This window comes from Streptomyces sp. NPDC030893, from assembly GCF_055571535.1.
Genome location: NZ_JBVIFC010000012.1, coordinates 1 through 223,611, shown reverse-complemented (window position 1 = coordinate 223,611; position 223,611 = coordinate 1). Strand labels below are relative to the sequence as shown.

General features: G+C 73.8%; 206 protein-coding genes, 1 tRNA gene and 8 pseudogenes. 99 read left to right on the top strand and 116 right to left on the bottom strand.

Annotated features, from left to right (window positions below; genetic code table 11):
* Positions 1 to 134 precede the first annotated feature (134 nt).
* Together ACZ434_RS22945 and ACZ434_RS22940 are read left to right on the top strand one after the other, a co-directional pair.
* The gene (locus tag ACZ434_RS22945) at positions 135 to 695 is read left to right on the top strand and encodes a hypothetical protein (protein ID WP_468458671.1); all 561 of its coding nucleotides are present in this window, start codon (positions 135 to 137) and stop codon (positions 693 to 695) included.
* 205 nt (positions 696 to 900) lie between these two features.
* Entirely contained in the window at positions 901 to 1,527 is a 627-nt protein-coding gene (locus ACZ434_RS22940; RefSeq protein WP_468458669.1) for a class F sortase, read from the top strand.
* Positions 1,528 to 1,582: 55 nt separating this feature from the next.
* Here ACZ434_RS22940 and ACZ434_RS22935 read toward each other — a convergent pair.
* The 4 genes and pseudogenes from ACZ434_RS22935 to ACZ434_RS22920 all read right to left on the bottom strand — a co-directional run.
* A pseudogene (locus ACZ434_RS22935) lies at positions 1,583 to 1,972 on the bottom strand (cellulose binding domain-containing protein); the annotation flags it as partial.
* A gap of 80 nt (positions 1,973 to 2,052) precedes the next feature.
* Complete coding sequence (locus ACZ434_RS22930) at positions 2,053 to 3,546, bottom strand: tripartite tricarboxylate transporter permease (RefSeq protein WP_468458667.1); 1,494 nt, start codon at positions 3,544 to 3,546, stop codon at positions 2,053 to 2,055.
* A gap of 1 nt (position 3,547) precedes the next feature.
* On the bottom strand, positions 3,548 to 4,087 hold the full coding sequence (locus tag ACZ434_RS22925; RefSeq protein ID WP_468458665.1) for a tripartite tricarboxylate transporter TctB family protein: 540 nt from the start codon (positions 4,085 to 4,087) through the stop codon (positions 3,548 to 3,550).
* Entirely contained in the window at positions 4,084 to 5,067 is a 984-nt protein-coding gene (locus ACZ434_RS22920; protein ID WP_468458717.1) for a Bug family tripartite tricarboxylate transporter substrate binding protein, read from the bottom strand. Before ACZ434_RS22920 ends, ACZ434_RS22925 begins: the two co-directional genes overlap by 4 nt.
* A gap of 309 nt (positions 5,068 to 5,376) precedes the next feature.
* On the opposite strand from ACZ434_RS22920, the gene ACZ434_RS22915 reads away from it, so the two are divergent.
* Entirely contained in the window at positions 5,377 to 6,141 is a 765-nt protein-coding gene (locus ACZ434_RS22915; RefSeq protein ID WP_468458663.1) for a response regulator, read from the top strand.
* A gap of 146 nt (positions 6,142 to 6,287) precedes the next feature.
* Here ACZ434_RS22915 and ACZ434_RS22910 read toward each other — a convergent pair whose 3' ends face one another.
* Positions 6,288 to 6,947 carry a phosphatase PAP2 family protein gene (locus ACZ434_RS22910; RefSeq protein WP_468458661.1) on the bottom strand — a complete coding sequence of 220 codons (660 nt, stop codon included), beginning with the start codon at positions 6,945 to 6,947 and terminating at the stop codon, positions 6,288 to 6,290.
* Positions 6,948 to 7,331: 384 nt separating this feature from the next.
* Between ACZ434_RS22910 and ACZ434_RS22905 the strand changes: the two genes are divergently transcribed.
* The gene (locus ACZ434_RS22905; protein ID WP_468458715.1) at positions 7,332 to 8,303 is read left to right on the top strand and encodes a hypothetical protein; all 972 of its coding nucleotides are present in this window, start codon (positions 7,332 to 7,334) and stop codon (positions 8,301 to 8,303) included.
* A gap of 26 nt (positions 8,304 to 8,329) precedes the next feature.
* On the opposite strand, the gene ACZ434_RS22900 is transcribed toward ACZ434_RS22905, so the two are convergent.
* Entirely contained in the window at positions 8,330 to 10,165 is a 1,836-nt protein-coding gene (locus tag ACZ434_RS22900; protein WP_468458659.1) for a glycoside hydrolase family 15 protein, read from the bottom strand.
* 329 nt (positions 10,166 to 10,494) lie between these two features.
* On the opposite strand from ACZ434_RS22900, the gene ACZ434_RS22895 reads away from it, so the two are divergent.
* Entirely contained in the window at positions 10,495 to 11,376 is an 882-nt protein-coding gene (locus tag ACZ434_RS22895; protein ID WP_468458657.1) for an SIS domain-containing protein, read from the top strand.
* A 19-nt stretch (positions 11,377 to 11,395) separates the two neighbouring features.
* On the top strand, positions 11,396 to 12,262 hold the full coding sequence (locus tag ACZ434_RS22890; protein WP_468458655.1) for a class II fructose-bisphosphate aldolase: 867 nt from the start codon (positions 11,396 to 11,398) through the stop codon (positions 12,260 to 12,262).
* Position 12,263: 1 nt separating this feature from the next.
* Here the strand turns inward: ACZ434_RS22890 and ACZ434_RS22885 are convergent, their stop codons facing one another.
* The gene (locus tag ACZ434_RS22885; RefSeq protein WP_468458713.1) at positions 12,264 to 13,397 is read right to left on the bottom strand and encodes a methyltransferase; all 1,134 of its coding nucleotides are present in this window, start codon (positions 13,395 to 13,397) and stop codon (positions 12,264 to 12,266) included.
* Positions 13,398 to 13,464: 67 nt separating this feature from the next.
* On the opposite strand from ACZ434_RS22885, the gene ACZ434_RS22880 reads away from it, so the two are divergent.
* The 5 genes and pseudogenes from ACZ434_RS22880 (at position 13,465) to ACZ434_RS22860 (ending at position 16,965) form a co-directional block, all read left to right on the top strand.
* Positions 13,465 to 14,115 carry an alpha-ketoglutarate-dependent dioxygenase AlkB family protein gene (locus ACZ434_RS22880; RefSeq protein ID WP_468458652.1) on the top strand — a complete coding sequence of 217 codons (651 nt, stop codon included), beginning with the start codon at positions 13,465 to 13,467 and terminating at the stop codon, positions 14,113 to 14,115.
* Positions 14,116 to 14,151: 36 nt separating this feature from the next.
* A complete protein-coding gene (locus ACZ434_RS22875) occupies positions 14,152 to 15,393 on the top strand; it encodes an ROK family protein (RefSeq protein WP_468458650.1) in 1,242 nt (413 codons plus the stop codon).
* A gap of 44 nt (positions 15,394 to 15,437) precedes the next feature.
* Positions 15,438 to 15,884, top strand: a pseudogene (locus ACZ434_RS22870) (NAD(P)-binding domain-containing protein); the annotation flags it as partial.
* A gap of 203 nt (positions 15,885 to 16,087) precedes the next feature.
* Positions 16,088 to 16,360 (top strand): annotated as a pseudogene (locus ACZ434_RS22865) (NAD(P)-dependent oxidoreductase); the annotation flags it as partial.
* A 182-nt stretch (positions 16,361 to 16,542) separates the two neighbouring features.
* Complete coding sequence (locus ACZ434_RS22860) at positions 16,543 to 16,965, top strand: PPOX class F420-dependent oxidoreductase (protein WP_468458648.1); 423 nt, start codon at positions 16,543 to 16,545, stop codon at positions 16,963 to 16,965.
* A gap of 76 nt (positions 16,966 to 17,041) precedes the next feature.
* Here ACZ434_RS22860 and ACZ434_RS22855 read toward each other — a convergent pair whose 3' ends face one another.
* Both ACZ434_RS22855 and ACZ434_RS22850 read right to left on the bottom strand, forming a co-directional pair.
* The gene (locus ACZ434_RS22855) at positions 17,042 to 17,587 is read right to left on the bottom strand and encodes an ATP-binding protein (RefSeq protein ID WP_468458646.1); all 546 of its coding nucleotides are present in this window, start codon (positions 17,585 to 17,587) and stop codon (positions 17,042 to 17,044) included.
* A 183-nt stretch (positions 17,588 to 17,770) separates the two neighbouring features.
* Positions 17,771 to 18,094, bottom strand: coding sequence for a hypothetical protein (locus tag ACZ434_RS22850; RefSeq protein WP_468458644.1), 324 nt, complete (start codon positions 18,092 to 18,094; stop codon positions 17,771 to 17,773).
* A 330-nt stretch (positions 18,095 to 18,424) separates the two neighbouring features.
* On the opposite strand from ACZ434_RS22850, the gene cds1 reads away from it, so the two are divergent.
* Entirely contained in the window at positions 18,425 to 19,549 is a 1,125-nt protein-coding gene (gene cds1 / locus ACZ434_RS22845; protein ID WP_468458642.1) for an L-cysteine desulfhydrase Cds1, read from the top strand.
* Between the two features lie 91 nt (positions 19,550 to 19,640).
* On the opposite strand, the gene ACZ434_RS22840 is transcribed toward cds1, so the two are convergent.
* Both ACZ434_RS22840 and ACZ434_RS22835 read right to left on the bottom strand, forming a co-directional pair.
* Entirely contained in the window at positions 19,641 to 20,111 is a 471-nt protein-coding gene (locus tag ACZ434_RS22840) for an SRPBCC family protein (protein ID WP_468458640.1), read from the bottom strand.
* Positions 20,112 to 20,197: 86 nt separating this feature from the next.
* Complete coding sequence (locus ACZ434_RS22835; RefSeq protein WP_468458638.1) at positions 20,198 to 21,037, bottom strand: DeoR/GlpR family DNA-binding transcription regulator; 840 nt, start codon at positions 21,035 to 21,037, stop codon at positions 20,198 to 20,200.
* Between the two features lie 291 nt (positions 21,038 to 21,328).
* On the opposite strand from ACZ434_RS22835, the gene ACZ434_RS22830 reads away from it, so the two are divergent.
* Positions 21,329 to 23,680, top strand: coding sequence for a hypothetical protein (locus ACZ434_RS22830; RefSeq protein WP_468458636.1), 2,352 nt, complete (start codon positions 21,329 to 21,331; stop codon positions 23,678 to 23,680).
* An 11-nt stretch (positions 23,681 to 23,691) separates the two neighbouring features.
* Here the strand turns inward: ACZ434_RS22830 and ACZ434_RS22825 are convergent, their stop codons facing one another.
* Together ACZ434_RS22825 and ACZ434_RS22820 are read right to left on the bottom strand one after the other, a co-directional pair.
* Complete coding sequence (locus ACZ434_RS22825) at positions 23,692 to 26,133, bottom strand: right-handed parallel beta-helix repeat-containing protein (RefSeq protein ID WP_468458634.1); 2,442 nt, start codon at positions 26,131 to 26,133, stop codon at positions 23,692 to 23,694.
* A gap of 412 nt (positions 26,134 to 26,545) precedes the next feature.
* Entirely contained in the window at positions 26,546 to 26,974 is a 429-nt protein-coding gene (locus tag ACZ434_RS22820; RefSeq protein WP_468458632.1) for a DUF6643 family protein, read from the bottom strand.
* Positions 26,975 to 27,283: 309 nt separating this feature from the next.
* On the opposite strand from ACZ434_RS22820, the gene ACZ434_RS22815 reads away from it, so the two are divergent.
* A complete protein-coding gene (locus ACZ434_RS22815; protein WP_468458630.1) occupies positions 27,284 to 28,585 on the top strand; it encodes a TerD family protein in 1,302 nt (433 codons plus the stop codon).
* Between the two features lie 7 nt (positions 28,586 to 28,592).
* On the opposite strand, the gene ACZ434_RS22810 is transcribed toward ACZ434_RS22815, so the two are convergent.
* Entirely contained in the window at positions 28,593 to 29,786 is a 1,194-nt protein-coding gene (locus ACZ434_RS22810; RefSeq protein ID WP_468458628.1) for a glycosyltransferase, read from the bottom strand.
* Positions 29,787 to 29,825: 39 nt separating this feature from the next.
* Between ACZ434_RS22810 and ACZ434_RS22805 the strand changes: the two genes are divergently transcribed.
* Together ACZ434_RS22805 and ACZ434_RS22800 are read left to right on the top strand one after the other, a co-directional pair.
* Positions 29,826 to 30,620, top strand: a complete 795-nt coding sequence (locus ACZ434_RS22805; protein WP_468458711.1) for a glutamate racemase — start codon at positions 29,826 to 29,828, stop codon at positions 30,618 to 30,620.
* A gap of 50 nt (positions 30,621 to 30,670) precedes the next feature.
* Positions 30,671 to 31,216: a hypothetical protein gene (locus ACZ434_RS22800; RefSeq protein ID WP_468458626.1), complete on the top strand. Its 546-nt coding sequence runs from the start codon at positions 30,671 to 30,673 to the stop codon at positions 31,214 to 31,216.
* A gap of 533 nt (positions 31,217 to 31,749) precedes the next feature.
* Here the strand turns inward: ACZ434_RS22800 and ACZ434_RS22795 are convergent.
* Positions 31,750 to 32,739, bottom strand: a complete 990-nt coding sequence (locus ACZ434_RS22795; RefSeq protein ID WP_468458709.1) for an O-antigen ligase family protein — start codon at positions 32,737 to 32,739, stop codon at positions 31,750 to 31,752.
* A 279-nt stretch (positions 32,740 to 33,018) separates the two neighbouring features.
* On the opposite strand from ACZ434_RS22795, the gene lnt reads away from it, so the two are divergent.
* The 4 genes and pseudogenes from lnt (at position 33,019) to ACZ434_RS22775 (ending at position 36,309) form a co-directional block, all read left to right on the top strand.
* Entirely contained in the window at positions 33,019 to 34,632 is a 1,614-nt protein-coding gene (gene lnt, locus ACZ434_RS22790; protein ID WP_468458624.1) for an apolipoprotein N-acyltransferase, read from the top strand.
* Positions 34,633 to 34,745: 113 nt separating this feature from the next.
* A complete protein-coding gene (locus ACZ434_RS22785; protein ID WP_468458622.1) occupies positions 34,746 to 35,225 on the top strand; it encodes an NUDIX hydrolase in 480 nt (159 codons plus the stop codon).
* A 54-nt stretch (positions 35,226 to 35,279) separates the two neighbouring features.
* Positions 35,280 to 35,690 (top strand): annotated as a pseudogene (locus ACZ434_RS22780) (SDR family NAD(P)-dependent oxidoreductase); the annotation flags it as partial.
* 169 nt (positions 35,691 to 35,859) lie between these two features.
* Positions 35,860 to 36,309, top strand: coding sequence for an MmcQ/YjbR family DNA-binding protein (locus ACZ434_RS22775; RefSeq protein WP_468458620.1), 450 nt, complete (start codon positions 35,860 to 35,862; stop codon positions 36,307 to 36,309).
* A 55-nt stretch (positions 36,310 to 36,364) separates the two neighbouring features.
* Here the strand turns inward: ACZ434_RS22775 and ACZ434_RS22770 are convergent, their stop codons facing one another.
* The 5 genes from ACZ434_RS22770 to ACZ434_RS22750 form a co-directional block, all read right to left on the bottom strand.
* The gene (locus ACZ434_RS22770) at positions 36,365 to 37,369 is read right to left on the bottom strand and encodes a MerR family transcriptional regulator (RefSeq protein ID WP_468458618.1); all 1,005 of its coding nucleotides are present in this window, start codon (positions 37,367 to 37,369) and stop codon (positions 36,365 to 36,367) included.
* 5 nt (positions 37,370 to 37,374) lie between these two features.
* A complete protein-coding gene (locus ACZ434_RS22765) occupies positions 37,375 to 38,049 on the bottom strand; it encodes a HEAT repeat domain-containing protein (RefSeq protein WP_468458616.1) in 675 nt (224 codons plus the stop codon).
* Positions 38,050 to 38,142: 93 nt separating this feature from the next.
* Positions 38,143 to 38,874, bottom strand: coding sequence for a polysaccharide deacetylase family protein (locus tag ACZ434_RS22760; RefSeq protein ID WP_468458613.1), 732 nt, complete (start codon positions 38,872 to 38,874; stop codon positions 38,143 to 38,145).
* 70 nt (positions 38,875 to 38,944) lie between these two features.
* A complete protein-coding gene (locus ACZ434_RS22755) occupies positions 38,945 to 39,847 on the bottom strand; it encodes a DMT family transporter (protein WP_468458611.1) in 903 nt (300 codons plus the stop codon).
* Positions 39,848 to 39,860: 13 nt separating this feature from the next.
* Entirely contained in the window at positions 39,861 to 40,706 is an 846-nt protein-coding gene (locus ACZ434_RS22750; protein WP_468458609.1) for an SDR family NAD(P)-dependent oxidoreductase, read from the bottom strand.
* Positions 40,707 to 40,885: 179 nt separating this feature from the next.
* On the opposite strand from ACZ434_RS22750, the gene ACZ434_RS22745 reads away from it, so the two are divergent.
* On the top strand, positions 40,886 to 42,049 hold the full coding sequence (locus ACZ434_RS22745; RefSeq protein WP_468458707.1) for an MGDG synthase family glycosyltransferase: 1,164 nt from the start codon (positions 40,886 to 40,888) through the stop codon (positions 42,047 to 42,049).
* Positions 42,050 to 42,054: 5 nt separating this feature from the next.
* Here the strand turns inward: ACZ434_RS22745 and ACZ434_RS22740 are convergent, their stop codons facing one another.
* The 4 genes from ACZ434_RS22740 to ACZ434_RS22725 form a co-directional block, all read right to left on the bottom strand.
* Positions 42,055 to 42,882 carry a ribonuclease BN gene (locus ACZ434_RS22740; protein ID WP_468458607.1) on the bottom strand — a complete coding sequence of 276 codons (828 nt, stop codon included), beginning with the start codon at positions 42,880 to 42,882 and terminating at the stop codon, positions 42,055 to 42,057.
* A complete protein-coding gene (locus ACZ434_RS22735) occupies positions 42,806 to 44,188 on the bottom strand; it encodes a sigma-70 family RNA polymerase sigma factor (protein WP_468458605.1) in 1,383 nt (460 codons plus the stop codon). Before ACZ434_RS22735 ends, ACZ434_RS22740 begins: the two co-directional genes overlap by 77 nt.
* 220 nt (positions 44,189 to 44,408) lie before the next feature.
* Positions 44,409 to 46,475, bottom strand: a complete 2,067-nt coding sequence (locus ACZ434_RS22730) for a SpoIIE family protein phosphatase (RefSeq protein ID WP_468458603.1) — start codon at positions 46,473 to 46,475, stop codon at positions 44,409 to 44,411.
* A 181-nt stretch (positions 46,476 to 46,656) separates the two neighbouring features.
* Positions 46,657 to 47,508 (bottom strand): MBL fold metallo-hydrolase, encoded by an 852-nt coding sequence (locus ACZ434_RS22725; protein ID WP_468458601.1) that lies wholly within the window; start codon positions 47,506 to 47,508, stop codon positions 46,657 to 46,659.
* 1,131 nt (positions 47,509 to 48,639) lie between these two features.
* On the opposite strand from ACZ434_RS22725, the gene ACZ434_RS22720 reads away from it, so the two are divergent.
* The 3 genes from ACZ434_RS22720 to ACZ434_RS22710 all read left to right on the top strand — a co-directional run bounded on the left by ACZ434_RS22720 (position 48,640) and on the right by ACZ434_RS22710 (position 51,907).
* Positions 48,640 to 49,872 carry an AfsR/SARP family transcriptional regulator gene (locus tag ACZ434_RS22720; protein WP_468458599.1) on the top strand — a complete coding sequence of 411 codons (1,233 nt, stop codon included), beginning with the start codon at positions 48,640 to 48,642 and terminating at the stop codon, positions 49,870 to 49,872.
* A gap of 113 nt (positions 49,873 to 49,985) precedes the next feature.
* Positions 49,986 to 51,503: an aldehyde dehydrogenase gene (gene adh / locus ACZ434_RS22715; protein WP_468458597.1), complete on the top strand. Its 1,518-nt coding sequence runs from the start codon at positions 49,986 to 49,988 to the stop codon at positions 51,501 to 51,503.
* Positions 51,503 to 51,907 carry a DUF779 domain-containing protein gene (locus tag ACZ434_RS22710; RefSeq protein ID WP_468458595.1) on the top strand — a complete coding sequence of 135 codons (405 nt, stop codon included), beginning with the start codon at positions 51,503 to 51,505 and terminating at the stop codon, positions 51,905 to 51,907. Before adh ends, ACZ434_RS22710 begins: the two co-directional genes overlap by 1 nt.
* Positions 51,908 to 51,919: 12 nt before the next feature.
* On the opposite strand, the gene ACZ434_RS22705 is transcribed toward ACZ434_RS22710, so the two are convergent.
* Positions 51,920 to 52,681, bottom strand: coding sequence for a glucose 1-dehydrogenase (locus ACZ434_RS22705; RefSeq protein ID WP_468458593.1), 762 nt, complete (start codon positions 52,679 to 52,681; stop codon positions 51,920 to 51,922).
* Positions 52,682 to 52,826: 145 nt separating this feature from the next.
* On the opposite strand from ACZ434_RS22705, the gene ACZ434_RS22700 reads away from it, so the two are divergent.
* On the top strand, positions 52,827 to 53,450 hold the full coding sequence (locus ACZ434_RS22700) for a TetR/AcrR family transcriptional regulator (RefSeq protein ID WP_468458591.1): 624 nt from the start codon (positions 52,827 to 52,829) through the stop codon (positions 53,448 to 53,450).
* Between the two features lie 52 nt (positions 53,451 to 53,502).
* A complete protein-coding gene (locus ACZ434_RS22695; protein WP_468458589.1) occupies positions 53,503 to 54,105 on the top strand; it encodes a TetR/AcrR family transcriptional regulator in 603 nt (200 codons plus the stop codon).
* Between the two features lie 12 nt (positions 54,106 to 54,117).
* Here the strand turns inward: ACZ434_RS22695 and ACZ434_RS22690 are convergent, their stop codons facing one another.
* Positions 54,118 to 55,137 carry an SMP-30/gluconolactonase/LRE family protein gene (locus tag ACZ434_RS22690; RefSeq protein WP_468458587.1) on the bottom strand — a complete coding sequence of 340 codons (1,020 nt, stop codon included), beginning with the start codon at positions 55,135 to 55,137 and terminating at the stop codon, positions 54,118 to 54,120.
* Positions 55,138 to 55,307: 170 nt separating this feature from the next.
* Here ACZ434_RS22690 and ACZ434_RS22685 point away from each other — a divergent pair, with 170 nt between their 5' ends.
* The 3 genes from ACZ434_RS22685 (at position 55,308) to ACZ434_RS22675 (ending at position 59,348) form a co-directional block, all read left to right on the top strand.
* The gene (locus ACZ434_RS22685; protein WP_468458585.1) at positions 55,308 to 57,122 is read left to right on the top strand and encodes a flavin-containing monooxygenase; all 1,815 of its coding nucleotides are present in this window, start codon (positions 55,308 to 55,310) and stop codon (positions 57,120 to 57,122) included.
* 88 nt (positions 57,123 to 57,210) lie between these two features.
* Complete coding sequence (locus ACZ434_RS22680) at positions 57,211 to 58,272, top strand: right-handed parallel beta-helix repeat-containing protein (protein ID WP_468458583.1); 1,062 nt, start codon at positions 57,211 to 57,213, stop codon at positions 58,270 to 58,272.
* Between the two features lie 47 nt (positions 58,273 to 58,319).
* Positions 58,320 to 59,348: a methyltransferase gene (locus ACZ434_RS22675; RefSeq protein ID WP_468458581.1), complete on the top strand. Its 1,029-nt coding sequence runs from the start codon at positions 58,320 to 58,322 to the stop codon at positions 59,346 to 59,348.
* An 81-nt stretch (positions 59,349 to 59,429) separates the two neighbouring features.
* Here ACZ434_RS22675 and ACZ434_RS22670 read toward each other — a convergent pair whose 3' ends face one another.
* The 7 genes from ACZ434_RS22670 to ACZ434_RS22640 form a co-directional block, all read right to left on the bottom strand.
* Positions 59,430 to 59,765, bottom strand: coding sequence for a TcmI family type II polyketide cyclase (locus ACZ434_RS22670; protein ID WP_468458579.1), 336 nt, complete (start codon positions 59,763 to 59,765; stop codon positions 59,430 to 59,432).
* 62 nt (positions 59,766 to 59,827) lie between these two features.
* A complete protein-coding gene (locus tag ACZ434_RS22665; RefSeq protein WP_468458577.1) occupies positions 59,828 to 60,310 on the bottom strand; it encodes an SRPBCC family protein in 483 nt (160 codons plus the stop codon).
* A gap of 2 nt (positions 60,311 to 60,312) precedes the next feature.
* Positions 60,313 to 60,573, bottom strand: coding sequence for an acyl carrier protein (locus tag ACZ434_RS22660; protein WP_360407950.1), 261 nt, complete (start codon positions 60,571 to 60,573; stop codon positions 60,313 to 60,315).
* A 27-nt stretch (positions 60,574 to 60,600) separates the two neighbouring features.
* On the bottom strand, positions 60,601 to 61,845 hold the full coding sequence (locus ACZ434_RS22655; RefSeq protein ID WP_468458574.1) for a ketosynthase chain-length factor: 1,245 nt from the start codon (positions 61,843 to 61,845) through the stop codon (positions 60,601 to 60,603).
* The gene (locus ACZ434_RS22650; protein ID WP_468458572.1) at positions 61,842 to 63,110 is read right to left on the bottom strand and encodes a beta-ketoacyl-[acyl-carrier-protein] synthase family protein; all 1,269 of its coding nucleotides are present in this window, start codon (positions 63,108 to 63,110) and stop codon (positions 61,842 to 61,844) included. Before ACZ434_RS22650 ends, ACZ434_RS22655 begins: the two co-directional genes overlap by 4 nt.
* Complete coding sequence (locus ACZ434_RS22645; RefSeq protein ID WP_468458570.1) at positions 63,107 to 63,574, bottom strand: cupin domain-containing protein; 468 nt, start codon at positions 63,572 to 63,574, stop codon at positions 63,107 to 63,109. The genes ACZ434_RS22650 and ACZ434_RS22645 overlap by 4 nt, the downstream gene beginning before the upstream one ends.
* A gap of 67 nt (positions 63,575 to 63,641) precedes the next feature.
* Entirely contained in the window at positions 63,642 to 64,763 is a 1,122-nt protein-coding gene (locus tag ACZ434_RS22640) for a SchA/CurD-like domain-containing protein (RefSeq protein ID WP_468458568.1), read from the bottom strand.
* Between the two features lie 273 nt (positions 64,764 to 65,036).
* On the opposite strand from ACZ434_RS22640, the gene ACZ434_RS22635 reads away from it, so the two are divergent.
* A complete protein-coding gene (locus tag ACZ434_RS22635; protein ID WP_468458566.1) occupies positions 65,037 to 66,686 on the top strand; it encodes an FAD-dependent oxidoreductase in 1,650 nt (549 codons plus the stop codon).
* Positions 66,687 to 66,884: 198 nt separating this feature from the next.
* On the opposite strand, the gene ACZ434_RS22630 is transcribed toward ACZ434_RS22635, so the two are convergent.
* The gene (locus tag ACZ434_RS22630; RefSeq protein WP_468458564.1) at positions 66,885 to 67,853 is read right to left on the bottom strand and encodes a hypothetical protein; all 969 of its coding nucleotides are present in this window, start codon (positions 67,851 to 67,853) and stop codon (positions 66,885 to 66,887) included.
* A gap of 163 nt (positions 67,854 to 68,016) precedes the next feature.
* Positions 68,017 to 69,462 carry a glyceraldehyde-3-phosphate dehydrogenase gene (locus tag ACZ434_RS22625; RefSeq protein ID WP_468458562.1) on the bottom strand — a complete coding sequence of 482 codons (1,446 nt, stop codon included), beginning with the start codon at positions 69,460 to 69,462 and terminating at the stop codon, positions 68,017 to 68,019.
* Positions 69,463 to 69,661: 199 nt separating this feature from the next.
* Here ACZ434_RS22625 and ACZ434_RS22620 point away from each other — a divergent pair, with 199 nt between their 5' ends.
* The 7 genes from ACZ434_RS22620 (at position 69,662) to ACZ434_RS22590 (ending at position 74,283) form a co-directional block, all read left to right on the top strand.
* The gene (locus ACZ434_RS22620) at positions 69,662 to 70,075 is read left to right on the top strand and encodes an SseB family protein (protein WP_468458560.1); all 414 of its coding nucleotides are present in this window, start codon (positions 69,662 to 69,664) and stop codon (positions 70,073 to 70,075) included.
* Between the two features lie 240 nt (positions 70,076 to 70,315).
* Positions 70,316 to 70,567: a helix-turn-helix domain-containing protein gene (locus tag ACZ434_RS22615; protein ID WP_468458705.1), complete on the top strand. Its 252-nt coding sequence runs from the start codon at positions 70,316 to 70,318 to the stop codon at positions 70,565 to 70,567.
* 73 nt (positions 70,568 to 70,640) lie between these two features.
* Positions 70,641 to 71,084 carry a fluoride efflux transporter FluC gene (locus tag ACZ434_RS22610; RefSeq protein WP_468458558.1) on the top strand — a complete coding sequence of 148 codons (444 nt, stop codon included), beginning with the start codon at positions 70,641 to 70,643 and terminating at the stop codon, positions 71,082 to 71,084.
* A 43-nt stretch (positions 71,085 to 71,127) separates the two neighbouring features.
* Positions 71,128 to 71,502: a fluoride efflux transporter CrcB gene (crcB, locus tag ACZ434_RS22605; RefSeq protein ID WP_468458557.1), complete on the top strand. Its 375-nt coding sequence runs from the start codon at positions 71,128 to 71,130 to the stop codon at positions 71,500 to 71,502.
* A gap of 67 nt (positions 71,503 to 71,569) precedes the next feature.
* The gene (locus tag ACZ434_RS22600) at positions 71,570 to 72,292 is read left to right on the top strand and encodes a FadR/GntR family transcriptional regulator (RefSeq protein WP_468458556.1); all 723 of its coding nucleotides are present in this window, start codon (positions 71,570 to 71,572) and stop codon (positions 72,290 to 72,292) included.
* A complete protein-coding gene (locus ACZ434_RS22595) occupies positions 72,292 to 73,308 on the top strand; it encodes an asparaginase (RefSeq protein ID WP_468458554.1) in 1,017 nt (338 codons plus the stop codon). Before ACZ434_RS22600 ends, ACZ434_RS22595 begins: the two co-directional genes overlap by 1 nt.
* 42 nt (positions 73,309 to 73,350) lie before the next feature.
* The gene (locus ACZ434_RS22590; RefSeq protein ID WP_468458552.1) at positions 73,351 to 74,283 is read left to right on the top strand and encodes a glutaminase; all 933 of its coding nucleotides are present in this window, start codon (positions 73,351 to 73,353) and stop codon (positions 74,281 to 74,283) included.
* 17 nt (positions 74,284 to 74,300) lie between these two features.
* On the opposite strand, the gene ACZ434_RS22585 is transcribed toward ACZ434_RS22590, so the two are convergent.
* Entirely contained in the window at positions 74,301 to 75,464 is a 1,164-nt protein-coding gene (locus tag ACZ434_RS22585; protein ID WP_468458550.1) for a D-alanyl-D-alanine carboxypeptidase family protein, read from the bottom strand.
* A gap of 167 nt (positions 75,465 to 75,631) precedes the next feature.
* Here ACZ434_RS22585 and ACZ434_RS22580 point away from each other — a divergent pair, with 167 nt between their 5' ends.
* Positions 75,632 to 76,420 (top strand): class I SAM-dependent methyltransferase, encoded by a 789-nt coding sequence (locus tag ACZ434_RS22580; protein ID WP_468458548.1) that lies wholly within the window; start codon positions 75,632 to 75,634, stop codon positions 76,418 to 76,420.
* A 6-nt stretch (positions 76,421 to 76,426) separates the two neighbouring features.
* Here ACZ434_RS22580 and ACZ434_RS22575 read toward each other — a convergent pair whose 3' ends face one another.
* The 5 genes and pseudogenes from ACZ434_RS22575 to ACZ434_RS22555 form a co-directional block, all read right to left on the bottom strand.
* On the bottom strand, positions 76,427 to 77,170 hold the full coding sequence (locus ACZ434_RS22575) for a GntR family transcriptional regulator (protein ID WP_468458546.1): 744 nt from the start codon (positions 77,168 to 77,170) through the stop codon (positions 76,427 to 76,429).
* 121 nt (positions 77,171 to 77,291) lie between these two features.
* Entirely contained in the window at positions 77,292 to 78,260 is a 969-nt protein-coding gene (locus tag ACZ434_RS22570; RefSeq protein ID WP_468458544.1) for an acetylxylan esterase, read from the bottom strand.
* 155 nt (positions 78,261 to 78,415) lie between these two features.
* Positions 78,416 to 78,995, bottom strand: a pseudogene (locus ACZ434_RS22565) (Rv1733c family protein).
* Positions 78,996 to 79,176: 181 nt separating this feature from the next.
* A complete protein-coding gene (locus ACZ434_RS22560) occupies positions 79,177 to 79,923 on the bottom strand; it encodes a ferredoxin reductase (RefSeq protein ID WP_468458703.1) in 747 nt (248 codons plus the stop codon).
* Positions 79,924 to 79,927: 4 nt separating this feature from the next.
* The gene (locus ACZ434_RS22555) at positions 79,928 to 80,533 is read right to left on the bottom strand and encodes a sulfite oxidase-like oxidoreductase (RefSeq protein WP_468458543.1); all 606 of its coding nucleotides are present in this window, start codon (positions 80,531 to 80,533) and stop codon (positions 79,928 to 79,930) included.
* Between the two features lie 348 nt (positions 80,534 to 80,881).
* Between ACZ434_RS22555 and ACZ434_RS22550 the strand changes: the two genes are divergently transcribed.
* Positions 80,882 to 81,661, top strand: coding sequence for a putative protein N(5)-glutamine methyltransferase (locus ACZ434_RS22550; protein WP_468458701.1), 780 nt, complete (start codon positions 80,882 to 80,884; stop codon positions 81,659 to 81,661).
* A 198-nt stretch (positions 81,662 to 81,859) separates the two neighbouring features.
* On the opposite strand, the gene ACZ434_RS22545 is transcribed toward ACZ434_RS22550, so the two are convergent.
* Complete coding sequence (locus ACZ434_RS22545) at positions 81,860 to 83,941, bottom strand: SpoIIE family protein phosphatase (RefSeq protein WP_468458541.1); 2,082 nt, start codon at positions 83,939 to 83,941, stop codon at positions 81,860 to 81,862.
* 242 nt (positions 83,942 to 84,183) lie between these two features.
* Between ACZ434_RS22545 and ACZ434_RS22540 the strand changes: the two genes are divergently transcribed.
* The 3 genes from ACZ434_RS22540 to ACZ434_RS22530 all read left to right on the top strand — a co-directional run bounded on the left by ACZ434_RS22540 (position 84,184) and on the right by ACZ434_RS22530 (position 87,298).
* On the top strand, positions 84,184 to 84,552 hold the full coding sequence (locus ACZ434_RS22540; RefSeq protein ID WP_468458539.1) for a hypothetical protein: 369 nt from the start codon (positions 84,184 to 84,186) through the stop codon (positions 84,550 to 84,552).
* Positions 84,553 to 84,657: 105 nt separating this feature from the next.
* Positions 84,658 to 86,673 (top strand): FAD-dependent oxidoreductase, encoded by a 2,016-nt coding sequence (locus tag ACZ434_RS22535; protein WP_468458537.1) that lies wholly within the window; start codon positions 84,658 to 84,660, stop codon positions 86,671 to 86,673.
* Between the two features lie 31 nt (positions 86,674 to 86,704).
* Positions 86,705 to 87,298, top strand: coding sequence for a PadR family transcriptional regulator (locus ACZ434_RS22530; RefSeq protein ID WP_468458534.1), 594 nt, complete (start codon positions 86,705 to 86,707; stop codon positions 87,296 to 87,298).
* Positions 87,299 to 87,373: 75 nt separating this feature from the next.
* On the opposite strand, the gene ACZ434_RS22525 is transcribed toward ACZ434_RS22530, so the two are convergent.
* Positions 87,374 to 87,904, bottom strand: coding sequence for a hypothetical protein (locus ACZ434_RS22525; protein WP_468458532.1), 531 nt, complete (start codon positions 87,902 to 87,904; stop codon positions 87,374 to 87,376).
* Between the two features lie 166 nt (positions 87,905 to 88,070).
* Positions 88,071 to 89,051 carry a fibronectin type III domain-containing protein gene (locus ACZ434_RS22520; RefSeq protein WP_468458530.1) on the bottom strand — a complete coding sequence of 327 codons (981 nt, stop codon included), beginning with the start codon at positions 89,049 to 89,051 and terminating at the stop codon, positions 88,071 to 88,073.
* 413 nt (positions 89,052 to 89,464) lie between these two features.
* Here ACZ434_RS22520 and ACZ434_RS22515 point away from each other — a divergent pair, with 413 nt between their 5' ends.
* Positions 89,465 to 90,382 (top strand): glycoside hydrolase family 75 protein, encoded by a 918-nt coding sequence (locus ACZ434_RS22515; protein ID WP_468458699.1) that lies wholly within the window; start codon positions 89,465 to 89,467, stop codon positions 90,380 to 90,382.
* 28 nt (positions 90,383 to 90,410) lie between these two features.
* On the opposite strand, the gene dhaM is transcribed toward ACZ434_RS22515, so the two are convergent.
* The 4 genes from dhaM to ACZ434_RS22495 form a co-directional block, all read right to left on the bottom strand.
* Positions 90,411 to 90,821: a dihydroxyacetone kinase phosphoryl donor subunit DhaM gene (gene dhaM / locus ACZ434_RS22510; protein ID WP_468458528.1), complete on the bottom strand. Its 411-nt coding sequence runs from the start codon at positions 90,819 to 90,821 to the stop codon at positions 90,411 to 90,413.
* Positions 90,814 to 91,431, bottom strand: coding sequence for a dihydroxyacetone kinase subunit DhaL (gene dhaL / locus ACZ434_RS22505; protein ID WP_468458526.1), 618 nt, complete (start codon positions 91,429 to 91,431; stop codon positions 90,814 to 90,816). The genes dhaM and dhaL overlap by 8 nt, the downstream gene beginning before the upstream one ends.
* Before the next feature lie 49 nt (positions 91,432 to 91,480).
* Positions 91,481 to 92,473 (bottom strand): dihydroxyacetone kinase subunit DhaK, encoded by a 993-nt coding sequence (gene dhaK, locus ACZ434_RS22500; RefSeq protein ID WP_468458524.1) that lies wholly within the window; start codon positions 92,471 to 92,473, stop codon positions 91,481 to 91,483.
* A 317-nt stretch (positions 92,474 to 92,790) separates the two neighbouring features.
* A complete protein-coding gene (locus ACZ434_RS22495; protein WP_468458522.1) occupies positions 92,791 to 92,988 on the bottom strand; it encodes a twin-arginine translocase TatA/TatE family subunit in 198 nt (65 codons plus the stop codon).
* A 148-nt stretch (positions 92,989 to 93,136) separates the two neighbouring features.
* Here ACZ434_RS22495 and ACZ434_RS22490 point away from each other — a divergent pair, with 148 nt between their 5' ends.
* Positions 93,137 to 93,526: a BlaI/MecI/CopY family transcriptional regulator gene (locus ACZ434_RS22490; protein ID WP_468458520.1), complete on the top strand. Its 390-nt coding sequence runs from the start codon at positions 93,137 to 93,139 to the stop codon at positions 93,524 to 93,526.
* A gap of 5 nt (positions 93,527 to 93,531) precedes the next feature.
* Positions 93,532 to 94,464 carry a M56 family metallopeptidase gene (locus ACZ434_RS22485; RefSeq protein ID WP_468458518.1) on the top strand — a complete coding sequence of 311 codons (933 nt, stop codon included), beginning with the start codon at positions 93,532 to 93,534 and terminating at the stop codon, positions 94,462 to 94,464.
* Between the two features lie 56 nt (positions 94,465 to 94,520).
* Here the strand turns inward: ACZ434_RS22485 and ACZ434_RS22480 are convergent, their stop codons facing one another.
* Positions 94,521 to 95,501 carry a sporulation protein gene (locus ACZ434_RS22480; protein WP_468458516.1) on the bottom strand — a complete coding sequence of 327 codons (981 nt, stop codon included), beginning with the start codon at positions 95,499 to 95,501 and terminating at the stop codon, positions 94,521 to 94,523.
* A 265-nt stretch (positions 95,502 to 95,766) separates the two neighbouring features.
* On the opposite strand from ACZ434_RS22480, the gene ACZ434_RS22475 reads away from it, so the two are divergent.
* The 8 genes from ACZ434_RS22475 (at position 95,767) to ACZ434_RS22440 (ending at position 107,228) form a co-directional block, all read left to right on the top strand.
* Positions 95,767 to 96,654 carry a universal stress protein gene (locus ACZ434_RS22475; RefSeq protein ID WP_468458514.1) on the top strand — a complete coding sequence of 296 codons (888 nt, stop codon included), beginning with the start codon at positions 95,767 to 95,769 and terminating at the stop codon, positions 96,652 to 96,654.
* Positions 96,655 to 96,829: 175 nt separating this feature from the next.
* On the top strand, positions 96,830 to 100,387 hold the full coding sequence (gene putP / locus ACZ434_RS22470) for a sodium/proline symporter PutP (protein WP_468458697.1): 3,558 nt from the start codon (positions 96,830 to 96,832) through the stop codon (positions 100,385 to 100,387).
* Positions 100,388 to 100,522: 135 nt separating this feature from the next.
* Positions 100,523 to 100,972 (top strand): pyridoxamine 5'-phosphate oxidase family protein, encoded by a 450-nt coding sequence (locus tag ACZ434_RS22465; protein WP_468458512.1) that lies wholly within the window; start codon positions 100,523 to 100,525, stop codon positions 100,970 to 100,972.
* 118 nt (positions 100,973 to 101,090) lie between these two features.
* Positions 101,091 to 102,086: an Acg family FMN-binding oxidoreductase gene (locus ACZ434_RS22460; RefSeq protein WP_468458510.1), complete on the top strand. Its 996-nt coding sequence runs from the start codon at positions 101,091 to 101,093 to the stop codon at positions 102,084 to 102,086.
* 249 nt (positions 102,087 to 102,335) lie between these two features.
* Positions 102,336 to 103,673 carry a hemolysin family protein gene (locus tag ACZ434_RS22455; RefSeq protein ID WP_468458508.1) on the top strand — a complete coding sequence of 446 codons (1,338 nt, stop codon included), beginning with the start codon at positions 102,336 to 102,338 and terminating at the stop codon, positions 103,671 to 103,673.
* The gene (locus ACZ434_RS22450) at positions 103,670 to 104,695 is read left to right on the top strand and encodes a hemolysin family protein (RefSeq protein WP_468458506.1); all 1,026 of its coding nucleotides are present in this window, start codon (positions 103,670 to 103,672) and stop codon (positions 104,693 to 104,695) included. The genes ACZ434_RS22455 and ACZ434_RS22450 overlap by 4 nt, the downstream gene beginning before the upstream one ends.
* A 179-nt stretch (positions 104,696 to 104,874) precedes the next feature.
* Positions 104,875 to 106,212: a hemolysin family protein gene (locus ACZ434_RS22445; RefSeq protein WP_468458504.1), complete on the top strand. Its 1,338-nt coding sequence runs from the start codon at positions 104,875 to 104,877 to the stop codon at positions 106,210 to 106,212.
* Positions 106,209 to 107,228, top strand: a complete 1,020-nt coding sequence (locus ACZ434_RS22440; protein ID WP_468458502.1) for a hemolysin family protein — start codon at positions 106,209 to 106,211, stop codon at positions 107,226 to 107,228. Before ACZ434_RS22445 ends, ACZ434_RS22440 begins: the two co-directional genes overlap by 4 nt.
* A 76-nt stretch (positions 107,229 to 107,304) precedes the next feature.
* Here the strand turns inward: ACZ434_RS22440 and ACZ434_RS22435 are convergent, their stop codons facing one another.
* Positions 107,305 to 107,691, bottom strand: coding sequence for a hypothetical protein (locus ACZ434_RS22435; protein WP_468458500.1), 387 nt, complete (start codon positions 107,689 to 107,691; stop codon positions 107,305 to 107,307).
* 20 nt (positions 107,692 to 107,711) lie between these two features.
* On the opposite strand from ACZ434_RS22435, the gene selA reads away from it, so the two are divergent.
* Together selA and ACZ434_RS22425 are read left to right on the top strand one after the other, a co-directional pair.
* Positions 107,712 to 109,211, top strand: coding sequence for an L-seryl-tRNA(Sec) selenium transferase (gene selA, locus ACZ434_RS22430; RefSeq protein WP_468458498.1), 1,500 nt, complete (start codon positions 107,712 to 107,714; stop codon positions 109,209 to 109,211).
* 5 nt (positions 109,212 to 109,216) lie between these two features.
* A pseudogene (locus ACZ434_RS22425) lies at positions 109,217 to 110,923 on the top strand (GTP-binding protein); the annotation flags it as partial.
* A gap of 110 nt (positions 110,924 to 111,033) precedes the next feature.
* Here the strand turns inward: ACZ434_RS22425 and ACZ434_RS22420 are convergent.
* Positions 111,034 to 111,126, bottom strand: a tRNA-Sec gene (locus ACZ434_RS22420).
* Between the two features lie 94 nt (positions 111,127 to 111,220).
* Here ACZ434_RS22420 and selD point away from each other — a divergent pair.
* Entirely contained in the window at positions 111,221 to 112,234 is a 1,014-nt protein-coding gene (selD, locus tag ACZ434_RS22415; RefSeq protein WP_468458496.1) for a selenide, water dikinase SelD, read from the top strand.
* A gap of 4 nt (positions 112,235 to 112,238) precedes the next feature.
* Here selD and fdh read toward each other — a convergent pair whose 3' ends face one another.
* Positions 112,239 to 115,502 (bottom strand): formate dehydrogenase, encoded by a 3,264-nt coding sequence (gene fdh / locus ACZ434_RS22410; RefSeq protein WP_468458494.1) that lies wholly within the window; start codon positions 115,500 to 115,502, stop codon positions 112,239 to 112,241.
* 143 nt (positions 115,503 to 115,645) lie between these two features.
* Here fdh and ACZ434_RS22405 point away from each other — a divergent pair, with 143 nt between their 5' ends.
* Positions 115,646 to 116,092 (top strand): hypothetical protein, encoded by a 447-nt coding sequence (locus ACZ434_RS22405; protein WP_468458492.1) that lies wholly within the window; start codon positions 115,646 to 115,648, stop codon positions 116,090 to 116,092.
* 49 nt (positions 116,093 to 116,141) lie between these two features.
* On the opposite strand, the gene nrfD is transcribed toward ACZ434_RS22405, so the two are convergent.
* Both nrfD and ACZ434_RS22395 read right to left on the bottom strand, forming a co-directional pair.
* Positions 116,142 to 117,122, bottom strand: coding sequence for an NrfD/PsrC family molybdoenzyme membrane anchor subunit (nrfD, locus tag ACZ434_RS22400; RefSeq protein WP_468458490.1), 981 nt, complete (start codon positions 117,120 to 117,122; stop codon positions 116,142 to 116,144).
* Positions 117,119 to 118,003 carry a 4Fe-4S dicluster domain-containing protein gene (locus tag ACZ434_RS22395; protein ID WP_468458488.1) on the bottom strand — a complete coding sequence of 295 codons (885 nt, stop codon included), beginning with the start codon at positions 118,001 to 118,003 and terminating at the stop codon, positions 117,119 to 117,121. Before ACZ434_RS22395 ends, nrfD begins: the two co-directional genes overlap by 4 nt.
* 302 nt (positions 118,004 to 118,305) lie before the next feature.
* Between ACZ434_RS22395 and ACZ434_RS22390 the strand changes: the two genes are divergently transcribed.
* Complete coding sequence (locus ACZ434_RS22390) at positions 118,306 to 118,665, top strand: peptidoglycan-binding domain-containing protein (RefSeq protein WP_468458486.1); 360 nt, start codon at positions 118,306 to 118,308, stop codon at positions 118,663 to 118,665.
* 82 nt (positions 118,666 to 118,747) lie between these two features.
* Here the strand turns inward: ACZ434_RS22390 and ACZ434_RS22385 are convergent, their stop codons facing one another.
* From ACZ434_RS22385 to ACZ434_RS22360, 6 genes are all read right to left on the bottom strand, one after another.
* Entirely contained in the window at positions 118,748 to 120,022 is a 1,275-nt protein-coding gene (locus ACZ434_RS22385) for a hypothetical protein (RefSeq protein ID WP_468458484.1), read from the bottom strand.
* A complete protein-coding gene (locus ACZ434_RS22380) occupies positions 120,019 to 121,317 on the bottom strand; it encodes a glycosyltransferase (protein WP_468458482.1) in 1,299 nt (432 codons plus the stop codon). Before ACZ434_RS22380 ends, ACZ434_RS22385 begins: the two co-directional genes overlap by 4 nt.
* Before the next feature lie 164 nt (positions 121,318 to 121,481).
* Positions 121,482 to 122,000: a cellulase gene (locus tag ACZ434_RS22375; RefSeq protein WP_468458480.1), complete on the bottom strand. Its 519-nt coding sequence runs from the start codon at positions 121,998 to 122,000 to the stop codon at positions 121,482 to 121,484.
* An 11-nt stretch (positions 122,001 to 122,011) separates the two neighbouring features.
* A complete protein-coding gene (locus ACZ434_RS22370; protein ID WP_468458478.1) occupies positions 122,012 to 122,518 on the bottom strand; it encodes a SigE family RNA polymerase sigma factor in 507 nt (168 codons plus the stop codon).
* A 204-nt stretch (positions 122,519 to 122,722) separates the two neighbouring features.
* A complete protein-coding gene (locus tag ACZ434_RS22365) occupies positions 122,723 to 123,073 on the bottom strand; it encodes a DUF8129 domain-containing protein (RefSeq protein WP_468458476.1) in 351 nt (116 codons plus the stop codon).
* 67 nt (positions 123,074 to 123,140) lie between these two features.
* Complete coding sequence (locus ACZ434_RS22360; RefSeq protein WP_468458474.1) at positions 123,141 to 123,521, bottom strand: DUF6479 family protein; 381 nt, start codon at positions 123,519 to 123,521, stop codon at positions 123,141 to 123,143.
* A gap of 249 nt (positions 123,522 to 123,770) precedes the next feature.
* On the opposite strand from ACZ434_RS22360, the gene ACZ434_RS22355 reads away from it, so the two are divergent.
* The 3 genes from ACZ434_RS22355 (at position 123,771) to ACZ434_RS22345 (ending at position 128,107) form a co-directional block, all read left to right on the top strand.
* A complete protein-coding gene (locus tag ACZ434_RS22355; protein ID WP_468458471.1) occupies positions 123,771 to 124,142 on the top strand; it encodes a four-helix bundle copper-binding protein in 372 nt (123 codons plus the stop codon).
* 121 nt (positions 124,143 to 124,263) lie between these two features.
* On the top strand, positions 124,264 to 126,489 hold the full coding sequence (locus tag ACZ434_RS22350; protein WP_468458469.1) for a serine/threonine-protein kinase: 2,226 nt from the start codon (positions 124,264 to 124,266) through the stop codon (positions 126,487 to 126,489).
* A gap of 49 nt (positions 126,490 to 126,538) precedes the next feature.
* Positions 126,539 to 128,107, top strand: coding sequence for a phytoene desaturase family protein (locus ACZ434_RS22345; protein WP_468458467.1), 1,569 nt, complete (start codon positions 126,539 to 126,541; stop codon positions 128,105 to 128,107).
* 51 nt (positions 128,108 to 128,158) lie between these two features.
* Here the strand turns inward: ACZ434_RS22345 and ACZ434_RS22340 are convergent, their stop codons facing one another.
* Both ACZ434_RS22340 and paaK read right to left on the bottom strand, forming a co-directional pair.
* The gene (locus ACZ434_RS22340; RefSeq protein ID WP_468458465.1) at positions 128,159 to 129,940 is read right to left on the bottom strand and encodes a serine hydrolase domain-containing protein; all 1,782 of its coding nucleotides are present in this window, start codon (positions 129,938 to 129,940) and stop codon (positions 128,159 to 128,161) included.
* Positions 129,941 to 130,144: 204 nt separating this feature from the next.
* A complete protein-coding gene (gene paaK / locus ACZ434_RS22335) occupies positions 130,145 to 131,428 on the bottom strand; it encodes a phenylacetate--CoA ligase PaaK (RefSeq protein WP_468458463.1) in 1,284 nt (427 codons plus the stop codon).
* A 221-nt stretch (positions 131,429 to 131,649) separates the two neighbouring features.
* Between paaK and ACZ434_RS22330 the strand changes: the two genes are divergently transcribed.
* The 4 genes and pseudogenes from ACZ434_RS22330 to ACZ434_RS22315 all read left to right on the top strand — a co-directional run bounded on the left by ACZ434_RS22330 (position 131,650) and on the right by ACZ434_RS22315 (position 134,200).
* A complete protein-coding gene (locus ACZ434_RS22330) occupies positions 131,650 to 131,892 on the top strand; it encodes a DUF397 domain-containing protein (RefSeq protein ID WP_145870994.1) in 243 nt (80 codons plus the stop codon).
* Positions 131,893 to 132,043: 151 nt separating this feature from the next.
* Positions 132,044 to 132,949, top strand: coding sequence for a universal stress protein (locus ACZ434_RS22325; protein ID WP_468458695.1), 906 nt, complete (start codon positions 132,044 to 132,046; stop codon positions 132,947 to 132,949).
* 94 nt (positions 132,950 to 133,043) lie between these two features.
* Positions 133,044 to 133,640 (top strand): annotated as a pseudogene (locus ACZ434_RS22320) (CGNR zinc finger domain-containing protein); the annotation flags it as partial.
* 62 nt (positions 133,641 to 133,702) lie between these two features.
* On the top strand, positions 133,703 to 134,200 hold the full coding sequence (locus ACZ434_RS22315) for a hypothetical protein (RefSeq protein WP_468458461.1): 498 nt from the start codon (positions 133,703 to 133,705) through the stop codon (positions 134,198 to 134,200).
* A 55-nt stretch (positions 134,201 to 134,255) separates the two neighbouring features.
* On the opposite strand, the gene ACZ434_RS22310 is transcribed toward ACZ434_RS22315, so the two are convergent.
* Positions 134,256 to 136,217: an N-acetylmuramoyl-L-alanine amidase gene (locus tag ACZ434_RS22310; protein WP_468458459.1), complete on the bottom strand. Its 1,962-nt coding sequence runs from the start codon at positions 136,215 to 136,217 to the stop codon at positions 134,256 to 134,258.
* 148 nt (positions 136,218 to 136,365) lie between these two features.
* Positions 136,366 to 137,493 carry an aminoglycoside phosphotransferase family protein gene (locus ACZ434_RS22305; protein ID WP_468458456.1) on the bottom strand — a complete coding sequence of 376 codons (1,128 nt, stop codon included), beginning with the start codon at positions 137,491 to 137,493 and terminating at the stop codon, positions 136,366 to 136,368.
* A 235-nt stretch (positions 137,494 to 137,728) separates the two neighbouring features.
* Between ACZ434_RS22305 and ACZ434_RS22300 the strand changes: the two genes are divergently transcribed.
* Complete coding sequence (locus tag ACZ434_RS22300) at positions 137,729 to 139,219, top strand: DNA-binding protein NsdB (protein WP_468458454.1); 1,491 nt, start codon at positions 137,729 to 137,731, stop codon at positions 139,217 to 139,219.
* A 24-nt stretch (positions 139,220 to 139,243) separates the two neighbouring features.
* Here ACZ434_RS22300 and ACZ434_RS22295 read toward each other — a convergent pair whose 3' ends face one another.
* Together ACZ434_RS22295 and ACZ434_RS22290 are read right to left on the bottom strand one after the other, a co-directional pair.
* Positions 139,244 to 140,674, bottom strand: coding sequence for a PP2C family protein-serine/threonine phosphatase (locus ACZ434_RS22295; RefSeq protein ID WP_468458452.1), 1,431 nt, complete (start codon positions 140,672 to 140,674; stop codon positions 139,244 to 139,246).
* A gap of 295 nt (positions 140,675 to 140,969) precedes the next feature.
* Positions 140,970 to 142,067 (bottom strand): baeRF3 domain-containing protein, encoded by a 1,098-nt coding sequence (locus ACZ434_RS22290; protein WP_468458450.1) that lies wholly within the window; start codon positions 142,065 to 142,067, stop codon positions 140,970 to 140,972.
* A 116-nt stretch (positions 142,068 to 142,183) separates the two neighbouring features.
* Between ACZ434_RS22290 and ACZ434_RS22285 the strand changes: the two genes are divergently transcribed.
* Positions 142,184 to 142,318 carry a hypothetical protein gene (locus ACZ434_RS22285; protein WP_468458448.1) on the top strand — a complete coding sequence of 45 codons (135 nt, stop codon included), beginning with the start codon at positions 142,184 to 142,186 and terminating at the stop codon, positions 142,316 to 142,318.
* A gap of 255 nt (positions 142,319 to 142,573) precedes the next feature.
* Here the strand turns inward: ACZ434_RS22285 and ACZ434_RS22280 are convergent, their stop codons facing one another.
* Positions 142,574 to 144,187: an alpha/beta hydrolase gene (locus ACZ434_RS22280; RefSeq protein WP_468458446.1), complete on the bottom strand. Its 1,614-nt coding sequence runs from the start codon at positions 144,185 to 144,187 to the stop codon at positions 142,574 to 142,576.
* A gap of 288 nt (positions 144,188 to 144,475) precedes the next feature.
* Here ACZ434_RS22280 and ACZ434_RS22275 point away from each other — a divergent pair, with 288 nt between their 5' ends.
* A complete protein-coding gene (locus ACZ434_RS22275; RefSeq protein ID WP_468458444.1) occupies positions 144,476 to 145,126 on the top strand; it encodes a chaplin in 651 nt (216 codons plus the stop codon).
* A gap of 109 nt (positions 145,127 to 145,235) precedes the next feature.
* Here the strand turns inward: ACZ434_RS22275 and ACZ434_RS22270 are convergent, their stop codons facing one another.
* Entirely contained in the window at positions 145,236 to 145,721 is a 486-nt protein-coding gene (locus ACZ434_RS22270) for a nucleoside deaminase (protein ID WP_468458442.1), read from the bottom strand.
* 84 nt (positions 145,722 to 145,805) lie between these two features.
* On the opposite strand from ACZ434_RS22270, the gene ACZ434_RS22265 reads away from it, so the two are divergent.
* Together ACZ434_RS22265 and ACZ434_RS22260 are read left to right on the top strand one after the other, a co-directional pair.
* Positions 145,806 to 146,588 carry a GNAT family N-acetyltransferase gene (locus ACZ434_RS22265; RefSeq protein WP_468458440.1) on the top strand — a complete coding sequence of 261 codons (783 nt, stop codon included), beginning with the start codon at positions 145,806 to 145,808 and terminating at the stop codon, positions 146,586 to 146,588.
* 129 nt (positions 146,589 to 146,717) lie between these two features.
* Positions 146,718 to 147,677, top strand: coding sequence for an SDR family oxidoreductase (locus ACZ434_RS22260; protein ID WP_468458438.1), 960 nt, complete (start codon positions 146,718 to 146,720; stop codon positions 147,675 to 147,677).
* Positions 147,678 to 147,690: 13 nt separating this feature from the next.
* On the opposite strand, the gene ACZ434_RS22255 is transcribed toward ACZ434_RS22260, so the two are convergent.
* Together ACZ434_RS22255 and ACZ434_RS22250 are read right to left on the bottom strand one after the other, a co-directional pair.
* Complete coding sequence (locus tag ACZ434_RS22255) at positions 147,691 to 147,954, bottom strand: GlsB/YeaQ/YmgE family stress response membrane protein (protein ID WP_468458436.1); 264 nt, start codon at positions 147,952 to 147,954, stop codon at positions 147,691 to 147,693.
* Between the two features lie 130 nt (positions 147,955 to 148,084).
* Entirely contained in the window at positions 148,085 to 148,525 is a 441-nt protein-coding gene (locus ACZ434_RS22250) for an SPW repeat protein (protein ID WP_468458434.1), read from the bottom strand.
* 160 nt (positions 148,526 to 148,685) lie between these two features.
* Here ACZ434_RS22250 and ACZ434_RS22245 point away from each other — a divergent pair, with 160 nt between their 5' ends.
* The 7 genes from ACZ434_RS22245 (at position 148,686) to ACZ434_RS22215 (ending at position 155,929) form a co-directional block, all read left to right on the top strand.
* Complete coding sequence (locus ACZ434_RS22245) at positions 148,686 to 149,195, top strand: MarR family winged helix-turn-helix transcriptional regulator (RefSeq protein WP_468458432.1); 510 nt, start codon at positions 148,686 to 148,688, stop codon at positions 149,193 to 149,195.
* 114 nt (positions 149,196 to 149,309) lie between these two features.
* Complete coding sequence (locus ACZ434_RS22240) at positions 149,310 to 151,394, top strand: MMPL family transporter (RefSeq protein WP_468458430.1); 2,085 nt, start codon at positions 149,310 to 149,312, stop codon at positions 151,392 to 151,394.
* Positions 151,395 to 151,534: 140 nt separating this feature from the next.
* Complete coding sequence (locus tag ACZ434_RS22235; protein ID WP_468458428.1) at positions 151,535 to 151,714, top strand: hypothetical protein; 180 nt, start codon at positions 151,535 to 151,537, stop codon at positions 151,712 to 151,714.
* A 232-nt stretch (positions 151,715 to 151,946) separates the two neighbouring features.
* On the top strand, positions 151,947 to 152,846 hold the full coding sequence (locus tag ACZ434_RS22230; protein ID WP_468458426.1) for a glycoside hydrolase family 19 protein: 900 nt from the start codon (positions 151,947 to 151,949) through the stop codon (positions 152,844 to 152,846).
* Between the two features lie 96 nt (positions 152,847 to 152,942).
* Positions 152,943 to 154,313, top strand: a complete 1,371-nt coding sequence (locus ACZ434_RS22225; RefSeq protein WP_468458424.1) for a phospholipase — start codon at positions 152,943 to 152,945, stop codon at positions 154,311 to 154,313.
* Positions 154,314 to 154,419: 106 nt separating this feature from the next.
* Positions 154,420 to 154,812 (top strand): VOC family protein, encoded by a 393-nt coding sequence (locus ACZ434_RS22220; RefSeq protein ID WP_468458422.1) that lies wholly within the window; start codon positions 154,420 to 154,422, stop codon positions 154,810 to 154,812.
* Between the two features lie 46 nt (positions 154,813 to 154,858).
* Positions 154,859 to 155,929: an adenosine deaminase gene (locus tag ACZ434_RS22215; RefSeq protein WP_468458420.1), complete on the top strand. Its 1,071-nt coding sequence runs from the start codon at positions 154,859 to 154,861 to the stop codon at positions 155,927 to 155,929.
* Here ACZ434_RS22215 and ACZ434_RS22210 read toward each other — a convergent pair.
* Both ACZ434_RS22210 and ACZ434_RS22205 read right to left on the bottom strand, forming a co-directional pair.
* Positions 155,911 to 156,426 (bottom strand): mycothiol transferase, encoded by a 516-nt coding sequence (locus ACZ434_RS22210; RefSeq protein ID WP_468458418.1) that lies wholly within the window; start codon positions 156,424 to 156,426, stop codon positions 155,911 to 155,913. The genes ACZ434_RS22215 and ACZ434_RS22210 overlap by 19 nt on opposite strands.
* Before the next feature lie 28 nt (positions 156,427 to 156,454).
* Positions 156,455 to 157,345 (bottom strand): LysR family transcriptional regulator, encoded by an 891-nt coding sequence (locus tag ACZ434_RS22205; RefSeq protein WP_468458415.1) that lies wholly within the window; start codon positions 157,343 to 157,345, stop codon positions 156,455 to 156,457.
* A 127-nt stretch (positions 157,346 to 157,472) separates the two neighbouring features.
* Here ACZ434_RS22205 and mgrA point away from each other — a divergent pair, with 127 nt between their 5' ends.
* The gene (gene mgrA, locus ACZ434_RS22200) at positions 157,473 to 158,465 is read left to right on the top strand and encodes an L-glyceraldehyde 3-phosphate reductase (RefSeq protein ID WP_468458413.1); all 993 of its coding nucleotides are present in this window, start codon (positions 157,473 to 157,475) and stop codon (positions 158,463 to 158,465) included.
* Between the two features lie 282 nt (positions 158,466 to 158,747).
* On the top strand, positions 158,748 to 159,158 hold the full coding sequence (locus ACZ434_RS22195; RefSeq protein ID WP_468458411.1) for a hypothetical protein: 411 nt from the start codon (positions 158,748 to 158,750) through the stop codon (positions 159,156 to 159,158).
* Between the two features lie 24 nt (positions 159,159 to 159,182).
* Here ACZ434_RS22195 and ACZ434_RS22190 read toward each other — a convergent pair whose 3' ends face one another.
* From ACZ434_RS22190 to ACZ434_RS22180, 3 genes are all read right to left on the bottom strand, one after another.
* Positions 159,183 to 160,457 carry a streptophobe family protein gene (locus ACZ434_RS22190; protein ID WP_468458409.1) on the bottom strand — a complete coding sequence of 425 codons (1,275 nt, stop codon included), beginning with the start codon at positions 160,455 to 160,457 and terminating at the stop codon, positions 159,183 to 159,185.
* Positions 160,458 to 160,533: 76 nt separating this feature from the next.
* Positions 160,534 to 160,986: a PRC-barrel domain-containing protein gene (locus tag ACZ434_RS22185; RefSeq protein WP_468458407.1), complete on the bottom strand. Its 453-nt coding sequence runs from the start codon at positions 160,984 to 160,986 to the stop codon at positions 160,534 to 160,536.
* Positions 160,983 to 161,555, bottom strand: coding sequence for a PRC-barrel domain-containing protein (locus ACZ434_RS22180; protein ID WP_468458405.1), 573 nt, complete (start codon positions 161,553 to 161,555; stop codon positions 160,983 to 160,985). Before ACZ434_RS22180 ends, ACZ434_RS22185 begins: the two co-directional genes overlap by 4 nt.
* A gap of 146 nt (positions 161,556 to 161,701) precedes the next feature.
* Here ACZ434_RS22180 and ACZ434_RS22175 point away from each other — a divergent pair, with 146 nt between their 5' ends.
* Complete coding sequence (locus ACZ434_RS22175; protein WP_468458403.1) at positions 161,702 to 162,157, top strand: ATP-binding protein; 456 nt, start codon at positions 161,702 to 161,704, stop codon at positions 162,155 to 162,157.
* A gap of 26 nt (positions 162,158 to 162,183) precedes the next feature.
* Here ACZ434_RS22175 and ACZ434_RS22170 read toward each other — a convergent pair whose 3' ends face one another.
* A complete protein-coding gene (locus ACZ434_RS22170) occupies positions 162,184 to 163,068 on the bottom strand; it encodes an RNA polymerase sigma factor SigF (protein ID WP_468458401.1) in 885 nt (294 codons plus the stop codon).
* 247 nt (positions 163,069 to 163,315) lie between these two features.
* Here ACZ434_RS22170 and ACZ434_RS22165 point away from each other — a divergent pair, with 247 nt between their 5' ends.
* Positions 163,316 to 163,717 carry a helix-turn-helix domain-containing protein gene (locus tag ACZ434_RS22165; RefSeq protein WP_468458399.1) on the top strand — a complete coding sequence of 134 codons (402 nt, stop codon included), beginning with the start codon at positions 163,316 to 163,318 and terminating at the stop codon, positions 163,715 to 163,717.
* Between the two features lie 15 nt (positions 163,718 to 163,732).
* Here ACZ434_RS22165 and ACZ434_RS22160 read toward each other — a convergent pair whose 3' ends face one another.
* Together ACZ434_RS22160 and ACZ434_RS22155 are read right to left on the bottom strand one after the other, a co-directional pair.
* Positions 163,733 to 164,338 (bottom strand): ClpP family protease, encoded by a 606-nt coding sequence (locus ACZ434_RS22160; RefSeq protein ID WP_468458397.1) that lies wholly within the window; start codon positions 164,336 to 164,338, stop codon positions 163,733 to 163,735.
* On the bottom strand, positions 164,335 to 164,991 hold the full coding sequence (locus tag ACZ434_RS22155) for an ATP-dependent Clp protease proteolytic subunit (protein WP_468458395.1): 657 nt from the start codon (positions 164,989 to 164,991) through the stop codon (positions 164,335 to 164,337). The genes ACZ434_RS22160 and ACZ434_RS22155 overlap by 4 nt, the downstream gene beginning before the upstream one ends.
* A gap of 234 nt (positions 164,992 to 165,225) precedes the next feature.
* On the opposite strand from ACZ434_RS22155, the gene ACZ434_RS22150 reads away from it, so the two are divergent.
* Positions 165,226 to 165,708, top strand: a complete 483-nt coding sequence (locus ACZ434_RS22150) for a VOC family protein (RefSeq protein ID WP_468458393.1) — start codon at positions 165,226 to 165,228, stop codon at positions 165,706 to 165,708.
* Between the two features lie 15 nt (positions 165,709 to 165,723).
* Here the strand turns inward: ACZ434_RS22150 and ACZ434_RS22145 are convergent, their stop codons facing one another.
* Positions 165,724 to 166,641, bottom strand: coding sequence for an SGNH/GDSL hydrolase family protein (locus tag ACZ434_RS22145; protein ID WP_468458391.1), 918 nt, complete (start codon positions 166,639 to 166,641; stop codon positions 165,724 to 165,726).
* Positions 166,642 to 166,802: 161 nt separating this feature from the next.
* On the opposite strand from ACZ434_RS22145, the gene ACZ434_RS22140 reads away from it, so the two are divergent.
* Positions 166,803 to 167,597: a VOC family protein gene (locus ACZ434_RS22140; RefSeq protein WP_468458389.1), complete on the top strand. Its 795-nt coding sequence runs from the start codon at positions 166,803 to 166,805 to the stop codon at positions 167,595 to 167,597.
* Between the two features lie 30 nt (positions 167,598 to 167,627).
* Positions 167,628 to 168,338 carry a ribonuclease H family protein gene (locus ACZ434_RS22135; protein WP_468458387.1) on the top strand — a complete coding sequence of 237 codons (711 nt, stop codon included), beginning with the start codon at positions 167,628 to 167,630 and terminating at the stop codon, positions 168,336 to 168,338.
* A 10-nt stretch (positions 168,339 to 168,348) separates the two neighbouring features.
* Here ACZ434_RS22135 and melC2 read toward each other — a convergent pair whose 3' ends face one another.
* The gene (gene melC2, locus ACZ434_RS22130) at positions 168,349 to 169,176 is read right to left on the bottom strand and encodes a tyrosinase MelC2 (RefSeq protein ID WP_468458385.1); all 828 of its coding nucleotides are present in this window, start codon (positions 169,174 to 169,176) and stop codon (positions 168,349 to 168,351) included.
* Positions 169,173 to 169,592 (bottom strand): apotyrosinase chaperone MelC1, encoded by a 420-nt coding sequence (gene melC1, locus ACZ434_RS22125; protein ID WP_468458383.1) that lies wholly within the window; start codon positions 169,590 to 169,592, stop codon positions 169,173 to 169,175. Before melC1 ends, melC2 begins: the two co-directional genes overlap by 4 nt.
* A gap of 343 nt (positions 169,593 to 169,935) precedes the next feature.
* Between melC1 and ACZ434_RS22120 the strand changes: the two genes are divergently transcribed.
* Entirely contained in the window at positions 169,936 to 170,919 is a 984-nt protein-coding gene (locus ACZ434_RS22120) for an aldo/keto reductase (protein ID WP_468458380.1), read from the top strand.
* A 12-nt stretch (positions 170,920 to 170,931) separates the two neighbouring features.
* Here ACZ434_RS22120 and ACZ434_RS22115 read toward each other — a convergent pair whose 3' ends face one another.
* Complete coding sequence (locus ACZ434_RS22115; RefSeq protein WP_468458378.1) at positions 170,932 to 171,270, bottom strand: hypothetical protein; 339 nt, start codon at positions 171,268 to 171,270, stop codon at positions 170,932 to 170,934.
* 137 nt (positions 171,271 to 171,407) lie between these two features.
* Here ACZ434_RS22115 and ACZ434_RS22110 point away from each other — a divergent pair, with 137 nt between their 5' ends.
* Positions 171,408 to 171,905 (top strand): DUF6328 family protein, encoded by a 498-nt coding sequence (locus ACZ434_RS22110; protein ID WP_468458376.1) that lies wholly within the window; start codon positions 171,408 to 171,410, stop codon positions 171,903 to 171,905.
* Between the two features lie 28 nt (positions 171,906 to 171,933).
* Here ACZ434_RS22110 and ACZ434_RS22105 read toward each other — a convergent pair whose 3' ends face one another.
* Both ACZ434_RS22105 and ACZ434_RS22100 read right to left on the bottom strand, forming a co-directional pair.
* Positions 171,934 to 172,359 (bottom strand): SsgA family sporulation/cell division regulator, encoded by a 426-nt coding sequence (locus tag ACZ434_RS22105; protein ID WP_468458374.1) that lies wholly within the window; start codon positions 172,357 to 172,359, stop codon positions 171,934 to 171,936.
* Positions 172,360 to 172,464: 105 nt separating this feature from the next.
* Entirely contained in the window at positions 172,465 to 173,436 is a 972-nt protein-coding gene (locus tag ACZ434_RS22100) for an LLM class F420-dependent oxidoreductase (protein WP_468458372.1), read from the bottom strand.
* Between the two features lie 72 nt (positions 173,437 to 173,508).
* Here ACZ434_RS22100 and ACZ434_RS22095 point away from each other — a divergent pair, with 72 nt between their 5' ends.
* Positions 173,509 to 174,996 (top strand): serine hydrolase domain-containing protein, encoded by a 1,488-nt coding sequence (locus ACZ434_RS22095; RefSeq protein ID WP_468458370.1) that lies wholly within the window; start codon positions 173,509 to 173,511, stop codon positions 174,994 to 174,996.
* Here the strand turns inward: ACZ434_RS22095 and ACZ434_RS22090 are convergent.
* The 4 genes from ACZ434_RS22090 to ACZ434_RS22075 form a co-directional block, all read right to left on the bottom strand.
* Positions 174,955 to 176,547 (bottom strand): serine/threonine-protein kinase, encoded by a 1,593-nt coding sequence (locus tag ACZ434_RS22090; protein WP_468458368.1) that lies wholly within the window; start codon positions 176,545 to 176,547, stop codon positions 174,955 to 174,957. The two genes, ACZ434_RS22095 and ACZ434_RS22090, sit on opposite strands and share 42 nt — an antisense overlap.
* 79 nt (positions 176,548 to 176,626) lie before the next feature.
* On the bottom strand, positions 176,627 to 177,586 hold the full coding sequence (locus ACZ434_RS22085) for a threonine/serine dehydratase (protein ID WP_468458366.1): 960 nt from the start codon (positions 177,584 to 177,586) through the stop codon (positions 176,627 to 176,629).
* A gap of 82 nt (positions 177,587 to 177,668) precedes the next feature.
* On the bottom strand, positions 177,669 to 178,346 hold the full coding sequence (locus tag ACZ434_RS22080) for an AIM24 family protein (RefSeq protein WP_468458364.1): 678 nt from the start codon (positions 178,344 to 178,346) through the stop codon (positions 177,669 to 177,671).
* Positions 178,347 to 178,462: 116 nt separating this feature from the next.
* Complete coding sequence (locus ACZ434_RS22075) at positions 178,463 to 178,816, bottom strand: UBP-type zinc finger domain-containing protein (RefSeq protein ID WP_468458362.1); 354 nt, start codon at positions 178,814 to 178,816, stop codon at positions 178,463 to 178,465.
* A 189-nt stretch (positions 178,817 to 179,005) separates the two neighbouring features.
* Here ACZ434_RS22075 and ACZ434_RS22070 point away from each other — a divergent pair, with 189 nt between their 5' ends.
* Positions 179,006 to 179,878, top strand: coding sequence for a universal stress protein (locus tag ACZ434_RS22070; protein WP_468458360.1), 873 nt, complete (start codon positions 179,006 to 179,008; stop codon positions 179,876 to 179,878).
* Between the two features lie 13 nt (positions 179,879 to 179,891).
* Here the strand turns inward: ACZ434_RS22070 and ACZ434_RS22065 are convergent, their stop codons facing one another.
* The 4 genes from ACZ434_RS22065 to ACZ434_RS22050 form a co-directional block, all read right to left on the bottom strand.
* Positions 179,892 to 181,124, bottom strand: a complete 1,233-nt coding sequence (locus tag ACZ434_RS22065) for a DUF4032 domain-containing protein (protein ID WP_468458358.1) — start codon at positions 181,122 to 181,124, stop codon at positions 179,892 to 179,894.
* A 41-nt stretch (positions 181,125 to 181,165) separates the two neighbouring features.
* Positions 181,166 to 181,912 (bottom strand): MBL fold metallo-hydrolase, encoded by a 747-nt coding sequence (locus tag ACZ434_RS22060; RefSeq protein ID WP_468458356.1) that lies wholly within the window; start codon positions 181,910 to 181,912, stop codon positions 181,166 to 181,168.
* A gap of 62 nt (positions 181,913 to 181,974) precedes the next feature.
* A complete protein-coding gene (locus tag ACZ434_RS22055) occupies positions 181,975 to 183,207 on the bottom strand; it encodes an acyltransferase family protein (protein ID WP_468458354.1) in 1,233 nt (410 codons plus the stop codon).
* Positions 183,208 to 183,276: 69 nt separating this feature from the next.
* A complete protein-coding gene (locus ACZ434_RS22050) occupies positions 183,277 to 183,918 on the bottom strand; it encodes an alpha-ketoglutarate-dependent dioxygenase AlkB (RefSeq protein WP_468458352.1) in 642 nt (213 codons plus the stop codon).
* 117 nt (positions 183,919 to 184,035) lie between these two features.
* On the opposite strand from ACZ434_RS22050, the gene ACZ434_RS22045 reads away from it, so the two are divergent.
* Together ACZ434_RS22045 and ACZ434_RS22040 are read left to right on the top strand one after the other, a co-directional pair.
* Positions 184,036 to 184,644, top strand: coding sequence for a TetR/AcrR family transcriptional regulator (locus tag ACZ434_RS22045; protein WP_468458350.1), 609 nt, complete (start codon positions 184,036 to 184,038; stop codon positions 184,642 to 184,644).
* 17 nt (positions 184,645 to 184,661) lie between these two features.
* A complete protein-coding gene (locus tag ACZ434_RS22040; RefSeq protein ID WP_468458348.1) occupies positions 184,662 to 186,335 on the top strand; it encodes an FAD-binding dehydrogenase in 1,674 nt (557 codons plus the stop codon).
* 23 nt (positions 186,336 to 186,358) lie between these two features.
* Here ACZ434_RS22040 and ACZ434_RS22035 read toward each other — a convergent pair whose 3' ends face one another.
* From ACZ434_RS22035 to ACZ434_RS22025, 3 genes are all read right to left on the bottom strand, one after another.
* A complete protein-coding gene (locus ACZ434_RS22035) occupies positions 186,359 to 186,709 on the bottom strand; it encodes a DUF488 domain-containing protein (RefSeq protein WP_468458346.1) in 351 nt (116 codons plus the stop codon).
* 43 nt (positions 186,710 to 186,752) lie between these two features.
* On the bottom strand, positions 186,753 to 187,010 hold the full coding sequence (locus tag ACZ434_RS22030) for a WhiB family transcriptional regulator (protein WP_468458344.1): 258 nt from the start codon (positions 187,008 to 187,010) through the stop codon (positions 186,753 to 186,755).
* A 109-nt stretch (positions 187,011 to 187,119) separates the two neighbouring features.
* Positions 187,120 to 188,340 (bottom strand): saccharopine dehydrogenase family protein, encoded by a 1,221-nt coding sequence (locus tag ACZ434_RS22025; protein WP_468458342.1) that lies wholly within the window; start codon positions 188,338 to 188,340, stop codon positions 187,120 to 187,122.
* Between the two features lie 120 nt (positions 188,341 to 188,460).
* Between ACZ434_RS22025 and ACZ434_RS22020 the strand changes: the two genes are divergently transcribed.
* The gene (locus tag ACZ434_RS22020) at positions 188,461 to 189,171 is read left to right on the top strand and encodes a TetR/AcrR family transcriptional regulator (RefSeq protein WP_468458340.1); all 711 of its coding nucleotides are present in this window, start codon (positions 188,461 to 188,463) and stop codon (positions 189,169 to 189,171) included.
* Here the strand turns inward: ACZ434_RS22020 and ACZ434_RS22015 are convergent.
* A complete protein-coding gene (locus tag ACZ434_RS22015) occupies positions 189,162 to 190,061 on the bottom strand; it encodes a LysR family transcriptional regulator ArgP (protein WP_468458693.1) in 900 nt (299 codons plus the stop codon). The two genes, ACZ434_RS22020 and ACZ434_RS22015, sit on opposite strands and share 10 nt — an antisense overlap.
* A gap of 70 nt (positions 190,062 to 190,131) precedes the next feature.
* On the opposite strand from ACZ434_RS22015, the gene ACZ434_RS22010 reads away from it, so the two are divergent.
* Both ACZ434_RS22010 and ACZ434_RS22005 read left to right on the top strand, forming a co-directional pair.
* The gene (locus ACZ434_RS22010; protein ID WP_468458338.1) at positions 190,132 to 190,749 is read left to right on the top strand and encodes a LysE/ArgO family amino acid transporter; all 618 of its coding nucleotides are present in this window, start codon (positions 190,132 to 190,134) and stop codon (positions 190,747 to 190,749) included.
* Between the two features lie 70 nt (positions 190,750 to 190,819).
* Entirely contained in the window at positions 190,820 to 192,121 is a 1,302-nt protein-coding gene (locus tag ACZ434_RS22005; RefSeq protein ID WP_468458336.1) for an MFS transporter, read from the top strand.
* 20 nt (positions 192,122 to 192,141) lie between these two features.
* Here ACZ434_RS22005 and ACZ434_RS22000 read toward each other — a convergent pair whose 3' ends face one another.
* The 3 genes from ACZ434_RS22000 to ACZ434_RS21990 all read right to left on the bottom strand — a co-directional run bounded on the left by ACZ434_RS22000 (position 192,142) and on the right by ACZ434_RS21990 (position 194,643).
* On the bottom strand, positions 192,142 to 192,600 hold the full coding sequence (locus tag ACZ434_RS22000) for a cyclic nucleotide-binding domain-containing protein (protein ID WP_468458334.1): 459 nt from the start codon (positions 192,598 to 192,600) through the stop codon (positions 192,142 to 192,144).
* A 264-nt stretch (positions 192,601 to 192,864) separates the two neighbouring features.
* Complete coding sequence (locus ACZ434_RS21995) at positions 192,865 to 194,343, bottom strand: aminotransferase class I/II-fold pyridoxal phosphate-dependent enzyme (RefSeq protein WP_468458332.1); 1,479 nt, start codon at positions 194,341 to 194,343, stop codon at positions 192,865 to 192,867.
* A 69-nt stretch (positions 194,344 to 194,412) separates the two neighbouring features.
* Positions 194,413 to 194,643 carry a hypothetical protein gene (locus tag ACZ434_RS21990; protein WP_468458330.1) on the bottom strand — a complete coding sequence of 77 codons (231 nt, stop codon included), beginning with the start codon at positions 194,641 to 194,643 and terminating at the stop codon, positions 194,413 to 194,415.
* A gap of 152 nt (positions 194,644 to 194,795) precedes the next feature.
* Between ACZ434_RS21990 and ACZ434_RS21985 the strand changes: the two genes are divergently transcribed.
* From ACZ434_RS21985 to ACZ434_RS21970, 4 genes are all read left to right on the top strand, one after another.
* A complete protein-coding gene (locus tag ACZ434_RS21985) occupies positions 194,796 to 195,230 on the top strand; it encodes an ATP-binding protein (protein ID WP_468458328.1) in 435 nt (144 codons plus the stop codon).
* 182 nt (positions 195,231 to 195,412) lie between these two features.
* Complete coding sequence (locus ACZ434_RS21980; RefSeq protein WP_468458326.1) at positions 195,413 to 196,276, top strand: SigB/SigF/SigG family RNA polymerase sigma factor; 864 nt, start codon at positions 195,413 to 195,415, stop codon at positions 196,274 to 196,276.
* Between the two features lie 32 nt (positions 196,277 to 196,308).
* A complete protein-coding gene (locus tag ACZ434_RS21975; RefSeq protein ID WP_468458324.1) occupies positions 196,309 to 196,515 on the top strand; it encodes a DUF5133 domain-containing protein in 207 nt (68 codons plus the stop codon).
* A gap of 28 nt (positions 196,516 to 196,543) precedes the next feature.
* Complete coding sequence (locus ACZ434_RS21970) at positions 196,544 to 196,972, top strand: hypothetical protein (protein ID WP_468458322.1); 429 nt, start codon at positions 196,544 to 196,546, stop codon at positions 196,970 to 196,972.
* A gap of 656 nt (positions 196,973 to 197,628) precedes the next feature.
* Here the strand turns inward: ACZ434_RS21970 and ACZ434_RS21965 are convergent.
* The 10 genes from ACZ434_RS21965 to ACZ434_RS21920 all read right to left on the bottom strand — a co-directional run bounded on the left by ACZ434_RS21965 (position 197,629) and on the right by ACZ434_RS21920 (position 213,003).
* On the bottom strand, positions 197,629 to 199,863 hold the full coding sequence (locus tag ACZ434_RS21965) for an FUSC family protein (RefSeq protein WP_468458320.1): 2,235 nt from the start codon (positions 199,861 to 199,863) through the stop codon (positions 197,629 to 197,631).
* Positions 199,864 to 199,939: 76 nt separating this feature from the next.
* The gene (locus ACZ434_RS21960) at positions 199,940 to 201,313 is read right to left on the bottom strand and encodes an NAD(P)/FAD-dependent oxidoreductase (protein ID WP_468458318.1); all 1,374 of its coding nucleotides are present in this window, start codon (positions 201,311 to 201,313) and stop codon (positions 199,940 to 199,942) included.
* Between the two features lie 133 nt (positions 201,314 to 201,446).
* On the bottom strand, positions 201,447 to 203,165 hold the full coding sequence (locus ACZ434_RS21955) for a PP2C family protein-serine/threonine phosphatase (RefSeq protein WP_468458316.1): 1,719 nt from the start codon (positions 203,163 to 203,165) through the stop codon (positions 201,447 to 201,449).
* Complete coding sequence (locus tag ACZ434_RS21950) at positions 203,162 to 204,229, bottom strand: ATP-binding SpoIIE family protein phosphatase (RefSeq protein ID WP_468458314.1); 1,068 nt, start codon at positions 204,227 to 204,229, stop codon at positions 203,162 to 203,164. Before ACZ434_RS21950 ends, ACZ434_RS21955 begins: the two co-directional genes overlap by 4 nt.
* Positions 204,229 to 204,669, bottom strand: coding sequence for an anti-sigma regulatory factor (locus tag ACZ434_RS21945; protein WP_468458312.1), 441 nt, complete (start codon positions 204,667 to 204,669; stop codon positions 204,229 to 204,231). The genes ACZ434_RS21950 and ACZ434_RS21945 overlap by 1 nt, the downstream gene beginning before the upstream one ends.
* Positions 204,669 to 205,088, bottom strand: coding sequence for an STAS domain-containing protein (locus tag ACZ434_RS21940; protein WP_468458310.1), 420 nt, complete (start codon positions 205,086 to 205,088; stop codon positions 204,669 to 204,671). Before ACZ434_RS21940 ends, ACZ434_RS21945 begins: the two co-directional genes overlap by 1 nt.
* On the bottom strand, positions 205,085 to 205,984 hold the full coding sequence (locus ACZ434_RS21935; protein WP_468458691.1) for an STAS domain-containing protein: 900 nt from the start codon (positions 205,982 to 205,984) through the stop codon (positions 205,085 to 205,087). Before ACZ434_RS21935 ends, ACZ434_RS21940 begins: the two co-directional genes overlap by 4 nt.
* Positions 205,985 to 206,054: 70 nt before the next feature.
* Positions 206,055 to 206,441: an STAS domain-containing protein gene (locus ACZ434_RS21930; RefSeq protein ID WP_468458689.1), complete on the bottom strand. Its 387-nt coding sequence runs from the start codon at positions 206,439 to 206,441 to the stop codon at positions 206,055 to 206,057.
* 117 nt (positions 206,442 to 206,558) lie between these two features.
* Positions 206,559 to 208,970, bottom strand: a complete 2,412-nt coding sequence (locus ACZ434_RS21925; RefSeq protein WP_468458308.1) for a SpoIIE family protein phosphatase — start codon at positions 208,968 to 208,970, stop codon at positions 206,559 to 206,561.
* Positions 208,971 to 209,013: 43 nt separating this feature from the next.
* A complete protein-coding gene (locus ACZ434_RS21920; RefSeq protein ID WP_468458306.1) occupies positions 209,014 to 213,003 on the bottom strand; it encodes a HAMP domain-containing protein in 3,990 nt (1,329 codons plus the stop codon).
* Between the two features lie 350 nt (positions 213,004 to 213,353).
* On the opposite strand from ACZ434_RS21920, the gene ACZ434_RS21915 reads away from it, so the two are divergent.
* Complete coding sequence (locus ACZ434_RS21915; protein ID WP_468458304.1) at positions 213,354 to 213,725, top strand: PRC-barrel domain-containing protein; 372 nt, start codon at positions 213,354 to 213,356, stop codon at positions 213,723 to 213,725.
* Between the two features lie 21 nt (positions 213,726 to 213,746).
* On the opposite strand, the gene ACZ434_RS21910 is transcribed toward ACZ434_RS21915, so the two are convergent.
* On the bottom strand, positions 213,747 to 214,181 hold the full coding sequence (locus ACZ434_RS21910) for an ATP-binding protein (protein ID WP_468458302.1): 435 nt from the start codon (positions 214,179 to 214,181) through the stop codon (positions 213,747 to 213,749).
* A gap of 154 nt (positions 214,182 to 214,335) precedes the next feature.
* Complete coding sequence (locus ACZ434_RS21905) at positions 214,336 to 216,240, bottom strand: AMP-dependent synthetase/ligase (protein WP_468458300.1); 1,905 nt, start codon at positions 216,238 to 216,240, stop codon at positions 214,336 to 214,338.
* A 153-nt stretch (positions 216,241 to 216,393) separates the two neighbouring features.
* Between ACZ434_RS21905 and ACZ434_RS21900 the strand changes: the two genes are divergently transcribed.
* Positions 216,394 to 216,627, top strand: coding sequence for a DUF6480 family protein (locus ACZ434_RS21900; protein WP_468458298.1), 234 nt, complete (start codon positions 216,394 to 216,396; stop codon positions 216,625 to 216,627).
* 20 nt (positions 216,628 to 216,647) lie between these two features.
* Here ACZ434_RS21900 and ACZ434_RS21895 read toward each other — a convergent pair whose 3' ends face one another.
* From ACZ434_RS21895 to ACZ434_RS21875, 5 genes and pseudogenes are all read right to left on the bottom strand, one after another.
* Positions 216,648 to 217,736 (bottom strand): glutamate--cysteine ligase 2, encoded by a 1,089-nt coding sequence (locus ACZ434_RS21895; RefSeq protein WP_468458296.1) that lies wholly within the window; start codon positions 217,734 to 217,736, stop codon positions 216,648 to 216,650.
* A 108-nt stretch (positions 217,737 to 217,844) separates the two neighbouring features.
* Positions 217,845 to 220,070 carry a 1,4-alpha-glucan branching enzyme gene (gene glgB / locus ACZ434_RS21890; RefSeq protein WP_468458293.1) on the bottom strand — a complete coding sequence of 742 codons (2,226 nt, stop codon included), beginning with the start codon at positions 220,068 to 220,070 and terminating at the stop codon, positions 217,845 to 217,847.
* 4 nt (positions 220,071 to 220,074) lie between these two features.
* Positions 220,075 to 221,433: a maltokinase N-terminal cap-like domain-containing protein gene (locus tag ACZ434_RS21885; RefSeq protein WP_468458291.1), complete on the bottom strand. Its 1,359-nt coding sequence runs from the start codon at positions 221,431 to 221,433 to the stop codon at positions 220,075 to 220,077.
* A 28-nt stretch (positions 221,434 to 221,461) separates the two neighbouring features.
* Positions 221,462 to 223,180 (bottom strand): maltose alpha-D-glucosyltransferase, encoded by a 1,719-nt coding sequence (gene treS / locus ACZ434_RS21880; RefSeq protein WP_468458289.1) that lies wholly within the window; start codon positions 223,178 to 223,180, stop codon positions 221,462 to 221,464.
* A gap of 8 nt (positions 223,181 to 223,188) precedes the next feature.
* Positions 223,189 to 223,611 (bottom strand): annotated as a pseudogene (locus tag ACZ434_RS21875) (alpha-1,4-glucan--maltose-1-phosphate maltosyltransferase); the annotation flags it as partial.

The window sequence follows — 223,611 nt, the reverse complement described above, 5'->3', positions numbered from 1 at the left end:
CCGGGCGGTTAACCCGTGTGAACGTCCCGGATGGTGGGACCGCGCGGCATGGCCGAGCGTGGATCATGCCGGAGAACGGGACATCCGTGCTGTCGAGGAGTCAGCTGCCCGGCCTCCCGCGGAAGGACTGATCGATGCGCTCTGCCCGCATGGCGCTTGCCACCGCAACGGCCGCGGCGGCCCTTGCCGTCGCCGCGCCCGCAGCCTACGCCGACCACACCGGTGACGACGGCCACGACACCACTTCTTACAGCAAGGAACATGACAAGGAAGGCAAGCACGACGAGGAGAGCAAGCACGACGAGGGAAGCAAGCACGACGAGGGAAGCAAGCACGACGAGGAAGGCAAATACGACAAGGAGAGCAAGCACGACAAGCCGCACGGCGGCATGCACACCGGTGGCGGGGCACTGGCCGCGGTGAACGAGGAGGACTGGGGCACCGCCAAGGACCCGAAGTACGACCCCGAGACCTACAAGGACAAGGGTGACAAGGGCGAGTCCCAGAAGGACGAGTCCTGGGGCGACAAGCAGGACAAGGAGTGGAACCACGAGAAGCCGCGCGGCGGCATGCACACCGGTGGCGGCGGCCTCGCCGAGCCCGGTGTCACCGCGGGCGGTCTGGCCGCACTCGGGGTCCTCGGCGCCGGCGCCTACGCGCTGCGCCGCAAGAAGGTCTCCGGCGACGTGGCCTGAGCCGTGCCCGGCGTCATAGCGGCCGGGGCCGTCGTGCGTGCGACGCGCGTCATGACGGCCCCGCCCGCTCGTTCGTGTGTCGTACCCGCTGCCGTGCCCGAATGAGGTGGTCCCCCCGATGCCGGCCAGTCCGAGTCCCAGTCCCGCTCCCCGTGCCCCCGAAACCGACGCGGCGTCACCGACGAGGCGCAGACTGCGCGCCATAATGACGGCCGTCTTCTGGAGCGGGGCCGGCCTGGTGCTGGCCATGACGCTGCTGGGCGGCGGACAGGACACCCCCGACGACGCCCACGGACCGCACGCGCCTCCGGCGGTCTCCGCGGCGCCCTCCGCCTCGCGCTCGGCCGGCCCGGCCGCGGACGAACCCGCCGGCAAGGCCCTGCCGCGCTCCGAGCCGACCCGCCTGGTCGTCCCCGGCATCGACGTCGACGCCCCCTTCACCGATCTCGCCATCAACGGCAAGGGACAGCTCGAACCGCCGCCGGCCCACGACACCAACCTCGTCGGCTGGTACGCCAAGGGCGTCTCCCCGGGAGAACGCGGTACGGCGATCATCGCCGGCCACGTGGACACGGCGACCTCCCCGGCCGTGTTCGCGCGACTCGGCGAGCTGGAGAAGGGCGACCGCTTCCGGGTGCTGCGGGCCGACGGCAGCAAGGCCACCTTCGAGGTCGCCGAGACGGAGTCCTTCGACAAGGACGACTTCCCCGACGAGCGCGTCTACGCCGACACGCCCGACGCCCAGGTGCGGCTCATCACCTGCGCCGGCGACTACGACCACTCCGCCAAGGACTACACCGAGAACCTGGTGGTCTTCGCCCGGCTGGTCTGAGCGGGCCGGAAGCGGCTGCCCGGAAGGGGGAGGGACCTTCCGGGCAGCCCGTCCCTCAGGTCACCGAGCAGTCCGCGCCGTTCAGGGCGAACGCCGTGGGACTCGGGTTGGCACCGGACCGCGTTCCCGTGAAGCCCAGGGTGACCGACCCGGAGGCCGCGATCGACGCGGTGTACGGGGCGGCGGTCACGGTGACCCCGGAACCGTTCTGCACCGGCGTGCCGCCCCACAGGTTGGTGATCCGCTGGCCTGCGGAGAAGGCCCAGCGCAGCGCCCACCCGTCGACCGCCGAGCCGCCGGTGTCGCGCACGGTCACCTCGGCCTGGAACCCGCCGGGCCACTCGGCCGTCACCCGGTAGCCCACCTCGCAGGCGCCCGTCGTACCGCCGGGGGAGGCGGTGACGGTCACCGCGGCCGAGCGCGGCGAGCGGTTGCCGGCGGCGTCCGGGCGTAGACCCGGGAAGAACGGCCGCCTCCTGACGCACGGCGAGCACGCGGGGACACCCCCGTACGGGCACCGTTAGATCAGGTCCGGGCGCCCTTCCGGGGCAGCACCCGGCGCACCAGCGGCCAGGCGAGCAGCAGCACCACCACCGTGTAGACGATCACCGAGAAGGGAGTGTCGACCAGGCCGGTGACGCTGCCGTCGCTGATCTGCAGCGCGCGCCGCAGCTGCTGCTCGGCGGCCGGGCCGAGGATGACCCCGATGACGGCGGGCAGCACCGGCAGGCCGTAGCGCCGCATGCCGAAACCGATCAGGCCGATGATCAGCAGCAGCACCAGGTCGATCACCTCACCGCCGACCGCGTACGCGCCCACCGCCGCGAAGAACATGATTCCCGCGTACAGGTACGGCCGCGGAATGCGCAGCAGCTTCGCCCACACCGGTGCCAGCGGCAGGTTGAGGGCGAGCAGCAGCACCATGCCCACGAACAGTGAGGCGATCAGGCCCCACACCAGGTCCGGTTCGCGTTCGAAGAGCAGCGGGCCCGGCTGGATGCCGTACTGCTGGAACGCGGCCAGCATCACCGCCGCGACCGCCGTGGTCGGCAGGCCCAGGGTCAGCATCGACACCAGCGTGCCCGCCGCCGAGGCCGACGCCGCCGACTCCGGACCCGCGACCCCCTCGATGGCGCCCTTGCCCCACTCGTCCTTGTGCTTCGACAGCCGCTTCTCCGTGACGTACGACAGGAAGGTCGGGATCTCCGCCCCGCCCGCCGGGATCGCTCCGAACGGGAAGCCGATGAACGGGCCACGCGCCCAGGACTTCCAGGTGCGCCGCACGTCGGCGCGGCCCAGCCACGGGCGGCCCACCGGGATCGGGTCCGGCGGCCGGCGCCGCAGATGCGCGGCCACCCAGAGCGCCTCGCCGATGGCGAACAGACCGACCGCGACGATCACCACGTCGATGCCGTCCGCGAGTTGCAGCGAACCGAACGTCAGCCGCTGCTGGCCGGTCATCTGGTCCAGGCCCACCAGGCCGATGGCCAGGCCGATCAGCAGCGAGGCCAGGCCGCGGATCCGGGAGGAGCCGAGCACCGACGTCACGGCGATGAACGCCAGCACCATGATGGCGAAGTAGTCGGGGGCGCCGATGCCCACCGCGAGATCGGCGACCGTCGGCGCCAGCACCACGAGCAGGATCGTGCCCACCATGCCGCCCGCGAAGTGCCCGATCGCGGCGGCCGCGAGGGCCTGCGAGCCGCGCCCCGCCTTGGCCATGGGGTTGCCCTCCATGGCCGCGACCACGGCCGCACTCTCACCGGGTGTGTTCAGCAGGATGGAGGTGGTCGAGCCGCCGAACATCGCGCCGTAGTAGATCCCCGCGAACATGATGAACGCGCCGGTCGGGTCGAGCCCGTACGTCACCGGCAGCAGCAGCGCCACCGCCATCGCCGGGCCGATGCCGGGCAGCACCCCGATCGCCGTGCCGAGCAGCACACCCACGGCGGCCCAGAGCAGATTGAGCGGGGTGAGGGCCGTACCGAAGCCGTCCAGAAGGGAGTTGAAGGCGTCCATGTCACTCTGCTCCCATCAGCGGACCGCCGGGCAGCGGCACCCCGAGCAGGTTGTTGAACACGGCGTAGGTGACGAGCGAGACCACCGCCGCGATCAGCGGGTCACGGTCGAACCTGCGGCTGCCGAGCGCGAAGGCCGCGCCCCAGAACAACAGCGCCCCCGCCACCGGGAATCCGAGCGGCTCGATGAGCACGGCGGCCCCGAGGAACACTCCCGTGAGCAGCAACACCGTGCGCCAGTCGGCGGGTTCGGACAGATCGACGTCCTCGCCGGTCTCGGCCCGGCCCCGGCCGCCGCGCAGCACGTCGACCGCGAGCAGCGCGGCCACGACGAGCAGGCCGGTGCCGACGACGACGGGCACGGTCCTCGGGCCGACCGGACCGCGCTGGGTGATGTCGACGTCCATGGTGAGCGCGTCGGTCAGCAGCAGCACGCCCAGGGCCAGCAGCAGGACGCAGACGCCGAGTTCGGAGTGGTCGCGGAGCCAGGAGCGCCGTTCGGCGGCGGGCGCCGGGGTGGTGCCGGTGGTCGGTGTCGTCACAGGCCGAGCTCCTTCAGTACCGAGACCACGCGCTCGTCCTCCGCGTCCAGGAACTCACCGAACTCCTCGCCGGTCAGGAACGCGTCGTCCCAGCCGTTGCGCTTCATCGACTCCCGCCACTCCTTCGAGTCGTGCAACTCCTCCACGAGGCGCACGAGTTTGGTGCGCTCGGCGTCCGTGAGGCCGGGCGGGGCGACGATGCCCCGCCAGTTGGTGAAGCTCACGTCGTAGCCCGCCTCCTGGAGCGTGGGCGCGTCGAGTCCCGCGACCCGCTCCGGGCCGGTGACCGCGAGCAGCCGCAGCTCACCGGAGTTGATCTGGTCGAGGTACTCACCGACACCGGAGACACCGAAGGTCACCTTGTTGCCGAGGATCGACGCGAGCAGTTCACCGCCGCCGTCGAAGGGGATGTAGTTGACCTGCTTCGGCGGGATCCCGGCCGCCCGCGCCATCAGCATCGGCGCGAGATGGTCGGGCCCGCCGGGGGAGGACCCGCCGCCCACCGGATGCCTGCCGGGATCGTCCTTCCAGGCGCCGATCAGATCGTCGATCGTCTTGTACGGGGAGTCCTTCCCGACCACGACGACGTCCTGCTCCTCGGTGAGCCGGGCGATGGGAGTGGTGTCCGCGAGCGTCTTGGGCGCGTCGTTGGACCGCACGGCGCCGACGACGCCGAGGCCCATCGACATCGCGAGCCTGCCGTTGCCGTGCTCGCTCACCAGCCGGCTCAGTCCGACGGTGCCGCCGGCGCCCGGCAGGTTGAACACCTCGATGCCGTGGGTGAGTCCGGCGTCCTCGGCGTTCTTCGCGGCCGTGCGGGCGGTGATGTCGTAGCCTCCGCCGGGCGAGTTGGGGACCATGAAGCGCAGGCCGGGGATGCGTGTGCCGCTCTCGGCGCCGCTGCCCGTCGTGAGCAGGGGCGGGCCCACGAGTACGAGCACGGCGGCCCCGAGCAGGGCGAGGGGTGTGCGCAGGCGCACGAGTGCCACCACCTGTCGGTCGGTCGTCTGGGATCGGGCCGGGCCCCGTGCGGGGGAGGGCGACGTGGGCCGGCGTGGGCCACATGGTGCCCGCGCCCCGGTGGGCTGTCGCGCTTGCGGAACCAATGGAGGTTGTGGTCATTGCGTCAGCGGGGGTGCCGGGGGTGTGTCCGCGGGGAGCGCGCGCGGTGCGGGGTGCGTCCGCGCAGCGGACCCGTGGTGCGGATCTCTTTCCTCCACCGCAGGTGGGCGCCATGATGGGCGGCTCGAGGCCACCTCACCGACGCGGTGGCGTAAGGAGCGGACCCCATGACGAGCACGCGGATCGACAGCGAGCGCCCCATGCCCGTGACCGACGACGCGATCGGCGTGCTCGTGGTCGACGACGACTTCCGGGTGGCCCGGGTGCACCGGGCCTACGTCGAACGCCTCGACGTGTTCCGGGTGGTCGGGGTGGCCGGCACCGGTGAGCAGGCCCTCGCGGCCGTGGACGAACTGCGGCCCGACCTGGTGCTGCTCGACCTCTACCTGCCCGATGTGTTCGGTCTGGACGTCATCCCCCGGCTGCGCACCGCCGGGCACGACTGCGACGTGATGGTCATCAGCGCCGCCCGGGAGGCGGACGCGGTGCGCGGTGCGGTACGGCAGGGGGTGGTCGACTATCTGCTCAAGCCGTTCGACTTCGAGGACCTGCGGGGGCGGCTCGAGCGGTACGCCCTCCAGCGCGGGCGGATGCTCGACACGGTGGTCCGGGGGCAGGCCGACGTCGACCGCGTACTGGCGGGGGCGGCGGCCGGACCGGTGTCACCGGTGCTGCCCAAGGGCATGAGCGCGGAGACCGCGGGGCTGATCGAACGCACCCTGCGGGCGGCGGACGGCAGCCTGTCGGCGACCGAGTGCGCCGGTCTGACGGGGGTTTCGCGGGTCAGCGCGCGTCGGTATCTGGAGTACTTCCACACCGTGGGGAGCGCGGAGGTGTCGTTGCGGTACGGGGCGACGGGGCGGCCCGAACGCCGGTACCGGTTCGTGGGGGCGGGCGGAGCGCTCCGCGCCGGCGGCGGGGCGCGGGCGTAGGGCCCGTCGTTCGGAACATGCCGCAGCACACGGGCGCTGCCTCGCCGGCACCGTGATCCGAACGACGGGCCCGGGCCGTACATGCGCGGCGGCGTACGCGACCGCCGCCCGTCCTCCCCGGCGTTCCCAGCGGGACGGCGACCGTCTCAGCCGCGCCGGACGCCCCGTGCGAACGACGCCGGGAAGCGTGCCGACGCCACCGCCAGGGCGGTCGCCGCGCTGGCGATGCCCAGCACGGCCCCCGCCGCCACATCGCCCGGATAATGGACGCCCGTGTGGATACGGGAGTAGCCGACCGCCCCCGCCAGCGCCCCCAGCGGCACGGACGCGGCGGGCAGCACCGTCCCGACCGCTGTCGCGAACGCCACCGCCGACGCCGTGTGCCCGGAGGGGAACGACGCCGACGTCGGCATCGGTACATGCCGGTCCACGGTCACCCGCGCCGCCTCCCGGTCCGGGCGGGCCCTGCGCACCAGACGCTTGCCCAGCAGGTTCGCCGACGCCGACGCCACCGCTATGGCCCCGACCCCGGCGAGCGCCGCCCGGCGCGGGCGGGACCCGGCCAGGGCGAGCGCACCGGCGATGGTGAACGAGATCTTCGAGTGGTCCGCCGTGTGGGAGAGGCGGCGCAGCGCCCGGTCCAGGGTCGGTGTCGGAGTGGCCGCGACCGCCGCGTACAGGGCGCCGTCCACCGCCCTGAGGTCGCCGAGGACCGCGGAGGCGACCCTGCGCAGTCCGTCGGCGGCCGGTACCGGCCGGGTGAGCGGACGGGTGACGTCCTGGTCGGTGGTGGGCGGCTCGCTCATCTGTCTCTCCCGCGGTGGCGTCGTGGAGTGGCGTACCCGCACCTGGTGCGGGAATCACCAGGTGCCCACGGTACGCAAGAACCACACGGGCAGCCCGCCCGCCCCCGCCCCCGGCGGATCAGCCGGCCCGGAAGGCCTGCGGGCGCAGGGAGTTGCCGGCCACGAAGACCGGGGGAGCCCGGCCCGGAGCCGCTCGACCACGTCCCCCTCGCTCTGCGGCAGGACCCCGGCGACGACGTCCTCGGGGGCCGGCTTCCGTATACCCCCGGCCCGTATCCGTCCCAAGGGGCCGAAAGACTTGACTAGGTACCCCCTGGGGGTATTGTGAGCTGTATGGATCGGCTCGGAGTGAGCCGCACGCCCCTGTTCCTCGAGGAGACGGTCATGCACACCGGACTGAAGATCACCGCGTTCGCCGCCGCCCTGGCCGCCACCTTCGGGACGGCCTACGGCATCGGTGAGAGCCTCGACCCGGTCGTCGCGGAGCGTGCGCCCGCGCACGACGAACGGCACGCGTCGCCCTCCCCGGAGGTGGAGGACAAGGGCGGGCACACCGGGCACGACGGGCCCCCGGCCGGCGGGCTCCAGATCTCCGAGGGCGGATACACCCTCGACCTGCGGACCCCGGCGGTCACCACCGGAAGCCGCACCGACCTGCGCTTCACCGTGCGGGACGACGACGGGCGGGCCCTGACCGAGTACCGCCGCGAGCACGACAAGGAACTCCATCTGATCGTCGCCTCACGCGATCTGCTCACCTACCGCCATCTGCACCCCACCCGCGCGGCCGACGGCACCTGGAGCGTCCCCGTCGACCTGCCCCGGGCCGGCGGTTACCGGGTCCTCGCCGACTTCACCCCGGCGAAGAAGGGTGCCGAGAACCTCACCCTCGGCGCGGACCTGGCCGTCTCCGGCTCCTACCGGCCGCAGGAACTCCCGCCGGCCGACCGCACGGCCCGGGTCGACGGCTACGACGTCGAGCTGACCGGCACGCTGAAGCCGGGCCGGGCGAGCGAACTGGGTCTGCGCGTCTCGCGTGACGGCAAGCCGGTCACCGACCTCCAGCCCTACCTCGGCGCCTACGGCCACCTCGTCGCCCTGCGCGCCGGAGACCTCGCCTACCTGCACGTTCATCCGCACGGCGAACCCGGTGACGGCCGCACCGAGCCCGGCCCCGAGGTGTCCTTCACGGCCACCGCGCCCAGCGGTGGCAGCTACCGGCTGTTCCTGGACTTCAAGCACGACGGAGTCGTCCGCACCGCGGCGTTCACGGTCCGCGCCGGTGCGGCGGCGGCGACGGACGCGCCGACGCCCGCGGACGGCACGCCGGAGCACACCGACGGGCACGGTCACTGAGCCTCGGTGGCCACGGGCACTGGTCCTCAGCCCAGGGCGCGGTCCAGATTGAAGGCGGCGCTGATCAGGGAGAGGTGTGTGAAGGCCTGCGGGAAGTTGCCCCGCTGCTCCCCGGTGTGACCGATCTGCTCGGCGTACAGCCCGAGGTGATTGCCGTAGGTCAGCATCTTCTCGAAGGCGAGGGCCGCCTCGTCCAGCCGCCCGGCCCGGGTCAGCGCCTCGACGTACCAGAACGAGCAGATGGAGAACGTGCCCTCGTCGCCGTGCATGCCGTCGGGGCTCGTCCGGGGGTCGTAGCGGTAGACCAGCGAGTCGGACACCAGCTCCTCGGTGAGGGAGTCGAGCGTGGAGAGCCACTTGGGATCGGTCGGCGCGATGAACTTCGCCATCGGCATCATCAGCACCGCGGCGTCCAGCACGTCCGTCTCCTCGTGCTGAACGAACGCCTGCCGCGCCGGGGACCAGCCGTCGCTCATGATCCGCCGGTAGATGGTGTCACGGCTCGCCCGCCACCGGGGCAGGTCGGCGGGCAGACCGCGCTGGTGGGCCATGCGGACGGCCCGCTCGATCGCCACCCAGCACATCAGCCGGGAGTACAGGAACCTCCTCCGTCCGCCGCGCGTCTCCCAGATGCCCTCGTCGGGCTGGTCCCAGTGCGCGCACACCCAGTCCACCAGCGCCGTCACATGGTCCCACTGCTCGCTGGAGACCGGCTCGGCCCACTTGTCGTACAGATAGATCGAGTCGATCAGCGCCCCGTAGATGTCGAGCTGAAGCTGGTCGGCCGCGCCGTTGCCGATCCTGACCGGCGCCGAGCCGAGGTGGCCCTCCAGATGGCCGAGTTCGTGCTCGGTGAGGTTGGTACGGCCGTCGATGCCGTACATGATCTGCAGCGGTCCGGAGGGCTTGTCGTCGCCCGGGCTGATGTGCCGGGAGACGAACGCCATGAACGCCTCCGCCTCCTCGGTGAATCCCAGCCGCAGCAGCGCGTACACGCAGAACGCCGCGTCGCGCACCCACACGTACCGGTAGTCCCAGTTGCGTTCCCCGCCGATGTCCTCGGGCAGGCTGGTCGTGGGCGCCGCCACGATCGCGCCCGTCGGCGCGTAGGTCAGCAGTTTCAGCGTCAGGGCGGAGCGGTGCACCATCTCCCGCCAGCGCCCCCGGTACCGCGAGGAGGACAGCCAGCGCCTCCAGTACGCCACCGTCGCGGCGAACTCCCGCTCCGCCTCCCCGCACTCGCACCGGTCCGGCGGCACGTTCCCGTCGGACTGGTCCAGGGTGAGCACCGCCGTCTCGCCCTCGGCCAGCGCGAACGCGGCCCGCACGTCCTCCCCGTCGGCCTCCAGCGGGACGGTCGCCGTGAGCGCGAGGGACAGGTCCCGGGACGCGAAGACCGCGACGTCACCGGTCAGCCGCAGGGTGTGCGGGTGGGCGCCGTAGCCGAAGCGGGGGGCCACCCGGGCCCGGAAGGACAGGGAGCCGCGGACGCACAGCACCCGCCGGATCAGCCGGTGCGGGCGGTCCGTGGCGGATTCGCCGTCGGTGGGGATGAAGTCCTGCACCTCACCGACCCCGTCCTCGGTGTAGAACCGGGTGATCAGGACGTTGGTGTCGGGGAAGTAGAACTGCTTGGTGTGGGCCGGCACGGCCGCGGCCAGCTCGAAGCAGCCGCCCCGCTCGGCGTCCAGGATCGCGGCGAACACGCTCGGCGAGTCGAAGGACGGGCAGCAGTACCAGTCGATGGTGCCGTCCGTGCCCACCAGGGCCGCGCTGCGCAGGTCGCCGATCAGCCCGTGATCGGCGATCGGCAGGTGCCGCGGCTCGGCGGCGGTGTCGCGTTTCCCGGCTGTCCCGTCCATCGCAGCCTCCCTGACCGGCGGCACGCGTCAGGGCGTGTACCGCCCGTCCGTCCAGCCTAGGACCCGGACCGGCCAGGGGCTTCCCGTCGCTCCGGGGCCGGTGCCCGCTCCGCCCCGGAGGTACGCCCCCGGGGGCGATGGTGCCGGCCCAGGAGACGCCGTACCTCCTGGTGGACGAGTCCACGACCTTCCTCGTGCAGGGCCGCGACCACCGTGCGGCCCAGCCCTCGACCGACCCCGTTCCACGGATGCCGGCCGCATGATGCTTGATTCTGCTCGAAACTCGGCTCTATCTTGCAAGAACAATCATCGAGCGGGTGGGGTGGCCCATGGCCCATGTCGAGGACGAACTGAACAGCCAGCCCGAGTGCTGGCAGCGCGCCGCGGGGCAGGCCGGGACACACGCACCCGCCCTGCCGGCGCCGGGGGAGCGGATCGCACTGGTCGGCTGCGGCACGTCGTACTACATGGCGCAGGCCGCGGCCGCCCTGCGGGAGGGCGCGGGCCAGGGCGAGAGCGACGCCTTCGCCGCCTCCGAGTTCCCGCACCACCGCGCCTACGACCGGGTCGTCGCCCTCACCCGCTCCGGCACCACCACCGAAGTCCTCGACCTGCTCGGCCGGTTGAAGGGCGGCACCCGCACCACCGCGCTCACCGCCGACCCGGCCACCCCCGTGACGTCCCTCGCCGACGAGACCGTCGTCCTCGACTACGCGGACGAACGCTCCGTCGTACAGACCCGGTTCGCCACCACCGCCCTCACCCTGCTCCGCGCCCACCTGGGCCTGCACACCGACACGGTCGTCGCGGACGCCCGCACGGCCCTGGACACCCCGCTGCCCGAAGGGCTCGCCGACTGCGCCCAGTTCACCTTCCTCGGCCGCGGCTGGACCGTCGGGCTGGCCAACGAGGCCGGCCTGAAGATGCGCGAGGCCGCACTGGCCTGGACGGAGGCCTACCCGGCCATGGAGTACCGGCACGGCCCCATCAGCGTCAGCACCTCCGGCACCGCGACCTGGATGTTCGGCGACGCACCGCACGGACTGGCCGCGCAGGTCCGCGCCACCGGCGCACGGTGGATCGAGGGTGCCCTCGATCCGCTCGCCGAACTCGTGCGCGCCCAGCGGCTCGCGGTCGCCGTCGCCGCGGCCCGCGGCCTGGACCCCGACCGGCCCCGCCACCTCACCCGCTCGGTCGTCCTCGCCCCCTGACCGCCGGAAAGGACCGACCGTGTCCCTCGCCACCACAGGCGAACTCGTCGCCCGTGCCGCCGCCGGCCGTTCGGCGGTCGCCTCGTTCAACATCATCACCCTCGAACACGTCGAGGCGGTCATCGCCGGCGCCGAGTCGGTGAACGCCCCCGTCGTCCTCCAGGTCAGCGAGAACGCCGTCGCGTTCCGCCACGGCCGGCTGCTCCCGCTCGCCCGCGCCGCCGTCACCGCCGCCGAAAGCGCCGCCGTCCCCGTCGCGCTCCACCTCGACCACGTGCGGAGCGACGCCCTGCTGCGCCGGGCCCCGGACGCGGGCTTCTCCTCCGTGATGTACGACGCCGCCCGGCTGCCCTACGCCGACAACCTCGCCGCGACCCGGGCCGCCGTCGACTGGGCCCACGCCCAAGGGCTGTGGATCGAGGCGGAGTTGGGGGAGATCGGCGGCAAGGACGGCGAGCCCGCCCCGGACCCCCACGCCCCCGGTGCCCGTACCGACCCCGGCCAGGCGCGCGCCTTCGTCGCCGACTCCGGTGTGGACGCCCTCGCCGTCGCCGTCGGCACCACCCACGCCATGACCACCCGCACCGCCACCGTCGACCACGCCCTCCTCGAACGGCTGGCCGCCGCCGTGGATGTCCCCCTCGTCCTGCACGGCTCCTCCGGCCTCCCCGACGGCGAACTCGCCGCCGCCGTCACCGGCGGCATCGCCAAGGTCAACGTCGGAACCGCCCTGAACATCGCCATGACCGGCGCCATCAGGGAGTACCTCACCGCCCACCCCGCCGCCGTCGACTCCCGCGGCTACCTCACGGTGGGCCGGGAGGCGATGACCCGGGCGGTGGCGGGGATCATCCGGGCGCTCGGCCCGGTTCCCGTGCCGTCCTGAGCTACCGCTTCACAGCCTTCAGCACCACGAACTTCGGGTCGCTCGCCACCACTTCGCTGTTGCCGAACAGCCGGCGCAGTTTCACGTGGTACCCCAGGTGCCGGTTGCCGATCACCCACAGCTCGCCGCCCGGGCGCAGGGCGCGGCGGGCGTCGGTGAACATGCGCCGGGCCGTGGTGTCGGTGGTCGCCTGGTGGGAGTGGAAGGGCGGGTTGTTGAGCACCAGGTCGACGCTGCCGGCCGGTACGCCCGACAGGCCGTCGCCGACCCGGAACTCGGCGCGCCCGGGCACGCCGTTCGCCCGGTAGGTGGCCTCCGCGGACGCCACCGCCTGGAAGGACTCGTCCACGAACAGCACCTCGGCCCGCGGATCGGCCAGTGCCACAGCGGTGCCGACGACGCCGTTCCCGCAGCCCAGGTCCACCACCCGGCCGCCGTCCCGGCCGGCGGGCAGATGCCGCAGGAAGAACCGGGTGCCGATGTCGAGACGGTCCGCGCAGAACACCCCGGCGTGGTTGACGACCGTCCGCCCGGAGACCGGGCCGATGCCGTCGGGGAGCGTGTAGCGGTACGGCCAGGGGCTGGCGGGGCGGGCCTGCGCGGGACCGGGTGTGCAGAGGATCAGCCGCGCCTTCCTCTCGGCGAGCGAGGTCCTGGTCGGGCCGAGGATCCGCTCGAAGAGGTTCAGCGTCGAGGTGTGGATCTCCTTCACCATGCCGGTGCCGACGACGACCGTGTCCGCGTGGACCGCGGGCGCCAGCCGCAGCAACTGGTCCTCCAGCAGCGCCAGGCTCTTCGGCACCCGGACGAGCAGCACGTCGATTCGCTCCGGCGGGGGATCCTGCGTGGTGAGCAGCCGGACCGTGCCGGGCTCCACACCGTTGCGGGCCAGGTTGGCGCGGGTCGCCTCCTGTCCGAGCCAGGAGTCGGTGATCTGCGTCGGCCGGTGTTCCGCCAGCGCCGTGACCAGCGCGCCCCAGCGGTCGCCGACGACCACGACCGTGCCGGACAGCGGGACCCGGTCGTCGGCGAGATGCCGGAGGAGATACTCGTCGGACGCGTCCCAGGCACGCAGCCTGTCCCGCGGATCCTCGGGGAACCGGGTCAGCACCGGGCCGCCCCACGGAGTCGTCATACGGTCGTTCATCGTCCGACCAGGCTATCCGAGCGGCGGCCGGGCCCCGTCGGGGAGGATGGGAGGCATGGACGCCGAGCTGTTCCCCAGGGGACGGACCGAGATCGCGCCGGGCGCGGTGCACGTGCCGGACTGGCTGGACGCGCGTGAGCAGCGGGAGCTGGTCGGCCACTGCCGCGAGTGGGCCCGGCCGCCCGCCGGGCTCCGTGTCGTCCGCACACCCGGCGGCGGCACCATGACCGCCCGGCAGGTGTGCCTCGGATGGCACTGGTACCCGTACGGCTATGCCCGCACCGTCGTCGACGGCGACGGCGCGCCGGTGAAGCCCTTCCCCGGGCGCCTCGCCGAACTGGGCCGCCGCGCGGTGACCGACGCGCTGGGCCGGAACGCCGCGCGCACGGCCGCGTACGACATCGCGCTGGTCAACTTCTACGACGCCGACGCCCGTATGGGCATGCACCGCGACGGCGACGAGAGAGCGGACGCCCCCGTGGTGTCGGTGAGCCTCGGCGACACCTGCGTCTTCCGCTTCGGCAACCCCGGGACGCGGGCCCGCCCGTACACGGACGTGGAGCTGCGCAGCGGTGACCTGTTCGTCTTCGGCGGGCCGTCCCGGTTCGCGTACCACGGCGTGCCCCGGGTGCACGGAGGCACCGGACCGCCGGAGTTGGGGCTGACCGGGCGGCTGAACATCACGCTGCGGGTCAGCGGCCTGTAGTCCGCGCCGCTTGCGGATCATGGGAGACTCGCCCTCATGAGCGGGAAGGCGGACCCCCGGCCGGCGGGGGATGGGACCACCTCGAGGACGCGGCTGGACCGGGGGCGTGGCGCGCTCGGACCCGCGCTGGAGCTCGTGCACACCGGGCGCGCACCGACCCGCGCGGTGCTCACCGCCGAGCTCGGCGTGACCCGCGCGACGGCCGGCGCGGTCGCCGCCGAACTGGAGGCGCTCGGCCTGATCAGGGTGGACGCCCGGCCCGGCGCGGCGGCCGGCTCGCAGGGGCGGCCCTCGCACCGGCTCTCCGTCGCGGAGGACGGTCCCGTGGCGCTCGCCGCGCAGGTGCACTCCGACGGTTTCCGCGCGGCGCTCGTCGGGCTCGGCGGCCGTATCGTCGCCACGGCACCCGGCTGCGAGGTCGTCGACGCCGACCCGGCGAAGGTGCTCGGCTCCGTCGTCGCGGCCGGCGCCGAACTGCTGCGGGAGACCGGACGGCGGTGCGTGGGCGCCGGACTCGCCGTGCCGTCGGCGGTGGCCGAACCGGAAGGGCTCGCCCTCAACCCGCTGCACCTGGCCTGGCCGCCCGGAGCCCCGGTGCGGGAGATCTTCGCCGAACAGGTGCGCGCGGCCGGGCTGCGGGGGCCCGCCTTCGCGGCCAACGACGTCAACCTCGCCGCCCTCGCCGAACACCGGCACGGCGCCGGGCGGGGCTCCCGCGACCTGCTGTGCGTGGCCACCGGCCACCGTGGTGTGGGCGGGGCGCTGGTGCTCGACGGCCGTCTGCACTCGGGGAGTTCGGGTCTGGCCCTGGAGGTCGGCCACCTCGCCGTGAACCCCGAGGGCCGTCCCTGCCACTGCGGCGGCCGCGGCTGCCTCGACGTCGAGGCGGACCCGCTGGCCCTGCTCACCGCGGCGGGGCGCGCGCCGGGCCCCGAGATGTCCCTGCTGAAGCAGGCCGACGACCTGATCCGCGGGCAGTACGACGACCCGGACGTGCGCGGCGCCACCGAGTCCCTCATCGACCGGCTCGGCCTCGGCCTCGCCGGACTGGTCAACATCCTCAACCCGGACCGGATCATCCTCGGCGGCCTGCACCGCACCCTGCTGGAGGCCGACCCGGACCGGCTGCGCGCCGTCGTCGCCGACCGCAGCCTGTGGGGCCGCAGCGGCGGCGTCCCGATCCTCGCCTGCACCCTGGACCACAACAGCCTGGTCGGCGCGGCGGAACTGGCCTGGCAGCCGGTGCTGGACGACCCTCTGGGAACACTCGGCCAGTGATCTCGCACCAGGCGCACACACCAGGCGCACACAAGAGGGACCACATGACCGACCGGCTCACCGCCGGCGTCCTGAGCACCGGCATCATGGGCGCGGCGATGGCCCGGAACCCCGCCCGCGCGGGTCACACCGCCCGGGCCCGGAACCGCACCCGTGCCGAGGCCGAACCGCTCGCCGCCGACCACGTACACATCGCCGGCACCCCCGCCGAGGCGGTCGAGTCCGCCGGCCTCGCGCTCACCGTGCCGTACGACGGTGACGCCACCCCGGAGACGACACGCCGGGCCGCCCCCGCCCTGCGCCCCGGAACGGTCGGGGCGCAGTCCGGCACCGCGGGCGTCGAGAGCGTCGCCGAACTGGCCGGCTTCGCCCGTGAGCACGGGCGGCACCTCTACGACGCCCCGGTGCCGCGCACCCGCGAGCCCGCCGAGGCCGGACGGCCGACGGCGCTCGCCGCCGGACCCGCCGAGCGCCGGAACAGGTGTCCCCCTGGGCCCGGATCGCTCCGGTGTGCCCGTCCTCGTCCCGGGGCAGGCCGCGGAACGTCTTGTAGATGATCCGCCCGTGCCCGGCGGCGAACTTCCGCGCCTGCTCGACGTCGTTGGTCACCAGCGTCGGCGGGATGGCCAGGCCGAGCCGAGCGGTGAGCCGGAGCTGGGCGGGCTTGAAGTCCGCGGCCGTCACCGCACCAGGGGTGTTCGACGCGGTGGGCGCCCGCACCGTGTGGACGGGCGAGGACGCGGGCGACGGCCGGCGCGACACGTCCGAAGCTCGTCGCCGACAGCCGGGTGGTCGCGGCCACCGCCGCCGTCGGCGAGACCCTCGCCCCGGCCGAAGCCCTCGATGTCTCCCCGACACGGGCCGTCCGTGCGCCAGGGCCGGGCCGGTCCTCGACGGGCGGCTCACTCCGGCCCCGTTCGCCGCGACGACCGCCGCGAAGGACGCCAGACTGATCGTGCGGGCCGGTGAACGGCACGACGCCCGCCCGGACGTCGCCGCCGTCGCCGAACGAGGGGAGCGGGCCGCCGGCCGGGGCCACGGCGACGAGACAGGGCGGCGGCCTGCCACGCCGGCTTCCACGACGGGCCCGCTCGCTCCGCCGGAGCACCCGCCTCCACCCCCCACCGTCCAGACACCGAGGAGACCGTAGTGTCCAAGCCCCCACTGCCGCCCGAGGCCCACGCCCTCCTGCGCGAGCCCAACCCCTGCGTCATGGCCACCCTGCGTTCCGACGGCGCGCCGGTGTCCACCCCCACCTGGTACCTCTGGGAGGACGGCCGCGCACTGATCAACTTCGACGGGGGCCGGGTGCGTCTGAAGCACGTCCGCCGTGACCCGCGCGTCACCCTCACCGTCCTGTCCGGGGACGACTGGTACACCCATGTCACCCTGATCGGCCGCGTGGCCGAGCTCTACGACGACGAGGCCCTGACCGACATCGACCGCCTGTCCCGGCACTACACGGGCGACCCCTACCCCGACCGTGAGCGGGCCAGGGTGAGCGGCTGGGTCGAGGTCGAGCGCTGGCACGGCTGGGGCGCCCTGAAGGACAGCGACCAGGCGTCCGGCTGACCCCCGGTGTCCCCGGCGCCCGAGGGCACCGGGGACACGACTGCCCGCGGAAGCGGCGGGGGTGCCCCACCGTCCGTCAGCCGGGGACGGTCGAGCGGGCCGGGGCCCGTTCGGGGTGGTGGGACTCGGGGGTGTGCTCGACGAACGCGACCTCCGCGAACCGGTGGTCCGCGGACTCGGCGGCCGCGAGCCGCGGGCGCCGGTCCCAGGCCACCGGGGCGTCCGCGGACGGTGCCGGCAGCGTGAACCACACGACCTTGCCGGCCTCGCCGTCCGGCACCGCGCCCCAGCTCTCGCTCATCGCGGCCACCATCGCCAGCCCGCGTCCGCAGGTGGCGAGCGGTCCGGCGTCCTCCACGACCGGCAGACGCGGATCGTGGTCGTACACCGAGACCTTGAGCCGGTCGAGCAGCAGCTCCATCTCGACGGTGCACGTCTTGTCGGGCTGGGCATGCCGGTGGACGTTGGACAACAGCTCTGTCACACCGAGCGAGGCCCGGTCTATCAGCGAATCCATATGCCAGTAGCGCAACTGCGCAGATACGATTCTGCGGACCTGGCCGATCCGCGACGGCAGGGCTTGGAGCTCCACCGTGCAGTGCCTGCTTGGGTGACTGATCACGGCTGCGACTCCCCGACGTGAGGTCCGGAAGAACACGGAGTACGGATCCAGCAGGGCGCCTGCGTGACGCTGCCGCCTGCTGTCGTGGCCGGCGGGCTGGTTCGCAGCGTTATCGCCGGTAAACCCAGAGTGACGTGAGACCAGCGTGACGCAGTGGATGGGGTGGCGCAACTCGCGGACATCTCAGGCGCCGCGCCCCGACGCCCGGCGGACGGCCTCGATGAAACGGCGGGCCGCCGGCGGGCCGGGCTCACCCGGCGCCGGGTCGTGGTCACCGAGAGTGAGCAGGTACCGGTTGCCGTTGAGGTCCGCGAGCGCCCGGTCCTCGGGCGCGAACCACGGCTTGGCCGCGCGGACGGCCTGCACCGGCGCGCTGTCTATCTCGCTGCCGTAGCTGGTGAGCAGCTCCAGCCGGCCGCCGCTGATCCGGACCTGTCCGGCCCGGGTGAGCGAACGCAGCCGTGTGCCGATCCGCACGCCCGTGGCCGTGAACTCCGGCTCCGCCATGCCACCCGCCCCCTCTGCGCGTCGGTGTGCCGGACCGTGCTCCGCGGGCCGGCTCCTGCCAGGATCCTGCCCGGATCCGGTGTGCCTTGCTCCCGCCGGTGCAGTCTGCCCCCACCTGCCGCCGAGCACCAGTGCACGCGTCCCCGTTCCCCGGCGCAGGGGGAGCACTCGCGCCAATGCGCCCCCCTCCTCCGCGCCCCGTGCGCCCCAGGGGTCCTTTGAGTCGCCCAAAGTACTGTTTATGCAGGTGAGAGGCGGTGTGGATGATGCCTATGATCGGGGTACCGGCCGCGCGGGACGCCGTCGGCGCTCAGCGTAAGGAGCCCTGTCGTGAGCACTCCCCAACCGACCCCGACCGGCGCCACCCTCGACGTCGACCACAGCGACTCCGCCTACCGGGGCTGGCTGAAGGAGGCCGTGCGCAGGGTCCAGGCCGACGCCAACCGCTCGGCCGACACCCATCTGCTGCGCTTCCCGCTGCCCGAGCGGTGGGGCATCGACCTCTATCTGAAGGACGAGTCGACCCACCCGACCGGCAGTCTCAAGCACCGGCTGGCCCGTTCGCTCTTCCTGTACGCGCTGTGCAATGGCTGGATCCGTCCGGGCCGCCCGGTGATCGAGGCATCCAGCGGCTCCACGGCCGTGTCGGAGGCATACTTCGCCCAGCTGATCGGCGTGCCCTTCATCGCGGTCATGCCGCGCACGACGAGCGCCGAGAAGTGCCGTCTGATCGAGTTCCACGGCGGGCGGTGCCACTTCGTGGACGACCCCCGCACGATGTACGAGGCCTCCGCCGCCCTCGCGGCGGAGACCGGCGGCCACTACATGGACCAGTTCACCTACGCCGAACGGGCCACGGACTGGCGGGGCAACAACAACATCGCCGAATCGATCTTCCGTCAGCTGGAGCTGGAACGGTTCCCGGAGCCCGCGTGGATCGTCGCCACGGCCGGCACCGGCGGCACCTCGGCGACCCTGGCGCGCTACGTCCACTACATGCAGTACGACACCCGCATCTGTGTGGCCGACCCCGAGAACTCGTGTTTCTTCGAGGGCTGGACGACCGGTGACCCGGACGTCGCCTGTGTCCGCGGCTCCCGGATCGAGGGCATCGGCCGGCCGCGTATGGAGCCGAGCTTCGTGCCCGGCGCGATCGACCGGATGATGAAGGTGCCCGACGCGGCCAGTGTCGCGGCCGTGCGGGCGCTGGAGGGCGTCATCGGCCGCAAGGCGGGCGGTTCCACCGGCACCGGACTGTGGGGCGCGCTGAAGCTCGTCGCGGAGATGGTCGCGGAGGGCAGACGGGGGAGCGTGGTGACGCTGCTGTGCGATCCGGGGGACCGGTACCTGGACAAGTACTACTCGGACGCCTGGCTGGCCGAGCAGGGCCTGGACATCGCCCCGTACTCGGCGGCGGTCGAGTCGCTGCTGCGGACGGGCGTCTGGCCCGGCTGACGTCCGGGTCCGGGCCGGACGACGGGTCATGCGGAGGACGAGCGGATCGTTCCGCACCTCCGCCGGGGGACCCGAGGCGGTCGCGGCGCGACTACCGTGCGAGCCGCCGGTCCAGGGAGGCCACCGCGGAGCGGAACGACCCCGCCAGCCCCGGCCGGGCGGCCCCCAGCGCGAGCCGGAACGGCGCCGTGCCGTCGGCCGCCATCGTCCAGCGGATCCGCGTGCCCGTCCCGGCCGGGACGAGCCGCCACTCCTCGGCCAGTGCGCGGGCACCCGGCACATTGGTCACGTCCACGCGATAGGCGTACACCTCGGGTGCCTTCGTCACCAGGACCGTCTCCCGGAACCGGGCCCCGCCCAGCAGGCGGATCTCCCGCCCCGCGCCGCCGTCGAGAGGGCGGGCCAGGGTGACCGTCCCGAACCACTGCGACCAGCCGGTCACGTCCTCGGCCAGTGCGCGGAAGACCCGCTCCGGCGGGGCGGACATCTCCCGGTCGAAGAGCAGACGGACGGGTGCCGCTGCCACGAACTCGTGCCCCACGGGGCGCAGACGGTGGGCCATGGACGTATCCCCCTGGACGGACGCCGACTTCGGACCTCAAGGACGGGCGGACGGGCACCCGGGACGCGGTCGCCCCCGGCGTCCCGTCAGATGTCGCCGGTCTCCGCGGCGTCCTCGGGCTCGCCCGCCACCACCAGTCGCCGCAGCTGCTCGGACACCTCCGCGCGCGCCCCCTCCGGCAGCCCCGAGTCGGTGACGAGCGTGTCCACCTGCTCCAGGGACGCGAACGAACTGAGGCCCACCGTCCCCCACTTGGTGTGATCCGCGATCACGACCACCCGCCGGGCCGACTGCACCAGACGGCGGTTGGTCTCGGCCTCCGCGAGGTTCGGCGTCGACAGCCCCGCCTCGACCGATATCCCGTGCACCCCGAGGAACAGCAGATCGAAGTGGAGCGCCGCGATGGCCTGGTCGGCCACCGGCCCCACCAGCGAGTCGGACGGCGTGCGCACCCCGCCCGTCAGGACGACCGTGGCCGCGCCCTGCCGGGGCCCGGAGGTGCGCTGCGCCGCGTGGAAGACGTCGGCCACCCGCACCGAGTTGGTGACCACCGTGAGATCGGGGACGTCGATCAGCCGGTGCGCCAGCGCGTACGTCGTCGTACCGCCCGACAGCGCGATCGCGGCACCGGGGGCGACCAGCCCGGCCGCCGCCCGCGCGATGTCCTCCTTGGCGGTCTGCTCCAGGCCGGACTTGGCCTCGAAGCCCGGTTCGTGGGTGCTCGCCTCGACCAGCGGGACCGCGCCGCCGTGCACCTTCTCCAGTACGCCCTGGCGGGCCAGCGCGTCCAGGTCGCGGCGGACCGTCATGTCCGACACGCCGAGCTTGCGGGTCAGCTCGTTGACCCGGACCCCGCCCCGGCGCCGGACCTCGTCGAGGATCAGGGTGCGCCGCTGCTCCGCGAGCAGGTTCTGATTCTCGCTCACGTACGCTCCGGTCCTTTCGCCGCAAAGCCCTCCGACACGCCTCACACACCCACTGCGACGAGCGGATTCCCTCCCGGCACCGGTGCGCGGACGTCCCATCCTCGCACGGCGGCCCCCGGACGGCGCCACCGGTGGGTCGACGCGAACATGCCATTGACGTGCCGTGTCGGTGCTTGTCCCGGCACGGATCGGGGAGATTGGGTGACGAGAGGTGCGAGCCCGTCCCGTCACGGGGGATCCTGTGGCCGAACGGACGGAGCCGACGGGGTGTCACGGGGGATGTGCGAATCGGTGGAAAGCGCGCGGCAGTACAGACCGGCCGAGGGGGACAGCGGTTCCGCCGCCCGGCCCGCGGAGCCGGGGGCGGCCCTGGAGCTCCTGGTCCACGGGGTGGGCGGAACCACCCCGGAGGAGATGCTCAACGACCCGCGCACGGTCCGGATCACCGGTGACGACGTCGCCGCCGTGTTCCGCCGCGCCGACGACGCCGACGCGGAACACCGGCCCGACGGGCGCCGCGAGGGCCCCGTCCCCGAGGCCTACGTCTGGTGCAACCTCACCTCCGGCAACGGCACCCGCGCCCTGTGGCTGCTGCTGCTCCCCTTCATGGTGGTCAACCTCGCCCACTGGATGCGCCCCACCGCCCGCGGCCGCCGCCGCACGGTCCGGCTCTACGGCCTGCTGGTCCGGCTGACCGGGCTGAGCCTGACGGTGCTGCTCGTCGCGGCCGCCTGCGAGGTCGCCCTCGACCTGACCGCGTGGCAGTGCGCCGGCACCCACGCCTGCGCCGACCGGCACTCCTGGCTGGGCTTCCTCTCGCCGGAGAGCTCCGACGGCGGCTGGTGGAGCGCCCCGGGGCGCAGGCTCGCCCTCGCCGCCCTGGTGCCCACCGCCCTCACCGGCCTGCTGTGGTTCCTGTCGCGGCGCACCTGGAGCGCCTACGAGTCCCAGCAGCCGCCGGCCCGGGACCCCGAGCCCGAGGAGGACGGCATCCCCACCGCGCTGGGCCGGCCCGGTTTCTGGTACGGCCGGCGCCTGGTCTCCCGGCTGCGCGCCGCGCACACCGCCGCCGGACTGCTGACGGTCGCCGCCGCCGTCGGCTCGGCCGCCGCCCGGTACGACCGCGCACCGGGCGGACCGGCGGCCCTGGCCGTCCTCGGTGTGCTCCTGGAGGCGGTCCTGGCCGCCGGGGCGGGCGCCGTGGTGTGGGTGGTCTGCCGCCGGGGCCGCAGCGAACGCCGGCTGGACAGCGCGCTCGACCGGCGGCTGGTGCGGTGCCTGCCCCTGGCCGCCCTCGTGCTGCTCGTGCTCGCCGTGCTGTACGCCGGATGGGAGCGACCCGGGTGGCAGTCGTCCGGCCGGCTGCCGGGCGACGCCGCCTTCGGCGCCCTCGTCCTCGCACAGGGCCTGCTCGTGATCGTCCTCGCCGGGGTCGCCCACGCCCTCCACCGCACCGACCCCGACCGGCGCGCCGCCATGCGGGGCCTGGCCGGACCGGCCGTCGCCATGCTCGCCTGCGCGCTCGGCGGTGTGATGTCCGGCGGTGTCTCCCAGCGGGTCGCCGACTGGCTGGACGGCACCGGCGCCTCGATGCCCGGGCCGCCGGTGCTGCTCACCTGGCAGGCCTCCGTGATCCCCCCGCTGCTGGTCCTGCTGCTGGTGATGTGCTGCTGGCTCGCCCGGCGCGCCTGGCGGATCGCCCGCGCGGAACGCGCCGCGGTCGAGCACGAGTACGCCGGTGAGCCGGGCGACCCCGGCCGCACCCGCCGGATCGCCTCCGTCCGCGCGATGGCCTCCCTCACCGACCGCGGCCCGCGCGTCCTCGCCGTCACCTCCGCCGCCACCCTGGTGCTCGGCGCCGGCGCCCTCGTCGGCGCCCTCGCCACCGACAAGACCCCGGGGGAGGCCGCGCGCGGCTCGTACGCCGTCGTCCACGGCGCGGCCGAGACCGCGCAGGCGCTGGGCTCCTGGCTGATCGGACTCGGCTTCATACTGTTCGTCACCTGGGGCCGCCGCGCCTACAAGGACGCCTCCGCGCGGCGCACCATCGGCATCCTGTGGGACGTCGGCACCTTCTGGCCGCGCGCCGCGCACCCCTTCGCGCCGCCCTGCTACGCCGAGCGCGCCGTGCCCGATCTGACCTGGCGGATCGCCACCTGGACCCGGTCCACCGGAGGACGGCTGGTGCTCTCCGGCCACTCCCAGGGCAGCGTCCTCGCCGCCGCCGCGGCCTGGCAGCTCCCCCCGTCCACCCGCAGACGGGTCGCCCTGCTGACCTACGGCTCCCCGCTGGAGCGGCTCTACGGCCGCTGGTTCCCCGCCCACTTCGGGCCGGACGCGCTCGGCTTCCTGCACCAGGAGGTCGACTGCTGGCGCAACCTCCACCGCCGCACCGACCCCATCGGCGGTCCGATCCGGCTGCCCGGCGACCGCGGCCCCGCCGTGGACCGCCCCGCCCTCCAGGACCCCCTCGCCTACGGGCGCACCGAGACCCACCCGCTGCCCGCGCCGATCCACGGCCACTCCGACTACCAGGCCGATCCGGCGTTCGCCGAGGAGCGCCGCCGGCTGCTCGCCCGCCTGCGGCCCGGGGTGCCGGCCCCACGGCACACCGAGGAGCCCGGCGACGGCCCGCCGGCCTGAGCGCGCCGCGCTCAGGGAAGCGGGGGCAGGTCCTCGGCGTACAGCAGGGACAGGTCGTCGGTGGTCGGCTCGTCGAGCTGGGCGACACGGCTCGCGTGCCGCTCGACCATCGCCTCGAAGGTCTGCCGCGCGGTGCGCCCGTTGCCGAACGCCGGTCCTCTGGGAATCTCCGTGAAGTACGCCAGCAGGGCCTCGTCGGCGCCCGGCGCCAGCCGGTACTCGTGCTCCTCGGCCTGCTGCCGCACGATGCGCAGCAGCTCCCCGGGCGCGTAGTCGCCGAAGGTGATGGTCCGCGAGAAACGGGACGCCACACCCGGGTTGACCGACAGGAACCGCTCCATCTCGGCCGTGTACCCGGCGACGATCACCACCACCGCGTCCCGCTGGTCCTCCATCAGCTTCACCAGGGTGTCGATGGCCTCCTTGCCGAAGTCGCGCCCGGCGTCCTGGGGGGAGAGCGCGTACGCCTCGTCGATGAACAGCACACCGCCGCGCGCCCTCTCGAACGCCTCCTGGGTGCGGATCGCCGTGGAACCGATGTGCTCGCCGACCAGGTCCACCCGGGACACCTCGACCAGATGCCCCTGCTCCAGCACCCCGAGCGAGGCGAGGATCTCGCCGTACAGGCGGGCGACGGTGGTCTTGCCGGTGCCGGGGGAGCCGGTGAACACCAGGTGCCGCTTGACCGACGCCGCCTTCAGCCCCGCCTGCTGCCGGCGCCGGCCCACCTCGATCATGTCGGTGAGGGCCCGCACCTCGCGCTTGACGCTCTCCAGGCCCACCAGCGCGTCGAGTTCACCGAGCACGGCCTTGGAGGTGCGGCTCTCCGGCTCCGGCACGGAGGCGGGCGCGGGCGGTGCCGGCTCGGGGGCCCGGGCGACGGGAACGGCGCCCAGCAGCCCGGTGGTGGAACGGCCCGTCGTCTGCACGGCCGGCTCCGGCGCCGCGGGCGCCCGCAGGCTGCCGCTCTCGTCGCTCGTGCAGTCCTCGACGACCGGGCCGCCCGAGCCGGACGCCGTGTCCGCGCCCTCGGCGAACTCGTAACCGCCGCGCGCGCAGCGCTCCGTACGGCACTTGCGCAGCGTCGTACGGCTGCCGTCGATCACATGGAAGCCGTAGCCGCCACTGCCCGTGACCCGGCAGTTCACGAAGGTGCCGCGGCCACCGGCCGAGACGTAGACACCCGCCTCGGCGGGCGAGCCGACCGTGCAGCGTTCGACGGTGGGGTCGGCGCCCTTGGTGACGATCACTCCGGTCTGGGTGCCGTCCAGGGTGCAATTGCTGAGGGTGCCGCCGCTGCCGTGGTCGCGGAACCAGGCGCCGGTCGCCGCCTCCCGGATCCGGCAGTCGTCGAGCTGTGCGGTGGCGCCGTCGCTCACCGACACGGCCGTGTTGCGCACCTGCGACAGATCGCTGTCGACGACGTCCGCGCGGGAGCCGCGGTCGAGGACGAACAGCGCGTCGGGCACGTCGTGCACCCGGCAGGAGTCCAGTACGGCCGTGGCGCCGTCGCTCACCCACACCGCCGGGTAGTCGCCGGTGCTGTCGAAGATCTCGCACTGGTTGGCGTCCACGCGCGTGCCCGGGTCCCACACCGACAGACCGTTGCGGCCGAACTGCCGCACGCTGGTGCGGGTCAGGGTGAGCACCGAGCGGGACCGCAGGTCGACCGCGTTCTCCGGGATGTCGTGGATCCGGCAGTCGGCCAGCGTCAGTACCGCGTCCGTGTCCAGGGTGACGCCGTCCCCCGTCGTACGGTGCACATCGCAGTCGGTGAGGTGCGCGGTGGCGCGGCCGGTCACCTGGACGCCGCTGCCCCGCACCTCGTAGACCTCGCAACCCACCGCCTCCAGCGCCGAGTTCTCCCCGGTCGCGGTCAGTCCCGAGCCCGCGGCGTGGTGCACCCGGCAGCGCTCCAGCCGCGGGTGGGCGCCGCCGCGCACGGCGACCCCCGCCTGCCCGGCGGACACCACCTCGCACTCCTCGAACACCCCGCCCCCGCCGTCCAGTACGGCGATGCCGACCCCCGCGGGATTGTCGACCGTGCAGCGCCGCACGGTGGGCCGGGCGCCGCCGCGCACCTCGATGCCGGCCGCGGAGCGGGTGACGACCCGGACGTCCCGCAGCTCCGGGGTCCCCTCCTCGACGAGCACGGCCGGGGCGGTGGCGTCCTGGCCCTCCACGTGCAGGTCCCGTATGACCGCCGAGGAGCGCACGGTCAGCGGGACGCCGTCCACCGGCGCGATGCGCACCGAGCCGGGTGAGCCCTCCGGGCCGCGCAGCGTCACCGCCCGCAGGACGACGAGGTTCTCCCGGTAGGTACCGGGAGCGACGGTGAGGACGTCGCCTTCGGCCGCGGCCTCCAGGGCGGCGGCGAGCGATGCGTACTCACCCGTGCGGCGGCGCCACCTCGATGTGCCGGTGTGCGTCACCTGGACCGTGCCCTGTGCCATGGCTGAGCTGTGCCCCCACCCTGTCGTACTGATGGCTCGTTCCCGCCCGTGTTCTCGCCGATCGGTTCGGCCGGGACCACCGTAGCGTGCGCGCGGGCACGGGGTTGACCGGAGCGGGAACGCCGTTCGGCCCGTCCTCACGGTGCCGTGGCGGGCGCGGACAGCACGACGCCGCCGGGCGGAAGCCCGGCGGCGGCCGGTGCGAGGCGTGGGTGCGCCGCGGGGCGGCGACCTTTCCCCTGTCGTCGATCGGCATCCGGTGCCGGCCCCCGGCCGGTCCCCGGAACTCCACTACGACCTCCCGGAGCGGCAGCCTCCGGAAGGCCCTGACCGGGTGGATGCGGATCGACTGCGGACGCGCCTTCCCCAGGGGGCCGTGGTGCCGGACGGCACCGACAGCCCCGGGGACGGCTCAGTACCCGCGGTACTGCTGCTGGTTGTACGGATCGTGGTACGGCGCGGGGGCCGGGCGGGGCGCCGCGGGGCGCATCGCCTCGTAGCCGGCGGGCGGGGCCGGACGCGGCGGCTGCGGCTGGGGGCCGGGGTAGCCGCGCGGCGCGGTGGCCTGCTGCGGGATGTAGGCCGTATGCGCCTGCTGGAGCGGCGCGGGCTGCGGCGCCTGCGGATAGCCGTAGGCGGGCTGGGACGGGGCCGCCGGGAGGGCGGGCAACGCCGAGGGAAGCGCGGGCAGATGGCTGACCGGCGCCTCGTACGCGGCGGGGACCCGGATCGGGGCGATCTGCGGGGTGCCCCGCTCGGCCACGAGCGAGTCGTAGATCGGGGTGTCCGGGAAGGAGGCGGAGTAGTAACCGCCGCCATAAGTGGAGCGGGGGGAGGTCATGGCACATAAGTTAAGCCCACGATGTGCTTTTGGGGAGACCGGTAAGAGGGTTGTTTTCTGCGCCCGCCGTGACCTGGCATCACTAATGCGAGCGAAGTTGGGGAAAACGGTCAATCCGCTGAGCGGATTTCGTGTAAAGACCGAGTTCCGGGCCGGTTACCGGGGGTTGACCCCTGTGTCCCACCCCTGTGTTCCGGCACGATCCCCGTGGGCGTTCCCGGTCCGGAAGAATAGGTTGTGCGGACGAAGAACGACGGATGCCGGGACCTGACCTGGCGCGGGCGACCCGTGATGGGGGCGGACATGTCAATGCCGAAGGGATCGAACACACCGGTGCCGACCACGGCACTGCGGGTGGAAGTGGGCTGGCGCTCGGGCCCGGGCGTCCCCGACGCGGACGCCTCGGCGCTCCTGCTGGCCGGCGGTAAGGTCCGCTCCGACAGCGACTTCGTCTTCTACAACCAGCCCGCCCATTCCTCCGGCGCCGTCCGGCACGAGGGCAAGCGGGACACCGGCGGCCGGACCACCGACACGCTGCTCGTCGACCTCGCGCGCGTGGAGCCCGGCATCGAGACGGTGATCCTGGCCGCCTCGTCCGACGGCGGCCCGTTCGGCCGGGTCCCGGATCTGTACATCGAGGTCAAGGACGCCGCGAGCGGCACATCGGCCGCGCGCTTCGACAGCGCGGGCGCGACCACGGAGACGGCGTTCGTGCTCGGCGAGTTCTACCGGCGCCAGGGCGCCTGGAAGTTCCGCGCCGTCGGCCAGGGCTACAGCAGCGGACTCGAGGGCCTCGCCACCGACTACGGCATCACCGTGGACGAACCCCAGCACACCGCCCCGCCCGCCCCTGCGGCCACGGCGCCGTCCGTCGCGGCCCCGGTGACCGCCCCGCCGGTCACCGCGCCCCCCGTCACCATGCCGCCGCCCCCGGCCGCCCCGCCTCCGCCGGCCGCGTCGCCCGAGCCGGTCAGGCTGACGAAGGTCACGCTCACCAAGTCCGCCCCCTCGGTCTCGCTGACCAAACAGGGCGGCACCTCCGGCGCCCTCCAGGTGAACCTCAACTGGGAGGTGCGCAAACAGTTCTCCGGCTGGGCGGGAAAGCTGGGCCGCCCGGTCGCCATGCACTCCGACCTCGACCTCGACCTGTGCGCCCTGTTCGAACTCACCGACGGCAGGAAGGGCGTCGTCCAGGCCCTCGGCAACGCGTTCGGGGCCCTGCACCAGCCCCCGTTCATCCACCTGGACGGCGACGACCGCACCGGCGCCGTGTCGAGCGGTGAGAACCTCACCGTCAACCTCGACCACAAGCACCACTTCCGGCGCATCCTCGTCTTCGTCACCATCTACGAGGGCGCCCGTTCCTTCGCGGACCTGCACGCCACGGTCACCCTCCAGCCGCAGCACGGGGCGGCGATCGACTTCTCCCTCGACGAGTGCACCGTCCCCTCGACGGTCTGCGCGCTCGCCCTGATCACCAACACCGGCGGCGGCGAACTCGTCGTCCAGCGCGAGGCCCGCTACCTCGTCCCGGAGCGCGGAGTGAGCCCCCAGCGCACCGTCGACCACGCCTACGGCTGGGGCATGAACTGGACCCCGGGCCGCAAATGACGGCCGGTCAGCCCTCGTCGGGCACGGCCCGTGGCCGGGAGTAGGTGCGGCCCTTCCAGGCCGCACCGCGCCCCCGGTGGTGCCGCACCGCCGAGTCCACCGTCATCAGCAGGTACAGCGACGCGGTGAGCGGCAGCAGGGGAGCGAGCCACCACGGCTGCCGGTAGTGGCGCAGCATCGGGACGTACGTCCCCGACATCACCAGCCAGGCCGCCGCACCCGGCACCGCGGCGAGCGCGCTCCCCGTCACCGCGCCCACGGCCACCGCGACGGGCGGCACCAGGTACACCAGCGCCAGCCCGGCGACCGTACCGGCCAGCAGCGCCGGGCTGTGCCGCAACTGCGCGTACGCGCTGCGCGACACCATGCGCCACAGGTCGCCCAGCCGCGGATACGGACGCACGCTGTCCACCCCGTCCGCCAGTCCCAGCCAGACACGTCCGCCGCTCCGCTTCACCGCGCGGGCGAGCGAGACGTCGTCGATGACGGCGTGGCGGATGGCGTCGGGGATCCGCGCCCGCGCGGCGGCATCGGCACGCAGCAGCACACAGCCGCCGGCCGCCGCGGCCGTCCGCGTCCCGTCCTTGCCGATCCGGCGGAACGGGTACAGCTGCGCGAAGAAGTAGACGAAGGCCGGCACGACCAGACGCTCCCAGCGGCTCTCCACCCGCAGCCGGGCCATCTGCGACACCACGTCCCAGCCGCCGGTGCGGGCGGCCGCCACCAGCCGGCGCAGACTGTCCGGGGCGTGCGCGATGTCGGCGTCCGTCAGCAGCAGGTACTCGGGGTCACGCGCGCCGGCCAGCGCGATGCCGTGCCGCAGCGCCCAGAGCTTGCCGGTCCAGCCGGCGGGCGGCTCGCCCGGGGTGCCCACCGTGAGCGGCAGCCCGCCGTGCCGCCGCGCGAGGTCGCGCGCGAGCTCCCCGGTGCCGTCGGCGCTGCCGTCGTCGACGAGGAACACCTCGGCCCGGCCCGGATAGTCCTGGGCGAGCACCGACGGCAGACTCGCGGGCAGCACCGCCGCCTCGTCCCGCGCGGGTACGACGACACACACGTCCGGCCATGCGTCCGGATCCCGCAGCGGCGGCAGCCGGACGTCCGTACGCCAGAACCCGCCCTGGCAGAGCAGCAGCCACAACCAGGCGGCGAGGGATCCGGCGGCACTCCACACAAGGGCGCTCACGTGCGCAGTCTGCCCCACGGCACGGCCCCGGAGCGGCTCATCGTCTATCGTGGCCGGGTGAAGATCGCGCTCATGGACTCCGGAATCGGACTGCTGGCGGCCACCGCCGCGGTACGGCGTCTCCGTCCCGACGCCGATCTCGTGCTCTCCCTCGACCCCGAGGGCATGCCGTGGGGACCGAGGACTCCGCAGGACCTGACCGAGCGCGCGGTCGCCGTCGCCGTCGCGGCGGCCGCCCACCGCCCCGACGCGCTGATCGTCGGCTGCAACACCGCCACGGTGCACGCCCTCACCGCCCTGCGCGCCCGCCTCGAACCCGGACTGCCGGTCATCGGCACCGTCCCGGCGATCAAACCGGCCGCGGCGGGCGGCGGGCCGCTGGCGATCTGGGCCACACCGGCCACCACCGGCAGCACCTACCAGCACGACCTCATCGAGGACTTCGCCGGGGGCGTGGCCGTCACCGAGGTGCCCTGCTGGGGACTGGCCGAGGCCGTGGAGCGGGCGGACGAGACGGCGATCGACGCCGCGGTCGCCGCGGCGGCCGACCTCACCCCGGACGATGTGACGACCGTCGTCCTGGGCTGCACCCACTACGAACTCGTCGCCGAGCGCATCCGTGCCGCCGTACAGCGCCCCGGCCGTCCACCGCTCGCGCTGCACGGCTCCGCCGGGGCGGTGGCCGCCCAGGCCCTGCGCCGCCTCGGCGCGCAGCCCGCCCCCGGGGCGCCGGGGAGCGGCACGCTGACGGTGCTGCTCAGCGGGCGCGAGGGCACGCTGCCCGCACCGGCCCTCGACTACGCCGAAGGAAGGCTGCTCCAGCCGCTCGCTCCCGCCCGGACGGCGCAGTAACGCTGTGCTACGAGGTAGCCGCTCAGCGAATCCTGAGTAACCTCAAACGTATGAGGGACCCGCGCCGCGGCGATCACGCCCCGCACACCGAGGTCTGGACCGGTCGGGCCACCGGTCGCTTCCAGTGGCTGCTGGCGCTGATCGGCGCCGCGTGCATGGCGCTCGGCATCGCGCTGGCCGTCGACTCCGCGTGGACGAGCGGTGCCGCGCCGCTGGCCATGGCCGTCGTCGGCTGCATCGCGGCGGGGCTGCTCGTTCTCTTCGGCACCCTCGCCTTCGTGCATGTCGCGCTGCGGGTCGACGAGGACCACCTGGAGGTGCGCTGCGGGCACATGGGCCTGCCGCGCCGCCGGATCCCGCTGTCGCAGGTCGCCGGGGCGGAGTTCGCCCCCCACGTCACCCCGCGGCACTGGGGCGGCTGGGGGTACCGCTGGCGGCCGGAGAAGGGCACGGCCGTCGTCGTGCGCCGGGGTGAGGGCGTCGTTCTTCAAATGTGGGACGGGCACACGTTCACGGTGACCGTGGACGACGCGGAGGCGGCGGTGACCGTCATCCGCGACCGCCTCCGCCCGCGTAGGCCGGGCGCGAAGCACTGAGCCGTGGGGCTGGGGGCGTGATTGCTTCCCCGCCCCCGCCACCCCCTTCCCGGTCCCGGGGCACTGCGGTTGCTCGTGAGCTGGGGGCTCGAAGGGGCGGCCCACGTGTGTGCGGACCGACGAGGTGGCCCGGTGCCGCCCGAGCCGGCCGCCGGAAGGGCACCTCGGGCGGGCACCGGTCGGCCGCGGCCCGTACGGGCCACGGTCCCCGTGCTTCGCCGTGGCGAAGGACCACTCCCCGGGCGACCGTCCTGCGGGGTTCGCCGGCCCGGTGACCGCGAGGCGACAGACCGGAGGGCTTGCCGGTCCGGGTGGCGGTGGCCGTGGGAGGAGCGCGGCCTGGGGAGCTTCCGGTTGGCGGGTGCGTCAGGCGGGCGATCCTTCGGAAGGCTTGTCGGTCCGGTGACTGCGGGGGAGCGTGGCCAAGGCCGGCGGGTGACCCCATGGGCGACGGCGCGCCGCGCGGCGAGGTCCCGCCCGGTTCGGCGGTGGGCCGAAGGGTGCTGCGGTGGGCGGTGGATGGAACACCCGGGTCATGGGGCGGGGCGGTCTCCGCGCGGAGGGGGGCCCGTGTCGTCCGTGAGGGGGCGAGAGGTCGCCAGGCCCGCCAGCAGGCCGCCGCCCACGGTCACCGCCGTGAAGCTCAGCGCGTTGCCCACCGAGGCGATCGCGGCGAGCACCGTCAGCGCCGCGCCCGCCGTCAGCACCACCGGCGTGGCACGCGGACTGCGCCACAGGGCGTAGAGCAGCCAGCCGAAGGCCAGCGCCGGCAGCGCCACCCCGACGACGCCCTGCTCGGCCGCCAGCTGGAGCGGCGCGGAGTGCGGCTTGCCGTCGGACAGCGGCGACCGGCCCGATGCGGTGCTGACCTCCCCGAAGCGACCCGGGCCCACGCCCAGCACCGCGTGCTCCCGGACCATGTCGACCGCGTCCCGCCACAAGCCCACCCGGCGCGGGGTCAGCCTGCCCTCCAGAGTCGCGGCCAGTCCCTCCGGCAAGGCGCCCCCGCCCACCGCCCAGGTCAGTCCGGTCACCCCGGCGGCGGCCACGCCCAGCCCCATGAGGGCGGGACCCCGGCGCCGTACGCGCCCCACGGCGAGGGAACACAGCAGCACCACCGAACCCGCCACACATCCGGCGACCGAGCCGAGCACCGCCGCGGCCACCACGACACCCACGGCCAGCAGACGCATCGCGAACCGCACCGCCGGCGTGCCGGCCGCCCATGCCGCGCAGCACGCGGCGCCCACCGACAGGGTCACCATGGCGGTGGTCGCGCCGGCGTGCCCCAGCGGAGCGGCGATCTGCGGCCCGGGCGTCAGCTGCGGCACCGCCACCGTCAGGCCGATGCCGGCCAGGGCACCCGCGCAGGGAGCGGCCACCGGCAGGAGCGCCCCGCCGATCCGGCCCGCCGCACAGCCGGCGGCCACGGCCAGCACCGCGAGCAGCATCCCCTCGGGGCGGCCGCCCCGGGTCGCCGCCGTGATCAGCGGCCAGGCGGCGCAGACCCCCAGCAGGACCATCCCCGCCGCGTCCGGCCCGATCGGTCTTTCGCCGTCCGCATCCGGACCGGCGGCAGCCATTCCCGTGGACTCCACCCCGCACCCCGCACCGCGTCGCCCCCGACCTGTGACGGGCCCCGGCCGCCGGCGCCGGCCGCACGATCAGGGCACCGGCACACCGTAACCGCTGGTGGCCGGTTTGGGGATGTGTGGTGACAAGTCGCGCGGAAACGATGCTGCACAGCCTCGCGCACCCAGCGGGGCCCGCGACCCGCGCGGCACGCGCCGTAGACTCCCGGAGTGACCGTCACCGCAACCTCCGTCGGCGAGTCGGACCCGATGCCCCCGCAGACCGCACCGCCCGCGCGGGGCGCTCGCCTCGTGCGTCGTCTCCTCCCGGCCGCCGCAGCCGCGCTCTCGGGCCTGCTCCTCTACGTCAGTTTCCCGCCGCGCACCCTGTGGTGGCTGGCGCTGCCCGCCTTCGCCGTCTTCGGCTGGGTCCTGCGCGGCCGGAGCTGGAAGGCGGCACTCGGCCTCGGCTACCTCTTCGGCCTCGGCTTCCTGCTGCCGCTGCTGGTGTGGACCGGTGTGGAGGTCGGCCCCGGACCGTGGATCGCCCTGGCCGTGATCGAGGCCGTCTTCGTCGCGCTGGTCGGTGCCGGTGTCGCCGCGGTGTCGAAGCTGCCGGGATGGCCGGTGTGGGCGGCGGCGCTGTGGATCGCCGGGGAGGCGGCCCGCGCGCGCGTGCCGTTCAGCGGCTTCCCCTGGGGGAAGGTCGCGTTCGGCCAGGCGGACGGCGTCTTCCTGCCGCTCGCCGCGCTCGGCGGCACCCCGGTGCTCGGCTTCGCGGTCGTCCTGTGCGGCTTCGGCCTGTACGAGGTCGTCCGGCTCGCCGTGCGGGCCCGCCGCGCGGGCACCCTGCACCGGGCCGCGGCGGTCGTCGGTGTGCTGAGCGTCGTGGTCCCCGTGGCCGCCGCGCTCGCGTCCAGGGCGCTGGTCGGTGACAGGGCCGAGACCGGCACCGTGACCGTGGCCGTCATCCAGGGCAACGTGCCCCGGCTGGGTCTGGACTTCAACTCCCAGCGGCGCGCCGTCCTCGACTACCACGCGCGGGAGACGGAGCGCCTGGCCGCCGACGTCGCGGCGGGGAAGGCCGAGCAGCCCGACATCGTGCTGTGGCCGGAGAACTCCTCCGACATCGACCCCTTCGTCAACGACGACGCGCGCGACGTCATCGACCGGGCGGCCAAGGCCATCGGCGCCCCCGTCTCGGTCGGCGGCGTGGTCTCCCGGGACGGCGAGCTGCTCAACGAGCAGATCCTCTGGGACCCGGCGAAGGGCCCCGTCGACACCTACGACAAACGGCAGATCCAGCCGTTCGGCGAGTACCTCCCGCTGCGCTCGCTCGTCGGAGCGATCAACGAGGACTGGACCTCGATGGTCCGCCAGGACTTCAGCCGGGGCGACGAACCCGGGGTGTTCCGGATGAACGGCGCCGGGGTCGGCCTGGTCACCTGCTACGAGGCCGCCTTCGACTGGGCGGTGCGCGACACGGTCACCGCCGGCGCCCAGCTGATCTCGGTGCCCAGCAACAACGCGACCTTCGGCCGCAGCGAGATGACCCACCAGCAGCTCGCGATGTCCCGGGTCCGTGCCGTGGAGCACAGCCGCGCCGTCACCGTGCCGGTGACCAGCGGGGTCAGCGCGATCATCATGCCCGACGGGGAGATCACGCAGAAGACCGGCATGTTCGTCGCCGACTCGCTGGTGCAGGAGGTGCCGCTGCGCTCCTCCCGGACCCCGGCCACCCGTCTCGGCGTCCTGCCGGAGATCGCCCTCGTGCTCGTCGCCGCGGGCGGCCTGGGCTGGGCCGCCGCCACCGGGGTACGCGCACGACGCGCCGGGAACGCTTAGGCACGTGGTGCGGGGGACGCCGTTCCGACCCGTCGGCGACCGGGGCCGGCGACGCGCCGGAGCGGTCCCCGACGTGCCGGGGAGAGCCGCGCGGCGCCGGTTAGGGTCGGCCCATGGCTACTCCTGACTTCATCCGCACACTGCGCGCCTCCGCCGGTCATCAACTGCTGTGGCTCCCGGGAGTCACCGCGCTCGTCTTCGACGACGAGGGCCGGGTGCTGCTGAACCGCAGGTCGGACACGCGCAAGTGGTCGGTGATCGGCGGCATCCCCGACCCGGGGGAGCAGCCCGCGGCCTGCGCCGTGCGGGAGGTCGAGGAGGAGACCGCGGTGCGCTGCGTCGCCGAGCGGGTGCTGCTGGTGCAGGCGCTGGACCCGGTGACGTACGGCAACGGCGACGTCTGCCAGTACATGGACATCACCTTCCGCTGCCGTGCCGTCGGGGGCGAGGCGCGGGTCAACGACGACGAGTCGCTGGACGTCGGCTGGTTCGCCGTGGACGCGCTGCCGGAGCTGCACGAGTTCGCACGCTTCCGGATCAAACAGGCCATGTCCGAGACACCCACATGGTTCGACCCCACTGGAAGCTACTGAACTGCAGGGCGTAACCACATGGGTCGACCCCGGGCCGCTGCCCAGGGTCGTTCCATGACCGCGCCCCCGCCGTTCCGGCCCTCCACGCCGATCCGCTCGACCTCGGTGGCCGTACCGCCCTTGTCACCGGTGCCGCCGGCGGTATCGGCCGCACCTGTGTCCTGCGGCTCGCGGCCGCCGGGGCCAAGGTCAGAGCCGTCGACCGGGACGGCGCGGGACTGGAGGCACTCGCCGAGACGGCCCGCGGCCTCCCGGGCACCGTGGAACCGCACGCCCTGGACCTCACCGGCCTGGACGCGCCGAACTCGCCGCGGCCGGCACCGACGTCCTCGTCAACAACGCCGGACTGCAGCGCGTCGCCCCATCGAGGAGTTCCCGCCCGGCGTCTTCCACACGGTGCTCACCGTGATGCTGGAGGCCCCCTTCCGGCTCATCCGGGGCGCACTGCCCCCTATGTACGGGCAGGAGCGGTGGTTCCGGAGGCCATGTGCGCCACTTCCTCGTGTGCGGTGGGGACGGGTCTGTGTCGGCACACCCCATGCTGGGCGAGGGAGGGCGGTGGTGCAGAGGTCTACAGTGGCCGTGTCGAGCAGACGTCGAGAGCGGCGAGAGCGGCGAGAGCGGTGCCGGTGCCATGCCCCATCCCCTGATGTTCGAGGACGACGACCCGTACCTGGTGCGGCTGCGCCGGGTGGTCCTGGCGTTCCCGGACGCGGAGGAGCGGATCGCGCACGGCCGGCCGGGTTTCCGGGCCGGTAAGTACTTCGCCTGGTACGGCGGTTCGACCAAGGGTGCCGCCGATGCCCGGGTCCACTACGACCGGGCCCTGATCGTCCTGCCGGACGAGGCCGACCGCGCGGCCCTGGCCGAGGACGCCCGCTTCTTCGCACCCGCCTACCTCGCCCCCTCGGGCTGGATCGGCATCGACCTGGCCGCCGGCGGCACGACGGCGCCCGACGACGTGGACTGGCAGGAGGTGGCCGAACTCCTCGACGCCTCCTACCGCCAGGTCGCCGGCGTCCGTCGGGTGGCGCGCCTGGACGGGCGGGGCGGCCCCGCCGGGCCGGCCGAACCGCCCGCCTGAGCCGCCGGCCGTCCCCTCTCCGGGCTCCCGACCCGGGCTCCCGCGACCCGGGCCGTCACCGTGTGCGCCGCAGCTCCAGGACGTAGCCCGCGGTGAGCGCCACGGAGCGGTCCTCGTCGCAGGACAGCTCCGCGAGGGCGTGCGACGCCGCGGGGCCCGGGATGTCCGCGAGGGCCTGTGCCAGGCGGCGGCGTGCGGACGAACCGCGCGGGGCGCCAGTGAGGCGGCCGACGAGATCGGCGGTGATCCGGCCGGCCGCCTCGGGATCACGCGCCAGCACGCTCAGCGCGTCGGCCGCGTCGACGTCGTTCGCCTCCTCGACGACCATGTCGACGAGCGTCGGAATCGCGGCAGCCACCTCGCGGCTCCCCAGGGCGAGCGCCGCACATCTGCGGACCGCGACGTCGGAGTCGGTGAGGGCGTCGCGCAGCAGCGCGGTCGTCTCCGCGCCGGGCAGCTCGGCGACGGCCCGGACGGCACGCGTGCGCACCTCGGCCCGTGGTGAGGCGAGGCCCTCCGCCAGCAGGGCCAGTCCGCCGTCCTCCGAGCGCGCCAGTGCCCAGCGGAGAGCCCCGGCGACATTCGGGTCCGTCTCGCTCAGAGCGGCTTCGACCAGGGCTTCCACCGGTATCGGGGCGCCGGTGGCCGAGGACAGCGCCGCCCGCTGGCGCTTCCCCGCGCTGTCCGACCCCAGGGCCTGAAGCAGTGCGACGGTCCGCAGCACGTCCTCCCAGTCGGCGGGATCGGCCGCACCGATCCGGCGCAGCCGCGTGAGCAGCTCCGTCTCACGGGCGATGCGTTCACGCGTCCGGCGGGCGAGGTCGTCGACCAGCTGCGCGGGCTCGAAACCGGGATCGTCCAGCGCCCGCCCGACCTCACGCAGCGACAGCCCCAGCGACCGCAGGCTCTCGATGTGGAAGATCCTGCGGATGTCCTCGCCCGAGTACGCACGGTAGCCGGACCCGGTACGGCCCGTCGGGCGCACCAGGCCGAGCGCCTCGTAGTGCCGGAGCATGCGGGCACTGACCCCCGACCGCCGCGCCACCTCACCGATCAGCACCGCCGTCACTCCTTCCCGCCGCCCGGGCCGAGGGCCACGATGCGCTTCGCCTCCTCGACCGCGAACTCGAATCCGGCGTCCGGGTCGCGCAACAGCCGTTCCGTGGCGACCGCGTGCGAGCGCACCCGCGGGACGGAGCCCGTCATCGCGGTGTGCAGCACCGGCACGATCACCTCGCCGAGCGCCGTCAGCGCCCGGCTGAGGCTCAGCCGGGTCTCACGGCCGCCGCGCCCGAGCTGGGTCGCGAGGATCCCGGCCAGCGCGGCTTCCTCGTCCTCGGGCACGAGAACGACCGCGGCCCGCCAGGCGGTGCGTGCCACCTCGTCGTCGGCGTCGGTCAGCAGCGTACGGGTGATGGCGGGCCACGCCCGCCGGTCCCCGATCTTGGACAGCGTGTGCAGTGCCTGGCTCCGTGCCTGCGCGCGCTCCGAACCGAGTTCACGGACCAGCCTGGGGACCGTCACGGACGACGCGTGGCGGGTGAGCGCCCAGGTGAGCATGTCGCGCACGTGGAAGTCGGGCTCGGTCGCGCACCGCTCGACGAGGCCGTCGACGTACCGGGGGTCCGGGGCCGCACCCACCGCCAGCGCCGCCCGCAGCCGCGCCGACGGGCCGGCACTCTCCAGCGCCCGGAGGACCCGCGTCGTGTCCGGATCCTCTTCCCGCATGCTCGTGGTCATCGGGAACCACCTCCCTGACCGCAGTGAAGACCTTGTCACCGTGTCAAGGTCAACCGCCGGCAGGGTCCGGCCGGCCCCGCGCGGCCGCCGGGCTCAGCGCTGTGGCACGCCGTGGTCCGCGAGCGGGCCGACCGACAGGCCCGCCTCCCGGCACCGGTGCACGATGCCCGGCAGGGCGCCCAGCGCGGCCCGCCAGCACTCCGGGGCCGACATCCGGTCCGTGTCGTGCAGGAGGACGGTGCCGCCGCCGCGGAGTCCGGAGGCGACGGCGGCGCGTACCGAGGCCGGGGTGGCGCCGGGCGTCCAGTCCCGGCCCCAGGCGGTCCACAGCACCGGCCGCAGGCCCGCCGTACGGGCCGCCGCCCAGCGCCCCGAGGTGAGGATGCCGTAGGGCGGGCGGTACCAGCGGGGGCTCCGGCCCGTCAGGTCCCGTACCGCGCCGGCCGCCCGCAGCAGCGCACGGGCGTCGCCCGCCGGGGCGGGGAACCAGGGGCGGTCGTGGCTCCAGCCGTGCACGGCCACCTCGTGCCCGCGGCGGACGGTCTCGCGCACCACGGCGGGATGCCGTACGACGCCGTCGCCCAGGACGAAGAACGTCGCGCGGACCCCGAGTTCCTCCAGGGCGTCGAGGAACAGCGGGGTCGACCCGGGGTCGGGACCGTCGTCGAAGGTGAGGGCCACATGGGCGGGGTCCCCGACGCCGGCCAGACGCGGGAAGCCGCGGCGCACCACGGGCAGCCAGGTCGCGGCGGGCCCGATGTGCGCCGCCGCGACGGCGGCGGCCGGAGTCAGCACGGCTGCCGTGCGCCGGAAGGACGCAGCCATCGCCTCGGCCTCCTCTCCGGTGGTGTCCGCCCGGTGAGTACGACGCGGACACCCGTATCCCGAGTGTCGCTCATGGCCCCTGCCGGGCCGGGCCGGCGCCGGGACGCCGCGCCGCCGTGTCCCAGTCTCCGGCGACCGACGGCGCACGGGCCAGCCCGGCGGTCCCCGCGCCCATGAGCACCACCCCGACCAGCGCCGGCACCACCCGCACCCCCAGCGTGATCTGCTCCCCGAACAGCCCCCACCCCAGGGCGACGCTCGTCAGGGCGTCCCCGAGGGTCAGGGCGGGCTGGGAGGCGGCCAGCGTCCCGGCCCGGAAGGCGCTCTGGAGCAGCAGGAAGGCGACGCCCCCGGCGACGGCCGTGGCGTACAGGGGCCACGTGCCCAGCACCGCCGCCGGCCCGTCCGGAACCCTGCCGGTCACCTCCTTGAGCAGCGCCGCCGTCAGGGCGAACGACACCGCGGACGCCAGCCCCAGCAGCGCCGCGCGCGACGCGCCCCGCACCGTGCGGGCCGTCACCACCAGCGCCACCACACCGCCCAGGACCGTTCCCGAGGCCACCAGCCACTGCCCCGCGGATGCGGTGTCCCGGCCGGCGGTCGGAGCGGCCGACGTCAGGAACGCCGCCAGCCCCGCCGCCAACGCGACGAACGCCAGCCAGGTCCGGCGGTCCGGGCGGCGGTGGAAGACCATGCTGCCGACGACCAGCGTGAACAGCAGCTCGGTCGCCATGAGCGGCTGGACCAGCGCGAGACTGCCCACGCTCAGCGCGGCCGCCTGCAGCACGGTGGACAGCGCGAGCATGCCGGCCCCCGCCACCCAGTACGGCCTGCGCAGCACATGCCCGAGCCAGCGGACGGCCTGGCGCACCCCGGCGCCGCCCTCCGGTTCGTCCGCCGCGGCCCGCCGCTGCAGGACCGAGGCCGCGGCGTTGGACAGCGCCGCCAGCAGGGCCAGGACGACGACGAGCACCGTCGCCCGCCGCTCAGCCGAACACGGCGGCGAGCCGCCGGTACAGACCCGGCGCCGCGCCCCGCACCCGGGCGGGCACCCGCAGCCAGCCGGGAACGTAGACCTCGTCCCGCCCCCGGGAGACGGCGCTCCACACCGCGCCGGCGACCCGCTCAGGCGGCACGGGCCTCGGCCACGATCGCCGGTACGGGGCGCCCCGCCGGTCGAAGAACGGCGTGTCCACCACTCCCGGCACCACGAGGCTCACCGCGACGCCGCTGCCGCGCAGCTCGTACCGCAGCGCGTCGGCGAAGGCGGCCAGACCCGCCTTGGCCGCCGAGTACACGGCCTCGCCCCGCACGGCCACCGTCCCCGCCAGCGATCCGATCAGCACCACGCGCCCGGACCCGGCCTCCACCATGTGCGGCACCACCTGCCGGACCAGCCGCAGCGTCGCCAGGAGGTCGACCTCGACGACCTCGTCGAGGGCCGGCGGGGGCATCGCGGTGAAGTCCCCGGCCCAGCCGACCCCGGCGCCGGCCACCAGCAGGTCCAGCCGGCGGGTGTGCCCGACGGCGAACCGGGTCAGCTCCCGTTCGGCGCCCGGCCGGGTCAGATCCGCCGGGAAGACCTCCGCCGGGGCCGCCTCCGCCACCCGGCGCAGGCGCTCGGCGTCCCGCCCGCTCAGGACGAGACGCCACCCCTGCGCGGAGAACCGCCGGGCCACGGCGGCGCCGATGCCCGAGGAGGCGCCGGTCACGAGCGCGGCGCGCGTGCGCCCGGCGCCGTCGGCCGGGAACCCCGGCACCGCGTCGGCCGGCCCGGCGGACGCTCGCGGGAACGACACGTCGGCGGCGCCGGCACGGGAAGCGTGAGACATGGACTGCACCTCGGGTGCGAGGAGGAACACCCGGGAGACCGCCGTCCACGGCGGCTCCCGGCGTTCGGCGGGGCGGGACAGACGGGAGTATCCCGGGACCCTCCGGCCGAAACGCGGCCCGGAGTGTTTCACCGGCCCGGCGCAGGGAGACCCGCCACCCCGTGCACTCACCGTCCTCGGTGCCCCGCCGGTACGCCCCGGCGGACGGCAGGCTGCGACTGCTGATCGTCAGCGCGAGCATGGGCGCCGGTCACGACACGGTCGCCGCCGAACTGGCCCGCCGCGCCCGGGAGCAGGGCCACGACGCGCAGACCGTGGACCTGCTGCGGCTGCTCCCGCCCGGCATCGGCGCCGGGCTGCGTCTCTTCTACCAGTCGTGCGTACGGCACTTCCCCTGGGTGTACGCGGCCCTGTACCGCGCGCTGCTGCGCCCCGGCCCGCGGCACCGCCCGAGCGGCCTCCCCCTGGCCCGGCTGGCCGGCCGGCGCCTGACGGGGCTCGCGGAGCACACCGGCGCCGACGTGGTGGTGCCCGTCTTCCACCTGGCCGCCCAGCTGACCGGTCACCTCAGGGCCCGGGGGCGGCTGCGGCCCCCGAGCGCCGTCTTCATGACCGACTTCGCCGTCCACCGGCAGTGGCTCCACCCCGGCAACGACCTGTACCTCTGTCTCACCGGCGACGCCGCCCGGGACGTGCGCCGCGGCATCCCGGTGCCCGTCGAGGCGACCGGACCGGTGGTGGCACCCGCCTTCTCCGCACCGGCCGCCGGAGCCGCCCGGTGGCGGCGGCGCTTCGAGGAGCACACCCCCGGACGTCCGCCCGTGGTGCTGTCCGCCGGCGCCTGGGGAGCCGCCTCGGAGCTGGACGCCACCGCCCGGCTGCTCGCCGGCGCCGGTTTCCTCCCGGTCGTGCTGTGCGGCCGCAACGACCGTCTGCGGGCCCGTCTGGCCGGGCTGCCGGGCGTGCTCGTACCGGACTGGGTCACGGACATGCCCGGCCTGCTGAGGGCGGCCCGGGTCCTGGTCGACAACGCCGCGGGCCAGACCGCCGTACAGGCACTGGCCTCCGGGACGCCCGTGGTGGGCTACCGTCCGCTGCCCGGTCACGGCGCGGAGGGCGTTCGCAGGATGGCGGCGCTCGGCGTCTCGGAGGCCGTCACGGACGCCGCCGGACTGCTGCGGGCGCTGCGGCGGCTGTCGGCGGACGGCGCCTGCCGGGAGCGCCGGATCGCCCGGGGGCGGGAACTTTTCCGGGGGGACGCGCTGTCCCTGGTGACCGCGCTCGCCGCGACCTCGCCCGCCCGGCCGGCCGCGACGGCCCGGGAACACGGCCGGCCCGGTTGAGCGCCTCAGCCGCCCGGCGGGTGCGCCCCGGTCGGCGGGGGCAGGTCCTCGGTGAACCGGTGCCCGTGGTGGTCCAGGAGCCAGCGGCCGAACATGGCACCGCCGAAGATGACGAACCCCACGCCGATCAGCCAGGACTCGACGATGAGGACGACGCCGACGGTGCCGTAGCTGATCGCGTTGTCGACGATCAGCGGTGTGAAGACGAAGTAGGAGAAGCCCCGCAGGCCGATCAGCCCCGCCATGGTGGCGAGCGCGCCCGGCAGCAGGTGCCACCAGCGCACCTGGCCGCCCAGCAGGAAGTGCTGTCCCCACCAGAAGAACAGCACGCCGGTCACCAGCGAGAGCGTGATCCGTTCCGGCCCGTGCATGGAGTCGCGGGTCAGGCCCTCCTGGTAGAGGTACGCGGTCAGGACGCACAGCCAGGTCGCCTGGCGCCAGATCCGGTGCCAGGGGCCGGGAGGCACACTCCAGGTCCGTTCGTAGCCGATCTGCACGCTGCCCCCGAACGGGATGCCGAACGCGGCGAGCGCCAGCACACCCCACAGACTGGTGGTGCCGACCACCTCGCGCGGCGGGCTGATGATGTCCGCGAGGACACGCGCGGACCGGCCGGACAGCCCCATGCCGTCCGCCAGCCAGGCCGCGAAGCCGCCCCGGCCGAGCGGATCGGCGGCGGCGATCACGATGAGCAGCGGCGCCAGCGTGACCAGCGCCAGCGTGGCGAACCCCATGGCCCTGTGCATCAGTTCGAGGTCACGGCCGCGCCGTACCAGGGTCTGGGCGCCCAGCCAGTGCCATCCGCGCCGGAGCGCGCGCAGGTGATGCCTCACGGTGCGCTCCTTCGTCGGCTCGCGTACCCGCGTCTGTGCCACCCGGGGCGGACGGGACGGGCCCGGGCGGGGAAGGTGTTCCGTTCCTGTGCGCGCGGGCGGGCGGGGGCCGCGCGCAGCGGCGGGGACGCTCGCCGCAGGTGGCGGCGGCCCGGCAGCCCGGCCGCCACCGCCTGCCGGACGGAGCGTGGCAGCGGGAGCCGGACGGAACGTGCCGTCGTGCGCCGGGCGTGGGAAGCCCGCGCGGTCCGGCGGGTGCGCGCCGGACCGGGTGCCCGCCGCCGTGCCCCGACCGGCGCACCGCCCCGGCCGCGGCGGGCGGAACGGCGCCGGGCAACCGCGCGTGAGCCGCGGCAGGGGGCGTCGGGCGGGCCGGAACGGCGGAATCCGGGGGACGCGTCGGCTCGCCAGGGGCACCGGCCGCACACGGGACGCCCCACCGCCCGGTGACGGCTCGCCGCAGCTCCGCGCCGCCTCCCGGGCGGCACGGTTCGCCCCGGTCGCTCGCCTCGAGCGCCTCACGCAGCCGGTCGAGGCAGCGCCGCAGAATGCGCGACACCTGCATCTGCGAGACGCCGACGGCGCGTGCGATCTGCTGCTGGGTGCACTCCCGGTAGAAGCGCAGGTAGAGCACGCGGCGGTCGCGTTCCGGCAGCTGCCTCACGAGCGCGGTCAGGGACACGGTGTCGACGACCCGGCCCAGCGCGGGGTCCTCGGCGCCCTCCGCCCGGGCGGACGCGTCCCGCTGGTCCCGCCGGGCCGGCTCGTCGAGGGAACGCGCACGGCACTCGTGCACCGCCCGCAGCGCGGACCGTACGCGGTCCCGCGCCAGCCCGGTGTGCTCGGCGATCTGCTCGGCGGTCGGCGGGCGGCCGCCGCACCGCTGCTCGAGCTCCTCGACGGCCCGGAAGATCCGGCCGCTCGCCTCCTGGAGCGGCCGGGGCAGCCGTACCACGGCCGTACGGTCGCGCAGGTGCCGCCGGAGCTCACCGGTGACCTTGGGAAGCGCGTACGACAGGAAGGCGTGGCCCAGCGTCGGGTCGTAGCCGTCGACGGCCTTGATCAGTCCCAGGGAGGCCACCTGCACCAGGTCGTCGAACTCCTCGCCGTGACGCTGGAAGCGGCGGGTGACACGCCGCGCCATCGGCAGCAGCAGACGGATGACGTGGTCGCGGAGGGCGGCCCGCCGTGGTCCCGGGGGCTGCCGCGAGAACTCGCGCAGCAGCGCGTCGAGCTGATCCGGGGACGGTTCGGGCGCGGAGGCCTCGTACGTCCGGATCTCGTCGGCGGCTGGTGCGCTGGACATGGGCCTCAGGGGGTCTCGGTCCTGCTGGGGGACGGCGTGCGGGCACGGGCGGCCGCCCCGTCACCAGGGGGCCGTGGTGTCCGCGTCGGTCTCGGATTCACCCTTCGGCCGGACGCCGAAACGCGGCTTGAGCCGCGTGCGGGAACCCTGTCCGTCCGGCGGGTGACGCCGGGTGCCGGCCGGTTGCGCTCCCGGGCCGGTACGTGTCCGCCGTCCCCCCTCATCGTCCGTCGAGGCTGATGAGGAGCAGGGCGATGTCGTCGCCGGGGCTGGGAGCGTGGCGGACGAGCATGTCGGCCATGGCGTCGAGGTCGGTGGGGTCCGCGCCTTCGATGAGCCCGGCGAGGGCCGCGGTGGCGTCGTCGAGGTCCACTCCGGGGGCCTCGACGAGTCCGTCGGTGTAGAGGACCAGCACACAGCCGGGCGGCAGGGGGAGGTCCCTGGTCGGGTAGCGGGATTCCGGCTCGATCCCGAGGAGGAGGCCGGGGGAGACCCGGAGGAGTTCGGTGCGGCCGTCGGCATGGCGCAGCAGCGGCGGCGGATGGCCGGCGGTGGCCACGCAGGCGCGTCGGCCGGCGAGGTCGAGGTGGACGTAGACGCAGCTGGTGAACAGGTCCGGCTCGAGGTCGTTGAGCAGCCGGTTGGTGCCGGCGAGGACCTGGTCGGGGGTGGAGCCCGCCGTGGCGTGGGCGTGCACCGCGGTGCGGACCTGTCCCATGAGGGCCGCCGCGTCCACGTTGTGGCCCTGCACATCGCCGATGGTGGCGCCGGCGGTGTGCTCGTCGAGGTGGATGAGGTCGTAGAAGTCGCCGCCGATGCCCAGGCCCCGGGCGGCCGGGAGGTAGCGTGCGGCGACCTTCAGGCCCGGGACGCGCGGCAGGGTGTGCGGCAGCAGGGCGGACTGCAGCCGGTGGGCCAGGTTGTGCTTGGCGTCGTAGAGGCGGGCGCGGTCCAGGGCCTGTCCCACCAGGCCCGCGATCGAGGTGAGTACCGCGCGTTCCCCGGGCGGGAAGTGATGCGGCCGGCGGTAGGCGAGGAGCAGCGAGCCTCTCGGCCGGCCGGAGGCGATCAGCGGCAGGATCGCCCAGGCGGCCATCCCGTCCTCGTGCGTGGTGGACGGGAACTCGCGCCGGAGTTCGTCGAACGTGGTGTAGAAGCCCGGGAGACCGGTGGTCTGGACCCGCACGGCGGGGATGTCCGCGCTCAGGCGGACGGCGTCGAAGCGGTTCATGAGTTCGCGGCTGTAGCCGCGGTGACCGAGGATCCTCAGGCGGCCGTCCTCGGCGGTCATCAGCACCAGGCCCTGCGCGCCGAGAGCGGGCAGCAGCCGGTCCGCGGTCTGGTCGACCACGTCCTGCACGCCGACGGCCTCGGTCAGGGTGGCGGCCAGCTGCATCAGGTGGTAGAGCATGGTGGCGCGGCTGGGGCCGGCGGCCGGCACGGAAGGCGCCGCCGGAACGTCCTCGGACGGCTCGGCCGGTGTGATGCGGACGCTGAGGCCGGAGTGGTCCGGGTACAGCTCGAAGGCCAGCCACGTCCGCGGCGGGCGCAGGACGGTGAAGTCCTGCGGCCGGCGGCTGACCATCGCGGCGCGGTAGCGGTCCTCCACCTGGGGGACGTCCATCCACGGCAGCGCCTCCCAGGGCAGTGCCCCCAGCAGGTCGTCCCGGCCGACACCGAGGAGGTCGGCGGCGGCGGGGGTGACGAACGTGACGCGGCCGTGCATGTCCAGCGCGCAGGACCCACCGGGCAGCCGGTCGACGAAGGCGGTGGCCGCGGCGGCCTCGTCGGGCGGGGCGGTGCGGCCGCGCGGGAGGGGCAGGGTCCGCGGCCGGGGCGCGGGCCGCGGTGGCTCGCCGCGCTCCGCGGACTGCCGCAGGAGGCCGTCCAGGCGGTGGCAGCCCGACTCGATCGTCTCCCGCTCACCCCGGCTCAACCGGGTCGAACGGTCGCCGGGCCACAGCAGCACCAGCCCGCCCCGGACCCCGGTGTCCGAGGCGATCGGAGCGGCGGCGAGGGCGAAGTCGTACGGCAGGACGAGCGCCGGACGCGGGTAGCGGCGCGCCATCTCCTCCTGGTCGCCGATCCACACCAGGCGCCGCTCGCGCACGGCGTCCGCCACCGGCACCGGATCCGTCAGCGCGACGCGCTGCCAGGGGGCCGCGAGTTCGTGCGGAGCCCCGGCCACCGTGGTCAGCCACAGGGCGTCGTCGCCCGGCGGCAGCACGTACAGCAGCGCGCCGGACGCGCCGCTCTCCCGCACCACGGCAGCCAGCGCGGCGTCCATCAGGCCCCCACCCGCGTGCGCGGGGGCACGGACATCCCCGCGGCCGTATCGTGCGTGCGTCGCCGTCCCCGGACCGCGTCGCACCCGTCACACCGCACACCACGCATATGCGGACACTACGCCCAACGTGCCGTGAAGGCATCCAGGCAGCGGTGAGGCCGCCGTTCCCAGCGCGACCTCGCTACCGGGCCGGCGGTCCGGGGGCCACGGCTTCGGCGCCCACCGTCACCCGCTCGCCCCGGGCACACCGCAGGACCCGCGCGTCGTACCCGCGGCGGCCGATCTCGGTGAGGAAGTCGGAGAGCGGTGAGCGGAACACCGCGTAGTCGTCGTAGTGGACGGGCAGCACACGGCGCGGCCGGATCAGGTCGACGAGGTCGGCGCCCTGTTCGGCGTCCATGGTGACCACCATGCCGCCGGGCAGCGTGGTCCCGCCGAGGTGCAGCACCGCCAGGTGGATGTCGGGGCAGCGGCGGGCGATCTCGCGCAGACCGTCGTACATCAGCGTGTCCCCGCTGATGTACAGGATCAGGCGGATCTCGCCGGAGCGGTCACCGAACTCCAGCAGGCTCCCCATCACCGGCGGCAGCAGGGCGCGCGCGGCTCCCGGGGCGTGGCGTCCGGGCAGCGACGTGACGCGCACCAGGGAATCGCCGCGCAGCAGGGTGTGGCTCTGCCAGGTGCGCAGGCCCACCGCGCGGTGGAACCCGTACAGCCCCTGGAGGAAGCGGGAGGCGTGCGGGGTCGTGACGAAGGGCAGGCCCCGGTCCAGGCCGCGCCGGGCGACCCGGTCGAAGTGGTCGCCGTGCAGATGGGACAGCACCACCGCGTCCAGGTCCGCGTGGGGGAGGTCGGTGACGTCGAGGGCGGGCTCGGACAGCCGGCGCGAGACGAGTCCGTAGCCGAGGTGGGCGACCTGCCCGCGGTGGAGGAAGTTCGGGTCCGTCAGGAGTGTCAGGTCTCCGTAACGGATCAGCAGGGTGGCGTTGCCGATGAAGAGGATCTCGGCGCTGCCTTCGGGCGGTGTGTGCATGGCGTTCTCCCTCCGGCACGGGCCGGCGCCCGTCGCCGCCCGGACGGCAACGGGCCGTACGGCCTCCCGCGTACGCCGCCCCGGACCACCCACGAGTACCCGCCGCCCCCCGGCCATACATCCGGGACGCGGCCCAGGCGCGGGCCTCCGCCGCTCCCGGCTCGGGTCCCGGGCCCCGGCTGTCCCCGGCGGCGCGGCCGGGTCCGGGCGGACGCGGATACCCGCCGGCCCCGGCCGGCGCGGCCAGGCCCGGGCGTCCCCCGGCCCGGCTGCTCATCCGGCCTTCGATCGAGGCGTGGGCTTTTGTTGCCGCACGCCGCGACCCGCACGCCGCGACCCGCGACCCGCGGGCCAGGGCATCGGCCTCGTCGTCGGTCGGCGCGGGCGGGTTCGGGCGGGCTCTTGTGCCTGTCGTCCCCGGTTGCGTCTGTGGGCGGGGAATGCGTGGGCTTTCTTGTTTGCGGCCCGTAGGTTCTGGTTGTCGGCTGGCGCGGGCGGGTTCGGGCGGGCTCTGGTGCCTGCCGTCCCCGGTTGCGTCTGGTGGGCGGGGAATGCGTGGGCTTTCTTGTTTGCGGCCCGTAGCGTCCGGTCGTCGGCCGGGGCGGGCGGGGCCGGGCGGGCCCGGTATTCGCCGGCACCCGGCTGCCTATCCGGAGCCCGGGCCAGGTATGCCAACCCGCTGCCCCGTCCCACGGGCAGGGCATCCGCTCTCCCCGCCCGCGCGGACGGACACCGGCCGTCCGCTGTACCCGCACACGCGTACGGGCGCGAGCGCCCGACGGCTCCGGCCACCGGCCCAGGTCCGGGCGGACCCGGGCGTCCCTGCCCCCGGTCCACGGGGCCGGGTCAGGGCGGACCCGGGCGTCCCCGCCCCCGGTCCACGGGGGTCGGGTCAGGGCGGCCCGGGTTTCCGCTCTCCCGGCTCACGGGCCCCGTCCGGGCGGGCCGGTTGCCCTGCCCCGCCCCCTTCCGGGCACGGACAAACCCCCGCGCGCCGATGCGCACACGGCCTTGCTTTTGACGGCGGACTGGCGGATAACACAGACATCGGGCCGAGGACCGCGCGAGGCGCGCCGGTGCGGGCCTCGCGGGTGATGGTCGGTTGTTCCCGTTCGACGGCAGGAAGAGCACATGTCACAGCGGAGCGAGCTGCGGCAGCGGAGGGCCAGGCTGGAGAGCGCGTGGTCGCGCTGGGTGCCGCAGATGCGGACCGCCGGCGCCAGGCCGTCCGGTGCGGGGGCGCCGCGTCCGGACGTGACCGAGTCCTGGCTGCGCTCGCTCAGCAGCGTGGACCCGGCGCTGGACAGCGCGCCCGTCACCGACGGGGGAGCGGTGCACCACCGCTGGCTCGGCTCGCCGCTGCGCCGGCCGGTCGACGGCCTCACCGCCGAGCTCCGCGCCATCGCCGACGACGCGGGTTTCGTCACGGCCGTCACCGACCAGACCGGAACCATCCTGTGGACGTGCGGCGGCCCGACCATGCGCCGCCGCGCCGAACGCGTCAACTTCGCCCCCGGCGGACGCTGGGACGAGGGCGCCATGGGCACCAACGCCCTGTCCCTCGCCCTGCGCACCGGCCGCCCCAGCTCCGTCTTCTCGGCCGAGCACCTGGTCACCGCCCTGCACGGCTGGGTGTGTTACTGCGCTCCGGTCCACGGTCCCGACGGACGCGTCCTGGGCGTGCTGGACATGTCCACCACCTGGGACCGGTCGAACCCCCTGGCCATGTCCACCGTGCGCTCCCTGGCCGCCACCATCGAGTCCCGGCTCCGCGCCGAGCCGCCCCGCCGGGAGGACACGGCACCGGTGCGCCTCACCTGCCTCGGCACCGGACGGGCCTCCCGCGACGGCGTCGCCCTGCAACTGCGGCCCCGGCAACTGGAGATCCTCACCCTGCTCGCGCTGGAGCAGGAGGGCTTCGCCCCCGACCGGCTGCGCGAGGCGCTGTACGGTGAACGGCCGGTCACCGCCTCGACGTTCAAGGCGGAGATCTCCCACCTCCGCCGCGCCCTCGACGGCGGCGTCGCCACCCGCCGCTACGCGCTGACCGCCGCCGTGACCTGCGACGCGCGCGAGGTGCTGCGCGCGCTGGAGCACGGGGACGTGGAGACAGCGCTCGGTCTGTACCGCGGCCCGCTGCTGCCCGGTTCGGAGGCTCCCGGCATCGAGGAGTGGCGCACCCACCTGGAAGTCGCCGTACGCGAGGCGGTGCTGGCGAGCGTCCGCCCGGAACACGCCCTGCGCTACGGCGAACGGGCCCCGTACGACGCGGAGGTGCACGAGCACGCGCTGCGCCTGCTCGGCCCGGGCGACACCCGCCGCGCTCTCGCGATGGGACGCCTCACGACGGCGCTGCGGTACTGACCGCGCCAACCTCGCGCCAACCCCCGGGCCGCAGAGTGCGATCCGTCACGGCGGAAACGACCGAACACCGTCCGCCGGACCACCGCACTCGCCACCCACCGAGGAGAGCCGCCATGGTGTACGCGCAGCCGGGAACGGACGGCAGCATCGTCGACTTCGCTTCGCGGTACGACAACTTCATCGGCGGTGACTGGGTCGCCCCCGTGGAGGGACGGTACTTCGAGAATCCCACGCCGGTGACCGGCGCGACGTTCTGCGAGGTCGCCCGCTCCTCCGCCGCCGACGTCGAACTCGCCCTGGACGCCGCCCACGCCGCCGCGCCCACGTGGGGAGCCACGTCCGTGGCGGAGCGGTCGAACATCCTCAACAGGATCGCCGACCGGCTCCAGGAGAACCTCGAGAAGATCGCCGTCGCGGAGACCTGGGAGAACGGCAAGCCCGTACGCGAGACGCTGGCCGCCGACATCCCCTTGGCGATCGACCACTTCCGCTACTTCGCCGGAGTGGTCCGCGCCCAGGAGGGCAGCATCGCCGAGATCGACGCCGACACCGTCGCCTACCACTTCCACGAGCCGCTGGGCGTGGTCGGCCAGATCATCCCGTGGAACTTCCCCGTCCTGATGGCCGCCTGGAAGCTCGCGCCCGCGCTGGCCGCCGGCAACTGCGTGGTCCTCAAGCCGGCCGAACAGACCCCGGTCAGCCTGCTGTACGTGATCGAGCTGATCGCCGACCTGCTCCCGCCGGGCGTCCTCAACGTCGTCAACGGCTTCGGCGTGGAGGTGGGCAAGCCGCTCGCGTCCAGCCCGCGCGTCGCCAAGGTCGCCTTCACCGGCGAGACCACCACCGGCCGTCTGATCATGCAGTACGCCAGCGAGAACATCGTCCCCGTCACGCTGGAACTGGGCGGCAAGAGCCCCAACATCTTCCTGCCCGACGTGACGGCCGCCGACGACGACTTCCTGGACAAGGCCGTCGAGGGCTTCGTGATGTTCGCGCTGAACCAGGGCGAGGTGTGCACCTGCCCCTCCCGCGCGCTCATCCACGCCTCGATCTACGACGAGTTCATGGCCCGCTGCGTCGAGCGCACCAAGGCGATCGTCAGCGGCGACCCGCTGGACCCGGAGACCATGATCGGCGCCCAGGCGAGCAACGACCAGTACGAGAAGATCCTCTCCTACATCGACATCGGCCGGCAGGAGGGCGCCGAGATCCTCACCGGCGGTACCCCGAGGGCCGTGCCCGGTCTGGACGGCGGCTACTACATCGAGCCGACGATCTTCCGCGGCACCAACGACATGCGGATCTTCCAGGAGGAGATCTTCGGCCCGGTCGTCTCGGTCACCACCTACGACTCGGTCGACGAGGCCCTGAGGATCGCCAACGACACGCTGTACGGCCTCGGAGCCGGCGTGTGGACCCGGGACGGCAACACCGCCTACCGCCTCGGCCGCGGGATCAAGGCCGGCCGGGTGTGGACCAACTGCTACCACGCCTACCCGGCGCACGCCGCGTTCGGCGGCTACAAGAAGTCCGGCATCGGCCGCGAGAACCACAAGATGATGCTCGACCACTACCAGCAGACGAAGAACCTCCTGGTCAGCTACTCCGGTCAGAAGCTCGGGTTCTTCTGATGGAGGCCCGCACCCGGCGCGTCGAACTGACGCCGGCCGCCGAGGACCTGGTGCGGCAACTCGCCGGAACGCACGGACCGGTGATGTTCCACCAGTCCGGCGGCTGCTGCGACGGCAGCGCGCCCATGTGCTATCCGCGCGGCGAGTTCCGGGTCGGCGCCTCGGACGTGCTGCTCGGCCGGGTGGCCGGCGACACACCGTTCTGGATGAGCGCCGACCAGTACACGTACTGGTCGCACACCCACCTCACCGTGGACGTGGTCGCCGGCCGGGGCAGCGGCTTCTCCCTGGAGGCCCCCGAGGGCGTACGGTTCCTGCTCCGCTCCCGGCTGCTCACCGACGAGGAGCTGCGGCGCATCGAGGCGGAGCCGCCCCTGCCCACGGGGGCGGAGCCGGCCGGGTGAACCGGGGCGGCGTCAGACCGCCGCCCAGCCGTCGTCCACCGGCAGCACCACGCCGTTGATGTTGCTCGCCGCGTCGGAGGCGAGGAACAGGATGGCCGCGGCCTGCTCCTCGGGCCGGGCCAGACGGCCGAGGTTGACGAAGTGCGGGCCGAGCGCCGCCGGGCCGTGCCCCGCCGGGTCGGCGGCGACGGCGATACCGGTGGCGGTGCCGCCCGGCGCGATGGCGTTGGCCCGGATGCCCTGCTTGCGGTACATCACCGCGAGGTTCTTCGTCAGCCCCACCACACCGTGCTTCGAGGCGGTGTAGGCGGCGCCCGCCGCACTGCCCCGAAGGCCCGCCTCGGAGGCGGTGTTGACGATGGCGCCCTTGCCGGCGGCCAGCATGTGCGGCAGCACGGCGCGGGTGAGCAGGAACGGCGCGGTCAGGTTGACGCGCAGGACACGGTCCCACTCCGCGTCGGTCACGTCCGCCGCCGCGGTCATCGCGTCCATGATCCCGGCGTTGTTCACCAGGACGTCCACGCCGCCGAAGCGCTCCACGGCGGTCCGTGTCACCTCGTCCACGACGGACTGGTCGCCGAGGTCCCCGGTGACCGCGACGGCGGTACCGCCGGCCTTCCCGATCTCCTCGACGACCGACGCGGCCCCCTCCGCGTTCAGGTCCGCCACCAGGACCCGCGCGCCCTCGGCGGCGAAGGCCAGGGCGGCGGCGCGGCCTATCCCCGAACCGGCCCCGGTGACGACGACGGAGCGTCCCTCGAATGCGTCGGCCATGAAGTTCTCCTGTGATGTGTCGGGCGGGCCCCGGCCGTTCCGGGCGTCGCCACCACCGTACGACTTATTGTCGCTGAGTGACAAAAACCTGTGGTGGAAGATGGCGGAGAGCTCGCTCACACGACCGCAGGAGCCGGAGGAACCGATGACCGCACCCCGTGGCCGCACGGGACGACCGCCCCTGACCGAGGAGCGCAGGACCGAGATCCGGCGGGAGATCGCCCGGGCCGCGGTGGACCTGTTCGTCACCCGGGGTGTCGCGTCCACGACCGGCGAACAGATCGGCCGGGCCGTCGGCCTGTCGGCGCGTACGGTGTGGCGCTACTTCCCGAGCAAGGAGAGCTGCGTGGCGCCGCTGTTCTCCGAGGGCATCGAGACGATCACCGCCCATCTGCGCGCCTGGCCGTCCGGACAGCCCCTGGAGCAGGCCATGGACCGGTGGCTGACGGCGGCCCCGGCCCTCGCCGGCGGTCCCGACCGGGCCACCGTCGGCGCCCTGGTCCGGCTCACCAGGACCGAACCCGCACTGCGCGCCGTGTGGCTGCAGACCTACGACGAGGCCGAACCGGCCTTCGCCCGCGCACTGGCGGAGCGGGCCGCGCTGCCGCCCGACGACCTGGGGGTGACGATCCGTGCGGCGATGTTCAACGCGGCCCTGCGCGCCGCCGTCGAACACCACGCCTGGCGCGAGGAACCGCAGGCACCCCGCGCGGAGCTGGAGGCGACCCTGCGCCGGGCCCTCGCCGTCGCCGCGGAGGGGGTGAGGTAGGGCGGCGGCCCTCGCGGCGGCCGCCCCGCGGCGGCCCCCGTACCCTGACCGGATGACCCAGCACCTCACGCCGGACGGGCAACGGCCCGCGAACCGGGGGCCGAAGGCCGCCGCCGGCAACCGGGCCGCGCTGGTCGGCGCCGCCCGGGAGATCTTCACCGAGCACGGGCTGGACGCTCCGCTGTCCCGGATCGCGCGCCGGGCCGGGGTCGGGCAGGGCGTGCTCTACCGGCACTTCCCCGACCGGGACGCCCTCGCCGCCGCGGTCCTGGAGGAGAACGTCCGCCAGATCGAGCGGGCGGCCGCCACCCGGGGAACGGGCCCCGACGCGGTGCTGGGGGTGCTGACCTGGCATCTGACGCAGTCGGCGGCGTTCATCGGTCTCCTGCACGCCGACGGGGCGGACGGCGCGCTCTCCTCCGCCCACACCCTCGCCCGGGACCTGTCCGAGCGGGTGGAGCGCGCCCTGCGCGGGTGCCTGCCGGCCACCCACCCGCTGGGCGCGCCGGACCGGCCGGGTGACCTCATGCTCGCCGTCGCCATGGTCTCCGGGGCCGTCACCGGCCCGACCCGCGAGGAGCGGGAGCACCGGGCGCTGGCGGCCTGGCGGCTGCTCGGCGTCACGGTCGGACCGGTGCGGCCCTGCGAAGGCTGAGAACCGGGGGCGTCAGCCGCCGTTGGACTGCCGGATGCCCTCCGCGAACGCCTCGAACGTGTAGAGGTAGCCGCCCGCCGGTCCGCTGACGGTCATGTACGCCGTGGTCCCGCCGGGCGTGATCGCCACATTGGTCGCCGACTCCAGGCCCCGGGCACGCGCCGGGACCTCCACCGTCGCGAGCCGTTCGCCGTACTTGTCGTACACGGCCATCGCGGGCCGGCCGTGCAGGGCCTGGTACAGGTTGCCGTCCGCGTCCACGGCGATGGAGTCGGTCTGGGCGACGCCCCCGTCGACCCGGACGGCGGTGTGCCGGCCGGTGCTCCCGGGACGCCCGTCGACCGGGAGGTAGGAGATCCGGTTCTCCGTCAGCTCGCTGATCCACAGGCCGCGGTAGCCGACGTCGAAGGAGATGCCGTTCGTCGCCGCGAGACCGTCGGCCAGGACGGTGGCCGTCTCGCCGTCGCGGTCCACGCGCACCACGCGGCCGCGCGCCTCGCCCGTCGACAGACCGAGGGAGTCGCTGACGTAGAGGTTGCCGTCCCGGTCGAAGGCGATGTCGTCGGGCTGCATCCGCGCGCCGTCGACCTCCCCGGTGAAGAAGGTGCGCCGGTCGCCGCCGTCGGGAGCCAGCGAGACGATCTCGCCGTTGGCGAAGTCGGACAGGTAGAGCCGTCCGTCGTACGGGCTGAACTGGGCCGAGGTGTAGGCGCCCCGGCTGTCGGTGAAGAGCTCCCGGGCCTTCTTCCCGCGGACGTCGACGCTCATCACCTTCGGCCGGCCGGGCGGCGCGGTGACGTCGACGACGACCAGCCGGCCGTCCGCGCCGAAGACCGGACCCTCCAGCAGGGTCATGCCGGTCTCCTCGTGGACCGAGGTCAGCCGCATCACCTGGTGCGCGGTGACGGTCCTGCCGGAAGGGCCGGGGGCGGCCCGGTCGCCGGGGGTGTGCACGTCGGTGCCGCACCCGCTCAGGGCCAGCGCGCCGAGCGCGGTGAGTGCGGCCAGGGCCCGGTTCCGGAGTCGTCGCATGGGGGTCACTCTTCCTGTCCGAAGATCGCCGTCCCTGCGCACTCTAACCGGACAGCGCTGTCCGGTTGTTGCTACGGTTCCTCAAGAGGGTTCGTTCCCACGGCAGTTCGCGCTGCCGGTGGACGGACCCGCCCCTGTGGAACAGACGAACAAGAGCGAGGTCCCCCCACATGACGTCCCCCCAGACGCCGGCCCCTCAGGTACCCGCCCCGGCCACCGACGAGCTCGCCGAACTGCGCGAGCGCTACCGCCGGGAGCGCGAACGGCGCGTGCGGCCCGACGGCCTCGGCCAGTACCTCGGCACCGACGCCGGCTTCGGCTTCTACGCCGCCGACCCGTACACGGACGGACCGGCCGACCGCGAGCCGGTGCGCGACACGGTCGACGTCGCCGTCATCGGCGGCGGCTTCGGCGGCGTCCTCGCCGGGGCGCGGCTGCGCCGGCAGGGCGTGGAACGCGTCCGCGTCCTCGACAAGGGCGGTGACTTCGGCGGAACCTGGTACTGGAACCGCTACCCGGGCATCCACTGCGACATCGAGTCCCACGTGTACCTGCCGATGCTCGACGAGACCGGCTACGTACCGGAGTGGAAGTACTCCCCGGGCGAGGAGATCCGGCAGCACGCGGTACGGATCGCGCGGCAGCACGACCTCTACGCCGACGCTCTGTTCTCCACCACCGTCACCGCGCTGACCTGGGAGGAGAGCTCCCGCGGCTGGATCGTGGAGACCGACCGCGGCGACAGCTTCCGGGCCCGGTACGTCATCACCGCCACCGGCACCATGAGCGAGCCGAAACTGCCCGGGATCCCCGGCATCGAGGACTTCGAGGGGCACACCTTCCACACCTCCCGCTGGGACTACGCCTACACCGGCGGCACCCCCCGGGGCGGTCTCACCGGGCTCGCGGACAAGCGCGTGGGCGTCGTCGGCACCGGCGCCACCGGCGTGCAGGTCATCCCGATGCTGGCCGAGGACGCCGCACACCTCTACGTCTTCCAGCGCACCCCCTCCACGGTGGACGTGCGCGCCAACCGCCGCACCACGGCCGGGGACGTCGGCGCGGACCGCGAGGGCTGGGCCCGGGCGCGCCGCGACAACTTCCTGCGCATCGTCTCCGGCGAGCCGTACCAGGAGGACCTGGTCGCGGACGCCTGGACGTCCTCGGCGGGCCTCCTGGAGAAACTGCTGCCGAGCTTCCGCCGCTCCGGCGACCGGGAGCAGTTCGAAGCCGCCTACGAGGCCGCCGACGCCGCCAAGATGAACGAGGTACGGGCCCGCGTCGGACGGACGGTCACCGACCCGGAGACGGCCGGGACACTCACCCCCTGGTACCGGTACGCCTGCAAGCGCCCCACCTTCTCCGACACCTACTACCAGGCCTTCAACCGCGCCAACGTCACCCTGGTCGACACCGCCGACACCCACGGCATCGAGCGCGTCACCGGGAACGGGGTCGTGGTGGCCGGCACCGAGTACGCACTCGACTGCCTGGTCTTCGCCACCGGGTTCTCCGTCGGCGTCTCCGGCGTCAGCTCCGGCCGGCTGCCCGTCCACGGCCGCGGCGGCACCCAGCTGCTCCACACCTGGGCCCGGCACGGCGTCCGCACCCTGCACGGCTTCACCAGCAACGGCTTCCCGAACCTGATCCACCTGGGGTCCCTGCAGAACGCCAGCAGCGTCAACTTCACGCACGTCCTGGACGAACAGGCCGTGCACGCCGCCGCACTCGTCGCTGCCGCCGAGGCCGAGGGCGCCCTCGTCGAACCGTCCCGCGAGGCGGAGGACGCCTGGATCGCCGTCCTGGCCGAAGGCGCCCCCGACCACGAGTGGTTCCACGCCGACTGCACCCCCGGCTACTACAACCGCGAAGGGGCCGGACGGCCGAACGGGCCGGCCGCCTACCCGCACGGCGCCATCGCCTTCCACGAACTCCTGCACCGCTGGCGCGAGGAGTCCCTGCACGAGGTGCTCGTCCGGGAGTAGTCCCCGCCGTCACGGCGGGCGGCGAGCACCGCGCCCGGCTGGGTGATCAGCGGTGGCGGGGGAGATCACCCGCTCATAGCTTCGGCTCATGAACAGACGACACATCGCGTATCTCGCATGCACCACCGCCATCGTGGCCGCGGGGCTGGGGGCCGCCCCGGCGGCCCAGCAGCCGACCGTCCACCGGGTACAGCCCGGGCAGTCGATCCAGAAGGCCGTCGACGCCGCGAAACCGGGGGACACCGTCCTCCTCGCGGCCGGCACCTACGAACAGAGCGTCGACATCACCACCTCGGACATCACCCTGCGCGGCCACGGCGCCAACCGCACCGTCCTGATGCCCGCCGAGGACGCCGGCAAGAGCGCCTGCGCCAAGGCGGGCAACGGCATCTGCGTCACCGGCACCGACGACAAGCCCCTCGAGGACGTCACCGTACGGTCCCTGACGGTGCGTGGATTCGCCAAGAACGGAGCGTGGGCCACCGGGACCGAAGACCTGAGGGTCCGCCACGTGAGCGCGGAGCGGAACGGCCAGTGGGGCATCGCCCAGGAACGCTCCGTACGCGGCGTCATCAGCCACAACCTCGCGCAGGACAACGGCGACGCCGGACTCTTCGTCGCCAACACCGTCGACACCGAGGAAGGCGCCCGGGACGCGGAGAAGACGGTGATCCGGCACAACAAGACCGAGGGCAACCGGGTCGGCGTCACCGTGCGGCGGCTGCGGAACCTCAGCGTCGACCACAACGAGGCCACCGGCAACTGCGCCGCCGTGTTCGTCGTGGGCGACGAGTCCACACCGCGCGCCGGCCACCTGGACGTCACCCACAACCACATCCACGGCAACAACAAGTACTGCGAGAAGACGCCGCGGCTGCCCTTCCTCCAGGGCTCCGGCATCGTCCTCACCGGCGTCGAGGAGACCCTGGTCGCCCACAACCGGGTCGAGGACAACAAGGGCACGTCCCCGCTGTCCGGCGGCATCGTCCTGTTCAAGAGCCTCGTCGGCACCCCCAGCGAGCGCAACGACATCCGCGACAACCTGGTGACCGGCAACAGCCCGGCCGACCTGGCCAACCGGGACACCGCCGAGACCAACACCTTCAGCCGCAACACCTGCACGCTCTCCGAGCCCGCCGGAATGTGCTGAGCCCCTCCGCCCCCACCGACTGCACGACAGCAGAAGCGAGGCAACGGATGACCACCGTTGATCCGGCTCCCCCGCCGCCCATGCGCCTGAGGGAGCTCGTATTCGGGGCGGCGTGCGCCGCCGCCGTACGCGCGGCCGTCCGGCTGGGCGTACCGGACGCCCTGGACGACAGCCCCATGACCGCCGACGACCTGGCGGCCGCGGTGAAGACCCAGCCGCACACCCTGCGGCGGCTGCTGCGCGCCCTGACCTGCCAGGGCGTCTTCGCCGAGAACCCCGACGGCACCTTCGAGCACACCGAGATGTCCCGGCTGCTGCGCGAGGACGACCCGCACAGCCTGCGCTACATCGCCCTGTGGTGCACCGAGCCGTGGACCTGGAACGTCTGGCCGCTGCTCGACGAGGCCGTGCGCTCCGGCCAGGGCGTCTTCGAGGACGTGTACGACCGGGAGTTCTTCACCTACCTCAACGAGTCCGCCCCCGAGTCCGCCCATGTGTTCAACCGCGCGATGACCACCTCCAGCGAGCAGTCCGCCCGGGACGTGGCCCTGCTGCTCGACCTGGACGACGCCTCCTCCGTCGTGGACATCGGCGGCGGCCAGGGCCATGTGCTGGCCAGCCTCCTGGAGAAGCACGCCCACCTGCACGGCACGCTGCTCGACCTTCCGGGCGTCGTCGAGAACGCCGACCCGCGGCTGCGGGAGGGCGGCGCGCTCGCCGGCCGGGCCGAGGTCGTGGCCGGCGACTGCCGCGAGGACGTGCCCGTCCGGGCCGACGTGTACATCATCAAGAACGTCCTGGAGTGGGACGACGACAGCACCCGCCGGGTGCTCGCGAACGTCCGCGCGGCGGCACCGCCCGGCGCCCGCGTCGTGGTCATCGAGAACCTCGTCGACGACACCCCGTCGATGCGGTTCACCACCGCCATGGACCTGCTGCTCCTCCTCAACGTCGGCGGTGCCAAGCACACCCGGCAGAGCATGGTCGACCGGCTGACCGGCGCGGGCCTGGTCATCGACGAGATCCGCCCGGTCAACGCGTACCTGCACGCCTTCGAGTGCACCGTCTCCGGCTGAACCCGGACCGACGCAACCCCGTGGCCGCCGGCTCCGCGACTGACGCGGAACCGGCGGCCACGGGGTTTCCGGGCGCCCGGCTCAGGAGCCGGCGCCGCGCTCCCAGCGGTAGAAGCACTGCGCCATGGCGTCCTTCGGGCCGCGCCAGGTGGCCGGGTCGTACGGGCTGACGTACGCCTCGAGCCGCTCGCTGATGCCGCGGAACTCGGGGTGCGAGGCCAGCCTGGCGATCGCGGGCGCCGGGTCCTGCTCGGCCTCGATGAGGTGCAGGTACACGTCGTCCCCGAACTGGAAGAGGCTGCGCCGGCTGACACCGACCAGGTGGGGGAGTTCACCCCGGTCGGAGGCGGCGAACACGTCGGCGATGTCCGGCGCCGAACCGGGCTTCATCCGGGCGACGATGAGGGCGTGGTGCATGGGGTGTCCTTCCCTGTCCTTCCGTGTCGTGCCGGGTCCGCCGGTCCCTCGTGGGCCGGCGCTCAGCGCGAGGACGCGACGGACGCGCTCTCGCTGTCGCGGGCGACCTGCTCGATCCGGTCCCGGATGAGGGCCATCTGCGTACGGGAGTTGCGGTTGATGTTGTCCGTCATCCAGTCGTCGTCGACCGGGGCGTCGGGCTTCATCGCGAAGTCCTGCGTCCAGCGCATCCGGACCCCGCCGGGCAGCTCCGCGTACTCCCACAGGATGTCCATGTGGGCGAACGGTCCCGTCTCGACCCGGCGGGCGCGCACGAGGCGCTTCTCGCGGTCCGGGGTGCGCTCCGACACCCAGCTCCACACCGTGCCGTTCTCGTCCGGGTGCATGGTCAGCCGGAACGTCGTCGTGTCGCCCTGCCGGGAGAGGACGTCCACGGACGCGTACTCGCTGAACAGCCGCGGCCAGTTCTCCAGGTCGTTGGTCATCTCCCACACGAGGTCCAGGGGAGCGTCGATGGTGATGCTGTTCTCGGTGTGTCCGGCCACTTTCAGGCTCCAGCCGTGAGGGTGCTGTTGATGAGGTTCAGGAACTCCCGGGGCGTCCTGCAGCGCTCCGAGTCGGGCGGCAGGGACTGGCCGTACCGGTTCTCCAGCTCGCCGACGATGCCGAGCAGACCGAGCGAGTCCAGACCGAAGGAGTCGAACGGGGACTCCGCGGCCTCCTTGAGCTCCCGGGGGTCGACGGTGATGCCGGCCGCCTGCTTCATCAGGGCGGACAGTTCGTCGAAGGTCACTTCGGTGGTGATCATGGGTGACTTCTCCTTCCCCGCCCGGGCCTACCGGGCGGAATCGTCACCGCGGCGCACGACCAGCGCCGCGTTGGAGCCCATCAGTCCCCTGCTGAGGACGAGGGCGGTGCGCAGCTCGGCGGGACGGGCGTGCGACATCACCAGATCGAGGTCGTGGCAGATGTCGAACACGTTGGGCGTGGGCGGCACCTGACCGTGTTCCATGGCGAGCACCGCCGCCACCGTGTCCAGCACGGGCGCCGCGCAGTAGGCGCGGCCGATGCCGGTCTTGGGCGCCGTCACCGGCACCCGCCGGCCGTGCGCGCCGAGGGCGTCGGCGATCGCCAGCGCCTCCGCGCGGTCCGCCTCGGGCACGCCCATGGCGTCGGCGAACACGACGTCGACCTCCTCCGGGGCGCAGCCCGCCTCGTCCAGGGCCCCGGTGATCGCGCGGGCGAGTCCTTCGCGGGACTCCGCCCAGCGGGAGGCCCCGGTGAACGTCGCGGCGTGGCCGGCCACGGTGGCCCGTACGGGCACCCCGCGCGACCGGGCCCGGTCCTCGTCCTCGACGACGAGCAGGGCGCCGCCCTCGGCGGGCACGAAACCGCACGCCTTCTCGGTGAACGGGCGGTAGGCGCGGTCGGGGTCGTCGAGGGTGCTCAGCTCCGGGTAACCGAGCTGGCACACCATCGAGTACGGGGCCAGCGGCGCCTCCGCCGCCCCCACGACCATGACGTCGGTGCCGCGCCGCACCGCCCGGGCGGCGTGCGCGAGGGAGTCCAGACCGCCCGCCTCGTCGCTCGCCACCACCCCGCACGGCCCCTTGAGGCCGCCGCGGATGGAGATCTGGCCGGTGCTCGCCGCGTAGAACCAGGCGATGGACTGGTACGGGCCGACGAACTTGGAGCCCTTGCCCCACAGTTTCTGCAGTTCGCGCTGGCCGAACTCACCGCCTCCGGAGCCGGCGGCGGTGACCACCCCGACGGAGAACGGCTCGGCGGGTTCCCCGCCGAGTCCGGCGTCGTCGAGGGCGAGGGCGGCGGCGGCCATCGCGAAGTGGCTGAACCGGTCGGTCTGCACCAGGAACCGGTCCTCGATGAGGGCCGCCGCGTCGAAGGACCGCACCTCGCCCGCCACGCGCAGCGGCAGGTGGTCACAGCCCTCACGGCTGATCAGGTCCAGTACGCCGAGGCCTTCGCGGACGGACTTCCAGTAGGCGTCGGTCCGCAGTCCGTTGGGCGCGACCACACCGATGCCGGTGACGGCCGCGCGCCCGGGGCGCCGATTGCTCATCGTGTCCTCCCGCCCGGCCCGGTCAGCAGCACCGCGGACTGGAAGCCGCCGAACCCGCTGCCGACGGAGAGCACGTTGTTCAGCTTCCGCGGGCGGGCGGTGCGCGGCACGTAGTCCAGGTCGCACTCCGGGTCGGGGGTCTCGTAGTTCGCCGTCGGCGGCACGACCTGGTGCTGCAGCGCGAGGACGCAGGCGACCACCTCGATCGCGCCGATCGCGCCCAGCGAGTGCCCCACCATCGACTTGATGGAGCTCATGGGCGTCTCATGGGCGTGCGCGCCGAGCGACCGCTTCACCGCGGCCGTCTCGTGCCGGTCGTTCTGCCGGGTGCCGGAGCCGTGCGCGTTGACGTAGTCGATCAGCGTGGGGTCGATACGGGCCTGGTCGAGCGTGGTGTCGATCGCCCGGGCCATCTCCAGTCCCTCACTGGTCAGACCGGTCATGTGGTAGGCGTTGCCGTAGGTGGCGTAGCCGCTGATCTCGCAGAGGATCTCCGCCCCCCGGGCCCTGGCGTGCTCGTACTCCTCGAGCACGAGGACCGCCGCGCCCTCGCCCATCACGAAGCCGTCGCGGTGGGCGTCGAAGGGCCGGGAGGCGTGCTCGGGGTCGTCGTTGTTCGGCGACGTCGCCTTGATGGCGTCGAAGCACGCCATCGTGATCGGTGAGATCGGCGAGTCCGAGGCCCCCGCGATGCAGACGTCGGCCCGGCCCTCGGTGATGGTGTGGAAGGCGTAGCCGACCGCGTCGAGGCCGGAGGTGCAGCCGGTGGAGACGGTCTGCACGGGGCCCCGGGCGCCGAACCGCTCGGCGACGACCGAGGCGAGGGTGCTCGGCGAGAACGCCAGGTGCAGCTTCGGCTCGGCCTGCCGGTGGTCCACGTCCCACCGCTGCCCGCGCTCGCTGACCCGCACGTAGTCGCTCTCCAGGCGGGTGGTGCCGCCGACCGCGCTGCCCAGCGACACCGCCGTGCGCCACGGGTCCAGGGCCTGGGTGTCCAACCCGGACTCCCGCACCGCCTCAGCGGCGGCGACCACGGCGAACTGGATGTAACGGTCGGCGTGTTGGCACAGATCCGCGTCCAGGCCGTGCGCGTAGGGGTCGAAGTCGCACTCGGCGGCTATGCGCGAGCGCAGGCCCGCCGGGTCGAACAGGGAGATGCCACGGGTCGCGGTGCGGCCGGCTGCCAGCAGATCCCAGAACGCCGTCGCTCCGATGCCGCCGGGAGCGACCACACCTATACCGGTGACGGCCACTCGCCGGGTCATTTTATGGCCTCGCTCGGCTCGGCCGGCCGGCCGAGCTCGGGCCCGCCGACCGTCAACTGCGGCCCGGCGACGGCGCTTTCGGTCTCCTCGGTGTCGACATGGCCGAGGCTCGGGTGCGGGGCGAGCGGGCCCAGGTGGAACACCATGCGGGCCTCCCGGTCGCCGACGTTGCGGAAACGGTGCCGCATGTCGATCGGGATCATCAGCCCCTGGTCGGCGCGGAGCGCGAACGGCTCACCGTCCAGGTCGACTTCGAGCGCGCCGCTGACCACGTACACGAACTCCTCGGAGTACGGGTGGTAGTGCTCGCCGATGCGCTCGCCGGGCTTGATGATGGCCAGCCCCATGAATCCGCTGGTGGAACCCACGGTGGCCGGAGTGAGCAGGGTCCTGAGGTCGCCCCCGCGCCGTCGGTTGGGTTCCGTCTCGCTCAGGTCCACGATGTGTGGATGCTGCTTGGACATGGTTGATACCTCCGGTGTGCCGGTGACGTCCGGGCGGAGCCGCCGCGGACGTCACCGCGGTCGGCCGTCAGGAATCCGCAGAGGTGCGGTCGGTGACGGGCAGCATGTCGGCGTGCGCCAGCAGCCGGTTGAGGTTGCGCTCCGAGTCGAGGGACCCCTCGACGCCGATCGCGGCGCCGTCCAGGAGCCGCTCCAGTTCCGCCGCCTTGCCCGGCCCCTTGATGCCGAGGGCGGCGAGCGGGTCCAGGTCGAGTTCGCCGGTGACGTCGACGAGACGCACCACGATGTCGTCCCGCTGGAAGACGGTGCTCGCGAACACCGGGCAGCCGGGGTCGCCGGCCGCGGACTCGTCCTGGTCGGCGAGGAACCGGGCCAGGTCCGTGCCGCGGCCCTCGACGGCGGGGTAGTACAGCGCGTGCCGCCGCAGTCCGGCCGGTTCCGGCCGGCCGGCCGTCACATGGTGGACGGCGGGGAGCGCGGCCCGGGTGAAGAACAGCCGCGCGGACTCGGGGTCGGTGAGGTCCCGGTCCTGCTCCAGATAGGGGTTGATGGCCTCCTCGACCGCCCGCACCTCCGGCTGCCGGGCGACGTGGCGCAGCGCGGCCAGCAGGTCGCCCTCCACCTCCACGGCCCGCACCACACGGTTGCCGTGCATGAACAGCGAGGTGCGGCGCAGCCGCGTGGTGTCGTCGACCTGCGCCCTGGGCGACTCGTAGGTGGCCAGGTGCTCGGCGACCTTGGACTCGGAGCCGGGCTTGACGGTGAAGGTGAGGGCGTGGCGCGCGACACCGTCGCCCACCCGGGCGGCCGTCTGGAGCCCGGCGGCGGCCTCGGGGGTGAGCGGCCGGTCGGGGTGGGTCTCGCGCAGGACGCTGTAGCGCATCGACCGGGTGTCGCGGACGCAGCTGTGCATCGGCCGGACGGTCTCGACGTGCTCCTCGCTGTTCACCCAGGCGAGGAACGGCGGGGCGCTCTCCCACTCGCTGGTGATGAGCCACTGCGAGGGGTTCTCGATCGACTGGCACAGCTGGTCACTGAGGTGACCGGGCACGGCCGCGACCTTGTTGCGCATGTGCTCGTAGGCGTCGAGGAACTGCTCCTGGGCTCCTTCGTACAGGTCGAGCAGCAGGATCACCCGCAGCCTGGACCCGTCGAATGCGGACTGCGATATGCGTCCCGACATGGTCATCCGGCGTACCTCTCCTCTTCTTTCGCGAGGCCCTCGCAGGGGGCCTCTGGCGAAAAGCTCTTCACGGAAGGTCAGGAACGACCGCCGTGTCCGATGGGCCGGGGTCGCCATGTGTCGATGGTCGGCGCGCCTCCCGGAGCGCGCGAGCGACACGGCGCACCTGGGTGAACCGCGCGCCATCCGGGTGCCGCCGGGACGCGAACCGGTCCGCACCGGGCATGGAATGTGCGTCCTGTTCCCCAGGCCCGTGCGGCCGACGCTGGAGGCGTTTCAATGAACCGATCGGACACGGCCGGCGAGGCGGTTCACCGCACGCCCGTCCTCATCGTCGGCGGCTCCCTGGTGGGGCTGTCCATGTCCCTGTTCCTGGGCCGGCTCTCCGTGCCGCACACCCTCGTGGAACGCCACGCGGGCACGTCGATCCACCCGCGCGGGCGGGGCAACAACGTGCGCACGATGGAGCTGTTCCGCACCGCGGGGGTGGACGGGCGCATCGCCGAGGCGGCGTCGGTGCTGGCGGACAACCACGGCATCCTGCAGACGCCGAGCCTGGTGGGCGACGCCGGTGAGTGGCTGTTCCGGGAGATCGACCCCGGTGGCGGGCTCGCCCGGTTCAGCCCGGCCGGCTGGTGCCTGTGCAGCCAGAACGACCTCGAACCGGTCCTGCTCGGGAGCGCCCGCGAACTCGGCGGGGACCTGCGGTACGGCACCGAGATGATGTCGTTCGAGCAGGACCCCGACGGGGTGACGGCGCGGCTCAAGAGCCGGGACACGGGCGAGCACACCACCGTGCGGGCCGACTACCTCGTCGCCGCGGACGGCCCGCGCAGCCCCGTCCGCGAGCGGCTCGGCATCGGGCAGAACGGCCCCGGAGACCTGTTCCACAACGTCAGCGTCACCTTCACCTCCCGGGACCTCGCCGGTGTCGTCGGCGACCGCAGGTTCATCGTCTGCTACCTCACCAGCCCCGACGCCGACGGAGCGCTGCTCCCGGTCGACAACCGTGAACACTGGGTGTTCCACGCCCCCTGGCACCCCGAACACGGCGAAACACTCGAGGAGTTCACCGACGAGCGGTGCGTGGCCCACATCCGGCGGGCCGTCGGCGTACCGGACCTGGACGTGACGATCACCGGCCGGGCCGCCTGGCACGCCGCCGAGCGGGTCGCCGAACGGTACGCCGGCGGCAGGGTGTTCCTGGCCGGCGACTCCGCCCACGAGATGTCGCCCACCGGGGCGTTCGGCTCCAACACCGGCATCCAGGACGCCCACAACCTCGCCTGGAAGCTGGCGGCCGTGCTGGACGGCTGGGCGGGGCCCGCCCTGCTCGACACCTACGACGCCGAACGCCGGCCCGTCGCGGAGGCGACCAGCGCCCGCGCCTCGTCCCGCTCGGTGGAGCACAGCCACCCCGGGTACACGCCGGCCGAGGGGGCCGGGGGACCGGGCCGCAGGAGCGGCATCCTCAACGTGGCGCTGGGCTACCGCTATCCGCGCGGCGCGGTCCTGGGCGGCGACCCCGCGGCGCCGGTCGTCCCCGACGCGCTCGCGCTGACCGGCGAGCCCGGCACCCGCGCCCCCCACCTGTGGCTGGACCGCGCCGGCACCCGGATCTCCACGCTCGACCTGTACGAGCGCTCACTGGTCCTCCTCGCCGCGGAGACCAGCCCCTGGAGGACCGCGGCGGCCGAGGTCGCGGCCGGGCTCGCCGTACCGCTCGACGCGTACGGTCTCGGCGACGGCCCCACCGCCGACCTGACCCCCGCCCCCGGCACGGACTGGGCCGGGGCCCACGGCATCACCGAGGACGGCGCGGTCCTGATCCGCCCCGACGGCTTCGTCGCCTGGCGCCACGAGATCCACTCGACCGACCCGGCGAAAACCCTGCGGGAGGCGATCGGCGTTCTCGTCTCCCGTCCCTGAACCCCACCCGGCGGTGCGGGGCCGGCACGGGGCCCGGGTGACGAAGGCCCGGCGGGAGGCGATCGGCGCTCGCGTCTTCCGTCCCTGAGCCCCGTCCGGCGGCCCGGGATCGTTCCCGTCCGGCGTCCGGCGGGTCCGGAAGGCGGTCGCTCCGTACAGACGGCGCGAGGCCCGGAGGGACCCCTCGCGGTCCGGTGGTCAGGGGCCTCCGATGCCGCCCTGCCGGCCCCGCTCCGACTTGGCCAGATGTTGTTCGTAGCGCTGCACCGCGGGGCCGTCGACGTCCCAGGGCCAGGGTGTGACCATGCCCTGGAGCGCCTGGAAGACGGGGTGCGCGTCGGCGGCGCGGCCGGCCGCGCACAAGGCGTACGCCAGCACGTTCAGGTCGGCGGCCGCCGCCGCGTGCTGGAAGAACCCCGGCTTCGCCCAGAGCGCGGCCGCCTGCTCCAGCGCCGCCGCGATCTGCCCGCCCTCCCACAGCTGACCGGCCGTCATCGCCCGTACGCCGCCCTGCGCCAGCAGTCCCTGGTACTGGCGGACGGCCGCGGTCAACTCCACCGCCGCGCAGGGCGCGTTGGCCGGGATGCGGGTACGTACCGCGTCGACGAAGTCGAGTACGGACGCGCTGGAACCGCCTCCCTCCGGCGACAGGTACGCGAGCATCTGCAGATACGCCTCACGGTGCCAGCGGTCGCGTCCCGTGGCCTCCCGCCAGACGGCGTTGACGTCGTTCCTGGCGTACCGCTCGATGCGTGACACGCCCAGCAGCACCACCCACGGCAGCGGGTCGTCCGGGTTGAGTTCCGAGGCCCGGCGGCACTGGGAGACCAACTCCCCGGCGTCCTCCAGGTGCCCGTCCCGCAGCCCGCGCGCCAGCCCGGACCTGGCGTGGAACACCAGCGCGTCGGCGCTGTCCGGCTCCCGGCCCAGCCAGGCGGCCGCCACCCCGGTGTCGACCGCCGCCTCCGCCAGTACGGACATCCGGTGGCCGCGGCGGTCCCAGTCGTCACCGGTCTGCTCCAGCAAAGAGGCGACGAGCGTCACGTCGGCCGACTTCGCGCTCCCGCCCCGCTTGCTCAACTTCCCCAATACGCGGGCGAGTTCGGCGTCGTCGAGGGCCAATGCGATACGAGGGCGTCTGCTGGTGCGACCACTGAAGAGGGACATGCCCGAAGACTAGGAACTCCGGGTGCCCCGGCAACCCGTACGGGGCGATCGTTATCGATCTGGCCCTTACCGCCGGTCAGGCGGGCAGACCGGGGCGGGGCCGGACATCTCGTCGGCCCCGCCCCGTCGTTGCGCCCGTGCGGCGGCTGTGCGCGCTCCCGGATCAGGCCTTCGGGGCCGGATACGTCGGGTACTCCACGCCCGAGACGTACTGGACGACCCGGACGACCTGGCAGGAGTAGCCGAACTCGTTGTCGTACCAGAGGTACAGGATGGCGTTGTCGCCCTCGACCTTCAGCGCTCCGGCGTCGACGATCGAGGCGTGCCGCGAGCCGATGAAGTCGCTGGAGACCGCGTCCGGCGCGCTGATGAAGTCGATCTGGCGCTTCAGCGGCGAGGTCAGCGACACGTTGCGCAGGTGGTCGAGGACCTCCTGGCGGTCGGTCGCGCGGCCCAGCTGGAGGTTGAGGATCGCGATCGACACATCCGGTACGGGGACCCGGATCGAGCTGCCGGTGATGGTCGCGTCTAGGTCGGGCAGCGCCTTGGCGACGGCCGAGGCGGCACCCGTCTCGGTGATCACCATGTTCAGCGGCGCCGAACGGCCGCGGCGCTCCGACTTGTGGTAATTGTCCAGCAGGTTCTGGTCGTTGGTGAACGAGTGGACCGTCTCCACGTGCCCGCGCAGCACCCCGTACTCGTCCGCCATCGCCTTCAGCGGCGGCACGATCGCGTTGGTGGTGCAGGACGCGCAGGACAGGATCCGCTCGTCCGGCTTGAGGGTGTCGTGGTTGACGCCGTGCACGACGTTGGGCACGTCGCCCTTGCCGGGCGCGGTCAGCACCACCTTGTCGACACCGGGGCGCAGGTGCAGCGAGAGCCCCTCGCGGTCGCGCCACTTGCCGGTGTTGTCGATCAGGATGGCGTTCTTGATGCCGTACGCCGTGTAGTCGATCTCCGTCGGGTCGTTCGCGTAGATCACCTTCACGGTGTTGCCGTTGGCGACGATCGTGCTGTTCGCCTCGTCGACGGTGATGGTGCCCTGGAACTGGCCGTGCACGGAGTCCCGGCGCAGCAGCGAGGCCCGCTTGACGATGTCCTGCTCGCCGCCCCGGCGGACCACGATCGCGCGCAGCCGCAGCCCGTTGCCGGAGCCCGACTTCTCGATGAGCAGCCGGGCCAGCAGACGGCCGATGCGGCCGAAGCCGTAGAGGACGACGTCACGCGGCTCGCGGCGGTCGATCTTGTTGGCGCCGGTCGCCCCGGCGACGGCCTCCGCGGTGAACTCCTCCACCGACTGACCCCGGTCGTCGGCCCGGTAGGCCTCGGCGAGCAGGCCGATGTCGATCTGGGACGGGCCGAGGTCGAGCGTGGTGAGCGCCCGCAGGAAGGGCAGCGTCTCGGTGACCGACAGCTCCTCGCCGGCGATCTGCCGGGCGAAGCGGTGGGTCTTGAGGATGCTGACCACCGACTTGTTCACCAAGGAGCGGCTGTGCAGCAGGACGGTCACGTCCCGCTCGCGGTGCAGCTTCCCGATGATCGGGATCATCGACTCCGCGATCTCCTCGCGGTGCTTCCAATTCGTGAACGAGTCTTCGTTGACAGTCACAGGATCATCTTTCGAGCTAGAGGGTGCTCATATGATAGCCGTGCTGGCAGGGCGGTCCCGAGGGGGTCTCCGCGGGCCGTCACGGCACCGGAATTCGCAGGGTTGCGCGACATTCGAGCGGGTACGCGTGCAGCACCGTGCCCGGGCCGGATCTTGTCCCGGGCGGGCCGCTCGACCGCCGCTACCAGGGGAAGCCGTCATGGAGACACCCGCGCACGAGAACAACGCCCCCACGCCCGCCCAGCGGGCCCTGGACACCCTGTCCGAGAGCCCCGAGAACGCCGAGAACGCGGCCGCGCTGGACGCCCTCGCCAACAGCCACGTACTGATCCCGGTGCCCGACGACGCGGGCGACGAGGAGGCCGCCGACCCGGGCGCCGTGGCACTGCCCGTGCTGGAGCAGCCGGGCGGCGACCAGGTGGTGCCCGTGTTCACCTCCGAGCTGGAGATGGCGGGGCTGCTGCCGTTCGTCTCCCGCTACCGCCTGGTCCCGCTCGGCGCGCTGGCCGCCCAGTGGCCGGCCGACGACCTCTCCCTGACCATCGACGGCAGCTCCGACCACCGTCTCACCCTCACCTCGGAGGGAGTACGCACCCTGCTGGCCCGCCCGTGATCCCCACCGGGCCGGCCCGGCAGGCCGCGGCCGGCAGCGGGTGGGTCGTCGAAGCCGCCGCGGGCTGGTTCCGTCACAGGTGACACCCGCGCCCCGGGGTCGGTCGTGATGGTGAACGTCCTTGTTTCGCAGGGGCGTTGGGCTCGTGGCAAGGTGTCGGCAGTCCGAGACACGAAGGCCCCGGGCGCGGCACAGTGGTAGCGCGCCGGCGTGCGGAAGCCCGGCGCGGAGGTGTACGAGATGCTGAGGACTCCCGCCGACGGGACACGGCTGCGCATCCTGGCGTGGCTCAGCGAACCCGCAGTCGCCGAGCGCGGTCTCACCGCGGACGACATCGCCGCCGGGCTCGGCGTGCCCCACCCGGTCGCCCTGAGCCATCTCCGGCTGCTCACGGCCCTCGGCCTGCTGCGCACCTCCGCCGACCCGCCGCGCTACCGGCGCGACGAGGTGCGGATCGCCGAGGTGGCGCAGCTCTTCGGCAAGGGCTGGTAGCGCACCCGGCCGCGTGTTCCACGGCGCCGGCCGGCCGTTACGCTGATCCCGAGCGAGTGGGAGACGTACGACGGTGACAGCCCCGGAAACCGATGGCCCTCGGGCCCGGCCCGGCATCCGTGCCCAGGCGCCCGTCCTCGCCGCGGTCGCCCTCGGCGGGGCGGCCGGAGCCACGGCCCGTTACGCCGCTTCCCTCTGGCGGCCGACGCCGGCGGGCGCGTTCCCCTGGACGGTCCTCGCGGTCAACGCCGCCGGCTGCGCCGCCATCGGCGTCCTCATGGTGATCCTCACCGAGGTCCGCACCGCCCACCCCCTCGCCCGTCCCTTCCTCGGCACCGGTGTCCTCGGCGGCTTCACCACCTTCTCCGCCTACGCCCTGGACGTCCGCGACCTGCTGACCGGCGGCCACCCGGGCGTGGGCCTGGCCTGTCTCGCGGTGACCCCGGCCGCGGCCCTCGCCGCCGTGTGGGCGGCCACCGCGGCGACGCGCCGGGTTCTCGTCGGGACGCACCCATGACCCGGCCGACCGGCACCGTCCTGCGCCCGGCGGGGTCCGCACCGTGAACTGGCTGTACGTGGTGCTGGGCGCCATGGTCGGCGCCCCGCTGCGTCATCTCACCGACCGCGCGGTGCAGGCCCGGCACGACTCGCCGTTCCCCTGGGGGACCTTCACCGTCAACGTCACCGGTTCCCTGGTCCTCGGCCTCCTCACCGGGGCGGCCGCCGCGGGCGCCGCCGGCTCGGAGCTCCGGCTGTTCCTCGGGACCGGCCTCTGCGGCGCCCTGACCACCTACTCCACCTTCTCCTACGAGACCCTCCGGCTGGCCCGGACCGGTGCCCGCGGCCGGGCGGCCCTGAACGTCGTCGCCACCGTGGCGGCCGGGCTGCTCGCGGTCTTCGCGGGCGCGGCCCTGGCCGACGCGGTGTGGTCCTGACCCCGCGCCCCGCGTCGGGACCCGCTCCGCCTTGACAGCGCGCGCGCTCCGCCCTCACGATCGGCTCGTGAACCTGTCAGACAGCCAGACAGGTGGTGCGGGCCCGCGGCGCGTCAGCGCGATGGAAGCGGTGCTCTCCCACCTGCGCGGCGCCATAGAACGCGGCGAGTACGCGATCGGCGACAAGCTGCCCTCCGAGGCGGAGCTGTGCCGCACCCTCGAGGTGTCCCGGCCCGTGCTGCGCGAGTCCCTGCGGGCCCTGCAGACGATGGGCCTGACGGTCTCCAGGACCGGCCGGGGCACCTTCGTGGTGGCCGACGCCGTGGGGGACCCCACCTTCGGCGACTACGCGGCCGGCGACCTGATGGAGGTCCGCCGGCACGTCGAGATTCCCGTCGCGGGGTACGCCGCCCGGCGCCGCACCCCGGAGAACCTGGACCGTCTGGCGCATCTCCTGGACCGGATGGAACGGGAGACGGACACCACCGCGTGGGCGGCCATGGACACCCTGTTCCATCTCGCCGTCGCCGAGGCCGCCCAGAACCCGGTGTTCCGCCGGGTCATCGAGGAGATCAGGGACGCGCTGGCCCGCCAGTCCGCGTTCCTCAACGAACTCGGCGGCCGGCGCGAGCAGTCCGGCCGGGAGCACCGGGCGATCCTCGAGGCACTGTCCGCCGGCTCGGAGCGGGACGCCGTCGAGGCCATGACCCACCATCTCGACCGTGTCGAGACCACCCTCACCGACATCGTGCGCTCGGCACCGGCCCACGAACGACCCCAGGCAGTGTGATGTACAGCAGTCTCCCCGCGGAAGCACCCCCGGTCCGCGAGCCCTTCCACGCCCCCGTCGCCCACCTGGTACGCGGCGGCGTCGTCGAGGGCGTGCACTACGGCTCCGTCGTCGTCCTCGACGCCGACGGCGACGTCCGCTTCCGGCTCGGCGACATCGAGGCGGCCTGCTATCCGCGCTCCGCCCTCAAGCCCGTCCAGGCCGTGGCCATGGTCCGCGCGGGGCTCCCGCTGGAGGGCGGCCTGCTGTCGCTCGCCGCGGCCAGCCACTCCGGCGAGGAACGCCACCTGACCGGCGCCCGGCGCATCCTGGAGCTGGCCGGACTGACCGAGGACGACCTGCGCAACGTCCCCGACCTGCCGTTCGACCCGGTCGTCCGGGACACCTGGGTGCGCGAGGGCCGCCCGCCGTCCCGGCTCGCGCAGAACTGCTCCGGCAAGCACGCCGCCATGCTGTACACGGCCAAGCTGAACGGCTGGTCCCTCGACGACTACCTGGACCCGGCCCACCCCCTCCAGCAGGCGATCGCCGAGATCGCCGAGGACCTCACCGGGCAGCGCGTCGGCACGGTCACGGTCGACGGCTGCGGCGCGCCCTTGTTCGCGGTCTCGCTGCACGGTCTGGCCGTCGCCGCCGCACGGCTCACCACCGCCGCGCCCGGCACCCCCGAGGCCCGCGTCGCCGACGCGATGCGTGAGCACGCCGAGATGGCCTCCGGCTCCGGCCGGGACGTGGCCGCGCTGATGCGGGCCGTTCCCGGCCTGCTCAGCAAGGACGGCTTCGAGGGCGTGCAGGTCGCCGCCCTGCCCGACGGCCGCGCCGTCGCCGTGAAGATCGCCGACGGTGCGTCCCGGGCGCGCGTCCCGGTGACCGCGGCGGCGCTGGCGCTGGCGGGGGTGGACGCGTCGCCGCTCGCGGAGTTCACGGGAGAGCAGGTGCTCGGCGGCGGGCGGCCGGTCGGCGGGATACGGCCGGTGCCGGCACTGCATCCGGTGGTGGCACCGGCCTGCGCCTGACACGTGGGGTGGAGGGGGCGAGGCGCCGAAGCGGCCTGGACAATGGGGATCATGGCACCGTCGACGTCCTTCCAGCCGGTCCTGGAGCGCATCGCCGAGGAGATCGAGCGGACCCCCGGCCGGGGCCGCCCCGCCGACTACATCCCGGCGCTCGCGGCCTGCGACCCCAGACGCTTCGGCATGGCCGTCGCCGAACCGGACGGCACGGTGTACGGGGTGGGGGACTGGCGCCGGCCCTTCTCGGCGCAGTCGATCACCAAGGTGTTCACCCTCGCCCTGGACCTGGCCCGCGAGGGCGACACCCTGTGGGAGCACGTGGGACGGGAACCCTCCGGCAACCCCTTCAACTCCCTGGTCCAGCTGGAGTACGAGAACGGCATCCCGCGCAACCCGTTCATCAACGCGGGCGCCCTCGTCGTCACCGACCGGCTGCACACCCGTACCGGTGACGCGGCCGGTGAACTCCTCACCTTCCTCCGCACGGAGAGCGGCAACCCCGACCTCGTCTTCGACCTGGAGGTCGCCGCCTCCGAGGACGCCCACGGCGACCGGAACGCCGCCCTCGCCCACTTCATGGCGTCCTACGGCAACATCGACAACCCGGTGCCGGTCCTGCTCGACCAGTACTTCCGGCAGTGCTCCGTCGCCGCGTCCTGCGCCGACCTCGCCCTGGCGACCGGGTTCCTCGCCCGGCACGGCATCCGCGCCGACGGCACCCGGCTGCTCAGCCGCAGCCAGGCCAAACAGGTCAACGCCGTGATGCTGACCTGCGGTACGTACGACGCGGCCGGCGACTTCGCCTACCGGGTCGGCCTGCCCGGCAAGAGCGGGGTCGGCGGCGGGATCATCGCCGTCGTCCCGGGCCGCTGCACGCTGTGCGTATGGGGCCCCGGACTGGACGAGCGGGGCAACTCGGTGTCGGGCGTCGCCGCCCTGGACCGCTTCACGACCCTCACCGGCCTCTCCGTCTTCTGACCCGCGCGCCGCGCCGGTCAGCCCGTCGGCACCGGGCCCCAGCGGAGCCGCAGGAACAGCGCGGTCCCCGCCCCGCCCAGCAGTGCCGCGGCGGCGATCGTCCAGGAGACCGGCCGCCCGGGCCCCTCCTCCCGCCGGGCGGCCGGCACCGCCGCGGCCTCCGCCTCCGGCCCCCGCAGCGGCCCGGCCCGCAGGGCGTCCAGCGAGCCCACCGGTTCGACCCGCCCCTCCGCCTCGAACCCCCAGTCCAGGAGCGAGCGCGCCTCCTCGTACACGGCGAACCCGTCGTCCGAACGGGGGTTCATCACCGTCGCCACGAGGGTGCGCCCGTCGCGGCGCGCGGCGGCCACGAGCGTGTTCCCGGCGTGGCTGGTGTAACCGTTCTTGATCCCGATCAGGCCCCGGTACGGTGCGACGCCGTCCGCGCCGGTGAGCAGCCGGTTGGTGTTGACGATCCCGTAGGAGCCGCCGTCGCGGCCCGGGAACCGCGCCTCCCGCCGGGCGCAGTACCGGGCGAACTCGGGGTTGCGCAGCCCTGCCCGGCCGAACACGGCGAGGTCGAAGGCGGACGACACCTGGCCGGGCGCGTCGTAGCCGTCGGGCGACTTCACCCGGGTGTCGCGGGCGCCCAGGGCGCGGGCCTTGGCCTGCATCCGCTCGGCCGTGGCCCGCCAGCCGCCGGTCAGCGCGGCCAGCACGCGCACGGCGTCGTTGCCGGAGCTGAGGAAGACCCCGTTCCACAGGTCGGCCACCCGGTACGTCCGGTCCTCGGCGACCCCGACGAGGCTGCTGCCCGGGCCGATGCCCTTCAGCTCCTCGGCGCCGACCCGGTGCCGGACACCGGCCGGCAGGGCCGGCAGCACGGTGAGGGCGAACAGCGTCTTGAGGGTGCTGGCGGGCGGCAGTTTGCGATGCGCGTCGTGGGCCGCCAGCACCTCACCGGTGCGGGCGTCGGCGATCAGCCACGAGAGGGCGGACAGCTCCGGGACCTCGGGCGCCCCCGGACGCGGACGGACATGCGTGCCGGGCCGGTACAGCAGCGAGGCGGCCGCGGGAGTCGCCCGCGGCCCGGGATCCACGCCCGCACCGGTGGTGGCCGCGGCCGGTGCCAGCACCAGCAGGCCCGACGTGCAGAGCGCGCAGGCAGGCACGGCCACCCGTGAAGCAAATCCGATAGTCATACCGCAAACGTAGAAACGGTCACCCGGAACACCGCGCTGCCCCGGCCGGAGAGCGGCCCCGAGCACCCGGATGGCACACCGCCGCGCGGTCCGGCCGCCGGGCAGGGGGCACGGGCGCGGTGGCGCCGTGGGCCGCTGTGGACGGGGGTCTCCTCTAGGCTGATCCGATGTTCAGCCCCGAAGGCCCCCGCCTGCGTGAACTCGCCGTTCAGGCGCTGTCGTCCGTGGAACGCGGCTACGACCTCCTCGCACCCAAGTTCGACCACACCCCCTTCCGCACGCCGGATTCGGTGCTCGACGCCACGGTGTCGGCGCTGCGGCGGGCAGGGCCGTTCGGCACCGGGCTCGACCTGTGCTGCGGCACCGGTGCGGGCGTGGACGTGCTGAGGCAGGTGTGCGGGCAGAGCGTCACGGGCGTGGACTTCAGCGCGGGCATGCTGGACGAGGCGCGGGCGCGCACCCGTCCGCCGGGGCCGCCGGTCACCTGGGTGCGGGCCGACGCGCGGGACCTGCCGTTCGGGCCGGACTTCGACCTCGTCGTGAGTTTCGGCGCGTTCGGGCACTTCCTGCCGCGTGAGCTGCCGGGGCTGTTCGGACAGGTCCGCTCCGTGCTGCGGCCCGGCGGGCGCTTCGTGTTTCCCGTGGTCGCGCCGCCACGGCCGGGCTCGTTCACGTACGCGCTGCTGCTGGGGTTCGACGCGGGGATGCGGGTGCGCAACGCGCTGTGGCGGCCGCCGTTCGTCATGTACTACCGGGGATTCCGCTTCGGAGAGATGTGGCGGGAGCTGACGTGGGCCGGCTTCCGGGTGGAGTTCTGGCCCCTGCCCGAGTTCGGCCGGCGGGCGGACGGGAGTCCCAAGGTGCGGCTGGTGGCCGCCACGAGGGCGGGCGGTGAACCCGCCGGCGCACGGACGTCGCTCCCGTCCACGGCGCCCCGCACCCCGCTGCACCCGTGACCGGGGTCAGACCGCCGCCGGTACCGTGAATTCGTACACCAGGACGTCCTCCTGGGCGTCCATGACCAGTTCGGTGATCTCCAGCGGGCGCGCGTGCTGGTCGTGCACGCGGCGAGTGACCCGGACCGACGGCGTCCCGGCGATCCGCGTGATGGTGTCCCGGTGATGCAGGGACAGGCCCGCCCGGCGCATCCAGTCGTAGGCCCGCCGCAGCTCCGCGGCTCCGGTGCCGTCGGCGCGGTCGCGGTAGCGGGACAGCTCCTCGACCTCCGTGAGCGCCACGGCGGAAAACGATGTCACCGCCGTACGCAGTTCCCGTCCGTCGGCCGACGCCGACCAGTAGCGGTGCATCAGCGTCGGCCGGGCGGGCGCCACTCCCAGAGCCTCGGCGTGTCCGGGCGGCGGGACCTCCCAGGTGACACTGGCCCGGGTCACCGTGCCGTGGCCGGCGCTCCCGGAGCCGAGGGGGAAGCCCGAGGAGGCCGGTGTCTCCACCGGCAGGCCGGGCAGCGCGGCATGACTGCCCCGCCGGTCGGTGGCGACCAGCCCCTCCCGGCGCAGCAACTGCAGCGCCTGTCGTACGGTCTCCCTGCTGACCTGGAAGTGCTCGGCCAACTGCCGTTCGCCGGGCAGGCGTTCACCGGGTGGAATGGTTCCGTCGTGCAACTCGCCGAGCAATTGCGTGGCGATCCTGCGGTAGCGGGGCTCCCCCTCGGTGGGCGGGTGGTCGTGCGGGGTGGTGCGGGCCATGCCGCGCCTCCTGTTGGTGACGTTCCGTAGCCGCGCGGGCTCGTTGGGCCACCACTTCTAACATTGGTCTACACCATCAGGGAAGGGCTGTCCGGCAGTTCGGCCGGAACCGTGCGGTCCGTCAGATGTACGACTTCATCCAGCGCAGCTTGGCCGCCTCGTGGAACGGCCCGCCGCCCTCGTGGTCGTTGAAGTCGTACACCTCCATGGTCTTGTCCTCGTGCCTCCAGGCGTTGAACGCCGCGAACACCGTCGAGGGCGGGCAGGTCTGGTCCTCCAGGGCCGCCGAGAAGAGCGCGGGGGCGCGGCCGCGGGCGGCGAAGTGCACGGCGTCGAAGTAGGACAGGGTGTGCAGGACGTCGTCGAAGCGGCCGCGGTGCGTCTTCAGATAGAGGCCGATCTCCCGGTAGGGGTGCCGGTCGGTGAGCGTCGTGGCGCGCGGGAAGTCGCACAGGAACGGCACGTCCGGCGCGACGCCCGCCAGGTCCGGCACCAGACCGCCCACCGCGAGGGTGATGCCCCCGCCCTGGCTGGCGCCGACCGCCACGGTACGGCCGGCGTCGGTCAGCGGATGCGACCGCGCCGCCTCCACGGCGCGTACGGCGTCGGTGAACACCCGGCGGTAGTAGTAGTTCGCGGGTGCGTCGATGCCGCGGGTCATGAACCCGGGGTAGGCCGGGGCGCCGCCCACCGGGTCCGGCGTACCGCCGCCGGCGCCCCAGGCGCTGCCCTGCCCCCGGGTGTCCATCACGAAGTGGGCCCGGCCCGTGGACGCCCACAGCAGGTGCTCGTGGGGCAGTCCGCGGCCGCCCCCGTACCCGATGAACTCCACCACCAGCGGCAGCGGGGCGTCCGTGCCGGCGGGCAGTGTCAGCCAGCCCTTGACCGGATGACCGCCGAACCCGGCGAACGTCACGTCGAACACCCGCACGGTGGACAGTCCCGTGTCGACCGGCTCGAAACGCGCGTCCAGTTCGTGCTCGCGCGCCTCGTCGAGCGTCCTGGACCAGAACGCGTCGAAGTCCTCGGGCGCCGCGGACGCGCTGCGGTACTCGCGCAGTTCGTCGAGGGGGAGGTCGAACAGGGCCATCGGGGACCGCCTTCGTGGAGAGACCGTGCGAAGCGATGACACGGTACGCGGATCACCCGGAAGGCCGCCAGGCCTTTAGGGAATAACCCCAGGTGAACAGCGCAGAAAGCGATTTCCCGACTGCCTCGGCCGGCGCAGGGTTCCCGATCACTCCTTCAGGCCCCGCGCCGCGTCCACCGCGGCTCCGTGCGCGCCCACGCCCGGTCCCACTCCGCCGGCCGCCGCCGCATCGCCGCCCGGCGCACCGCGCGATGAGCGAGCAGCACGACCGCCGCCGTACCGCCCGCCGCAGCGGTTCCCATGCCGATGCTGTACCGCAGGACCGAGGCGTCGTCGACCGGGGGCGGCACATCGTGTCCCCGGGAGTCGAACCACACGTGCACCACGTCACCGGGACGCGCGTTCGCCGGGACCCGCGCGACGGCGGAGCGCGACCGCGCACCCGGCTCCGTCCAGCGCACGGGCGCCCGGAAGACCTGCCGCGTGCCCGAGCCGGCAGCGGGCCGTTCGCCCGTGGGACGCTCCACGACCTCGGCGCACACGGTGGCGTTCGGCCCGCTGCTCCAGCGCCGCCGCCCGGGCGCCGCCGTGCGCCCACCAGGCCGCCGGCACCCCCATCAGCGGAGCCGCCAGGCACGGCAGCACGGTGACGGCCGCCGCCGTACGCTCCTCGACGACGTCCGACCGGCGGCACAGGGCACTGCGCCGCCGCCGGCGCAGCACTCGCGTTCGCATCTCGACCCCCCTGCCGTCACCGCGGGCAGGGAGCGTGGACAGCCGTGCTGCGCGCCGGCCCCGGCACCCCTCCGCGGCGCGCGGCACACGCGGACAGCCGGGGCCGGGTGCCCGGCCGCGCCCGCGCGAAACGGGCGCCCGTCCCGCCCCACGCCCCGGGGCGGGACCCGCCACCGGCCGTTCAGCCGAAGCGCTCGATCCGGATGCGCTCCACGGGCTGACCGGCCGCCACCAGCAGCCGCGAGGCGTGCTCGGCAAAGGAGTTGGAGCCGCACACATAGGCCTCCCACCCGCCGGGAGGCTGCTTCGCCATGAAGGGCGCCACATGTGCCGCCGTCATACGTCCGACCGCCACACCCTCCGGAGCGCTCCGCGTGAACACCGGTGTGGTCTCCGCACCGAACTCGCGCGCGTAGATCAGCTCCTCGGGGCCCCGCGCCGACACCAGCAGCCGGAGCGGCAGCCTCATGTCCCGCGCCCTGTGGTGCCGCACCATCGACATCAGCGGGACGACGCCGGAGCCCGCGCCCACCAGCAGCGCGGGCCGGTCACCGGGCCACGCGAAGAAGCCGCTGAGCGGGCCGCGCACCTCGATCCGGTCGCCGGGACGGGCCACCGTGTGGAACCAGCCCGAGACCTCGCCGCCCTCCACATGGTCCAGTGTCAGCTCGATGTGCCCGGAGTCGTCCGGCGCGGACGCGATCGAGTAGTGGCGCTGGGCCACGTAGCCGTCCTCGGCGGTCAGCCGCAGCATCAGATGCTGCCCGGGGACATGCCCCGGCCAGCCGGGCACGGCGAGCCGGAACGTGGACACGCGCGGGGTCTCACGGCGGATCCCGGTCAGTGTGGCCGTCCGCCACACGGAGGCGGACCGCCGGCTCACACCGATCCGCCCGGGCACGGCGAACCGCGTCGGCGGGGCGAACATCTGCTCAGTCACCGGAGTACCGCTGTTCCTTCCAGGGGTTCCCGCGCGGGTGGTATCCGTTGCCCTCCCAGAACCCCGGTTCCTCGTGGTCGAGGAGCCGCAGCCCCGCGACCCACTTGACGCTCTTCCAGAAGTACAGATGCGGCACCACCAGCCGCGCCGGACCGCCGTGCTCGGCGGGGAGCGGCCGCCCGCCGTGGTCCCAGGCGATCCAGGCCCGGCCGCCGGTCACATCGGCGAGGGGCAGACTCGTGGTGTAGCCGGTGTGCGCGTACGCGACCACATGTGTGGCCGACCCATGGGGCCGGACCATGTCCAGGAACGCGTCCAGCGAGACACCGCCGAACCGCACCCCGAACTTCGACCACCCGGTCACACAGTGGATGTCGCCCTCGTACGCCGAGGCGGGCAGCGCGTGTGCCTGTTCCCAGTCCCAGGTGTGGGGCTCCGCCACCAGACCGTCGATCCGGAAGGTCCAGTCGGCCGGCGCGAGGTCGGGGGTGACCTCGGCGGACAGGACGGGCCATTCGTCGCCCGCGTCGTACTGACCGGGCGGCAGCCCGGGATTGTCCACGCGCGGGCGGCCGGTGAAGCCTCGGGTGATGTTCACGTGATCGGTGATTTCCGTTGCGACTGGTGCTCAAGTGTTTCCGCGTTCAACGGTACGCGGTGACCGTGCCCCCCGTGCCGCCCGTGCCTCCCGGACGCACGGTACGGCCGTGGAGATCGTCGGGTACTGTGGCCGTCCGGCCGCGGACCGACCCGGCCGGGAGGCCGAAGGAGGTGGGACCCATCACCGCTCGTCAGCTCGGGTGCTCCCTCCTCGGAGCGACGCGGTCCACCGGCAGCAGGTGACCGCGGGAGCGCCCTTCGGCTCCCGAAAGGCCCCAGGCTCTTGCCTCACACGCCGCACTCGCCGTACACGCCGTACACCCCCTCCGCGCCTCTTCCCGCGCCCCTGCCCGGTCCGCCGTCCCGGGACTCCGTCGCGGCCGCACTCCGCGCCGCCGGGTGCGTCTTCGCCGAGGACGAGGCCGAACTGATCATCGCCGCCGCGCCGGACCCGGGTGACATCGCCCCGATGGTCGAGCGCCGGACAGCCGGACTGCCCCTCGAGATCGTCGTCGGCTGGGCGGAGTTCCACGGCCGGCGCGTCATCGTGGAACCGGGGGTCTTCGTGCCCCGCAGACGCACCGAGTTCCTCGTCGAACAGGCGCTCGCGCAGGCCCCCGCAGCGGCCGTCGTCGTGGACCTGTGCTGTGGCTCGGGAGCCGTCGGGGCGGCCCTGGCGGCCGGGCTCGGCGCGGTCGAACTGCACGCCGCCGACATCGACCCGGCCGCCGTGCGCTGTGCCCGCCGCAATGTCGCCGTCCTCGGCGGGTGGGTCCACGGGGGCGATCTCTTCGACGCGCTCCCGGTCGGGCTGCGGGGCCGTGTCGACGTCCTGGCCGCGAACGTGCCGTACGTGCCGAGCGGCGACATCGGGCTGCTGCCGGCCGAGGCCCGCGACCACGAGCCGCGCGTCGCCCTGGACGGCGGCCCCGACGGCCTGGACGTACTGCGGCGGGTCGCCGACGGGGCGCCCGGATGGCTCGCGCCGGGCGGCCGGCTCCTGGTGGAGACCAGCAGCCGGCAGGCCCCCGCGGCCGTCGAGGCCTTCACCGGTGCCGGACTGCGCACCCGCCTGGCCGTCTGCGAGGAGCGCTGCGCCCATGTCGTGACCGGAGTCAGGACCTGAGGGCCCGCCCGGAGTTCCCGCCACGCCCCGACGCCCGGCACGCTCCCCCAGAGAGGGTGCCCCCCATCGCCGCACGGCGCCGCGGGACAGGTGGCTCCGCCACATGAGTGCGACGCCGCACACCGAGGGCACGCGCCGACCGCCGCCGTGCCCGTCCCGCGGGCGGACGACGGGGACCGGACCGGCCCTTGGCCGGGCTCAGTCGCCGGTGGCCGTCGCGCGGGCGATCAGCAGGGCCACGTCGTCGAAGTTGTCCGGCTCGTGCAGCGTGCGCAGGAGCAGGTCGCAGACCTCCTCCAGACAGTCGCCGGGCCGGTCCAGCAGGGCCAGCAGCCGGTCGAGCCGCTCGTCCAGCGGGTCCCGGCGGGTCTCGACGAGTCCGTCGGTGTAGAACACCAGCCGGTCGCCCGGCTCCAGATCGACGGTGGTCGTGGAGAACGCGACCCCGCCCACGCCCAGGGGCACCCCGGTCGGCAGGTCGAGCAGCTCGGGCGCGCGGCCGGCCCGGAGCCTGACCGGCGGCAGATGCCCCGCGTTGGCGAGGGTGCACCGCCGCTCGCGCGGATCGTGGACGGCGTACACACAGGTGGCGATCGCCTGGTCCAGTCCGCCGGTGATCCGGTCCAGGTGTTCCAGCAGCACGGCCGGGTCCAGGCCGAGGGAGGCCAGGGTGTGGGTCGCCGTGCGGAGCCGGCCCATGGTGGCCGCCGCGGGGATGCCGCTGCCCATCACGTCGCCCACGACGAGCGCCGTCCTGTCGTCCTCCAGCGGGATCACGTCGAACCAGTCCCCGCCCACCTCGCTGGTGGCGCCGGCCGGCTGGTAGCGGGAGGCGACCTCGAGTCCGCCCGTCACGGGCGGATGGCTCGGCAGCAGACTGCGCTGCAGGGTCAGGGCGGTGTCGCGGGCGTTCTGGTACCAGCGGGCGTTGTCGATCTGCACGGCCGCGCGGGACGCCAGCTCCCGCGCGAGCAGCAGATCGTCCTCGTCGAACGGGCGCGGGGTGCGCGTGCGGGTGAGGTCGAGCGCGCCGAGCACCTCCCCGCGCGCGATCAGCGGCACGGCCAGGTACGAGTGGACGCCCGCCCGTGCCAGCAGCTCGGCGGCCTCCGGGGAGCGGGCGATCCGCGCGAGGTCCTCGTCCTTCACCTGCGGCACCATCACGGGCAGCCCGGTGCGTACGCACTCGGTGATCAGCCGGTCCGGCGCGTAGCGGGTCACCTCGCCCGGCGGGTCGGCCGCCGCCGGCACGTCGGCCGTGTCCACCGACCGCACCGCCAGCGCCCGGATCAGCGCCGGCTCGGCGGGTCCGAGGGTGCTGCGCCGGCCCCGTACCACCGCGTCCAGCAGGTCCACCGCCGCGGCGTCCGCCAGTTCGGGGACGGCCACGTCGGCGAGTTCGCCGGCCGTGCGGTCGAGGTCCAGGGTGGTGCCGATCCGGGCGGAGGCGTCGGCGATCACGGCGAGCCGCCGCCGGGCGCTCTCGGCCTCGGCGTTCGCCCGGTACTGCTCGGTGATGTCCACCAGCGACACGGCCACCCCCAGCACCGTCCCGAGCGCGTTCTCCAGCCGGTAGAGCGAGACCGACCAGGCGTGGTCCTCGTCCGGATCGGCCGGCGTACGGCCGGTGGTGGACAGGTCGACGGAGGGCCGGCCGGTCTCCAGGACACCCCGCGCGGCGTTCTCGATCGTCGCGGCGTCCAGCAGCGGCGTCACCTCCCGGATCGTGCGGCCCAGGTGCTGCTCGGCCGGGATGCCGTTGATCTGCTCCAGCGCCGGGTTCACCGACACGTACCGCAGACCGGAGTCCAGCACGGCCAGGCCGATGGGGGACTGGGCGACGATCCGGGTGGACAGGGCCACGTCCTGCTCCAGCCGGCGCACGGTCGACTGGTCCACCGCCAGACCGAGGGCGTACACGTCCCCGCGTTCGTCCAGCAGCCGCATGTTGCGGAACTCCACCAGCCGGGTGCCGCCGTCCTTGCGCCGGATGGGGAAGGCGCCGGCCCAGCTCACACCGGTGCGCATGACATCGGCGAACAGCTTCACCACGAGGTCCAGATGTTCCTCGTGCACCATGATCCGCGCGGCGTACTGGCCCAGTGCCTCCCGCGCGCCGTAGCCGAACAGCTCCTCGGCCTGCGGGCTCCACAGCATGATGCGTCCCTCGGTGTCCAGGACCACCGAGGCGACGCGCAGCACGTCGAGCAGGCCGCTGGGACGCACCGGCCCGGGCACCGGTCCGTCACCGCCGGCCGGGGGTGACCCCGCTGCACTCATCCCACGCCCCGCCTTCGCCGATTCCACGGCACGCCGTCACCGTGCCGCCACCCCTTGTTCTACCGCGCGCGGGGGCGATTTTCCGCCGCTCCTGCCGTTCGTTTCCAGCTTCTCCCACCAACGCGCCGGACGCCGGGGGAATCGGTCACGCGGCGGCGGCGCGCGGGTAGTGCTCCCCGGAATGTGGTGCTTTGCTGAGTGAGGGGCGGGGGCGGCGCGTGGCCACGAGAGGAGCGATCACGATGGGAAGCCGGCAACCGCATCCGGAGTCCGTCTCGGTCGAGATCAGCGGATGCAGCAAGGACGACGCCCGGGTCGTGTTCGACACGCTGTGCGCGTGTTTCGCGTCCGACCGGTGCTCGGACGACGTACCCGAGGAGTTCCACGAGACCCGGCCCACGGTGTGGCTCGGCACGTTCGACGTCGCCGACGCGCACGAGGGCGCCCGCCCGGCGCGGCTGGCCTCGTCGGTCGACGCCGATGTGCACGGCGGCTACTGGGCGATCGACCGGTTCCGCACCACGCTGGACTCGCTGTTCACCGTGCACGATCTGACCACGGTCTCGGGCGACCAGGAGCGGGAACTGCACGTCCGTCTCGAAAGCCGGTGAGGCCTCCTCGGCCGCTGTGCCCTCCGTCACCTTTATGCAACTAGTTGCATAAGGCGGTGCGCGTGCCTTACAACTACAGGCACCACACCGCGCACGGAGGGCCCGATGAGCCGTTACCCCCACCTGTTGACCCCCCTCGACCTGGGCTTCACCACGCTGCCCAACCGGGTGCTCATGGGCTCGATGCACGTCGGCCTGGAGGAGGCCGAGGGCGGCTTCGCCCGCATGGCCGAGTTCTACGCCGCCCGTGCCCGCGGGGGAGTGGGCCTCATCGTCACCGGCGGCATCGCCCCCAACGACGAGGGCCGGCCCTACGAGGGCGGCGCCAGGATCACCACCGAGGCCGAGGCGGAGCAGCACCGGGTCGTCACCGACGCCGTCCACGGCGCGGGCGGCCGGATCGCCCTGCAGATCCTCCACTTCGGGCGGTACGCCTACCACCGCGACCTGGTCGCCCCGAGCCCCCTCCAGGCGCCGATCAGCCCCTTCCCGCCCCGGGAGCTCACCGACGCCGAGGTCGAGCGCACCGTCGACGACTACGCGCGCGCCGCCCGCCTCGCCCGGCAGGCCGGCTACGACGGCGTCGAGATCATGGGCTCCGAGGGCTATCTGATCAACGAGTTCATCGCCCGGCAGACCAACCACCGCACCGACCGCTGGGGCGGCTCCTACGAGAACCGGATGCGCTTCCCCGTGGAGATCGTCCGCCGGGTGCGCGAGGCGGTCGGCGAGAACTTCATCGTCATCTACCGGCTCTCCATGCTGGACCTGGTGCCCGGCGGCTCCACCCTGGACGAGGTGATCACCCTCGCCAGGGCCGTCGAGGAGGCCGGCGCGACCATCATCAACACGGGCATCGGCTGGCACGAGGCCCGCATCCCCACCATCGCCACCTCGGTGCCGCGCGGCGCCTACACCTGGGTGACCAAGCGGCTCATGGGCGAGGTGTCCGTCCCGCTCGTCACCACCAACCGCATCAACACCCCTGAACTGGCCGAGCAGTTGCTCGCCGAAGGCACCGCGGACATGGTGTCGCTGGCCCGCCCGATGCTCGCCGACCCCGACTTCGTCGCCAAGGCCGCGGACGGCCGGCCCGAGGCGATCAACACCTGCATCGGCTGCAACCAGGCCTGCCTCGACCACACCTTCAGCGGGCAGATCACCTCCTGCCTGGTCAACCCGCGCGCCTGCCACGAGACCGAACTGGTCCTCTCCCCGACCCGCCGCCGCAAGCGCGTCGCCGTCGTCGGCGCCGGCCCGGCCGGTCTCGCCTGCGCGGTCAGCGCCGCCGAACGCGGCCACGACGTCACCCTGTTCGACGCCGCGAGCGAGATCGGCGGCCAGCTCAACGTCGCCCGGAAGGTCCCCGGCAAGCAGGAGTTCGACGAGACCCTGCGCTACTTCCGCACCCGGCTCGCCGAACTGGCCGTCGACATACGGCTGGACACCCGCGTCACCGCCGACGACGTGTCCGGGCACGACGAGATCGTGGTCGCCACCGGCGTCACCCCGCGCGTCCCCGACATCCCCGGGGTGGACCACCCGAGCGTGCTCGGATACCTCGACGTGCTCCGCGACGGGGCCCCGGTCGGCGACCGGGTCGCCATCCTCGGCGCGGGCGGCATCGGCTTCGACGTCGCCGAGTTCCTCACCGACGGCGGCGACAAGGCGCACGAGGACCCCGAGACGTACTTCCGCCAGTGGGGCGTCGACCTCGACTACCGCGCACCCGGCGGCCTCGCCGCACCCGAGCGGCCCGCCCCGCCGCGCACCGTCCACCTGCTCCAGCGCAAGACCTCCAAGGTCGGCGCGGGCCTCGGCAGGACCACCGGCTGGATCCACCGCACCGAACTCAGGCACCGCGGGGTCACCATGGTCCCGGGCGTGCGCTACGACCGCATCGACGACGCCGGACTGCACGTCACCGTCGACGGCGAGAGCACCGTCCTGGAGGTCGACACGATCGTCCTGTGCACCGGGCAGGAGCCGCGCCGCGACCTGTACGAGACGCTGCTCGCCGAAGGGCGCCCGGTCCACCTGATCGGCGGCGCCGACGTGGCCGCCGAACTGGACGCCAAGCGCGCCATCAAGCAGGGCACGGAGCTGGCGGCGGCCCTGTAGGCGCCGCCCGGCCCGTCCCTAGGATGAGCGCATGTCACTCCCGCACGCGATCCTCACCGCCCTGCTCGAGAAACCGTCGTCGGGGCTGGAGCTGACCCGCAGGTTCGACCGGTCGATCGGCTACTTCTGGTCCGCGACACATCAGCAGATCTACCGCGAGCTGGGGAAACTGGAGCGCGAGGGCCTGATCCGGGCCCTCACCCCCGAGCAGCCGGCCCGGGGGCAGAAGAAGGCGTACGAGGTGCTGCCGGCGGGCCGGGAGGAACTGGCCCGCTGGACCGCCGCGGCCCAGGACCCCAAGCCGCTCCGCGATGTGATGCTGCTGCGGCTCAGGGCGGCGGCCGTGGTCGGCACCGAGGGGCTGGAAGCCGATCTGCGGCGCCACCGGGAGCTGCACGGGCGGCAGTTGGAGGAGTACCGGGAGATCGAGCGGCGCGACTTCCCGCCCGGCAAGGACGGGCCCGAGGACCGGCTGCGGCATCTGGTGCTGCGGGCCGGCATCGACCTGGAGACGTTCTGGACCCAGTGGCTGGACCACGCGCTCACGGAGTTCGAAAGCCTCCCGGAGACCGGCGGGACCGGCGGGACCGGCGGGCGGGAGCGGCCGGGCGCGCGGAAGGCGTGACCGCCCGGCCGTGGACGGGGTGACGCCGGCCGCCCGACCGGAGCGCGTCGGACGTGATGGCGGCCGGCGCCGGCTCTAGAGGTGGCGCGGCCTGGCGCGCCGGCGCAGGTACCAGGCCGTGGCGAGCAGGCCGGTGCCGACCAGCGAGCCGCCCGCCACCAGGGTCACCGTGCCGTAGTCCGCCGAACCGCCGCCGACGCCGCCCATCACCCCGCGGGTGGGCGAGGCGGTCGGGGTGACCGACGGGCTCGACACGGGGGAGACGACGACGGCCTGGGTGCCCGCGGTACTGCCGTTGGCGCACACCACGATCACCGTGTAGGTGCCCGCGCCGACGTTCGACCAGGCGGCGGACTGACCCGCGGCCGTCCCCGACAGCGCCACCTGACGGCCCTGCGAGAAGCCGGACTGGCCGCCGGCGAGCAGCGAGGCGGTGCCCCAGTGGCCGTTGACCTGCTGGCACGCGCTGGTGCTGACCGAGACCGTCGACCCGGTGGTGCTGACCGAGATCCCGGCCGCGGCGGCCGGTCCGGCCGGGCAGAGCGCGAGCGCGGCGGCGGCTGCCACGGTGGACCCGGAGCGGAGCAGTGGCTTCGAGAGGTGCATGTGGACTGCCTTCCGGCGGCACGGCCGGCGGTACATCCCTTGCGCCGCCGAGGTCGGGGAGCGCCCGTGCCGTCACGAGGCCAGCCAAAGGGCAGCGGGGCCGGTGCGCACTCCGGCCGCATCCGGGCAGGTGACGCCCGCCGCTCCGGCGTCCCGGGGGACCGGATCAGCGCGGCGCGCCGGTCGTCACCGTGCGCTCGGCGGAGAAGCCGCCCCAGGTCCCGTCGGGCAGCTTCGCCCGGATCCGTACCCGGTGGGTGACCCCTGCCTCGCGGCCCAGGTAGAAGCGGTACGACGCCCGGTCGCGCGGTGCGTCACCGCCGTGGACGAGCGAGGTGGCGGTACGGCCGTCCAGGCGCACCTCGTACTCGGTGATCACGCCGTCGACGCGTGGCGGCACCCAGGTGAGGGCGAGGTAGTGGGCGCCGCCGGACTCCTCGCCGGCGGCACGGAAGTCCGTGGGGGCGGTGGCGGCGCCGGCGTCCGTGCTGCCCGCGGTGGTGAGGCGGACGGCGGGGCCGGGCGGGGAGAGGTTGCCGGCCGCGTCCCTGGCCCGGACGGTGAAGGCGTAACGGGTGCCCGGCCGCAGCCCCGTCACCACGGCGGCCATCTGGTTCGCACCCACACTGTGGATCTTCGTCCCACCCTGGTGAATGTCGTACGACACCACGTCCCGGTCGTCCGTGGAGGCGGACCACGACAGCTGGGCCGCCCGGCTCCCGGCCGCCCGGCCGTGTGTCTGCACCGGACGCGTGGGCGGGGAGTCGTCGGCCGCGGAGGCTTCGGGTGTCGTCGCCCGCACCTCCCGGCTGGGCGGCCCGAGCCGCCCGTCCGCGTCCCTGGCCCGCACCGTGAAGACATGGGTGGTCGCGGGTGGGAGCCTGGTGACGTCCACCATGTGCTCGGAAGCCGGCACCTCCTTGACCTTGGTGGTGCCGCGATACACCTCGTACCGGCTCACCCGCGCCTCCGCGGCGGCGACCGCGTTCCACATGACGTGCACGCTGGTGGCACTGCCGGCCTCGGCCGTGACGCCGGTTGGGGCCCCGGGCGGCCGCTCGCCCCCGGTGTCGTCCGACCCGCCCCACCGGCAGGAGGCGACCAGCAGGAGGACCCCGCAGAGCGCGAGCAGGCGACGCGGGAACACGGCTGGGCGAACGCCACGCACGACACTGCCTCCCGGGGTGGGGCACGGGAACGGTCCTGGACATTGGTCCGTACCAATATGGCGGCACTGACGCGGTCACATCAAGAGCGGGGGAGGGGTGATGTCGTGACGCCCCGCGTGAGCCGAAGGTGCGAAGGTGTCGAACCGCCGCGCACGGCCGTGGAGTTCGGGCGATGGGGCGGGCCGCGGCCGGCGCGGATCGCCATGCCGGCCCGGGCGGCGGGAGAGGGTGAGGGTGGCCCGGCCGTGCGCTCCGGCCCGCGTCGCGGCGGCCGGTGCGATCGTGCGCCGTCCGGCCCAGGGCGGGGCCGCCCTGCCGTCATGCACGGACGAAATGGGGCAAAGTGCCCGAGTGTGCGTCAGTGTCCCCGACGAGAGGCCGCCCCTTGACCGTGTCCCGTGTCCCGTCGCTCACCCTGGTCGTGGCCGGTGTCGCCCTCCTGGCCCCCTCGACGCCCCCCGCCGCGACGCTCCAGCCCCGGACCGAACCGGCCGCACGGCGCGCGCACCCGGTCGCCCCACGGCCGGTGCCGCTCCTCACCGCGCGGCAACCCGAACTCGTCGCCGCGCGCCGCGCCGCACCCGCCACCACGCGGGACGCCGACCCCTCCACCGCACGGGACACCGGCAACGCCGCCCCGCCGCGTACCGGACCGGCCGCCGCGCGGCGCACCGACCCCGCCGTCGCGCGGCGCGCCGAGCCGGCCCCCGGACGGCGCGCCGTCCCGGTCAGCGCCGCCGAGCTGCTGGACAGGGTGCGCACCTGCACGCCCGTCTCCCAGGGCCGCTACCGCAAGGACCACGGCGCCCGGGCCACCGTCCCGGTCTGCGGCACCCGCGACGCCGTGTTCTGGAAGGCCGACATGGACATCGACTGCGACGGCCGTCCCGGCCGCCGCTGCAACGCCCGCACCGACCCCTACTTCCTGCCCTCCACGGCCTTCGCCCAGTCCGACGGCCGCCCGCTCAGCGCGGAGAAACTCCCCTATGTCGTGGTGCCGGCGCCCAGCACCCTGTGGAACCACCGGTCCCACGGCGTGCGCGGCGGATCGGTCGCGGCCGTGGTGTACCGCGACCGGGTCTCGTACGCGGTCGTCGGTGACACCGGCCCCGCCGGCATCATCGGCGAGGCGTCCTACGCCGCGGCCGAGTCGCTCGGCATCGACCCGGACCCGACCAGCGGCGGCACCCCGTCGGGAGTCACCTACATCGTGTTCAAGAACAGTCGGGTGACCCCCCTCGAAGACCACGAGGCCGCGGTCACGAAGGGCGAGCGGCTGGCCCGCGCGTTCGTGAACGGCGACGACTGACCCGGCGGGCCGGGCGCCCTCGCGCCTCTCACACCTTCCGGTACGCGTACGCCTCCCCGGCCGCCGCCTCCACCGCGGCCAGGTCCGCCCCCGTGGACGCCGTGACCACCGCGGCCACCGCCCCCTCGACGAACGGCGCGTCCACCAGCCGGGTCTGTTCGGGGAGTTCGTCCCCCTCGGCGAGCAGCGCCTTCACGGTGAGCACCGCGCTGCCCAGGTCGGTGAGGACCGCGACCCCGGCACCGCGGTCGACCGACGCGGCCGCCGCGGCGATCAGCTCGGCGCTGGTGCCGAAGCCGCCGTCCTCGGTGCCGCCCGCCGCGGCCACCGGGACCGCGCTGCCGGCGCCCGCGAGCGCCCGCGCCAGTTCCCCCACCGACTCGGCCACCGCCGCGCTGTGCGACACCAGCACGATTCCCACCGGCTTCCCGTCACTCACCGCCGGCCTCCGCACCGGCCGCGGCGTCGGCGAGCGCGGCGATCAGCAGCGCCGCCGAGGTCGCCCCCGGGTCCTGGTGACCGATGCTGCGCTCCCCCAGATAGCTGGCCCTGCCCTTACGGGCCTGCAACGGCGTCGTCGCGACGGCGCCGTGTCCGGCCGCGTCCCGGGCGGCGGCGAAGGAGTCGCCGAGCGCCTCCACCGCGGGCAGCAGGGCGTCGATCATCGTCTTGTCGCCCGGCGCCGCGCCGCCGAGCTGCATCACCGCCTCCGTCCCGGCGCGCAGTGCCTCGGCCAGCTGCCGCTCGTCCACCTCGGCGGCGTCACCGAGCGTCTTCCCCGCGCGGCGCAGCAGGGTCCCGTACAACGGCCCCGAGGCGCCGCCCACGGTCGAGATGAGCAGGCGCCCGGCCTGGGTCAGCACCGCTCCCGGGGTGGCGGGCGGCTCCTTGTCGAGCGCGTCGCGCACCGCCCGGAACCCGCGCTGGAGGTTGCTGCCGTGATCGGCGTCGCCGATCGGCGAGTCGAGGGCGGTGAGCCGATCCGCCTCGCGGTCCACGGATGCCGCGGTGGCCGTCATCCAACGGCGGAAGAATTCGGCGTCGAGCACGGGGACTCCTTGCGTGGTAGGTACTCCGGACACCATGACCCGGTGTTCTTCACATGCCCCAGCGCAGTCCCGGAGTGCGCACCGGCGCGTCCCACAGCCGCAGCAGCTCCTCGTCGATCCGGCACAGGGTGACCGAGGCGCCCGCCATGTCGAGGGACGTGACGTAGTTGCCGACGAGGACGCGGGCCACGGGGACGCCGCGCTCGCCGAGCACGCGCTGCACCTCGGCGTTGAAGCCGTACAGTTCCAGCAGCGGAGTGGCGCCCATGCCGTTGACCAGGACCAGCACGGGGTTGCGGGGGGTGATGTCCGCCAGGATCGCGTCGACGGCGGCCTCGGCGATCTCACCGGAGGTCATCATCGGCCGGCGCTCCCGGCCCGGCTCGCCGTGGATACCGATGCCCAACTCCAGCTCGCCCTCGGGCAGATCGAAGGTCGGAGTGCCCTTGGACGGGGTGGTGCAGGCGCTCAGCGCCACACCGAAGCTGCGGGAGCTCTCGTTCACCTGGCGGGCGATGGCCTCCACCCGCTCCAGCGGCAGCCCCGCCTCGGCCGCCGCGCCCGCGATCTTCTCCACGAACAGCGTCGCGCCGGTGCCCCGGCGCCCGGCCGTGTACAGACTGTCGGTCACCGCCACATCGTCGTCGACCAGCACCTTCGCGATTTGGATGCCCTCGTCCTCGGCCAGCTCGGCGGCCATGTCGAAGTTGAGCACGTCGCCGGTGTAGTTCTTCACGACGAACAGCACCCCGGCCCCGCTGTCCACGGCCGCCGCGGCCCGCACCATCTGGTCGGGCACGGGGGAGGTGAACACCTCGCCGGGACAGGCCGCCGAGAGCATCCCCGGACCCACGAATCCGCCGTGCAGCGGCTCATGCCCCGAGCCACCGCCGGACACCAGGCCCACCTTCCCGGCCACCGGGGCGTCCTTGCGGACGATCACCCGGTTCTCCACATCCACCGCCAGCTCGGGATGCGCCGCGGCCATCCCGCGCAACGCGTCCGCGACCACGGTCTCCGGTACGTTGATCAGCATCTTCATGAGTACCTCCTGCGAGCCTGGCGGTGGGTCGTCGTCCGGCTCCGGCTCCGTGCCGGCCCCGGCGACGGTCCGCCGGGCCCGTCGGCCGCCGGACGCGGACCGGCTGAGATCCCTCTCCCCGGAAGTATCGGCCTTGAAGGAGCTGAGGTCACGTGCACGGGCGCCCACGGGTGTGTTCGGACCCCGGTGCGGTCCTCCTCCGGTGCCCGCTCCGGCTTCCCTCCGGCCAGTGGCCCACCCGGGGTACGGTCCCCGACTCCTTTCGGGCAACCCGGCGCGAGGGCGCGGAAGTTGCCGTGCGAGGGCGAGGCTCCGGGCTACTGCCTGCCGTCCTGGGGCGGTGTGGCGCCCGGGTGGTCGGGACGCTCCGGTGCAGGGGACTTCAGGGCGCGGGTCTCGGCCTTGAGGATGCGGGCCGACTTGCCCGCCGAGCGGATGAGGTCCGGACCCTTCTTGACGGCGAGGACGGCGATGACGACGACGAGGATGACGGCCAGCTCGCTCAGTCCGAACATGGATGTCCTGCTCCTTCTCCGGGGCCGGGTCGTGGATCTACATCACTGTAGAGTAAAGGTGGGCCCCTGTGGACCGCGCGGGGCTTTCAGGACGGCGTCTATACGATGTCTGCCCGGCGAACCGGCGGTGGCGGAAGGGAGTCAGGGCGTGGCGGAGCAGCAGCGGCGTTCCCGGCGGCGGGGGCAGGGCGAACTGGAGGCGATGGTCCTCGAGGCGCTGCGGGAGGCGGACGGCCCGGCGACGGCCGGCTGGGTGCAGGAGCGCCTCGGCACGGACCTCGCCTATACGACCGTCATCACCATCCTGACCAGGCTGCTGGCCAAGGGCGCGGTCACCCGCAAGCGCGCGGGCCGCTCCTTCGCGTGGACGCCGGCGTCCGACCAGGCGGGCCTGGCCGCGCACCGGATGCGCAAGGTGCTGGACGCCGAGAGCGACCGGGAGGCGGTACTGGCCAGTTTCGTCACCGGTCTCGGACCGGACGACGAGCGTCTGCTGCGGGAACTGCTGGACCGGCCGGCGAGTGACGGGGAACACTGAGCCTCATGGGGGTCTTCGTCTTCCTGCCGCTGGTGCTTCCCCTGACCGCCTGGCCGATCGCGCGCCTCGCCGAACACCACCTGCATCCGCGCACCGCGACCCGGCTGCTGACCGGGGTGGCCGCGGTGATGGCGGTCTGCAGCACGGTGTGCCTGGCACTGGTGATGGTGGTCGGCACCGCGCAGCTGCCCGGCAACCCGCTGCCCGACGGCTGGTCCGACCCCGAGGTGCGCGCCGCCGTCCCCTACGACGAGGTCGTCGGCAAGGCCGCGATCCCCGCCCTGTGTGCGGTGGTGGTGGCGTGCGGCCGGACGCTGTGGCGGCACGGCCGGGTGCGCCGCCGTGCCCACCGGGCGCTGGCCGGACTGCGCGGGACCGAGGTGGCGGTCCTCCCGGACGCCGTCCCGTACGCGTACGCGCTGCCGGGCGGACGGCGGGACCGGGTGGTGGTGACGACGGGGCTGCTGGAGCGGCTCCAGCCGGCCGAACGCCGGGCGCTGTTCGCGCACGAACGGGCCCATCTGGCCGCCCGGCACCACCGTTTCCTCCTCGCGGTCCAGCTGGCCGCGCGGGCCAACCCGTTCCTGCGGCCCCTGCGGACCGCGGTGGCGTACACGACGGAACGCTGGGCGGACGAGGACGCCGCGCGGCGGGTCGGCAGCCGCCGCGCCGTGGCGCACGCGATCGGCAGGGCGGCCCTGGTGTCGCGGGGCACTCCGGTGCCCACGCTGGCGGGCCTCGCCGCGGCCGGTCCGGTGCCGCGCCGGGTGGCGGCCCTGCTCGGGCCCGCCCCGGCCGTACGGCGCTGGCCGTCGCTGTTCACCGTGGTGGGGCTGGCGGCGTGGGGCGCCGCCGCGGGAGCCGTCATGTCCGCGATGTCGTCCGCCAACTCGGCCGTGACGATGGCCCGGATCCTGTACGCGGCCACCCCCTTGTGACCCGTGCGGGTACGGCCTCCCGTACCCGCACGGAGGGGCGCTCGGGCCCGCCTCCGTCAGCCCTCCTCCTCCTCGCCCTCGAAGAAGTCCCCGACCTCGTCGACGACCTCGGCCGCGACCATGCCGCCGACGACACCGACGGCGAGGCCTGCGGCGCCCGCCGCGACGACCGTCCCCATGCCGGGGCCGGAACGGTGGTGGTCGTCGTGGTGGTGACCGCCGTGGCCGTGATGCCCCGCGTACGCGTCGTGCCCGGCGTACGCGTCGTGCCCGCCCTGCCCGAGCAGAAGGCGCACCCAGCCGTCCACCTCGCTGTTCCAGTCCCGGGAGTCGTGGTGGCCGACGGTGAACCGGGTGAGCGCGTCGTGGCCGCCGGAGAAGAGGCCGCCGCGCTTGTCGGCCTCCAGGACGACCTCCATGCCGGCCGGACCCGCGAGGAAGGTCACCTCGATCTCGTTCACCCGGTGCGCGTACTCCGGTGACGGGGTGATCTCGATCTCCTGGTAGAAGGGCAGCCGCTGCCCCGTGCCGCCGATGTGCCCGTACTCCAGGTCGGCCGACTTGAAGCCGAAGCCCAGCCGTCCGAACGCGTCGAGGATCTCCTCCTGGACGGGCAGCGCGCCGACGGCGAGCGGGTCGAGGTCGCCCTTGTCCCGGGCGCCCGCCACCGACAGTTCGGTGCGCACGCCGAGCACGATGCCCAGCGGCTGTCCGTACAGCTCGGTGACCGGGGTCTCCCACGGCAGCGTCACACCGAACGGCACGCTGCGTTCCTCGCCCTCGGAGAGCCGGAAACCGCCGCCGACGGTGAACCGGTCGAAGACGACGACGCCTTCGCTCTCGCCCTCCTCGTGCTCGGCCTCCACCCGCGCCACCAGTTCCAGCGTGATGTGCTCGATGTCGAAGGCGGCGTTGCCGCCCTTGAGGTGGACCTGGCCGGTGAGTTCCCCGCCGGGCAGGACAGGGCCCGGGGTGAGGACCGTGTCGACGGTGGGGCCGCCCACGCCGAGCGAGCCGAGCAGTCGTTTGAACACCATGGTGGCGTCCGCTCCTTTCGTTCTACAAGCGAGTAGAAGCATAGGTGGTCCGACCGGCCCCTGTCCCCGTTCGCCCCCTCAAGTCGGGTCCGTGGCGGGACGGTTGGGCTCGTACACGCGTACGTTCCCCGCCGTCCGTACGGCCGGGAGGCCGGTCCCCTGGGGCCTGATGGCCCGCGGCGGTGACCCGGTGGCCCCTGGGCCGGCGCCGCCGCCGGGGCGACGCTGGAGGCGGGGAAGAGCTCCCGTCACGGAGGTGCACGTCATGCTTTCGCCCGTTGTCGCCGGAGTCGATGGTTCCGCCGAGAGCCTGGCCGCCGCCGCGTGGGCGGCGCGCGAGGCCACCCGTCGCGGCCGGTCCCTCCGGCTGCTCCACGCGCGCGACCGGAGCCCGCGCGGTGCGGCCCCGATCGCGGGCGCGGCCCGCCGGACCCTGGCGCAGCGGGTTCTGCGCCAGGCGGAGGAACGCGTGCTCGCCGCCTGCCCCGGTCTGCGCCTGTACGACGAGCAGGTCGAGGGGCCGGCGACCGACGCCCTGGTGAAGGCGGCCGGGGACGCCGACGTGCTCGTGCTCGGTTCCCGGGGGCTGGGCCGGATCACCGGGTTCCTCATGGGCTCGGTCGCCCTCGGGGTCGTGGCGAAGGCCACCCACCCCGTGGTCCTGGTGCGGGCGGACGCCGAAGCGGAGGACGTCGAGGCGTCCGACGCCACCCGCACCCGGCGGCGGCGGGACGTGCTCCTCGGTCTGGACGTCGCCGAGCCGTGCGACGAGCTGATCGGGTTCGCCTTCGAGGCGGCCCGGCTGCGCCGGGCACGGCTCAGGGTGGTGCACGCCTGGCGCGCACCCGACCCGCTCACCCTGGGTCCCGGCGAGGTCGGCCTGGTGGGCGACCCGCTGAGGGCCGAGGAATGGCTGGGCTTCCTCTCCGCGGTGCTGCGCGTGTGGCGCGACAAGTACCCCGACGTCGACGTGCTGGAGACGGTGGTGCGGGGCAAGCCGGCGGGCGCCCTGCTCAGGGCGGCGTCCACGGCGGAGCTGCTGGTCGTCGGCCACCGGCTCACCGACCGGCCGAGGGCACCGCGCACCGGCCCGGTCACCCACGCCGTGCTCCAGCAGGCCGCCTGCCCCGTGGCCGTCGTGCCGCACCTCTGACCACGCGGCGCGGCGGGCGCGGCGGAGTGCGCCATCCAGCGGCCGTGCGGGCCGGGTCCCGGGGGATCCACATGGTTGCCTGTGTGCGACATCGGTAGATTTGACGCAAAGTACCGAAATGTCGGCCGGACGGATGGGCGTACCCCTGATCGCGGACGTCCCGGGCGAGGACCCTATGTTCAACTTGAGTGCGCCGATCGTGACCACGTTCTCCCTGTACGTGGCCGCCATGGTCGGAACCGGGCTCTGGGCCCGGGCCCGCACTCGCACCTTCTCCGACTTCGCCCTGGGCGGTCGCCGGCTCCGGCCCTCCGTCGCCGCCCTGTCCGCGGGGGCCAGCGACATGTCCGGCTGGCTGTTCCTGGCCCTTCCCGGCGCCGTGTACGCGGCCGGTATCGGCTCCGCCTGGATCGCCCTGGGCCTCGCGGCCGGTACGTATCTGAACTGGCTCTTCGTCGCACCGAGACTGCGCACCTACACCGAGCGGGCCGGCAACGCCGTGAGCCTCTCCGCCTATCTGGAGGAACGGTTCGAGGACCGCACCCGGATGCTCAGGCTGGTCTCGGCCGCGGTCACCCTGGTGTTCTTCACCCTCTACGTCAGCAGTGGCCTGGTGGCCGGCGGACTGCTGTTCGAAACCGTATTCGATCTGCGCTTCGGGCTGGGCGTCACCGTCACCGCCCTGGTGATCGTCATCTACTCGTGCCTGGGCGGCTTCCTCGCGGTGAGCCTCACCCACGTCATGCAGGCCACCCTCATGGTTCTCGCGCTGGTGGTGCTGCCCGCGACCGCCGTCGCCGCCCTCGGCGGCTTCGGCGCCCTCGGCGAGGCCCTCGACAGCCGCGAGCCCGCACTGCGCGACCCCGGGGCCCGGGTCGACTACGGAGGCGGCCTGTGGACGGCCGACGGAACCCTCGGCGCCGTGGCGATCGTCTCGCTGCTCGCCTGGGGCCTCGGCTACTTCGGGCAACCCCACATCCTGGCCCGCTTCATGAGCATCCGCAGTGTCCGGGACGTCCCCGCGGCCCGTCGCCTCGGCACCGCGTGGGTCATGGTCGTGCTCGCCGGTGCCACGCTTGTCGGCCTCGCGGGGATCGGCGAGCTCGGCCCCTCGCTGGCCGCGCCCGACACGGTCTACATCGCCCTGTCCGAGGTCCTTCTCAACCCCTGGGTCGCCGGCGTGCTGCTGATCGCCGTGCTCGCCGCCGTCATCTCGACCGCGGACAGCCAGCTGCTCGTGTCGTCCGTGGCGCTGACGGAGGACTTCTACCGGGCCTTCCTCAACCGGCGCGCCACCGACAGGGCGCTGGTGTGGGTGGGGCGCGCCACGGTGGTCCTGGTGATCGTCGTGGCCTTCGTCGTCGCGCTCAGGGGCGACGGACTGCTGGGCATCGTCGCCCACGCCTGGGCGGGCTTCGGAGCCGCCTTCGGCCCCGTCGTCCTGCTGTCGCTGTACTGGCCCCGCATGACCTGGGCGGGGGCCATGGCCGGCATCGTGGCGGGCGCCGGCACCGTGCTGCTGTGGGACGGGATCAACCCGCTGCTCGGACCGCTCGCATCGGGCATCTACGAGATGGTCCCGGGTGTCCTGGTGGCCACCGCGGCGGCGCTCGTGTTCGGGCGGTACGTGGGCCGGCCGCCCAAGCGGGCCTTCTGGCGGATGCCCGGGGGAGGCATGAGCCAGCTGATGCTCACCTCGTTCCTCGCCCACGCGCCGGTCGGCCTGGCGGTCCTGGACACCGACCTGCGCTACGTCTGGGTCAACGACCCCCTGGACCGCCTGGTCCCCCTGGGGGACCGCCTGGGACGGCAGCCGGGCGACGTGCTGCCCGCGGCGGAGGCCGCCCTCTTCGACGAGAAGATGCGCTCCGTCCTCGGCACGGGGCGTCCCGTCATGGACTGCGAGTTCCTCACCACCGCGGACGACGCCGAACGCGTCCGCGCGATCTCCGCGTCCTTCTTCGACCTGAAGGACCGCCGCGACCGCACCGTGGGCATCCTGTACATGCTCATCGACGTCACCGAGCGCCGGCGCGCCCAGGAACGCCTGGCGCTGCTGAACGACGCCGGCGCCAGGATCGGCAGCACCCTGGACATCCGGCGGACCGCGCAGGAACTGGCCGACGAGACCGTGCCGGCCCTCGCCGACTTCGTCGCCGTCGACCTGCTCGACTCCGTGATGCGGGGCGAGGAACCGGCCCCCGGACCGGTCGGCATGGCACCCGTCATCCGCCGCGCGGGACAGGCGTCCCTGCGCGAGGGCTGCCCCGAGGGCTCCCTGGCCGTGGGCGAGGCGGTCCGGCGCGCCCCCTCCTCGCCCGTGACGCACTGCCTGCTGCGGAGCAGGACCCTCGTGGAACGCACACTGGACCGCACCGCCAGCCCGTGGGTGACCGAGGACCCCTCCCTGGGCGCGTCGATCCTCCGGTACGACTTCCGCTCCCTGATGGTCGTACCGGTACGGGCGCGCGGCGTCACCCTCGGCGTGGCGACCTTCGCCCGGTCACGGCGCTTCGGCCCCTTCGAGGACGACGACGTGCGCCTCGCCGAGGAGATCGTCTCCCGCGCGGCGGTCAGCGTCGACAACGCCCGCCGCTTCACCCGCGAGCGCACCGCCTCCCGCGCCATGCAGCAGTTCCTGCTGCCCCAGGCCCTCACCGGGGGATCGGCCCTCGAAGTGGCCTCGTGGTATCAGCCGGCCGGTGTCCCCAGCGGCGTGGGCGGCGACTGGTTCGACGTCGTCCCGCTGTCCGGGGCCCGGGTCGCCCTCGTCGTCGGGGACGTCGTCGGACACGGCATGAACGCGGCGGCGACCATGGGACGCCTGCGCGCCGCGGTGCGCACGCTCGCCAATCTGGACTTCCCCCCGGACGAACTCCTCGCCCACCTCGACGACCTGGTCATCGGCCTCATGGGCGCGCACGACGACAGCGGGACGAGCGCCGACGCAGGCGCCGGGTTCATGGGAGCGACCTGTCTCTACGCCGTCTACGACCCGGTCGGCAGCCGGTGCACGCTGGCCCGCGCGGGCCATCTCCCGCCCGTCCTCGTGAGCCCCGACCACACCGCCGAGATCCTCGACCTGCCCGCGGGTCCGCCCCTCGGCCTCGGATACCTGCCGTTCGAGTCCGTCGAGTTGGAGCTGGCCGAGGGCAGCCTCCTGGCGTTCTACACCGACGGCCTCGTGGAAACCGCCGACCGGGACATCGACGTCGGGATCTCCCGGCTGTGCGGCGCGCTCACCGTGCCCGGAGCGCCCCTCGGCGAGCTCGGCCGGGACGCCGTCGGCACGCTGCTCACCGGACCGCCACCGGACGACGCCGCCCTGCTGCTGGCCCGCACCCGGCTCCTGCCGCCCTCCCACGTCGTGTCCTGGGACCTGCCCGGCGACCCGGCCGCGGTCGGCGACGCCCGCACCGCGGCCGTCCGGCAGCTGTCCGAGTGGGGCCTGGACAACCTGGCGTTCACCACGGAGCTCATCGTCAGCGAGCTGGTCACCAACGCCATCCGGCACGCGTCCGGGCCGGTCGGCCTGCGGCTGATCCGGGACCGCAGCCTCTTCTGCGAGGTCTCCGACGGAAGCGGCACCTCACCGCGCCCGCGCCACGCCCGCACCACGGACGAGGGCGGACGCGGACTGATGATCGTGGCCCAGCTCGCCCACCGCTGGGGCACCCGCCACACCTCGGACGGCAAGGTCATCTGGACCGAACAGCCCCTCGTCGGCCCCTGAGCGCCACCCGCGGACGGCGCCCCGGGCCGTTCTCCGCCCGGAACGGGACCGTCGGCCCTCCACTTCGCGGGCCCGCCGTCGCACGGTGGGGGTACGCAGTACCGCTCTACCGGCGACGAACGGACGGACTGGCCGATGTACCCCAATGACGGATTCCGCGCACTCGGGCGCCAGGAAGCCCTGCGGCTGATGGCCACGGTGCCCGTCGGCCGCATCGTCTACACCCGCCGGGCCATGCCGGCCGTGCTCCCGGTCAACTTCGCCCTGGACGACGACGGCGCCGTGCTGCTGCGCACCGCCGCGGACTCCGCGCTGGCCCGCGCGATCGACCGCGCGGTGGTCGCCTTCGAGACCGACGACGTCGACCCGGTCCGGCAGGCCGGCTGGAGCGTGGTCGTCACGGGCCCCGCCGCCGTGGTGCGGGACCCCGCCGAACGCGAGCGGCTGTCCCGCACCGGACCGGTCTCCTGGGCGCCCGCACCGCACGAGGTCTTCGTCCGCGTCGAGCCCGAACTGGTCACCGGCCGCGAACTCGTCGGCGGACGGACCCTGTACGGCGTGGACCTGGCCGCGGTGGAGGGCTGACGACGACCCCGGCGGGCCGCGCCGCCCGGCGCCGCTCCCGGTTCCGGGAGGCGGAACGGGGAACCCGCCGGTGTACCGGTGGCCGGCCTCGCTGCCGGCCGTGGGCGAGGAGGACGGCATGGCTTCGCGACCGCTCGACGACAGGACGGTGACCACGCTGGTCGCCGCGGCGACCGCGGCACCGTCCATGCACAACGCCCAGCCGTGGCGCTTCCACTACCGCGGCGCGGAGCACCTCCTGCTGCTGCGGGCCGACCCCGGGCGGGCCATGCCCCACTCCGATCCCGACAACCGGGCCCTGCACATCGGCTGCGGGGCGGCCCTGTTCAACCTGCGAGTCGCCACGGCCCACGCGGACCTCGTCGCCGACACCGACCTCCTGCCCGACCCGGACGATCCCCTGCTGCTCGCCGCCGTCCGGCTCTCCGCCCCGCTGCCGCACCGCCCCGCGGACGTGGAGCTCGGCCGGCTGCACGAGGCCGTCCGGCAGCGGCACACCAGCCGTCACCCCTTCGCCGATCAGGACATCCCCGGCGAGGTGCGGGCCGCCCTGGAGGACGCGGCGGCAAAGGAGGGGGCCGTACTGCTGTTCCCCGGCTCCTGGCACACCGACACGGTGCTCGACCTGGTCCGCGACGCGGAGAGCCGGGACGTCCTGGACCCCGGTGCCCACGAGGACGTGCTCCGCTGGACCCGGCTGGGCGACGAGGCGGACACCGCCGTCGACGGCGTTCCCGAATACGCGTTCGGACCGCGCAAGCAGGGCGGCCGGGCCCCCGTCCGCGACTTCGCGGGCCGCCGCACGGTCGCCGACCGCGGCACCACCGCCTTCGAGAACGTCCCCCACCTGGCCCTGCTGAGCACCCGGGGCGAGGGCCCCGCCGACTGGCTGCGGGCAGGGCAGGCACTGGAACGCGTCCTGCTGGAGGCCACCCTGGCCGACCTGGCGACCTCCCTCACCTCGCACCCCCTGGAGGACCGGGAACTGCGCCTGCCGGCCCGCGACCCGGCGTCGGGCGCCGGCCAGGTGCACATGGTGCTGCGCCTCGGCTACGGCCCCCGCGGCCCGGCCACCCCCCGCCGCCCCGTGAAGGACGTGCTGGACATCACCTGACGCACCCGCGGGCCCCGTTGCCCGCCCTCACGGCAGCGGCACCGGTGCCGCGAGGGCGGGGAGACCGAATCAGTGACTTTGCGGCTCCTTTACAGTTGGCGTAGAAACAGGCCATCCTGCTTCCACGCCATGTCCTTCCACGCGTCCGAAAAGGAGCGACGGTCTCCCGATGGGTGATCCTCCCAGTAGTAGCCGTGCCACCACCGCCCGTCCGTGCCATACGGCCAGCAGGGGAGCGGGGGTGGCACGGTGACCGAGGTCCTGCTGCTCCTGCTCGCCCTGCTGCTGACGCTGGCCTGCGCGGTCTTCGTCGCCGCCGAGTTCTCCCTGACCACCGTCGAACGCGGTGAACTGGAGCGTGCCGCCGACGCCGGCGAGCGCGGAGCCGAGAGCGCGCTGCGCGCCGTACGGCGCCTGACGCTCCAGCTGTCCGGCGCCCAGCTCGGCATCACCGTCACCTCACTGGTGATCGGCATGCTCGCCGAACCCTCCCTCGCCGCGCTGCTGCGCGGGCCCCTGCGCTCCCTCGGCCTGGGCGGCGCCGCCCCGACCGTGGCGACCCTGCTGGGCGTGGTGCTGTCCACCGTGGTGCTGATGGTGATCGGCGAGCTGGTCCCGAAGAACTGGGCGATCTCCCGGCCGGCGGCGGTCGCCAAGGTCGTCGCGGGACCCCAGCGCGCGTTCACCGCCGCCTTCGGCCCGTTCATCGGACACCTCAACAGCACCGCGAACCGTTTCGTGCGCCGTGTCGGCCTGGAGCCCGCCGAGGAACTGGCCTCCGCGCGCACCGCCGAGGAACTGGGCGCACTCGCCCGGCGCTCGGCCGCCGAGGGCGCCCTGGAGGCGGACTCCGCGGAACTCTTCGTCCGCACCCTGCACCTGAGCGAGCTGACCGCCGAGAACGTGATGACACCCCGGGTCGACGTCAAGGCCCTCGAGGTGCACGCCACCGCCGCCGACGCCGCCGCCCTCAGCCACGCCACCGGACTGTCCCGCTTCCCCGTCTACCGCGACAGCCTCGACGAGGTGGTCGGCACCGTCCACATCCGCGACGTACTCGCCCTGGAGCCGGAGCGGCGGGCCGGTACGCCCGTCACCGAGCTGACCGCCCCGCCCCTGCTGGTGCCCGACAGCCTCCCCGCCGACCGGCTGCTGGAACGGATGCGCGCGCACCGCACCATGGCCGTGATCATCGACGAGTACGGCGGCACCGCGGGCGTGGCCAGCGTGGAGGACATCGTCGAGGAGGTCGTCGGCGAGGTCCGCGACGAGCACGACCCCTTCGAGGCACCCGACCTGGCCCCCGCCCCGGACACCGAGGACGGACGCTCCGTCTGGGAGGCCGACGGCAGCGTCCGCCTCGACCGGCTCGCCGGCATCGGACTCGTCGCACCGGACGGCCCGTACGAGACCGTCGCCGGGCTGATCGCCACCCGCCTGGCCCGCATCCCCGTCAAGGGCGACGTGGTGGAACTCGACGGCTGGCGGCTCGACGTGCTGGAGGTCGAGCACCACCGCGCCGACCGGATACGCGTCACCGAGCCGGCCCCGGCCCCGCTCGCCCCGGCCATGGAGGGGGCCCGATGACCGCCCTGCAACTCACCATCGGCGCCCTCACCCTGCTGACCAACGCGTTCTTCGTCGGCGCCGAGTTCGCCCTGATCTCCGTGCGCCGCAGTCAGATCGAACCCCGCGCCCAGGCGGGCGAGAAGCGCGCCCGGATGACCCTGTGGGCGCTGGAGCACCTGTCCGCGATGATGGCCACCGCACAGCTCGGCATCACCGCCTCCTCCCTGGTGCTCGGCGCGGTCGCCGAACCCGCCATCGCGCACCTGCTGGAGCCCGGCTTCGAGGCGGTGAACATCCCGGACGCGCTGGTGCACCCGATCGCGTTCGTCATCGCCCTGATCCTCGCCACGTATCTGCACATGCTGATCGGCGAGATGGTGCCCAAGAACATCGCGCTCGCCGCGCCCGTGCCCAGCGCCCTGCTGCTCGGCCCGCCGCTGGTGGCGCTCACCCGGGCGCTGCGGCCGTTCGTCTTCGGCATCAACGCCTTCGCCAACGTCCTGCTGCGGCTGCTGCGCGTCGAACCGAAGGACGAGGTCGAGTCGGTCTTCACCGACGACCAGCTCGCCCGGATGGTCGTCGACTCCAGCGAGGCCGGCCTGCTCGGCCCCGCCGACGGACAGCGGCTGCGCGACGCCCTGGAGCTGGGCACCCGCCCGGTCGGCGAGATCCTGGTCCCCGTGCAGCGGATGCGCACCACCGACCACACCGTCACCCCGGCCCGGCTGGAACGGCTGGCCGCCGAGGCGGGCCTGTCCCGCTTCCCCGTCACCGGCCCCGACGGCGCCCTCCTCGGCTATCTGCACGTCAAGGACACCCTCGGCGTCACCGACCGCGACCGGCCCTTCCCGCGCACCGCGCTGCACAAGGTCACCCGGGTCCGCATCGACACCCCGCTCGACGACACGCTCACCGCGCTGCGGGCGGAGGGCAGCCACCTCGCCGCCGTCGTCGGGGAGAGTGGCACCGTCATCGGTTTCGTGACCATGGAGGACGTCCTGTCCGAACTGGTCGGACCGGCGGCCCCCGCCACCGCCTGACCCGCTCCGGCCGGGAACAAGGATCCGGCCGGAGCCGTTGGAACATCGCACACCCACAGAAGGAGCACGTACGTGTCCGCCAGACCGACGGACCCCCCGGGGCACAGTCCCCGCCCCTCCCGCCGGGCAGCCCCTGAGCACGGCACGCGGCGGGACACCCCCGCGCAGTCCGCACGCCGGTGAGCGCCGCCAACGCCCTCCTGGGCGTGCTCGCCGTGTTCGTCCTGACCGCCGGCACGGGATACTTCGTCGCCCAGGAATTCGCCTATGTCTCCGCCGACCGTCTCGCCCTGGCCCGTGAGGCCGAGACCGGCGACCGCAGGGCCGCACGCGCCCTGAAGGTGCTGGAGCGGCTGTCGTTCATGCTGTCCGGCGCCCAGCTCGGCATCACCGTGACCGGACTGGTGGTCGGCTTCATCGCCGAGCCGTCGGTGTCCGCGCTGCTGCGGCCCGCGCTGTCCGGCCTGGGCATCCCCGACGCCGCCGTGAGCGGCATCGCGGTCGTACTGGCCTTCGTGCTGGCCACGATCGTGCAGATGGTGCTCGGCGAACTGGCCCCGAAGAACCTCGCCATCGCCGTGCCGGAACGGCTGGCGAAGGCGCTGGCCGGCTCCACGCTCGCCTATCTGAAGGTCGTCGGCCCCCTCGTGCACGTCTTCGACGCGACCGCGAACAAGCTGCTGCGCCGGGTCGGCATCGAACCGGTCGAGGAGCTGCACCACGGCGCGACGCTGGAGGAACTGGGGCATCTGATCGGCGAGTCCCACGAGCAGGGAGCCCTGCCCAAGGACACCGCCGCCCTGCTCGACCACGCCCTGGAGTTCTCCGACCGGACACTGAACGAGGTGATGGTGCCCCGCGTGGACGCCGTCTTCGTCCGGGGGGACGCCACCGCCGCCGAAGCGGTCGACCTGATCGCCGAGCACGGCCACTCCAACTACCCCGTGCTCGGCGACCACCCCGACGACGTCGGCGGTGTCCTCGGCGTGGCCGAGCTGATGCGCCTGCCCGGCGACCGTCTCGCCGCGACCACCGCGGGAGCGGTCGCCCGGCGGCCGCTGCTGCTGCCCGACACCCTGCCGCTGCCCGACGCCGTCACCCAGATGCGGGAGCGCGACGACGAGTTCGCGGTCGTCCTGGACGAGCACGGCGGCGTCGCCGGCATCGTCACCTACGAGGACATCGCCGAGGAACTCGTCGGCGACATCGCGGACGAGTCCGACACCGTCACCGAGGTCGCCGTCGCCGCCGGCGGCGGCTGGCTGGTGGACGCCGGCCGCCGGCTGGACGAGGTGGCCGAGGTCACCGGCGTCGAACTGCCCGGGGACGAGGACTACGACACCGTGGCCGGCCTGATCGTCGACCGGCTCGGCCGCTTCCCGGCCATCGGGGACCGGCTCACGGTCGAGCTGTCCGACGGCACGAGCGCCGTGATCGACGTACGCACCCTCGACCGGCACGTGCCCGAGCGCGTACGGATCGAGCGGCAGGCTCCGGAGAAGGAGGAGCAGGCATGAGTTTCCCGATGGCGCTCTTCGTCACCGTGCTGCTGCTGATCGGCAGCGGATTCTTCGTGGCCGCCGAGTTCGCGCTGGTCGCCGCCAAGCGGCACCGCATGGAGAAGGCGGCGGCCGAGGGCCGCGGCGGAGCCAGGGCCGCCCTGGCCGGCATGCGCGAGCTGTCGCTGATGCTGGCCGGCGCCCAGCTGGGCATCACCGTGTGCACCCTGGGCCTCGGCTCCGTCTCCAAGCCCGCGATCTCCCACGAACTCGACCCGCTGCTGCTCGAGCTGGGCCTGCCCAGCGCGCTCAGCTACGGGGTGGCCTTCGCGGTCGCCATGATCGTGGTCGTGTTCCTGCACATGGTGGTCGGCGAGATGGCCCCCAAGTCGTGGGCCATCGCCCACCCCGAGCGCTCGGCGATGCTGCTCTCCCCGCCCTTCCGGGCCGTGGTGAAGCTCGTACGGCCGCTGATCCGGGTGCTGAACGCGGTGAGCAACGCCCTGGTACGGCTGTGCCGGGTCACCCCGCGCGACGAGCTGGCCTCGGTGCACAACCGGGAGCAGCTCACCCATCTGGTCGCCGAGTCCGAACGGCTCGGCCTGATCAGCGAGACGGACTCGGAACTGCTGACCCGCTCGCTGACCGAACCCCAGACCCCGATACGGGAACTGAGGGTGCCGGCCGCCGAGATCGTCTGGGTGGACGGCGGCGCCGGCCTCGACGAGATCCTGCGCGTGGCGGCGTCCCGGGGCCGCACCCGGCTGCTGGTCCGCGAGCACGACACGGTCCTCGGTTCGGTGCACGCCCGGGACGCCGTGGTCGCCCGTGCCCAGGGCCGGGCCACCAGCGCCCGCGCGCTGGCCCGCCCGGTGCCCGGACTGACCGAGGAGGCGACGGTAGCCGAGGCGATCGACCTGCTGCGCCGCCGCCGCTCCTCGCTCGCCGTGGTCCGCGACGGCTCCGGGGCACTCACCGGAATGGTGAGCCTGGACGACCTGCTGGCCCGCTTCCTGCAGCCGCAGACGGTCTAGGCCCGGCACGTCCCCGGCCCGCGCCGGGCCGGGGACGACAGGGTGCGCGCCGGTGCAGGCGTCGCCCGGGCGCCGTTCACCCGTTCAGCCGGCGGCGGCGCTCGTTGTGCCAGGCGATGGCGCGCCGGATGTCGGGCTCGTCGAGTCCGGTACGGCGGGCGAGCCGGCCCATGGAGAGCTCCGGCGGGCCGGACATCATCACCCGGCTGATCTTGGCGGCCCACAGCTCCTCGTCCACGAACGGACGGAGCCCGTACTCCTCGCGGATCACGTCGAGATGGGCCTCGCAGCAGGCGGTGACGGGGCGCAGACCGTCGTGCCACTCGTCGGTGGGATGGACGGACGAGGAGTCCGCCACATAGCCGCGCACCGCGTCGTCCGCGGGGAACGTCCTCGCGCACAGGTCGCACAGTTCCGGCGCCGGGGTCCGCGCACGCCGTGCCCGCTTCCTGCGCTTCCACATCGTCAGCTCCCGGGGGCCGGATGCGGCCAGCGTACTGCCGCCACGGCCCCCGCACCCGGTGGCGTCCCACGTTCGGGGCCGCACCCGCACGGAATCCGCCACCTCCCCGGCGGTCCGGCGTGTCGTGTTCCCGGCCCGGGGCACTGGTGGACCATGAAGGTCCCACCGGCCGGCAACCGGGACCGGACGAAAGGACGAGGGTGGACCCCACGGGCGCAGGCGCAGACACGGACGTACGACGGCTGATCCCGCGCACCGACGCCTTGCTGCGCGATCCCCGTCTGGCACGGGCGGCGGACCGGCTGGGAGCGGCCCGGGTGAAGTCGGCGGTCCACCGCGCCCAGCAGCGGGCGCGGGAGGGCGCCGTGCCGCCGGCCGCGGTCGCCGACACGGCCGTGTCGCTGCTGCCGAGGTCGGCCGGCGGACTGCGCCCGGTCATCAACGCCACCGGAGTGCTGCTGCACACCAACCTCGGCCGGGCCCCGCTGTCGGCGGCGGCCCGGCAGGCCGTCCAGGAGGCCGCCGGACCCACCGACGTCGAACTCGATCTGCGCACCGGCGTCCGGGCCCGCCGGGGCCGTACCGCCCTGGCCGCCCTGCGCGCCGCCGTGCCGGCCGCCGGGGCCGCGCACGTCGTCAACAACGGGGCCGCCGCCCTGGTGCTCGCCGCGACCGCGCTCGCCGCCGGACGCGAGATCGTCGTGAGCCGGGGGGAGATGGTGGAGATCGGCGACGGTTTCCGCCTGCCCGACCTGCTGGTCTCCACGGGCGCACGGCTGCGCGAGGTGGGCACCACCAACCGCACCACGGCCGCCGACTACGCCGAGGCCGTCGGCCCGCAGACCGCCTTCGTCCTGAAGGTGCACCCCTCCAACTTCCGGATCACCGGGTTCACCCGGGCCGCGGACGTGGCCGAACTGACCGACCTGGGCGTCCCGGTCGTCGTCGACATCGGCTCCGGTCTGCTCGCCCCGCATCCGCTGCTGCCCGAAGAACCCGACGCCCGCACCCAGTTGACGGCCGGGGCGGCGCTCGTCACCGCGAGCGGCGACAAACTGCTGGGCGGACCGCAGTGCGGACTCCTCCTGGGACGCGAGGAGTTGGTCGGCACCCTGGCCCGGCACCCGCTGGCCCGCGCCCTGCGCGTGGACAAGCTCACCCTCGCCGCCCTGGAGGCCACCCTGACCGGCCCGGGAACCCCCACCGGCGCAGCGCTCGACGCCGACCCCGGAGAACTGGGACGGCGTGCCGAGCGGCTCGCCGCCCTGCTCGCCGCCGAGGGCACCGACGTACGGGCCGTCCCGAGCGGGGCCACCGTCGGAGGCGGCGGAGCACCCGGCGTGACCCTGCCCAGCACCGCCCTGTCGCTGCCCGAGCGCTACGCACAGGCCCTGCGCACCGGAGCGGACCCCGTGGTCGGGCGCCTGGAGGACGGACGGTGCCTGCTCGACCTGCGGGCGGTGCCGGCGGCCGACGACGAACGCCTCGCCGCGGCCGTCCGGGCCGTCGAGGGGAGGTAGCGGACATGCGGGTGCTGGCCACCGCCGGACACGTCGACCACGGGAAGTCCGCCCTCGCGCGGGCACTGACCGGGATGGAACCCGACCGGTTCGAGGAGGAGCGGCGCCGGGGCCTGACCCTGGACCTCGGCTTCGTCTGGACCCGCCTCGACCCGCCCGACGGCGAGCACCTCGCCCTCGTCGACGTGCCGGGCCACGAACGGTTCGTCGCCACCATGCTGGCCGGCGTCGGCCCCGTACCGGCGGTGCTGTTCGTGGTCGCCGCCGACCAGGGCTGGCAGGAACAGTCGCAGGAGCACCTGGAGATTCTCCACGCGCTCGGCGTGCGGCACGCCGTGCTCGCCGTGACCCGCTGCGATCTGGCCGACCCCGAGCCCGTGCGCGCGGACGCCGTGGAACGCCTGGCCGCGACCTCCCTCGGCACCGTGCCGGCCGTCGCGGTGAGCGCGGTGACGGGCGAGGGACTGGACCAGCTGCGCAAGGAACTCGACCGGCTGGCCCACGCGTTGCCCGTCCCGCCCGCCGACGCGGACGTCCGGCTCTGGCTCGACCGGGCCTTCACCGTGCGCGGGCACGGCACCGTCGTCACCGGCACCCTGGGCGCGGGCACCCTGCGGACCGGCGACCGGCTGGTGACGGGGGACGGCGCGACCCCGCTGCGGGTGCGCGGACTGCAGTGCCTGGGGGAGGACCGCTCCGCCGTCGGCGGCGTGGCACGCGTGGCGGTCAACGTGCACGGGGCGTCCGACGTGGAACTGGGCCGGGGAAAGGTGCTGTTGACGCCGGACCGGTGGCTGCTCACGGGCACCTTCGACGTCCGTGTCACCGGAACTCCCGCCGGGGAGCTGCCCCGTGGGACCACCCTGCACCTCGGGACCGCCGCGGTACCGGTGACCGTCCGGCCGCTCGGCGCGGACACGGCCAGACTGACCTCGGACCGCCCGCTGCCCCTGCGGATCGGCGACCGCGCCGTGCTGCGGGAACCCGGCGGAGGGCGGCGCGCCCCGTGCGGGGTGACCGTACTGGACGTCCGGCCACCGGAGTTGACCCGGCGCGGAGCGGCCCGCGCCCGGGCGGCCGCACTGGACGGCATGACCGGCCGGCCCGACGGAACGGCCGAACTGCGCCGGCGCCGCCTCGTCCGCCGCAGCGAGCTGGAGGCCATGGGCGCCACGGCTCCCGCGCCGCCCGTCGCCGTGGACTGGCTGGCCGACCCGGAGCACTGGGCGGCGCTGCGGGACCGCCTGGGCGCCGAGGTGGAACGACACGCCACGCACCACCCGCTGGACCCCGGGCTGCCCACCGAGGCGGCCCGCCGGCTGCTGGACCTGCCCGACCGGGCCCTCGTCGACGCCCTCGCCGACACCCCGGGCACGGTGCCGCTGCGCCGCGGCCAGGGGCGGCTGCACGGCCCCGGCCCGGAGGGGCCCGCCCTCCCGCCGCGCGTCCGGACCGCCGTCGACGCCCTGCGGGCCGGACTCGAACGGTCGCCCTTCCACGCGCCGGAGGCCGGACGCCTGGCCGAACTGGGCCTCCACCGCAGGGAACTGGCCGCCGCGGTCACGGCGGGCGCGCTGCTGCGGGTCGCCGACGGCATCGTCCTGCTCCCCGGAGCGGACACCCGGGCCGCCGCGGTCCTGCGCGCCCTCCCGCAGCCGTTCACGCTGAGCGAGGCCCGCCGGGCCCTCGACACCACCCGCAGAGTGGCCGTACCGCTGCTGGAGTTCCTGGACGGGCGCGGTCTCACCGAACGGGTGGACGACCGACGCCGGCGCTGCCGCCCCGACGACCACGACCCCGGCGATCCGGGCGACGCGGGGAGCGGAGGCGGACGGGAATCGAACCCGCCTGCCCGAGATCCCCGGGCACCTCGGTTTTGAAGACCGGGAGGGCCACCAGGCACCCACACGCCTCCACCGCCCGGCCAGGCTACCGCCTCACCCACCCGATCCCCGACAACCCGATCACGGACAACCCGATCCCCGACGAGGAGACAAGGAGTCAGGCGCATGCACTCCCCGACCCGGGCGCCCGTACGCCTCACCCAGTTCGCACACGGCGGCGGCTGCGCCTGCAAGATCCCGCCCGGAGAACTGGAGGACGTCCTGGCCGGCCTCACCGCACCCGTGTCCGTCACCGGCGACACCCCGCTGCTGGTGGGGTCGGCCACGGGGGACGACGCGGCGGTGGCCGCACTCCCCGGGCGGGCGGGGGCGGTGGTCTCCACCGCCGACTTCTTCACCCCCGTCGTCGACGACGCCTACGACTGGGGGCGCATCGCCGCCGCCAACGCCCTGTCCGACGTGTACGCGATGGGCGGACGCCCCGTCCTCGCCGTCAACCTCCTGGCCTGGCCCCGGGACGTCCTGCCCTTCGAACTGGCGCGTGAGGTCCTGCGCGGCGGACTGACCGTCGCCGCGGAGGCCGGCTGCCATGTGGGCGGCGGGCACAGCGTGGACGACCCGGAACCCAAGTACGGGATGGCCGTCACCGGTCTGGCGGACCCCGGCCGGCTGCTGCGCAACGACACCGGCCGCCCGGGCGTGCCGCTGTCGCTCACCAAGCCCCTCGGGCTGGGCGTGCTCAACAACCGGCACAAGGCCACCGGCGAGCGGTTCGAGCAGGCCGTGGCCACCATGGTGGAGCTCAACCGGGACGCCTCCGCCGCCGCCCTCGCCGCCGGCGCGGTCTGCGCCACCGACATCACCGGCTTCGGCCTCCTCGGCCACCTGCACAAACTCGCCCGCGCCTCCGGCGTCACCGCCGTGCTCGACACCGCCGCCGTACCCTACCTCGGCGGGGCCCGCCGGGCGGTGCGGGACGGCTATGTCAGCGGCGGCACCCGGCGCAACCTCGACTGGGTGACACCGTTCACCGACTTCGGCACCGCGGACGAGGACACCCGGCTGCTCCTGGCCGACGCCCAGACCTCCGGCGGACTGCTGGTGGCGGGCGAGGTGCCCGGCGCCCCGGTGATCGGCGAACTCGTCCCGCGGGGCACGCACACCGTCGTCCTGAGGTGAGCCCTCACATCCCGGTGCCGGTCTCCTCGTCGATGCCCGCCCGCTCCCGGTAACGGCGCACCAGCTCCGTGGCGGCCGGGCCGCGCGGCCGGCGCCCCGGCCGGATGTCCACGGCCAGCGCCTTCGCCTCCTGGATGTGGGTGTTGGGGTCGAGGGACAGGTGCAGCAGCTCATTGGCCGCGTCGCCGGTGCTGTAACCGTTCGGGCCCCAGTGGTAGGGCAGGCCCACCTGGTGCAGCCGGCGGCCGTGCACGGTCAGCGAGGGCACGCGGTCGGTGACCAGCACCCGTGCCTCGATCACCGCGCGGGCGCTGACGATCGTCGCCCAGCCGGTGTGCGCCAGGCCCCGCTCGGCGGCGAGCTCCGGTGACACCTCGCAGAAGAACTCCGGCTGCAGCTCGGCCAGATAGGGCTGCCAGCGGGACATGCCGCCCGCCGTGTGATGCTCGGTGAGCCGGTAGGTGGTGGCCACGTACGGGAACACCTCGCTGCCCGGCTCGGTGCCGCTCGGCTGGTAGCGGTTGTCCGGGTGCGGCGGCTGCAGCAGATGCCGCACGGGGTTGCGCTGACGGCCGTACAGCAGGTTGGGGAACGGCGAGTCCTGCGGTTCGTAGTGGGTCGGCAGCGGACCGTCGGTGAGCCCGGACGGCGCGTACAGCCACGCCTTGCCGTCGTCCTGCATGATGAACGCGTCGGTCCCGGACAGCGCGTCGGGGCCGGAGGCGTCCTTCGGCGGCCGGTGGCCGGGGGACTTGCCCTTCTGGAAGTCGGGGACGTCGTGCCCGGTCCACTCGCCCCGCTCCGCGTCCCACCACACCAGCGCCTTGCGCTCGCTCCAGGGCCTGCCGTCCGCGTCGGCCGAGGCACGGTTGTACAGCACCCGGCGGTTGGCGGGCCAGGCCCAGCCCCATTCGGCGGCGACCCAGTCCTGCTCCCGGCCCGGCCTGCGGCGGTCGGCCTGGTTGACGCCGTCGGCGTGCACACCGCAGTAGATCCAGCAGCCGCAGGAGGTGGAGCCGTCGGCCGCGAGCTGCTCGTAACCGGAGAGCGGGGCGCCGTCGGCGTCGCGGCCGTTGATCTCGGCCAGCACCGCCTCGGCGTCGGGCTCGGCGAGCTCACCGGACGTCGGGTAGTCCCACGTCAGGTCGAGCAGCGGCCGGTCCATCGGATCGGTGGACGCGGCGAGCTTCTCCCGGATGATCCGCCCGAGGTGGAAGGTGAACCACAGGTCGCTGCGCGCCTCGCCGGGCGGCCGCACCGCCTGGTGGTGCCACTGCAGCAGCCGCTGGGTGTTGGTGAAGCTGCCGTCCTTCTCGGTGTGCGCGGCGGCCGGCAGGAAGAACACCTCGGTGCCGATGTCCTCGGTGCGCATCTCGCCCGTCTCGGTCTCCGGACCGTCCTTCCACCAGGTGGCCGACTCGATGAGGGAGAAGTCCCGTACGACGAGCCAGTCCAGGTTGGCCATGCCCAGGCGCTGGAGCTTGGCGTTGCCGGAGCCGACCGCCGGGTTCTCGCCCATGAGGAAGTAGCCCTTGCAGACGCCGTCCAGCTGGGCCATGACCGTCTCGTAGGTGGAGTGCGAGCCGGTCAGCCGCGGCAGGTAGTCGAAGCAGAAGTCGTTCTCCGCCGTGGCCGCGTCGCCCCAGTACGCCTTGAGCAGGCTCACCAGGTAGGCGCGCATGTTGCCCCAGTAGCCCTTGGGTGCCGCGTCGGCCCGCACGAAGGTCTCCAGGCTCAGCTCGGGGTGGGCGTACGGCATCGGGATGTAGCCGGGCAGCAGATTGAACAGCGTCGGGATGTCCGTCGACCCCTGGATGGAGGCGTGCCCGCGCAGCGCGAGGATGCCGCCACCGGGCCGGCCGATGTTGCCGAGCAGGCTCTGCAGCACGGACGCCGCGCGGATGTACTGCACACCGACGGTGTGCTGGGTCCAGCCGACCGCGTACGCGAGTGCGGTGGTGCGGTCCCGTCCGGAGTTCTCGGTGATCATGTCGCACACCTGGCGGAACACGTCCCGGGGGACTCCGCAGATCCGCTCCACCATCTCCGGCGTGTAGCGGGCGTAGTGCCGCTTGAGGACCTGGAAGACACAGCGGGGGTGGGTCATCGTCTCGTCGGACTCGGGCTCGCCCCCGGGGATCGTGGCGCCGCCCGAGCCGTGCGACTCACCGCGCGCCGCGTCCGAGACGTCGGGGGCCGACTCGTTGCGCCGGTCGAACTGCTGGTCGCGCTGCCCGGAGGCGGCCTGGACGTCGACGCCCTGGTACTGCCAGCTGGTCGGGTCGTAGCCGCGGCTGTCGGCGTCGAGCCCGGAGAACACGCCGTCCAGGTCCTCGGTGTCGCGGAAGTCCTCCCGCAGGATCACCGGGCCGTTGGTGTAGGCGACCACGTAGTCCCGGAAGTAGGCGTCGGTGCTCAGGACGTGGTTGACGATCCCGCCGAGGAAGGCGATGTCCGAGCCGGCCCGCAGCGCCACGTGCACGTCGGCCAGGGCGCTGGTGCGGGTGAACCGCGGGTCGATGTGGATCACCTTCGCCCCGCGGGCCTTGGCCTCCATCACCCACTGGAACCCCACCGGATGGCACTCGGCCATGTTGGAGCCCTGGATGACGATGCAGTCGGAGTGCTGCAGGTCCTGCTGGAAGGTGGTCGCGCCGCCGCGGCCGAACGAGGTTCCCAGACCGGGAACGGTGGAGGAGTGTCAAATACGCGCCTGGTTCTCGATCTGGACGGCGCCCAGGGCGGTGAACAACTTCTTGATGAGGTAGTTCTCCTCGTTGTCCAGCGTGGCCCCGCCCAGGCTCGCGATGCCGAGGGTGCGGCGGGTGCGGGTCTGCTCGACCTCCCACTGCCAGCCCGCCCGGCGGGCCTCGATCACCCGGTCGGCGATCATGTCCATCGCCGTGTCGAGGTCGAGGCGTTCCCAGTCGGTGCCGTGCGGGCGCCGGTACAGCACCTGGTGCTCGCGTGCGCCCCCGGTGGTCAGCTGCAGACTGGCCGAGCCCTTGGGGCACAGCCGGCCGCGCGAGATGGGGGAGTCGGGGTCGCCCTCGATCTGGGTGACGCGCCCGTCCTCCACGTACACGTTCTGGCCGCAGCCGACCGCGCAGTAGGGGCAGACCGACTTCACGACCCGGTCCGCCGTGGCGGTCCGGGGCGTGAGCCGCCCGGTCGGCCCGCTCTTGGCGGCGGCTCCGCGGCCCAGCGGGTCGGTGCCCGTGAGCTGGCGGTAGACCGGCCAGGAATCGATCCAGGTGCGCACGCCCATGTCGCCTGCCCTTTCCGCGGTACGCGATTGCCGTGACGGAGTACCCCCTTCTCCGCGTTCCAATCCGGGCCGTCACCCGGGGAGAGGTGCACAATGGCGACGGCGCGAGGACGGCGAACGACCCCATGTCAGGAGGGTGCGGCATGCCTCTGAGACACGTGGCCCACGGGATCCGGGCCTCGATGCGCAACAACGGCCAGGCCTACGGCTACTCCGTGTCCGTCACCATCGCGCTGGGGCTGCTGACCGTCGAGGCGAACGAGCCCGGTTCGGCCCACTACATCTACTTCGCGCTCGGCGCGGCGGTCGCCTTCAGCGTGCTGGAACTGCTCGCGACCACCGGGTTCCGCAAGCCGCTCGAGGAGGAACCGAGCACGGTCACGGCGATGGGCGTCTCGCTCAGCGTGGTCTCCGTCGGTGTCTCGGCGCTCCTGGCCTGGGCGGCGTCGTCCCTCGTCGGGGGCGTGGCCGCGTGGCCGGTGACGTCCTTCTCCGTGTCGGTCGTCTACCTGGTGCTGGCCGGGACCGAGTTCGCCCTCGCGGAGCGCGCCCAGCGCTCCGCACCCACGGACGAGCGGGAGACGCCGTAGCGGGCGGCCCCGCGGCGTCGGGTACGCGCTCCTCCGCGGCGGCCCCCGACTACCCCCGGGCCCCGGCCGCCAGCCGTTCGCGCTGCGGTACGACCGTGTAGCGGGGGTCCTCGGCCGAGGCCACGCCGGCGTGGAACACGCCGAGCCGCAGGGCCACGGACCCGGCCAGCAGGGCCGTACCTGCGAGGGCGCCGAGCACCCGGCCGCGGCGGCGGCCCGCGCAGGCCGCGAGCAGCGCGCCGCCGGCCGTGAGCCCTTCCGCCGCGCGCAGCCACGTCCGCGGTGCGCCCTTCTCGTACGGTTCGGCAGCCAGCCCCGCGTGCCGCTTCATCAGCCGGAAGGCGCCCAGTTCGAGCACGGCACCCAGGACGGCCGTCCGGCGGGCCGGGCCGGTCTGACCGGGAGGCGCCGAGACCAGGGCCCAGCCGGCCGCGGCCGTGGCGGCGGAGCCGGCGAACACGAACGGCATCTCGCGGTACCCCTCGTGCCACGACGGCACCGCCGTGTCGCAGATCAGCACGGCGGTGTACGTCGCCACCGCCGGGGCGAGCGCGGCGGCGGACGCCGTGGCGGCGGCACCCGCGATCCGGTACCTGCCGGCCACATCGGCGGCGGCCGCGGCCATCGTCAGCGGCGCGTAGCCCGCCAGGAGCCACGACCCCACGCTCATCGGGGACGTCGGCTTGAAGACGCGGAGCATGTAGAGGAAGCGGACCGGGCGGCCCAGGTCGTGCACGAGCGCCGCCAGCGACAGGGAGATCGCCCCCGCCGCCCCCAGCTTCGCCGTACGGGCCAGCGCGGGCCGCGCCGTGACGTCCGCCCCGGCGGCCAGCAGGGACGACGCCCCGGCGAGCCCGCCGAGCCAGAGGTAGCCCGCCACGTCCAGCGGCTTCCACTCCGGCCGCTTCAGGATCGGCCGGCCGTAGTACGAGGCGAACTCGGCGTCCGGCACCATGGCCTGCTCGCCGCGCCCGCGGCGGCGGCCACGGCGCCGCCCGCCCTCCGTGCCGCCCCGGGCGGTCCCGCTCATCGCGGCCTCCTGACGAAAGAGGCGGCGGCCAGCGCGCCGAGCGTGGCGGCCGCCGCCGCCGCGTGCCGCCACATACTGGGCAGATCGCGTGTGGTGACCACCGGGTCCGGCGGCAGCCCGTACACCTCCGGCTCGTCCAGCAGGAGGAAGAACGCCCCGTCGCCCCCGACCCCGTCCCCCGGGTCCTCCCCGTACAGGCGGGCGTCGAGGGCCCCGGCACCGTGCAGCTGCGCCACCCGGCCCGCCGCACGCTCCCGCAGCTCCTCCAGCGGGCCGAACTGGATGGAGTCGGTCGGGCAGGCCTTGGCGCAGGCCGGCTCCATGCCGACGCCGAGCCGGTCGTAGCACATGGTGCACTTCCAGGCCCGTCCGTCGTCGGGCCGCCGCTCGATGACACCGTACGGACAGGCGGACACGCAGTAGCCGCAGCCGTTGCAGATGTCCTCCTGCACGACGACGGTGCTGAACTCCGTGCGGAACAGCGAACCGGTGGGGCACACGTCGAGACAGGCGGCGTGCGTGCAGTGCTTGCACACGTCGGACGACATCAGCCAGCGCACCTCGCCCCCGTCCGGCGAGTCGGCGATGCTCCGGGCCGCGGCGAAGACGTCGACGTCGTCGTGGCCGCCCCCGGGCGCCGCACCGCCCGCCGGAACCCGCTGCTCGATGAAGGCGACATGCCGCCAGGTGCTCGCCCCCAGGCCCTGGGTGTTGTCGTACGACATGCCGGTCAGTTCGAGGCCGTCCTCGGGAATCGCGTTCCACTCCTTGCACGCCACCTCGCACGCCTTGCAGCCGATGCACACCGAGGTGTCCGTGAAGAAGCCCATGCGGGGCGGCGGATCGGCGTGCCCGGCCTCGCGTGCGATGTCGTCCGTCATACGGGACCTCCTGACTCGGCGGCCACGAGTGCCCCCGCGGCGCCCGGCCGAAACGCCGAGCGGGCACGCCCGCCGCATCGTGTGTCAACCCAGCGGTGTACAGCCCCGGGTGGAGGCCGGCGCCGGCTACGACCCGTGGTGCCGGGGAAGGTCAACCCGTCGTGCGACGATCCGGGGCCGCGCCGTGCGTAGCGTCCTTCCCAGCACGGCGGACCGGTTCCACCCGGTACCGGCGTGCGGCGTCCGGGCCGATGTGGAGCCCAACGGGGGAGCCCGGTCCGGGGCCGGAAGAGGAGACGATCATGCGCATGGGCAAGGCGATCACCACCGCGGTCCTGTCCGCCGCCCTGGCCGGCGGTACCCTGGCCGCCGCCCCGGCGGCCCTGGCCCAGCCGGCGACGGCCGCCGCCGCCAACTACGACTGCGGCAAGGTCTGGTACTCCGGCACCGCTTTGACCAAGTACGGTCACAGCGGCAACCGTGTCATCGAGGTGCAGTGCCTGCTGTGGTTCCACGGCTACAACCTCGCACGGGACGGCCAGTTCGGCGACATCACGTACAGCAAGGTGCGGGCCTTCCAGAAGAAGGCCTTCCCGAACAACTCCAGCGAGTGGGACGGCCAGGTCGGCCCGAAGACCTGGGCCAAGCTGCGCGCCTACTGACGGACACGGTGAGGGGGCGGGACCGGGGGAGCGACGTGCCCCGGCCTCGCCCCCACCCGTCGGCGCCCCCCGGGGAGCCCGGCTAGGGCACGCCGAGCTCGAACAGCACGTAGCCCGCGTACGAGCCGGAGGCGAGGGCCGCGGTGCCCAGCACCGTGAGCAGCGAGGGCCACCCCAGCCGGCTCATGGCCAGGGCGAGCGGCACGAACAGCGGGAACAGGGGCAGCAGGTAGCGGGAGACATTGCCGAAGTACTGCTGGGTGGCCATCACCATCAGGTACGACAGCACCGTGTACACGACGAGGACGACGGGCGGACGCAGCCGTATCAGCAGCACGGTCAGCACCGGCACCAGCAGCACCACCCCTACGCCGATCGTGTCCTCCATCGGCATCGCGAACAGGTAGTCGAAATGGCCCACGGGCACGGAGGTGAGCACGTCGAAGCTGTGCCGGCCGTAGTCGAACTTGTGACCCCAGGCGCCGTCCTGGAGCTTGTTGTAACCGCCCCAGTCGCCCATCCGGTAGCCCACCCAGGCCAGATAGCCGACCGCGCCCAGCGGGGCGATCAGCACCGCGAGCAGCGGGCGGAGCAGTTTCTCCCGGCGGCGCCACACCGCGATCAGCCCGGCGACGGCGAGCGCGGCGACCAGGGTGACCGCGGTGGGCCGGGCCAGTCCCGCGGTGAAGGTCAGCACCCCGGCGGTGAGCCAGTGGCGGGTCATCACGGCACAGCAGGCCCAGGCGGCCAGCGCCGTGTACACGGACTCGGAGTACACCGCCCACTCCGCGCCCGAGCCGGGCCACACCGCCCACAACCCCACGGCGACCAGACCGGCCCGGTAGCCGCCCAGCCGGGCGGTGACGGCGTGGATGCCCAGGGCCGCCACGAACGAGAAGACGACCGACACGGTCATGCCGGCCCCGTACGGGCCGAGACCGGTGAGCTCCGAGACGATCCGCATCAGCGCCGGGTACAGGGGGAAGAACGCCGCGGAGTTGCCCTGGAGGGTGATCATGCCGGTGGCGCCGGGGACGGGCTCCAGCGCCGGATCGTAGCCGTGCAGGGCGATCTGCTGGTACCACCAGCCGTCCCAGCTGCCCAGCACGTCCCAGGGGTGCTCGCCGCCGCCGAACCGCGGGTGCTTCTCGCGGAAGTCGCCCGCCGAGTCCAGCAGGAACATGAAGACGGCGAAACCCGCGAGCTTCAGCGCCCCGTACAGCGCCACCACGGGCCCGCAGTACGCGGCGGCCCGGCGCAGCCGCTCGCGCCGTCGTGCGGGGTCGCCCGGCGGGGAGACGCGGGGGAGGGGGACGGAGGCGGCCGGTCCGGTCCGGCCGGTCCCGAGGGTGGTCATGAGGCGGAGGATCCTCTCGTACGGCGGGAGCGGTGGCCGGGGAACACCCAGGCCCGCAGGAGGAGGAAGCGCAGCAGGGTCGCGGCGAGGTTGGCGCCGACCAGCGTCAGCAGCTCCACGCGGGGGCCCGCCCCGGGCGCGGCGCGGTGCAGGACGGCCAGCGAACCGCTGGTGAGGGCGAGGCCCGCGAGGAAAGCCGCCAGCGCCTTGAGGTGGTGGCGCAGCGCCCCGTCCCGGCCCCGCACCCCGAAGGTGAGCCGCCGGTTCGCGGCGGTGTTGGCCACGGCCGCGAACAGCAGGGCGAGCGCGTTGGCCGCCTGGGCGCCGGCCGTGGGCCGCAGGACGGTGTAGAGCAGCAGGTGGAGCAGGGTGCTGGCCGCGCCCACGGCGGCGAAGCGCAGCAACTGGGGGAGCAGGGCGGGCGGCAGTCCGGCCGCCGCGTCGAGTTCCCCGGCGCGGCGCAGCGCGGCCAGCGGCAGCCGGCCACGGGTCAGCGCACGGCCCAGGCGGGCCATGCCGCGCAGATCGGCCAGGGCCGTGGCGAGGATGTCGACCCGGCTGTCGGGGTCGTCCACCCAGTCCACCGGCACCTCGTGGATCCGCAGACCGGCCCGCTCGGCGATCACCAGCAGTTCGGTGTCGAAGAACCACTCCCGGTCCTCCACCAGCGGCAGCAGCCGCTCGGCGACGTCGCGCCGTACCGCCTTGAAACCGCACTGGGCGTCGCTGAACCCCACGGCGAGGGTGCCCCGCAGCAGCCCGTTGTAGCAGCGGGAGACGATCTCCCGCTTGGGTCCGCGCACCACCCGGGAGCCGGGGGCCAGACGGGTGCCGATCGCGATGTCGGAGTGCCCGGAGATCAGCGGGGCCACCAGCGGCAGCAGCGCCGCCAGGTCGGTGGACAGGTCCACGTCGAGATAGGCGAGCACCGGGGCGGGCGACCGCGACCAGGCGGTGTGCAGGGCACGGCCGCGGCCCTTCTCGGCCAGCCGCAGCCACTCGGTCCCGGGCAGCTCCCGGGCCAGCCGCTCGGCGATGCGCGGGGTGCGGTCGGTACTGGCGTTGTCGGCGACGGTGATCCGGAAGGGATAGGGGAACGTCTCGGCCAGGTGGGCGTGGAGCCGGCGGACACAGGGCTCCAGGTCGTTCTCCTCGTTGTGCACGGGCACCACCACGTCCAGGACGGGTTCCGGGTGGTGCGCGGGCAGCGGGGCCCGGCGCGGCAGGGCCGGGCGGGCCGCGGACGCGGCGGTCGTGCGGCAGTCGGCCGGGGCCGGCCGCCTCGCGGTTCTCATGACGGATTCACGGTCTCTCTCCGGCGTACGGCATGGCGGAACCCCGGAGAGGGCCCGCGGGGGCATGCCGGGGACGCCCGGGCGGTGGTCGGGTGAAGCGCTCCGGGGCCGAAACCCCGGGGGACGGCCGGGTCGGGGCCCGGACCGGGACGGCGGTGCGGCCGTCAGCCGCTGTCGGCCGGCAGGGAGGGCCTCGCCTCCTCCGTGAACGACGGTGTGGTCACCGGCTGGGTGGAGACCGGCGGCGGGGGCGGGGCCGACACGGTCGCGTCGGACGTGCGGAAGACCGGCGTGCCGGACGGGGGGAAGGTCGGTGTGCGGGACGGGGGAAGGGCCGGTGTGCCGCCCCCGTGGCCGGGTGCCGTGGTGCCGGGCGTGTTCGGGGGCGGGAGGGAGGTGCCGGGGGCCGTCGGTGTCGGGGACGGCGGGGGCGGGGTCGGGCTGGTCGCCGGCAGGGGCGGCCGGTCGGCCGGCAGGGACCGGGAGCCGGTGCCGGGCAGCAGGGCCAGCCCGACGCTCAGGCCGGCCACGGCGAGGGCCGCGCCGCCGGCCCGCCACAGCGCCCGCGACCGGCGCCGGACCCGGATGCCCTCGTACAGACGGACCCGCTGCCCCGGCTCGAAGGGGGTGTGCCGGCGGTCGTCGTGCATCATGCGCGTCAGCTCGCGCTCGAAGTCGTCCATCGCTGCTCCCCTCACCCCACGGTTCTGACGGTGTCGGACAGGATCTGCCGCAGCCGCGCCACTCCGCGTGAGGCGTGGGAGCGGGCGGTGCCGACCGGGCAGCCGAGGGCCTGGGCCACCTGGCCCTCGGGCAGGTCCTCGCAGTAGCGGAGCACCACCGCGGCCCGCTGCCGCGGCGGCAGCAGGGCCAGCGCGGCCTCCAGCCGCGAGCGTTCGGCGACGGCCGCGGACACGTCGCCCGGCTCGGCCCGGTCGGGCAGCTCTCCCACCGGACGCTCGCCCCACCAGCGCCGGCGGGCCGAGCGGGCCGCCATCCGCACCAGCACCTGACGCACATACGCCTCGGGTGCCTGCTCGGCGACCCTCGGCCAGGCGAACCACAGCTTCACCAGGGCCTCCTGGACGAGGTCCTCGGCACGCTGCCGGTCGCCGCCGGTGAGCAGACGCGCGACATGGAGCAGCGTCGACCAGCGGGCGGCCACGAACTCGTCGAAGCCGTCGGCCCGAAACCGCTCCATCCCCACCGTCCCGCCTGCGAACAACCCCTTACACCCACACAAAGACTCGGGACCCGGCGAAACGATGCACCGGAACGTTGTGATCCACCTCACGCCACCTCGGGTCCGGGCATGCGAAGGGGCGGGCCGTACGCCCGCGACCGCCTTACGGCGATCGGTGAAGCGTACGGCCCGCCCCTTGTCGCGTCGGGCGCGGGCCCCGGTCTACGTACGGTCGCCCTTCGGCTTGCCCCGCTGGTCGGGCGTGCCGTGCGGGGGCGGGCCGAACGGCTGCGGCGAGGTGGCCGGCGTGACCGGGGACCCGCCCCGGCTCGCACCCTGTTCGGGGCGGACCGCGCCCGGGTCGCCGGACGTCGGCTCGGCGCCCGCGTGCAGCTGGTCCAGCCGGGCCGTCAGCAGTTCGGTCGCCGGGACCCGGTCGGCGTGCGACCGCTCGTAGGCCAGCAGCTCCTCGACCTCGCCCGCGGTCAGCGAGCGGATCCTGCTCTCCAGGCCGCCGAGCGGCAGATGGTCGTAGTCGGGCAGCGGCAGGGCGTTGCGGGCGGGATCTGCCATGGTTCTCACTTCCCTGTGGACGACGTGACGAGGGCGGCCCCGGGCGGTGTCCGCCGGGGCGGGGCGGTCAGCGACCGCCCGGTCCGCCGCTGCCGAACGACCCACTGCTGCCGTCGTCCCAGCGGGGCCGTTCCTGAGCCGCGCCGGCACGGCTCCCGGCGTTGCCGTGGCCGTTCAGCTCGTGCGGTGTCAGCCGCTCGTCGCTTCGGGGCACCTCGTTCGGTTCACGCTGCTCCCGCACCTCGTGGACCGGGCCTCCCTCGGGCATCCGGGGCTGCTCCTCGGGCCGGGGCCTGCGCGTCGTACTGTTCCTGGTCCGGCGGCTGCCGAGGACGAACATGCCGATCAGCAGGGCCAGCACCGCCAGGGCCGCCACCCCGAGCCCGACACCGAGAGCGCCGCGGCCCGCCGCGAGGTCGGCCGTCTCCATCCATGAGGTGTTCATCATGGCTCGCGGGTACCCCCGGTCCCGGGCACGAACCCGCTCACCCGGCCGCGACGGACACCCGCCGGTCCGCGTGCCGCGCCGCGACGGACACCCGCCGGTCCGCGTGCCGCGCCGCGACGGACACCCGTCGGCCCGCGCGCTGCGCCGCGACGGACGCCCGTCGGCCCGCGCGCCGCGCCACTGACGGACACCCGCCGGTCCCGCGCCGCGCCGACGTTTGAGCGCAGGAGCCGCGGCTACCCGCGCGAGGTGACCACGACATCGCAGAAGGAGCTGTTCCGTTTCCTGGAGGACCGGTTCGCCTGCGCCCAGGCCTGCACCGAGTGCGCACGGGCCTGCGCGACACGGGCCAGCCTGGTCGACCCCGACGGAACCGAGAACCAGGAACTCGTACGACGCAAGGGCATCATGTGCGCGGAGGTCTGCGACGCGACCTGCCGGGTGCTGTCCGAGCAGAACCAGGTGGACGAGGCGACCATCCGCGTCCAGGTCGAATGGTGCCGGCAGGTGTGCCTGGAGAGCGCGCAGGCGTTCGACGGCCACCCCGGGGCGGAGGAGACCGCGGAGGCCTGCCGCGCCTGCGCCCGGGCCTGCACCGAGTTCCTCGCCACCCTCGACTGACCGGCCCCTCCCCGAGTCCCGGGGCCGCGCCCGTGGCACCGTACAAAACCGGGCGAGTTGTCGCCATACTGGACGGGCCAGGGGAGGGCGCGGCGGACTGCGACGGGGGCGGGCGAAGGAGATGGGGGACAGCAGGCTGATCCACGGCCGGTACCGGTTGCTCGACCGGATCGGACGCGGTGGCATGGGTGAGGTGTGGCGGGCACGGGACGAGTCACTGGGCCGGCAGGTCGCGGTGAAGTGCCTCAAGCCCGTCGGCGGACACGACCAGTCGTTCGGCCGCGTGCTGCGCGAGAGGTTCCGGCGCGAGGCCCGGGTGGCCGCGGCGCTCCAGCACCGGGGGATCACCGTCGTGCACGACTTCGGGGAGTCCGACGGGGTGCTGTACCTGGTCATGGAGCTGCTCCAGGGCCGCAACCTCAGCCAGCTCCTGGAGGACAACAAACAGCATCCGCTGCCGGTCGGGGAGGTGGTGGAGATCGCCGGCCAGGTCGCCGCGGCCCTCGCCCACACCCACGACCAGGGCATCGTGCACCGGGACCTCAAACCCGCGAACATCGTGCGGCTGGACGACGGCACGGTGAAGATCTGCGACTTCGGCATCGCCCGGCTCGGCCACGACATCGGCTTCACCTCCCGGCTGACCGGCACCGGCGTCGCCATGGGCACCCCGCACTACATGTCGCCCGAGCAGATCAGCGGCTCGGAGGTCGACCGGCGCAGCGACCTGTACTCCTTCGGATGCGTGCTCTACGAGATCGCCACCGGTGTACCGCCGTTCGACCTCGACGACGCCTGGGCGATCCTCGTCGGCCACCGCGACACCCCGCCCCGGCCGCCCCGCGGCCACCGTGCCGACCTGCCCGAACGCCTGGAGCGGATCATCCTGGACCTGCTGGCCAAGGAGCCCGGCGGGCGGCCCGGCAGCGCACGCGAACTCGCCGACCGCATCGGCGCGCTGGGCGCCGCCCCCGCCGCGGTGGCGGCCGGGGCGGCCCGCGCGGACGAGCCCGTGCCGGCGGGCCGCGCGGGCCGGCTGCCGTCGTGGACCCGCGGCATGACCACCGGTCACAAGGCCGCCGGCGCCTCCCCGCGCACCACGTCCCCCGACCCGGCCGCCGGCCTGTCCGGCGCCTGGATCGCCCGCCCCGCAGGCGTGGCACCCCCGCGGCCCCTCGCCGAGGAGCGGCCCGCCCCGGCACCGGAGGCCCTGACCACCCTCGCCGGACGGCACAACGCGGGCCTGAGCCTGGGACGCCTCGGCCGCTGGACGGAGGCGGGCGAGGTGCACCGCGCGGTCGCCGCCGAACGTGAGCACCTCCTGGGCCCCGACCACCCCGACACCCTCGCCAGCCGCTACGAGGTCGCGTTCACCCTCAGCCGCACCGGCCGCGCCGCCGACGCCCTGCGCGCGTACAAGCACGTGGCGCAGGCCCGTATCCGCGCGCTCGGCGCCGACCATCCCGACACCCTCGCCGCCCGCCAGGAGATGGCGTACGTCCTCGGCCGGCTGGACCGCCCCTTCGACGCCCACCAGGTCTACCTCTCGGTGCTCGCCGCCCGCGAGCGGACCATGGGCCCCGAGCACCCCGACACCCTGCGCTGCCGCCACAACCTCGCCTTCAACCTCGGCAGACTCGGCCGCCTGGAGGACTCGTACGCCATGGCGTGCGAGGTGGCCGCCGCCCGCGCCCGGGTGCTCGGGCCCGAGCACCCCGACACCCTCGTCACCCGGTACGAGGTCGCCTACGCGCTCGGCCGGCTGGGCCGCTGGACGGAGGCCCTGGACGCCTACCGGGAGGTGGCCGAGGCACGCGCCAGGGCCCTCGGCCCCGACCACGCCGACACCCTCGCCGCACGCTACGAGATCGGTGTCGGCCTGGGCCGGCTCGGCCGCACGGCCGAGGCCCTCGACCTGTACCGCGGCCTCGTCGAGGACCGCACCCGCGTGCAGGGGCCCACCCACCCCGAGACCCTGCGCGCCCGGCACGGCATCGGGGTCAACCTCGGCCGGTTCGGCCGCTGGGTGGACGCCCTGGCCGAGTCCCGTGACGTGTGCGCCCTGCGCGAGCGGGTGCTCGGCGCCGACCACCCGGACACCCTGGTCAGCCGGCGCGAGGTCGCCGTCGGACTGGGCTGGCTCGGCCGCTGGGCGGACGCCCTGACGGAGTACCGGGCGGTCGCCGACGCGCGCGAGCGGGTCCTCGGCGCCGACCACCCCGACACCCTCGCCGCCCGCGACGACGAGGCGCACTGCCTGGAGCGGCTGGGCCACGGCGAGGAGGCGGCCGGGCTGTACAGCAGGGTGGCGGCCGTCCGGCAGCGGGGAGCGGCCGGAGGAGCGTGAGGCGCACCGTGTCCTGGCCGGTGCGGATCGTCGCGTGCTACCAAGAACCATGACCGCAGCCGAGGGATCCCGGACGTACGACGCCGTCATCGTCGGCGGGGGCCACAACGGTCTCGTCGCCGCCGCCTACCTCGCCCGGGCGGGACGCTCCGTGCTGGTGCTGGAGCGGCTGGACCACACCGGCGGGGCGGCGGTCTCCGCTCGTCCGTTCACCGGCGTCGACGCACGGCTCTCCCGCTACTCGTACCTGGTGAGCCTGCTGCCCCGGAAGATTGTCCGGGACCTGGGGCTCGACGTCCGGCTGCGGACCCGCACCATCTCCTCTTACACCCCCACCGAACGCGACGGACGGCCGACCGGGCTGCTCGTCGGCGGCGGCGAGCGGCGCACCCGCGAGGCGTTCGCCCGGCTCACCGGCTCCGACCGCGAGTACCGGTCCTGGCGGCGCTTCCACGACCTGACCGGCCGCGTCGCCCGCCGTGTCTTCCCCACCCTCACCGAGCCGCTGCCCACCCGCCGTGAACTGCGCCGCGCCGTCGACGACGAGGAGGCGTGGCGGATCCTCTTCGAGGAACCCCTCGGCACCGCCGTCGAGGAGCGCTTCGCCGACGACCTGGTGCGCGGCGTCGTCCTCACCGACGCCCTCATCGGCACCTTCGCCGACGCCCACGACCCCTCCCTCAAGCAGAACCGCTGCTTCCTCTACCACGTCATCGGCGGCGGCACCGGCGCCTGGGACGTCCCGGTCGGCGGCATGGGCGCCCTCACCGACGCACTGGCCGGCGCCGCGCGCGCCGCCGGCGCCGTCATCGCCACCGGCCACGAGGCCGTGCGCATCGACACCGACGGCCGCACGGCCGAGGTCACCCACCGCACCGCCGCCGGCGAGGGCGTCGCCGGCGCACGGCACGTCCTGGTCAACGCCTCCCCGCGGGAACTCGCGAGGCTCACCGGCGACACGCCCCCGCCGCCCGCCGAGGGCGCCCAGTTCAAGGTGAACATGCTGCTCGAACGGCTGCCCAGGCTGCGCGACGGCTCCGTCGACCCGCGGGAGGCCTTCGCCGGCACCTTCCACGTCGCCGAGGGGTACGGTCAGCTCGCCACCGCGTACGGCCGGGCCGCCGCCGGTGAACTGCCCGCCGCACCGCCCTCCGAGATCTACTGCCACTCCCTGAGCGACCCGACGGTCCTCGGCCCGGACCTGGCCGCCCGGGGCTGCCAGACACTCACCCTGTTCGGACTGCACACCCCGGCCCGGTTGTTCGAACGGGACAACGACGCCGTACGCGAGGAACTGCTGACGGCGACCCTCGCCCAGCTCGACGCCCATCTGGCCGAACCCCTCGCCGGCTGCCTGGCCACCGACGCCGACGGACGCCCCTGCCTGGAGGCCAGGTCCCCGCTGGACCTGGAACGCGACCTGGGGCTGCCCGGCGGCAACATCTTCCACGGGGACCTCTCCTGGCCCCACGCCCAGGACGGCACCGGCCGCTGGGGCGTGGAGACCCGGCACGCCAACGTCCTGCTGTGCGGCGCGGGCGCGGTGCGCGGCGGCGGGGTGAGCGGAGTGCCGGGACACAACGCGGCCATGGCGGTCCTGGAGGCCGGGGAGGACTGAGCCGGGAGAACTGAGCCAGGAGGACCGAGCCGGGAGGACCGAGCCGCCGGATCAGTCGGCCGACCGGGTCCAGCCCTCCGCCCGGATCCGCGCCGCGTCCGCCGGGCGCGTCTCGTCGAAGAGCCGGCCGCCGGGAGCCTCGACGCGGACCGCGTCGACATAGGCGCCCCGTCCGACGTACAGCCGGTCCGTCGTGTACCGCCAGCGCAGGGTGAGGAGCCGCGCGGCGGGCAGGGCGGCGGTCAGGTCGTGCCAGACCCGTCCGGACCAGCCCGTGGCGGTGCCCGACGGGTGCCGCTCCGGCTCCGCGCCCCGCCGTCCGGTGGTGAACGGCACCGGCTGCCAGGTGGCGCCGTCGTCCGCGGAGGCCTCCAGGGCGAGGACGTCGGCCCGGGGTTCCGTGTCCCACCACAGCGAACAGCGCAGCCGCGCCTCGCCGGAGGAGGTGTCCAGCGCGGGCAGGGTGAGGGTCGCCGTCGCCGGGCCCGCCATCCCGGAGAACCACGCCGTACGGCCCCGGGCCGGCCGGACCGGCACCGCACGGGCCAGCTGGTTCGCGGCGGCCACGCGGGGCGCGGAACCCGAGCGCCAGCCGCGCACCGGATGCACGGAGTTGCCGAGGACCACGAGGAAGGAGTCGGTGGTCGGGTCGAGCACCAGGGACGTGCCGGTGAAACCGGTGTGTCCCGCCGTGCGCGGTGTGGCCATCGCGCCCATGTACCAGTGCTGGTGGAGCTCGAAGCCCAGACCGTGCTCGTCCCCGGGGAAGGCGGTGTTGAAGTCGGTGAACATCAGCTCCACCGACTCCGGCGTCAGGATCCGCTCCCGGCCGTAGGCACCGCCGTTGAGCAGCGTCCGCCCGAGGACGGCCAGGTCCCAGGCGTCGGAGAACACCCCCGCGTGGCCGGCCACCCCGCCCAGGCTGTAGGCGTTCTCGTCGTGCACCTCGCCCCACACCAGCCCCCGGTCGAGACCCGACCACGGTGCGCGGGCGTCCTCGGTCGCCGCGATCCGCGGCTTCCAGGAGGCGGGAGGGTTGTAGCGGGTACGGCGCATGCCCAGCGGGCCGGTGATCTCCTCGCGCAGCAGGACGTCGAGCGAGCGGCGGGTGAGGTGCTCCAGGACCAGCTGGAGCGAGATCAGGTTCAGGTCCGAGTACCGGTACGCGCTCCCGGGCGCACTGGCCAGGGACTCGTCGTACACGAGCCCCACCTTCTCCTCGTACGTGGGCGCCTCGTAGAGCGGGATCCAGGCGCGGAAACCGGAGGTGTGGGTGAGGAGCTGACGGATCGTCACGTCCTGTTTGCCCGCGCGGCCGAAGTCCGGAAGGTACGAGGCGACGGCCCGCTCCAGCTCCAGCCCGCCCCGTTCGATCTGCTGCACGGCCAGGATCGAGGTGAACAGCTTGGACACCGACGCCAGGTCGAAGACGGTGTCCTCGGCCATGGGGATCTGCTGGTCGGCCGGGAACTCCACACCGCTGTCGGTCACTTCGTCGTACGCCCGGTAGCGCACCGCCATGCCGATGGGCCGGTGCAGTGCGACCGTGCCGCCGCGTCCGGCGAGCAGCACCGCCCCCGCGTACCAGGGGTGTTCGGGGGAGGGGGCGAGGAACGCCTCGGCGTCGGTGACGAGTTGCCGCAGGGGAGCGGAGAGCAGCCCGGCGCGGCGTGCCGATCCGTGCCGCAGGGTCGGACGGCCGCCGCGCGGGGGTGCGGCCGCCGACGCCGGGTCGGCCGGAAGCGCGGCGAACGCCAGCGCGCCCCCCAGGGCCACCGTCCCCGCGCCCAGTTGGCGTCGGGTGATGCTGCCTCTCGCCCCTTCGTCGGCCATCGGGTTCCTCCCGTGTCGGGCCCCCGCGCGAGGGGCTGAAAGATTCTTTCGGGGATCGCCGTGCGGAGTGAAACTTTCCTGTCAGGAGGGGCCGGTGTCAATGGGGCGTGCGCGGTCGCCGGAGGCACCGGGGCGGATCCGGACGTCCCCGGTGCCGCCACGGCCGTCGAGCGGATCGCGGCCGCCGAGCGGCCCGGCCGGCCCTCACTCCCCCGTCCCGCGCAGATCCACGATCCGCCGGATCTTGCCCACGGACCGCTCCAGCGTCTCCGGGTCGACGATCTCCACGTCCACCGAGACCCCGATGCCGTCCTTCACGGCCGCCGTGATGGACCGCGCGGCCTCCTTCCGCCGCGCCGCGTCCGCGTCCGGCCGGGCCTCCGCACGGACGGTCAGCGCGTCCAGCCGGCCCCGTGTGGTGAGGCGGAGCTGGAAGTGGGGCGCCACACCGGGCGTACGCAGCACGATCTCCTCGATCTGCGTGGGGAACAGATTCACCCCGCGCAGGATCACCATGTCGTCGCTGCGCCCGGTGACCTTCTCCATCCGCCGGAACACCCGGGCCGTGCCCGGCAGCAGCCGGGTCAGGTCCCGCGTCCGGTACCGCACGACCGGCATCGCCTCCTTGGTGAGCGAGGTGAGGACCAGCTCACCCCGCTCGCCCTCGGGGAGCACCTCGCCGGTCAGCGGATCCACGACTTCCGGATAGAAGTGATCCTCCCAGATGTGCAGACCGTCCTTGGTCTCCACGCACTCCTGGGCGACACCCGGCCCGATCACCTCCGACAGCCCGTATATGTCGACCGCGTCGATCGCGAACCGCTCCTCGATCTCCTGCCGCATCCGCTCCGTCCACGGCTCGGCGCCGAAGATGCCCACACGCAGCGAGGTGGAGCGCGGATCGACGCCCTGCCGTTCGAACTCGTCGAGCAGGGTGAGCATGTAGGACGGTGTCACCATGATGATCGAGGGCCTCAGGTCCTGGATCAGCGTCACCTGCCGGGACGTCATGCCGCCCGAGGCGGGGATCACCGTGCAGCCGAGCCGCTCGGCGCCGTAGTGGGCCCCCAGGCCGCCGGTGAACAGTCCGTAGCCGTACGCCACATGGGCCACGTCGCCGGGACGGCCGCCCGCCGCGCGGATCGAACGCGCGACCAGGCCCGCCCACAGGGACAGATCGCCCTCCGTGTAACCGACCACCGTGGGACGGCCGGTGGTGCCGCTGGAGGCGTGGATGCGGCGGACCCGGTCGCGCGGCACGGCGAACATCCCGTACGGATAGTTGTCCCGCAGGTCGGCCTTGGTGGTGAACGGGAACCGGGCCAGGTCGGACAGGGAGCGGCAGTCGTCCGGATGAACGCCCGCCTCGTCGAAGGACCGGCGGTAGAACGGCACGTGGTCGTAGGCGTGCCGCAGCGAGCTCCGCAGCCGTTCCAGCTGGAGTGTGCGCAGTCCGTCGGGGTCGAGCCGCTTCGCCGCGTCCGTCATCAGACCGTCTCCTTGCCCACCGTGCCGATCCGGTCGACCGATCATTCGGTCGATCCTCCGGGATCAGTAAGTCAGGCCACCGGCGCCGGGGGCAAGAGCGTGACCCCGCCTCTTCCCACGGCCGGGGGCACCGGTCCACCGGTACTTCTCCCGTGGCCTGTCGGGGGCAGGACCCGGTCGCTAGGCTGACCGCGGACGACGACATCGGGAGGAGCACGGACGTGGCCGAGAGCACCACCCAGCAGCGCCCGCTCACGGGCTGGGACAAGCCGGACCTGGACCTCAGCAACGCGCAGTGGCAGTCCAGCAGTCGGGGCAGGGGCGATGTCCAGATCGCCTTCGTGGAGGGATTCATCGCCATGCGCAACAGTGGCCGCCCGGAGAGCCCTTCCCTGATCTTCACCCCCGCCGAGTGGGGCGCGTTCGTCTCGGGGGCGCGCGAGGGGGAGTTCGACCTGACCTGAACGGCGCGGCGGCCCGTGCGGCGGCGGCCGGCCCCGGGGACGTGTTCCCCGCGTTTTTCCGGACACGCGAGCTGAAGTGCCCGCGCCGGGCCCGGCCTGAGTCAGGCTGGCCCGGGGAAGGCGAAGGTCCGTACTCCGGAGGCGAGGAATGATGAGTACCCAGCCGGTCGTCGCGGCGGTCGACGGTTCCGAGGACAGCCTGCGTGCCCTGGAATGGGCCCTCGACTCCGCCCGGCGGCGCGAGGCCCCGCTGCGGATCGTGCACGTGCGCCAGTACGCGCTCTGGACCCAGCCGGAGGTGCTGGCCGCCGGGCCGCCCGACCCCGACGAGGACCCGGTCCTCGACCAGGTGCGCGACCACCTGGCGAAGCAGGACGCCCTCCCGGCCGTCGAGTACGTCGTGCTGGAGGGCGCGCCCGGTGCGCTGCTGCCCGAGATGGGGACGACGGCCGGGCTGCTGGTGCTCGGCTCCCGCGGGCGTGGGGGTTTCGCGAGTCTGCTGCTCGGCTCCAACTCCCTGGCGGCGGCCCGGGACGCCGAGTGCCCCGTCGTCGTGGTGCCCCGCCCGGGGCCGGACGCCGGCGAAGGCCGGACCGCCGGCCCCGGCGGGTCCGTGGTGGTCGGCATGAACGCCGACAGCCCCGACGAGGCGACGCTCTCCTTCGCCTTCGCGGAGGCCGCCCTGCGCGGCGGCCGGCTGCGCATCGTCTGCGCGTATCCGTGGCCGCTGCAGACCTGGATGCTGCCGGGGGAGATGCCGCCCCCGGACATCGACCAGGACGCGGTCGAACACGAGACGAGGATTCTCGCCGAGGGGTTCCTCGCGCCGCACCGGGAACGGCACGCCGGGGTCGCGACGGAGGTCGTGGTGCTGCCGGGGGACGCGGCCGGCCATCTGGTCGAGGCGTCGCGGGAGTCGGAGCTGGTGGTCGTCGGACGCCATCGGCGCCGTCTGCTGGCGCCCGCCCGGATGATGGGGTCGGTCACGCAGGCGGTACTGCTGCACGCGGACAGCCCGGTGGCGGTCGTACCGCCGGCTCCGGGGGAGGACGCGTAGCCGCGGCCCCCGCCGCGCCGGGCGGGGCGGGGCGGGGCGGCCCACGGTTCCCCCTCGGGCGGCCGACGGCTGAGGGCCCCGTACCATCAGGTGCATGCGGGACCCGATCAGCAGGGACGCCCGGCTCGCGCTGGACCTCGCCCTCACCATCCGCCACGACGGCACCGGCGGGATCGCCGACGACCTGACCGATCCCGCCGGCCTCACCGCCTGGGTGCACGCCCGCCCCGACACGCTGCCCGGCACCGGGCGCTGCACGGCCGGCCCCCACGGCCTCACCGCCGTCCGCGACCTGCGCACCGCCGTGCGCACCCTCTTCGCCCACGCCGTCCGGCCGGCCCGGCCCGGCCCCGCGGACACCACCCGCCCGCTGACCGTCCCCGAGGCCCTGCGGCGCCTGAACGAGGCGGCCGCCCGCACCCCGACCGTCCCCGTCCTGGTCCGGGACGAGGGCGGCGACCCCGTCGTACGGCGACGGCCCGACCCCGACGGAGAGGACCGTCCGACCGCCGTCCTCGCGACTGCCGCCATCGGGTTCCTCGCGAGCCCGGAGCGGGAGCGGCTGCGCGCCTGCCACGCCCCGCGCTGCGTGCGCTACTTCCTGAAGGAACACCCGCGTCAGGAGTGGTGCAAACCGTCCTGCGGCAACCGTGCCCGGGTGGCCCGGCACCAGGAGCGGCACCGGCGGTCCGGACAGCACCGACGGGCTCGCCCGAACGTCCGCACACCGGTCCGGGCACGTACCATGGCGGCATGTCGTTCCTCCGCCGCCGCAGTGCCACGCCCGCCGGGCCCGACTTCGACGTTCTGGCCATGGACCCGGGCGACTGGCCCGGAAACCTGGGCGCCGGGCTGCTGCCCGCCCCCGACGGAAGCTGCCAGGGTGTCTTCCTGCGGTACGACCTGTTCGGCGGCCGCGGCCCCGCGATGATCATCGGGAATCTGCCCGAGGGCTCCCCGGCCCGGGAGGTCTCCGAGGGCGAGGTCCCCTTCGAGGTCGGACAGCTCCTGCTGGCGCTGGAGAACGACGAGGAGGTGACCGTCGTCGGTACCGAGGACGTGCCGGTGATGCAGGGCGACAACCTGCTGATCGTGCGCCGCGTCAAGCTCTCCGAGGGCCGGATCTCCTGCGTGCAGTTCGACCGCAGCGACAACGTCCTGGTGACCATCGCCGCCTGGGACCGCCCCATCACCGACGACCTGTACGCTCTCCTCAAACCACTGCCCGCCGAGCTGTTCCAGCAGGGCTGACACCTCAGGGCCGGGTTCCGCGGGAACCCGGCCCCTCGCCACGTCCGCCGCGCCGCTACGACGACGACACGGTCACGTCCGCCGCCCGCACGAAGCCGATCCGGTGGCCGAACTGGATCCCGTAGTACTGGTCCTCGCCCCGCACCACCCGGTGGGAGGCCTCGTCGAAGGTCACCGCGTAGAGGTACTCGCCGGGCACCTTCCCCCCGGTCACGTACTTCTGGCCCTTCAGCACCGTGTACGGCAGCGGCGACACCGCCTGCGCCGGCACGCCGTCGGGGTAGGCCTCCTTCTCCGGGTACGCCCTGCCGTACACCGGCACGGAGTCGAGGCCCTCGCGCGGGGTCACGACCCTGCCCTTCGCGGGCACGGCGGTGGGGTGCTTCTCCGGGTTCCTGAACCAGGCCTTCCGGCCGAGGTACCAGATGGCGGTCCAGTCGCCCCAGCGGCCGGCGACCGCGTACTGCTGACCGGTGGAGACCCGCGAGGACAGGTCGTTCACCCCCGTGGTCGGGGCCGAGCCCAGGCCGATGTCCCTGATCAGCGGGGAGCCCTCGTCGTGGTCGGAGTACAGCCGCACCGCGCTGGACCCGTGCGCGGCGCAGGGCTCGCCCGCGCTTCCGCAGCCGGTGAAGACCGGCCGGTTGGCGGCGTAGCCGGGCCGGATGGTGACGATGCCGGAGTGCTTGCCGGCCGTCGCCTTCAGGGGGCGGCCGAGCAGCTCGAAGTAGTGCCGCCAGTCCCAGTACGGTCCGGGGTCGGTGTGCATGCCCGGGATGGTGGCCGTGGTCGGCCCGGGCACCGTGTCGTGGCCGAGGATGTGCTGCCGGTCCAGCGGGATGTCGTACTTCTTGGCGAGGTACTTCACCAGCCGGGCCGAGGACCGGTACATCGCCTCGGTGTACCAGGCGTCCGGTTCCGTCAGGAAACCCTCGTGCTCCAGACCGATCGAGCCCGCGTTGACGTACCAGTTGCCGGCGTGCCAGGCCACGTCCTTCGCCTTCACGTGCTGGGCGATGTGGCCGTCCGTGGAGCGCAGGCTGTACTGCCAGGACACATAGGTGGGATCCTGCACCATGTCGAGGACGCCCTCCCAGGCGCCCTCCGTGTCATGGACGACGATGTACCGGATCGACTGCGAGGCGGGCCGGTTCCCCCGGTCGTGGTTGCCGTAGTCGCCGTCCCCGAACTCCTCGTAGGGCGCCGGGATCCACTCGCACGACACCGTCCTCGGGCACTCCGTCCCGGCGGTGGAGGTCCTGCGCAGTCCGGCGCCGGCCAGGGCCGAGGTGTCGGGCGCGAGGCCCGGGCGGGCGGCCAGCGCGATCCGCTGCCCCGCGTCCGTGACCCGCTCCTGACCGGCGCGGATCACCTCGTACACGTCGTCCGCGTACGCCGCGGCGGTCGCGGTGTCGTCGGCGCCGGAGAAGAGCGCCACCGCCGCGTACCAGTCCGCCGGGTCGCCGCTCGGCGGCTCACCCAGCCGCCGCTGTGCCTCGGCCAGCAGTGCGGCGCCGCCCGCCACGTTCGCGGCCGGGTCCTCGCGCAGCCGCTGGGAGCTCAGACCGGTCAGCCGGGCCGCCCGCGGAAGCGTGGTGAGCCGGTCCGGCAGGCCGGCGGTGCGCGGCGCCCGCGCCCCGGGCCGCAGGGGTGGGCGGGCGTCGTCGCCGCGGGGGTCCTCCGTGCCCGCGCCGTGGTGCTCGGCCGCGGCGAGAGCGGTGCGGGCGTCCGTGAGGTGCATCGGCCCGTAGCCGCCGGTCACGCTCGGGGCCCCGCCGTGCGCGTCCCAGCGGGACTGCAGATAGGAGACGCCCAGCAGCACGCTCTGCGGCACGCCGTACTCGGCGGACGCGGCGGCGAACGCCTGCTGGAGCCGGGCGGTGCCCGGCGGGGCGGGGGTGGGCGCGGCGCCCAGCAGGGGCAGTGTGAGGGCGACCGCGGCGAGCGTGCGGAGGGCGCCGCGGGTGGGGGCGGTGGGGGGTTGTCGCAATGCAGCCTCCTGGGCCGGGCGGAGCATGACGCGCCGTACGGAGCCGAGCGGTGCGGTGCCTGTCAGTGGTACCGGCCGACCGACAATCCGTCAATCATGCCCAGGAGAACCCGAATTCCGGGGGAGGCACCCCGCACGCGCCGGGCCGCGCGACCACCCCCGCCCGCGCGGGAGGCTAGCGGGTGCCCACCGCCGCCCGAACCGCCCTGCGGGCGAGCTGGCAGTCGTCGTGCAGCCGCCGCAACAGCAGCCGCTGCTCCTCACCGGAGTGGGCGGAGCCCGGATGCCCCGCCGGTACCGCCTCCTGCATCGAGCGCTGCACCGCCGTCTCGTAGGTGCGGATCTCCCGGGTCAGCACCAGCATCAGATTCACCAGGAACGCGTCCCGCGAGGCGGGACCCGCCGACTGGGCGATCTGGCTGATCTGACGCCGGGCCACCGGCGCGTCCCCGAGGACCGACCACAGCGTCGCCAGGTCGTACCCGGGCAGGTACCAGCCCGCGTGCTCCCAGTCCACCAGCACCGGACCGGCCGGTGAGATCAGGATGTTCGACAGCAGCGCGTCGCCGTGACAGAACTGGCCCATGCCCTGCCGCCCGGTCGCCAGCGCGATGCCGTGCAGGAGCTTCTGCAGGTCGCCGAGGTCCCGGTCGGTGAGCAGCCCCAGCTCGTGGTACCGGGAGATACGGGCCGCGTAGTCCAGCGGCGCGTCGAACGTCCCGGCCGGCGGCCGCCAGGAGTTCAGCCGGCAGATCGCGCCGAGTGCCGCCCTGATGTCCGCCCGCGGCGGTGCCTCCGCCGGGTGCCGCTGGAGTGCCGCCACCCGGCCGGGCAGCCGCTCGATCACCAGCGTGCAGTTGTCCGGATCCGCCGCGATCAGCCGGGGCGCCCGCACGGGTGGGCGGTGCCGGACGAACGAGCGGTATGCCGCTATTTCATGGCGGATGCGCTCGCTCCACGCGGGAGAGTGGTCCACTAAGCACTTGGCGACCGCGGTGCTCCGGCCCGTGGTGCCGACCAGGAGGACGGACCTGCCGGTGCGGCGCAGCACCTGGACCGGGGTGAACTCCGGACAGATGCGGTGCACCGAGGCGAGCGCGGTGCGCAACTGGGCGCCCTGCGGGCCGGACAGGTCGAGCCTCCCGCTGAGCGGCTGGGTGCCCGGTCCCGCTGTGCGCCGTGCGCCGCCGGCGCCGAGGACGGGGGCGGCCGGGCGCGCGGGGGAGAGGTAGGGGCCGCTGTCCGACGGACGCGGACGCAGCGGCCGGGGCGGGGCGGACACGGAGGACGATGCTGCGTACATGGGTGATACAGATCCCTTCGTGTGCCTGCGACGTCAGCGCACCACCCGGCCCGGCCGCCCGGGCGCACCCTGGGGGAATGCCCCTGCGGCGACGGGGTCGTGGTGGCGCGTTCCTACTCGACACCGGATGGCCCCTGGCACACCATCTGGCGCACCCTGGCGAACCCTGGCGAATAGTCGCCCGGCAACCCGCACCGGGCTACTGTCAACTCAGCCGAGAACCTGGGGGCTTGACGTGAGCGGACAACCCAACACCCGGCTCTCGGACCTGTTCGGCCTGGCCGGCTGGTCCAAGGGCGAACTCGCGAGGCTGGTCAACCGGCAGGCGGCGGCCATGGGCCACCCCCAGCTGTCGACCGACACCTCCCGGGTGCGGCGGTGGATCGACATGGGAGAGATCCCGCGCGATCCCGTACCGCGGGTGCTGGCGGCTCTGTTCACCGAGCGTCTCGGCCGTGTCGTGACCATCGAGGATCTCGGTCTGGTCCGGCACGGGCGTACGGGGAAACGGCCACGCCCCGGGAGTGCGGAACATCCCGACGGAGTGCCGTGGGCGCCCGAGCGGACAGCCGAGGTCCTCACCGAATTCACGGGAATGGACCTCATGCTCAACCGACGCGGCTTGGTGGGCGCGGGCGCCGCGCTCACCGCGGGCTCCGCACTCAGCAGCGCCATGCACGACTGGCTGCACACCGATCCGGCCCTGACCGCCGACGCTCCCCGTCTCCACGATCCCCTGCACGCGGACCCCGCCGGGTACGACCGCTACGAGGCGGCCCCCATCGGCTCGCAGGAGATCGAGGAGCTGGAGCGTTCCGTGGAGGTGTTCCGCGCCTGGGACGCCGCCCGGGGCGGCGGTCTCCAGCGCAAGGCGGTGGTCGGCCAGCTCAACGAGGTGGGCGGCATGCTCGCCTACCACCACCCACCCCATCTCCAGCGGCGTCTGTGGGGCGTCGCCGCCAACCTCGCCGTGCTCGCCGGCTGGATGTCCCACGACGTCGGCATGGAACCCACGGCCCAGAAGTACTTCGTCATCGCCGCCCACGCGGCCCGGGAGGGCGGCGACCGCCCGCGCGCCGGTGAGGCGCTGTCCCGGGCCGCCCGTCAGATGGTCCACCTGGGCCGGCCCGACGAGGCGCTGGACCTGATGAAGCTCGCCCAGTCCGGCTCGGGCGAGGAGGTACTGCCGCGCACCCGCGCGATGTTCCACACCATCGAGGCGTGGGCGCAGGCGTCCCTGGGCAAGGGGCAGGCGATGCGCCGCACCCTGGGCCGGGCGGAGGACCTCTTCGTCTCCGACAAGGGGGACGTGCCGCCGCCGAACTGGATGCAGCTGTTCAACGAGGCGGACCTGTACGGCATGCAGGCCCTGGCGTACCGGACGCTCGCGGAGTTCGAGCCGGACGCCGCCGCGCACGCCCAGCACTACGCGGACAAGGCGCTGGCCCTCCGGGTCGAGGCACAGCAGAGGTCCAAGATCTTCGACTTCCTGTCCATGGCCTCCGCCTGCTTCATCGCCGACGACCCCGAACAGGCGGACCGGTTCGCGCGGCTCGCCCTGGTGTCGATGGGGCAGAACTCCTCGCGCCGCACCTGGGACCGGCTGCGTCAGATGTACCGGCTCACCGCCGAGTACTCCTCGTATCCGAGGATCCGGGAACTCAGGGAGGAGATCGAGCTGGCGCTGCCCAAACCCCGGGGCAAGGGCGGCACCGCCCAGGCGTGAGGGGCCGGCCCCCGTGGGGTTCGGCTATGCGGCGATCCGCGCCACCATCACACAGGCGTGGTCCTCGCGCTCTCCCTCGCCGAACTCCCGTACCACGGCCCGGACGCAGTCCTGCGCGGTGCGGGCCCCGGCGAAGACGGGAGCGAGTGCGAGGAGCCGGTGCGCGGCGGTGGCTCCGGCCTGCCCGGGCACCAGCCCGTCGGTGTGCAGCAGCAGCAGATCACCGGCCTCCAGGCTCTCCTCCGCCTGCCCGTAGGAGGAGCCCGAGGCGGCGCCGAGCAGCACACCCCGCGGTGCGTCCAGCGACCGCCCCGTCCCGCCGCGGAACAGCAGCGGGGCGGGGTGTCCGGCCTGCGCCCACGACAGGGAGCGGGTCAGGGGCCGGTAGCGCAGGCAGACGGCACTGCCCAGGGCCGGCTGCACGGTGGCGGCGTCCAGCAGCCGGTTGAGGCAGGCGAGCATCGGGCCCGGTTCGGTGCCGGTCATCGCCATGCCGCGCACGGCGCCGAGCAGCATCGCCATGCCGGACGCCGCGCCGACCCCGTGCCCGGTCAGGTCGCCGACGCTGAGCAGCGTGGTGCCGTCGGACAGGGCCAGGGCGTCGTACCAGTCGCCACCGACCGGCGCGGGCGCCGACGGCGGCAGGCCGGCGGCGGCGATGTCCAGGGGCCGCGGCCCGTCGTGCGGGAGCCGCAGGGAGCCGCGCCACGCCGGCAGCACGGCCTCCTGCAGCTCGACCGCGAGCCGGTGCTCGGTCCGCGCGGCGTCATGCCGGTGGTGGTGCAGCGAGTCACGGGTCTCGCTCACCGCCCGCCGGCAGCGGCGCAGTTCGCTGACGTCGCGCAGTACCGCCCACATCGAGGCGGTGCTGCCGTCGGCACCGAGCACCGGTTCGCCCATCATGTGCACGGTCCGTACGCCGTCGTGCGGGCGCAGGACCCGGAACTCCCCGTCGATCGGCCGGCCGTCGACCAGACAGCCGGTGACCATCGCGGTCAGCCCGGACCGGTCCTCGTCCAGCACCAGCGACGGCAGTTCGTCGAGGGTGAGCGGGGGTGCGGCCGGGTCGCGGCCCAGGATGCGGTACAGCTCGCCGGACCAGCTCACCTCGTCCGTGAGCAGGTTCCACTCGGCGCTGCCGACCCGGCTGAGCAGGGAGTCCCGGTGCGGTACGGGCGAGACGGCCGGGTCCGGACCGTACGGATGACCGGGCACGGACAGCGGGTCGTCCCGCAGCTGCGCCAAGTGTTGGTCCAGATCGTCCAGTTGGTGCAGCGCCAGGTCGTACAGCGCGCGCCGCCAGCGCTCCCGCGGGTCCGTCGCGTCGGCCGGTGTGTCGCGCCGCACTGCGTCCACGTCGCCCTTGAGCCGCCGGGTCTGCGAGATGAGCGCGTCGACCGGGCCGCCCGGTGGCGGCTGGGCGGCTGGGCGGTCCGCGGAGAGGTGGGACGGCATGACGCACTCCGATGCGGGACGGTACGGCCTTCGGGCGGACGGAGGGACCGTTACGACTGTTGCACAGCCCGCGACGGCCCGTAAGAGATTCGGCAACACCCGACAAGGCGGTGCCATCGGCATATGCCACCGTCTTCTCGAGGTTACCCGGAGGTATGCGGACGGGGCGCCTCTGGCGCCCCAACTCCCATGGTACGCAAGGAAACTGATGGGTCGTCGGTCATGGAGAACCGGTCACTCACACGTTCGACGTTCGGGTGTTCGTACGCGGAGTGACCGGCGGGTAGCCCCGCACTCAGTACCGCAGGACCGCGGCCATCCCGTCCGCGTCCCCGAGGGCGCCGTCCGGGACGAAGCGGACCTCGGCGCCCGTCTCCAGGCACTGCTCGACGATCTCGTCCACGATGTCCTCGCGGGCGTCCAGGTCGCCGTCCTCGGCGACGACCAGGTGGTCTCCGGTGTCGCGCACCGTGATCCGGTAGTTCTCCTCGACCGCCAGCAGCCGGACCCGGCCCTCCCGGGCGCTCTGCCACAGTTCGTCGACGCCGGCCGCGAACTCCTTGCGCCCGCGGGCCGATCCCAGGGACCTGGCCACGTCCTCGGTGCTCCTGCGCGCCTCCTCCTCGAGGACCGGCAGCACGGCCTGCCACACCGCCTCGGGCGTCCCGTGCGCGAGCCCGCCGTGCGGGACGTGCACGGCGTCCTTCACCGCCGCGCTGCCCGCCTCGCCCAGCAGGGACAGGGCGGCGGGCTCACCGGTGACGTACAGCGGCCGCGGGTGATGGCGCAGGACGTCGCCCATCGCCGCGTCGGCCTCGCGCAGGAACCGGCGGGTGTCCTCGTCCCGGAAGGCGCTCGGCTGGTCGCCGACCCGTTCCTGGCGTTCGGGGTCGAAGTTCCGCTCCTCACGGACGAGCGGGAAGGCGCCGACGCGTTCCTCGACGACACGGTCCGCACCGCCGCTCCACAGGGTGGCCCGGTCGGCGGACACGGACAGGACCCAGAACGGCCGCTCCGCCGTGTGGGCGGAGACCAGGTTGCGGGTCAGGAAGGTGTCCGAGAGGACGACCCGCTCGGGGACGCTGCGGGCGAGCGACCACACCTGGTGCTCGCCGGGAGCGGCGAAGATCACCAGGCCGTCCTCGGTGTGCGACAGGTCGACCTCCGTCAGGGCCCGGTCGAGCTCGCGGGCCACGTCGGCGCGCCGGTCCCTGGTGACGGCGGGGTCGGCCTCGAGCTTCTTCTTGGCCTCGGCCACCATGTTGCGCAGGCGGACGGCGTCCTGGGTGTTGAGGGGATCGCGCCGGTGCGTCGGCGTCAGCACGGACACCGCGGGGTAGGGGCGCGGACGGCGAAGCTCGGCAAGGGTCGCGGGACTCAGATCGTGCTCCATGACAGCACCATAGGGCGGATTGCGTGGTGCGGCATTTGGTGCGGAGTGCCCGGCATGCGCGCACGGCCCGGGACGACTCCGGCCCCGGCCGGTGTCCGGCGGGGAAGCGACCGCCGGTGACTCGTCCGGCCACCCGGGACAAGGCGAGCGGGAGCACCGGGGACGTGGCCGGGCCCCTGGAACCGGCCCGCGGACGCGAGGAGTTCGCGGCCGGCGCCGACGGGCTGCGGCCGAGCGCCCGGACGAGGTGACCGCGGGGGCGCGCCCGGCGCGGAACGCGACTGCCGCCGCGCGACGGGCGACGCGCGGGACCCGCACGGGGAACGCGGGACCGTCCCTGCCGGCGCGGCCGTCCGCAGGGCCGCCGGTGGCGCTCGGCGGGCGGTCACCGGACCGCGCCGGTCCGGGGCCTCGTGGCCGTACGGATCGGCGGCGTGGGGGCGGCGCTGGTTCGCGCACCCGGCGCGGCGGCGCCGGGTGCGCTGCCGGGGGCTCCGGGCAGCCGGTCAGACGCGGTCGTCGTTCTCGGAGCCGCAGGAACTGCCGCTCGGCGGCAGGGAGCCGTGCAGCAGGAAGTCGTCGACCTTGCGGTGGACGCAGTCGGAGGAGCCGTAGCCGGTGTGGCCCTCGTTGCGGTTGTCCAGCACCACGGCCGAGGGACCGAGCCGCTCGGCCGTCTCCACTGTCCAGCGGTACGGCGTGGCGGGGTCGCCGCGGGTGCCGACCAGCAGCATCTCCGGTGTGTCGAGGTCCTTGACCCGCTCCCGGATGTAGTCGGTGCCCTTGGGCCGGCCGTAACAGAGCATCACCTGGGCGAGCCGGTACGGGCCGAAGACCGGTGAGGCGTCCTCGTAGGCGGTCCGCAGCCGGGCCAGGTCCCGGGTCAGCCGTTCGGCGTCCGGGCGGTCGGGGTCGTCCGCGCAGTTCACCGCCATCAGCGCCGCCGGCAGGTTGTCCAGCGGCACGTCCTCCGGGTCCGCCAGGGGTTCGTCGGCGCGGGGTTCGTCGGCGCGCGGAGCGGGCAGCCCCGCACCGCCGGTCGCGAGGGCCTCCACCCCGCTGGTGTCCCCGTCCTCCACGAGCTCGGCCAGCGCCCGTTGCAGCAGGGGCCACATCTCCTTGGTGTAGAGGCCCTGAGCGATGGCGCCCGCCAGGTCCTGGCCGGTGAACTCGTAACCGAAGTCGGTCGGTACCGGGTTCTCGTCGAGTGAGCCGACCAGCTCCACGACCTGGGTGCGGGCGTCGCGCGCGTCCTGCCCGAACGGGCAGGTGAGTTCCGCGGTGCACCACGTGAGGAAGTTCTCCAGCGCCGTCTGCTGCCCCCGCGCGCTCGCCAGCCCCTGCTCGGCCAGCGGCTCGGTCAGCGTGTCCACGCCGTCCAGCGCCATGCGCCCGACCTTCCGCGGGAACCGGGCCGCGTACACCGCTCCCAGCCGGGTCCCGTAGGAGAAGCCCAGGTAGTTGAGCTTCTTGTCGCCGAGCGCCGCGCGCATCACGTCCAGGTCGCGGGCGACGTCCACGGTGCCGATGTGCTCGAGGACGGGACCCGAGTGCTCGGCGCACTCGCCGGCCACCTCGCGCAACTGCCGCAGGGTCTCGCGAGGATCGGTCACCTCCTCGCCGCCGGTCGCCTCCAGCGCCTGACGGGTGGCGTCGGTGCCGCAGCTGACCGGTGCGGAGAGGCCGACGCCGCGGGGGTCGAAGGAGACCACGTCGTAGTCGTCGGTCAGCCCCAGGAAGTCCTTGCGGCCGTGGGCCAGTCCCAGCACCCCGGAACCGCCGGGGCCGCCGAAGTTCAGCACCACCGAGCCGCGGGGGTCGTCGGTCGCCCGGTAGCGGGCGAGGGCCAGTTCGAGGGTGTCCCCGCCGGGATCCGCGTAGTCGAGCGGAACGGTGACCTTCCCGCACTGCATGTCCTCCGGCAGGTCCATGCCCTCGCACGCGGACCAGGTGACCTTCTGGTCGTAGAACCGGTCGAGGTCCGAGTCGGTGCGGCCGGTCGCCGCCAGGCCGGTGCCCAGCAGGGCCAGCCCGACCGCTCCGGCCGTCGCGCAGCGCCGGACCGAGGGGCGCATCGCGCGCCGCCGGAGACGGAGTCGCTCGGACAGCTTGACCAGCATCGATGCCTCCAGGGGCGCTCCGACCGGCGCCCTCGCCCACCATAAGCGGGCGCCGGGGCCTTCGCCTGTCGGCGGACCGGGGGCGCCCGGCGCGTGTGTTCGTCCGCCGGGAGTTCGACGGCTTTGCCCGGAGTTCGAGCGGCGCGGCCCCCGATGGGGTGAACCGGCTGCGGCATACGGATGAGCCATAACCCGGATGCCGCAGTCGCGTTCTATCCGGTGCGGGCGAGCGCTCGCGAGCATGTCGGGAAGGGCAGGGAAGCTATGAGACGGGTTACCCGAAACGGTGTGATCGCCGTCGCCGCCGCGTCGGGCGCGATGGCCATGACGATGCCGGCGTACGCCGACGCCGGGGCGGACGGTGCGGCGGCCGGCTCACCCGGGGTGGTGTCGGGGAACACCGTCCAGCTCCCGGTGCACGTCCCGGTGAACGTGTGCGGGAACACGGTGAGCGTGGTGGGCCTTCTCAACCCCGCCGCGGGCAACACCTGCGTCAACGAGGACAAGGGGGAGCGGGGCGCCTCCGGCTCCTCCTCGGCCAGTGGCTCCGCAAGCGGCGGCTCCTCCACCGGGGCCACGGCCGGGAGCGGGACGCACGGCTCCCCGGGCGTCGTGTCCGGCAACGGGGTGCAGCTGCCCGTGGACCTCCCGGTCAACGTCAGCGGCAACAGCGTGAACGTGGTGGGCGCCGGCAACGCCGCGGCCGGCAACACCTCCACGAACACCGGCGGGGAGCGGCCCGGGAGCCCGGAGCGGCCCGAGCCCGCCGCGCCGCCGCGCACCCTGCCCGCCCCGGCGCCGCACACGGAGGCGCAGGAGCCCGTCGCTCTCGCCGAGACGGGAGCCGACCGGACGCTGCCGGTGCTCGCGACCGGCGCGGCGTTCTTCCTGGGCGGAGTCGCCCTCTACCGCCGCGCCCGGGTGCGGGCGGGAGGCTGAGCGGACCGGAGAAGGGTCCAAGGCCTGCGGGGTCCCGGCGTCATGGTGGAGCGGGGCCCCGCGGCCGCGTTCGCGTGCGGACGGCACGGTGCGCACGCGGGCCCGCGGGTCAGCCCCGCCGGCGGTGGAAGCGCCGGTGCAGCTCCCTGACCTCCTCGGACAGCGCGGGGACGGGCCCGTCCACGGTGACCCCCGGGGCGACCTCGGACACGGGGAGCGTCCGCACCGGCGGGGCGGGCACGCCCAGCTCCGCCAGCCAGGACGCCAGCTGCTCGGAGGAGGCGGCGTACACGATGCGTCCGAGGCCCACCCAGGCGTGGGCGGCGGCGCACATCGGACAGTGCTCGCCGGAGGTGTACACCGTGGCCGCCGCCCGCTCGGCGGGGGAGAGGTGCGCCGCCGCCCAGCGCGCCAGCTCGAACTCCGGGTGCCGGGTGCGGTCCCCGGAGGCCACGCGGTTGTGGTCCTCGGCGAGCACCGTGCCGTCCCCGGCCACCAGGACCGAACCGAACGGCTCGTCCCCGGACGCCAGCGCCTCGTCCGCCAGCTCCACACAGCGCCGCAGATACGGCAGTTCGTCATCCTTCACGACCATGGTGCTGCCTCCTCACGACGGCCTTGATCCACCGCCACCCTAATCCCGTTGCTCCCGGCAGGGGCCCGTGGTGGAGTCGCCGGCATGGACAACGCCGCCGTGCTCGCCCTGTTCGACCGCGACATGCGGGAGGGGGCGCCGCCCGACGGCCCCGGCGCCCGGGTCGAACGCGTCGGCGGCGTGGTGCGCCAGACGGCCCCGGCGCACGGCTGGAACGGCGTCCTCCGGTCCGACCCGGAGGTGAGGGACGCCGACGCGATGATCGCGGAGCAGATCGCGTACTTCACCGGTCTCGGGCGCGAGTTCGAGTGGAAGCTGTACGGCCATGACCTGCCGGCGGACCTCGGGCGGCGGCTCCTGGCGGCCGGGTTCACGCCGGAGCCGGACGAGACGCTGATGGTCGGCGAGACCACGGGAGTCACCTCCGGCGCCCGGCCGCCCGAGGGCGTGCGCATCGTGCCCGTCACCGACCGGGCGGGCGTCGATCTGATGGCGGAGGTGCACGAGAAGGCCTTCGGTGCCGACGCCTCCCGGTTCCGCAGCCGGCTGCTGGAGCGGCTCACCGCCTGCCCCGACACCATCGTCGCCCTGCTCGCCCTGGCCGGGGACGAGCCGGTGAGCGCGGCCCGTATGGAACTGACGCCGGGCACCCGGTTCGCCGGGCTGTGGGGCGGCGGCACCGTACGGGACTGGCGAGGACGGGGCGTCTACCGCGCCCTGGTGGCCCACCGGGCCCGTATCGCCGCCGATCGCGGCTACCGCTACCTCCAGGTGGACGCCTCCGCCGACAGCCGCCCCATTCTCGAACGCCTCGGTTTCGCCGCCCTGACCACGACGACGCCGTACGTGTACACGCCCGGACGGTAACGGGCGGCCCGCCCCCGCGACTGCTTGCGAAGTCCCGTGCTTGCTAGTGGCAGTTCCTCTAGTTATAGTCTCTAACAGTTGCGATGCCCTGTTAGAAGGCCGGTCGCGTCCCCTGCCGAGGAGGCCCTCATGTCCCCTGTCACGTCCGGCTCCCGCCCCTTGCACACCGTCCTCGGATCCGGCCCCGCCGGAACCTCCCTCGCTCTCGAACTCGTCCGCCGGGGCCACCCCGTCCGTCTCGTCGACCGCAAGGGCGAGGGACCCCGGCTCGAGGGGGTCCGGCGGTACGCGGCCGATGTCGGCACCGCCGACGGCGCACGGGCGGCCGTCGAGGGCGCGGCCGTCGTGTACCACTGCGTCAACGTCGCCTATCACCTCCAGGTCGAGGTGATGCCCGCGATCCAGGAGCGGGTGCTCGAAGCCGTCGAGGCGTCCGGCGCCCGGCTCGTCGTCCTCGACAGCCTCTACCCGTACGGCGAGACGGGGGGCGCGGTGATGACCGAGGACACTCCCTGGCGGGCGACCGGCCGCAAGGGCCGGATGCGCGCCGACCTGGACGAGCGCTATCTGGCCGCGCACCGCGAGGGCCGCGCCCGGGTGGTCCTCGGCCGTTCGGCCGACTTCATCGGCCCGGGGGTGCTCAACTCCACCTTCGGCGGGGCCCTGTTCCCGGGCGCCCTCACCGGCGGCGAGGTGCTGGCCCTGGGTGACGTCGACCTGCCGCACAGCTGCACCGCCATCGGGGACGTGGCCGCCGGTCTGGCCACGCTCGGCGAACGGCCCGAAGGGGACGGCCGGGCCTGGCATCTGCCCACGGCGCCCGCCGTGAGCACCCGCGAGATCCACGCCATGATCGAGAAGCGGACCGGCCGCCCGCTGAACGTCGTGGTCCTCGGGGAGCCGCGTGCCTTCGGCCCGTTCGACGAGGTGTTCATGGCCGAGTACGCCGAGATGTTCTACCAGCACACCGAACCGCAGATCGTGGACTCCTCGGCCTTCGAGCGGGCCTTCGGCATGGCGCCGACGCCGCTCGAAGAGACCGTGGACGAGACGGTGGCCTGGTACGGGCAGTGGCTGTCCCGCCTCTGACGGGACGCAGGCGTCAGCGGCCGGACTTCGCCCGGTCCAGCGCGACCACGCCCACCGCGGCGAGGCCGATCTGGATCAGCCACTCCACCCAGTCGACGCCCTTGGTGTCGGCCACCCCGAAGGCCGCGGCGATCGCCGAACCGATGAGCGCGGCGATGATGCCGACGAGGATCGTCCACAGGATCCCGATGCGCTGACGGCCCGGGACCACGAGCCGGCCCAGAATGCCGATGACAATACCGATGACGATGGCACTGATGATGCCGTCGATCTCCATCTCGCCCCTTCCTCAGGTTCTCCGCTGCAGTGCGTCTGCCCCCTCGGCGGACGGACAGTCCGGCACGGGCACGAAAGGGCCGGCCCGCGGCTGACGCGGACCGGCACCCCGCTCTCCTTTCGCCGCGGGCCTACGGCTTGGGCGCCGTCCTGGCTGCCGTCGCGGCGCAGACCGCGCCGAGCACCACGGCGAGGGCGCCGATGACGACGTTGTTCCAGATGACGCCGGCGTCAGGACTGCTGCCGACGATCCACGGCGAGATGATCATCCACACGCCCAGGGCGCACATGGCCCAGCTGAGGCCGTACATGCGGGCCGGGGCCGCGGTGAACCCGAGGGCGAGCAGTCCGATCGCGATGCCCACGATGAGGTTGTGCGTCACGAGGGCGGGCTGGCTCGTCGTGTAGTGGAGGATCCACGGGGACACCGCGCAGTAGAGGCCGAGCAGGAACACCGGACCGTCCACGAGGGCCACATCGCGACCGCCGAGCATGCGGTCGTACCGTGCCCGCATCTCCGGTGCGTCGGGGTGGCTCGTGATGTCGCTGCGCGAGTGCGAGACGTTGGCCATGAGTCGTCTCCTTCGACTGGCGGGCCTGACCGCTTCTTGCGGTGTGCGGTAAATGCCGCGCCCTCCCATTCTGTACTTATTTTCCCCTTATGTGTAGAGCTGGGTGAAGGGGGCGGGGCGCGGGCGGGGGCGGCCACCGGAGCTTCTATAGGGTGATCCCGTGGCCACAGCAGACGACGGGGAGCGGCAGACGGCGGAGCGGGGCGGTTCCCGGGCGCCGGAGAGGGCCGACCTCCAGGACTTCGCCGTCCAGCTGCGGCGGATGAACGGCGAGATCAACCGCATGGTCCACGGCTTCGCGCACCGCAACGGACTGCATGTCACCGACGTCCAGGCGCTCGCGGCGATCCTGGACGCGGACGAGCCGATGACCCCCGGCCGGCTCAGGGAGCACCTCGGGCTCACCTCGGGCGCGGTGACCGCGTGCGTGGACCGGCTGGAGCGCGCCGGGCACGTCACCCGGGTCCGGGAGAGCAGCGACCGCAGGGTGGTCCACCTGTACTACGCGGCCGATGCCAAGGCGGCGGCCCGGACGTACTTCCGCCCGCTCGCGCAGGCAGCCGGTTCCGCCCTGGCCCGGTTCGAGGGTGCCGAACTCGCCGTAGCCCTCAGGTTCCTGACCGCGCTGAACGAGGAACTGGCACTGCGAGGCATTCCCGGGCGGCCCTGACCGCCGGGCTGACGGCGTCGGCGGGCGCGGTGTGGTCTACGATCACCACCGCAATCCATTTCAATCATTGAGATTGTTTTTCATTCAGATGATTACCGCCGCACCTGGAGAGCGATGAACGCCTCAACGCGATGGGCCCGCCGGCTCGTCCCCGTCCTGCTGGTCGTCGTGTGGCTCGGCATCGGCGGGGCCTTCGGTTCCTACGCCGGCAGGCTCGGTGAGGTGGCCACCAACGACCAGGCCGGCTTCCTGCCGCGCAGCGCCGAGTCCACGGAGGTCATCGAGGAGCAGAAGGCCTTCCGGCAGGACGAGACGCTTCCCGCGATCGTGCTGTGGACCGCCGACGGAGGCGGTCCGGTCACGGACCGGCAGGCCGAGGCCACCCGCTCGCTCGCCTCCCTCGCCGACGCCCCGGGTGTCGCCGGCAAGGTCTCCCCGGCGCTCCCCTCCGAGGACGGCGAGGCACTCCAGGCCGTCGTCCAGCTGGAACCCGCCGACGGGGACCAGCTTGCCGAAGCCCTCGAACGCATCCGGACGGCGGCCGGCCAGGTGGACGGCACCACCGTCCAGGTGGCCGGGCCCGCCGCGACCCAGGCCGACCTCTCCGACGCCTTCGCCGGCATCGACGGCCTGCTGCTCGGTGTCGCGCTGGCGGCCGTCCTGGTGATCCTGATCCTCGTGTACCGGAGCGTCCTGCTGCCCCTGGTGATCATCATCTCCGCGGTGCTGGCGCTCGCCCTGGCCTGCGCGGTGGTGTACGCGCTCGCGAAGAACGACATCGTGCGCGTCGACGGTCAGGTGCAGGGCATCCTGTCCATCCTCGTCATCGGCGCCGCCACCGACTACGCCCTGCTGCTCACCGCCCGCTTCCGGGAGGAACTGGCGGAGCACGACCGGTTCACCGCCATGCGGTCCGCGCTGAGGCAGACCTGGGGCGCCGTCGTGGCCAGCGCCGCCACCGTCGTCCTCGGTCTGCTCGCCCTGCTGCTCAGCGACCTCACCAACACCGCCGCGCTCGGACCGGTCGGCGCGATCGGCATCGCCTGCGCCGTACTCGGCACCCTGACCTTTCTGCCCGCCGTGCTGGTCCTGCTCGGCCGCGCCGCCTACTGGCCCGCGAAGCCGCACAGCGCCGATGAACGGCGCACCGGAAACGGTGTGTGGCAGCGGGTCGCCTCCCTCGTCGACCGTGCCCCGCGCAAGGTGTGGGCGCTCACGCTGGCGGGCCTCGTCGTGTTCGCGGCCTTCTCACCGGCCCTCACCTCCAAGGGGGTTCCGCTCGACGAGACCTTCGTCAACGACGCGCCCTCCGTGGCCGCCCAGCGCACCCTCTCCGAGCACTTCCCCGGCGGCTCCGGCAACCCCACCGTGGTCATCGCCGACGCCGGCCGGCTGGAGCAGGTGGTGGCCGTGGCCGAGGACACCGACGGCGTCGCCTCGGCGGCCGGCGTGACGGCCTCCGGACGTCCCGGCGGCGAACCGCTGGTCGTCGACGGGCGGGTCCGCGTCGACGTCACCCTCGACGCCGCCTCCGACAGCGACGCCGCGAAGGACACCGTGGCCCGGCTGCGCACCTCCCTGCACGCCGTCCCCGGCGCCGACGCCCTCGTCGGCGGCTACACCGCCCAGCAGTACGACACCCTGCGGACGGCGGAGCGGGACCGCGGACTCATCGTCCCGGTCGTCCTCGTGGTCATCTTCCTGGTGCTCACCGTGCTGCTGCGCTCGCTGCTGATGCCCGCGCTGCTCGTCGCCACCGTCGCGGTCAACTTCCTCGCCACGCTGGGGGTTTCCGCCCTCGTCTTCCCGCTGTTCGGGTTCACGGGCACCGACCCGTCGGTGCCGCTGTACGGTTTCGTGTTCCTGGTGGCCCTCGGTGTGGACTACAACATCTTCCTCATGTCCCGGGTCAGGGAGGAGTCGCTGCGCCACGGAGCCCGCCAGGGCGTGCTGCGCGGGCTGGTCAGCACCGGCGGGGTGATCACCTCGGCCGGCGTGGTGCTGGCGGCGACCTTCGCGGCGCTCGGGGTGATCCCCCTGGCTTTCCTGGCGCAGGTCGCCTTCATCGTCGCCTTCGGTGTCCTCCTCGACACCCTGGTCGTCCGCTCCCTGCTGGTGCCCGCCCTCGCCCTGGACATCGGCCCGGTCGCCTGGTGGCCGGGGCGGCTCGCCCGGGAACGCGAGGAGGCCCGCGACTGACCGCCGGGGCGGACGGAGTCGGGACCGGTGCGTGTCCTTCCGTACATGTCCGTCGGGATCCGGGGCAGCCGCACCACACGGACGACGAACGGCACCGGAGGGCGCTCCGGGCCGAGGGCCGCCAGGAGGTGTCCACCGACATGACCGCCGTGACGGGAGCGAAGGTGCTGGAGCGTTTCCCCGCGGGATCCCCGCGCGGATCCTGGCCCGCGGAGGAGTGCGCGGCCCGGCACCGGGCCTGCGGCGAACCCGCGACGGTCGTGATGGACCTGGAGTCGGACGCGTTCCTCGTCGTGCTCCGGTCCGAGGAGGACGGCTGACCGCACCCCCTGGCCGGCCCCGTGCCCGGTGACTCCCCGCGGAGTCACCGGGCACGGCCATGATGACTGGTCTAAACCCTTGACTGGTACAGACCAAAGCGGTTGAGTGTGCTCCACACCCCCCACCACGGTCGCCCACGCCGTGACCGGCCCCGCCGGCGCGTGCGGAGCGGGACGTCGCCGAGGCATGTCCTCCCTGGGAACGACCGTGTTCCGCAAAGGAGTTGATCCCTTGTCGAGACGCCGCATCGCCGCCGTGACCGCCGCTCTGGTCCTCGCCGGCAGCGCCCCCGTGCTCCTCCCCGCCGCGACCGCGTCCGCCGCCTCCTCCGCCGCCTGCTCCAGCTATCCCGACTGGGTGGCCGGGAAGTGGTACAACGCCGGTGACATCGTGCGCTACAGCGACGGCCGGGCGTACGTCGCCGAGCACGCCAACCCGGGTTACGACCCGGTCATCAGCACCTGGTACTGGGAGCCGTACGCCTGTGACAACGGCCCCGGTACACCCGTCGGCAAGTTCGTCGTGACCGAGGCGCAGTTCAACCAGATGTTCCCGAACCGGAACGGCTTCTACACCTACAGCGGGCTCGTCGCCGCGCTGAGCGCCTACCCCGGCTTCGCCAACACCGGCAGCGACACGGTGAAGAAGCAGGAGGCCGCCGCCTTCCTGGCCAACGTCCACCACGAGACCGGCGGCCTGGTGCACATCGTGGAGCAGAACACCGCCAACTACCCCCATTACTGCGACTACGGACAGCCGTTCGGCTGCCCGGCCGGCCAGGCCGCGTACTACGGCCGCGGACCGGTCCAGCTGAGCTGGAACTACAACTACAAGGCCGCGGGCGACGCGCTCGGCATCGACCTGCTGAACAACCCCTGGCTGGTGCAGAACGACTCCGCCGTCGCCTGGAAGACGGCCCTGTGGTACTGGAACACCCAGACCGGTCCCGGCTCGATGACCGCCCACAGCGCCATGGTCAACCAGGCGGGATTCGGCCACACGATCCGCGCCATCAACGGCTGGGTGGAGTGCGACGGCAAGAACCCGGCGCAGGTGCAGAGCAGGGTGACCAAGTACCAGCAGTTCACCCAGCTCCTGGGAACGACACCCGGCGGCAACCTGTACTGCTGACGGGGCGCCGCGCTCCGTGGTGTCATGCCCCTGACCATCCGTACGGCCGTGGCGCCCCTCGCGCGCCCGGCCGTGCCCGGACGAAGGGCATCCACCATGCGCACCCCCCACGCCCTCCTCGCCACGACCGTCTCGGCCGCCGCGCTGGCCGCGACGGCCGTGGCACCGGCACCCGTCTCGGCCGCCGACGCCGTCCCGCCGCCCGGCACCTACTACGTCCAGAGCGCCGCCACCGGGCTCAACGCCGCCGACCGCCCGGGCGCGGTCGAGCAGCACCGGCCGCGCGGCGACGAGGACCGCCAGCAGTGGAACCTGCGCGCCGACGGCACCCTGGAGAACACCGACAGCCCCGGCACCTGTCTGGGCCGCACCGGGGACCGGGCCCGGACCGTCGCCTGCGCGAGCCCGGAGGCGCGCTGGCAGATCACCCCGGCCGGCGCCGAGCGGTTCACGCTCACCGTCCCGGGCACCGACCGCCGCCTCACCGTCGCCCCGAAGCCCTCCGGAGCCAACCATCCCGCCCCGCTCGGCATCGGAAGCGGCACCGGTGACCTCGCCACCTGGTACCTCACCCCGGTCGCCCCGGCCACCCGCCCCATGCCGCCGCAGGACCGGCGCACCCTGGACCAGGTCACCTTCCTCACCTCGCACAACGCCTACGCCAACGGCGTCGACGGCGGCTTCGCCCCGCCCTTCGTCGACCTCTTCCCCAACCAGAACCGCGGCATCGAGCGCCAACTCACCGACGGAGTCCGCGGGTTCATGCTGGACATCCACCAGACCCCGGACGGCGCGATCCTCTGCCACAACAGCTGCACCCTCGTCCGCAGGCCCGTCGCCCTGTGGGTCGACCTCCAGCGGATGGTCGACTTCCTGCGCGCCCACCCCGACCAGTTCGTCACCGTCTTCCTGGAGGACTACGTCGACCCGGGCGTCCTGCGCGCCGAACTCGCCCGCGTCCGGGGGCTGTCGGACGTCCTGTACCGGCCGGACCGCACCGGCGTCCGCGAGAAGGGCTGGCCGGCCATGGCGGAGCTGACCGCCGCCGGACACCGCCTGCTGATCTTCACCGACCACAGCCGCGCCGCCGACCAAGCGGCCGGACTGACCCGGGACACCTTCGGCGTGATGTACCAGAGCGAGTGGACCGTCGAGAACCACTGGTCCATGGGGCCGGGCATCGGCACCTCCGACTGGTCCTGCTACAGCCGCTGGTACGACGCCGGCACCAACATCCCGCTGACCCGCACCGAGCCCGGCTTCCGCCCCCTGTTCGTCATGAACCACTTCCGGGACGCGGCCGTCGCCTCCACGGCCGGCACCGACAACGCCAAGCTCGCCGACCGGGCCCGCCGCTTCTGCCGGCCGGCCGCCCGCAAGAAGCCCACCTACCTCGCCGTGGACCGCTACGACCTGGGCGACCCCGCGGCCGCGGTCGCCGCCCTGAACACCTACGTCCTTCCCTAGCCACCACGCCGGTCCCGTTCCGGGAAACCCGCCCCGGAACGGGATTGGCGCTCCCGGCGGTTTTACGTATAACCTCTCCGGTCAATCCCGTCTGTGAGAGGTCACGATGAGACGCATCGCCCTGGTCACCCTCGTCGTGGACGACTACGACGAGGCGATCCGCTTCTTCACCGAGGCGCTCGGATTCCGGCTCGCCGAGGACGCGCCCCGGCCGGACGGCGGCCGCTGGGTGGTCGTCGAACCGGACGCCGGACACTCCGGTGCCGCGCTGCTGCTCGCCCGCGCCGCGGGGGAGCAGCAGCGGGCGAGGACCGGTGACCGGACCGGCGGGCGCGTGGGCTTCTTCCTGCACACCGACGACTTCGCCCGCGACCACGCGCGCATGACCGCCGCCGGCGTGACCTTCCTGGAGGAGCCGCGCCGGGAGCCGTACGGCTCGGTCGCCGTCTTCCAGGACCTGTACGGCAATCGCTGGGACCTCCTCCAGCCCGCCGCCTGACTCCCCGCCGTCCCCTCGAACCGTCCCGCCCAAGGAAGGTCCCGCCATGACCGCTACGCGCGTAGATGCCGCATTGATCCGCCGCCTCCCCAAGGCCGTCCTGCACGACCACCTCGACGGCGGGCTGCGCCCCGCCACCGTCGTGGAACTGGCGGAGGCGGTCGGCCACACGCTGCCCACCACCGACCCCGACGAGCTCGCCGCCTGGTACGTCGAGGCCGCGAACTCCGGCGACCTGGTCCGCTACATAGCCACCTTCGAGCACACCCTCGCCGTGATGCAGACCCGCGAGGGTCTGCTGCGCACCGCCGAGGAGTACGTCCTCGACCTCGCCGCCGACGGCGTCGTCTACGGCGAGGTGCGCTACGCCCCCGAGCTGAACACCAGGGGCGGGCTGACGATGCGCGAGGTCGTGGAGACGGTCCAGGAAGGTCTCGCCGCCGGCATGGCCAAGGCGGCCGCCGCCGGGACGCCCGTCCGGGTGGGCACCCTGCTCTGCGGCATGCGGATGTTCGACCGCGTCCGTGAGGCCGCCGATCTGGCCGTCGCCTTCCGGGACGCCGGCGTCGTCGGCTTCGACATCGCCGGCGCCGAGGACGGCTTCCCGCCCGCCGACCACCTCGCCGCCTTCCGGCACCTGCGCGGCGAGAACGTGCCGTTCACCATCCACGCCGGCGAGGCCCACGGCCTGCCCAGCATCCACCAGGCCGTCCAGGTGTGCGGCGCCCAGCGCATCGGCCACGGGGTGCGGATCACCGAGGACATCGTGGAGGGCAAGCTCGGCCGTCTCGCCGCCTGGGTCCGCGACCGCCGGATCGCCCTGGAGATGTGCCCCACCTCCAACCTCCAGACCGGCGCCGCGACCTCGATCGCCGACCACCCGATCACCGCGCTCAAGGACCTCGGCTTCCGCGTCACCCTCAACACCGACAACCGTCTCGTCTCGGGCACCACCATGACCCGGGAGATGGCCCTGCTCGTCGAGCAGGCCGGCTGGACGGCCGAGGACCTGCGCACGGTCACGGTGAACGCCGTGAAGAGCGCGTTCCTGCCGTTCGACGAGCGCAACGCGCTGATCCGGGACGTGGTCCTGCCCGGCTACGACGCGGCGCTCTGAACCAGCCCGCGCGCGTACGCGGCCTGTCCGACGTGCTGGAGATCGTCGGACAGGACGCTGACCAGCCGTACGCCCAGGGTCACCGGGGGATCCCAGCCCTCGTCGATCACCCGTTCCAGGTCCTTGGCGGCCAGGGTGCGCAGCGCGCCCAGGGTCTGCTCGTGCACCGCGTCGTGATAGCCGGTCAGCAGGTCACCGGAGTCCACCCGCACCTTGGCGACCTGCGCCGAGGTGTGGCCGTACCCGGTGTCGTGGCGGGGCAGGCCGAGCCCGAGGCGCTGCTCCCAGCCCCCGGAGAGCCACACCTGGTCGAGGCCGAAGGCGTCGGCGATGTGGTCGTCCTGGACCCGGGTGAGGTGCCAGACCAGCCAGGCCACGGAGTTGGCGCCGGGCCCGGGCCGGGCGTTCAGCCCTTCGGGGTCCAGGCCCTCCACGGCGGCGTGGACCTCTTCGCGGACGCGGCCGAAGCCGTCGATGAGGATGTCCTTGGCATGCATGCCTCCCACCCTCGCGCATCCGGGCGCCTCACGCGTCCTCGGTGCTGCCGTCCAGCAGCGCCATCAGCGCCCGCGCCGCCGGGCTGGCCGTCCGCGGGGACGGCACCAGGGCGACCGTCTCGTACGCGGCCTCGCCGGTGTCCTTCAGCGGGAGCGCGGTGAGGGTCTCGCGCTTGTGCCGGAAGTGCCGCGGCACGACGGCGACCCCCAGGTCCTCGTCGACCAGGTCGAGCAGGCTGTGCACGTCGTTCACCTCCAGCGCCACCGTGCGCCGTACGCCCGCGGCGGCGAAGGCGGCGTCGGTGGCGCGGCGCGGACCCCAGTCGGGGTGGAAGTCGACGAACACCTCGCCGGCCAGGTCCCGCGGTGTCACCGGCGCCCCGGCCCGTGCCAGCCGGTGGTCCGGATGGCACAGCACGGTCATCGGCTCGCCGGTCAGGGGCAGCGACCGCAGCTGCTCCGGGTCCGTCTCCGTCCGGTAGACGAACGCCAGGTCCAGCCGGCCCGCCGCGACCTCCTCGGCCAGCGCCGCCGAGCCCCACTGCCGCAGCCGGATCTCCACATCGGGGTACCGCCGCCGGAACGCGGCGAGCAGCTGCGCCACGTGCACCCCGGCGATGCACTGCTCGGTGCCCAGCGCGAGGGTGCCGCGCAGAACCCCCTGCACCGCCGCCACCGCCTCGTGCGCCGCCCGCACCTGCGCCAGGATCCGCTCGGCCTCCGCCAGCAGCGCCCGCCCCGCCTCGGTGAGCGTCACCCTGCGGGTCGTCCGGACGAACAGCGGCGCGCGCAGCTCGCGCTCCAGGGAGCGGATGGAGGCGGACAGGCCCGACTGGGAGACCATCAGCCGCTCCGCCGCGCGGGTGAAGTGCCGGTCCTCGGCGACGGCGACGAAATGCCGGAGGTGACGCAGTTCCATGACCGAGAAGCGTATCCGCTGAATACCATCGGATTCTCCTGTTGGACCACTGCCCGCAGGTCACGGCAGAGTGGAGCAGCGGTTCGACGGAACCGCCCCGACAGGTGCCAACCCCTCTGGAGTCGCGTTGTACACCGCACACCCCGACCGCTACGCGGACATGCCCTACCGGCGCACCGGACGCAGCGGCCTGAAGCTCCCCGCGCTCTCGCTCGGCCTGTGGCACAACTTCGGACCCGACCGTCCCGCCGGGACCCAGCGCGCCATCCTGCGCCGCGCCTTCGACCTGGGCGTCACCCACTTCGACCTGGCCAACAACTACGGGCCGCCGCCCGGAGCGGCCGAAACCGCCCTCGGCGAGGCGCTGAGGGCCGACTTCGCGCCGTACCGCGACGAGCTGGTGGTCTCCACCAAGGCCGGCTACCTGATGTGGCCCGGCCCCTACGGCGAATGGGGTTCGCGCAAGTACCTGCTGTCCTCGCTGGACCGGAGCCTGAGCCGCATGGGCCTGGAGTACGTGGACATCTTCTACTCGCACCGCTTCGACCCCGAGACCCCGCTGGAGGAGACCATGGGTGCCCTGCACTCGGCGGTCCAGCAGGGCAAGGCGCTCTACGTCGGCGTGTCCAACTACTCGGCGGAGCAGACCCGCGAGGCCGCCCGCACCCTCGGCGAACTGGGCACCCCGCTGCTGATCAGCCAGCCGCGCTACTCGATGCTCGACCGCCGCCCGGAGGACGAGGGGCTGATGGACGCCCTGGACGAGCTCGGCGTCGGCTCCATCGCCTACTCCCCGCTGGAGCAGGGCCTGCTCACCGCCCGCTACCTCGACGGCATCCCCGAGGACTCCCGGGCCGCGAGCGACAGCCCCTTCCTGAACTCCGACGCCCTCACCGGGGAACTGGTGGGCCGGCTGCGGGAGCTCGACGAGATCGCCGCCTCCCGCGGCCAGACCCTGGCGCAGCTGGCGCTGTCCTGGGTGCTGCGCGGCGGGCGGCTGACCTCCGCGCTGGTCGGCGCGAGCAGCCCGGAGCAGCTCGAGGACAGCGTGGCCGCCACCCGCAACCTCGACTTCGCCGAGGACGAGCTGTCCCGCATCGACGCGGTGGTGAAGCGGTAGTCCCGGCCGGGCGACCGACCGGGCCGGGTGCCCTCGGAGAACACCCGGGGGACCGTGCGCCCCGTCGGTCGTCCGCCGCTGCCGAACCGTTTCGGCCACGCGTCGCCGTGAATATGCCAGGAGACTGGCCGGAAACTCATGGTGACAGTGATTCAGCGGTGAACATACTCGACAACGAGAGCGCTTCACACCGCGCGACGGCGCCCTCACGCACAGCACGCGAGCCCGGGGCGGGCAGCCGGCCCGTACCCGGCAGGCACGCGACGCAGCGGGGGAGGGAACGTGCACGACGAATTCCTGTGCCACGTCACGGCCTACGGCGTCTGCGACGGCCGGCGCATCGGCGTGCCGCTGGGCACCTACCGGGCGCCCACCCTCGCCCTCGCCCTGTGGTGGCTGCGCGACCGTGCCTCCTGGATCGCCGAGCGGCTCGACCCCCGGCCCGACACCGAGCACTTACCGCCGGGCGCGCTCGTCCCCGTCCCCGACGGCGTGCTCGACGTACCCGCCGTGCTGCGCGCCTGGTGCGCCGACGTGGCCCGACAGGAAGAGGTGGCCGAGGCGCTCGCCGCCGGACGCATGGTGCGGCTCGCCACCGGCGACGACACCACCGAGTACGAGCTGCTGGCCGAATCCGTGGACGCCCTGCGCATGCAGCGCGCCGCCCGCGTGCTCGGCGTCCCGGTCGCCTGACCCGGACCGCCCCCGCCGAGCGGGTCAGCGCTGCCGCCCGCCGTCACCCCGCCGGCGCACCGCCCGGGCCGCAGACGCCCCCGCGAACCCGGCGACCAGCCCCCACAGCAGCGCCAGTCCCAGGGCGCTCCCCAGCCGCGGCGTCAGCAGCACCTCGCCGGAGAACCCCTCGCCCAGATCGCCGATGCCGAGCACGGACAGACCGATCCGCGCGGAGATCCGGACCATGAGGCAGATCATCAGCACCGTCAGCGCCAGCGCGACCGCCAGGTGCACGGCGTGCCGCCAGACCCGGACGCCCGGCGGGGACAGGGCCGCCATCACGAACGCGACGGCCAGCAGCAGCACCGCGTCCACCACCAGCAGCCACCACCACTTGCCGCCGTCGTGCTCGACGAGCGTGCCCAGGTTCAGCTCGGAGACGTCAGGAGTGCGCAGCACCTCGTCGAGCACCCGCGGCACGGGCAGCCCGAAGGGCCCCTCCACCCTGCCGTCCCAGGTGGCCCCGAGCCCCACGGTCAGCGCGAGCCAGGCCACGTTGGGCAGCCCGAGCAGCATCACGGCGAACGTCTCCACCGGGTGGCCCCGGGTCGCGGCCACGACCAGCGCGACCACCAGAGCGATGACGACGGAGGCGAGCAGCAGCCGCAGCATCGCCCGCGCCGCGGGACGCGCCGACGTCTGAAAACGCAGCGGCCCGGCCGGCAACGGCGCGCCGCGGGACACCAGCAGCGCCACCAGCAGCACCCCCGCCAGCCACACCAGACCGATCAGGACGGTCAGCGGTACGTCCGCGGCGAAGCCGACCACCGGCCTGAACCCGAACAGCTCACCGAGGTCCCCGAGCGGCCCGTCCCCGAGCGGGATCTCGAAGGTGTGCCGCGCGGCGAGCGCCGGACCGATGAGCGCCGGCAGCCACAGCACGGCGATCCGCGCGGCCCACCCGTACAGTTCGGGCGCCCCCGCGACCGCCCGGTGACGCAGCGGACGCAGGAACCCCCACCCGGCCACCAGCGCCCCGGTGAGCGTGACGGACAGCGGGATCACCGCCAGACCGCCCTCCGTGCCGGCCAGTCCGCCCGCGTCCCCGGAGAGCCGCACCGTGCCGCCGACGGCCGTCACCACGGTCGCCGCGAGCACCTGGGGGAAGGCACCGCCCGGCAGGTCCGCCGCACCGGCCGCCCACAGCCCGAGCGCGGCCACCGCGCCCATGGCGGCCAGCGTGCCGAGGACCGTGGCGAGGGCCTGCGCCCAGCCGTGGCGGGAGACCGCGGGGCCGAAGGAGGTGGGTGCGCTCACGTGGGCACGCTAAGCAGCACCGGGCGGTGCCGCCCGCCGGGAGGTCCGTCCGCGCGCCGCGGACCCGTCGTTCGGGTCAGGTGGCGGACACCCGGTGACCGACCGCCGGGCGTGGCCGGGCGCGGATCACCAGGGCGTGGTCGCCGAGGCCCAGCAGGCGGTCGGGAGACAGCTCGCCGAGCGTCGTCAGGACCGCCTCGACGCGGGCGGTGACCGGATCGAACGCCGCGTCGAGCACCGTGCCGCGCTCCTCACCGCACTCCGTGAGCACCCGGCTGCCCACCAGCTCGTGATGGGGCGGGACCTCGTCCGGGCCGCCGGCGGAGCGGGCCACCAGCATGCCGGGGCCGGCCGTGCCCAGGGCGGCCCAGGCCACCACCGCGTCCCGGCGCAGCCGCCCGCGCGCCATCCGCACGTACGTCACCCGCCAGGGCGCCCCGGCGACGGTCAGCGCCCGCACCACGCCGACACGGCCGGCGCCGCCCGGAAGGAGCACGGGCAGCCCCCGCACCCGGGAGAACAGCATCATCGGGCCGCACCCCTCCCACGGCCGTGGTGGGCGACGGCCCCGGGCAGGTCGTCGGTGACGTACGTCGTCGCGTGCGCCGGGATCACCAGCGTCCGGCCGCTGACGCTCAGCACCTCGCCCCGGGGGATGTACGCCCGGTGCCTGCGGTGCCGGGAGCCGTGCACCAGCTCCCGGTGCGCCGCCAGCCGGAAGGCGACGAGCCGGCCACTGGTGCCGCCCTCGACCAGGACGTCGAGCACCGTCCCCACCGTCTCGCCCTCCTCGGTCAGCACCTGCGCCCCGAGCAGCCGTCCGCGCACCGCCTCGCGGCGCGCCGCCGACAGCGGCAGGTCGCACAGCGCCCCCGCGTCGCGCACCATGACCGCGTGCCGGCCCAGGCAGTGCACCGCCGGCCAGGGCAGATCCCGTGGCAGGGGCCCCGACAGCAGGGTCCGGCCGGTCAGCGTGAAGCCGGCGATCCGCTCGGCCCGGGGGTCGAAGACGGTGTCCTTCACGTGGGCCAGGGCGTCGCCGCCCAGCGTCACCACGGGCAGCGTCGAAAGGCTCCGCACCGCCGTCAGTTCGTTCATGGCACGCCCTTCCGCCGGACCTGGCGAAAGGGCGGGTTCCCCATGGCACCGGGCCGAACACGGATCAGGTGGACTGCGCCGCCGGAGTCGGGGTACCAGGACTGGTGCAGATCACCGGCCGGGCCGGCTTCGCAGAGAGAAAACGCATGACCTATCACTTGGACGGGGCAGTGATACCGACTGGCTTCGACGTGCCCGTGGAACCGCTGCGGCGGGCGGCACACTTCACCGGCGAGCCGGGATGCATCGCCGAGGCGCGGGCCTTCGCCGCGGAATTCCTCCAGCAGCTCAGGACCGAGTGGTGCGCCGGCATCGACGCACGCTCCGACGGCGCGGTGCAGCTGGTGGTGAGCGAACTGGTCACCAACGCGGACCGGCACAGCGAGGGCCCGTACATCCTGGAGCTGGAGGGCACGGACACCTCGATCACCGTGGCCGTCTACGACAGCAGCGCCACCCTTCCCCGCGTCTTCCCCCGTGACCCCGAGCGGGTCGGACGCCACGGTCTGGAGATCGTCCGGGCGCTCGCGCTGGACGTCGGGGTGGAACGCGTGCCGGTCGGCAAGCGCGTACGCGCCGTACTGCCCCTCGACGCGGGCTGACCCCGCGCCGGTCCGCTCCCGCCCCGTCAGGCGCAGCCGAGTTCGCCCAGCATCCCTTCGCGCAGACGGGTGATGATCCGCTTGATCAGACGGGACACGTGCATCTGCGAGCAGCCGAGGCGCTCACCGATCTCCGCCTGGGTGGCCTCCTCCACGAACCGCAGATGGATGATCTCGCGGTCGCGTTCGCTGAGCTCGGCCATGAGCGGCGCGAGCGTGTGGAAGTCCTCGACGAGCCGCATCCCCTCCTCCTCGACCCCGATGAAGTCGGCGAGGACGGCTTCGCCGTGCTCCGGCCCGTCACCGGTGAGCGCGGCGTCCAGCGACGAGGAGTTGTACCCGTTCGCAGCGATCTGGCCCTCGACGACCTGCTGCTCCGTGATGTTCATCAGGGTGGCCAGCTCGGCGACCGTGGGCTCCCGGTCCAGCCTGCTGGCGAGCTCCTCGCGGGCCCTGGCCAGCTCGACCCGCAGCTCCTGGAGCCGCCGCGGCACATGCACGGCCCAGGTGGTGTCGCGGAAGAACCGCTTGATCTCGCCCACGATGTACGGCAGCGCGAAGGAGGTGAACTCCACCTCGCGGGACAGCTCGAACCGGTCGATCGCCTTGATCAGGCCGATCATGCCGGTCTGCACGATGTCGTCCATGTCGTCGCCCCGGCCGCGGAACCGCCCGGCCGCGAACCGCACGAGGGACATGTTCATCTCGATGAGGACGTTGCGCGCGTACTGGTACTCGTGCGTGCCCTCCTGAAGGTCCGCCATACGCCGGAAGAACTGCCGGGACAGCTCCCTCGCGTCGCGCGGAGCGACCGTCCGGGGGTCGATGTCCCACAGGTTCCCGCCACCCGTCCCGGCCTCGGCGCGCTCGTCGACTCCCTGTGCCTGCGACCGGATCACGGCGGTCTTCATTTCCTCTCCCCACGAACGTCACGGCTGCCCATGTGCCTGAGCCTCGCGAGTACCCAGCACGTGCCGACCCATGCACACCGGTTTCCCGATCGGTCCGGAACACGGTGCGCACCGGTCGTCCACGTCCACGTTCCGAGCGTACGCCGAAGCATCGCGCGGGGCAGCGCGACGCGGGGCGCCGGACGTCTTCACTCAGGGCGGAACGCCGCTCCCTTCCCCTCCGGGCCGTGATTCCTAGGCTGGGCGGGTGACCAGTCAAGCGCCGGATCGAGCGCCGAACCAGGCCCGTGTCATCCCCCTGCGACCCGAGGGGGCCCGCCCGGCCCCCGCACCCCCGCCCAGAGAGCCGCTCTGGCGCGACCTCGTCGGCGACGTGCTGCGCAGGGAGCGGCTCGCCCAGGAGCGGACGCTGAAGGACGTCGCCGACGCGGCCCGGATCTCCATGCCCTATCTCTCGGAGGTGGAGCGGGGCCGCAAGGAGGCCTCCTCGGAGGTCCTCGCGGCCGCCGCCCGGGCGCTCGGTCTCGGCCTCGGCGATCTGCTGTCCCGGGCCCACGGCGAACTGCTCCGCGTCACCTCCCGGCGGGCCCCCGCCTCCCGGGCCGTGCCCGGCTCGGGACCGCACGGCGGACTGTGCCTGGCCGCCTGACCCGCACCCGGCGCCTCACACCCCGGTCAGGCGCCGGGCCAGCACCTCGTCGGCCAGGCCGTACGCCACGGCCTCCTCGGCGCTGAACACCTTGTCGCGGTCCATGTCCGCCCGCAGGGTCGCCACGTCGTGACCGGTGTGCCGGGACAGCACCTCCTCCACCTGGGACCGGATCCGCAGCATCTCCTTGGCCCTGAGCGACAGATCGGACGCCGTGCCGCGCGCCCCGCCCGCGGCCGGCTGCCCGAGCAGCACCCGCGCGTGTTCCAGCACGAACCGCCGTCCCGGGTCCCCGCCGGCCAGCAGCACGGCCGCCGTGGAGGCCGCCTGCCCGACACAGAACGTCGACACCGGTGCCTGTACGAACGTCATCGTGTCGTAGATCGCCATGAGCGAGGTGAAGGAGCCGCCGGGGGAGTTGATGTACACCGCGATCTCGCTCTCCGGGGCCGCCGACTCCAAATGGAGCAGCTGGGCGATGACGACATTGGCGACGCCGTCGTCGATCTCCGTCCCGAGGAAGACGATCCGCTCGGAGAGCAGCCTGCTGAACACGTCGTAGGACCGCTCGCCCCGCGGGGTGCGCTCGACGACGTGCGGAATCGTGTACGAACCCCTCACTGCAACCCCGCCCTGCGCCGTGTCGCGGCCGGACGGACGTCGTCCAGCGACTCCACCACCCGGTCGACCATCCCGTACTCCCTGGCCTGTTCGGCGGTGAACCAGCGGTCCCGGTCGCCGTCCCGGGAGATGGTCTCCGGGGTCTGTCCGGTGTGTTCGGCGGTGATCCGTTCGATGGTCCGCTTGGTGAACTCCAGGTTCTCCGCCTGGATCTCGATGTCGGCGGTGGTGCCGCCGATGCCGCCCGACGGCTGGTGCATCATGACGCGCGCGTTCGGCAGGGCGTAGCGCTTGCCCGGCGTCCCGACGCACAGCAGGAACTGGCCCATGCTGGCCGCGAAGCCCATCGCCAGCGTGGAGACGTCGTTGGGGATCAGCCGCATGGTGTCGTAGATGGCCAGCCCCGCGTGCACCGAGCCGCCGGGGCTGTTGATGTACAGGCTGATGTCGGTGCGGCGGTCCTCGGCGGACAGGATCAGCAGCTGCGCGCAGACGCGGTTCGCGGAGACCTCGTCGACCTGGGTGCCCAGCAGCACGATCCGCTGCGCCAGCAACTGGGCGGCGAGATGGTCGTCGTACCGGGTCGGCGGGGTGTCGCCCTCCTCGGCCCGGGGCAGCGGGGCCGGCCGGGGGACGGCGGTGAGTGGAGACATCGGCGCTCCTGGTGGTCGCTGGTTCGCTACGCGGCCGGGAGTGACCGCGTGCCTCCACTGTCGACCGGCGAACGGGCCGGGCGGTGGGATCTCTGCCCGTGGCAGATTCGCCACGGGCAGAGCGCCCGCCCGGTTCCGGGGAAGGCCACCGGAGCGATTTCCCGCCGCGGCGATGAGTTCCGGAGCGCGCGGCGGTCGACACTGATGACCGCGTTCCGCACCCAGGAGGTACTCATGACCATCGACGGATTCACCACGTGTCTCTGGTACGACGGCCAGGCCGAGGAGGCCGCGAACTTCTACGTCTCGGTCTTCGAGAACTCGAGCGTCGGCGACATCGTCCGGAACACGGGCGCCACGCCCGGCACCGAGGGCTCCGTGCTCACCGTCGAGTTCACGGCCAACGGCCAGAAGTTCGTCGCCCTGAACGGCGGCCCCGAGTTCACGTTCAACGAGGCGGTCTCCTTCCAGCTGGACTGCGCCGACCAGGCGGAGATCGACCACTACTGGGAGAAGCTCGTCGAGGGCGGCGGCGAACACGGGCCCTGCGGCTGGCTCAAGGACCGGTTCGGCGTCTCCTGGCAGGTCAACGCGGTGCGGCTGACCGAGATGATCGGCGACCCCGACCGGCGGAAGGCCGACCGCGCCCTGAAGGCGATGATGACGATGAGCAAGCTGGACATCGCGGAGCTGGAGAAGGCGTACGCCGGGGAATGACGGCGTACTCCCCGGTCAGGGCGCTCGGCCCGCGCGGGCGTGGGCGCCGATCGCCCGGGTGATCTCCCGAGCGATGCGCAGGATGCCGGGGGAGGGGACCGGGCACGGCCTGGGCGTGGACGTCGTCGGTGCCAGGCAGAAGTGCAGGGGGTCGTCGTCCCGGTGCAGGGCGGTCCGGTCCTGGCCGGGCCGGGTGCAGTAGTCCGGGTGGGCGCGCTCGTGGGCGTCGCACGGCAGGTACTGCGCCCAGGTGTACCGGGCCCCCGCCGGGCTCACCGCCTTCCCGGCGTCCGCGACGAGGTCGCCGGAGCCGGCGGCCCGCCGCTCGTAGAGCGCGTTCACCTCGCGCACCCGCTCGGGTGCGACCGGGTCCGGGCCCTGCAGCACCCAGACGATCCGCGGTCCGCTGCTCCCGCCCGCCGCGCGGATCTGCTCGGTCAGGCGCCGAGCGTCGGCCGCGTACCGCTCGAGGTACCGCTCCCGCGAGGTGTCGTAGGTGATCCCGTCCATGCACGGTGTGTAGCCCCAGGAGTTGCCCCAGAACTGCAGCACCACGTAGTCCGGCCGCAGCTCGCGCACCAGCGCCGCCGCCTTGTCCGCCGCCGGCACCAGGGAGCGCCCGGCGGACCCCTCCAGGTAGTCGCAGACGGTGGTGCCCGAGTAGGGGGCGCTCGTGTAGTCGGACCGCAGCCGTCCTCGCAGCTCCTCCCCGAGCACCTCCTGGCTCTCCATCGCCAGGGAGTCCCCGAGGTACAGCACCTTCGGCGGGTCCACGGCCGGGGCGGGGTCGGCGGGCGGCCGCCGGTGCGTGGTGGCCGACGGCTCCGGGGAGGCGGCCGGGGGCGGCCCGGCCTCCGGTCCGGACGACGGATCGGCGCACGCGCCGAGCAGCACGGCGGCGAGCACGACGGACACGGTCCACGGTCTGCGCATACGGCGGCCCCCCTGCCGGAAACGGCCACCCAGACAAGCACTGCCGGGGCCCGTGGGGAAGGGACACGCCAGGACCGGCCGTTTCCGGCGCGCGGCCGGGGACCGCGGTGGCTGGCGCTGAGGAAGCGGACCGACCACCCCGTCCGGAGAGGGCCGCAGCCATGGCCGTATCACCCGAAGGGGCCCCGTGCTGGGCCGACGCGATGTTCGACGACATCGAGGGAGCGGAGAGCTTCTACGGCGATGTCCTGGGCTGGCCCTTCGGCGAGACGTCGTCGGAGTTCGGCGACTACACCCAGGCCTACGCCGGCGGCAGGGCGGTCGCCGCCGTCGTACCGCCCATGCCGGGCCAGGAGGGCACCTCGCGGTGGTGCCTCTGCTTCGCCGCCCGGGACGCCGCCGCGACCGCCGCCCGGATCCGCGACAACGGCGGCGAGCTGCTGATGGAGCCGATGCGGGTCGGCGACTTCGGCACCATGTGCCTCGCCCGCGACCCCGGCGGGGTCGTCCTCGGCCTCTGGCAGGCCGGCACCCACGAGGGTTTCGAGGCGATGGCCGAACCCGGCGCGTACTGCTGGGCCGAGGTCTTCACCCGTGAGCCGGAGAAGTCCGACGCGTTCTTCCCCGCCGTCTTCTCCTCCCGCTCCCGGCGGCTCGAGGACGAGACGGACTTCCGGATCTACGACCTGGGGGAGCGCAGCGTGCTCGGCCGGATGCGGATGACGGACGACTTCCCGCCCGACGTGCCGCCGTACATCAACGTCTACTTCACCGTCGCGGACTGCGACGAGGCGGTGACCCGGGCGACCGGGCGCGGCGGCGTGCTGCGGTTCGGCCCGATGGACACGCCGTTCGGGCGGTACGCGGCGCTCGGCGACCCGCAGGGCGCGGACTTCTCGGTGATCGACATCACCGCCACCACGGGCGAGATGCCGGAGATCACCGACGTGGACTGAGCGGCGGCGGGCCGTCCGCCCGGTCATGGCATGATCGGGCGCATGCGTGAACGTGTTGTGGCCGCGTGCGACGGGGCTTCGAAGGGAAACCCGGGGCCCGCCGGCTGGGCCTGGGTGGTCGCCGACGCGTCGGAGACGCCGGTCCGCTGGGAGGCGGGCGCGCTGGGCAGGGCCACCAACAACGTCGCCGAACTCACCGCGCTGGAGCGGCTGCTGGCGGCGACCGACCCTGCCGTGCCGCTCGAGGTCCGGATGGACTCGCAGTACGCCATGAAGGCCGTCACCACCTGGCTGCCCGGCTGGAAGCGCAACGGCTGGCGCACGGCGGCCGGCAAACCGGTCGCCAACCAGGAACTCGTCGTCCGTATCGACGGTCTCCTCCAGGACCGCTCGGTGGAGTTCCGCTACGTGCCCGCCCACCAGGCCGACGGCGACCGGCTGAACGACTTCGCCGACCGCGCGGCCAGTCAGGCGGCCACCGTCCAGGAGGACGCCGGCAGCGAACTGGGCTCCCCCGAGCCGCCGGCCGCCCCCGACCGCCCGGCGGGCGGCGCGGCCGGGCGCGGGTCCGGCGGCTCGAAGCCTCCGCGGCAGCGCGGCGGCGGATCGTCGTCCCGCACGATCAAGGCGAAGTTCCCGGGCCGCTGCCCCTGCGGACGCTCCTACGCGGCCGGCGAGTCCATCGCCAGGAGCGACAAGGGCTGGGGCCACCCCGGGTGCCGGACCGCCGCCGGCGCCTGACCGGGCCCGCTCAGACGTCGAACGTGTAGTGGGGGGTGTGGTCCAGCAGCTCCGCCGGCGTGGTGTCGTGCCAGGGGCGCATGGTCTCGTCCTGGTCGACGACGTCGGGGGTCCCGGCGGCCGGCAGATAGCCGGAACCGGGGTGACGGCGCTGCCACTCGGCCCACAGTTTGTCGATGAAGGCGTGGTGCAGCCAGAACGCCGGGTCGTTGGGGGACACGCCGGTGGCCATGTGCCCGCCGACCCACACATGGACCCGGTTGTGCAGATCGACCCCGCGCCAGCCCTCCAGATGGTTGCGGAAACCGTCCGAGCCGCTGTTCCAGGGCGGCATGTCGTAGACGGGCATCGCCAGTACGGACTCCACCTCCGCGCGCGTCGGCAGGGAGCGGCCGCCCGCGCCGAGCGCGCGCCTGAGATACGTGCGGCCGTCCACCCGCACGGCGATCGGCCAGTCGCCGGTGGAGGCGGCGAACGGCCCGTCCATCACCCGGCCGTCCCGGCCGCGGCCGGTGCCGCCGAGGAAGTCGGGCGCCCACAGCGAGGAACGCGCCCCGTTGCCGTCGTCGCCGGTCCAGTCCCAGTACGGCAGCGCCACCGACGCGTCCACCGACTGCAGCGCCCGCTCGAACTCCAGCAGGAACCTGCGGTGCCAGGGGAGGAAGGACGGTGAGCGGTGCCCCGTCCGCTCGCCGTGGTCGGTGTCGGACACGATGAAGGCGTTGTGTGTGGTGACGAACTCGTCGTAACGGCCGCTGCGTTTGAGTTCCAGCAGCGCGGCGACGAAACGGCGCTTCTCCTCGGCGGTCAGGCTCGCCTGGTTCCTGCGGACGGTCATGGTGCGGGGTGCTCCCGACGTGCTCGCGGTGACGGTCGGTCGGCGGGGAAGGGCAGCAGCGGCGCGCCCTGCAGCTCGTCCACCGCGGCACGGGCGGCGGCGCGCGGGGTGGGGACCGGGTCGTAGTGGCTGACGACGCTGATCCAGCTTCCGTCGGCGTTCCGCATCACGTGCAGTTCCACGTCGTCGACGAACACGGCGTAACCGGGCCCGTGGTGGTGAGGGCCACCGCTTCCGGTCGGGCCGCCCCGGATGCGGCGGCCCCGGTAGACCTCGTCGAAGTCCGCGGGGGAGCCGTGGCGGTGGCCGTCGTCCCCGGCGGCGGAAGCGGGTGGGGCGAGGGCCGGCGGGGCGCCCACGGCGGCGGTGAGGGCGGCCGCCGTGCCGAGCACACGACGGCGGCTGAGTTCCGGCATACGGAGCTCCTGGGGTCGATTCCGGATCATGACCTTGCATGCTTACCGCCGGTGCGGGTAACGGGAGAAATCCCGCCGGGTCGGTTGGCCCCGATCCGGGCAATTCCCTTTATGTCGTACAGTCTTGAACGAAGATGATCTTGCTGTGCGAGGAGGGGGCGGAGTGCCGGAAGGGGAAATTCCGCTCCGTGCGGGACCCCCGCCGGACGATCCTCCACGGGCGGTGTGCGGTGTGTGGTCCGCGTCACGCCGGGAGATTGGCGCGTTCCCGCGGGGCGCGCCCGGACGCGCCGCCGGACCGGCGCCCGCGCCGCCCGCCGGGACGGATGACAGACTGACCCCCATGGACGAGCGCACATTCCACAGGTCGGGTCAGCACGCCTCGGTGATCGGTCTCGGCACCTGGCAACTCGGGGCGGACTGGGGCGACGTCGACGACAAGGAAGCCCTCACGGTCCTGGAGACCGCCGCCGAGTCGGGCGTCACCTTCTTCGACACCGCCGATGTCTACGGCGACGGACGCAGCGAGCAGACCATCGCCTCGTTCCTGAGCGGGCGGCCCGATCTGCACGTACTGGTCGCCACCAAGATGGGCCGCCGCGCCGACCAGATCCCCGAGAACTACGTGCTGGACAACTTCCGCGCCTGGAACGACCGTTCGCGGCGCAACCTCGGGGTCGACCGCATCGACCTGGTGCAGCTGCACTGCCCGCCGACCCCCGTGTACTCCACCGACGAGGTCTTCGACGCCCTCGACACCCTGGTGGAGGAGGAGCGGATCGCCGCCTACGGCGTCAGCGTGGAGACCTGCGCGGAGGCGCTGACCGCTATCGCCCGGCCGAACGTGGCGAGCGTGCAGATCATCCTCAACCCGTTCCGCATGAAGCCGCTGCGCGAGGTGCTCCCCGCCGCCCGCGAGGCCGGCGTCGGCATCATCGCCCGGGTCCCGCTCGCCTCCGGACTGCTCTCCGGCACGTACACCCGGGACACCGTCTTCGCCGAGAACGACCACCGCAGCTTCAACCGGCACGGCGAGGCCTTCGACCAGGGCGAGACCTTCTCCGGCGTCGACTACGCCACCGGTGTCGAGGCGGCCGCCGAGTTCGCCGCGCTCGCCCCCGATGGATACACCCCGGCCCAGCTGGCCCTGCGCTGGATCGTCCAGCAGCCCGGCGTCACCACCGTCATCCCCGGCGCCCGCTCGCCCGAGCAGGCCCGCGCCAACGCGGCCGCCGCCCGGCTGCCGGAGCTGTCCGGGGAGACGCTCACGGCGATCCGGGACCTGTACGACCGGCGGATCAAGGACCAGGTGGAGGCCCGCTGGTAGCGGCGACGGACGTCACGGCTCCAGGAGCAGCTGCCTCTCCTGCTCCTGGTCGCCGGACGCGGCGCCCTCGTCGCGTGCCGAGAAGGACCGCGCGAGGGTGTCGCCCGCCCGCCGCACCGCCTGCGGGGTGCCCTGCACGGTGACCCTCACCGGCGCCGACAGCGTGCCCGCGTCCCCGTGCCCGGTGTCCTCCCGCCCCTCCCCGGTGAACGTGGCCACGCGCACCGTCGCGCGCTCCTCGGAGGGCCGCTGGTCCGCCGTCCCGAACGTGCCCTCCAGGGCCCGGACGACCGCCCGGGCGTCGTCGACGTCCCCGCCGCTGAGCGTCACGGTGAGCTGGGTGTCCGCCATACGTCCCACGACCTCCTGGCCTCGGTGTCATCGCCGTCCGTGTAACCGTGCCCCGCGCGGCCAAACCGCGACCGGGCCGGGGAGGACGGCGGCTTTCGGGGCATCCGAAGAAGGACGGACAGACCGAGGGAGGCACAGTGCCGGACGCGGAGCGGGCCGAGAAGAGACGCCGGGGGCGCAACGAGACCGAGGAGGAACGGGCGGACCGGATGTGGACGGAACTCATCCAGGAGGTCCGGGTCGCCCAGATGGGCGTTCAGATCCTGTTCGGCTTCCTGCTGACCGTCGTGTTCACCCCGAAGTACGCCGAACTCTCCGACACCGACCAGACGATCTACATCGTGACCGTGGTGCTGGGCGCCTGCGCCACCGGCGCGCTCATCGGTCCGGTGTCGCTGCACCGGATCGTCTCCGGACGGCTCATCAAACCGCACGCGGTGCGGTGGGCCTCCCGGCTCACCCTCCTCGGTCTCCTGCTGCTGCTCGCCACCACCAGCTGCTCGCTGCTGCTGATCCTGCGCGTGGCCACCGACGACGACTTCGTGCCGTATCTCGTGGCCGGGGTCGTGTGCTGGTACCTGCTGTGCTGGCTGGGCCTGCCGCTGTGGGCACGGTACCGCCACACGGCGCGGTGACGGCGGGCCGGGACCCGGCTCCCGGCACTCAGCTCCCGGCGAGGACGTCGGCGAGGAAGTCGTCCACCCGGACCTCCTCGCACCCCTCGGGGACCATCCGCCGGGTCTCGTGCAGGAACTCGCCGATGGTCTCGGCCCAGGCGAACACCACCGCGTGATGCCGTCCGCCGTCCGCGTGGACCTCGCCGAGGAACTCCATCCGCAGCTCCCGGCCCACCCCCCGGGCCTCGGGGCACAGCCGCACGTCGCCGATCCCGACCGGCCGGGTGAGGCCTTCGGCGACCATCTCGCGGTCCAGCTGCCAGCGTGCGAGGACCCGGCCGTCGTGGCTGAAGACGATGGTGACGGCGAACGGGTCGGACGGGTCGTAACTGAGGTGGGCGAGCACGGGGAAGCGGTCCGTGACGCCCGCCTGGAGCTCCACCACCAGGGTCTTGTGCACGAACGAGTTCACGACACAGCCTTTCGGAAGTACCGGCGTAGAGCCCTCTAGTACCCCGCATCCCCGCGAGATGCTCAGCCGGGCGGGTGAAAGCCCGCGCACCGGGCGCCGCCGGTGTCAGCCGAAGGCGTCCCGCAGCGCCGGCAGCAGGGTCCGCTCCGACCAGTCCAGGTACCGGGGCTGCGACGCGCCGCCGATCTGCACCAGGGCGATCTCGGTGAAACCCGCCTCGGCGTAAGGGCGTACGGCCTCGACGAAGTCCGCGGGGTCGCTGCCGCACGGGATGGACTCCGCGACGTCCTCCGGGCGGACGAACTGCGTCGCCAGGGCGAAGTTGTCCGGGTGCGGCAGCTCGGAGTTGACCTTCCAGCCGTTGCCGAACCAGCGGAACTCCTCGTGGGCGCGCGCCACGGCCGCGTCCCGGTCGGGGTCGTAGCACACCGGCAGCTGCCCCACCCGGGGTTTGCCCTGCCCGCCGTGCCGGTCGAAGGCGTCGAGCAGCTCCGCCTCCGGCTCCGTGGCGATCACCAGGTCGGCGAGCCGGCCCGCGAGGGCGCACGACCGCTTCCCGGACACCGCGACGCCGATCGGCGGCGGCCGGTCCGGCAGGTCCCACAGCCTGGCCGACTCGACGTCGAAGTGGGTGCCCCGGTGGTTCACATGGCCGCCCTCGAACAGGGCACGGATGATCCCCACCGCCTCCTCGAACATCTCGTGGCGCACGTCCACCGACGGCCAGCCACCGCCCACGACATGCTCGTTGAGGTTCTCGCCGGAGCCGAGCCCCAGCCGGAACCGGCCCTCCGACAGCAGCTGCACCGTCGCCGCCTTCTGCGCCACCACCGCCGGGTGATAGCGGAACGTCGGGCAGGTCACGTACGTCATCAGCGGGATGCGCGAGGTGGCCTGCGCCGCGGCACCGAGCACGCTCCAGGCGTACGGCGAGTGCCCCTGCGAGGACAGCCAGGGGAAGAAGTGGTCCGAGGTCACCGAGAAGTCGAAGCCCACCTCCTCGGCCCGCACGACATGGTCGACCAGCTCACGGGGCCCGGCCTGCTCCGTCATCATCGTGTATCCGATCCGCACCATGCGGCCCGGGTCCCCGGGCACGGCAGGCGGAAACGGTGGATCACCCGGAGACCGGCGGGGCAGGATGGCCCCATGACTGCCCGTCCTCTCCCCACCTCCGACCCCGCCGCCCAGGGCGTCGACGCGTCCGGCGTCCACGCCTTCCTCGACGCGCTCGAGGCCGACCCGGACATCGAGCCGCACAGTCTGATGATCCTGCGCCACGGCCGGCTCGTGGCCGCCGGCTGGTGGGCGCCGTACACCGCGCTCCGCCCGCACCTGCTGTACTCGCTCAGCAAGAGCTTCACCGCGACCGCCGCCGCGCTCGCCGAGGGCGAGGGACTGATCGACTTCGACGCCCCGGTGCTGTCGTACTTCCCGGAGTTCGAGGCCGACATCACCGACCCGCGCAGCCGGGCGATGCTGGTGCGGCACGTGGCGTCCATGGCCGGCGGCCACGGAGGCGAGACGGTCGACGCGGCGTACGGCACCGACCGCGCCGAACCCGTGCGCGGCTTCCTGCTCCAGCCGCCCGAGCACGACCCGGGCACCGTCTTCGCCTACAACCAGCCCTGCACCTACACCCTCGGCGCGATCGTGCAGCGGGTCACGGGGCAGACCCTCACCGACTACCTCCGGCCCCGCCTGTTCGACCCGCTGGGCATCGGCGAGACCGTGTGGCAGCGCGACCGGGCCGGCCGCGAGATCGGCTTCAGCGGACTGCACGCCACGACCGACGCCGTCGCCCGGCTCGGCCAGCTCTACCTGGACGACGGGGTCCGGGAGGGCGAGCGGCTGCTGCCCGAGGGGTGGGTCGCCCGCGCCTCCCGCCCGCACATACCGACCGCCGGGGCCATGGGGGAGGCGGACCGGCAGGACTGGGACCGCGGCTACGGACACCAGTTCTGGATCTCCCGGCACGGCTTCCGGGGCGACGGGGCGTACGGCCAGTTCTGTCTCGTCCTGCCCGAGCACGACGCGGTGATCGCCGCGACGACGGCGACCGAGCGGATGCAGGAGTACCTGGACCTGGTCTGGCGGCACCTGCTGCCCGCCTTCCGTCCCGAGCCGCTGACCGGCCGGGAGGCCGCGGACGCCGACGCCGCCCTGCGCGACCGCCTCGGCCGGCTCGCCCTGCCACCGGTCGCGGGCGAGCCCCTGCCGCCCGAGCCGCACGGGGACTGGCCGGGCGCCGTCCTCACCCCGGCCGGCGGGGTCTGCGCCGACCGGCCGAAACTGACCGCGGCCGAGATCGTGGCGGACGCCGGCGGCGGCTGGACGCTGCGCCTCACGGAGGATGGCGAGCCGTTCGACGCCCGGTTCGACGGACCGGGATGGACCGTCACCGAACGGCCCGCCCCGGCCGCCGTGAGCGGCGGCTGGAGAGCCGACGGCACCCTCACCGTGGACGTGGTGTTCCTGGAGACACCGCACCGGCTCAGGGTCGTCTGCTCCCTCCCCGACCGGACCTTCACCGCCCGCTGGCACACCCGCCCGCTGGGCGACCGGCCCCTGAGCGGGCTGCGCGCCCCGGGCGGCTCACCGCGAACCCGGCCGGAACGTCCGCAGGAACGTCCCTAGCGCCTGGCGGCTCCCGGGTTCCTCCCAGTCGGCGGCCGGGGTCGTCCAGCGCAGCGAGAAGCCCCGGCCGCCGCCCAGCAGGAAGCCCCGGCCGAAGGTGCGCACCCGGGCGCCGCCGTCCACCGCGTACCACTCCATGTCGGCGGCCTCACGCCCCTGGTACGTCCTCGCCTCGATCCCGCCGATCCGCTCGTACGCCCCGGACCGCCGGAGCTGCGGTTCCACGTCGTCCCGCCACACGGCCACGGCGTCCGACCCCACCCGCTCGCTGTAGGTCACGGCGAGGGTGCGCGGATCGCCGTCGGCGCCGAAGGTGACGCGGTAGGCCAGGCCGGCGGTCTCGGAGGTGTCCTGCCGCTCCCAGCCCTCGGGCAGCGCGACGGAGAAGCCCTCCGGTGCCCGGTAGGTCCGGAAGCCGGGCGGCAGACCGCCGGGGCCCGACGGGGACGGGGCGGGCGTGGCGGGCGGCGGGGCCGTGGCCCGGTCGGCGGGGCCGCCGCCGGGCGCCCCGGAACCGCCCGGCACGGACGCCGAGGCCGGCGGCGCCTCCGCCTCGGCGCCGCCGCCCGTGCCCGGCAGCCCCTGCGCCGCGGCGAGCACGGCGACCGCCACGGTGACGACCGCGAGGGCCGTGCCCAGCACCATGGTCCGCCGGCTCCACTCCCGGCCCGCACGGCGCAGGCCCGCGGTGTACACACCGCGCAGCCGGGGACCGGGCACCGTCGCCGCGGCGGCACCGGGGTCCTCGCGGAGCGCACGGGTGAGCGCCTCACGGACCACCGGGCGGGTCAGCCGCTCCCTCGGGTCCTTGCGCAGCAGCCCCTGGACGGCCTGGGTGAGCGGACCGGACCGCACCGGGGTGCGCAGCGGCAGCCGGTCGACCCCCTTCAGCGTTGCCTCGGGCCGTCCGCGGTCCCGGAACGGCGGGCGCCCCTCGAGCATGGTGTAGAGGATCGCGCCCAGTGCCCACAGGTCGGCGGCGGGACCGATCCGCTCGTCGCGGGCCTGCTCGGGAGAGGCGTACGACGGCGCCGTGAGCCGGGGCACCGGCGTCGTACCGGCCAGCCCGTACCCGGTGACGACGACCGGGCCGCCCTCGCGCAGGAACACCACGCCGGGGCTGAGCTCGCCGTGCGTGACGCCCTCGGCGTGCGCGGCGTCCAGGACGTCGAGCAGCTCCAGGCCGATGCGCGCGGCCCGCACATAGTTGAACGTCCCCTGTTCGCGCAGGACTTCGTCGAGGGGCGTGCCGTCGATCCACGCGGTGACGGTCCACAGGACGCCGTCTTCGTCGCCGGCGTCGACGACCGTGGCGATCCGGCCGGGGCACAGCCGGGCCACGCTCTCGGTGGCCCGCAGGACACGGGAGGGGACCCGGCGGGCCGCCTCACCGGCGTCCCGCGGGAGCTCCGTCCGGGTGACCAGACACGGACGGCCGGTCTGCAGGTCGTCGGCGTACCAGCTGACGCGGTTGGTCTCACGATGCGTGATCTCGACCAGCCGGTACCGGCCGGCGACCGGCTGGTCTGTGGAGACGTGCGCCCTGCCCATGGCCATCCCTCGTCGAACCCCTGGATCCCGCTGCCCCCACCAGTACGGCGGAGCGGGTGCGGTCCGTTCAACGAAAGGCTCAGCGAAGCTCGAAGTGCTCCGTCCAGGCGATCATGTCGGCGGTGGTGGCGTTGCCGCCGCACACCACGAGACCGAGCCGGGCCCCCTCACCGACCCGCTCCAGCACCCGCCGCGCGGCGGGCAGCAGACAGCCGGCGGCCGGCTCGGCCCACACCTTGGCGTGGTCCGCGAGTTCGAGCGACCCCCGCACCGCTGCCCGGTCCGGCACCACCAGCACCTCGGTGACCAGCTCCGACACATGGTCGTACGTCAGCGGGGAGACGGCCGGGGCGCTGAGCGTGGAGACGATCGACGTCAGCTCCACCGGCACCGGGCCGCCCGCCGCCAGCGCCATGGACATCGCCTGGGCGCCCTCGGTCTCCACGCCCCAGATCCGCACCCCGGGCCGCCGCGCCCGCAGCGCCGCCGCGACCCCGGCGATCAGTCCGCCGCCGCCGATGCTCACCAGCACGTCCGTGAGGTCCCCGGAGTCCGCGGCCAGCTCCAGTCCCACGGTGCCCTGACCGGCGATCACCACCGGGTCGTCGAAGGGGTGGACGAGGGTCAGTCCCTCCTGCTGGAGGCGCCTCATGAGCCCGAAGGCGCCGTCCATGTCGTCGGTCACCCACACCGAGGCGCCCGCGGACTCCGCGATCTCCACCGCCCGGACGGGCGCCGAACGCGGCATCACCACCGTGGCCTTCACATCGAGGGCGGCGGCCATGACCGCGAGGGCGATCCCGTGGTTGCCGCCGCTCACCGCCACCACCCCGGCGGCCCGCTCGCCCTCGCTCAGCGACAGCAGCTTCGCCGCCGCTCCCCGCACCTTGAACGAACCGGTGCGCTGCAGCAGCTCCAGCTTCGCCGTGACCGGGACACCCAGCAGTTCCGACAACCCGGGGCTCGGCACCGTCGGCGTCCGCACCACATGCCCGGCGATCCGCTCGGCCGCGGTCTCGATGTCGGCGATCCGGATCACGACTGCCACCTCTCCGGCACGGGGGCGGGTGATCCGTGCCGTGACCCACCCTGACCCGCGAGGCCGCCGAGGTCAACGACGTTCAGTGCTGCTGGGCCTTCTGCGGTGTCGCCTCGCTGGGCCGCACCACCACGTACCCCTCGCCCTCCAGCTTCAGCTGTACCGCCTCGCCCGAGCCGCCGCGCAGCATCGAGCCCAGCGACTGCGAACGGTGCAGCAAGGTGTCCAGGCCCGCGGTCCAGCCCACGATCGCGTCGGTGTCCACGAACACCGGGTACTGCGGCGACACCGGGATGACCAGCGGAGTCCCCTCGCACACCAGGCCCAGCCGGCCCTGCCCGGTGAAGACGCTGTTGAACAGCCCGCCACCGGTGATCCCGGCGCCCTTCACGGTGGCGATGCGGTACGACAGCGAGGAGTCGAAACACAGGACGTTGCGGCCGTTGACGGTGAACTCGTCGCCGGGGCCGACCTCGACGATGAAGCAGTTCTGCGCCTCGTGGGCGAACCAGGCCTCACCCTGCCCGCGCACCGCCATCAGCGGCAGCCCCTCGCCGGTGACCGCGCGCTTGAGCATGCCGCCCACGCCCTGGCCCTTGCGCTCGAACCGGAGGTCGCCGCGGTAGGCGACCATCGCTCCCTGACGGGCGTGCATCTCGCCGTCGACCGTGTAGCGGACGCACTTGGCGTTCTCGATCGACATGCCCGCGGCCGTGGCCGGCTGCACCATGTGCTGACTGGAAAACAGGTCACCCTTCATGGGGGCATCCTCTCCCGGACTCCGTCCCTCCGCGAGCACCACCGCGGACCGCGCGGACCGGCGCGTGCGCCGGGACAACGACGGGCGGTGGTGCGGGGGTTCCCGTCCGGGCGGGTTCAGCGGTGCAGCGCCTCCGTCCAGTTCGCCGGCACCCGGCCCGCGGGTCCCGGCGCCGGCTGGTCGGCCGGGTGGCTCACCGGCGGGGCGAGCTCGGGGCCCGACTCGCGGAGCTCGTCGGTGGTGTAGTCCCAGAACCACGCCTCGCCCGGCTCGTAGCTGCGGACGACGGGATGCCCGGTGGCCCTGAAGTGCGCCGTGGCGTGCCGGGCGGGCGAGCTGTCGCAGCAGCCGATGTGACCGCACCTCGCGCAGCGCCGCAGATGGAACCACCACCCGCCCTCCGCGTCGCAGTCGGCGCATCCCGCCCCGCTCGGCGGGACGCTCGGGTCGATGGCGTGCTCGCTGGTCATGCCGGCTCCTCGGGGTTCCCCGGCACGGCGGCCCGGTTCCGTCACCGCACCGGCCCGCCCATCGTAGGTGCGTTCGCGCCGGTCCGCTCGGGAAGGGGCGGGCCTCCTGCCTGCTCCCGGGTCGAGATCGTGGGGGAGGCGTAGGGAAGACTGGACCCCGCGCAGTGGACACGACACCGGGAGGAACGCATGACGCGCCCGATCACGGCAGGGATCGACGGGACCGAGGAGAGCCTCGCCGCGCTCGGCTGGGCGGCCAGGGAGGCGGTCCGCCGGGATCTGCCGCTCAGGGTGGTGCACGCCTGGCGGTTCGAGGCGGGCGGCGCGGTGGACACGGGGGACAGGGCCACCCAGGAGCAGTGGGTGCGCGACGCGGTCGGCGAGGCGGCCCGCGCCGTCCGCGAACGGCACGCGGAACTCGCCGTGACCACGGACGTCCTGGAGGGCGACCCCGTGGAGACGCTGACGGCGGTGGCCGCCGAGGCGGAGATGCTGGTGCTCGGCTCCCGCGGGCACGGCCGGATCATGGGCTTCCTGGTCGGCTCGGTCGGCCAGCAGGTGATCGTCGGCGCGGGCCGGCCGATCGTCTTCGTCCGTGCCGGGGACAAGGCCTCCAGCGAGGTCGCCGGGCACGAGATCGTCGTCGGACAGCAGGGCGACCCGGAGGACAGCGCCGCCGCCCTCGGCTTCGCCTTCGAGACCGCCGCGCGGCGCGGGGCGACCGTGCGGGCCGTGCGGGCCTGGGCCCTGCCTCCGGTGTTCGCCTACAGCCCCGCCTCGCTCCAACTCCTCGACGAGGCCGGGGGACTGGAGCCGTACGAGCAGAAGTCCCTGGCGGCGGCCCTCGCGCCGTGGCGGGAGCGCTACCCGGACGTGCACGTGGTGGAGCACGTGGAGATGGGCAGCGCCGGACAGGTGCTGCTGTCGGTGTCGGGCACCGCCCAGCTGATGGTCGTCGGCCGCCGCGCCCGCCGTACGGCCGTCGGCACCCGGATCGGCTCGGTCGCCTACGGCGTCCTGCACCACGCGGACTGCCCGGTGGCGGTCGTCCCTCCGGCCTGAGTCCGCGGCCGGCTCAGTCGTCCGCCGGCTGCGCGAGGGTCCGGGCCCCGGGCAGGATGTTCTCGATGTAGTCCTCGACGGCCGTACCGAGACCGATGTCGTGCTGGGCCCGCTCGGACAGGTACCAGCGGTGTTCCAGCAGCTCGTGGTAGATCTCCGCGGCGTCCATCGGGCCGCGCAGCTCCGGCGGCACGGACCGCACGGTGGGCCGGAAGACCTCGCGCACCCAGCGGTGGGCGAGGACCTCCGGGCGGGCGCCGAGGGGGTCGCCCGGGGCGTAGTCGTCCTGGGTGGCCATCCAGCTCTCCAGGTCGTTCAGCAGCCGCCTGGCCTGGTTCTCCTCGGCGTCGAGACCGGTCAGCCGCAGCAGCTGGCGCTGGTGGTGGCCGGCGTCGACGACCTTCGGCACGAAGGTGACCGTGTCGCCGTTGGAGGCGTGCTCGATCTGCATCTCGGCCACGTCGAAGCCGAGGTCGTTCAGGCGCCGGATACGGCGCTCGATGTAGTGGTACTTGCCCGCCGGGTAGACGGAGGTGCGGGTCAGTTCCTGCCACAGGCCCTGGTACCGGGCGCATATCTCGGTGCCGAACTCGATCGGGTCGACGGAGGGGTGCAGCGCCCCGGACGCCTCCAGGTCGAGCAGCTCACCGCTGATGTTGACCCGGGCCAGGTCGAGGTCGTACTCGCGCTGCCCGGTGCTCAGTTCCGGGTGCAGCTCGCCGGTCTCGGCGTCCACCAGGTAGGCCGCGTAGGCGCCCGCGTCGCGCCGGAACAGCGTGTTGGACAGCGAGCAGTCGCCCCAGGCGAAACCGGCCAGGTGCAGCCGGACCAGCAGCACGGCGAGCGCGTCCATCAGCCGGTGCATGGTCGCCGGGCGCAGCGTCGTCTCGAACATCGACCGGTACGGCATCGAGCCGCCGAGGTGCCGGGTGACCAGGACGCTCTCCAGCGGCTCCCCGCCGGGCTCGGCGCGGCCGGTGACCACGGCGAGCGGGTCCACGGCCGGGATGCCGATCCGGTCCAGGTCGCGCAGCAGCTCGTACTCCCGCAGGGCGGGCCGCCGGGCGAGCTCCTTCACCGCGATCACCTCGTCGCCGGCGCGCGCGTAGCGCACCACGTGCCGGGAGATGCCGCGCGGCAGCGGCACCAGGTACTCCTCCGGCCAGTCCTCCAGCGGCAGGTGCCACGGCAGTTCCAACAGGAGCGCGGGATGCTCCGGGTTGGTGGCGTTGATCTGCAGTGCCATGGCTGCGGTGTCCTCGTCTCGCGGGTGATCGTCACCTCACCCTATGGGGCGTGCTCCCGCGCCAGCAGGGCGGCGTCCCGTACGGGCCCCTCGTGCAGCGGGCCGTGCCCGGGCAGCAGCAGGTCGCCCTCCAGGCCGGCCAGGACGTCCAGCGAGGCCACGGCCGTGGCGCGCTCGTGGTGGAACATGTCGGTCAGCATCTGCGGCCCCGCGGTCCGCGAGGTGGGGTGACCGCTCACCAGGGCGTCGCCCGACACCACCACCCCGAGGTGCGGAAGGTGGAAGGCGCAGTGCCCGGCGGTGTGGCCCGGCGTGTGCACGGGCACCGGCCGGCCGGGCAGATCGAGCGGTCCCGCCCCCGGGAACGGCTCGGGCGCGGTGACCGCCACGTCCGCCGTGCCGCCGCTGCGCAGGGCGTGCGCCGCCCAGGGCAGCACGCCCGGCCGCCAGCCGTGGCGCAGCACCTGCCCGACGCTGACCTGGTGCAGGAAGTCCCGTCGCGCGTGCGGGACTTCGGCCTTGTGTGTGAGGACCGGAGTGCCGTACGCGGCGCTCAGGTACTCGGCGGAGCCCAGGTGGTCGTTGTGGGCGTGGGTGATCAGTACGGCCGTCACCGCCTCGGGCGAACTCCCCACCTCCGCCAGGGAGGCGAGCAGCCCCTCGCGGTCGCCGGGATAGCCGGTGTCGATCAGTGTGACGGCGTCCCCCTCGGTGAGGATCACCCAGTTGGTGTTCGTGCCGTGCACCAGATGGGTGCCGTCCGCTACCTGCCGCACCGTTGCCCGCATGACCGTCCCACGTCCCAGTCGTCCTGCTCCGGCTCTCTCCGACGCGGGACAAGGAAAGCAGATCACGCCGCGGAGGCGGGCGGCGGGTCCGGCCGCGCGGGCGCCGGCCCGGACGGATCGCGTGGGCGCATCCCGAACAGCAGCCGGGTCACCGCCGTCCTGCGCACGCCGAGTTCGTACAGCAGCAGGACCACCGTCAGCGAAGCGGCCACGATCACCGCGTACTTCACGGCCATCGGCGCGGACCAGCCGACCACGCCGTAGGCGACGGCGACCACGACCGGCTGGTGCAGCACGTACAACGGCAGGACGGCCGGCGACAGGTAGCGCAGGGGCTGGGACCGGCCGCCCCCGCCGGAGCGCACGTGCGCACGCCCGGGCCGGTCCAGCAGGCCCGTGATCGCGACCACCCAGCACCAGCCGGCCGCCCCGAACAGCGCCCGGGTCGCCAGGGCGAACGGCGTCCGCGCGGTGAACGGGTCGTCCCCCGCGACGAAGCCGGGCGCGGCTCCGGCGAACAGCACCACACCGAGTACGCCCACGGGGACCGCGGCACGGCGGGTCGCCTCCCGGACCCGCTCGTCGCCCGCGAGCGCGAAACCGCAGACGAAGAAGAGCAGATAGGCCCAGCGGTTCCAGCCCGCGAAGCCCTCCTCCATGCCGAGCAGCGCGTTGACGGCGGCCGGCGGCAGCGCGGGCAGCAGGAGCAGCGCGGGCCTGCGCGGCAGAGCCGCGACCGCCCGCCCGGCCCCGGCCGCCGGCCGGGCGGCCACCGGCGCGAGCAGCAGACTGAAGGTCAGCAGCAGGACGAGGAACCACAGATGCCCGGTCTCGAAGTGGTCCCCCTCCAGGACGAAGGGGAAGTCCGCGAGGTCCGGACGTACGGTCAGGAAGCGGGCCCAGAACCTGCCGTACGGCTCGTCGTACCCGGGGTCGGCGGCGCGCAGCCGCAGCCACTGGGGGAGGGGGCACAGCACCACCGTCCCGAAGACCAGCGGAACGCCCAGGCGCAGCAGGCGCTCCCGGGCGAACCCGCCCGGCCCCCTGCGGCGGACCGAGTGGCGTGCGCCGAGACCGGCGACCAGGAACAGCATCGGCATGGCCCACACCACGCCGAATCCGGCCAGGACGGTGACGGCGTCCGTCGTCGTCGCGTTCTTGACGTAGAAGTCGTCGTCGGGGGAGAAGACCAGGGCGGTGTGGAAGAGGACCAGACCGAGGACGACCAGGGCGCGCAGCGCATCGAGTTCGCCGCGCCGGGCGTCCCCCGCCGCTCGCCCCGTGTCCGTGCCCATCGGCGCCTCCCCGCCCGGGTGCGGACCAGTGTGGGGGAGCGGACGCGGGGAGGACAGCCTTCCGGCCGGTCAGTTCACGCCGCGCGGGCGGAACTGGACGCTGATGCGCGGTCCGGCGGCGCGGCCGCTCTTGGGGACGGCGTGTTCCCAGGTGCGCTGGCAGGACCCGCCCATCACGACGAGGTCGCCGTGCCCGAGGGGACGGCGGACGGTCTCGCCGCCGCCGAGGGGACGCAGCAGCAGATCGCGCGGCGCGCCCACGGAGAGGATGGCGACCATGGTGTCCTCGCGCGCGCCCCGGCCGATCCGGTCGCCGTGCCAGGCGACGCTGTCCCGCCCGTCGCGGTAGTAGCACAGCCCGGCCGTGACGAAGGGCTCGCCCAGCTCGCCGGCGTAGTGCGCGCTGAGCGCCTCGCGCGCCTCGGTCAGCACCGGGTGCGGCAGCGGGGCGCCCGCGCGGTAGTACGACAGCAGCCGGGGCACGTCCACGACCTGGTCGTACATCTGCCGCCGCTCCGCCCGCCAGGGGACCTCGGCGGCGAGCCGCTCGAAGAGCGCGTCGGACCCGGCGAGCCAGCCCGGCAGGACGTCGATCCAGGCGCCCCGGCCCAGCTCGGTGCGGCGCACCCCGTCGAGCGGGCCCAGCCGCAGCTCGTCGGTCTGGTCGAACAGGGACCCCTGGAGCGCCGGGGGGTGGTGGTGCGTGGTCATGGGTCCAGCGTAACCCCCCGAATCGAAAATACGTTCTAGAAGAAGCGGTGGGGGCTCGGGGTCTGTTCGATACACCGGTGTATCGGATACGTTCCCGTATCGAACGGGAGGGACGACATGGCGGTGGACGGTACGGCGGGGCGCGTCACCAGGCGCCGTCTGCGCACGCGCGCCAACCTCCTGGACGCCGCGTTCACCGTGTTCGCCGCCAAGGGCTTCGGGCACGTCTCGATCGAGGAGATCTGCGAGGCGGCCGGCTACACCCGGGGCGCCTTCTACTCCAACTTCGCCGGCCTGGACGAGCTCTTCTTCGCCCTGTACGCGGAGCGCGCCGAGCTGATCGCCGAGCAGGTCTCCGGGGCCCTCGCGCTGGACGGCCCCGATCTCGACGTGCCCGCCGCCGTGGACCGTGTCACCGACGTCCTGCTCCTCGACCGAGACTGGCTGCTGGTCAAGACCGACTTCCTGGTGCACGCCGCCCGGGACCCGCGGGTGGCGCGCTCCCTGCTGGAGCACCGTGCCCGGCTGCGGCGGGCCATCGCCGACCGGCTGGCCAGGGCCCGCGGCCACACCGAGCTGCCGGCCGTGCTCGGCGACGCCGACGGCGCGGCACACGCCGTGGTCGCCGCCTACGACGGTGTCACCACCCAACTGCTCCTGGACCGGGACGTCGCGCGCGCCCGGACCTGGCTGAAACAACTGCTGACCGCGCTGCTCACCGGATGAAGGAAGGGACGGTCGCCATGGATGCCGACGTCATCGTCGTCGGAGCGGGACTCGCGGGCCTCGTCGCGGCCCACGAGCTGACCAGCCAGGGCCGCAGGGTCGCCCTGGTCGACCAGGAGAACGCCGCCAACCTCGGCGGCCAGGCCTTCTGGTCCTTCGGCGGACTGTTCCTGGTGGGCTCACCGGAGCAGCGGCGCCTGGGCATCAAGGACTCCTTCGACCTGGCCTGGAACGACTGGAGGGGCAGCGCGGGCTTCGACCGCCTCGACGACGAGGACAGCTGGGCGGTGCGCTGGGCGAGGGCCTACGTCGAGTGGGCGGCGGGGGAGAAGCGGTCCTGGCTCGGCGGCCACGGCATCACCTTCCTGCCCACCGTCGGCTGGGCCGAGCGCGGCGACCTCCGCGCGGACGGCCACGGCAACACCGTGCCCCGCTTCCACATCGCCTGGGGCACCGGAACCGGCGTCGTCGAACCCTTCGTCCGCTACGCCCGGCAGGCCGCACGTGACGGGCTGCTCACCTTCCACCACCGCCACCGGGTCGACGAACTCGTCGTCGGGGACGGCGCCGCGCGGGGGGTGCGCGGCACCGTACTGGCGCGGGACGACTCACCGCGCGGGGTCGCCTCCGGCCGCGAGACGATCGGCGAGTTCGAACTCACCGCCCAGGCCGTGATCGTCACCAGCGGCGGCATCGGCGCCGACCACGACATCGTCCGCCGGTACTGGCCGAAGCGGCTGGGCGCCCCGCCCCGCGAGATGGTCACCGGCGTCCCGGCCTACGTCGACGGGCGGATGCTGGACATCAGCGCCCGCGCGGGGGCCCGGCTGGTCAACCGGGACCGCATGTGGCACTACACCGAGGGGATCGGGAACTGGGACCCGATCTGGCCCGGACACGGCATCCGCATCCTGCCCGGACCGTCCTCGATGTGGTTCGACGCCCTCGGCCGCCGGCTGCCCGAACCCTGCCTGCCCGGCTACGACACCCTCGGCACGCTGAAGCACCTGCGCACCACCGAGGACATCGCCGGACACGACCACTCCTGGTTCATCCTCACCCAGCGGATCATCGAGAAGGAGTTCGCCCTGTCGGGCTCCGAGCAGAACCCCGACATCACCGCCAAGGACCGGGCCGGCTTCCTGCGCGAACGCGTGCTGGGCAAGGGTGCCCCCGGGCCGGTCGACGCGTTCCTGCGCAAGGGCGCGGACTTCGTGACCGCGCCCACCGTCGAACAGCTCGTCGAGAAGATGAACGCCCTCACCGACGAGCCCCTGCTCGACGCCGCCGCCGTACGGCGCCAGATCGAGGCCCGCGATCTGCAACTGGCCAACCCGTACAGCAAGGACGCGCAGGTGCAGGGCATCCGCAACGCCCGCCGCTACATCGGCGACCGCCTCGGCCGGGTGGCCACCCCGCACCGCATCCTCGACCCGGCGGCCGGCCCGCTGATCGGGGTCAAGCTGCACATCCTCACCCGCAAGACCCTCGGCGGCATACAGACCGACCTGGACTCCCGCGCGCTCGGCAGCGACGGACGGCCGCTCGACGGGCTGTACGCGGCGGGCGAGGTGGCGGGCTTCGGCGGCGGAGGCGTCCACGGCTACAACGCCCTGGAGGGCACCTTCCTCGGCGGCTGCCTCTTCTCGGGCCGCGCGGCGGGCCGCGCGGCGGCCGAGCAGACGGCTTAGACCGCGGCGGTGCGGCCCGCCCCTCAGTCCTCGAGGAGGCGGGCCAGCACCGCGGCGTGGCTGTGCCCGGTGTCCCTGGACGCGGTCAGCAGGGTCACCGGGCCCTTCCGGGCCAGTTCCCGTACGTGGCCGAGGAGTTCGGCCGCCTCCGGAGCGGCCAGTTCCGCCTCGTACCGCTCGCGGAACTCCTCGTAGGTGCCGCCGTCCGCGTGGTACCAGCGGCGCAGCTCCGTCGATGGCGTCAGCCCCTTGGGCCACTCGTCCACCCGTGCCGCGTCCTTCGTCAGACCGCGCGGCCACAGCCGGTCGACCAGCACCCGCACACCGTCGTCCGGCCCGGGCGCCTCATGGACACGGCGCACCCGCACGCTCATGGTCTGCCCCTTCCACCGCCGTCCCGCGAGCCTACTGCGGCTCCTACCGACGACCGGACGAACGGCGCGCGGCGATGCGCCGCTTCAGCGCACGCCGTTCCGTTTCGCTCGTGCCGCCCCACACCCCGATGGACTGCCCCGTCTCCAGCGCCCACTCCAGGCACTGCTCCCGGACGGGGCAGCGGCGGCACACCGCCTTGGCCTGTTCCGTCTGCATGAGGGCGGGTCCGGAGGTGCCGATCGGGAAGAAGAGGTCGGGATCCTCGGTCCTGCAGGCCGCGCTGCTTCGCCAGTTGTCCATCGAGAGTCACCTGCGATCGGAGTCGGGTACACACCCTTTTCGGATGCCTTACTCCTTTTCGGGTCACCTGTCGATACGCGGTGAAACAGCGGGACGGGCGTGGGCGCGCTCACTGTTCGCGCAGCCCCCACGGCGAGCCGTAGGCCGTCAGCAACTCCAGGAACGGGCCCGCGGGGAACGCCTCGGGGCCGAGGACACCCGTCCCCGTCCAGGCGCCGGTGGCGAGCAGTTCGAGGGCGACGACGGGGTTGACGGCGGTCTGCCACACCACGGCCTGGCAGCCGTACTCGGCCATGGACCACTGGTTGTCGACCACGTGGTAGAGGTACACCTCGCGCGGCGCCCCGTCCTTCACGCCCCGCACCCACGTACCGGCGCAGGTCCTGCCGTGCATCCGCTCGCCCAGCGTCGCCGGGTCGGGCAGACAGGCGGCGACGACGTCGCGGGGGGAGACCCGCACCGGCCCGTCGGGACCGGGCACGGTCACCGGCTCGGTACGGTCCAGGCCCAGCCGGTGGAGCGTCCTGAGGGTGTCGACGAACTCGCGGCCCAGCCCGTACTTGAAGGTGACCCGGCGCGCGTCGACCCGGCGCGGGACCAGGAGCACCTCCTCGTGCTCGACGTTGACGCACTCCACCGGGCCGATGCCCTCGGGGAAGTCGAACACCTCCGGCTCGCTGAAGGGTTCGGTGGTGAACCAGCCGCGGTCCCTCTCGTAGACGACCGGCGGGTTGAGACATTCCTCGATGGTGGTCCAGATGTTGAAGGACGGCGCGAAGTCGTAGCCGTCCACCGTGAGGTTCGCGCCGTCGCGGACGCCGATCTCCTCGATCACGTCGAAGAGTTCGTCGGCGGCGTACCGGGCGAACACGTCCGACAGACCGGGCTCCACGCCCATGCCGACCAGGGCCAGCGCACCGGCCTCCGCCCATGCCCCGGCCTCGGCGAACTGCTCGTCGCCGAGCTTCACCCCGCACTCCTCGTACGGCCGTTCGGCGTGCGGCCGGGACAGGGACATCGCCATGTCGACATAGGTGGCGCCGGCCTCCCGCGCGGCGCGGAACAGCGGCATCACGAACCGCGGATCGGTGGCGTTGAGCAGGACGTCGCAGCCGTGCCGTTCGAGCAGCGCCGTCACCCGCGCCTCGTCACCGGCGTCCACACGCTCGGCGTGGAACCGCGCGCCGTCCCCGCCGAGCGCGGCGACGGCCGCCCGGGCCCGGGCCGGGTCGTGATCGGCCACGACCATGCGGTCGAAGAACGGCCGCCGGGCCGCGATCCGGGTGATGGCGGTCCCCACCCCGCCCGCTCCCACGAGCAGTACACGCATGACGGAACACTCCCTTTCATCCTCATGGATCCCGGACTCACCGCGGGCCCCGGGGGGATACAACGCCTCGCGGCGACATAAGGTCAATGGCGTTGGCATAAGACCGCGGGAGGAACGGCGATGCCCAAACGCGTGGTCCCCGAGGAGCGGCGGCGCCGCCGCAGGCCCACGAAGAGCGGCCGGGTGCTGTCCGGGACGCTGATCGTCGAGACGGCGCTGCGGCTGCTGCGCGAGCACGGCAGCGCCGGACTGACCGCCCGCCGGCTGGGCCTCGCCCTGGACTGCGACCCCAGCACCCTCTACCGCTACTTCCGGGGCATGGACGAGCTGACCCTCGCCATCGGCGACGCGCTGATCGGCCAGGCACTGCGCGGCTGGCACCCGACCGGGCAGTGGCGGGAGGACCTGCGGGCCGTCGGGCTGCGCATCCACGCGGCCTGTCTGGCGCACCCGCAGGCGGCGGTGCTCACGGCGAGCCGGGTCTCCGGCCGGGCGAACGAACTCGCGGCGGACGAGGCGGTGCTGGACGTACTGCGCACCGCGGGCTTCCCGCTGCCGGAGACGGTGCGCGTCTACCACGCCTTCATCGACACCACGCTGGCCTTCGCCGCCCTCGACGCCGCGTCCCTGGCGCTGCCCGGCGCCGCGCGGCGCGCCGACGAGGACAGGTGGAGCTCGACCTACGCCCGGCTCCCCGCCGCCACCCACCCCCGCATCGCGGAGGCCGCCCCGCTCCTGGCCACCCGGATGATCACCAGCGCCTATCCGACGGCCCTGGACATGCTCCTGGCCGGGGCCGCGAGCGGCCTCGCGGCCCCGCCTCAGCGGTAGAGCGCCTCCGCCGCCGCCTCCGTGACGGCGCCGGTGACCGCCGCCAGGGCGGGGGAGTCCAGCTTCCACTGCTGCCAGTACAGCGGCGCGTCGACCTCGTGGCCCGGGGCGAAGACCGTGAGGCGGCCGGAGCGGAGCAGGGGATCGGCCTGCGCCTGGGGCACCATGCCCCAGCCCAGACCGGCGGCGACCGCCTGGACGAAGCCCTCCGAGGTCGGTACGTAGTGGCGCCGTACGCCCGCCTCGGTGCGTCCGCGGGTGAGCCGGCGCACGAAACCGTCCTGGAAGTCGTCCCGCCGGTCGAACACCACCACCGGCGCACCGGGCAGCACCTCCCGCAGCGGCCCCGTGAGGTGCTCTGCGGCGAACTCCGGGCGGGCCACGGGGAGATAACGCATCCGGCCCAGGTGCCGGACGGAGCAGCCCGGCACCGGGTCGGGCGACGAGGTCACCGCGGCCATCACCGCCCCCTCCCGCAGCAGGGCCGCCGTATGGGACTCGTCCTCCCGGCGCAGTTCGAAACAGAGGCCCGCCTCCGGCGGCAGCCGGGTGAGGGCGCCGAGGAACCAGGTCGCCAGTGAGTCCGCGTTCACCGCCACCGAGACCCGCGTCGGCTCCCCGGCCCCGCTCAGCCCCAGCTCCGCGTACGCGTCCCGCTCCAGCCGGGCCACCTGGCGGGCCAGGCGCACCAGTACCTCGCCCGACTCGGTCGGCCGCACCGGCTTGGTCCGCAGCAGCAACACCCGGCCCGTGCGCTGCTCCAGCGCCTTCACCCGCTGGCTCACCGCCGAGGGCGTCACGTGCAGCGCGGCGGCCGCCGCGTCGAACGTCCCCTCGTCCACCACCGCGAGCAGGGTCCGCACCTGGTCCAGCGGAAGATCGCTCATCATCACGACTGCTAAGGGTACGTAAGAATCCTTAGCTGTACTGTACGAGGTCACCGCGCGTAGCGTCCTCGGCATGACCAGCGCCCTGACCACCGCCGCCGCCGGATTCGGCACCGGACTCTCCCTCATCGTCGCCATCGGTGCCCAGAACGCCTTCGTGCTGCGCCAGGGCGTCCGGCGCGACGCCGTGCTCGCCGTCGTCGGCATCTGCGCCCTGTCCGACGCGGCCCTCATCGCCCTGGGCGTCGGCGGGGTCGGCGCGGTGGTCGTGGCATGGCCCGGCGCGCTGACGGCGGTCGGCTGGATCGGCGGCGCGTTCCTGCTCGGCTACGGCGCCCTGGCCGCCCGGCGGGTGGTCCGGCCGGCCGCCGAGGGGCTGCGGACCGAGGGGGAGGCGGCGGGCTCGCGCCGCCGGGCCGTGCTCACCTGCCTCGCCATGACCTGGCTCAACCCGCACGTCTACCTCGACACCGTGTTCCTGCTGGGTTCGGTCGCCGCCGACCACGGCCCGCTGCGCTGGACCTTCGGCCTCGGCGCCGTGCTGGCCAGCCTCTGCTGGTTCGCCGCGCTCGGCTTCGGCGCCCGCCTGCTCAGCCGCTTCCTGGCCCGCCCCGCGGCCTGGCGCGTGCTGGACGCCCTGGTCGCCGCCACCATGATCGTCCTCGGGCTGACGCTCATCGCGGGAGCCTGAGAACAGGGCGGCCGCCGGTGCCTGCCATAGTGAACCCGGCCAGTAGATGTAACCACCAAGCAGGACGGTCGTGGACACCAGCGAGAGCAGCGCCGAACCGCAGGCGAAGGACCCGGATCCCGCACCGCCCGGGCCGCGGGGGTGGCGCCGCTGGGCGATGGACACCCGCCCGCTGCGCCGCCCGGCCTACCGCCGGCTGTGGTCGTCCACCATCGTCACGGCGGTCGGCAGCCAGCTCACCGCCGTCGCCGTGCCCAAGCAGATCTACGACATCACCGGCTCCTCCGCCTGGGTCGGCGCGGCGAGCCTCGCCGGACTGCTCCCGCTGATCGTCTTCGCGCTGTGGGGCGGGGCGATCGCCGACAGCATGGACCGCCGCAGACTGCTGCTGCTCACCAACACCGGAATCGCCGTCACCTCCCTGCTGTTCTGGGCGCAGGCCGTCACCGGCCTGGACTCGGTCGCCGTGCTGATGCTCCTGCTCGCCCTGCAACAGGCGTTCTGGGGACTGAACGCGCCCGCCCGCAGCGCCTCCATCGCCCGGCTGGTCCCCGCGGACGAACTGCCCGCCGCCAACGCCCTCGGCTCCACGGTGATGCAGACCGGCCAGATCGCCGGCCCGCTGCTCGCCGGGGCGCTGATCCCCGTGATCGGCCTGGCGGAGCTGTACCTGATCGACGCGGTGGCGCTGTGCGTCACGGTGTGGGCGGTGTACCGGCTGCCCGCCCTGCCGCCGCTGACGCGGGTGAAGGCCGGGAGCGCGGGACTGCGCGGGATCCTGGAGGGGTTCCGCTACATCTCCGGGCACGCCGTGCTGCTGCTGTCGTTCCTCGCCGACATCGTCGCCATGGTCCTCGGCATGCCCCGCGCCCTGTTCCCGCAGCTCGCCGCCGAGACCTTCGCCGGCCCCCACGGGGAGGGGCTCGCTCTGGGCCTGCTGTTCGCCGCGATCCCCCTCGGCGCGGTGGCGGGCGGCCTCTTCTCCGGCACCTTCTCGCGCGCCCGCCGGCACGGCTGGATGGTCATCGGCTCGGTGGTCGTCTGGGGGGTGGCCATCACCGGGTTCGGGCTCAGCGGCAGCCTGTGGCTCGCGGTGGCCTTCCTCGCCCTCGCCGGGATCGCCGACATGGTCTCGATGGTCTTCCGCGGGGCGATCCTGCTGTCCGCCGCGACCGACGAGATGCGCGGCCGGATGCAGGGCGTCTTCACCGTCGTCGTGGCCGGCGGGCCCCGGCTGGCCGACGTGCTGCACGGCACCGCGGGTTCCGCCTACGGACCCCGTACGGCCGTGGCGGGCGGCGGGATCCTGGTCGTCGTGGTGATGCTGGCGCTCGCCGCCGCGATGCCGGCGCTGCGCCGCTACCGGGTGTGAGGGCCCCCGGGGCGTGAGGGCTACAGGGCCCCGCCGCGCCGGTGCATCGCGTACTGCTCCATCAGCTTGCCGCGCGTCGTCTCCAGCCGGTGGGCGAGGACCTCGGCGACCTTGCGCACCAGCAGCAGCCCGAGCTCCGGGTCCTCCTCGCACAGCCGGAGCACGGCCGCCGCGTCGAACTCGTAGGCGCGCACCGGGCTGAAGGCGACGGCACCGAAGTCCCACTCGTGGGGCGGGAACAGCCAGGACCAGCCGAGCAGATCACCCGCGCCGAGGCCGGCGACCGTCACCCGGTGCAGTTCGTTGACCGGCTGGTCCAGCGAGACGGCGCCGGAGCGGATCACCCAGAAGCGGTCGGCGGTGCCGCCCGACTCGAAGATCCGGGTGTCCTCCGGGAAGGACACCTCCCGCGCCAGAGCCATCAGCCGGCCGCGCTGCGGAGGGGGGAGGGCCGTCAGGAGTTTGATCGCTTTGGTCATGGCGCGGGGCTCCTCGCCGGGCAATCGGTTCGGGTGTCTTCCCTCTGTACATTTCAGCCGCTGCCGCCGTCCGGGGCACCTCGGCGGTCCGCCGGAATGCCTTCCGGGTATGAAAAAGCCCTGGCTGGACGGGGGAAGCCAGCCAGGGCCGTGAGCGGTGGCGTCCGGAGGACAGGACGTCGACTCCGTCACCACGTATGGATGAACGATAAACCATCTGGCCGACGATCCGTTAATCGGGGCGCGTGACCTGCTTCACCGGGCTCAGCCGGCCCGCTCGTCCACCACCCGGACCGTCTCCAGACCCGGATCCGACGGGTCGGGCAGATTCATGCCCGCGTCGAGGCCGGTGCGCAGATACCGGAGCACGGGCGCGGTGAACCGCTCGCCCGGCAGCACGGCCGGGATCCCGGGCGGATACGGAGTGATCATCTCGGCCGCGATCCGCCCGGCCGCGCGCGCCACCGGCACCTCCTCGGCCGGCCCGAAGAACGCGTCCCGCGGCAGCATCGCCTGCTCCATCCGCAGCTCACCGGGTTCCGGCACGGCGACCCGCGGCGCCGCGGGCAGGTGGGGCGCCGCCCGGCCCAGCTCCCGCAGCGCCGACAGCAGCTCGCCGGTGGTCTCCCGGTCGTCGCCGTGGGTGATCTGCGCCCCGATCCGGCGGTGGTCCACCAGATGCGCGTCGATGCTCCGGTGCTCGCGCAGCCAGTCCGCCGCCTGGAAGCCCGTGATGCCGAGACCGTCGAGGTCGATGACGCAGGGCAGCGGGTCGAAGTCGTCCGCCAGCTCCGGGCCGCAGAAGTCGTCCCGGTCGTTGACGTGCATCCCGTCGATCCGCTCGACCGCGTCCCGCACCTCGCCGGCGAGTTCCAGCGCCGACCCCATCAGCTCCTTGCCGTGCAGGGCCATCTGCCGCCGCCAGCCGTCCAGCCCGGCGAAGATCAGCACCGACGGACTGGTCGTCCCCAGCAGATCGGCCCGCATGCCGAGCAGCGCGGGCGGCACCAGCTCGCCCCGCAGATGGAACACCGATCCCTGCTCCAGCCCGCTGCCCATCTTGTGGATGCTGGTCACGCAGATGTCGGCGCCCGCGTCCATCGCCCAGGAGGGCAGATCGGGGTGGAACGGCAGGTGCGCCCCCCACGCCTCGTCCACGATCAGCGGGCGCGAGCGCCGGTGGCACACCTCCGCGATCGCCTGCACCGCCGCGGTGGCGCCGTACGGGGTCGGGCTGGTCACCAGCGCGCCGCGGGCGTCCGGATGCGCCTCGAAGGCCCGGTCGAAGTCGACGGCCGACGGCGGGTGGGCGAGTTTGCGCTCCGCGTCCCACCGCGGCTCCACCCACACCGGCTCGATCCCGGACAGGATCAGCCCCGCCACCACCGACTTGTGGGCGTCCCGCCCGATCAGCAGCTTCTCGTGCGGCCCCGCCACCGACAGCATGGCCGCCTTGACCGACAGGGAGCTCCCGCAGGTGCTGAAGAACGTGTGATCGGCGTGCACCGCGTCCGCCATCAGCTCCTGGGCCCCCTGCAGCACCCGGCCCCGGGTGAGCCGGTCGTCCAGACCGCCCGTCGCCAGCACATCGCTCAGGAACACCGCGTCCCCGAGCACCTCACGCACCGCGGGGTCGGCTCCCCGGGCCTGCTTGTGGCCCGGCGGGGTGAAACTCAGCCGCCCCCGGCGGTGGTAGTCCTCCAGCGCTTCCAGAACCGGCGCCCGGTTGTGATCGACCGTCATGGGCCCCCGGGTTCCCGGGCCGGACGGTGCCAATCCCCGCGCCGGCCGCCGTTCGGCTCCGGCCGCCGTTCAGCCCCGCGCCGCGTGCCTGCCCGGCGTCAGGATCTCGTCCAGCACCCGCAGGACCACCCCGTACGCCACCCCGCGCACCTCGGCGTCCCGCGCGGCGGACGGGTCGCCGGGGCCCTCCCGTCCCAGCTCCTCGCCCCGCGCCCGCCAGGCCCGCTCCTCCTGTGCCGCGCAGGCCCTCGCCCGCTGGATGCGCCGCAGCAGTTCGTCCGAGTCCACCACATCGGTCATACGCACCGCGTACCCGCGTGCGGCGTTCGAATGACAGGAGCCCGGCAAACCGCCGGGAGGTTTGCCGGTACCGGGACAGGTGAGCTGAAAAGGGAGGTCCAAGACATTTCTCATCGGCGGTCGTCAGCGACCGACCCCCAGGGAGCCGCAGTATGAGTGAGGAGTACACGACCGAACCCGTTCTCGAACCGCCCGGCGCGCCCCGGACGGCGCCGGCCCGTCCCGCCGAGGTGCGCGAGGCCGTCGCGCGGGCGGTCTCCGAACGCTGCCGCGCCACCCGCACCGCCTGCGACACCGACGCCCTGGCGGACGTCCTGCTCGTCGCCTCCGAGCTCACCACCAACGCGATCCTGCACGGCGGGGGAGTCACCGACTTCCGGGTCGACGTCAGCGGCCCCGGAGTACGGCTGTCGGTGAGCGACCGCAGCGACGAACTGCCCGTCGTCGTGCCGCGCACCGACCGGCGGGGACGCCGCCGTCCCGGTGGCCACGGCTGGCCCATCGTGTGCCGGCTCTCCCGGGACATCCGGGTGTCCGATCTTCCCGCAGGCGGCAAGTGCATCACCGCCGTCGTGCCCCTGGTCTGAGCCCTCCGCGGATTTCGCGGCGAAGCGGAGTTTGTTCCACCGGGGCGGGGGCAATCGGAGGTTCGTGCTTCGGACCGGAGGCGCGCCAGCGGGAGGTCACGGCCGCTGAGGACCCTCCGGGTGTCCCGGCGGCGGCCCTCCCGCGGTACCCCCCAGAAACCACCGTTCGGGAGCGAAACCGCATGCTCATTGACACGTCCGCCCCTCGTCCCGGCTCCTCCGACACGACGGCCGCGCCGCCCCGCAGGCGGCACGACGACGCCCCCGACACCGCCGCCCTGTTCACCCGGCTGGCCTCACTGGAGGACGGCCCCGAACGGGACGCGGTCCGCGACGAGCTCGCCACCGCCTGGCTGCCCATGGCCCACCGCATCGCCGGCCGCTTCCGCGACCGCGGTGAGTCCATCGAGGACCTGCGCCAGGTCGCCGCCCTCGGGCTGGTCAAGGCCATCGACCGGTTCGACCCGAGCCGCGGAGCCTTCGAGAGCTACGCCGTCCCCACCATCACCGGCGAGGTCAAGCGGCACTTCCGCGACCGGATGTGGGCGCTGCGGGTGCCCCGCCGGGTGCAGGAACTGCGCAACAAGGTGCGGGTGGCACGGCGCGAGCTCACCCAGAACCCCGGCAGCCCCGAGCCGTCCACGGCGGCCGTCGCCGCGCACACCGGGCTGACCGAGGAGGAGGTCGCCGCCGGGATGGAGGCGCTGGAGAGCTTCAGCACCCTCTCGCTGGACGCCGAGCTGTCCTCCGACGACGACGGCTACAGCCTCGCCGACACCCTCGGCGCCTCGGACGCCTCGTACGACGTCGTGATCGACCGCGAGTCCGCCAAGGAAGGGCTGCGCCGGCTGCCCGAGCGCGAGCGCGCCATCCTCTACATGCGCTTCTTCGAGGACATGACCCAGAGCCGTATCGCCGACCGGCTCGGCATCTCCCAGATGCACGTCTCCCGCCTCATCAGCCGCAGCTGCGCCCGGGTGCGCGCCGACGTGATGGAACAGCGCAGGGCGCCGCGCGGCACCGGCGGACACTCGGCCACGGCCTGAACGGAACACAGGAAAGCGAGAGAACGAGACACATGCTGAAGCCCCACCCCGCCGTGCTGCGCAGCCTCGTCGACGAGTACGAGGCCCTGGCGGCCACCGGAACCGTCACCCACGGCCCCGCGGCCGGCCGCGACCCGCGGCTCGGTGACCTGGCGTACACACTGTGCGTGTCGACCGGAACCAGGGACGTACGGCAGGCACTCGCCACCGCGCACCGCTGGCTGGCGGCGGCCGTATGACTCGCCGGGGGCGGGGAACCCGGAGCCGATGAGCGAATCCGAGATTCCCCCGGAAGGCCGGCCCGTGGACGTCTACCTCGACCTCCTGCGTGTGCGGATGGACACCGAGGACTACCGGCTTCTGCTCAGCGTGGTGGAGCCGGTGCTCGAGGCGATCGACGAACACCGCCTGTCGGGCCTGGACCTCGCGCTGGACAGCGGTGACGAGGAACTGCCGCAGGAGGTCCGCGACGAGGCCGCACTGGTCATCGCGACCGCCGTCACCGGCCGCCTGGACAACGAGGTGGTCGAGCTGGAGGTCGACGAGACCGGACCGGTCCGGGTGGTCACCGACGCGGCCACCGCCGCCGACCCGTCCCGCCTCGGCGAGATCGCCGACTTCATCAGGGACCGCCACCGGCAGAACGAGGAACTACGAGGCATCGCCGAGGCCAGCGGCCTCCCGACGGACTTCTGACCCGCACCCCGTCACGAACGAGGCGCGCCCGCACGGTCCCGGCACCCGCCGGACCAGTACCGGCGCCGCCGGGCTCGCGTACCGCGCGGGGACGCTTCCGTCGCCACCCGGACCGGGTGCTGAGGCCAGGCACCAATGTGACGGCCGGCTCCACTCCCGTGGACGCGGAGGCGACGGAACCTCGTGGCCCGCGTGCGGTGCGCACACGCGTCGGGGCATGCCCGCCGTCCCCGTCCGGAGCGGCGGGCCCACCGCCGGCCTGCGCCGGACGGTGCGGGCTGTATCGCAGAGGCCCGTCCGTCGTCACCCTGGCCGCGTGGGACGGGTGGTCTGCCTCTTTGGCCGGCGGGGCGGCGGGGCGGCGGGACCTCGCGGGCTCAGCGCGTGCGGGCGGCGGGGCGTGCTCGCGGTGCGGGGCGCCCGGGGCCCGGTCTACCGGTGGTGTGCGTCGGGCGGTGCGGGGCTGTATCGCAGCGGTCCGTTCCGTCGTCGCCCGGACGGGGTGTGGGGCGTGGTCTGTTCGGTGGGCGGAGGCGGCCGGGGCTCGCGGGTGCGGGCGGCGGGGCCCAGACGCTGTGCGGGGTAGAGCCGGCCCACCGTTGGGGGCCGGGCGGCGTGGGCCGTTGTGCCGGCCCGGGCGGGGAACGCGGGGTGGGTCAGTGGTCGGGGGCTGTGGTGCGTACGTCCAAGGGGCGGGCGAGGCCGACCACGGCCTCGTCGAGGCGTTCCAGGTGGCGCAGGACCCGGCCGGTGATGCGGCCGTAGCGGTCCGTGCCGTCGTCGCCCAGGAGGGAGGCGATGCTCGAGCCCGTTTCGACCGGCGCGGAGACCTCCTCGTCCGCGACACGCGTCGCGATCGTCCTGATGTTGCGCACCGTACGGCCCGCCGCCCCGCGCAGCCGGGGGTCCGCCGCGATCGCGGGATGCGTGGGCAGCAGCTCGGCCGTCGCCGCCAGCGAACGCGCGTGGTACGCGCAGGTCTCCAGGAGTGCCACCACGTAGCGGGCGTTGGTGCGCCGGGCCCGCAGGGGCGTGACCGGATGGGTGAGCGGCTGCGTGGCCGAGCGCAGATCACCCAGCGCCTGGTCCAGCTCGCGCGCCCGGTCCAGCAGGTCCTCGCCGGGAGCGCCGCTGAGCTGTCCCACCGCCGCCTCGGTGACCTCGGCCAGCCGTTCCAGCACGGTGACGAGCAGCTCGTTGGTGCGCCGGTCGGTGTGCACCGGCAGCACCAGCGCCGCCGCGACCACCCCGCAGGCCGCGCCCAGCGCCGTCTCCTCCAGGCGCAGCACCAGCACCTCCCAGCTGTAGGTGTGCAGCAGGGTGTAGAGCAGCCCGAGCATCGCGGTCACGAAGAACGACATCAGCGTGTAGGACAGCGGCGCCGTGTAGAACATCAGGAAGATCAGCACCAGCACCAGCAGGAACGCCGCCAGGGTGTGCCGGCCCACCACCGCCGCCAGCGCCATGCCGGCGACCACGCCGAACACCGTGCCCAGCAGCCGCCGGTAGCCCTTGACCAGGATCTCGCCGGTCGAGGCCGTGTTGATGAAGACGATCCAGCAGGTCAGCACCGCCCAGTACCACCGGTCCGTGGAGAGGAACTCGCCGCCGATGATGGCGAGCGTCGAACCGACGGCCACCTGGACGGCCGCCCGGGTGGTGGGCCGCCGCAGCCCCTTCTGCCGGCCGGCCGCCTCGGCCTCCTCGCCGGCGTCGATGGCGGCGTCCTCGGCGTCCAGCTCCTCCCGGGACCTGGCCGTCGCCGGGCTGTCGTCCGACTCGTCCTGCGGACCGTCCAGGGCGACGCGCAGCCCCATGACGGCGCGGGCGGTCTCGCCGACGGCCCGGAACACGTCCCGCACGGCCGGTGAGGCCCGCGGCAGGTGCTCCTCGTCCCGGTAGGCGAGCAGCCGGTTGCGGACGTGGGCGACGCCCGTCCCCGCGGTGCCCGTCCACAGCACCAGCGCGCGCAGCGCCTCCAGGTCCCGCCGCAACCGGTCGGCGGCCTCGTCCGGTCCGGGCAGCCGCCCGACCTCCGGGGCCGGCGCGCCCGGCAGATGCAGGGTGAGCGTGTCCGCCCGTTCCGCGCTGCGGGCGGACAGCAGCAGCAGACCGAGCCGCTCGGCGGCGATCTCCGCGTCGGCGATCCGGCGCTGCACCAGCCGCGCCGCCGACTCGTCGGGCGTGCCCTCCTCCAGCCGGGTCTGGATCATCAGCGCCGTCTCGTGCAGCCGGGCGGTGCCCTCCCGCACCTCCTCCAGCGCCTTGTCCATCTCCTCCGGTCCGGCGTCGAGCAGCGCCAGGTGCGCGGAGACGAGCCGGCCCAGCCGCGCCCGGAAGGCCTGGCGCAGCCGCAGGAGCAGCCCGGCCGGCGCCACCGGCACGACGGCGAACCGCACCAGCGCGCTGCTCGCGAACGCGATGGTCATGGCGGTCCACAGCTCCGGCAGCTCGGCGGGGGAGGCGCCGACGAACAGGGACACGAAGTAGACCTGGAAGCCGATCAGGCCGAGTGCGGTCCCGCGGTCGCCGAACCGGCGGCCGTAGACCGCGCAGAAGATCAGGACGACGAAGAAGGCGTCCCCGACGACGGGCCGCTCACTGAGCACCGCGCCCAGCGACACGGCGGTCAGCGCGACCGGCAGCCCGCAGGCCAGGGTCACCGCCTGCGCGCCCCGCTGCCGCTCCCGGATGGCGAAGGTGGCGACCATCGCCGTCATCGCCCCCGCCACCAGACGGGTGACACCGAACCCCAGCGAGGCGAGCACGGCCAGCGCCAGCGCGATCGCCCCCACCGTCCGCAGCCCGGCGGTCAGCCGCAGCAGACCGGGATCGGACGCCGCCAGGTGGTCCCGCAGCCGTGTCCACCCCGGCCGTCCCACCGCGTTCACTCCGCCGCACTCTCCCCCGTCGTCACCGGCCCGGACCCCGGCAGCGCACCGGGTGCGCCGCCTGTCGCCAGGCGGATCACCGAGCCGCCCGGCCCGCTTCCTCGACGTGCGCCCGCACCTGCTCCGGCGTCAGATAGGCGTCGAGGTACTCGAAGTCCCGCAGATTGCCCGGCCGGTGCGCCTGGAACCCGGTGCGCACGAAGTCGTCGCCGGCGACGGCGTTCAGCAGCCAGTCGGTCATCACCCGGGTCTTGGCGACATTGGTGCGCAGCGCCGACCAGTGGTAGCCGCGGGCCACCGCCTGGGCCGGCAGACCGTGCAGTTCGAAGCCGAGCGGCTTGGAGACCGCGTCGGTGCCGCCGAGGTCCACCACCAGCCCGAGATCCCTGTGGACGTACGGCCGCGTCGGCCGGCCCCTGAGGGTCGCGATGACGTTCTCGGCGACGTGCCGGCCCTGCCTGAGCGCGTGCTGCGCGGTCGGCGGGCACACCGCCCCGTCGCCCTTGGCCACATCCGGCACCGCGGCCGAGTCGCCGAGCGCGAACACCCCGTCGTGGCCCGGCAGGCACATGTCCGCGTTGACCGCGAGCCGCCCCCGGACGGTCTCCGCGCCGAGCGTGGCGATGAGCGGGCTGGCGACGACTCCGGCGGTCCAGATCAGGGTGCGGGTGGGCACCACCCGGCCGTCGGTGAAGGTGACCTCCTCGGCGCCCGCCTTCTCGATGGAGACCCCCAGCGAGATCTCGATGCCGCGCCGGGTCAGGATCTCGTGCGCGCTGCGCCCGAGCTTCTCGCCCAGCTCCGGCATGAGCTTCGGCGCGATGTCGATCAGGTGCCACTTGACCAGACCCGGGTCGATCCGGGGATAGCGCTTGACGGCCGCGTGCGTCAGCCGCTGGAGGCAGGCCGCGGTCTCGGTGCCCGCGTAGCCGCCGCCGACCACCACGAACTGCAGCCGCGAGGCCCGTTCCGCCGGATCGTGGCACGCGTCGGCCAGGTCGAGCTGGGAGATGACGTGATCGCGCAGGTAGGCGGCCTCGGCCAGGGACTTCAGCCCGAAGGCGTGGTCCGTCAGCCCCGGGATGTCGAAGGTGCGGGTGACGCTGCCGGGGGCCAGCACGATGTAGTCGTACGGCTCGTTGACGATCTCGCCGTTGACGATGCGCACGACACAGACCTTGGAGCGCAGATCCACGCCGATGGCCCCGCCCGGGATGATCCGCGTGCGGTACCGCTCGCTGCGGCGCAGGGACAGCGCGACCGACTGCGGCGCCAGCACACCCGAGGCGACCTGGGGGAGCAGGGGCATGTAGAGCTGGTAGGAGAACGGCGTCACCAGTGTGAGGTCGGCCTCGTCCGGGGCGAGCCTGCGCTCCAGCCGCCGTACGCACTCCACGCCGGCGAAACCCGCGCCCACCACGAGGATCCTGGGTCGTGTCACGGTTCTCATTCCCTTCCTGCGGCTCCAGGCGGTCTGCCTCGGGCATCGATGCCTGACGCGTGCCCCTGTTCAGCACCACGATGCCCGCACCGGCGCGACGGCGCACCGGGAAGCCGCGGCGGACCCGCCCGTCACCCCCGCGTCAGCCGTGCAGATGGCACAGCAGCAGGCACACGTCGTCGTCGCGCTCGGAGTCGCTCAGCAGCGGATGGAGGATCCGGTCCGCGGACTCCTCCAGATCCGCGTCCAGGTCGGCGCCGCCGTACGCCCCGAGGGCCTGCGCGAGCCGCTCGATGCCCGGGTCGATGCCCCGGGCCCGCCGCTCGACCAGCCCGTCCGTGTAGAGCGCCAGCGTCGAACCGGGCGCCAGCTCCTCGGTGTGGTCGGCGATGTCCTGCCGCAGCGGGATGCCGAGCATCGCGCCCGGTTTGGCGTCCAGGATCCGCACCCGTCCGCCGGGCAGCCGCAGCACCGGAGGCGGATGACCCGCCGCCGCCCACGTCAGCGTGTGCTCGTCCGGATGGAACCGCGCGATCACCGCCGTGGCGAACAGGTCCGGCTGGAGCCGGCGCAGATACCCGTGCAGCCGGGTCAGCAGCCGGCCGGGGCCGTCGCCGTCGACGGCGTAGGCCCGCAGCGCGGTGCGCAGCTGGCTCATCATCACCGCCGCGTGCAGCCCGTGCCCGGTCACATCGCCGATGACGGTGACCAGACTGCCGTCCTGCTGCCGGAACGCGTCGTACCAGTCGCCGCCGACGTTCATCCCGTGCGTGGCCGGCAGATAGCGTGCCGCCAGACTCAGGCCCGGCACGGTGGGCAGCTCGGTGAGCAGCGCGCGCTGCAGCGTCTCGGCGATGTCCCGGTTGTGCTCGAACCGGCGGGCGTTGTCCATGGCGGTCGCGGCCCGCCGGGCGAGCTCGATCAGCATCACCGCGTCGTCCGGGTCCCAGCGCTCACCGGGAGGCGACAGGGTCAGCACGCCCAGGGGCGTACGGCGTGCCGTCAGCGGGACGCACAGCAGCGGCCGCTCCGGGCCCAGGGCCGACGGCGGCCGGTCGTCCACGCCGGGCAGGCCCCCGGGATGGCCGGCGGCGTACTGAGGGCGTCCGGTGCGGGCCGCGAGGACCGCCGCACCCGAACGGGCGGCCGACCGGTGCGCGTCGTCCTCCTGGTCGAACACCCATACGTCGACGCTCTCCGCGTACCGCGGCACGAGCAGCGCCGGCAGCCGGCGCACGATCTCATCGTGGTTCAGCGAGGCGTTGAGCACGGCGCTGGAGTCCGCCAGGAACGTCAGCCTGCGCCGGGCGTTCTCCGCCTCCTCGCGGGCCCGCCGCTCGGCGGCGAACGCCTCCTGCTGCGCCCGTCCCGCCGCGTCCAGCTCGGCGTGCAGCGCCACGACGCCCTGGTTGGTCTGGTGCAGCTCCTCCCGGTGGAAGGCGACCAGCTCCTCCTGCTCGGCCAGCTTCTCCAGCACCAGGGCCGTCTCCTCGTCGGCGCCCAGCAGCGCCTCGGACAGGCCTGCCGGGTCCTCCGCCACCGCGCCGGTGCCGGCGGCCGGCTGCCCCGGCTCGGGGCAGGGGACCGACGCCGTCCACGGGGCGCGGCCGGTGACGGGCCCGTCGGGGGAGGGCGTCACCACGGCGTGCAGGGCCGCCTCCCCGGCGGGGGAGTCCGGCCCCTCCAGGGTGAGCACCCAGGTGCCGCCCTTGGTGAGGCACTGCCGCAGATGGCCGCTGAGCGCCGTGGCCAGCCGGGCGCGTTCCACGGTGGGCACCCCGTACGCCGCGGCCAGGCGCGCCACCGCGATACGGGCGCGTGCCGCGTCGGTGACGGTGCCGATCCGCCAGCTCCGCGTCATGGGACCTCCGGGGGGACGGGGGCCAGGACGGCGACGGCGGTGTCGTCCCGCACCGGACGGGCGGAGCTGCCGGCGTCCCGGACGGTCACGGCGGCCGTCACCGCCGGGTCGGCCGGGGGCCGTCCGGTGTCCGGGGGCGGCGTCCAGCGGCTGGGCAGCCCGTCCGTGTGCAGGATCAGCAGACTCCCCGCGGTCCAGGGGACGTCGTCCTCGCGCACCGTGTGGGGCTGGTGCACCCCGACGATGCCCGGCCGGGACAGCAGGGACCGCCAGCGGTCGCCCTCCCGCAGCCGGGCCGACACATTGCCGATCCCGGCGAAGCGCAGTCGGCCCGTCCAGGTGTCCAGCTGCGCCACGGCCACGGCCGCGCCCCGTGTCCCGGTCAGCGCGGGGTGGAGCTTGTGCAGCAGCTCCGCCGGCGGCAGCCGGGCCCAGTGGCGCAGCTCCTCGACGGCGGCGGTCGACGCACGGGCCGCCTCGCTCCCGTGCCCCAGCCCGTCGGCCAGCATCAGCGTCGTACGGTCGCCGGACCTGACCCAGGCCCAGGCGTCCCCCGAGAAGTCCGCGCCGGCGAAGGGCACGTTGACGCCGCCGGCGTGCACACCGAGGCCGCCCGGGGCGTCCTCGCCGTGGCCCGGACGCCCGGCGGCGGTCCCGACGCGGGCCACCGCCACGGTGCCCCGCCCGGGCACGCTGTGCAGGGCGAAGTCGTCGGCGAGGCGCCGGCAGGTGCCGAGCCCCGCGCCGAGCGAGCCGGTGGAGGAGTATCCGTCCCGCAGCGCACGGTCCGGATCGGCGATGCCCGGCCCGTGGTCGATCGCGGCGATCTGCACGGTCCGTGCCGGCCGGCCCTCCCGGGGCGCGGGCGGGTCGACGACGTCGATGAGCACCCCGCCCGCCTGCGCGTGCTTGAGCAGATTGGTGGCGAGCTCGGTGGCGACCAGGGACGCCGCGGCGGTGCGCTGCTCGTCGAGCCCGGCCAGGGCCGCCGCCTCCTCCGCGGCGACCCGTACGTCCCGCACCCGGGTCGGGTCCTGCACCGGTACGTCCCACACGCGCGGCATCAGACGTCCTCGCGCGGCCGCGGCGGGCGGGACACCCACGAGGTCACCCGCACCGTGGTCCCCGAACCGGGGGCGGTCTCGACCTGGAAGTCGTGCACCAGGCGCCGGGCGCCGCCCAGCCCCATGCCCAGCCCTCCGCCGGAGGTGTAGCCGTCGCTGAGCGCCCGGTCCAGGTCGGGGATGCCGGGGCCCGAGTCGCCGAAGGTGAGCCGCAGCCCGTCGGTCCCGCCCGTGGTCACGTGCGACGCCTCCATCTGGCCGCCTCCGCCGTGCACCAGCGTGTTGCGCGCCAGCTCACTGGCGGCGGTCACCAGCTTCGTCTGGTCCACCAGGGAGAAGCCGAGCTTGGCGGCGGCCTGTCGCACATGCTGGCGTACCCACACCAGATCCATGTCCGACCGGATGGGCATGCGGGCCTCCACGCCCGCGGCAGTGTCCATCAACGACTCTCCTCGCGCCCGCCGCCGGCCCGCAGCGGCACGATGGGCTGGGCGAGGAGCTCCATCGCCGCCTCGGTGGTGAGCGCGGTCCGCAGCCCCGGCAGCGTCAGGCCCAGCTCCACCAGGGTGATGGCGACCGCGGGGCGCATACCGGCCACCACGGTCCGCGCGGCCAGCAGCTCGGTCTGGGCCGCGATCTCCGCCAGCACCCTGCCGAGGAAGGAGTCGACCATCTCCACGCCGGAGATGTCGATCACCACCCCCGTGACGCGGCTGCGGACGATGGTCTCGGAAAGATCCTGCTGGAGCTGGTACGCCATGCTGTCGTGCAGATCCCCCTGCAGGGTGACCAGCAGCACGTCCCCGAGCCTGAGCACCGGCACATGTCCCGCTACCGGGCGGGAGACACCCTCGCTCACCGCCGGCCCGCTCCGTCGGGCGTCGCGTTCACGATGTTCGCCCCCAGCTCGTGCAGGCAGTACCCGAGTGCGTCGGCGAGGCTGGCCCGGGTCTTCACCGTGCCGAGGTCCAGGCCGAGGTGGACGATGGTCTGCGCGATCGCCGGACGGATGCCCGACACCACGCACTCCGCGCCCATCAGCCGGGCCGCGGCGACCGTCTTCATCAGGTGCTGCGCCACCAGCGAGTCCACCGTGGGCACACCGGTGATGTCGAGGATCGCGAACCGGGCGTGCTGGTCCACCACCGCGTTCAGCAGGGTCTCCATCACCACCTGGCTGCGGGCGCTGTCCAGCGTCCCGATGAGCGGGACCGCCACGATGCCGTCCCAGAGCTTGATCACCGGTGTCGCCACCTCCAGCAGCTGGAGCCGCTGGCGGTCGATGAGCGCCTGACCCTCGCTGAGCGCGGTCTGCATGGCCACCAGACGCAGTGTGCCCAGCAGCACGCTGAGCGCCGTCGAAGCCTCCCGCAGCCGCTCGGACGGCTCCTGCTCCAGATCGGCGACCAGGAGGTTCTCCACCGGCGGCAGCAGCGCGGCCAGCTCGGACGACACCTGGGTGGCGGACAGCCCGGCGCGGGAGCGGGCGGCCCCCATCCGCGCGAGCTGTTCGCGCACGCCCGTGAAGCCCGCGGCGTCCGGGTCCTCGATCCGGTGCGAGTCGGCGACCTGGGCGAGCGCGTCGACGACCGCCTTGCCGGCCTCCACCGCCTCCTCGCGCGAGACCGTGAACACCGTGCGGAACAGGGGTTCGTCCGCCCACCGCTGGGCGATCTGCTCGCTCCGGCGCAGCAGGAAGTCCCTGACCTCGTGCGCCGGTGTTCCGGGAGTTCCGCCCGTTTCGTGCTGCGGCACCTGTTCGTTCTCCTCGTCGTTGTCGCGCCGCGCCGAGCTCGCCCCGGGCACGGTGATGGGGGTCGGCCGGTCAGGACTCCGGCTCGGCCGGGGGCGTCCCGTCGACCCGCTCCAGCGCCTCCTCGACGCTGGAGGAGACCGGGACGGTGATGCTCACGCCCGTCAGGTCCAGGATGCGGCGCACCGCGGGAGCGGGGGAGATGATGTGCACGCTCCCCGGCAGCCCGCGCGCCTCCTGGTACACGCGCAGGATGATGTTCATGCCGGACGAGTCCATGAAGGGGACCGCCGACAGGTCGAGCAGGAAGTGCCGGCGGCCGTGATGGAGCTGGTTCGCCAGGTGGTGCTGGAACTCGGTCGCCGTGTCGACGTCCAAGTACCCCTCCACCGTGAGCAGGGCCACATCCTCACGCGGAAGGGTCACCTCGACGGACAACGGGTCCTGGGCGATGTGCACGAGTACCTCCAACAAGGTGATCAAGCTCTTCGTCGCGCAGCCGCGCGTACCCCCGAATCGCCGGCTCATGCATCGGGCCCCGTCGCGAATTCCCGCCGCCCGCCCGGGCCGTTCTGCTCACCCCACGCGGATTCCCACGATGCACGTGTCGTCGTCCGTGTCCGACCGGCTGTACGTGAGCAGCCGGTCGAGCCGCTGGTCGAGCGTGCCCGGAGCGGTGGCCGCGGTGGCCAGCAGATGGGTCAGGGACTCCTCCACCGTACGGTCCCGGCGCTCGATCAGGCCGTCCGTGTACATCAGCAGATTGTCCTCGGCGGCCAGCTGCACCTCCGCCTCCTCGTACGACGCCTCCGGTACGGCACCCAGCAGCAGCCCGCGCACCAGCGGCAGCGGGGCGGCCTCGGAGCCCCGCACCAGCACCGGCGGCAGATGACCCGCCCGTGCCCAGCGCAGCCTGCGCGAGGCCGGGTCGTACAGGCCGCAGACCGCGGTGGCGCTGACGCCGCCCGTCAGATGGTGCGCCACGATGTTCAGCCACGACAGCAGCTGCCCGGGGCCCGCGCCGGTGACGGCGAGCCCGCGCAGCGCGTTGCGCAGGACGACCATGCTGGTCGCCGCCTCTATCCCGTGACCGGCGACGTCGCCCACGCACAGCAGCACCAGCCGGGACGGCAGCACCACGGCGTCGTACCAGTCGCCGCCCACCAGCTGCTCGGCCTCGGCGGGCCGGTAGCGCACCGCCACGTCCAGGTCGGGCACCTGCAGCGGTGCCTGGGTGGGCGGCATGATGGCGTGCTGGAGCTGCAGCGCCAGCCGGTCCCGTTCGCTGGCGTGCTGTTCGGTGTGCGCGAGCTGGTCGCGGGTGGCCGCCAGTGCCACCTCCGTCCAGTGCTGGGAGGAGATGTCCTGGTAGGCGCCGCGGATGGTGAGCAGCCGGCCGTCGGTGTCCAGGACCGGTTCGGCGACCACCCGGATGTGCCGGGTCACCCCGTCCGGCCGCTGCAGCCGGAAGGCCGCCGAGGCCGGCCGCCGGTGGTGCAGCAGCGTGCGCAGGAAGCGGCCGATGGTGACGGCGTCGTCCGGATGGGCGTGCGCGGGCAGTTCCTCCAGCGCCACCGGAGGGCTCGACCGCGGCCGCCCGTACAGGTCGAACAGCTGGCCGTTCCAGGTGATCTCCCCGGTCAGCAGGTTCTCCTCGAAACCGCCGATCCGGCCGAGCCGCTGGGCGTGCTGGAGCAGGCTCGCAAGACGCGCCGTCTCGTCCTCGATGCGCCAGATGAACAGGATCCCCGAGCCGTGCCGGCTGACGCTGATGTCCGCGACCGCCGACAGCGGCACCTGGTCGACCAGCGCGGTCAGATGCATGCGCCGGGCCCGGAACGGCTCACCCGTGGCGTACACGCGTTCGATCCGCTGGAACAGGTCGCTGTCCCCGGCGACCATCGGATAGGCCTCCAGCAGCAGCGCGCCGCTGACCATCGCGCGCGGCCGGCCCGCCGGGTCCAGGAAACGGCTGTTGACGTGCTGGATACGGAAGTCCAGCAGGTTCCCGGCGGTGTCCAGGTGCGGCACGAGGACGAGGGCCGGGTCGTACAGCCCGTCGGCCAGGTCCATCAGCTCCGCCGTGTCCGGCAGCACCCGCGGCTGCCGGGCCGGGCCGCTCGGCGGCGTGTACGTCTCCAGGGTGTGCGCGCACAGCTCGGCCAGGGCCTCCACCTGGCGGACGATCTGCGGCGGCTGCTCGGGCAGCGGCGACGGCCAGACGATCTCCAGTACGCCGTACACCCGCCCCCCGGTCCCGGCGGGCACGGCGGCCCTGCCGCCCTCCGGGTAGTGGTGGCGGCCGACGCTGGGCAGGCCCCGGTCGGCCGGCGACGCGATCCACAGGCCGTCGCGTTCCGTCAGGGCGCACCGGGCGACCGTCGCCACGTCCGGCGGTACGTAGTGCCAGCGGGCCGCCTCGGCCGGGGAGAACCCCGCGCTGCCCGCCAGGGTGAGCGACCCGTCGGCGGCGGCCGCCCAGATCGCCACGGCCACCGCGCCCAGCGGGCGCAGCGCCTGCTCCAGCAGGGACTCGGCGACGGCCTGGGTGTCGTCCGCCGCGAGAGCCCCGCTCTCGGCCGCGCGCAGCCGCACGGCGGCCGGCTCCGGACCCGCCTCCTCGGCGGCCCGGGTGGCGGCCAGGAAGGCGTCCGTCACCTCCGACATCCGGTCCCGGGCGGCCTGGTTGATCACCTCGACGGCGAACTCCAGCTGGGTCGTCCCGGCCTGCTCCGTCAGCTCGGCGAGCTGACGGGCGGCCTGCGCGGGACCGCACCCCAGGCGCTCGACCAGGATGCCCTTGGCGAGTTCGATCAGCGCCCGGCCCTCCGCCTCGGCCTGCGCCGCCCGCACCTCACGGCTGAGCCGGTCGACCGTGGCCGCGAGCCTGCCCACGGGCGAGTCGGCGGACACCCCGGCCGGACCCGCCGGCGGGTGGTCGAGCCGCGGCTCGGGCCCCGGCCCGTCCGGATGCTCCCTGATGCTCATGGCGCGCACGCTCCTCGCCGGCCGCGCGGCCCCGCGACGGCGCTCATACCGGCAGCCAGCGGCGGACGCAGGCGATCAGGGCCTGGGTGTCGACCGGTTTGGTGACGTAGTCGCTGGCCCCCGAGGCGAGGCTCTTCTCCCGGTCCCCGGGCATCGCCTTGGCGGTGACGGCGATGATGGGCAGCTCGGCGTACTGCGGCATGGCGCGGATCTCGGCCGTGGCGGCGTAGCCGTCCAGCTCCGGCATCATCACATCCATCAGCACGAGCGCCACGTCGGGGTTGTTCACGAGCCTCTCGATGCCCGTGCGGCCGTTCTCGGCGTGCAGGACACGGAAGCCGTGCAGCTCCAGGATCCCGCTGAGCGCGAAGAGATTGCGCGCGTCGTCGTCGACGACGAGGACCGTCCGGCCGGAGAACGAGCCGTCCACGACCGTCTGTGGGGCGGGCCGGTGCGTGTCGTCGGTGCGCACCAGCGACAGCACGTCCCCGGGCTCCTCGGCCGACAGGTGCAGCGCGATGCGTTCGCGCAGCTCGTCCAGGCTGGAGAGGAACTCCAGCGCCGTCCCCTCGGCCCGGGAGCGCAGCGACTCCTCCACCGCCGCGTCCGCCCGGTGGCCGCTGTGCACCAGTACCGGCACGCTCGCCAGGGCGGAGTCGCCGCGCAGCGCCTCCAGGAACCGGGTGACCTCCTCCTCCATGCCGAGCTCCAGCACCACGCAGTGGCACGGATCGGCGGCCAGCGCGCCGGCCGCCTCCTGGGCGCCGACGGCGGTGATGATGTCGACCGACGGCCGGGAGGTGCCGTCGCCCCGGGTGACGTCCTGCACCACGCTCTCCGCGACCAGGGTCAGCAGCCCCCGGGGCCGCTCCTCCACGACGAGCAGCCGCCGCGGACGCCGCCCGGAGCCCGGCTCGATCGCGGGCAGGGACCGGGACGAGGTGTCCGGCAGCGCCTGTGCCGGTTCGTGGTCCGTGGCCCGGTCGGGCCGCAGCAGCTCCTCGAAGTCCGGCCGGGCCACCGGCAGGAACAGGGTGAACGTACTGCCCTGTCCCGCGACGCTGTCCACCGTGACCGCACCGCCGAGCAGATGCGCGATCTCCCGGGTGATGGACAGCCCGAGCCCCGTGCCCCCGTACTTGCGGCTCGTCGTGCCGTCCGCCTGCTGGAAGGCGCCGAAGATCGACTCCAGGTGCTGCTCCTGGATGCCGACGCCGGTGTCCCGCACCCGGAAGGCCACCACGGGTCCGCCCCGCAGCACCCCGGCCGGCACCTCGTCGTCCGGCGCGGGTTCGATCCGCAGCTCCACCCCGCCCCGTTCGGTGAACTTCACCGCGTTGGACAGCAGGTTGCGCAGCACCTGCCGCAGCCGGGAGTCGTCGGTGAGCAGGTCCGCCGGCGCGCCCGGGGCCGTCGCCACCGTGAAGTCCAGGCTCTTCTGCATCGTCATCGGCCGGAAGGTGACCTCGACGTACTCCACGAGCCGGCGCAGCTCCACCCGCTCGGGGCTGACGTCCATCTTCCCCGCCTCGACCTTGGACAGATCGAGGATGTCGTTGATCAGCTGCAGCAGGTCCGAGCCCGCCGAGTGGATGATCTGCGCGTACTCGACCTGCTTCGGGCTGAGGTTGCGGGAGGGGTTCTGGGCGAGCAACTGGGCCAGGATCAGCAGGCTGTTCAGCGGGGTGCGCAGCTCGTGGCTCATGTTCGCCAGGAACTCCGACTTGTACTTCGAGGCCAGCGACAGCTGCTGGGCCCGCGCCTCCAGCTCCTGCCGGGCGTGCTCGATCTGCAGGTTCTTCGCCTCGATGTCCCGGTTCTGCGCCGCCAGCAGCGCGGCCTTCTCCTCCAGTTCGGCGTTGGAGTGCTGCAGTTCCTCCTGCTGGGACTGCAACTCCGCCGAGCGCTCCTGGAGTTCGGCGGTGAGCCGCTGCGACTCGGTCAGCAGCTCGTCGGTACGGGCGTTGGCCACGATGGTGTTGACGTTGACGCCGATGGTCTCCATCAGCTGCACCAGGAAGTCGTGGTGGATCTGGGTGAACGGGGTCACCGACGCCAGTTCGATGACGCCGAGCACATGGCCCTCGACCACGATCGGCAGCAGCACCAGCGCGGTCGGCACCACCTGGCCGAGACCGGAGGAGATGGCCAGGTAGTCCGGCGGCAGTTCGTCCACGGTGATGGTGCGGCGGCTGCGGGCGGCCTGGCCGACCAGGGTGCGGCCGAAGGCGATACGGGCCGGCCGGCCGTCGTCGTCGGGGTAGCCGTAGGAGCCGACGAGCCGCAGCCCGGGGCCGTCGTCGGCCTCCTCCACGAGGTAGAAGGCGCCGTACTGGGCCGACACCAGCGGCACCAGCTCGTCCATGATCAGCTCGGCGACCACGGGCAGGTCGCGGTGCCCCTGCATCAGGCCGGAGACCCGGGCGAGGTTGGTCTTGAGCCAGTCCTGTTCCTGGTTGGCGCGGGTGGTCTCGCGCAGCGACTCCACCATCGCGTTGATGTTGTCCTTGAGCTCGGCGACCTCGCCCGACGCCTCCACCGTGATCGAGCGCGTCAGATCGCCCTCGGCGACGGCGCTGGTGACCTTCGCGATCGCGCGGACCTGCCGGGTGAGGTTGCCGGCCAGCTCGTTGACGTTCTCGGTGAGCCGCTTCCAGGTGCCGGAGACGCCCTCGACCTCGGCCTGGCCGCCCAGCCGGCCCTCGGTGCCGACCTCGCGGGCCACGCGGGTGACCTCCTGGGCGAAGGCGGAGAGCTGGTCGACCATCGTGTTGATGGTGGTCTTCAGCTCGAGGATCTCCCCGCGCGCGTCGACGTCGATCTTCTTCGACAGATCGCCCCTGGCGACGGCGGTCGTCACCAGCGCGATGTTGCGCACCTGGCCGGTGAGGTTGTTGGCCATGGAGTTGACGTTGTCGGTGAGGTCCCGCCAGGTGCCCGCGACATGGGGCACATGCGCCTGGCCGCCGAGCCGGCCCTCGGTGCCGACCTCGCGGGCGACACGCGTGACCTCGTCGGCGAAGGCCGACAGCGTGTCGACCATCGTGTTGATGACATCGGCCAGCGCCGCGACCTCACCGGCGGCCTCGACCCTGATCCGCTGCGACAGGTCGCCCCGGCCCACGGCGGAGGCGACCTGGGCGATGGAGCGGACCTGACCGGTCAGGTTGGACGCCATCACGTTGACGTTGTCGGTGAGGTCCTTCCAGGTGCCCGAGACGCCCCGTACCTGGGCCTGGCCGCCGAGGCGTCCTTCGGTGCCGACCTCGCGGGCGACGCGGGTGACCTCGTCGGCGAAGGCGGAGAGCTGGTCGACCATCGTGTTGATGGTGTTCTTGAGTTCGAGGATCTCGCCGCGGGCGTCGACGGTGATCTTCTGCGAGAGGTCGCCCTTGGCGACGGCCGTCGCCACCAGCGCGATGTTGCGCACCTGGCCGGTGAGGTTGCCGGCCATGAAGTTCACCGAATGGGTGAGGTCGCGCCAGGTGCCCTTGACGCCCTGCACATCGGCCTGGCCGCCGAGGCGTCCTTCGGTGCCGACCTCGCGGGCGACGCGGGTGACCTCGTCGGCGAAGGCGGAGAGCTGGTCGACCATCGTGTTGATGGTGTTCTTGAGTTCGAGGATCTCGCCGCGGGCGTCGACCGTGATCTTCTGCGAGAGGTCGCCCTTGGCGACGGCCGTCGTCACCTGGGCCACGTTGCGGACCTGAGCGGTGAGGTTGCCCGCCATAGCGTTCACCGAGTCCGTGAGATCCGCCCAGGTGCCCGAAACCCCCGGCACCTGCGCCTGACCGCCCAGCGCCCCCTCGGTGCCGACCTCGCGGGCCACGCGCGTCACCTCGGAGGTGAACACCGACAACTGGTCCACCATGCCGTTGAAGACCTTGGCGATGTCGCCCATCAGGCCGTCCGCGTCGTCCGGCAGCCGGGTGCCGAAGTCCCCGTCGCGGACCGCCGTCAGCCCCGCGAGCAGCCGCCTCAGTTCCTCGTCCCCCGGCGCAGCGTCCGTCCCCTCGCTGCTCTTGCTGGTCATGCGCACCCTCGTTCCGGCAGAGTCAGTGCGCGTTTCCGCAGTTCACGGATCTGCGCGACGATAAATACGCCGAAGGCTAACCCAATTCGAGGGCGCGGAACAAAGCACGGGCCCACCACGGAGAGCGGACCACGACAGTCGCGCCGGGCGTGCATACCTCACGGGAAGACGGGTACTCGGCCGGGTTTTCGCCGGGCGCGCGGCACCGGATCACCGGCGCGCGGTTTCCGGTCCGCCCCTTTCGAATGTACGAGCGCCCGCCGGGTATTTGCTGGAGTGGAGGAGGGCGGGCGGGGACACCGGTCCCGCTCACTTCCGCGGAGCGGACTTCACCGGGGAGGCAACGAGCAGTGCCCATCGACAGCATCTGGTCCTACACGCCGCACCTGAGCCCCATGGCGGAGCGGGATCTGACGGGCTACACCGTCGTCGCGAGCGACGGCACCATCGGCCATGTGGACCGGCAGGCCGACCCTCACGGGATGCGGCACCTCGTCGTCGACACCGGAGTATGGGTGTTCGGCCGCAGCGTGATGGTGCCGGCCGGGGTGGTGGCCGGCGTGGACGCGGGGGAGCGGAGGCTGACGGTCGCCTGCACGCGGGCCGAGGTCAAGGCGGCGCCCCGTTTCCGGACCGACAGCGAGACCAGGGACCCGGCCTACCTCACCGCGGTGGGCGACTACTACCACGGGCTGCCGTCCCGCGAGCGCCCCGCCGGCTGAGCGCCGGCGCCCGGCCCGGGCTCACCACGGCAGGAAGACGTGGATGTCCTTGCCGTGGTCGTCGCCGACGACACTGACCTGATCGCACAGCGTGTGGATCAGGTGCCAGCCGATCCCGCCCCCGCCACTGCTCGGATGGAAGGGGCGGGGAGCCGGTTCGGTGGTGCTGGTGTCGTGCATCACCACGTGCACCCCGTCGAACGTCCTGCGCAGACGCAACTGGAAGGGGCCCGGCGCGTACTGGACCGCGTTGGCGGCCAGTTCCGTCACCACCAGGAGGATGTCGTCCCAGTGCTCGGGAGCCGACGGCGCCGACACACGGGCCAGGTCGAAGAGGAACTCCTCCGCGACCAGACGTGCGTCCGTCACATCGTGCAGCTCCCCGGGGAAGCTGGCGATGCGGTTCGTGATCTCCTCGCCGGCCAGTGTCCTGTCCCTATACGGCTCGGGTGCCATCTCGCCTTCCAGGCCCCGGCGCAGCGGGGCGGTCGTCCGCGTCCTTGTGCGTCCCTTCGCTTCGTGGGTTCCCGTGCGGGCGGAGCCTACGCGCCCGCATGCCCGGGCGCGGACGGTGACAAACCCGCCGGGCCGCCCGCGGCCCCCCGGGCGTTCAGCGGAACACGTTGTCGGAGTCGTCCCAGCCCGCGGACTCGTCCGGCGCCGGCGTCCTCGCCGGACGCGCGCGCGACTGGTACATCGCGTCGATCTCCAGCGCGTGGCGGCGCACGATCTCGTCCCGGCGCAGCTTCATCGACGGCGTCAGCAGACCGTTGGTCACGTCGAACGGCTCGGGCAGCACCCGGAACACCCGGATCGACTCCGCCCGCGACACACTGCTGTTGGCCGCGGCGACCGCCCGCGCGATCTCCTCGCGCAGCGCGTTCTCCTCCCGCGCCTCCCGGGCCGGCGCGTCGCCCGGCAGGGACAGCGCGGCCCGCCAGTCGGCCAGGAAATCCGGGTCCAGGGTGATCAGCGCACCCACACAGGGACGGTTGTCGCCCACGACGACGGCCTGATGGACCAGCGGATGCGTCCGCAGCCGGTGCTCCAGGGCAGCCGGTGCCACGCTCTTGCCGCTGCTGGTGACGACGATGTCCTTCTTGCGGCCGGTGATCGTCAGATAGCCCTCGGTGTCCAGCCGGCCCAGGTCCCCCGTGGCGAGCCAGCCGCCGCCCAGCGCGGCCCGCGTGGCCGCCTCGTCGCCCACGTAGCCCTGGAACACCGACGGTCCGCGCACCAGGATCTCCCCGTCGTCGGCCACCCGGATCTCGGTGCCCGGCAGCGCCTGTCCGACGGTGCCGGACTTCTCCCGCCCGAACGGCTGCATCGTCACCCCGCCGCTGGTCTCGGTGAGCCCGTAGCCGTCGTGGACGTAGACGCCGATGCCCTCGTAGAAGAGGGAGAGGCCGCGGTTGAGCGGCGAACCGCCGGAGGTGGCCCGCACGACCCGGCCGCCCAGCGCCGCCCGCAGCCGGCGGTAGACGGTGCGCTCGTACAGGGCGTGCTGCAACCGCAGGTCGAAGCCCGGCCCGGGGCCCCGGCCCAGCCGCTGCCGCTCCACCGCGGCGGCGAAGTCCCGGGCCGTCCCGGCGGCCCGCTCGAACAGGGCCCCGCGGCCCTGCTGCTGCGCCGTGCGCAGGAAGTTCTTGTAGATCTTCTCCAGCAGCGAGGGCACCGCGTACAGATAGGTGGGCCGGAAGGTGCGCAGGGCCGAGGACAGCGCCTCCTCGCCCAGGTCCGGCTCGTGGCCCATCAGCAGTCCGCCCCGGACGCACAGGCTCTGGATCATCAGCCCGTACACATGGGAGAACGGCAGGAAGGCCAGGACGGCGCCGCGCTCCCCGGCCGGCGCCGTGGTGTGGCCCCACCCCTCCAGCAGGGTGTCGCAGACGAACGCCAGGCCGCGGTGGCTCAGCGCGCAGCCCATGGCACGCCCGGAGGTGCCCGAGGTGTAGGCGATCACGGCCGTGGAGTCCGGCAGCACGATGCGGCGCATCGAGTCCACCGTGGCCGGCGGGATGAACTCGCCGCGCGCCGCCAGCTGCTCCAGCGCGCCCCCGTCCAGCTGCCACACGTGCCGCAGCCGCGGCAGGGCGGCACACACCGATCCGACGGTCATCACGCTCTGCTCGTCCTCCACCAGGACGGCCACACAGCCGGCGTCCCTGAGGATCCACTCGACCTGCTCGCGCGAGGAGGTCGGATAGACCGGCACGACCTCCGCGCCCACCGTCCACAGGGCGTGGCACAGCGCCGTCCACTCGTAACGGGTGCGCGCCATGATCGCCACCCGCGCGCCCGGTGAGATCCCGGACGCGATCAGGCCCTTGGCCAGCGCGACGACCTCGTCCCGGAACTCCACCGCGGTGATCTCCTCCCAGGTGGAGGAGTCCGGGCCGGTGCGGCGGGCGAGCACGGGCAGGGTCGGGCTCTCGTCCGCCCTCGCGAAGAGGCTGTCGGCGAGACCGCCGGTCAGGGGCGTGGCGGACGGGGGAGCGAGAGCGAGGTCGCGCATGCACTGCTCCTGACATGTACGGGGTGTGACGCGGCCGGTGAGGACGGTCATCGGCGGTGCCTGAATGTAGTCGAGCGGGCCCGCCCCCGCGCCGGGATCGCGACAAGTGTGTCCGCACTGATGATCTCGGCGGTTTCGGGGGACCCGGACCCCATGACCTACGTCAACCCAGATCCCGACCCGGAACGCACCACCGGCCTCGAGCCGGGCGGCGGCGTGCCCCCCGGCGAGACCCCGCCCGCGGAGAGCAGCATGCCCGAAGCGGGCCCCCAGGAGACCCACAATCCGACCAAGGGCTGGGCCAAGGGCCCGCTGACCGCGATCCTCGCCGTGGTGATCCTGGTCGCGGGCTTCTTCCTGGTCTCCGCCCTGGTCCTGATGCTCTGACCCGCCCGGCGCACCGGCCCCTACGCCTGGGTGTGCCGCACGCACTCCGTGACGACGTCCCGCAGGCTCTCCGTGCGCCGCATCAGGTCCCGCTGCACCTGGGCGCCGTTGCCGTCGCGCAGCAGCCGGGCGCACTCCTCGCGGGCGCGCTCGAGGTCGCCGTCGGCCTCCAGGGCCTCGGTGACGTGATCGAGGAGGGCGCGTACGACGGCCTCGGCGGGCATGCGCCGCATGGTCGCGGGGTGGAGCAGTTCGCCGGCCAGTCCCGAGCGGGCGGCCTGCCAGGCGGCCAGCCGCAGCAGGCTGACGCCCGGGTCCGGCGGCTCCTCGCCCGCCCGCCACTCGCGTGCCGCGGTCTCCACCAGCCCCCGGGCGAGGGTGGCGATCAGTCCCGCGGTCCCGGCGTGCAGGCAGACGTCGGAGACCCGGATCTCCACGGTCGGATACCGCTGGGACAGCCGGGCGTCGAAGTACACCATCCCCTCGTCGAGGATCACGCCGGTCGCCACCATGCCGGCGACCCGCCGGTGGTACCGCTCGGCCGAGCCGAAGATCTCCGTGGGACCGGCGGACGGCCAGCGCTGCCAGACCCGGCCGCGGTAGCTCTGGTATCCCGTGTCACTGCCCTGCCAGAACGGCGAGTTCGCACTCAGCGCCGCCAGCACCGACAGCCAGGGCCGCAGCCGGTCGACGACCGCGGTGCCCTCCTCGTCGGACTCGACGGAGACATGCACATGGCAGCCCATGACGAGCTGTTCCCGGGTGGCGATCCCGTACTGCTCCTCCATCCACCGGTAGCGCCGGTTGACTCCGACGGACGGGCTGACCGGCAGCGGTGACGTGGCGAGCGCGGCCACGGCGCAGCCGATCTCCCCGGCGTGCTGGGCCGCCTCCCCGCGGCAGCGCACGATCTCCTCGCGCAGGCTCTCCATGGACGACTGCGGATGGGTGGCGAACTCCAGCATCTGCTCGTGGAGTTCCTTCTCGAACACGTCCTGCCCGGCGTCGTCCCGCTCGGCCCGGGCGAGCACCGCGGCGGACATCGCCCGCGGTTCTCCCGTCTCCGGATCGACCAGGAGGAGCTCCTCCTCCACTCCCACGGTGCGCACCTGTGCCCGCCCTTCCGCGACCTGCCGCGACGACGCCGGGACGCCCCCGGCCGTACGGTGCCGAATGCCCCGCCGGAGCCGGAGGACACCTGGCGTCGTCGCCGGGCCTCACAGGGGGACGGGTGCCAGCCACACGGTCGCGAGCGGCGGAAGGGTGAGCCGGAGGCGGCCGTCCTCGGGCTTGAGCGGACCGGGGTTCGTGACGTCCCCGCCGCCGTAGCGCGCGGCGTCGGTGTTGAGGACCTCCTGCCAGGCGACCACCTCGTCGCCGGTGGTGAGGAGGTGGTCGTGCCGGACCACGGGCGAGAAGTTCGACACCGCGAGCAGCGGGGCGCCCTCGGCGTCGTACCGCAGGAACGCGAAGACGTTGTCGTCGGCGGCGTCGACCGACACCCACCGGAAACCGGACGGGTCGGTGTCGCGCTGCCACAGCGCCGGGGTCGCCCGGTAGCGGGCGTTGAGGTCGCGCACCAGGTCCTGCACCCCGCGGTGGTCACCGGCCGAGTGGTACCCCTCGTCGAGCAGCCACCACTCCGGCCCCTGCTTCTCGCACCACTCGGCCCCCTGGGCGAACTCCTGCCCCATGAACAGCAGTTGCTTACCGGGATGGGCCCACATGAAGGCGAGGTAGGCGCGGACGTTGGCGCGCCGCTGCCACCAGTCGCCCGGCATCTTCGACACCAGCGCCTGCTTGCCGTGCACCACCTCGTCGTGCGAGATGGGCAGACAGTAGTTCTCGCTGTAGGCGTACACCATCGCGAAGGTCATCTCGTGGTGGTGGTACTTGCGGTGCACCGGCTCGTGGGAGACGTACTCCAGGGAGTCGTGCATCCAGCCCATGTTCCACTTCAGCCCGAAACCGAGACCGCCGGTGTCCGTCGGCCGGGTCACCCCGCCCCACGCCGTCGACTCCTCCGCGATGGTCACCACACCGGGGCAGCGCCGGTAGACGGTCGCGTTCATCTCCTGCAGGAACGCCATCGCCGCCAGGTCCTCCCGGCCGCCGTACGCGTTCGGCTCCCAGCCGCCGTCCTCGCGCGAGTAGTCGAGGTAGAGCATGGAGGCGACGGCGTCCACCCGCAGCCCGTCGATGTGGAACTCCTGGCACCAGTAGACGGCGTTCGCGACCAGGAAGTTGCGCACCTCGGTACGGGCGAAGTCGAAGGTGTACGTCCCCCAGTCGGGGTGCTCCGCGCGCCGGGAGTCCCCGGGCTCGTACAGCGGTTCCCCGTCGAACCGGGCCAGCGCCCAGTCGTCCTTCGGGAAGTGCGCCGGCACCCAGTCCATGATCACGCCGATCCCGGCCCGGTGCAGGGCGTCGACCAGGTACCGGAAGTCGTCCGGGGTGCCGAGGCGGGCCGTGGGCGCGTAGAACCCCGTGACCTGGTAACCCCAGGACGGGCCGTAGGGGTGCTCGGCCACCGGCATCAGCTCGACGTGGGTGAAGCCCAGGTCCGTGACGTACGCGGGCAGCACCTCGGCGAGTTCGCGGTACGTCAGCCCCGGCCGCCACGACGGCAGGTGCACCTCGTACACCGAGAACGGCGCCTCGTGCACCGGCACTTCGGCCCGCCGCGCGAACCACTCGGCGTCACCCCACTCGTAGTGCGAGGCCGTCACCACGGACGCCGTGTTCGGCGGGGCCTCCGTACGGCGCGCCATCGGGTCGGCCTTGAGGAACCGGTGGCCGTGACGGGAGTGGATCTCGAACTTGTAGCGGGTCCCCTCGCCGACGCCCGGCAGGAACAGCTCCCACACCCCGGACGAGCCGAGCGAGCGCATCGGGAAGGCCGTGCCGTCCCAGTGGGTGAAGTCGGCGGCGACCCGCACCCCTTGCGCGTTGGGCGCCCACACCGTGAAACGGGTGCCGGTGACGCCCTGATGGGTCATGGGGTGCGCGCCGAGCGCCGTCCACAGCTCCTCGTGCCGGCCCTCACCGATCAGATGCAGGTCGAAGGTGCCGAGGGCCGGCAGGAACCGGTACGGGTCGTGCGTCTCGGCCGCCTCGTCGTCCTCGTAGGCCACCGCCAGGGTGTACGCGGGGATCGCGTCGAGCGGCAGGACGACGGAGAACAGTCCGTCGCCCTCCGAGACGAGCGGGGTGCGCTCGCCGTCGACGATCACGCCCACCTCGCGGGCGAAGGGGCGCAGCGCCCGGAAGGCGATCCCGCCGGGCACCGGGTGCGCGCCGAGCAGCGCGTGCGGATCGTGGTGGGCGCCCGCCAGCAGGCGCCCCCGGTCGGCCGGGTCGAGGGCCGGCGCGGCCCCCGGGGCCGCGGGCGCGGACGGGACGGGCCCGGCCGACTCGGGAAGCGGGGTCTCATGCAGGGCCACGGCTTCAGTCTCCTCTCACGGCGAGGCGCTCGATCGCCGCCATGGGTACGGGCAGCCAGTCGGGTCGGTGCCGGGCCTCGTACAGCACCTCGTACACGGCACGGTCCGTCTCGTAGGCGCGGAGCAGGCCGTGCTTCTTGCGGGGGTCCCAGCCGGCGCGGGCCGCGTAGCCCGCGCAGTAGGCCTCGCGACAGCGGCGCGCCCACTCCGGCCGCCAGGGGCGGCGCTGGCGGGCGGCGTAGTCGAAGGAGCGCAGCATCCCGGCGATGTCCCGCACGGGGGAGTGGGCGCTGCGCCGTTCGGAGAGCGGCCGCGACGGCTCGCCCTCGAAGTCGATGACGAACCACTCGCGCCCGGCCCGCAGCACCTGCCCCAGGTGCAGGTCGCCGTGGATGCGCTGGGCGGGCGGTCCGGCGTCGCAGGTGGCCAGTGCGGCGAAGGCGGCCCGCAGGCCGGGGACGAACGGCTGGAGCGCGGGCACGGCGTGCGCCGCGGCGGTCAGCCGTTCCGTCATCGCCGCCGCCGTCCGCCCGTTCTCCCCGGGGGCGCCGATGGGGAACGCCGAGGAGAGCGCCAGATGGACGTCCGCCGTGGCCCGGCCCAGCGCGTGCGCCTGCGCGGTGAAGTCGTCACCGGAGGCGAGCGCGTCCAGGGCCAGCGTCCAGCCGTCGGAGGCGTTGCGCAGATACGGCTGGAGCACCCCGAGGGTGGCCTTGAACGGATGCGTGGTGCGCAGCCAGGCCACCGGCGCCGGGACCCGGTGGCAGCCCTGGCGGGCGAGCGCCCCCGGCACCTCCAGGTCCGGGTTGACCCCGGGCTGGATGCGCCGGAACACCTTCAGGATGTACTCGTCGCCGTACACCAGCGAGGAGTTGGACTGCTCGGCGGTCATCAGCCGGGGCACCAGTCCGGCGGGCACCTGCCGGCTCCCGTCGCACTCGAAGTGGAGCGGGCCCGCGGTGCCGGGGCGGCGCAGCCGGTCCAGGAGGAGCTGGGCGGCGCGCGGGTCGTGGAGGGCGTCGTAGACGGTCAGTCCGGCCAGCCGGCCGGCCGGCACCCTGCCGATGAGCGCCTTGCCGAGCCGCGGCGAGGGGTGCTCCCGCACACCGAGGAGCAGCTGGTAGCAGTCACCGGCCGGGGTGGTGCCCCCGGGAGCGGGCACGCCGCCGTGCGCGGCGTGCACCAGTACGTGCAGACAGCCCGGGAACAGTTCCGTCATCGACAGCACACCGAGGTCGGTGACGGGCCGGTCCTTGCCGGCGAACCAGCGCTGCAGCGGCAGCCACTCGCGCAGCAGCCCGGTGAGCGACTCCATGGGCTCGGCGGGCGCGCTCCGCGGGCGCAGGAATGCGGTCTTCGTCATGGTGACGCCTCCTTACGCCGGCACACGCTCACAGTCGTCGGCCGATGCGGGATGCGACTCGGGTGAGCCGGAACCAGTAGAAGCCGTGGCCCCCGAGGGTCAGCAGGTACGGCAGTTCGCCGATGGCGGGGAAGCGCACCCCGCCGAACAGCTCGACCGGATGGCGTCCGTCGAACTCGCGCAGGTCGAGCTCGGTCGGCTGGGAGAAGCGGGAGAAGTTGTTGACGCAGAGCACCAGGTCGTCCTCGTACTCGCGCAGGTAGGCGAGGACGGCGGGGTTGGAGGAGGGCAGCTCGGTGTAGGTGCCGAGGCCGAAGGCGGGGTTCTGCTTGCGGATCTCGATCATCCGGCGGGTCCAGTGCAGCAGCGAGGACGGGGACGCCATGGAGGCCTCGACGTTGGTGACCTGGTAGCCGTAGACCGGGTCCATGATGGTCGGCAGGAAGAGCCGGCCCGGGTCGGAGGAGGAGAAGCCCGCGTTGCGGTCCGGGGTCCACTGCATCGGCGTGCGCACCGCGTCACGGTCGCCGAGCCAGATGTTGTCGCCCATGCCGATCTCGTCGCCGTAGTAGAGGATCGGTGAGCCCGGGAGGGACAGCAGCAGGGCGTTGAACAGCTCGATCTGGTTGCGGTCGTTGTCCAGCAGGGGGGCGAGCCGGCGGCGGATGCCGATGTTGGCGCGCATGCGGGGGTCCTTGGCGTACTCGGCCCACATGTAGTCGCGTTCGTCGTCGGTGACCATCTCCAGGGTCAGCTCGTCGTGGTTGCGCAGGAAGATCCCCCACTGGCAGCCCGAGGGGATCGCCGGGGTCTTGGCGAGGATCTCGGAGACGGGGTAGCGGGACTCACGGCGTACGGCCATGAAGATCCGGGGCATGACGGGGAAGTGGAACGCCATGTGGCACTCGTCGCCGCCGGCCGCGTAGTCGCCGAAGTAGTCGACGACGTCCTCCGGCCACTGGTTGGCCTCCGCCAGCAGCACGGTGTCCGGGTACTGGGTGTCGATCTCCTTGCGCACCCGCTTCAGGAACGCGTGCGAGGCGGGCAGGTTCTCGCAGTTGGTGCCCTCGGCCGCGTACAGATACGGCACCGCGTCCAGCCGGAACCCGTCGATGCCCAGGTCCAGCCAGAAACGCAGGGCCGCCAGGATCTCCTCCTGCACGCGCGGGTTCTCGTAGTTGAGGTCCGGCTGGTGCGAGAAGAAGCGGTGGAAGTAGTACTGCTTGCGTACGGGGTCGTACGTCCAGTTGGAGGCCTCGGTGTCGACGAAGATGATCCGCGCGTCCGGATAGCCGGTGTCGTCGTCGGCCCACACGTAGAAGTCGCCGTAGGGGCCGTCGGGGTCCTTGCGCGACTCCTGGAACCACGGGTGTTCGTCGCTGGTGTGGTTCATGACGAAGTCGATGATCACGCGCATCCCGCGCTGGTGCGCGGAGTCCGCGAACTCCACGAAGTCGGCGAGGTCGCCGAAGTCGGGCAGCACGGCGGTGTAGTCGGCGACGTCGTAACCCCCGTCGCGCAACGGGGACTTGAAGAAGGGCGGCAGCCACAGGCAGTCGACGCCCAGCCATTGCAGATAGTCCAGCTTCGCGGTCAGACCCTTCAGGTCGCCGATGCCGTCGCCGTTGCTGTCCTGGAAGGAGCGGACCAGGACCTCGTAGAAGACGGCTCGTTTGAACCACTCCGGGTCCCGGTCCCTGACCGGTGTGTCCTCGAACATGTCCGGCACCGGCTGGTTCACGGTCATGACGTTCCTCACCCTCCGTTTCGCTGTGCGGCGGGCGGTCGCTGGACGTGCAGGACATGCGCGGGAGCCCGCCCCGGCTCCAGCCGCACGTAGTTGGCGCTGCCCCAGTGGTAGGTCTCGCCGGTGAGCTCGTCGCGCACCGGTACCGACTCGTGCCGGTCCAGGCCGAGTTGCGGCATGTCCAACGAGACCGTGGCCTCCTGGGGGTGATGCGGGTCGAGGTTGACGACCACGAGCACGACGTCCGGGCCGCTGCGCTTGCTGTACGCGATGACGGCGTCGTTGTCGGTCCGGTGGAAGCGGAGGTTCCTGAGCCGGTGGAGCGCGGGGTGTGCGCGCCGGATGGTGTTGAGCCGGGTGATGAGGGGGGTGATGGTGCGGCCCTCGCGTTCGGCGGTGTCCCGGTCGCGGGTGCGGAGTTGGTACTTCTC

Coding starts and splice junctions, on each gene's coding strand:
- ACZ434_RS21980 (WP_468458326.1), top strand. CDS start 195,413: ATGCTCATTGACACGTCCGCCCCTCGTCCCGGCTCCTCCGACACGACG.
- ACZ434_RS22535 (WP_468458537.1), top strand. CDS start 84,658: ATGAGCCGTTACCCCCACCTGTTGACCCCCCTCGACCTGGGCTTCACC.
- ACZ434_RS22735 (WP_468458605.1), bottom strand. CDS start 44,188: ATGTCCAGCGCACCAGCCGCCGACGAGATCCGGACGTACGAGGCCTCC.
- ACZ434_RS22265 (WP_468458440.1), top strand. CDS start 145,806: ATGGACAACGCCGCCGTGCTCGCCCTGTTCGACCGCGACATGCGGGAG.
- ACZ434_RS22045 (WP_468458350.1), top strand. CDS start 184,036: ATGGCGGTGGACGGTACGGCGGGGCGCGTCACCAGGCGCCGTCTGCGC.
- ACZ434_RS22670 (WP_468458579.1), bottom strand. CDS start 59,765: ATGCACCACGCCCTCATCGTCGCCCGGATGAAGCCCGGTTCGGCGCCG.
- ACZ434_RS22405 (WP_468458492.1), top strand. CDS start 115,646: ATGCCTCTGAGACACGTGGCCCACGGGATCCGGGCCTCGATGCGCAAC.
- ACZ434_RS21950 (WP_468458314.1), bottom strand. CDS start 204,229: ATGCCGCGCGTGTGGGACGTACCGGTGCAGGACCCGACCCGGGTGCGG.
- ACZ434_RS22460 (WP_468458510.1), top strand. CDS start 101,091: ATGGCTTCGCGACCGCTCGACGACAGGACGGTGACCACGCTGGTCGCC.
- ACZ434_RS22595 (WP_468458554.1), top strand. CDS start 72,292: ATGTACAGCAGTCTCCCCGCGGAAGCACCCCCGGTCCGCGAGCCCTTC.
- ACZ434_RS22475 (WP_468458514.1), top strand. CDS start 95,767: ATGCTTTCGCCCGTTGTCGCCGGAGTCGATGGTTCCGCCGAGAGCCTG.
- ACZ434_RS22030 (WP_468458344.1), bottom strand. CDS start 187,010: ATGGACAACTGGCGAAGCAGCGCGGCCTGCAGGACCGAGGATCCCGAC.
- ACZ434_RS22675 (WP_468458581.1), top strand. CDS start 58,320: ATGACCACCGTTGATCCGGCTCCCCCGCCGCCCATGCGCCTGAGGGAG.
- ACZ434_RS22325 (WP_468458695.1), top strand. CDS start 132,044: ATGAGTACCCAGCCGGTCGTCGCGGCGGTCGACGGTTCCGAGGACAGC.
- ACZ434_RS21900 (WP_468458298.1), top strand. CDS start 216,394: ATGACCTACGTCAACCCAGATCCCGACCCGGAACGCACCACCGGCCTC.
- ACZ434_RS21955 (WP_468458316.1), bottom strand. CDS start 203,165: ATGACGCGGAGCTGGCGGATCGGCACCGTCACCGACGCGGCACGCGCC.
- ACZ434_RS22690 (WP_468458587.1), bottom strand. CDS start 55,137: ATGCGACGACTCCGGAACCGGGCCCTGGCCGCACTCACCGCGCTCGGC.
- ACZ434_RS22885 (WP_468458713.1), bottom strand. CDS start 13,397: ATGACGACTCCGTGGGGCGGCCCGGTGCTGACCCGGTTCCCCGAGGAT.
- ACZ434_RS22875 (WP_468458650.1), top strand. CDS start 14,152: ATGAGCGGGAAGGCGGACCCCCGGCCGGCGGGGGATGGGACCACCTCG.
- treS (WP_468458289.1), bottom strand. CDS start 223,180: ATGACCGTGAACCAGCCGGTGCCGGACATGTTCGAGGACACACCGGTC.
- selD (WP_468458496.1), top strand. CDS start 111,221: ATGCACTCCCCGACCCGGGCGCCCGTACGCCTCACCCAGTTCGCACAC.
- ACZ434_RS21970 (WP_468458322.1), top strand. CDS start 196,544: ATGAGCGAATCCGAGATTCCCCCGGAAGGCCGGCCCGTGGACGTCTAC.
- ACZ434_RS22820 (WP_468458632.1), bottom strand. CDS start 26,974: ATGACCTCCCCCCGCTCCACTTATGGCGGCGGTTACTACTCCGCCTCC.
- ACZ434_RS22350 (WP_468458469.1), top strand. CDS start 124,264: ATGGGGGACAGCAGGCTGATCCACGGCCGGTACCGGTTGCTCGACCGG.
- ACZ434_RS22765 (WP_468458616.1), bottom strand. CDS start 38,049: ATGACCACGAGCATGCGGGAAGAGGATCCGGACACGACGCGGGTCCTC.
- ACZ434_RS21995 (WP_468458332.1), bottom strand. CDS start 194,343: ATGACGGTCGATCACAACCGGGCGCCGGTTCTGGAAGCGCTGGAGGAC.
- ACZ434_RS22840 (WP_468458640.1), bottom strand. CDS start 20,111: ATGGCCCACCGTCTGCGCCCCGTGGGGCACGAGTTCGTGGCAGCGGCA.
- ACZ434_RS22680 (WP_468458583.1), top strand. CDS start 57,211: ATGAACAGACGACACATCGCGTATCTCGCATGCACCACCGCCATCGTG.
- ACZ434_RS22540 (WP_468458539.1), top strand. CDS start 84,184: ATGGGAAGCCGGCAACCGCATCCGGAGTCCGTCTCGGTCGAGATCAGC.
- ACZ434_RS22440 (WP_468458502.1), top strand. CDS start 106,209: ATGAGTTTCCCGATGGCGCTCTTCGTCACCGTGCTGCTGCTGATCGGC.
- ACZ434_RS22495 (WP_468458522.1), bottom strand. CDS start 92,988: ATGTTCGGACTGAGCGAGCTGGCCGTCATCCTCGTCGTCGTCATCGCC.
- ACZ434_RS22015 (WP_468458693.1), bottom strand. CDS start 190,061: ATGATGAGCGATCTTCCGCTGGACCAGGTGCGGACCCTGCTCGCGGTG.
- ACZ434_RS22545 (WP_468458541.1), bottom strand. CDS start 83,941: ATGAGTGCAGCGGGGTCACCCCCGGCCGGCGGTGACGGACCGGTGCCC.
- ACZ434_RS22150 (WP_468458393.1), top strand. CDS start 165,226: ATGACCATCGACGGATTCACCACGTGTCTCTGGTACGACGGCCAGGCC.
- melC1 (WP_468458383.1), bottom strand. CDS start 169,592: ATGCCGGAACTCAGCCGCCGTCGTGTGCTCGGCACGGCGGCCGCCCTC.
- ACZ434_RS22650 (WP_468458572.1), bottom strand. CDS start 63,110: ATGACCCGGCGAGTGGCCGTCACCGGTATAGGTGTGGTCGCTCCCGGC.
- ACZ434_RS22465 (WP_468458512.1), top strand. CDS start 100,523: ATGTACCCCAATGACGGATTCCGCGCACTCGGGCGCCAGGAAGCCCTG.
- ACZ434_RS22305 (WP_468458456.1), bottom strand. CDS start 137,493: ATGTACGCAGCATCGTCCTCCGTGTCCGCCCCGCCCCGGCCGCTGCGT.
- ACZ434_RS22065 (WP_468458358.1), bottom strand. CDS start 181,124: ATGGCACTGCAGATCAACGCCACCAACCCGGAGCATCCCGCGCTCCTG.
- ACZ434_RS22945 (WP_468458671.1), top strand. CDS start 135: ATGCGCTCTGCCCGCATGGCGCTTGCCACCGCAACGGCCGCGGCGGCC.
- ACZ434_RS22075 (WP_468458362.1), bottom strand. CDS start 178,816: ATGACCAGCGAGCACGCCATCGACCCGAGCGTCCCGCCGAGCGGGGCG.
- ACZ434_RS22270 (WP_468458442.1), bottom strand. CDS start 145,721: ATGGTCGTGAAGGATGACGAACTGCCGTATCTGCGGCGCTGTGTGGAG.
- ACZ434_RS22480 (WP_468458516.1), bottom strand. CDS start 95,501: ATGGTGTTCAAACGACTGCTCGGCTCGCTCGGCGTGGGCGGCCCCACC.
- ACZ434_RS22655 (WP_468458574.1), bottom strand. CDS start 61,845: ATGAGCAATCGGCGCCCCGGGCGCGCGGCCGTCACCGGCATCGGTGTG.
- ACZ434_RS22255 (WP_468458436.1), bottom strand. CDS start 147,954: ATGGAGATCGACGGCATCATCAGTGCCATCGTCATCGGTATTGTCATC.
- ACZ434_RS22660 (WP_360407950.1), bottom strand. CDS start 60,573: ATGATCACCACCGAAGTGACCTTCGACGAACTGTCCGCCCTGATGAAG.
- ACZ434_RS22035 (WP_468458346.1), bottom strand. CDS start 186,709: ATGAGCGTGCGGGTGCGCCGTGTCCATGAGGCGCCCGGGCCGGACGAC.
- ACZ434_RS22700 (WP_468458591.1), top strand. CDS start 52,827: ATGACCGCACCCCGTGGCCGCACGGGACGACCGCCCCTGACCGAGGAG.
- ACZ434_RS22185 (WP_468458407.1), bottom strand. CDS start 160,986: ATGATGCTGTTCTCCCGGGTGCGGGGGCTGCCCGTGCTCCTTCCGGGC.
- ACZ434_RS22000 (WP_468458334.1), bottom strand. CDS start 192,600: ATGACCAAAGCGATCAAACTCCTGACGGCCCTCCCCCCTCCGCAGCGC.
- ACZ434_RS22760 (WP_468458613.1), bottom strand. CDS start 38,874: ATGGCTGCGTCCTTCCGGCGCACGGCAGCCGTGCTGACTCCGGCCGCC.
- ACZ434_RS22685 (WP_468458585.1), top strand. CDS start 55,308: ATGACGTCCCCCCAGACGCCGGCCCCTCAGGTACCCGCCCCGGCCACC.
- ACZ434_RS22915 (WP_468458663.1), top strand. CDS start 5,377: ATGACGAGCACGCGGATCGACAGCGAGCGCCCCATGCCCGTGACCGAC.
- ACZ434_RS22145 (WP_468458391.1), bottom strand. CDS start 166,641: ATGCGCAGACCGTGGACCGTGTCCGTCGTGCTCGCCGCCGTGCTGCTC.
- ACZ434_RS21960 (WP_468458318.1), bottom strand. CDS start 201,313: ATGAGAACCGTGACACGACCCAGGATCCTCGTGGTGGGCGCGGGTTTC.
- ACZ434_RS22635 (WP_468458566.1), top strand. CDS start 65,037: ATGAACCGATCGGACACGGCCGGCGAGGCGGTTCACCGCACGCCCGTC.
- ACZ434_RS22120 (WP_468458380.1), top strand. CDS start 169,936: ATGGACGAGCGCACATTCCACAGGTCGGGTCAGCACGCCTCGGTGATC.
- ACZ434_RS22895 (WP_468458657.1), top strand. CDS start 10,495: ATGGCCCATGTCGAGGACGAACTGAACAGCCAGCCCGAGTGCTGGCAG.
- ACZ434_RS22710 (WP_468458595.1), top strand. CDS start 51,503: ATGGAGGCCCGCACCCGGCGCGTCGAACTGACGCCGGCCGCCGAGGAC.
- ACZ434_RS21975 (WP_468458324.1), top strand. CDS start 196,309: ATGCTGAAGCCCCACCCCGCCGTGCTGCGCAGCCTCGTCGACGAGTAC.
- ACZ434_RS22485 (WP_468458518.1), top strand. CDS start 93,532: ATGGGGGTCTTCGTCTTCCTGCCGCTGGTGCTTCCCCTGACCGCCTGG.
- ACZ434_RS22155 (WP_468458395.1), bottom strand. CDS start 164,991: ATGTCTCCACTCACCGCCGTCCCCCGGCCGGCCCCGCTGCCCCGGGCC.
- ACZ434_RS22435 (WP_468458500.1), bottom strand. CDS start 107,691: ATGTGGAAGCGCAGGAAGCGGGCACGGCGTGCGCGGACCCCGGCGCCG.
- ACZ434_RS22385 (WP_468458484.1), bottom strand. CDS start 120,022: ATGACCACCCTCGGGACCGGCCGGACCGGACCGGCCGCCTCCGTCCCC.
- ACZ434_RS22250 (WP_468458434.1), bottom strand. CDS start 148,525: ATGGCCAACGTCTCGCACTCGCGCAGCGACATCACGAGCCACCCCGAC.
- ACZ434_RS22170 (WP_468458401.1), bottom strand. CDS start 163,068: ATGAAGACCGCCGTGATCCGGTCGCAGGCACAGGGAGTCGACGAGCGC.
- ACZ434_RS22050 (WP_468458352.1), bottom strand. CDS start 183,918: ATGACCACGCACCACCACCCCCCGGCGCTCCAGGGGTCCCTGTTCGAC.
- ACZ434_RS22910 (WP_468458661.1), bottom strand. CDS start 6,947: ATGAGCGAGCCGCCCACCACCGACCAGGACGTCACCCGTCCGCTCACC.
- ACZ434_RS22645 (WP_468458570.1), bottom strand. CDS start 63,574: ATGTCCAAGCAGCATCCACACATCGTGGACCTGAGCGAGACGGAACCC.
- ACZ434_RS22215 (WP_468458420.1), top strand. CDS start 154,859: ATGACCGCTACGCGCGTAGATGCCGCATTGATCCGCCGCCTCCCCAAG.
- ACZ434_RS22390 (WP_468458486.1), top strand. CDS start 118,306: ATGCGCATGGGCAAGGCGATCACCACCGCGGTCCTGTCCGCCGCCCTG.
- ACZ434_RS22570 (WP_468458544.1), bottom strand. CDS start 78,260: ATGGCCCTGTTCGACCTCCCCCTCGACGAACTGCGCGAGTACCGCAGC.
- ACZ434_RS22530 (WP_468458534.1), top strand. CDS start 86,705: ATGTCACTCCCGCACGCGATCCTCACCGCCCTGCTCGAGAAACCGTCG.
- ACZ434_RS22450 (WP_468458506.1), top strand. CDS start 103,670: ATGACCGCCCTGCAACTCACCATCGGCGCCCTCACCCTGCTGACCAAC.
- selA (WP_468458498.1), top strand. CDS start 107,712: ATGCGGCCAGCGTACTGCCGCCACGGCCCCCGCACCCGGTGGCGTCCC.
- ACZ434_RS21905 (WP_468458300.1), bottom strand. CDS start 216,240: ATGCGCGACCTCGCTCTCGCTCCCCCGTCCGCCACGCCCCTGACCGGC.
- ACZ434_RS22585 (WP_468458550.1), bottom strand. CDS start 75,464: ATGACTATCGGATTTGCTTCACGGGTGGCCGTGCCTGCCTGCGCGCTC.
- ACZ434_RS22575 (WP_468458546.1), bottom strand. CDS start 77,170: ATGGCCCGCACCACCCCGCACGACCACCCGCCCACCGAGGGGGAGCCC.
- ACZ434_RS22100 (WP_468458372.1), bottom strand. CDS start 173,436: ATGGTGCGGATCGGATACACGATGATGACGGAGCAGGCCGGGCCCCGT.
- ACZ434_RS21945 (WP_468458312.1), bottom strand. CDS start 204,669: ATGGACACTGCCGCGGGCGTGGAGGCCCGCATGCCCATCCGGTCGGAC.
- ACZ434_RS22340 (WP_468458465.1), bottom strand. CDS start 129,940: ATGGCCGACGAAGGGGCGAGAGGCAGCATCACCCGACGCCAACTGGGC.
- ACZ434_RS22295 (WP_468458452.1), bottom strand. CDS start 140,674: ATGCCGTCCCACCTCTCCGCGGACCGCCCAGCCGCCCAGCCGCCACCG.
- ACZ434_RS22070 (WP_468458360.1), top strand. CDS start 179,006: ATGACGCGCCCGATCACGGCAGGGATCGACGGGACCGAGGAGAGCCTC.
- ACZ434_RS22900 (WP_468458659.1), bottom strand. CDS start 10,165: ATGGACGGGACAGCCGGGAAACGCGACACCGCCGCCGAGCCGCGGCAC.
- ACZ434_RS22375 (WP_468458480.1), bottom strand. CDS start 122,000: ATGGACGACTTCGAGCGCGAGCTGACGCGCATGATGCACGACGACCGC.
- putP (WP_468458697.1), top strand. CDS start 96,830: ATGTTCAACTTGAGTGCGCCGATCGTGACCACGTTCTCCCTGTACGTG.
- ACZ434_RS22210 (WP_468458418.1), bottom strand. CDS start 156,426: ATGCATGCCAAGGACATCCTCATCGACGGCTTCGGCCGCGTCCGCGAA.
- ACZ434_RS22940 (WP_468458669.1), top strand. CDS start 901: ATGACGGCCGTCTTCTGGAGCGGGGCCGGCCTGGTGCTGGCCATGACG.
- ACZ434_RS22290 (WP_468458450.1), bottom strand. CDS start 142,067: ATGGAGCACGATCTGAGTCCCGCGACCCTTGCCGAGCTTCGCCGTCCG.
- ACZ434_RS22785 (WP_468458622.1), top strand. CDS start 34,746: ATGGCTACTCCTGACTTCATCCGCACACTGCGCGCCTCCGCCGGTCAT.
- ACZ434_RS22115 (WP_468458378.1), bottom strand. CDS start 171,270: ATGGCGGACACCCAGCTCACCGTGACGCTCAGCGGCGGGGACGTCGAC.
- ACZ434_RS22370 (WP_468458478.1), bottom strand. CDS start 122,518: ATGGAGCGGTTTCGGGCCGACGGCTTCGACGAGTTCGTGGCCGCCCGC.
- ACZ434_RS22055 (WP_468458354.1), bottom strand. CDS start 183,207: ATGGGCACGGACACGGGGCGAGCGGCGGGGGACGCCCGGCGCGGCGAA.
- ACZ434_RS22360 (WP_468458474.1), bottom strand. CDS start 123,521: ATGATGAACACCTCATGGATGGAGACGGCCGACCTCGCGGCGGGCCGC.
- dhaK (WP_468458524.1), bottom strand. CDS start 92,473: ATGAAGATGCTGATCAACGTACCGGAGACCGTGGTCGCGGACGCGTTG.
- nrfD (WP_468458490.1), bottom strand. CDS start 117,122: ATGAGCGGGACCGCCCGGGGCGGCACGGAGGGCGGGCGGCGCCGTGGC.
- ACZ434_RS22620 (WP_468458560.1), top strand. CDS start 69,662: ATGGAGACACCCGCGCACGAGAACAACGCCCCCACGCCCGCCCAGCGG.
- melC2 (WP_468458385.1), bottom strand. CDS start 169,176: ATGACCGTCCGCAGGAACCAGGCGAGCCTGACCGCCGAGGAGAAGCGC.
- ACZ434_RS22825 (WP_468458634.1), bottom strand. CDS start 26,133: ATGGCACAGGGCACGGTCCAGGTGACGCACACCGGCACATCGAGGTGG.
- ACZ434_RS22225 (WP_468458424.1), top strand. CDS start 152,943: ATGCGCACCCCCCACGCCCTCCTCGCCACGACCGTCTCGGCCGCCGCG.
- ACZ434_RS22800 (WP_468458626.1), top strand. CDS start 30,671: ATGAGGGACCCGCGCCGCGGCGATCACGCCCCGCACACCGAGGTCTGG.
- ACZ434_RS22815 (WP_468458630.1), top strand. CDS start 27,284: ATGCCGAAGGGATCGAACACACCGGTGCCGACCACGGCACTGCGGGTG.
- ACZ434_RS22640 (WP_468458568.1), bottom strand. CDS start 64,763: ATGACCATGTCGGGACGCATATCGCAGTCCGCATTCGACGGGTCCAGG.
- ACZ434_RS22345 (WP_468458467.1), top strand. CDS start 126,539: ATGACCGCAGCCGAGGGATCCCGGACGTACGACGCCGTCATCGTCGGC.
- ACZ434_RS22180 (WP_468458405.1), bottom strand. CDS start 161,555: ATGAACGAACTGACGGCGGTGCGGAGCCTTTCGACGCTGCCCGTGGTG.
- ACZ434_RS22260 (WP_468458438.1), top strand. CDS start 146,718: ATGTCCCCTGTCACGTCCGGCTCCCGCCCCTTGCACACCGTCCTCGGA.
- ACZ434_RS22040 (WP_468458348.1), top strand. CDS start 184,662: ATGGATGCCGACGTCATCGTCGTCGGAGCGGGACTCGCGGGCCTCGTC.
- ACZ434_RS22560 (WP_468458703.1), bottom strand. CDS start 79,923: ATGTTCGCCCCGCCGACGCGGTTCGCCGTGCCCGGGCGGATCGGTGTG.
- ACZ434_RS22095 (WP_468458370.1), top strand. CDS start 173,509: ATGACTGCCCGTCCTCTCCCCACCTCCGACCCCGCCGCCCAGGGCGTC.
- ACZ434_RS22280 (WP_468458446.1), bottom strand. CDS start 144,187: ATGCTGGTCAAGCTGTCCGAGCGACTCCGTCTCCGGCGGCGCGCGATG.
- ACZ434_RS22060 (WP_468458356.1), bottom strand. CDS start 181,912: ATGCGGGCAACGGTGCGGCAGGTAGCGGACGGCACCCATCTGGTGCAC.
- ACZ434_RS22630 (WP_468458564.1), bottom strand. CDS start 67,853: ATGTCCCTCTTCAGTGGTCGCACCAGCAGACGCCCTCGTATCGCATTG.
- ACZ434_RS22750 (WP_468458609.1), bottom strand. CDS start 40,706: ATGTCTCACGCTTCCCGTGCCGGCGCCGCCGACGTGTCGTTCCCGCGA.
- ACZ434_RS22930 (WP_468458667.1), bottom strand. CDS start 3,546: ATGGACGCCTTCAACTCCCTTCTGGACGGCTTCGGTACGGCCCTCACC.
- paaK (WP_468458463.1), bottom strand. CDS start 131,428: ATGACGGACGCGGCGAAGCGGCTCGACCCCGACGGACTGCGCACACTC.
- ACZ434_RS22220 (WP_468458422.1), top strand. CDS start 154,420: ATGAGACGCATCGCCCTGGTCACCCTCGTCGTGGACGACTACGACGAG.
- ACZ434_RS22140 (WP_468458389.1), top strand. CDS start 166,803: ATGGCCGTATCACCCGAAGGGGCCCCGTGCTGGGCCGACGCGATGTTC.
- ACZ434_RS22365 (WP_468458476.1), bottom strand. CDS start 123,073: ATGGCAGATCCCGCCCGCAACGCCCTGCCGCTGCCCGACTACGACCAT.
- ACZ434_RS22590 (WP_468458552.1), top strand. CDS start 73,351: ATGGGGATCATGGCACCGTCGACGTCCTTCCAGCCGGTCCTGGAGCGC.
- ACZ434_RS22020 (WP_468458340.1), top strand. CDS start 188,461: ATGCCCAAACGCGTGGTCCCCGAGGAGCGGCGGCGCCGCCGCAGGCCC.
- ACZ434_RS22380 (WP_468458482.1), bottom strand. CDS start 121,317: ATGAGAACCGCGAGGCGGCCGGCCCCGGCCGACTGCCGCACGACCGCC.
- ACZ434_RS22315 (WP_468458461.1), top strand. CDS start 133,703: ATGTCGTTCCTCCGCCGCCGCAGTGCCACGCCCGCCGGGCCCGACTTC.
- ACZ434_RS22025 (WP_468458342.1), bottom strand. CDS start 188,340: ATGCGTGTACTGCTCGTGGGAGCGGGCGGGGTGGGGACCGCCATCACC.
- ACZ434_RS21985 (WP_468458328.1), top strand. CDS start 194,796: ATGAGTGAGGAGTACACGACCGAACCCGTTCTCGAACCGCCCGGCGCG.
- ACZ434_RS22010 (WP_468458338.1), top strand. CDS start 190,132: ATGACCAGCGCCCTGACCACCGCCGCCGCCGGATTCGGCACCGGACTC.
- ACZ434_RS22310 (WP_468458459.1), bottom strand. CDS start 136,217: ATGCTCCGCCCGGCCCAGGAGGCTGCATTGCGACAACCCCCCACCGCC.
- ACZ434_RS22905 (WP_468458715.1), top strand. CDS start 7,332: ATGCACACCGGACTGAAGATCACCGCGTTCGCCGCCGCCCTGGCCGCC.
- ACZ434_RS22775 (WP_468458620.1), top strand. CDS start 35,860: ATGCCCCATCCCCTGATGTTCGAGGACGACGACCCGTACCTGGTGCGG.
- ACZ434_RS21925 (WP_468458308.1), bottom strand. CDS start 208,970: ATGAGCATCAGGGAGCATCCGGACGGGCCGGGGCCCGAGCCGCGGCTC.
- ACZ434_RS22235 (WP_468458428.1), top strand. CDS start 151,535: ATGACCGCCGTGACGGGAGCGAAGGTGCTGGAGCGTTTCCCCGCGGGA.
- ACZ434_RS22080 (WP_468458364.1), bottom strand. CDS start 178,346: ATGAAGGGTGACCTGTTTTCCAGTCAGCACATGGTGCAGCCGGCCACG.
- ACZ434_RS22205 (WP_468458415.1), bottom strand. CDS start 157,345: ATGGAACTGCGTCACCTCCGGCATTTCGTCGCCGTCGCCGAGGACCGG.
- ACZ434_RS22525 (WP_468458532.1), bottom strand. CDS start 87,904: ATGCACCTCTCGAAGCCACTGCTCCGCTCCGGGTCCACCGTGGCAGCC.
- ACZ434_RS21920 (WP_468458306.1), bottom strand. CDS start 213,003: ATGACCAGCAAGAGCAGCGAGGGGACGGACGCTGCGCCGGGGGACGAG.
- ACZ434_RS22135 (WP_468458387.1), top strand. CDS start 167,628: ATGATCGGGCGCATGCGTGAACGTGTTGTGGCCGCGTGCGACGGGGCT.
- ACZ434_RS22880 (WP_468458652.1), top strand. CDS start 13,465: ATGGACGCCGAGCTGTTCCCCAGGGGACGGACCGAGATCGCGCCGGGC.
- ACZ434_RS22720 (WP_468458599.1), top strand. CDS start 48,640: ATGTCACAGCGGAGCGAGCTGCGGCAGCGGAGGGCCAGGCTGGAGAGC.
- ACZ434_RS22695 (WP_468458589.1), top strand. CDS start 53,503: ATGACCCAGCACCTCACGCCGGACGGGCAACGGCCCGCGAACCGGGGG.
- adh (WP_468458597.1), top strand. CDS start 49,986: ATGGTGTACGCGCAGCCGGGAACGGACGGCAGCATCGTCGACTTCGCT.
- ACZ434_RS22725 (WP_468458601.1), bottom strand. CDS start 47,508: ATGCACACACCGCCCGAAGGCAGCGCCGAGATCCTCTTCATCGGCAAC.
- ACZ434_RS22795 (WP_468458709.1), bottom strand. CDS start 32,739: ATGGTCCTGCTGGGGGTCTGCGCCGCCTGGCCGCTGATCACGGCGGCG.
- ACZ434_RS22730 (WP_468458603.1), bottom strand. CDS start 46,475: ATGGACGCCGCGCTGGCTGCCGTGGTGCGGGAGAGCGGCGCGTCCGGC.
- ACZ434_RS22240 (WP_468458430.1), top strand. CDS start 149,310: ATGAACGCCTCAACGCGATGGGCCCGCCGGCTCGTCCCCGTCCTGCTG.
- ACZ434_RS22580 (WP_468458548.1), top strand. CDS start 75,632: ATGTTCAGCCCCGAAGGCCCCCGCCTGCGTGAACTCGCCGTTCAGGCG.
- ACZ434_RS21990 (WP_468458330.1), bottom strand. CDS start 194,643: ATGACCGATGTGGTGGACTCGGACGAACTGCTGCGGCGCATCCAGCGG.
- ACZ434_RS22395 (WP_468458488.1), bottom strand. CDS start 118,003: ATGACGGACGACATCGCACGCGAGGCCGGGCACGCCGATCCGCCGCCC.
- ACZ434_RS22705 (WP_468458593.1), bottom strand. CDS start 52,681: ATGGCCGACGCATTCGAGGGACGCTCCGTCGTCGTCACCGGGGCCGGT.
- ACZ434_RS22175 (WP_468458403.1), top strand. CDS start 161,702: ATGACCTATCACTTGGACGGGGCAGTGATACCGACTGGCTTCGACGTG.
- ACZ434_RS21910 (WP_468458302.1), bottom strand. CDS start 214,181: ATGGCACCCGAGCCGTATAGGGACAGGACACTGGCCGGCGAGGAGATC.
- ACZ434_RS22090 (WP_468458368.1), bottom strand. CDS start 176,547: ATGGGCAGGGCGCACGTCTCCACAGACCAGCCGGTCGCCGGCCGGTAC.
- ACZ434_RS21885 (WP_468458291.1), bottom strand. CDS start 221,433: ATGACGAAGACCGCATTCCTGCGCCCGCGGAGCGCGCCCGCCGAGCCC.
- ACZ434_RS22850 (WP_468458644.1), bottom strand. CDS start 18,094: ATGGCGGAGCCGGAGTTCACGGCCACGGGCGTGCGGATCGGCACACGG.
- ACZ434_RS22615 (WP_468458705.1), top strand. CDS start 70,316: ATGCTGAGGACTCCCGCCGACGGGACACGGCTGCGCATCCTGGCGTGG.